This is a genomic window from Spiribacter aquaticus (genome assembly GCF_007625215.1).
Taxonomy (GTDB): domain Bacteria; phylum Pseudomonadota; class Gammaproteobacteria; order Nitrococcales; family Nitrococcaceae; genus Spiribacter; species Spiribacter roseus.
Genome location: NZ_VMKP01000003.1, coordinates 36451 through 262990, shown reverse-complemented (window position 1 = coordinate 262990; position 226540 = coordinate 36451). Strand labels below are relative to the sequence as shown.

234 protein-coding genes, 5 tRNA genes and 1 other RNA gene (1 of these 240 cut by a window edge) are annotated in these 226540 nt (G+C 66.6%); 69 read left to right on the top strand and 171 right to left on the bottom strand.

Annotation, left to right across the window (positions count from 1 at the left end; genetic code table 11):
• Window positions 1-1374, bottom strand: the 5' portion of a protein-coding gene (gene cysS / locus FPL11_RS07775; protein ID WP_144348105.1) for a cysteine--tRNA ligase. It extends 21 nt beyond the left edge of the window; the window shows 1374 of its 1395 coding nt (coding positions 1-1374); the start codon lies at window positions 1372-1374; its stop codon lies beyond the left edge, outside the window.
• Window positions 1367-2797: a glutamate--tRNA ligase gene (gltX, locus tag FPL11_RS07770; protein ID WP_144348104.1), complete on the bottom strand. Its 1431-nt coding sequence runs from the start codon at window positions 2795-2797 to the stop codon at window positions 1367-1369. Before gltX ends, cysS begins: the two co-directional genes overlap by 8 nt.
• A gap of 61 nt (window positions 2798-2858) precedes the next feature.
• Between gltX and FPL11_RS07765 the strand changes: the two genes are divergently transcribed.
• Window positions 2859-3614, top strand: coding sequence for a UDP-2,3-diacylglucosamine diphosphatase (locus tag FPL11_RS07765; protein WP_144348103.1), 756 nt, complete (start codon window positions 2859-2861; stop codon window positions 3612-3614).
• Here FPL11_RS07765 and FPL11_RS07760 read toward each other — a convergent pair.
• From FPL11_RS07760 to prmB, 22 genes are all read right to left on the bottom strand, one after another.
• The gene (locus tag FPL11_RS07760; protein ID WP_144348102.1) at window positions 3598-4074 is read right to left on the bottom strand and encodes a hypothetical protein; all 477 of its coding nucleotides are present in this window, start codon (window positions 4072-4074) and stop codon (window positions 3598-3600) included. The genes FPL11_RS07765 and FPL11_RS07760 overlap by 17 nt on opposite strands.
• 87 nt (window positions 4075-4161) lie before the next feature.
• Complete coding sequence (locus FPL11_RS07755) at window positions 4162-5031, bottom strand: glycine betaine ABC transporter substrate-binding protein (RefSeq protein ID WP_069134164.1); 870 nt, start codon at window positions 5029-5031, stop codon at window positions 4162-4164.
• A 28-nt stretch (window positions 5032-5059) separates the two neighbouring features.
• Entirely contained in the window at window positions 5060-5908 is an 849-nt protein-coding gene (locus FPL11_RS07750) for an ABC transporter permease (protein WP_412549245.1), read from the bottom strand.
• On the bottom strand, window positions 5908-7107 hold the full coding sequence (gene proV, locus FPL11_RS07745; RefSeq protein WP_144348101.1) for a glycine betaine/L-proline ABC transporter ATP-binding protein ProV: 1200 nt from the start codon (window positions 7105-7107) through the stop codon (window positions 5908-5910). Before proV ends, FPL11_RS07750 begins: the two co-directional genes overlap by 1 nt.
• Before the next feature lie 161 nt (window positions 7108-7268).
• Window positions 7269-8453, bottom strand: a complete 1185-nt coding sequence (locus FPL11_RS07740) for an O-succinylhomoserine sulfhydrylase (RefSeq protein ID WP_069134161.1) — start codon at window positions 8451-8453, stop codon at window positions 7269-7271.
• Window positions 8450-9961: an amidophosphoribosyltransferase gene (gene purF, locus FPL11_RS07735; RefSeq protein ID WP_144348100.1), complete on the bottom strand. Its 1512-nt coding sequence runs from the start codon at window positions 9959-9961 to the stop codon at window positions 8450-8452. The genes FPL11_RS07740 and purF overlap by 4 nt, the downstream gene beginning before the upstream one ends.
• Before the next feature lie 4 nt (window positions 9962-9965).
• Complete coding sequence (locus FPL11_RS07730) at window positions 9966-10556, bottom strand: CvpA family protein (protein WP_235013465.1); 591 nt, start codon at window positions 10554-10556, stop codon at window positions 9966-9968.
• A 27-nt stretch (window positions 10557-10583) separates the two neighbouring features.
• On the bottom strand, window positions 10584-11081 hold the full coding sequence (locus FPL11_RS07725; RefSeq protein ID WP_144348099.1) for an SPOR domain-containing protein: 498 nt from the start codon (window positions 11079-11081) through the stop codon (window positions 10584-10586).
• Window positions 11082-11108: 27 nt separating this feature from the next.
• Entirely contained in the window at window positions 11109-12401 is a 1293-nt protein-coding gene (locus tag FPL11_RS07720) for a bifunctional folylpolyglutamate synthase/dihydrofolate synthase (RefSeq protein WP_144348098.1), read from the bottom strand.
• 9 nt (window positions 12402-12410) lie between these two features.
• The gene (gene accD / locus FPL11_RS07715; RefSeq protein WP_069134156.1) at window positions 12411-13295 is read right to left on the bottom strand and encodes an acetyl-CoA carboxylase, carboxyltransferase subunit beta; all 885 of its coding nucleotides are present in this window, start codon (window positions 13293-13295) and stop codon (window positions 12411-12413) included.
• Complete coding sequence (gene trpA, locus FPL11_RS07710; protein WP_144348097.1) at window positions 13292-14116, bottom strand: tryptophan synthase subunit alpha; 825 nt, start codon at window positions 14114-14116, stop codon at window positions 13292-13294. The genes accD and trpA overlap by 4 nt, the downstream gene beginning before the upstream one ends.
• Complete coding sequence (trpB, locus tag FPL11_RS07705; protein ID WP_144348096.1) at window positions 14113-15345, bottom strand: tryptophan synthase subunit beta; 1233 nt, start codon at window positions 15343-15345, stop codon at window positions 14113-14115. Before trpB ends, trpA begins: the two co-directional genes overlap by 4 nt.
• The gene (locus FPL11_RS07700; protein WP_144348273.1) at window positions 15320-15949 is read right to left on the bottom strand and encodes a phosphoribosylanthranilate isomerase; all 630 of its coding nucleotides are present in this window, start codon (window positions 15947-15949) and stop codon (window positions 15320-15322) included. Before FPL11_RS07700 ends, trpB begins: the two co-directional genes overlap by 26 nt.
• Window positions 15950-15958: 9 nt before the next feature.
• Window positions 15959-16759 carry a tRNA pseudouridine(38-40) synthase TruA gene (gene truA, locus FPL11_RS07695; RefSeq protein ID WP_144348095.1) on the bottom strand — a complete coding sequence of 267 codons (801 nt, stop codon included), beginning with the start codon at window positions 16757-16759 and terminating at the stop codon, window positions 15959-15961.
• A complete protein-coding gene (locus tag FPL11_RS07690; RefSeq protein ID WP_144348094.1) occupies window positions 16756-18312 on the bottom strand; it encodes a type IV pilus assembly protein FimV in 1557 nt (518 codons plus the stop codon). Before FPL11_RS07690 ends, truA begins: the two co-directional genes overlap by 4 nt.
• Window positions 18312-19424, bottom strand: a complete 1113-nt coding sequence (gene asd / locus FPL11_RS07685; RefSeq protein WP_144348093.1) for an aspartate-semialdehyde dehydrogenase — start codon at window positions 19422-19424, stop codon at window positions 18312-18314. Before asd (FPL11_RS07685) ends, FPL11_RS07690 begins: the two co-directional genes overlap by 1 nt.
• Before the next feature lie 30 nt (window positions 19425-19454).
• Window positions 19455-20534: a 3-isopropylmalate dehydrogenase gene (gene leuB, locus FPL11_RS07680; protein WP_144348092.1), complete on the bottom strand. Its 1080-nt coding sequence runs from the start codon at window positions 20532-20534 to the stop codon at window positions 19455-19457.
• Entirely contained in the window at window positions 20531-21184 is a 654-nt protein-coding gene (gene leuD, locus FPL11_RS07675) for a 3-isopropylmalate dehydratase small subunit (protein ID WP_144348091.1), read from the bottom strand. Before leuD ends, leuB begins: the two co-directional genes overlap by 4 nt.
• Window positions 21185-21187: 3 nt before the next feature.
• Window positions 21188-22597, bottom strand: a complete 1410-nt coding sequence (leuC, locus tag FPL11_RS07670; RefSeq protein ID WP_069134267.1) for a 3-isopropylmalate dehydratase large subunit — start codon at window positions 22595-22597, stop codon at window positions 21188-21190.
• A gap of 70 nt (window positions 22598-22667) precedes the next feature.
• A complete protein-coding gene (locus FPL11_RS07665) occupies window positions 22668-23810 on the bottom strand; it encodes an MFS transporter (RefSeq protein ID WP_327451895.1) in 1143 nt (380 codons plus the stop codon).
• Window positions 23811-23846: 36 nt separating this feature from the next.
• Window positions 23847-24950: a chorismate synthase gene (gene aroC, locus FPL11_RS07660; protein WP_144348089.1), complete on the bottom strand. Its 1104-nt coding sequence runs from the start codon at window positions 24948-24950 to the stop codon at window positions 23847-23849.
• Window positions 24951-24955: 5 nt separating this feature from the next.
• Window positions 24956-25894: a 50S ribosomal protein L3 N(5)-glutamine methyltransferase gene (prmB, locus tag FPL11_RS07655; protein ID WP_144348088.1), complete on the bottom strand. Its 939-nt coding sequence runs from the start codon at window positions 25892-25894 to the stop codon at window positions 24956-24958.
• A gap of 62 nt (window positions 25895-25956) precedes the next feature.
• On the opposite strand from prmB, the gene FPL11_RS07650 reads away from it, so the two are divergent.
• Window positions 25957-26616: an SCO family protein gene (locus FPL11_RS07650; protein WP_159308497.1), complete on the top strand. Its 660-nt coding sequence runs from the start codon at window positions 25957-25959 to the stop codon at window positions 26614-26616.
• Window positions 26613-27515, top strand: coding sequence for an archaetidylserine decarboxylase (gene asd, locus FPL11_RS07645; protein ID WP_327437326.1), 903 nt, complete (start codon window positions 26613-26615; stop codon window positions 27513-27515). Before FPL11_RS07650 ends, asd (FPL11_RS07645) begins: the two co-directional genes overlap by 4 nt.
• Here the strand turns inward: asd (FPL11_RS07645) and epmA are convergent.
• Together epmA and efp are read right to left on the bottom strand one after the other, a co-directional pair.
• Entirely contained in the window at window positions 27474-28421 is a 948-nt protein-coding gene (gene epmA / locus FPL11_RS07640; RefSeq protein ID WP_144348086.1) for an EF-P lysine aminoacylase EpmA, read from the bottom strand. The genes asd (FPL11_RS07645) and epmA overlap by 42 nt on opposite strands.
• A gap of 7 nt (window positions 28422-28428) precedes the next feature.
• Window positions 28429-28998 carry an elongation factor P gene (gene efp / locus FPL11_RS07635; protein ID WP_069134142.1) on the bottom strand — a complete coding sequence of 190 codons (570 nt, stop codon included), beginning with the start codon at window positions 28996-28998 and terminating at the stop codon, window positions 28429-28431.
• Window positions 28999-29078: 80 nt separating this feature from the next.
• On the opposite strand from efp, the gene epmB reads away from it, so the two are divergent.
• Both epmB and FPL11_RS07625 read left to right on the top strand, forming a co-directional pair.
• Window positions 29079-30083, top strand: a complete 1005-nt coding sequence (gene epmB / locus FPL11_RS07630) for an EF-P beta-lysylation protein EpmB (RefSeq protein ID WP_144348085.1) — start codon at window positions 29079-29081, stop codon at window positions 30081-30083.
• A gap of 43 nt (window positions 30084-30126) precedes the next feature.
• Window positions 30127-32109, top strand: coding sequence for a sensor histidine kinase (locus FPL11_RS07625; protein ID WP_144348084.1), 1983 nt, complete (start codon window positions 30127-30129; stop codon window positions 32107-32109).
• On the opposite strand, the gene FPL11_RS07620 is transcribed toward FPL11_RS07625, so the two are convergent.
• From FPL11_RS07620 to parE, 3 genes are read right to left on the bottom strand one after another with little or no spacing between them, the layout of a single operon-like run.
• Complete coding sequence (locus FPL11_RS07620) at window positions 32066-32761, bottom strand: response regulator transcription factor (RefSeq protein ID WP_083217691.1); 696 nt, start codon at window positions 32759-32761, stop codon at window positions 32066-32068. The genes FPL11_RS07625 and FPL11_RS07620 overlap by 44 nt on opposite strands.
• A gap of 23 nt (window positions 32762-32784) precedes the next feature.
• On the bottom strand, window positions 32785-35031 hold the full coding sequence (gene parC / locus FPL11_RS07615) for a DNA topoisomerase IV subunit A (protein ID WP_144348083.1): 2247 nt from the start codon (window positions 35029-35031) through the stop codon (window positions 32785-32787).
• Window positions 35032-35056: 25 nt separating this feature from the next.
• Window positions 35057-36949 (bottom strand): DNA topoisomerase IV subunit B, encoded by a 1893-nt coding sequence (gene parE / locus FPL11_RS07610; RefSeq protein ID WP_069134137.1) that lies wholly within the window; start codon window positions 36947-36949, stop codon window positions 35057-35059.
• 72 nt (window positions 36950-37021) lie between these two features.
• Here parE and FPL11_RS07605 point away from each other — a divergent pair, with 72 nt between their 5' ends.
• Window positions 37022-37273, top strand: coding sequence for an exodeoxyribonuclease VII small subunit (locus tag FPL11_RS07605; protein ID WP_069134136.1), 252 nt, complete (start codon window positions 37022-37024; stop codon window positions 37271-37273).
• Window positions 37254-38147 carry a polyprenyl synthetase family protein gene (locus tag FPL11_RS07600; protein WP_144348082.1) on the top strand — a complete coding sequence of 298 codons (894 nt, stop codon included), beginning with the start codon at window positions 37254-37256 and terminating at the stop codon, window positions 38145-38147. The genes FPL11_RS07605 and FPL11_RS07600 overlap by 20 nt, the downstream gene beginning before the upstream one ends.
• Window positions 38148-38177: 30 nt before the next feature.
• On the opposite strand, the gene typA is transcribed toward FPL11_RS07600, so the two are convergent.
• From typA to FPL11_RS07575, 5 genes are all read right to left on the bottom strand, one after another.
• Window positions 38178-40019, bottom strand: a complete 1842-nt coding sequence (gene typA / locus FPL11_RS07595; RefSeq protein WP_144348081.1) for a translational GTPase TypA — start codon at window positions 40017-40019, stop codon at window positions 38178-38180.
• Window positions 40020-40111: 92 nt separating this feature from the next.
• Entirely contained in the window at window positions 40112-41629 is a 1518-nt protein-coding gene (locus FPL11_RS07590) for a TrkH family potassium uptake protein (protein WP_144348080.1), read from the bottom strand.
• Window positions 41583-42260, bottom strand: coding sequence for a potassium channel family protein (locus tag FPL11_RS07585; RefSeq protein WP_144348079.1), 678 nt, complete (start codon window positions 42258-42260; stop codon window positions 41583-41585). The genes FPL11_RS07590 and FPL11_RS07585 overlap by 47 nt, the downstream gene beginning before the upstream one ends.
• A 43-nt stretch (window positions 42261-42303) precedes the next feature.
• Window positions 42304-43299, bottom strand: a complete 996-nt coding sequence (locus tag FPL11_RS07580; protein WP_235013467.1) for a serine/threonine protein kinase — start codon at window positions 43297-43299, stop codon at window positions 42304-42306.
• A complete protein-coding gene (locus FPL11_RS07575; protein ID WP_144348077.1) occupies window positions 43292-44176 on the bottom strand; it encodes a PHP domain-containing protein in 885 nt (294 codons plus the stop codon). Before FPL11_RS07575 ends, FPL11_RS07580 begins: the two co-directional genes overlap by 8 nt.
• Before the next feature lie 65 nt (window positions 44177-44241).
• Between FPL11_RS07575 and FPL11_RS07570 the strand changes: the two genes are divergently transcribed.
• A complete protein-coding gene (locus tag FPL11_RS07570; protein ID WP_144348271.1) occupies window positions 44242-45438 on the top strand; it encodes an acetylornithine transaminase in 1197 nt (398 codons plus the stop codon).
• An 18-nt stretch (window positions 45439-45456) separates the two neighbouring features.
• Window positions 45457-46359 (top strand): ornithine carbamoyltransferase, encoded by a 903-nt coding sequence (gene argF / locus FPL11_RS07565; RefSeq protein WP_144348076.1) that lies wholly within the window; start codon window positions 45457-45459, stop codon window positions 46357-46359.
• Here the strand turns inward: argF and phoU are convergent.
• From phoU to phoB, 7 genes are all read right to left on the bottom strand, one after another.
• Window positions 46356-47078, bottom strand: a complete 723-nt coding sequence (gene phoU, locus FPL11_RS07560; protein WP_144348075.1) for a phosphate signaling complex protein PhoU — start codon at window positions 47076-47078, stop codon at window positions 46356-46358. The genes argF and phoU overlap by 4 nt on opposite strands.
• 23 nt (window positions 47079-47101) lie before the next feature.
• On the bottom strand, window positions 47102-47953 hold the full coding sequence (gene pstB, locus FPL11_RS07555) for a phosphate ABC transporter ATP-binding protein PstB (protein WP_425473430.1): 852 nt from the start codon (window positions 47951-47953) through the stop codon (window positions 47102-47104).
• Window positions 47954-47970: 17 nt separating this feature from the next.
• The gene (gene pstA / locus FPL11_RS07550; protein ID WP_144348074.1) at window positions 47971-49140 is read right to left on the bottom strand and encodes a phosphate ABC transporter permease PstA; all 1170 of its coding nucleotides are present in this window, start codon (window positions 49138-49140) and stop codon (window positions 47971-47973) included.
• Between the two features lie 15 nt (window positions 49141-49155).
• On the bottom strand, window positions 49156-50373 hold the full coding sequence (gene pstC, locus FPL11_RS07545) for a phosphate ABC transporter permease subunit PstC (RefSeq protein ID WP_144348073.1): 1218 nt from the start codon (window positions 50371-50373) through the stop codon (window positions 49156-49158).
• Between the two features lie 141 nt (window positions 50374-50514).
• On the bottom strand, window positions 50515-51531 hold the full coding sequence (locus tag FPL11_RS07540; RefSeq protein ID WP_144348072.1) for a substrate-binding domain-containing protein: 1017 nt from the start codon (window positions 51529-51531) through the stop codon (window positions 50515-50517).
• A 66-nt stretch (window positions 51532-51597) separates the two neighbouring features.
• On the bottom strand, window positions 51598-52914 hold the full coding sequence (gene phoR, locus FPL11_RS07535) for a phosphate regulon sensor histidine kinase PhoR (protein WP_144348071.1): 1317 nt from the start codon (window positions 52912-52914) through the stop codon (window positions 51598-51600).
• A gap of 12 nt (window positions 52915-52926) precedes the next feature.
• Complete coding sequence (phoB, locus tag FPL11_RS07530; protein WP_083217688.1) at window positions 52927-53610, bottom strand: phosphate regulon transcriptional regulator PhoB; 684 nt, start codon at window positions 53608-53610, stop codon at window positions 52927-52929.
• Between the two features lie 122 nt (window positions 53611-53732).
• Between phoB and FPL11_RS07525 the strand changes: the two genes are divergently transcribed.
• Genes FPL11_RS07525 through FPL11_RS07480 form a run of 10 tightly spaced genes read left to right on the top strand, consistent with a single transcriptional unit; the run spans window position 53733 to window position 61136 of the window.
• Window positions 53733-54215: a Na+/H+ antiporter subunit E gene (locus tag FPL11_RS07525; RefSeq protein WP_144348070.1), complete on the top strand. Its 483-nt coding sequence runs from the start codon at window positions 53733-53735 to the stop codon at window positions 54213-54215.
• Entirely contained in the window at window positions 54212-54499 is a 288-nt protein-coding gene (locus tag FPL11_RS07520; RefSeq protein WP_069134124.1) for an MrpF/PhaF family protein, read from the top strand. Before FPL11_RS07525 ends, FPL11_RS07520 begins: the two co-directional genes overlap by 4 nt.
• Entirely contained in the window at window positions 54492-54836 is a 345-nt protein-coding gene (mnhG, locus tag FPL11_RS07515) for a monovalent cation/H(+) antiporter subunit G (protein ID WP_144348069.1), read from the top strand. The genes FPL11_RS07520 and mnhG overlap by 8 nt, the downstream gene beginning before the upstream one ends.
• 17 nt (window positions 54837-54853) lie before the next feature.
• Complete coding sequence (locus FPL11_RS07510; RefSeq protein WP_235013320.1) at window positions 54854-55375, top strand: DUF4040 domain-containing protein; 522 nt, start codon at window positions 54854-54856, stop codon at window positions 55373-55375.
• Window positions 55372-55848 (top strand): Na(+)/H(+) antiporter subunit B, encoded by a 477-nt coding sequence (locus FPL11_RS07505; protein ID WP_144348068.1) that lies wholly within the window; start codon window positions 55372-55374, stop codon window positions 55846-55848. The genes FPL11_RS07510 and FPL11_RS07505 overlap by 4 nt, the downstream gene beginning before the upstream one ends.
• Window positions 55845-56204, top strand: a complete 360-nt coding sequence (locus tag FPL11_RS07500) for a cation:proton antiporter subunit C (RefSeq protein ID WP_110882980.1) — start codon at window positions 55845-55847, stop codon at window positions 56202-56204. The genes FPL11_RS07505 and FPL11_RS07500 overlap by 4 nt, the downstream gene beginning before the upstream one ends.
• Entirely contained in the window at window positions 56201-57685 is a 1485-nt protein-coding gene (locus FPL11_RS07495) for a monovalent cation/H+ antiporter subunit D family protein (RefSeq protein WP_144348067.1), read from the top strand. The genes FPL11_RS07500 and FPL11_RS07495 overlap by 4 nt, the downstream gene beginning before the upstream one ends.
• Window positions 57682-59136 (top strand): proton-conducting transporter transmembrane domain-containing protein, encoded by a 1455-nt coding sequence (locus tag FPL11_RS07490; protein WP_144348066.1) that lies wholly within the window; start codon window positions 57682-57684, stop codon window positions 59134-59136. The genes FPL11_RS07495 and FPL11_RS07490 overlap by 4 nt, the downstream gene beginning before the upstream one ends.
• A gap of 19 nt (window positions 59137-59155) precedes the next feature.
• Window positions 59156-59461, top strand: coding sequence for a hypothetical protein (locus FPL11_RS07485; RefSeq protein ID WP_110882977.1), 306 nt, complete (start codon window positions 59156-59158; stop codon window positions 59459-59461).
• Window positions 59433-61136, top strand: a complete 1704-nt coding sequence (locus FPL11_RS07480) for a Na(+)/H(+) antiporter subunit D (RefSeq protein ID WP_235013468.1) — start codon at window positions 59433-59435, stop codon at window positions 61134-61136. Before FPL11_RS07485 ends, FPL11_RS07480 begins: the two co-directional genes overlap by 29 nt.
• A 16-nt stretch (window positions 61137-61152) precedes the next feature.
• On the opposite strand, the gene FPL11_RS07475 is transcribed toward FPL11_RS07480, so the two are convergent.
• Window positions 61153-61228: transfer RNA gene (locus tag FPL11_RS07475), tRNA-Thr, on the bottom strand.
• Between the two features lie 43 nt (window positions 61229-61271).
• Entirely contained in the window at window positions 61272-61745 is a 474-nt protein-coding gene (locus FPL11_RS07470; RefSeq protein WP_110882975.1) for a prepilin-type N-terminal cleavage/methylation domain-containing protein, read from the bottom strand.
• A 91-nt stretch (window positions 61746-61836) separates the two neighbouring features.
• Here FPL11_RS07470 and FPL11_RS07465 point away from each other — a divergent pair, with 91 nt between their 5' ends.
• Window positions 61837-62358 (top strand): GspH/FimT family protein, encoded by a 522-nt coding sequence (locus tag FPL11_RS07465; RefSeq protein WP_144348064.1) that lies wholly within the window; start codon window positions 61837-61839, stop codon window positions 62356-62358.
• Here the strand turns inward: FPL11_RS07465 and ispH are convergent, their stop codons facing one another.
• The 5 genes from ispH to murJ all read right to left on the bottom strand — a co-directional run bounded on the left by ispH (window position 62359) and on the right by murJ (window position 69288).
• Window positions 62359-63342 carry a 4-hydroxy-3-methylbut-2-enyl diphosphate reductase gene (ispH, locus tag FPL11_RS07460; RefSeq protein WP_144348063.1) on the bottom strand — a complete coding sequence of 328 codons (984 nt, stop codon included), beginning with the start codon at window positions 63340-63342 and terminating at the stop codon, window positions 62359-62361. It lies immediately after the preceding gene.
• 42 nt (window positions 63343-63384) lie between these two features.
• Window positions 63385-63864, bottom strand: coding sequence for a signal peptidase II (lspA, locus tag FPL11_RS07455; protein ID WP_144348062.1), 480 nt, complete (start codon window positions 63862-63864; stop codon window positions 63385-63387).
• The gene (gene ileS / locus FPL11_RS07450) at window positions 63864-66683 is read right to left on the bottom strand and encodes an isoleucine--tRNA ligase (protein WP_186295109.1); all 2820 of its coding nucleotides are present in this window, start codon (window positions 66681-66683) and stop codon (window positions 63864-63866) included. The genes lspA and ileS overlap by 1 nt, the downstream gene beginning before the upstream one ends.
• A gap of 4 nt (window positions 66684-66687) precedes the next feature.
• Entirely contained in the window at window positions 66688-67641 is a 954-nt protein-coding gene (ribF, locus tag FPL11_RS07445; RefSeq protein ID WP_144348060.1) for a bifunctional riboflavin kinase/FAD synthetase, read from the bottom strand.
• A gap of 66 nt (window positions 67642-67707) precedes the next feature.
• Window positions 67708-69288 carry a murein biosynthesis integral membrane protein MurJ gene (murJ, locus tag FPL11_RS07440; RefSeq protein WP_144348059.1) on the bottom strand — a complete coding sequence of 527 codons (1581 nt, stop codon included), beginning with the start codon at window positions 69286-69288 and terminating at the stop codon, window positions 67708-67710.
• Window positions 69289-69352: 64 nt separating this feature from the next.
• Here murJ and rpsT point away from each other — a divergent pair, with 64 nt between their 5' ends.
• A complete protein-coding gene (gene rpsT / locus FPL11_RS07435) occupies window positions 69353-69616 on the top strand; it encodes a 30S ribosomal protein S20 (protein WP_110882968.1) in 264 nt (87 codons plus the stop codon).
• On the opposite strand, the gene proB is transcribed toward rpsT, so the two are convergent.
• The 4 genes from proB to rplU all read right to left on the bottom strand — a co-directional run bounded on the left by proB (window position 69617) and on the right by rplU (window position 72445).
• The gene (gene proB / locus FPL11_RS07430; RefSeq protein ID WP_144348058.1) at window positions 69617-70762 is read right to left on the bottom strand and encodes a glutamate 5-kinase; all 1146 of its coding nucleotides are present in this window, start codon (window positions 70760-70762) and stop codon (window positions 69617-69619) included.
• Window positions 70746-71768, bottom strand: a complete 1023-nt coding sequence (gene cgtA / locus FPL11_RS07425) for an Obg family GTPase CgtA (protein ID WP_144348057.1) — start codon at window positions 71766-71768, stop codon at window positions 70746-70748. The genes proB and cgtA overlap by 17 nt, the downstream gene beginning before the upstream one ends.
• A gap of 73 nt (window positions 71769-71841) precedes the next feature.
• On the bottom strand, window positions 71842-72102 hold the full coding sequence (gene rpmA / locus FPL11_RS07420) for a 50S ribosomal protein L27 (protein WP_110882965.1): 261 nt from the start codon (window positions 72100-72102) through the stop codon (window positions 71842-71844).
• A 28-nt stretch (window positions 72103-72130) separates the two neighbouring features.
• A complete protein-coding gene (rplU, locus tag FPL11_RS07415) occupies window positions 72131-72445 on the bottom strand; it encodes a 50S ribosomal protein L21 (RefSeq protein ID WP_144348056.1) in 315 nt (104 codons plus the stop codon).
• Between the two features lie 146 nt (window positions 72446-72591).
• On the opposite strand from rplU, the gene FPL11_RS07410 reads away from it, so the two are divergent.
• The 7 genes from FPL11_RS07410 (at window position 72592) to yacG (ending at window position 78313) form a co-directional block, all read left to right on the top strand.
• Window positions 72592-73569 (top strand): polyprenyl synthetase family protein, encoded by a 978-nt coding sequence (locus FPL11_RS07410; RefSeq protein ID WP_144348055.1) that lies wholly within the window; start codon window positions 72592-72594, stop codon window positions 73567-73569.
• An 8-nt stretch (window positions 73570-73577) separates the two neighbouring features.
• A tRNA-Pro gene (locus FPL11_RS07405) sits at window positions 73578-73654 on the top strand.
• Window positions 73655-73752: 98 nt separating this feature from the next.
• Entirely contained in the window at window positions 73753-75378 is a 1626-nt protein-coding gene (locus FPL11_RS07400) for a GspE/PulE family protein (protein ID WP_144348054.1), read from the top strand.
• Complete coding sequence (locus FPL11_RS07395) at window positions 75378-76595, top strand: type II secretion system F family protein (protein ID WP_144348053.1); 1218 nt, start codon at window positions 75378-75380, stop codon at window positions 76593-76595. Before FPL11_RS07400 ends, FPL11_RS07395 begins: the two co-directional genes overlap by 1 nt.
• 39 nt (window positions 76596-76634) lie before the next feature.
• Window positions 76635-77273 (top strand): dephospho-CoA kinase, encoded by a 639-nt coding sequence (gene coaE, locus FPL11_RS07390; RefSeq protein ID WP_144348052.1) that lies wholly within the window; start codon window positions 76635-76637, stop codon window positions 77271-77273.
• 64 nt (window positions 77274-77337) lie between these two features.
• Window positions 77338-78126, top strand: coding sequence for a cell division protein ZapD (gene zapD / locus FPL11_RS07385; RefSeq protein ID WP_235013469.1), 789 nt, complete (start codon window positions 77338-77340; stop codon window positions 78124-78126).
• A complete protein-coding gene (yacG, locus tag FPL11_RS07380) occupies window positions 78116-78313 on the top strand; it encodes a DNA gyrase inhibitor YacG (protein WP_412549247.1) in 198 nt (65 codons plus the stop codon). The genes zapD and yacG overlap by 11 nt, the downstream gene beginning before the upstream one ends.
• Here the strand turns inward: yacG and FPL11_RS07375 are convergent.
• From FPL11_RS07375 to secA, 3 genes are read right to left on the bottom strand one after another with little or no spacing between them, the layout of a single operon-like run.
• Complete coding sequence (locus FPL11_RS07375) at window positions 78256-79260, bottom strand: Nudix family hydrolase (protein ID WP_144348050.1); 1005 nt, start codon at window positions 79258-79260, stop codon at window positions 78256-78258. The two genes, yacG and FPL11_RS07375, sit on opposite strands and share 58 nt — an antisense overlap.
• A complete protein-coding gene (argJ, locus tag FPL11_RS07370) occupies window positions 79241-80452 on the bottom strand; it encodes a bifunctional glutamate N-acetyltransferase/amino-acid acetyltransferase ArgJ (protein WP_144348049.1) in 1212 nt (403 codons plus the stop codon). Before argJ ends, FPL11_RS07375 begins: the two co-directional genes overlap by 20 nt.
• A gap of 15 nt (window positions 80453-80467) precedes the next feature.
• Window positions 80468-83203, bottom strand: a complete 2736-nt coding sequence (gene secA, locus FPL11_RS07365) for a preprotein translocase subunit SecA (protein ID WP_144348048.1) — start codon at window positions 83201-83203, stop codon at window positions 80468-80470.
• A gap of 71 nt (window positions 83204-83274) precedes the next feature.
• Between secA and FPL11_RS07360 the strand changes: the two genes are divergently transcribed.
• Window positions 83275-83742, top strand: coding sequence for a DciA family protein (locus tag FPL11_RS07360; protein ID WP_144348047.1), 468 nt, complete (start codon window positions 83275-83277; stop codon window positions 83740-83742).
• Here FPL11_RS07360 and lpxC read toward each other — a convergent pair.
• The 19 genes from lpxC to rsmI form a co-directional block, all read right to left on the bottom strand.
• Window positions 83728-84642 carry a UDP-3-O-acyl-N-acetylglucosamine deacetylase gene (gene lpxC, locus FPL11_RS07355; RefSeq protein WP_110882954.1) on the bottom strand — a complete coding sequence of 305 codons (915 nt, stop codon included), beginning with the start codon at window positions 84640-84642 and terminating at the stop codon, window positions 83728-83730. The two genes, FPL11_RS07360 and lpxC, sit on opposite strands and share 15 nt — an antisense overlap.
• A gap of 75 nt (window positions 84643-84717) precedes the next feature.
• Window positions 84718-85872, bottom strand: a complete 1155-nt coding sequence (ftsZ, locus tag FPL11_RS07350) for a cell division protein FtsZ (RefSeq protein WP_144348046.1) — start codon at window positions 85870-85872, stop codon at window positions 84718-84720.
• A gap of 22 nt (window positions 85873-85894) precedes the next feature.
• Window positions 85895-87136 (bottom strand): cell division protein FtsA, encoded by a 1242-nt coding sequence (gene ftsA / locus FPL11_RS07345; protein WP_144348045.1) that lies wholly within the window; start codon window positions 87134-87136, stop codon window positions 85895-85897.
• 4 nt (window positions 87137-87140) lie between these two features.
• Window positions 87141-87851 (bottom strand): cell division protein FtsQ/DivIB, encoded by a 711-nt coding sequence (locus tag FPL11_RS07340; RefSeq protein ID WP_144348044.1) that lies wholly within the window; start codon window positions 87849-87851, stop codon window positions 87141-87143.
• Window positions 87848-88789: a D-alanine--D-alanine ligase gene (locus FPL11_RS07335; protein WP_144348043.1), complete on the bottom strand. Its 942-nt coding sequence runs from the start codon at window positions 88787-88789 to the stop codon at window positions 87848-87850. Before FPL11_RS07335 ends, FPL11_RS07340 begins: the two co-directional genes overlap by 4 nt.
• Window positions 88779-89675: a UDP-N-acetylmuramate dehydrogenase gene (gene murB, locus FPL11_RS07330; RefSeq protein WP_144348042.1), complete on the bottom strand. Its 897-nt coding sequence runs from the start codon at window positions 89673-89675 to the stop codon at window positions 88779-88781. Before murB ends, FPL11_RS07335 begins: the two co-directional genes overlap by 11 nt.
• Window positions 89672-91102 (bottom strand): UDP-N-acetylmuramate--L-alanine ligase, encoded by a 1431-nt coding sequence (gene murC / locus FPL11_RS07325; RefSeq protein ID WP_144348041.1) that lies wholly within the window; start codon window positions 91100-91102, stop codon window positions 89672-89674. Before murC ends, murB begins: the two co-directional genes overlap by 4 nt.
• The gene (gene murG, locus FPL11_RS07320) at window positions 91099-92172 is read right to left on the bottom strand and encodes an undecaprenyldiphospho-muramoylpentapeptide beta-N-acetylglucosaminyltransferase (protein ID WP_144348040.1); all 1074 of its coding nucleotides are present in this window, start codon (window positions 92170-92172) and stop codon (window positions 91099-91101) included. The genes murC and murG overlap by 4 nt, the downstream gene beginning before the upstream one ends.
• Window positions 92169-93368: a putative lipid II flippase FtsW gene (ftsW, locus tag FPL11_RS07315; RefSeq protein WP_144348039.1), complete on the bottom strand. Its 1200-nt coding sequence runs from the start codon at window positions 93366-93368 to the stop codon at window positions 92169-92171. Before ftsW ends, murG begins: the two co-directional genes overlap by 4 nt.
• Window positions 93361-94704 (bottom strand): UDP-N-acetylmuramoyl-L-alanine--D-glutamate ligase, encoded by a 1344-nt coding sequence (gene murD / locus FPL11_RS07310; RefSeq protein WP_144348038.1) that lies wholly within the window; start codon window positions 94702-94704, stop codon window positions 93361-93363. The genes ftsW and murD overlap by 8 nt, the downstream gene beginning before the upstream one ends.
• A gap of 14 nt (window positions 94705-94718) precedes the next feature.
• Window positions 94719-95801, bottom strand: a complete 1083-nt coding sequence (mraY, locus tag FPL11_RS07305; RefSeq protein WP_144348037.1) for a phospho-N-acetylmuramoyl-pentapeptide-transferase — start codon at window positions 95799-95801, stop codon at window positions 94719-94721.
• Window positions 95792-97153, bottom strand: a complete 1362-nt coding sequence (locus tag FPL11_RS07300; protein ID WP_144348036.1) for a UDP-N-acetylmuramoyl-tripeptide--D-alanyl-D-alanine ligase — start codon at window positions 97151-97153, stop codon at window positions 95792-95794. The genes mraY and FPL11_RS07300 overlap by 10 nt, the downstream gene beginning before the upstream one ends.
• Complete coding sequence (locus FPL11_RS07295; protein ID WP_144348035.1) at window positions 97153-98646, bottom strand: UDP-N-acetylmuramoyl-L-alanyl-D-glutamate--2,6-diaminopimelate ligase; 1494 nt, start codon at window positions 98644-98646, stop codon at window positions 97153-97155. The genes FPL11_RS07300 and FPL11_RS07295 overlap by 1 nt, the downstream gene beginning before the upstream one ends.
• Complete coding sequence (locus FPL11_RS07290) at window positions 98643-100367, bottom strand: peptidoglycan D,D-transpeptidase FtsI family protein (protein WP_144348034.1); 1725 nt, start codon at window positions 100365-100367, stop codon at window positions 98643-98645. The genes FPL11_RS07295 and FPL11_RS07290 overlap by 4 nt, the downstream gene beginning before the upstream one ends.
• Entirely contained in the window at window positions 100364-100654 is a 291-nt protein-coding gene (gene ftsL, locus FPL11_RS07285) for a cell division protein FtsL (RefSeq protein ID WP_144348033.1), read from the bottom strand. The genes FPL11_RS07290 and ftsL overlap by 4 nt, the downstream gene beginning before the upstream one ends.
• Window positions 100651-101592, bottom strand: coding sequence for a 16S rRNA (cytosine(1402)-N(4))-methyltransferase RsmH (rsmH, locus tag FPL11_RS07280; protein WP_425473429.1), 942 nt, complete (start codon window positions 101590-101592; stop codon window positions 100651-100653). The genes ftsL and rsmH overlap by 4 nt, the downstream gene beginning before the upstream one ends.
• 9 nt (window positions 101593-101601) lie before the next feature.
• Window positions 101602-102054: a division/cell wall cluster transcriptional repressor MraZ gene (gene mraZ, locus FPL11_RS07275; RefSeq protein ID WP_110882941.1), complete on the bottom strand. Its 453-nt coding sequence runs from the start codon at window positions 102052-102054 to the stop codon at window positions 101602-101604.
• 208 nt (window positions 102055-102262) lie between these two features.
• An RNA gene (gene rnpB, locus FPL11_RS07270) (RNase P RNA component class A) lies at window positions 102263-102617 on the bottom strand.
• 27 nt (window positions 102618-102644) lie between these two features.
• Window positions 102645-103511 (bottom strand): 16S rRNA (cytidine(1402)-2'-O)-methyltransferase, encoded by an 867-nt coding sequence (gene rsmI / locus FPL11_RS07265; RefSeq protein ID WP_144348032.1) that lies wholly within the window; start codon window positions 103509-103511, stop codon window positions 102645-102647.
• Between the two features lie 55 nt (window positions 103512-103566).
• Here rsmI and FPL11_RS07260 point away from each other — a divergent pair, with 55 nt between their 5' ends.
• From FPL11_RS07260 to FPL11_RS07250, 3 genes are read left to right on the top strand one after another with little or no spacing between them, the layout of a single operon-like run.
• A complete protein-coding gene (locus FPL11_RS07260) occupies window positions 103567-105486 on the top strand; it encodes a penicillin-binding protein activator (RefSeq protein ID WP_159308498.1) in 1920 nt (639 codons plus the stop codon).
• A complete protein-coding gene (locus FPL11_RS07255; protein WP_144348030.1) occupies window positions 105483-105842 on the top strand; it encodes a YraN family protein in 360 nt (119 codons plus the stop codon). Before FPL11_RS07260 ends, FPL11_RS07255 begins: the two co-directional genes overlap by 4 nt.
• Before the next feature lie 27 nt (window positions 105843-105869).
• The gene (locus FPL11_RS07250; RefSeq protein WP_144348029.1) at window positions 105870-106457 is read left to right on the top strand and encodes a phosphoheptose isomerase; all 588 of its coding nucleotides are present in this window, start codon (window positions 105870-105872) and stop codon (window positions 106455-106457) included.
• A gap of 26 nt (window positions 106458-106483) precedes the next feature.
• Here the strand turns inward: FPL11_RS07250 and FPL11_RS07245 are convergent, their stop codons facing one another.
• Genes FPL11_RS07245 through petA form a run of 5 tightly spaced genes read right to left on the bottom strand, consistent with a single transcriptional unit; the run spans window position 106484 to window position 110118 of the window.
• Window positions 106484-106891: a ClpXP protease specificity-enhancing factor gene (locus tag FPL11_RS07245; RefSeq protein WP_144348028.1), complete on the bottom strand. Its 408-nt coding sequence runs from the start codon at window positions 106889-106891 to the stop codon at window positions 106484-106486.
• Window positions 106888-107514: a glutathione S-transferase N-terminal domain-containing protein gene (locus tag FPL11_RS07240; protein ID WP_370456332.1), complete on the bottom strand. Its 627-nt coding sequence runs from the start codon at window positions 107512-107514 to the stop codon at window positions 106888-106890. Before FPL11_RS07240 ends, FPL11_RS07245 begins: the two co-directional genes overlap by 4 nt.
• Window positions 107515-107543: 29 nt before the next feature.
• Window positions 107544-108275, bottom strand: coding sequence for a cytochrome c1 (locus FPL11_RS07235; protein ID WP_144348027.1), 732 nt, complete (start codon window positions 108273-108275; stop codon window positions 107544-107546).
• The gene (locus FPL11_RS07230) at window positions 108275-109528 is read right to left on the bottom strand and encodes a cytochrome b (protein ID WP_144348026.1); all 1254 of its coding nucleotides are present in this window, start codon (window positions 109526-109528) and stop codon (window positions 108275-108277) included. The genes FPL11_RS07235 and FPL11_RS07230 overlap by 1 nt, the downstream gene beginning before the upstream one ends.
• On the bottom strand, window positions 109528-110118 hold the full coding sequence (gene petA / locus FPL11_RS07225) for a ubiquinol-cytochrome c reductase iron-sulfur subunit (RefSeq protein WP_144348025.1): 591 nt from the start codon (window positions 110116-110118) through the stop codon (window positions 109528-109530). The genes FPL11_RS07230 and petA overlap by 1 nt, the downstream gene beginning before the upstream one ends.
• Window positions 110119-110363: 245 nt before the next feature.
• On the opposite strand from petA, the gene FPL11_RS07220 reads away from it, so the two are divergent.
• A complete protein-coding gene (locus FPL11_RS07220) occupies window positions 110364-111548 on the top strand; it encodes a S1C family serine protease (protein ID WP_144348024.1) in 1185 nt (394 codons plus the stop codon).
• Here the strand turns inward: FPL11_RS07220 and hisD are convergent.
• Genes hisD through FPL11_RS07180 form a run of 8 tightly spaced genes read right to left on the bottom strand, consistent with a single transcriptional unit; the run spans window position 111536 to window position 117394 of the window.
• A complete protein-coding gene (gene hisD, locus FPL11_RS07215) occupies window positions 111536-112837 on the bottom strand; it encodes a histidinol dehydrogenase (RefSeq protein ID WP_144348023.1) in 1302 nt (433 codons plus the stop codon). The two genes, FPL11_RS07220 and hisD, sit on opposite strands and share 13 nt — an antisense overlap.
• Before the next feature lie 5 nt (window positions 112838-112842).
• Window positions 112843-113487 carry an ATP phosphoribosyltransferase gene (gene hisG, locus FPL11_RS07210; RefSeq protein ID WP_110882930.1) on the bottom strand — a complete coding sequence of 215 codons (645 nt, stop codon included), beginning with the start codon at window positions 113485-113487 and terminating at the stop codon, window positions 112843-112845.
• Entirely contained in the window at window positions 113480-114760 is a 1281-nt protein-coding gene (gene murA, locus FPL11_RS07205; RefSeq protein ID WP_144348022.1) for a UDP-N-acetylglucosamine 1-carboxyvinyltransferase, read from the bottom strand. Before murA ends, hisG begins: the two co-directional genes overlap by 8 nt.
• A 4-nt stretch (window positions 114761-114764) precedes the next feature.
• Window positions 114765-115007, bottom strand: a complete 243-nt coding sequence (locus FPL11_RS07200; RefSeq protein ID WP_110882928.1) for a BolA family protein — start codon at window positions 115005-115007, stop codon at window positions 114765-114767.
• Window positions 115007-115324: an STAS domain-containing protein gene (locus FPL11_RS07195; RefSeq protein ID WP_110882927.1), complete on the bottom strand. Its 318-nt coding sequence runs from the start codon at window positions 115322-115324 to the stop codon at window positions 115007-115009. Before FPL11_RS07195 ends, FPL11_RS07200 begins: the two co-directional genes overlap by 1 nt.
• Window positions 115321-115773, bottom strand: a complete 453-nt coding sequence (mlaD, locus tag FPL11_RS07190; RefSeq protein WP_235011841.1) for an outer membrane lipid asymmetry maintenance protein MlaD — start codon at window positions 115771-115773, stop codon at window positions 115321-115323. Before mlaD ends, FPL11_RS07195 begins: the two co-directional genes overlap by 4 nt.
• 32 nt (window positions 115774-115805) lie before the next feature.
• The gene (gene mlaE, locus FPL11_RS07185) at window positions 115806-116582 is read right to left on the bottom strand and encodes a lipid asymmetry maintenance ABC transporter permease subunit MlaE (protein ID WP_110882925.1); all 777 of its coding nucleotides are present in this window, start codon (window positions 116580-116582) and stop codon (window positions 115806-115808) included.
• Window positions 116579-117394 (bottom strand): ABC transporter ATP-binding protein, encoded by an 816-nt coding sequence (locus FPL11_RS07180; RefSeq protein WP_144348020.1) that lies wholly within the window; start codon window positions 117392-117394, stop codon window positions 116579-116581. The genes mlaE and FPL11_RS07180 overlap by 4 nt, the downstream gene beginning before the upstream one ends.
• A gap of 120 nt (window positions 117395-117514) precedes the next feature.
• Between FPL11_RS07180 and FPL11_RS07175 the strand changes: the two genes are divergently transcribed.
• From FPL11_RS07175 to mgtE, 13 genes are all read left to right on the top strand, one after another.
• Window positions 117515-118483 (top strand): calcium/sodium antiporter, encoded by a 969-nt coding sequence (locus FPL11_RS07175; RefSeq protein ID WP_412549248.1) that lies wholly within the window; start codon window positions 117515-117517, stop codon window positions 118481-118483.
• Between the two features lie 11 nt (window positions 118484-118494).
• Window positions 118495-119469, top strand: coding sequence for a KpsF/GutQ family sugar-phosphate isomerase (locus FPL11_RS07170; protein WP_110882922.1), 975 nt, complete (start codon window positions 118495-118497; stop codon window positions 119467-119469).
• Window positions 119470-120027 carry an LPS export ABC transporter periplasmic protein LptC gene (gene lptC, locus FPL11_RS07165; RefSeq protein ID WP_144348018.1) on the top strand — a complete coding sequence of 186 codons (558 nt, stop codon included), beginning with the start codon at window positions 119470-119472 and terminating at the stop codon, window positions 120025-120027.
• Window positions 120011-120529, top strand: a complete 519-nt coding sequence (gene lptA / locus FPL11_RS07160; RefSeq protein WP_144348017.1) for a lipopolysaccharide transport periplasmic protein LptA — start codon at window positions 120011-120013, stop codon at window positions 120527-120529. Before lptC ends, lptA begins: the two co-directional genes overlap by 17 nt.
• A 5-nt stretch (window positions 120530-120534) precedes the next feature.
• Complete coding sequence (gene lptB / locus FPL11_RS07155) at window positions 120535-121266, top strand: LPS export ABC transporter ATP-binding protein (RefSeq protein ID WP_110882919.1); 732 nt, start codon at window positions 120535-120537, stop codon at window positions 121264-121266.
• Window positions 121267-121327: 61 nt separating this feature from the next.
• Entirely contained in the window at window positions 121328-122797 is a 1470-nt protein-coding gene (locus tag FPL11_RS07150; RefSeq protein ID WP_144348016.1) for an RNA polymerase factor sigma-54, read from the top strand.
• A 23-nt stretch (window positions 122798-122820) separates the two neighbouring features.
• The gene (gene hpf / locus FPL11_RS07145; protein ID WP_110882917.1) at window positions 122821-123147 is read left to right on the top strand and encodes a ribosome hibernation-promoting factor, HPF/YfiA family; all 327 of its coding nucleotides are present in this window, start codon (window positions 122821-122823) and stop codon (window positions 123145-123147) included.
• A 5-nt stretch (window positions 123148-123152) separates the two neighbouring features.
• Window positions 123153-123629 carry a PTS sugar transporter subunit IIA gene (locus FPL11_RS07140; protein ID WP_144348015.1) on the top strand — a complete coding sequence of 159 codons (477 nt, stop codon included), beginning with the start codon at window positions 123153-123155 and terminating at the stop codon, window positions 123627-123629.
• Window positions 123626-124096 carry an HPr kinase/phosphorylase gene (locus tag FPL11_RS07135; protein WP_144348014.1) on the top strand — a complete coding sequence of 157 codons (471 nt, stop codon included), beginning with the start codon at window positions 123626-123628 and terminating at the stop codon, window positions 124094-124096. The genes FPL11_RS07140 and FPL11_RS07135 overlap by 4 nt, the downstream gene beginning before the upstream one ends.
• On the top strand, window positions 124087-124935 hold the full coding sequence (gene rapZ, locus FPL11_RS07130) for an RNase adapter RapZ (protein ID WP_144348013.1): 849 nt from the start codon (window positions 124087-124089) through the stop codon (window positions 124933-124935). Before FPL11_RS07135 ends, rapZ begins: the two co-directional genes overlap by 10 nt.
• Window positions 124932-125360 carry a PTS sugar transporter subunit IIA gene (locus FPL11_RS07125; RefSeq protein ID WP_144348012.1) on the top strand — a complete coding sequence of 143 codons (429 nt, stop codon included), beginning with the start codon at window positions 124932-124934 and terminating at the stop codon, window positions 125358-125360. The genes rapZ and FPL11_RS07125 overlap by 4 nt, the downstream gene beginning before the upstream one ends.
• Window positions 125347-125634, top strand: coding sequence for an HPr family phosphocarrier protein (locus tag FPL11_RS07120; RefSeq protein ID WP_144348011.1), 288 nt, complete (start codon window positions 125347-125349; stop codon window positions 125632-125634). The genes FPL11_RS07125 and FPL11_RS07120 overlap by 14 nt, the downstream gene beginning before the upstream one ends.
• A gap of 19 nt (window positions 125635-125653) precedes the next feature.
• Window positions 125654-127009, top strand: coding sequence for a magnesium transporter (mgtE, locus tag FPL11_RS07115; RefSeq protein WP_144348010.1), 1356 nt, complete (start codon window positions 125654-125656; stop codon window positions 127007-127009).
• Window positions 127010-127015: 6 nt separating this feature from the next.
• On the opposite strand, the gene FPL11_RS07110 is transcribed toward mgtE, so the two are convergent.
• From FPL11_RS07110 to FPL11_RS07070, 9 genes are all read right to left on the bottom strand, one after another.
• Window positions 127016-127092: transfer RNA gene (locus FPL11_RS07110), tRNA-Met, on the bottom strand.
• Between the two features lie 60 nt (window positions 127093-127152).
• A complete protein-coding gene (gene ychF, locus FPL11_RS07105; protein WP_144348009.1) occupies window positions 127153-128244 on the bottom strand; it encodes a redox-regulated ATPase YchF in 1092 nt (363 codons plus the stop codon).
• A gap of 8 nt (window positions 128245-128252) precedes the next feature.
• Window positions 128253-128828, bottom strand: coding sequence for an aminoacyl-tRNA hydrolase (gene pth, locus FPL11_RS07100; protein ID WP_144348008.1), 576 nt, complete (start codon window positions 128826-128828; stop codon window positions 128253-128255).
• A gap of 3 nt (window positions 128829-128831) precedes the next feature.
• Complete coding sequence (locus FPL11_RS07095) at window positions 128832-129503, bottom strand: 50S ribosomal protein L25/general stress protein Ctc (RefSeq protein WP_144348007.1); 672 nt, start codon at window positions 129501-129503, stop codon at window positions 128832-128834.
• Between the two features lie 48 nt (window positions 129504-129551).
• Window positions 129552-130505 (bottom strand): ribose-phosphate diphosphokinase, encoded by a 954-nt coding sequence (locus FPL11_RS07090; protein WP_110882909.1) that lies wholly within the window; start codon window positions 130503-130505, stop codon window positions 129552-129554.
• Window positions 130506-130531: 26 nt separating this feature from the next.
• Window positions 130532-130606 (bottom strand) — tRNA-Gln (locus FPL11_RS07085).
• Window positions 130597-131466 (bottom strand): 4-(cytidine 5'-diphospho)-2-C-methyl-D-erythritol kinase, encoded by an 870-nt coding sequence (gene ispE, locus FPL11_RS07080; RefSeq protein ID WP_144348006.1) that lies wholly within the window; start codon window positions 131464-131466, stop codon window positions 130597-130599. The genes FPL11_RS07085 and ispE overlap by 10 nt, the downstream gene beginning before the upstream one ends.
• The gene (gene lolB, locus FPL11_RS07075; RefSeq protein WP_144348005.1) at window positions 131463-132077 is read right to left on the bottom strand and encodes a lipoprotein insertase outer membrane protein LolB; all 615 of its coding nucleotides are present in this window, start codon (window positions 132075-132077) and stop codon (window positions 131463-131465) included. Before lolB ends, ispE begins: the two co-directional genes overlap by 4 nt.
• On the bottom strand, window positions 132074-133582 hold the full coding sequence (locus FPL11_RS07070) for a tetratricopeptide repeat protein (protein WP_144348004.1): 1509 nt from the start codon (window positions 133580-133582) through the stop codon (window positions 132074-132076). The genes lolB and FPL11_RS07070 overlap by 4 nt, the downstream gene beginning before the upstream one ends.
• Before the next feature lie 72 nt (window positions 133583-133654).
• On the opposite strand from FPL11_RS07070, the gene hemA reads away from it, so the two are divergent.
• Together hemA and prfA are read left to right on the top strand one after the other, a co-directional pair.
• Window positions 133655-134929: a glutamyl-tRNA reductase gene (gene hemA, locus FPL11_RS07065; RefSeq protein WP_144348003.1), complete on the top strand. Its 1275-nt coding sequence runs from the start codon at window positions 133655-133657 to the stop codon at window positions 134927-134929.
• Entirely contained in the window at window positions 134926-136014 is a 1089-nt protein-coding gene (gene prfA, locus FPL11_RS07060; RefSeq protein ID WP_144348002.1) for a peptide chain release factor 1, read from the top strand. The genes hemA and prfA overlap by 4 nt, the downstream gene beginning before the upstream one ends.
• 15 nt (window positions 136015-136029) lie before the next feature.
• Here prfA and dksA read toward each other — a convergent pair whose 3' ends face one another.
• On the bottom strand, window positions 136030-136461 hold the full coding sequence (dksA, locus tag FPL11_RS07055; RefSeq protein ID WP_069134121.1) for an RNA polymerase-binding protein DksA: 432 nt from the start codon (window positions 136459-136461) through the stop codon (window positions 136030-136032).
• Between the two features lie 77 nt (window positions 136462-136538).
• Window positions 136539-137612: a 3-deoxy-7-phosphoheptulonate synthase gene (locus tag FPL11_RS07050; RefSeq protein ID WP_144348001.1), complete on the bottom strand. Its 1074-nt coding sequence runs from the start codon at window positions 137610-137612 to the stop codon at window positions 136539-136541.
• 136 nt (window positions 137613-137748) lie between these two features.
• Here FPL11_RS07050 and FPL11_RS07045 point away from each other — a divergent pair, with 136 nt between their 5' ends.
• The 3 genes from FPL11_RS07045 to FPL11_RS07035 are packed head-to-tail and all read left to right on the top strand — an operon-like array spanning window position 137749 to window position 139614.
• On the top strand, window positions 137749-138015 hold the full coding sequence (locus tag FPL11_RS07045; RefSeq protein ID WP_186295108.1) for a Trm112 family protein: 267 nt from the start codon (window positions 137749-137751) through the stop codon (window positions 138013-138015).
• Window positions 138012-138863 (top strand): peptide chain release factor N(5)-glutamine methyltransferase, encoded by an 852-nt coding sequence (gene prmC, locus FPL11_RS07040; protein ID WP_235013471.1) that lies wholly within the window; start codon window positions 138012-138014, stop codon window positions 138861-138863. The genes FPL11_RS07045 and prmC overlap by 4 nt, the downstream gene beginning before the upstream one ends.
• Window positions 138856-139614: a HesA/MoeB/ThiF family protein gene (locus FPL11_RS07035; RefSeq protein WP_144348000.1), complete on the top strand. Its 759-nt coding sequence runs from the start codon at window positions 138856-138858 to the stop codon at window positions 139612-139614. The genes prmC and FPL11_RS07035 overlap by 8 nt, the downstream gene beginning before the upstream one ends.
• On the opposite strand, the gene hslO is transcribed toward FPL11_RS07035, so the two are convergent.
• The 4 genes from hslO to gatC are packed head-to-tail and all read right to left on the bottom strand — an operon-like array spanning window position 139602 to window position 143682.
• Window positions 139602-140483 (bottom strand): Hsp33 family molecular chaperone HslO, encoded by an 882-nt coding sequence (gene hslO / locus FPL11_RS07030; protein WP_069134107.1) that lies wholly within the window; start codon window positions 140481-140483, stop codon window positions 139602-139604. The genes FPL11_RS07035 and hslO overlap by 13 nt on opposite strands.
• Before the next feature lie 6 nt (window positions 140484-140489).
• Window positions 140490-141923 carry an Asp-tRNA(Asn)/Glu-tRNA(Gln) amidotransferase subunit GatB gene (gatB, locus tag FPL11_RS07025; RefSeq protein ID WP_144347999.1) on the bottom strand — a complete coding sequence of 478 codons (1434 nt, stop codon included), beginning with the start codon at window positions 141921-141923 and terminating at the stop codon, window positions 140490-140492.
• A 5-nt stretch (window positions 141924-141928) separates the two neighbouring features.
• Window positions 141929-143389 (bottom strand): Asp-tRNA(Asn)/Glu-tRNA(Gln) amidotransferase subunit GatA, encoded by a 1461-nt coding sequence (gene gatA, locus FPL11_RS07020; RefSeq protein ID WP_144347998.1) that lies wholly within the window; start codon window positions 143387-143389, stop codon window positions 141929-141931.
• A gap of 5 nt (window positions 143390-143394) precedes the next feature.
• A complete protein-coding gene (gene gatC, locus FPL11_RS07015) occupies window positions 143395-143682 on the bottom strand; it encodes an Asp-tRNA(Asn)/Glu-tRNA(Gln) amidotransferase subunit GatC (RefSeq protein ID WP_069134104.1) in 288 nt (95 codons plus the stop codon).
• Between the two features lie 117 nt (window positions 143683-143799).
• Here gatC and FPL11_RS07010 point away from each other — a divergent pair, with 117 nt between their 5' ends.
• From FPL11_RS07010 to lipB, 10 genes are read left to right on the top strand one after another with little or no spacing between them, the layout of a single operon-like run.
• The gene (locus tag FPL11_RS07010) at window positions 143800-144843 is read left to right on the top strand and encodes a rod shape-determining protein (RefSeq protein ID WP_069134103.1); all 1044 of its coding nucleotides are present in this window, start codon (window positions 143800-143802) and stop codon (window positions 144841-144843) included.
• Between the two features lie 53 nt (window positions 144844-144896).
• Window positions 144897-145730: a rod shape-determining protein MreC gene (gene mreC / locus FPL11_RS07005; RefSeq protein ID WP_083217687.1), complete on the top strand. Its 834-nt coding sequence runs from the start codon at window positions 144897-144899 to the stop codon at window positions 145728-145730.
• On the top strand, window positions 145723-146211 hold the full coding sequence (gene mreD / locus FPL11_RS07000) for a rod shape-determining protein MreD (protein WP_144347997.1): 489 nt from the start codon (window positions 145723-145725) through the stop codon (window positions 146209-146211). The genes mreC and mreD overlap by 8 nt, the downstream gene beginning before the upstream one ends.
• A 1-nt stretch (window position 146212) precedes the next feature.
• On the top strand, window positions 146213-148069 hold the full coding sequence (gene mrdA / locus FPL11_RS06995) for a penicillin-binding protein 2 (RefSeq protein WP_144347996.1): 1857 nt from the start codon (window positions 146213-146215) through the stop codon (window positions 148067-148069).
• Window positions 148044-149180 (top strand): rod shape-determining protein RodA, encoded by a 1137-nt coding sequence (rodA, locus tag FPL11_RS06990; RefSeq protein WP_186295107.1) that lies wholly within the window; start codon window positions 148044-148046, stop codon window positions 149178-149180. The genes mrdA and rodA overlap by 26 nt, the downstream gene beginning before the upstream one ends.
• Window positions 149177-150172 (top strand): lytic murein transglycosylase B, encoded by a 996-nt coding sequence (gene mltB / locus FPL11_RS06985; RefSeq protein ID WP_144347995.1) that lies wholly within the window; start codon window positions 149177-149179, stop codon window positions 150170-150172. Before rodA ends, mltB begins: the two co-directional genes overlap by 4 nt.
• Window positions 150169-150930: a septal ring lytic transglycosylase RlpA family protein gene (locus tag FPL11_RS06980; protein ID WP_144347994.1), complete on the top strand. Its 762-nt coding sequence runs from the start codon at window positions 150169-150171 to the stop codon at window positions 150928-150930. Before mltB ends, FPL11_RS06980 begins: the two co-directional genes overlap by 4 nt.
• A gap of 18 nt (window positions 150931-150948) precedes the next feature.
• On the top strand, window positions 150949-152094 hold the full coding sequence (locus FPL11_RS06975) for a D-alanyl-D-alanine carboxypeptidase family protein (RefSeq protein ID WP_144347993.1): 1146 nt from the start codon (window positions 150949-150951) through the stop codon (window positions 152092-152094).
• Window positions 152082-152357: a YbeD family protein gene (locus FPL11_RS06970; RefSeq protein WP_144347992.1), complete on the top strand. Its 276-nt coding sequence runs from the start codon at window positions 152082-152084 to the stop codon at window positions 152355-152357. The genes FPL11_RS06975 and FPL11_RS06970 overlap by 13 nt, the downstream gene beginning before the upstream one ends.
• Window positions 152357-152974, top strand: a complete 618-nt coding sequence (gene lipB, locus FPL11_RS06965; RefSeq protein WP_144347991.1) for a lipoyl(octanoyl) transferase LipB — start codon at window positions 152357-152359, stop codon at window positions 152972-152974. The genes FPL11_RS06970 and lipB overlap by 1 nt, the downstream gene beginning before the upstream one ends.
• Here the strand turns inward: lipB and murU are convergent.
• Window positions 152961-153629: an N-acetylmuramate alpha-1-phosphate uridylyltransferase MurU gene (murU, locus tag FPL11_RS06960; RefSeq protein WP_144347990.1), complete on the bottom strand. Its 669-nt coding sequence runs from the start codon at window positions 153627-153629 to the stop codon at window positions 152961-152963. The two genes, lipB and murU, sit on opposite strands and share 14 nt — an antisense overlap.
• Complete coding sequence (locus FPL11_RS06955) at window positions 153626-154618, bottom strand: aminoglycoside phosphotransferase family protein (protein ID WP_144347989.1); 993 nt, start codon at window positions 154616-154618, stop codon at window positions 153626-153628. Before FPL11_RS06955 ends, murU begins: the two co-directional genes overlap by 4 nt.
• A gap of 95 nt (window positions 154619-154713) precedes the next feature.
• On the opposite strand from FPL11_RS06955, the gene FPL11_RS06950 reads away from it, so the two are divergent.
• From FPL11_RS06950 to FPL11_RS06930, 5 genes are read left to right on the top strand one after another with little or no spacing between them, the layout of a single operon-like run.
• Window positions 154714-156957 carry an LPS-assembly protein LptD gene (locus FPL11_RS06950; RefSeq protein WP_144347988.1) on the top strand — a complete coding sequence of 748 codons (2244 nt, stop codon included), beginning with the start codon at window positions 154714-154716 and terminating at the stop codon, window positions 156955-156957.
• Between the two features lie 8 nt (window positions 156958-156965).
• Window positions 156966-158237 (top strand): peptidylprolyl isomerase, encoded by a 1272-nt coding sequence (locus FPL11_RS06945; RefSeq protein ID WP_235013472.1) that lies wholly within the window; start codon window positions 156966-156968, stop codon window positions 158235-158237.
• Window positions 158237-159154: a 4-hydroxythreonine-4-phosphate dehydrogenase PdxA gene (gene pdxA / locus FPL11_RS06940; protein WP_144347986.1), complete on the top strand. Its 918-nt coding sequence runs from the start codon at window positions 158237-158239 to the stop codon at window positions 159152-159154. The genes FPL11_RS06945 and pdxA overlap by 1 nt, the downstream gene beginning before the upstream one ends.
• Window positions 159155-159157: 3 nt before the next feature.
• Window positions 159158-159955: a 16S rRNA (adenine(1518)-N(6)/adenine(1519)-N(6))-dimethyltransferase RsmA gene (rsmA, locus tag FPL11_RS06935; RefSeq protein ID WP_144347985.1), complete on the top strand. Its 798-nt coding sequence runs from the start codon at window positions 159158-159160 to the stop codon at window positions 159953-159955.
• Between the two features lie 8 nt (window positions 159956-159963).
• Window positions 159964-160800 carry a symmetrical bis(5'-nucleosyl)-tetraphosphatase gene (locus FPL11_RS06930; RefSeq protein ID WP_069134089.1) on the top strand — a complete coding sequence of 279 codons (837 nt, stop codon included), beginning with the start codon at window positions 159964-159966 and terminating at the stop codon, window positions 160798-160800.
• Here the strand turns inward: FPL11_RS06930 and FPL11_RS06925 are convergent.
• The 20 genes from FPL11_RS06925 to deoD all read right to left on the bottom strand — a co-directional run bounded on the left by FPL11_RS06925 (window position 160747) and on the right by deoD (window position 183723).
• Window positions 160747-161616 carry a carbon-nitrogen hydrolase family protein gene (locus tag FPL11_RS06925; protein WP_235013473.1) on the bottom strand — a complete coding sequence of 290 codons (870 nt, stop codon included), beginning with the start codon at window positions 161614-161616 and terminating at the stop codon, window positions 160747-160749. The genes FPL11_RS06930 and FPL11_RS06925 overlap by 54 nt on opposite strands.
• Complete coding sequence (locus FPL11_RS06920) at window positions 161609-165349, bottom strand: YhdP family phospholipid transporter (protein ID WP_144347984.1); 3741 nt, start codon at window positions 165347-165349, stop codon at window positions 161609-161611. The genes FPL11_RS06925 and FPL11_RS06920 overlap by 8 nt, the downstream gene beginning before the upstream one ends.
• A gap of 2 nt (window positions 165350-165351) precedes the next feature.
• Entirely contained in the window at window positions 165352-166818 is a 1467-nt protein-coding gene (gene rng, locus FPL11_RS06915; protein ID WP_144347983.1) for a ribonuclease G, read from the bottom strand.
• The gene (locus tag FPL11_RS06910; RefSeq protein ID WP_144347982.1) at window positions 166815-167441 is read right to left on the bottom strand and encodes a Maf family protein; all 627 of its coding nucleotides are present in this window, start codon (window positions 167439-167441) and stop codon (window positions 166815-166817) included. Before FPL11_RS06910 ends, rng begins: the two co-directional genes overlap by 4 nt.
• A gap of 25 nt (window positions 167442-167466) precedes the next feature.
• Window positions 167467-167934 carry a 23S rRNA (pseudouridine(1915)-N(3))-methyltransferase RlmH gene (gene rlmH, locus FPL11_RS06905; RefSeq protein ID WP_144347981.1) on the bottom strand — a complete coding sequence of 156 codons (468 nt, stop codon included), beginning with the start codon at window positions 167932-167934 and terminating at the stop codon, window positions 167467-167469.
• Between the two features lie 5 nt (window positions 167935-167939).
• Window positions 167940-168293, bottom strand: coding sequence for a ribosome silencing factor (rsfS, locus tag FPL11_RS06900; protein WP_144347980.1), 354 nt, complete (start codon window positions 168291-168293; stop codon window positions 167940-167942).
• Window positions 168286-168990 (bottom strand): nicotinate-nucleotide adenylyltransferase, encoded by a 705-nt coding sequence (nadD, locus tag FPL11_RS06895; RefSeq protein WP_144347979.1) that lies wholly within the window; start codon window positions 168988-168990, stop codon window positions 168286-168288. The genes rsfS and nadD overlap by 8 nt, the downstream gene beginning before the upstream one ends.
• On the bottom strand, window positions 168987-170246 hold the full coding sequence (locus FPL11_RS06890; RefSeq protein WP_144347978.1) for a glutamate-5-semialdehyde dehydrogenase: 1260 nt from the start codon (window positions 170244-170246) through the stop codon (window positions 168987-168989). The genes nadD and FPL11_RS06890 overlap by 4 nt, the downstream gene beginning before the upstream one ends.
• On the bottom strand, window positions 170243-171283 hold the full coding sequence (gene holA / locus FPL11_RS06885; RefSeq protein WP_069134080.1) for a DNA polymerase III subunit delta: 1041 nt from the start codon (window positions 171281-171283) through the stop codon (window positions 170243-170245). The genes FPL11_RS06890 and holA overlap by 4 nt, the downstream gene beginning before the upstream one ends.
• Before the next feature lie 11 nt (window positions 171284-171294).
• Window positions 171295-171795 carry an LPS-assembly lipoprotein LptE gene (locus tag FPL11_RS06880; protein WP_144347977.1) on the bottom strand — a complete coding sequence of 167 codons (501 nt, stop codon included), beginning with the start codon at window positions 171793-171795 and terminating at the stop codon, window positions 171295-171297.
• On the bottom strand, window positions 171795-174389 hold the full coding sequence (gene leuS / locus FPL11_RS06875; protein ID WP_144347976.1) for a leucine--tRNA ligase: 2595 nt from the start codon (window positions 174387-174389) through the stop codon (window positions 171795-171797). Before leuS ends, FPL11_RS06880 begins: the two co-directional genes overlap by 1 nt.
• A 44-nt stretch (window positions 174390-174433) precedes the next feature.
• Entirely contained in the window at window positions 174434-174961 is a 528-nt protein-coding gene (locus FPL11_RS06870; RefSeq protein ID WP_069134077.1) for a zinc ribbon-containing protein, read from the bottom strand.
• Window positions 174962-175027: 66 nt separating this feature from the next.
• Window positions 175028-176497, bottom strand: a complete 1470-nt coding sequence (lnt, locus tag FPL11_RS06865; RefSeq protein ID WP_144347975.1) for an apolipoprotein N-acyltransferase — start codon at window positions 176495-176497, stop codon at window positions 175028-175030.
• Complete coding sequence (locus tag FPL11_RS06860) at window positions 176485-177342, bottom strand: CorC family transporter (protein WP_069134076.1); 858 nt, start codon at window positions 177340-177342, stop codon at window positions 176485-176487. Before FPL11_RS06860 ends, lnt begins: the two co-directional genes overlap by 13 nt.
• Window positions 177339-177800 (bottom strand): rRNA maturation RNase YbeY, encoded by a 462-nt coding sequence (gene ybeY / locus FPL11_RS06855; protein ID WP_144347974.1) that lies wholly within the window; start codon window positions 177798-177800, stop codon window positions 177339-177341. Before ybeY ends, FPL11_RS06860 begins: the two co-directional genes overlap by 4 nt.
• A 6-nt stretch (window positions 177801-177806) precedes the next feature.
• Window positions 177807-178823: a PhoH family protein gene (locus FPL11_RS06850; protein WP_235011849.1), complete on the bottom strand. Its 1017-nt coding sequence runs from the start codon at window positions 178821-178823 to the stop codon at window positions 177807-177809.
• Window positions 178820-180190 (bottom strand): tRNA (N6-isopentenyl adenosine(37)-C2)-methylthiotransferase MiaB, encoded by a 1371-nt coding sequence (miaB, locus tag FPL11_RS06845; protein WP_144347973.1) that lies wholly within the window; start codon window positions 180188-180190, stop codon window positions 178820-178822. The genes FPL11_RS06850 and miaB overlap by 4 nt, the downstream gene beginning before the upstream one ends.
• Before the next feature lie 12 nt (window positions 180191-180202).
• On the bottom strand, window positions 180203-181639 hold the full coding sequence (locus tag FPL11_RS06840) for a mannose-1-phosphate guanylyltransferase/mannose-6-phosphate isomerase (protein WP_281283409.1): 1437 nt from the start codon (window positions 181637-181639) through the stop codon (window positions 180203-180205).
• On the bottom strand, window positions 181636-182991 hold the full coding sequence (locus FPL11_RS06835; protein ID WP_144347972.1) for a UDP-glucose dehydrogenase family protein: 1356 nt from the start codon (window positions 182989-182991) through the stop codon (window positions 181636-181638). Before FPL11_RS06835 ends, FPL11_RS06840 begins: the two co-directional genes overlap by 4 nt.
• An 18-nt stretch (window positions 182992-183009) precedes the next feature.
• Entirely contained in the window at window positions 183010-183723 is a 714-nt protein-coding gene (gene deoD / locus FPL11_RS06830; RefSeq protein WP_069134072.1) for a purine-nucleoside phosphorylase, read from the bottom strand.
• 146 nt (window positions 183724-183869) lie between these two features.
• Here deoD and FPL11_RS06825 point away from each other — a divergent pair, with 146 nt between their 5' ends.
• Together FPL11_RS06825 and FPL11_RS06820 are read left to right on the top strand one after the other, a co-directional pair.
• Window positions 183870-184469: an HAD family hydrolase gene (locus tag FPL11_RS06825; protein WP_144347971.1), complete on the top strand. Its 600-nt coding sequence runs from the start codon at window positions 183870-183872 to the stop codon at window positions 184467-184469.
• Window positions 184444-187104 carry an AMP-binding protein gene (locus FPL11_RS06820; protein ID WP_235013474.1) on the top strand — a complete coding sequence of 887 codons (2661 nt, stop codon included), beginning with the start codon at window positions 184444-184446 and terminating at the stop codon, window positions 187102-187104. The genes FPL11_RS06825 and FPL11_RS06820 overlap by 26 nt, the downstream gene beginning before the upstream one ends.
• A 16-nt stretch (window positions 187105-187120) precedes the next feature.
• On the opposite strand, the gene FPL11_RS06815 is transcribed toward FPL11_RS06820, so the two are convergent.
• The 4 genes from FPL11_RS06815 to FPL11_RS06800 all read right to left on the bottom strand — a co-directional run bounded on the left by FPL11_RS06815 (window position 187121) and on the right by FPL11_RS06800 (window position 191316).
• Entirely contained in the window at window positions 187121-187465 is a 345-nt protein-coding gene (locus FPL11_RS06815; RefSeq protein WP_144347970.1) for an addiction module antidote protein, read from the bottom strand.
• A 330-nt stretch (window positions 187466-187795) separates the two neighbouring features.
• Window positions 187796-188254 (bottom strand): single-stranded DNA-binding protein, encoded by a 459-nt coding sequence (ssb, locus tag FPL11_RS06810; RefSeq protein WP_144347969.1) that lies wholly within the window; start codon window positions 188252-188254, stop codon window positions 187796-187798.
• 102 nt (window positions 188255-188356) lie between these two features.
• Window positions 188357-190081 (bottom strand): bifunctional sulfate adenylyltransferase/adenylylsulfate kinase, encoded by a 1725-nt coding sequence (locus tag FPL11_RS06805; RefSeq protein ID WP_144347968.1) that lies wholly within the window; start codon window positions 190079-190081, stop codon window positions 188357-188359.
• Complete coding sequence (locus tag FPL11_RS06800) at window positions 190078-191316, bottom strand: MFS transporter (RefSeq protein WP_235012714.1); 1239 nt, start codon at window positions 191314-191316, stop codon at window positions 190078-190080. The genes FPL11_RS06805 and FPL11_RS06800 overlap by 4 nt, the downstream gene beginning before the upstream one ends.
• A gap of 67 nt (window positions 191317-191383) precedes the next feature.
• Between FPL11_RS06800 and uvrA the strand changes: the two genes are divergently transcribed.
• Window positions 191384-194233, top strand: coding sequence for an excinuclease ABC subunit UvrA (uvrA, locus tag FPL11_RS06795; RefSeq protein ID WP_144347967.1), 2850 nt, complete (start codon window positions 191384-191386; stop codon window positions 194231-194233).
• Here uvrA and FPL11_RS06790 read toward each other — a convergent pair.
• The 43 genes from FPL11_RS06790 to tuf (FPL11_RS06580) form a co-directional block, all read right to left on the bottom strand.
• Window positions 194214-195194 carry a malate dehydrogenase gene (locus FPL11_RS06790; RefSeq protein WP_069134064.1) on the bottom strand — a complete coding sequence of 327 codons (981 nt, stop codon included), beginning with the start codon at window positions 195192-195194 and terminating at the stop codon, window positions 194214-194216. The genes uvrA and FPL11_RS06790 overlap by 20 nt on opposite strands.
• A 150-nt stretch (window positions 195195-195344) precedes the next feature.
• On the bottom strand, window positions 195345-195740 hold the full coding sequence (rplQ, locus tag FPL11_RS06785) for a 50S ribosomal protein L17 (RefSeq protein WP_069134063.1): 396 nt from the start codon (window positions 195738-195740) through the stop codon (window positions 195345-195347).
• Between the two features lie 12 nt (window positions 195741-195752).
• Window positions 195753-196751 (bottom strand): DNA-directed RNA polymerase subunit alpha, encoded by a 999-nt coding sequence (locus FPL11_RS06780; protein ID WP_069134062.1) that lies wholly within the window; start codon window positions 196749-196751, stop codon window positions 195753-195755.
• A 39-nt stretch (window positions 196752-196790) separates the two neighbouring features.
• Complete coding sequence (rpsD, locus tag FPL11_RS06775) at window positions 196791-197411, bottom strand: 30S ribosomal protein S4 (protein WP_069134061.1); 621 nt, start codon at window positions 197409-197411, stop codon at window positions 196791-196793.
• A gap of 16 nt (window positions 197412-197427) precedes the next feature.
• The gene (gene rpsK, locus FPL11_RS06770; protein WP_069134060.1) at window positions 197428-197817 is read right to left on the bottom strand and encodes a 30S ribosomal protein S11; all 390 of its coding nucleotides are present in this window, start codon (window positions 197815-197817) and stop codon (window positions 197428-197430) included.
• 23 nt (window positions 197818-197840) lie between these two features.
• Complete coding sequence (rpsM, locus tag FPL11_RS06765; RefSeq protein WP_144347966.1) at window positions 197841-198197, bottom strand: 30S ribosomal protein S13; 357 nt, start codon at window positions 198195-198197, stop codon at window positions 197841-197843.
• Between the two features lie 87 nt (window positions 198198-198284).
• Window positions 198285-198401, bottom strand: a complete 117-nt coding sequence (rpmJ, locus tag FPL11_RS06760; RefSeq protein WP_069134058.1) for a 50S ribosomal protein L36 — start codon at window positions 198399-198401, stop codon at window positions 198285-198287.
• A 23-nt stretch (window positions 198402-198424) separates the two neighbouring features.
• Window positions 198425-199732 carry a preprotein translocase subunit SecY gene (secY, locus tag FPL11_RS06755; RefSeq protein ID WP_144347965.1) on the bottom strand — a complete coding sequence of 436 codons (1308 nt, stop codon included), beginning with the start codon at window positions 199730-199732 and terminating at the stop codon, window positions 198425-198427.
• Between the two features lie 39 nt (window positions 199733-199771).
• Window positions 199772-200206 (bottom strand): 50S ribosomal protein L15, encoded by a 435-nt coding sequence (rplO, locus tag FPL11_RS06750; protein WP_144347964.1) that lies wholly within the window; start codon window positions 200204-200206, stop codon window positions 199772-199774.
• 3 nt (window positions 200207-200209) lie between these two features.
• Window positions 200210-200398: a 50S ribosomal protein L30 gene (gene rpmD / locus FPL11_RS06745; protein WP_069134055.1), complete on the bottom strand. Its 189-nt coding sequence runs from the start codon at window positions 200396-200398 to the stop codon at window positions 200210-200212.
• Between the two features lie 2 nt (window positions 200399-200400).
• Entirely contained in the window at window positions 200401-200901 is a 501-nt protein-coding gene (gene rpsE / locus FPL11_RS06740; protein ID WP_069134054.1) for a 30S ribosomal protein S5, read from the bottom strand.
• Window positions 200902-200918: 17 nt separating this feature from the next.
• Window positions 200919-201272 (bottom strand): 50S ribosomal protein L18, encoded by a 354-nt coding sequence (gene rplR, locus FPL11_RS06735; RefSeq protein ID WP_069134111.1) that lies wholly within the window; start codon window positions 201270-201272, stop codon window positions 200919-200921.
• Window positions 201273-201277: 5 nt separating this feature from the next.
• Window positions 201278-201814, bottom strand: coding sequence for a 50S ribosomal protein L6 (gene rplF, locus FPL11_RS06730; protein WP_069134053.1), 537 nt, complete (start codon window positions 201812-201814; stop codon window positions 201278-201280).
• Window positions 201815-201831: 17 nt separating this feature from the next.
• Complete coding sequence (gene rpsH / locus FPL11_RS06725) at window positions 201832-202227, bottom strand: 30S ribosomal protein S8 (RefSeq protein ID WP_069134052.1); 396 nt, start codon at window positions 202225-202227, stop codon at window positions 201832-201834.
• A 46-nt stretch (window positions 202228-202273) separates the two neighbouring features.
• A complete protein-coding gene (gene rpsN, locus FPL11_RS06720; protein WP_069134051.1) occupies window positions 202274-202579 on the bottom strand; it encodes a 30S ribosomal protein S14 in 306 nt (101 codons plus the stop codon).
• 12 nt (window positions 202580-202591) lie between these two features.
• Window positions 202592-203131 carry a 50S ribosomal protein L5 gene (rplE, locus tag FPL11_RS06715; RefSeq protein ID WP_069134050.1) on the bottom strand — a complete coding sequence of 180 codons (540 nt, stop codon included), beginning with the start codon at window positions 203129-203131 and terminating at the stop codon, window positions 202592-202594.
• Between the two features lie 9 nt (window positions 203132-203140).
• Window positions 203141-203458: a 50S ribosomal protein L24 gene (gene rplX / locus FPL11_RS06710; RefSeq protein WP_069134049.1), complete on the bottom strand. Its 318-nt coding sequence runs from the start codon at window positions 203456-203458 to the stop codon at window positions 203141-203143.
• Between the two features lie 2 nt (window positions 203459-203460).
• On the bottom strand, window positions 203461-203829 hold the full coding sequence (gene rplN / locus FPL11_RS06705; RefSeq protein WP_069134048.1) for a 50S ribosomal protein L14: 369 nt from the start codon (window positions 203827-203829) through the stop codon (window positions 203461-203463).
• A 30-nt stretch (window positions 203830-203859) separates the two neighbouring features.
• Complete coding sequence (gene rpsQ, locus FPL11_RS06700; protein WP_069134047.1) at window positions 203860-204123, bottom strand: 30S ribosomal protein S17; 264 nt, start codon at window positions 204121-204123, stop codon at window positions 203860-203862.
• Window positions 204120-204323, bottom strand: coding sequence for a 50S ribosomal protein L29 (gene rpmC, locus FPL11_RS06695; RefSeq protein WP_069134046.1), 204 nt, complete (start codon window positions 204321-204323; stop codon window positions 204120-204122). The genes rpsQ and rpmC overlap by 4 nt, the downstream gene beginning before the upstream one ends.
• Window positions 204323-204736 (bottom strand): 50S ribosomal protein L16, encoded by a 414-nt coding sequence (rplP, locus tag FPL11_RS06690; protein ID WP_023367924.1) that lies wholly within the window; start codon window positions 204734-204736, stop codon window positions 204323-204325. The genes rpmC and rplP overlap by 1 nt, the downstream gene beginning before the upstream one ends.
• A gap of 21 nt (window positions 204737-204757) precedes the next feature.
• Entirely contained in the window at window positions 204758-205420 is a 663-nt protein-coding gene (gene rpsC / locus FPL11_RS06685; RefSeq protein ID WP_144347963.1) for a 30S ribosomal protein S3, read from the bottom strand.
• A 10-nt stretch (window positions 205421-205430) separates the two neighbouring features.
• Window positions 205431-205763 carry a 50S ribosomal protein L22 gene (gene rplV / locus FPL11_RS06680; RefSeq protein WP_144347962.1) on the bottom strand — a complete coding sequence of 111 codons (333 nt, stop codon included), beginning with the start codon at window positions 205761-205763 and terminating at the stop codon, window positions 205431-205433.
• 2 nt (window positions 205764-205765) lie between these two features.
• On the bottom strand, window positions 205766-206041 hold the full coding sequence (gene rpsS, locus FPL11_RS06675) for a 30S ribosomal protein S19 (protein ID WP_023367930.1): 276 nt from the start codon (window positions 206039-206041) through the stop codon (window positions 205766-205768).
• Between the two features lie 20 nt (window positions 206042-206061).
• Window positions 206062-206886 (bottom strand): 50S ribosomal protein L2, encoded by an 825-nt coding sequence (gene rplB / locus FPL11_RS06670; RefSeq protein WP_069134043.1) that lies wholly within the window; start codon window positions 206884-206886, stop codon window positions 206062-206064.
• Window positions 206887-206906: 20 nt separating this feature from the next.
• Complete coding sequence (rplW, locus tag FPL11_RS06665) at window positions 206907-207206, bottom strand: 50S ribosomal protein L23 (protein ID WP_069134042.1); 300 nt, start codon at window positions 207204-207206, stop codon at window positions 206907-206909.
• Entirely contained in the window at window positions 207203-207811 is a 609-nt protein-coding gene (gene rplD, locus FPL11_RS06660; protein ID WP_144347961.1) for a 50S ribosomal protein L4, read from the bottom strand. Before rplD ends, rplW begins: the two co-directional genes overlap by 4 nt.
• The gene (gene rplC, locus FPL11_RS06655; RefSeq protein WP_144347960.1) at window positions 207811-208470 is read right to left on the bottom strand and encodes a 50S ribosomal protein L3; all 660 of its coding nucleotides are present in this window, start codon (window positions 208468-208470) and stop codon (window positions 207811-207813) included. Before rplC ends, rplD begins: the two co-directional genes overlap by 1 nt.
• Before the next feature lie 176 nt (window positions 208471-208646).
• A complete protein-coding gene (rpsJ, locus tag FPL11_RS06650; protein ID WP_069134039.1) occupies window positions 208647-208964 on the bottom strand; it encodes a 30S ribosomal protein S10 in 318 nt (105 codons plus the stop codon).
• Window positions 208965-208970: 6 nt separating this feature from the next.
• Window positions 208971-210161, bottom strand: coding sequence for an elongation factor Tu (gene tuf / locus FPL11_RS06645; protein WP_144347953.1), 1191 nt, complete (start codon window positions 210159-210161; stop codon window positions 208971-208973).
• 53 nt (window positions 210162-210214) lie between these two features.
• A complete protein-coding gene (gene fusA / locus FPL11_RS06640; protein WP_144347959.1) occupies window positions 210215-212308 on the bottom strand; it encodes an elongation factor G in 2094 nt (697 codons plus the stop codon).
• A 22-nt stretch (window positions 212309-212330) separates the two neighbouring features.
• The gene (gene rpsG, locus FPL11_RS06635; protein WP_069134447.1) at window positions 212331-212801 is read right to left on the bottom strand and encodes a 30S ribosomal protein S7; all 471 of its coding nucleotides are present in this window, start codon (window positions 212799-212801) and stop codon (window positions 212331-212333) included.
• A gap of 14 nt (window positions 212802-212815) precedes the next feature.
• Entirely contained in the window at window positions 212816-213190 is a 375-nt protein-coding gene (gene rpsL / locus FPL11_RS06630; protein WP_023367946.1) for a 30S ribosomal protein S12, read from the bottom strand.
• Window positions 213191-213301: 111 nt separating this feature from the next.
• A complete protein-coding gene (gene rpoC, locus FPL11_RS06625) occupies window positions 213302-217552 on the bottom strand; it encodes a DNA-directed RNA polymerase subunit beta' (protein WP_144347958.1) in 4251 nt (1416 codons plus the stop codon).
• A 13-nt stretch (window positions 217553-217565) separates the two neighbouring features.
• The gene (gene rpoB / locus FPL11_RS06620; RefSeq protein ID WP_144347957.1) at window positions 217566-221633 is read right to left on the bottom strand and encodes a DNA-directed RNA polymerase subunit beta; all 4068 of its coding nucleotides are present in this window, start codon (window positions 221631-221633) and stop codon (window positions 217566-217568) included.
• 202 nt (window positions 221634-221835) lie between these two features.
• A complete protein-coding gene (gene rplL, locus FPL11_RS06615) occupies window positions 221836-222213 on the bottom strand; it encodes a 50S ribosomal protein L7/L12 (RefSeq protein WP_144347956.1) in 378 nt (125 codons plus the stop codon).
• A gap of 63 nt (window positions 222214-222276) precedes the next feature.
• Complete coding sequence (gene rplJ / locus FPL11_RS06610) at window positions 222277-222798, bottom strand: 50S ribosomal protein L10 (protein WP_144347955.1); 522 nt, start codon at window positions 222796-222798, stop codon at window positions 222277-222279.
• Between the two features lie 223 nt (window positions 222799-223021).
• Window positions 223022-223714 (bottom strand): 50S ribosomal protein L1, encoded by a 693-nt coding sequence (gene rplA, locus FPL11_RS06605; protein WP_144347954.1) that lies wholly within the window; start codon window positions 223712-223714, stop codon window positions 223022-223024.
• 4 nt (window positions 223715-223718) lie between these two features.
• The gene (rplK, locus tag FPL11_RS06600) at window positions 223719-224150 is read right to left on the bottom strand and encodes a 50S ribosomal protein L11 (RefSeq protein WP_023367958.1); all 432 of its coding nucleotides are present in this window, start codon (window positions 224148-224150) and stop codon (window positions 223719-223721) included.
• Between the two features lie 72 nt (window positions 224151-224222).
• The gene (nusG, locus tag FPL11_RS06595) at window positions 224223-224756 is read right to left on the bottom strand and encodes a transcription termination/antitermination protein NusG (RefSeq protein WP_069134440.1); all 534 of its coding nucleotides are present in this window, start codon (window positions 224754-224756) and stop codon (window positions 224223-224225) included.
• Between the two features lie 6 nt (window positions 224757-224762).
• Window positions 224763-225140 carry a preprotein translocase subunit SecE gene (gene secE, locus FPL11_RS06590; RefSeq protein WP_069134439.1) on the bottom strand — a complete coding sequence of 126 codons (378 nt, stop codon included), beginning with the start codon at window positions 225138-225140 and terminating at the stop codon, window positions 224763-224765.
• Between the two features lie 33 nt (window positions 225141-225173).
• Window positions 225174-225249, bottom strand: a tRNA-Trp gene (locus FPL11_RS06585).
• A gap of 97 nt (window positions 225250-225346) precedes the next feature.
• Window positions 225347-226537 (bottom strand): elongation factor Tu, encoded by a 1191-nt coding sequence (tuf, locus tag FPL11_RS06580; protein WP_144347953.1) that lies wholly within the window; start codon window positions 226535-226537, stop codon window positions 225347-225349.
• Between the last annotated feature and the right edge of the window lie 3 nt (window positions 226538-226540).

Genomic DNA, 226540 nt, shown 5'->3' with positions numbered 1-226540 from the left:
GCGGGTGCCCTCAGGCTTATCCTCGAGCACCACCCCCTCGGCCAGCAGCTCATCACGAATGGCATCCGCGCGCGCAAAATCCCGGGCCGCCCGGGCCGCCGCCCGCTCGGCGAGTCGCGCCTCGATGCGTGTGGCATCGGCATCATCCTCTGACGCCGTCGCCTGCAGATAGGCGATCGGCGACTGACCCAGCAGCCCCAGCATGCCGCCCAGCTCGCGCAGTGTTGTGCCCAGACCATCGGCCCGGTCAACCTCGCCGGCCTCGCGGGCGCGGTTGATGGTGCGCGCCAGCTCGAACAGCACGGCCAGGGCCAGCGGTGTATTGAAATCGTCATCCATCGCCGCCCGAAAGCGGCCGCGGAACACCTCGCTGTCCCCCGCTTGCGTCTGTTCCCCGGGCAGGTCACGCAATGCCGTGTAGAGCCGCTCCATCCCGCTCCGCGCCTGCGACAGCGCGTCAGCGGTATAGTTGAGCGGGCTGCGGTAATGACTTGAGAGCAGGAAATGGCGGACCGTTTCGGCATCGTGCCGGGCGAGGACGTCGCGCACGGTGGTGAAGTTGCCCAGCGACTTCGCCATCTTCTCATCGTCGATGCGCACGTGGCCGTTGTGCATCCAGTAGTTGACGAAATGCTCGCCGGTGGCCGCTTCCGACTGGGCGATCTCGTTCTCGTGATGGGGAAACTTCAGGTCGAGCCCACCGCCGTGGATGTCGAAGTGGTCACCCAGGCAGTGGGTGGACATGGCCGAGCACTCGATATGCCAGCCGGGCCGCCCCGGGCCCCACGGCGAGGGCCAGCCGGGTTCGTCGGGTCGCGCCGCCTTCCACAGCGCGAAGTCGGCCGGATCGCGCTTGTGCTCACCCGCCTCGACCCGGGCGCCGGCCCGCAGATCCTCGAGACGCTTACCGGAGAGCTGGCCATAATCGGCGAACTGGCCGACGGCGTAATACACATCGCCCCCGGCCGCGTAGGCGTAGCCGCGGTCCACGAGGCGCTGGATCATGGCAATGATCTCGTCGACATGCGCCGTGGCGCGGGGTTCTTCGTCGGGACGTTCGCAGCCGAGCGCATCGGCGTCGGCGTGCATCGCCTCGGTGAAACGCGATGTCAACGCGTCCATGGACTCGCCCAGCGTGGCGGCCCGGGCGATGATCTTGTCGTCAATGTCGGTGATATTGCGCACATAGTGGACGTCGTAGCCGCTGGCCCGCAGGTAGCGGACCACCATGTCGAAGACCACCATGGCGCGGGCATGGCCGAGATGACAGTAGTCGTACACCGTCATGCCGCACACATAGAGACTGACATGCGGCGGATCGATGGGCACGAAGGCGGCCTTGCGGCCACTCAGGCTGTCATGGATCTCAAGCATCCGTATCGGCTCCCGGGGCGGCGATGGCGGCCGCCTGTTGCAAACGCAGCCGGCGGATATCTGCCGGCATGAGATGAATGATGTCGCCCAGTGCCGGGCCATGATCAAGCCCCGTCAGGGCCTGGCGCAGCGGCTTCATCAGCGCGCCGCCGCGGCGTCCGGTGGCGGCCTCGAGCTCGGCCCGCAGGGGCTTCCAGTCAGCGGTGGCCGCCGACTCGAGCAGCCCGGCCAGGGTTTCGAAGAAGGCCGCTCCCGACGGGCGGAGCCGGGCTTCGAGCGCCCCGTTGAGCACTGACTGCCGCGAAAACAGGCGCAGCGCCCAGTCATTGAGCTCATCGGCGCGGCGCAGGTTGGGTTGCACGAGGCGGATGAATGCGGCGACCCGGTCGCCCGGCACGCAGTCGACCCGCAGCGCGGGTCGCAGGCGGGCGACCGGCGCCGCCGCCATCGCCAGCGACTGCCAGTAATCGAGCTGGCGACGATCAAACCGGACCGGCCGCCGGCTGAGGCGGGTCACGTCGAAATCCGCCGCCAGCGTGTCGAGCGGCTCGAGGCCGTCCGCCGGCGCCGGGTTGCCCAGCCGAGCCAGGTAGTTTGCGATGGCCGCCGGTTCCACGCCCTCGTCCCGCAGGGTCCCGACACCCGGCGCACCGCGGCGCTTCGATAGCGGCGCCCCCTGATCGTCGACCACCAGCGACAGGTGACCGTAGACCGGGACCGACTGCCCCAGGCGCTCGAGCAGCACGATCTGGCGAGGCGTATTCGAGAGATGATCCTCGCCGCGCAGCACATGGGTGATCCCCATCAGCGCGTCATCCAGGGCGTTGGCGAACAGAAATGCGGCACTCCCGTCGGCCCGCTGGATGATCGGATCATCGAGATCCGCCGCCTGGAATGACTGCTCGCCGCGCACCGCGTCGATGAATCGGAGACTGCCTTCAGCCGGCATGCGCAACCGCAGGACCGCGGACTCTCCGGCCGCGACGCGCTCCGCCGAGCGAACCGGATCGAGACCCGCGCAGCAGCCGTCATAACGTGGCGGGTGGCCGGCCTTTTTCTGACGCTCGCGCAGCGCGGCAAGCCGCTCGGTGGAACAGAAACAGTAATAGGCGGCGTCCATGTGCCGCAGGCGCCCGGCCGCTTCGGCATGCAGGTCGGTCCGTCGGGACTGCTGCCAGGCGACCGGTGAGTCGACCCCCGGCCCCACATCCCAGCCGAGCCCCAGCCATTCCAGGTCGCCCTGCAGCCGCTCGATACGCTCGGCATCGCTGCGGGCCGCATCACTGTCTTCGATGCGCAGCACGAACGCGCCCCGGTGGTGCCGCGCCAGCAGCCAGTTGAAAAGCGCCGTGCGCAGGTTGCCGACATGAAGCTGGCCCGACGGGCTGGGTGCGAAGCGTGTGCGAACGGCCTGATGATCCATCGCCGCAATGGTAATGGAACCGCGCCTTGCATGCAGCTGCCGCCCCGGGCATCGTCACGCCATGACTCCACTGCGTTTTGACACCACCCGCGCGCCGGTGCTGTTTATCGCCGATCTGCACCTGGATCCGCAGCGCCCGGCGGCCATACGGGCATTCCGCCATTTCGTCGAGACGCGCGCGCCGTCCGCGGCCGCGCTTTTCATTCTGGGTGACCTGTTCGAGGCGTGGATCGGCGACGACGCACAACCGGCGGATGATCCCGTCGCGCCGGCGCTCGCGGCGCTCAGTGCAAAGGGCACTCCGGTCTATTTCCTGGCGGGCAACCGTGACTTTCTGATTGGCCCGGCGTTCTGTCAGGCCGCTGGGATCACGATGCTGGCCGAGCCCACATGGGTGGAGATCGACGACGAAGCGGTGCTCCTCGAGCACGGCGATGCGCTGTGTACCGACGATACCGCCTATCAGGCATTCCGCGCGCAGGTCCGCGACCCGGAGTGGCAGGCCGGATTTCTGGCACAGCCCATTGCCAGACGGCTGGAGCAGGCGCGCGACCTGCGCCAGCGCAGTGGTGAGGCCATGGCCGGCAAGCCCGCCGCGATCATGGACGTCAACGCTGCGGCCGTGCGCGACCGGCTTGAAACCTGGGGTGTGCGGACCCTGATCCATGGCCACACCCACCGCCCCGCCATTCACCACCTGGACCTGGGCGATGGCGCCGGGCGTCGCATCGTCCTGGGGGACTGGTTTGAACAGGGCAGCGTGCTGCGCATCGACCATGGCACCGCTCGACTGGAGACACTCAGCTTCGAAGGTTGATCAACCGGTCGGCGGCAGCGGACCGGACGGTGGGGTCCGGGTCGTGACAACGGATCTCCTCAAGCAACCCCCATTCGTCGATCAACCCGAGCGCCGCCCGGCGCAGGCTCGGCTCACGGGCACTGCGGGCTACATGGGCGATGATCTGGGCGTCGGAACAGGCCTTCAGCGCTGCATGCCGATAGCCGATATCCAGCGTATCGCCGCCGGCGAGCAACTGACGGTAACGAACGCGGGCCGCCTCGCGGACCACTTCGTCGCTCTCCGACTCGCACACCTGACGCAGGATGATCAGGTCCTGGAGTCGGCGGATGGCAGCGCAACGAACGCCGCGATCGGGATCGTGGGTCACGACCCGGCGCAATGCGTTATGCCCCACCACCGCGGCATCGATGGCCGCGCGGCGGCTGGCGGGATCCGGGGCGTGAATGTCGGGACGCGGATTTCGCCGTAATCTCATTCCCGCAGTCTAAAACAGAACACCCCGCACGCGGCGGGGTGTGAATCGGCCGATTGGCTCGGCCCGAGGTGCCCGAGGCACCGTCGATCAGAACTCGCCGGTCAGCCAGTAGTTGACCTGATCCGGGTTCTCATCGATGAACTGGCTGATCGCCTCGTCATAGGAGCTCTCGCGCGCCTCGAACATGTAGCCCTGAAGCTCGTCGAGCGACAGATACATGCGCGTCAGCACCTGGGAGATCTGCGGATAGTCCGCATCAAAGCCCGCGCGGGCCAGGACGTGAACACGCTCCGGACCACCCAGCACGCCCTGCGGATCCTCGAGATAGCGCAGGTCGTAGGCACCGAACTTCCAGTGCGGGCTCCAGCCCGTTACCACGACCCACTCCTCGCGGTTGGTGGCGCGGTCCAGCGCCGCCGTCATGCCGGCACCGCTCGAGGTCTGCAGGTTGTAGCCGTCGAGCTCGTACTCCTCGATGGCGGACTCGGAGAGCTGCGTGAGGCCGGCGCCCGGATCGATACCGGTGATGCGCCCGTCCAGCTTGTCGCGGACCGACTCGTTGGACAGATCGCTCAGCGAGGACAGCTGGCTTTCCGGGATGTAGTCCGGCACGACCCAGCCGAGGCGGGCCCCGTTGTAGAGCACGCCGAGGTTTTCGACGTTCGAGGCGATTTCCTCGTAATAGTCCTCGTGGGTTGCCGGCAGCCACGCCATCATCATGGCGTCGATGTCGCCGGTCTCGATGCCCTGGTACTGCGGCGCGATGTCCGTCTGCACCAGCTCGACCGTGTGGTCGGTGTTCTCATTGATCAGCCGCGAGGCGAGCTTGGTGACGAACTCGGCGTCAGACCAGGCCGTCCAGCCAATTTCAATCGTGTCATCCTGGGCCTGGGCACCCCCCGCGAGGGCCATCCCCAGCGCTCCGGTGACCAAGAGACGCGTTGATTGCCTTAGCATCGGGTTACTCCTTTCTTGCAACAAAAAATCAATCCTTGCCACGGCGCAGGCCAAAGCTCTGCGTCATCCGATCCAGCAGGATTGCGAGAATGACAACACCCAGTCCGCCCTCGAAACCGAGGCCGACGTCCAGCCGCTGAATGCCTGTCAAAACGGTATTGCCCAACCCGCCGGCGCCGATCATCGAGGCGATGACGACCATGGAAAGGGCCAGCATGATGGTCTGGTTGACGCCCGCCATGATCGAGGGCATCGCCAGTGGCACCTGCACCTTGTAAAGCAGCTGGCGTTGGGTGCAGCCAAAGGCGAGTCCCGCCTCGACGTTCTCCTGACTGACCTGGCGGATGCCGAGGTTGGTCAGGCGAACCGCCGGCGGCATCGCGAAGATCACCGTGGCGATGGTGCCGGGCACCTTGCCCAGCCCAAAGAAAATGGCCGCCGGGATCAGATAGACGAACGGCGGCATGGTCTGCATGAAATCCAGTACCGGCCGCACGACCATAGCCACCGCGTCGCGTCGCGCCATGGTGATGCCCAGCGGCAGCCCCACCAGCAGGGCGATCAGACTCGCGCCGATCACCAGCGCCAGGGTCTGCATGGTCTCCTGCCACAGTCCCATGCCAACCACCAGCAGCAGCGCCAGCGCGGCAAACAGACCAAACCGCCAGCCGACCCGGTACCAGGCAAACGCCACCAACAGAGGGGCCAGGACAAAGTCGGGCAGGAACAGCAGCGCTGACTCGAGCCCGTCGGCGACGAATCCAACGCCAGTGGCGAATCCATCAAGCGGCCCCGCCAGCGTCGAGCGGACCCACTCCACGCCGGCCTCGACCCATCCGCCGATGGGGATATCAATGATCTCCCGCAAATCAGCCATTATTCTGCTCCTGAGCGATCCAGTGTCTTGAGAACGGCGGTTCGGCTGATGCTGCCCACGTAATGGCCGCTGGCATCGGTCACCGGCAGCGGATGTCCGGTCTGCGCCGATCGGGTCACCACATCACTGAGGGGCGTATCCGCCGGCAGTGTCGTCACGTCGTCCAGAAACGCCGCGTCAAAACCCGCGTCATTGCCGGCATCCATCGCCTTTTTCAGCGAATCGGCACTGACCGTGCCGCGATAGCGCTCGTCGGTGTCCAGGACCACGCCCAGCTCGCGGTTGTTGGCATGCAGGCGCTCCAGCGCTGCGCGCAGGCTGGTGCCGGGACGATCGAACACCATGACCTGACGGCGATCGGCCAGATCCGTCGCCGAGAACACCCGGGTGACGTCCACGCCGTAGAAAAACGAGCGCACATACTCATTGGCCGGCTGGGTGACGATTTCCTCGGGCGTGCCCACCTGAACGACCCGGCCTCCCTGCATGATGGCGATGCGATCGCCGATCCGCATGGCCTCGTCGAGATCATGGGAGATGAAAATGATGGTGCGGCGGTTCTCCCGCTGCAGCTGCACCAGCTCATCCTGCATCTCGGTGCGGATCAGCGGGTCAAGCGCCGAGAACGCCTCGTCCATCAGCATGATCGACGGGTCGGCCGCCAGCGCCCGGGCCAGCCCGACGCGCTGTTGCATGCCACCGGAGAGCTCCTCCGGGAAGCTGCTGGCGTTGGGCTTGAGACCCACCTGCTCGAGGGCATCAAGGGCCCGCGCTTCGCGGGTCTCGCGGTCGCTGCCGGCCACTTCCAGACCAAAGGCGGCGTTCTGCAGCACCGTTTTATGGGGCATCAGCGCGAACGACTGAAACACCATGCTCATCTCGTGGCGACGCAGGTTGATCAGCTCGTTACGCGGCATCGCCGTGACATCACGTCCATCGATCAGAACCCGTCCCGCCGTGGCGTCGATCAGGCGGTTGAACATCCGCACGATGGTGGATTTACCGGAGCCGGACAGCCCCATGATGACGAAGATTTCGCCCTCTTCGATGTCGAAGGACGCGCGCTGGACACCCACGGTGTTGCCGGTCTTCTCGAAGATCGCGTCCTTTTCATAGCCGGCCTCCAGAAGACGCATGCCCTCATCGGGATCAGGCCCGAAGACTTTGTGGAGGTTATCGACCGAGATCTTGGTGGTCATCGGACAGCCCCTTGGGTTGGCGCGGTGATGGACGGCAGGCCGGGGGCGGTCGACGATGCGTCAGGCGCATCCAGGGGTGTGATGGAGAGACCGGTTGGGTCTGTCATACCGCTCCGCAATGGCTTCGATGAACAAAACCGTACGGAACCAGTAACGCTTGTTCAACCGCCCTGACGGATTCGCGACAACCCATGATCCAGATCGGTCTGGATGTCAGTTAAGTCCTCAAGACCCACCGAGACCCGCACGAGGCCTTCCTGAATGCCCATGGCCTCACGCTGATCCGCCGGCACACGACCGTGGGTGGTGGTGGCCGGATGGGTGATGGTCGAGCGGGTATCGCCGAGGTTGGCGGTAATCGAGAGCATCCGGGTATGGTCGATGACGCTCCAGGCCGCCGCTCGGCCACCCGCGACCTCGAACGAGACGATGCCGCCGAACGCCTTCTGCTGACGGGCCGCCAGCGCATGCTGCGGGTGATCCGCCAGGCCGCTGTAGAAAACCCGCGTCACCGCCGGGTGCGAGCGCAGCCATTCGGCAAGCGCGGCCGCCTGCTCGCTGTGGGCGCGCATGCGCAGGTTGAGCGTTTCGAGCCCCTTGAGGAATACCCAGGCATTGAACGGACTCATCGTCGGCCCGGCCGTGCGCAGCACCGGGAAGATGTGCCGATCCAGGGTATCGGCGTCACCGACCAGCGCACCGCCCACACAGCGCCCCTGACCATCGAGGTATTTGGTGGCGGAGTGCGAGACGATGTCCGCGCCCCAATCCAACGGCCGCTGCAGGGCCGAGGTGCAGAAGCAGTTATCCACCACCAGCCGCGCATCGTGGGCGTGGGCCAGATCCGCGAGGGCACGGATGTCCGCCACTTCGGTCAACGGGTTCGACGGCGTTTCGAGGAACAGCATCTGCGTTTCGGGGCGCATCGCCCCTGCCCAGGCATCCACGTCCGTCGGTGAGACGAAATCGGTGTGCACCCCGAACCGCGACAGCTGGTTGGCGAACAGCGAACTCGTGGTCCCGAACACACCCAGCGAGCAGATCACATGATCGCCGGTCCGCAGCAGCCCCATGCACAGGCTGAGAATCGCCGACATGCCCGAGGCCGTGGCGATTGCCCGTTCGCCGCCTTCCATCGCCGCCAGACGGTTTTCGAAGGCCCGCACGGTGGGGTTGGTGAACCGCGAATAGATATTCCCCGATTCCTCGCCGCTGAACCGTGCCGCCGCCTCGGCCGCGCTCCGAAAGGTGAAGCTCGACGTGGGGAATATCGCCTCGGAGTGCTCCTGCTCAGGCGTCCGCTCCCAGCCCGCGCGCAGGCCGGTGGTGTCGTCGCCCCAACTCAAGAGCGCACCATCCCGAGTTCGTTCACGGCGGTGCTCTCCTGGCCCACCTGACGGGCCGCCTCGCCGCGCTGCGCCTCAAGCTGCAGCAGGTAGTCGACGCTGATGTCGCCGGTCACATAACGGCCGTCGAAGCATGAGCAGTCAAAGCTGCCGATGTCGCTATTGCCCTCGCGTACGGCGGCCACCAGATCCTCAAGGTCCTGATAGATCATCCCGTCGGCGCCAATGGTCTGGCGGATGTCCTCCACCGATCGGCCATGCGCGAGCAGCTCCCGGGCCGCCGGCATGTCGATGCCATAGACATTGGGGTAGCGCACCGGCGGTGCGGCCGAGGCAAAGAACACCTTGTTGGCACCGGCGTCGCGGGCCATCTCGATGATCTGCTCCGACGTGGTGCCGCGGACGATGGAGTCGTCGAGCAGCAGGACATTCTTGCCGCGGAATTCCAGTTCGATGGGATTGAGCTTCTGGCGGACGGATTTCTTCCGCACGGCCTGACCCGGCATGATGAAGGTCCGGCCGATATAGCGGTTTTTGATGAATCCCTCGCGATACCGGATGTTGAGATCGTTGGCCAGATCCAGCGCACTGGTGCGGCTGGTATCCGGAATGGGGATGACCACGTCGATGTCGTGATGCGCCCACTCCCGCTTGATTTTGCGGGCCAGGGTCCGCCCCATCCGCAGCCGCGATTTGTAGACCGAGACATCGTCGAGCATGGAATCGGGCCGGGACAGGTAGACGTATTCGAAAATGCACGGCGAGAGCGCGGTCTCAGTGGCGCACTGGCGGGTGTGCAGACGCCCTTCGAGATCGATGAACACGGCCTCACCGGGCGCCACATCCCGGATGAGCCGGAAGCCGAGAACGCTCAGCGCGACACTCTCCGAGGCGATCATGTACTCGGTGCCCGAGGGCGTCTCGCGACTGCCGAAGCACAGCGGCCGGATGCCATTGGGATCACGGAAGCCGAGCACGCCATAGCCGTTGATCATGGCCACGGCCGCGTACCCGCCATGGCAGCGCTCGTGAATACCGGTGACCGCATTGAAGATGTCCGACTCGTCCACCCGCAGCTTACCCAGCTCGGCGAGCTTATGGGCGAACACGTTGAGGAGGATTTCGGAATCGGAGCTGGTATTGATGTGGCGGAGATCTTCGAGAAAGAGATCGCGCTTGATGGCCTCGGCGTTGGTCAGGTTGCCATTGTGGGCGATGCTGATGCCGTAGGGTGAGTTGACATAGAACGGCTGGGCCTCGGCCGCACTGGCGCAGCCGGCGGTGGGATAGCGGCAGTGACCGATTCCCATGTTGCCCTGCAGCTGCATCATGTCCTGGGTGCTGAAGACATCGCGCACCAGACCGTTGTCCTTGCGCAGATGCAGCCGGCCGCGATCAAAGGTCATGATGCCGGCGGCATCCTGCCCGCGATGCTGGAGGACCGTCAGGCCATCATAAAGGGCCTGGTTGACCGGTTCCCGGGCCACCATGCCGATTACGCCACACATAGATTCAGCTCCCGCTCTCGCCGTTGGATTGTGAATTGATCTGACAGTAGGCTTCCCAGTAGGCGAACGCCGCCGTGCCGTTGACCGGTGCCTGTGACACCCCGGGCACCTGACGCGCCTGTTCAAGCCAGCTACCGACCTGTGCATGACAGACCCATGGGCGATAACCCTGCGCGATCACCGACTCCCGCCACCAGGTCTCGTTGGGGACCGCGGTCAGGCCCGCCCCCAGCACCACCACGCCAATCAACAGCAGGCCGCGCAGCGCACCGAAGACCACGCCCAGCAGCCGGTCGGTGCCCGACAATCCGGTCCGTCCAACCAGCATGCGGGCGAGAAAACTCACAAGCGCCCCCACCAGCAGGGTCAGGATGAAAAGCCCGGCGAATCCGGCCACCAGCCGCAGCATTGAGGAGGCGAGCCAGGGTGACAGGTAATCGCCCACCTGAGCGCTGTAGCGGACGCCGACCCAGAAAGCCGCCACCCAGACCAGCACCGAAATGACCTCGCGGACGAATCCGCGAATCACACCGATGACCACCGACAGCGCGATGACGCCGATAAACGCGAGATCCAGCCAGTTCAACGGTGTCATAGTCGTATCATTGTAACAGTCGGTCGCCTAGGGCTCGACGATATAGCCGGGCAGATCGTGATCCTCAGCCAGGCGCTGGGCCATTGCCTCAGCCGCCGACCGCGTGTCCACCGGGCCCACCTGAACGCGATAGCGCAGACGATCCTCGCGGTCATTCTCGGCGATGCGGACCGTCAGGCCATCCTCATCGAGCCGCCCCGACAGGCGCCGGGCGTTCTCGAGACTGCCAAACGCGCCGACCTGCACGAAAAATCCCGCGCCACTGCCCGCCGCCGGGTCCGGGCTCACGGGCGCCGGGGCCTCGGAGGGTGCCGCTTCCTCAGGGGGAACCGGCTCCGGTGTCCCGTCGGTGGTGTCTTCGGGCAGGCTCGGCGCCGCGTCGAGGGAAGGCTCGGCGGGCATGTCCAGCTGTATGTCGACGCGGGTCTGCTCCACCGGGCCACTCAGCAGCATCGGCAGGAAGATGACACCCAGCGCGACCAGCACAATCGCCCCGATCAACCGCTGTCTGAATCGCTGATCCACCCCTGTGCTCCGCGTCACTCCACCGCCTCAGTCTCGGCTGCTGCCGCCCGCGTTGCAAGGGACAACGCCTGCCTGCATGAACGCCTCGACGACCCGGAAGGATCCCGCGGCCACCGCCAGATCGCTGCCCGCTGCGCGTTGCTCAAGCTGCTGACGCGCCCCGGCCGCATCACCACGGCCAATCACCACCGCACCGACATCCGCCAGCGCCCGTTCAATCGCCTCGGCGGAATGACTCTGAGGATCGTCCAGCGACAGGGCATACCACTCATCAACCACCGGGGCGAGCCGTTCGATCAGCACCCGCAGCGGCTTGCGGGCCATCAACCCGAACGCCATACGCACCCGGCCGTGCTCGCGATGGGCGGCCAGTCGGCGGGCGAGCAACTCGATGGCCGACGGGTTGTGACCGACATCAAGCAGCCATCCACCCCCCGGCCCCGGCGCCCGCGACTGACGCCCGATAAGACGCGCCTTGGCGAGCCCCCGGGCGACACTGGCGGCGTCGACACCCAGCGATGGCATGCCACGGGTCAGCGCCGCCACCGCTCCGGCGGCGTTGGCGAGCGCCGCATCGCCCATCCACTCGGGGCGGGGCAGATGCGCATAGTGGCGGTGATCGTCATGCCACGACCAGTCCCCATCGCCGCTGGCATACCCATAGTCCCGGCCCAGCTGATGCAGCGGGGCGGGTAGCGCCTCAGCCCGCTCGGCAATCCGCTGCGGTGGCTGGGGATCGGAGCAGATGATCGGCCGATGCGGCCGGGCGATCCCGAGTTTTTCACCGGCAATAGCCTCGCGGTTGTCACCCAGCCACTCCATGTGATCGAGATCGATGGCGGTGATCACCGCCACCGCCGGGTCCAGGCAGTTGCTCGCATCCAGCCGGCCGCCCAGGCCTACTTCCAGCACCCATGGATGGGCCCCGGCGGCCCGAAAACACCAGACAGCGGCGAGTGTCGAGAACTCGAAGTAAGTGAGGGTGATCGATCCGCGCGCACGGTCAATGGCCTCGAACGCGGCCACGATATCGGCGTCGTCCACGGGCTTTCCATCAATGCGGATACGCTCGTTGTAGCGCAGCAGGTGGGGCGAAGTGAAGGCACCCGGGCGATGACCGGCAGCCTGTAGGATTGATTCGAGGCAGGCCACGGTACTGCCTTTGCCGTTGGTCCCCGCCACGGTGATGATCGGCGTTGGATCGCTTTGCAGCTCCAGCCGCCGGGCGACCTCGGTGATCCGCTCCAGACCCAGATCGATCTCGCGCGGATGCACCCCCTCGAGCCAGGCGAGCCAGCGCTCGAGCACGGTCGCGGCCATTGGCGTCGATCAGCTCGGGGCGGCGGCGGCCTGCCGGGGCGCCGGAGCATGGGTCAGCATCGCCAGCAGGGAGGCAATGCGCACACGCTGCTCACGGCGGTCGATGATCCGGTCCACCGCGCCGTGTTCAAGCAGAAATTCACTGCGCTGAAACCCCTCGGGCAACGTCTCGCGTACGGTCTGCTCAATGACCCGGGGCCCGGCAAAACCGATCAGCGCGCCGGGTTCGGCGACGATGATATCGCCCAGGGTCGCCAGACTGGCGGACACACCCCCCATGGTGGGATCGGTGAGGACGCTGACGAATGGTACGCCGGCGTCCGAGAGCCGCTTCAGTGCGGCACTGGTCTTGGCCATCTGCATGAGCGAGAGCAGTGCCTCCTGCATGCGTGCGCCCCCGCTGGCGCTGAAACATACCAGCGGGCAGCCCGACTCGCGGGCCTGCTCGGCGGCGCGCACGAAGCGCTCCCCGACCACAGCCCCCATGGAACCGCCCATGAAGCGGAATTCAAAGGCCACCGCCACAACGGGCTGGTCCATCAGCGTGCCGCGCATGGCCACCAGCGCGTCCCGCTCGCCAGTGGTGCGCTGCGCCTGACTCAGCCGATCCTTATAGCGTTTGGAATCCTTGAACCGCAGCGTATCGACGGGCTGCAGCTCGGCACCGATCTCGCTCTGCCCGGCTTCGTCCAGAAACAGCGCCAGCCGCCGCCGGGCGCCAATGCGCATATGGGCGTCACACTTGGGGCAGACTTCGAGATTGCGCTCAAGCTCGGGCCGATAGAGCACGGCATTGCAGGCCTCGCACTTGGTCCAGAGCCCCTCGGGAATACTGTGACTGCGCCCGCCCTCGGTGCGGATCCGCGAGGGCATGAGCTTTTCAAACCAGCTCAATCCACCACCTCCGCCAGCGGTGTATCAAGGCCGGCACGCAGCTCGCGGGTGATGGCCTCGACCGCATCGCCGATGGCGGCGTCGTCACCGACATTCTCGGCGATGCGCGAGACGATGGCCGTGCCCACCACGACCGCGTCGGCGACCTGGCCAAGGCGGGCCGCGTCATGGCCGCTCCGCACCCCGAACCCGACACCCACCGGTGTGCGGGTGGCCTGACGGATCGTATCAACGTGGCTGCCGACGTCATCCACATCCAGGGTGCCTGCGCCGGTCACACCCTTGAGCGAGACATAGTAGACAAACCCGCTGGCCTGGCCGCAGATCGAATTGACGCGCTCCATCCGGGTGGTGGGCGCGACCAGCCAGATCGGATCCAGCGAGTGCGAGAGCAGCGCCGCCACCAGCTCGCTGCCCTCCTCGGGCGGCAGGTCGACGGTGAGGACGCCGTCCACGCCGGCGGCAGCGGCATCCCGGGCAAACGCCTGGTAACCGATCTGCTCGATGGGGTTGAGATAGCCCATCAGCACCACCGGCGTATCGTTATCGGTGCGACGGAAATCGCGCACCATCTCGAGTACGCCAAGCAGCCCGGTGCCGTTTTCCAGCGCGCGGTCGCAGGCTGACTGGATGACCGGCCCGTCCGCCATCGGATCGGAAAATGGCATGCCCACCTCGATCACATCGGCGCCGGCGTCCACCAGCCGGTGCATGAGCGGGACCGTCGCCCGGGGGTGCGGATCGCCACCGGTCAGATAGGTGACCAGGGTCTTGCGCTGCTCAGCGCGGCGCTGCTCAAAGCGGTGCCCGATCCGGCTCATAGTTCCATCCCCTCTACCTCGGCCACAGTGTTGATGTCCTTGTCGCCACGACCCGAACAGTTGATGACGATGATCTGATCGGGCGACATGTCCGCGGCCAGCTTTTCGGCATAGGCGATGGCGTGGGCGGTTTCCAGCGCCGGGATGATACCCTCGAGCTGCGCCAGGTTGTGGAATGCCGCGAGCGCATCGTCATCGTCCACCGCCACGTACTGGACACGCCCGGTGTCCTTGAGCCAGGCATGCTCGGGGCCGACCCCCGGATAATCCAGGCCCGCCGAGACCGAATGGGTGGGCATGATCTGACCGTCGGCGTTTTCCATCAGGTAGGTCCGGTTGCCATGCAGCACGCCGGGCCGCCCCGCCGACAGCGGCGCTGCATGGCGCTCGGTGGCGACGCCCTCTCCACCGGCCTCGGCCCCATAGATGGCGACACCCGTATCGCCGAGGAAGGGGTGGAACATGCCGATGGCATTTGAGCCGCCGCCCACGCAGGCCACCAGCGCATCAGGCAGCCGCCCGTGCTGTTCGAGGCACTGTTCGCGGGTCTCGCGGCCGATCACCGCCTGAAAGTCCCGGACCATTTCCGGATAGGGATGCGGTCCGGCGACGGTGCCGATAATGTAGAACGTATCATCGACATTGGCCGCCCAGTCGCGGAATGCCTCATTGAGGGCATCCTTGAGGGTGCGGGTGCCGGAGTCCACCGGCACTACCCGGGCACCCATCAGCCGCATGCGGTAGACATTGACCGACTGCCGGCGGACATCCTCGGCGCCCATGTAGACGATGCACTCGAGCCCCAGCCGGGCGCAGACGGCGGCGGTTGCCACCCCGTGCTGGCCGGCGCCGGTCTCGGCCACGATCCGGCGCTTGCCCATGCGCACCGCCAGCAATGCCTGACCCATGGTGTTGTTGATCTTGTGCGCACCGGTGTGATCCAGATCCTCGCGCTTGAGGTATAGCTGGGCCCCACCCACGCTTTCCGTCCAGTGCCGGGCGAAGTACAGCGGCGTCGGCCGGCCGACGTAGTACTGCAGGTCGGCATACAGTTCGGCCTGGAACTCGGCGTCCGTCCGGAAGCGGTCATAGGCGGCGGCCAACTCCTCGAGCGGCGCCATGAGCAGCTCGGGGACGAAACGCCCGCCGTAGGGACCGAAATGCCCGAGCGGGTCGGGGAACTCGCCGTAATCGACGGGGGCTTCAATCGCCTGGATGACGTTCGACACGATAGACCTCTTCTATGAAGGCGGCGATGCTTCGCCGATCCTTGATCCCAGGGGCGGATTCGACGCCGCTGCTGCAGTCGACGCCCCAGGGTCGAATGGTTTCGACGGCCTCGGCGACATTATCGACGCGGAGCCCGCCGGCCACGATGATGCGGGGTTCAGCCGGCAGCGACTGGTGCCAGTCGAATGCCTCGCCACTGCCGCCGGCCGCCCCCGGCGGGTGTCCATCGAGCAGAAGCCCGGCCGCGGCCGGATGCTCGCGGGCAACCGCCCAGGCATCGCCGCCGGCCATGCCGACTGCCTTGATGTAGCGATCACCGAACTGTTCGCAGAACGCCGCCGACTCATTCCCGTGAAACTGCAGCAGATCCAGCGGAACAGCTGATCTGATCCGCCGGACCTGCGCGGTATCCGCGTCCAGGAACAGTCCCACGGCGCTCACCAGCGGCGGCAGCGCCGCCACGATCCGGGCGGCCTGCGCCTCGCTGACACAGCGCCGGCTGGGCGGATGGAACACCAGTCCGATCGCATCGGCGCCGGCCTCCGCCGCCATCACCGCGTCTTCGGGTCGCGTCACGCCGCAGATTTTGATCCGGCACCGCACAGTCATAGTTTACTCATCGCCCTCAGCAAGGGCAAAAACCGGCCCCTTCGGCGGCACCGGCAGGCCAAACCGCGCCGGATAGTCAACGCCCACCAGATACAGCCCGGCGGCCGGCGCCGTCACGCCCGCGCGCCGGCGATCCCTGGCCGCCAGCACCTGCCCCACCCAGTCGGGGGGATGATCGCCGGCCCCCACCCGCATGAGCGTCCCCACCATATTACGGACCATGTGATGCAGGAAGGCGTTCGCACGGATATCAAAAACAAGCACTCCGTGGCGACGGTGGATGCCAAGCGCATCCACCCGGCGATGCGGGTGATGGGCCTGACAGCCCGCGGCACGGAAACTGCTGAAGTCGTGTTCACCGAGCAGCGCGACGGCGGCCTGCTGCATCGGTTCAACCGCCAGCGACCGCCATGTCCAGCCCACGCGGTTGCGCAGCAGCACCGGCTGCGTCGGCCGGTCGACCAGCAGATAGCGATACCGCCGTGACGCCGCCGAGCGCCGGGCATCAAACCCGCTCACTGACTGCACCGCCCAGCGCACGCCGATGCCGCCCGGCAGATGGGTATTCACCCCCCTGACCCAGGCCCGGTCCGGACGCGTGGCGTGGGTGTCAAAATGCACGACCTGCTCACAGGCATGCACGCCGGCATCGGTCCGCCCGGCTGCCACGGTGGTCACCGGATGACAGGCCACCGCAGCCAGTGCCTGCTCCAGTCGCGCCTGGACGGTATCCGCGTGGTGCTGACGCTGCCAGCCGCTGTACGCGCTGCCGTCGTACTCGACGCCGAGCACCACCCGGGTCATGCCTGGAACAGCGGATGATCCGGTGACAGCGCCCGTCCCTTGCGGGCCACCGTCCGCCAACGCTCGTCATCGGGATCGTCAAGCTGGGCCCGAAGGACATGCGCCTCGGCCTCAAAGCCGGACCGGTCTGAGCGCATCGCCAGCACGTCGAGCAGCTTCAGGCGCAGATCGATGCTGTCCGGCGCCTCGCCCAACGCCTCGTCCAGCACTGCCTGGGCGGCCTCGAGCCGGCCATGGGCAATCCGCTCGCTGGCCTGGGCGAGTGGATCCTCGGGCGCCTCATCCAGCGGGCGCACCCGCGGCTCGCCCAGCGAGGTCTCGGCCACCCCGGCGCTCTGCTCGACCCGACCGCCGGCGGGCCGCCAGCTGTTCGGCATGGCGGATGCGGTGTTCTCGCGCGCGCGCCGACGCCGCACAAGCCCCAGCAGGATCAGCGAAAGCACCAGTGCCGTTGCCCCGAGAGTCCACTGCACCGCTGGCCGGCGCAGCGTGACGACGGGACTGGCGAGCGCGGCGCGGGCATGCCCTTCAAGCCACGCCCTCACCTGCCCGGCGGTCAGTGTTTCGGTGGGTGCCGGCGGGTCGGGCGGGGGCACCGGTCGCGCGCTTTGCGCCTCGAGCCGCGAGAGATCGGCTTCAAGCCGCGAGAGCGTGGCCTGGAGCGAGCGGTTCTGCTGACTGAGCTCGGCATTGGAGGATTCGAGTCGCTGGAGCTGTGCCTCCAGCGGCTCCAGCGCCGCGTCGAGCCGCTCGCCGACATCCCCCGATCCCGACCCGGTCAGCCGCGGATCCGGTGGCAGCAACTGCAGCCGGGGTACCGGCGATGACGGCGGGGCGGTCGATGTCGTCGAGGCCGACCCGGTCGCAGTGCTTGCCCCGCCATCGGCCTGCCAGGACCGGCCCTGGGCACGCACCCGCTCGGTGGCCGTGGCCTCGTCCGGGAAGCGCAGCGCTTCGCCACGCGGCACCGCCAGATAGCTGTCACGCCTGAGGGCATTGACGTTATCGGCACTGAAGCTGGCGGGATTTTCCGCGAGCAGCGAGAGCATCATCTGATTGTTGGTCACTGTCGGTGGGCGCAACTGCTGGGCCAGACTGTAGAGCGTATCCCCGGAGCGGGTCGGGCCGAATCGGGCGCTGGACGCCGGGCTGGCCTGCAGCCGGCCACCTTCGTTGGCGATGCGGTAACGGCGCAGCAACTGCCCGTCCGGCCAGCGCAGACGGACGAGAAACTCCAGCGTCCCGCCCGGCTCGGAGACGGCGGTGGGCGCGGCGGTGGTGACCCGGATTCGATCCGCCGGGGACGTCTCCTGCTGCAGGGTCAGGCGCGGTGGCAGCGTGGAAGGATTGATCCCTGCCCGGGCATGCCCGCGATCGCTGGCCCGGGTGACGTCGAGCGCGCTGAGCGCCACCGGCCCGGTCCCGCGAATGGTGATGTGCCCGCGCAGTGGCTCTTCAGGGGCCGAGGCCAGTTGCAGATCGCCCAGCTCAAGGGCCGATGCCGATGGCAGCGCCACCAGCAACAGCCCGGCCAGCGCGATCGCGGGGCGCATCAGTCCTCCACCAGCAGCCGCAGCATGCGGCGCAGCGGCTCCGCGGCGCCCCAGAGCAACTGATCCCCCACGGTGAAGGCCGACAGGTAGTCGTCCCCCATCGCCAGCTTGCGCAAGCGCCCCACCGGGATATCCAGACCGCCACTGACCGCTGCCGGCGTGAGCTGCTGCTGACTGGCGGCGGGCTCATTGGGGACGACATGGACCCAGTCGTTAGCCTCGGCCAGGAGCGTTTCGATATCGGCCATCGGCACATCACGCCGCAGCTTGATGGTCAGGGCCTGGGCGTGTGAGCGCATGGCGCCGATCCTCACGCACAGGCCGTCGATGGGCAGCGGATTGGTCCGCCGGCCCAGGATCTTGTTGGTCTCGACCCCGGCTTTCCATTCCTCGCGGCTCTGACCGCTATCCATTGCCCGATCGATCCAGGGGATCAGGCTGCCGGCCAGCGGCACGCCGAACTGATCGGCGGGGTACTCGGCACTGCGAAGCGCCTCGCTGACGTCGCGGTCGATATCCAGAATGGCGCCCGCCGGATCGGCCAGCCGCGTGCCCGCCGCCGCGTGCAGATGCCCCATCTGACGCAGCAGCTCGCGCATGTGCTGGGCGCCGGAGCCTGATGCCGCCTGATAGGTCATCGGCGAAATCCACTCCACCAGATCATGTTCCAGCAGCCCGCCAAGCGCCATGAGCATGAGACTGACCGTGCAATTGCCACCGACGAAGGTGCGCACGCCGTCACTCAGCCCCTGACGGATCACCCCGGCATTGACCGGATCGAGGACGATCATGCTGTCCTCGGCCATGCGCAGGGTCGAGGCGGCATCGATCCAGTAGCCCTGCCAGCCGGTGCGGCGCAGATCGTCATAGACCGCGCCAGTGTAATCACCGCCCTGACAAGTCACGACTATGTCCATCTCCGCGAGCGCCTCGATGGAATGCGCATCGCGCAGCGCCGGCACCGGCTTGCCGACATCCGGCCCCGGCTGTCCGGTCTGCGAAGTGGAAAAGAACACCGGCTCGATGTCGGCGAAGTCATTCTCGCGGCGCATGCGGTCCATGAGCACCGAGCCCACCATGCCGCGCCATCCGATCAGCCCTACCTTGTTCATGCATCCCCCAGAGAAAATTCGAATGAATCGCTAGTGATAAAGCGCGTTGACCACGGCCTGACCCATGGTGCGGGTGTCGGCCGCGCGCGCCGGATCGGTGGCCAGATCGGCCGTGCGGTACCCGTCCGCCAGCACTCTGGCAACCGCCTGTTCGACGCGGTCCGCCAGCGCCGCCTCATCAAGGCTGTGGCGCAGCATCATCGCCACGGACAGCAGCGTCGCCAGCGGATTGGCCAGGCCGCGGCCCGCGATATCCGGCGCCGACCCGTGGACCGGCTCGTAGAGCCCGCGCCCGCCGTCATCCAGCGACGCCGACGGCAGCATGCCGATGGAGCCGGTCAGCATGGCGGCGCAGTCCGAGAGCACATCGCCGAACAGGTTGCCGGTGACGATGACATCGAACTGGTTGGGATCGCGCACCAGCTGCATGGCGGCATTGTCGACGTACATGTGACTGAGCTCGACCTGCGGGTAACGGGCGGCAAGGTCAGTCATCACCCCGCGCCAGAGCTCGCTCGACTCAAGCACATTGGCCTTGTCCACCGAGCACAGGCGTCCGCCACGGCGGGCCGCCGCCTGGAAGGCGGCATGACCGATCCGCTCGATTTCGTCGGCGCCGTAGACCAGGGTGTTGAAACCCTCCCGCACCCCGTCGTCGCGGGTCCTGAGCCCGCGGGGCTGGCCGAAGTAGATACCACCGACGAGCTCGCGCACGATGAGGATATCCAGACCGGCAACCACGTCGGGCCGCAGCGACGAGGCCGCCGCCAGCTCCGGGAACAGCATGGCCGGGCGCAGATTGGCGAAAAGCCCCAGTGTCGAGCGGATCTTCAGCAGACCGGTCTCGGGACGCTGATCCCGCGGCCGATCATCCCACTGTGGCCCGCCCACGGCCCCCAGCAGAATCGCATCGGCGGATTCCGCGAGCCGCCGCGTGGTGGCGGGGAATGGATCACCCTCGGCATCCACCGCGCAGCCGCCGAGGTGGGCGTATTCAAGCTCGGCATCCAGGCCGAAATCCGCACTCAGGGCCCTCAGCAGGCGCTCGGCCTCGGCGACGATCTCGGGGCCGATGTGATCGCCCGGGAGCAGCAGAATTCGATGCGTCATAACGCCTCAATATCGCTGAACAGCCACGGCGTGACCATGCGCTGGCGCTGCTCATAGGCGTGGATGGCATCGGCGTGCTCAAGGGTGACGCCGATTTCATCCAGCCCTTCCACCAGCATGTGCTTGCGGTGCGGATCGATCTCGAAGGAGTGACGGGTCCCCTCCGGCGTCGCCACCCACTGGCCGGGCAGATCAACGGTCAGGGCATAGCCGGGCTGTTCCCAGGTCGCCTCGAACAGGCCCTGGACGGTCTCCTCGGGCAGGGTCAGCGGGAGAATGCCGTTCTTGGAGCAGTTGTTGTAGAAGATATCGGCAAAGCTGGGCGCGATCAGCACGCGAAAGCCGAAATCCGCAAGCGCCCACGGCGCGTGCTCGCGGGACGAGCCGCAGCCGAAGTTGGCCCGCGTCAGCAGGATGCTCGCCCCCTGGTAGCGCGGCTGGTTGAGGACGAAATCCCGGTTCAGCGGGCGATCACTGCAGTCCTGTCCCGGCTGTCCTTCGTCCAGATAACGCCATTCGTCGAACAGATTGGGACCGAACCCGGTGCGATGGATCGACTTCAGGAACTGCTTGGGGATGATCGCATCGGTGTCCACGTTGGATCGGTCGAGGGGGGCGACAACCCCCTCGACGCGGGTCAATGGCTCCATTGTCTAGTGCTCCAGCTCTCGGACGTCGACAAAATGACCGGCCACGGCGACCGCCGCTGCCATTTCGGGACTGACCAGATGGGTCCGGCCGCCACCGCCCTGGCGCCCCTCGAAATTGCGATTGGAGGTCGAGGCGCAACGCTCGCCGGGGCTCAGACGATCCGGGTTCATGCCCAGACACATCGAGCAGCCGGCGTCCCGCCATTCGAACCCGGCTTCCTTGAACACCTGATCCAGGCCCTCCTGCTCGGCCTGCCACTTAACCAGGCCGGATCCCGGCACCACCATGGCCTCGCGGATGCTCCGCGCCAGGCGCTTGCCGCGCAGGATGCGAGCCGCCGCGCGCAGATCCTCGATCCGGGCGTTGGTGCAAGAGCCGATGAAGATCTTCTCGGGACGGATCTCGCGCATCGGCGTCCCCGGCGTGAGGCCCATATACTCCAGCGCCCGCTGCATGCCGGCGCGTCGGGTCTCGTCGGGTTCGTCAGCCGGGTCGGGGACCACACCGTCCACCGACACCACCATTTCGGGCGACGTCCCCCACGAGACCTGGGGCTTGATCTCGGCGGCGTCCAGCGTGACCACCCGGTCGAACACCGCGTCCTCGTCGCTGACCAGCGTCCGCCAGTAGGCCTCCGCCTGCTCCCACATCCCGCCAGTCGGTGCATACGGCCGGCCGCGGACGTATTCAATCGTGGTGTCGTCCACGGCCACCATGCCGCAGCGCGCACCGGCCTCGATGGACATGTTGCAGATCGTCATGCGACCGGACATGGGCAGAGACCGAATGGCCTCGCCGCCGTACTCCACCGCATAACCGGTGCCACCGGCGGTGCCGATCCTTCCAATGATCGCCAGCATGATGTCCTTGGCGGTCACGCCCGGGCCGGGCTGGCCGTCGACCCGGATGAGCATGCGCTTCGAGCGCGCCTGCACCACGGTCTGGGTGGCCAGTGCATGCTCCACCTCGGAGGTGCCGATACCGAACGCCAGCGCCCCGAGGGCGCCGTGGGTGGAGGTATGCGAGTCGCCGCAGACCACGGTCATGCCGGGCTGCGTCGCGCCCTGCTCGGGACCGATGATGTGCACGATCCCCTGGCGCCGGTCCATCAACCCGAACTGGGTGATGCCGTACTCGCGGCAGTTGCGGCTGAGGGTGTCCACCTGCAGCGCCGAGATCGGATCGGCGATGCCGCTGGCGCGCCCGGTGGTCGGGACGTTGTGATCGACCACGGCCAGATTGGCATCGACCCGCCACAGCGGGCGGTCGGCCAGTCTCAGGCCCTCGAAGGCCTGAGGCGATGTCACCTCGTGCACGAGCTGGCGATCGACATACAGCAATGCCGTCCCGTCGCCGTTGTCGCGGACGACGTGGGCATCCCAGAGTTTGTCGTAGAGGGTTTTACCGCCCATGAGATCCTCTTGTCCGGCCATTCGGATTGGTCATATTCCAGCAATAGTATACGCCGGCGGCCAGCGGCGGTTAAGCGCGCGCCGCATACAGCCGGTCGCGGGCCGGCACAACGCTGAACGCGACCATCGACGCGACCGCCGCCAGCCCCGCGGCCAGATAGAATGTCTGCGCTCCCCCGGCGCTGTCCCACAGGCTGCCCGCCACGAAACTCCCCAGTGACACCCCGGCGCCGAAGGTCATGCTGCTGTACAGGGCCTGGCCGCGGCCCTGCAGCCCCCCGGTGAAGTAGCGGTGGATCAACGAGATCGCCGCGGCGTGATAGACGCCATAGGTGGCGGCATGCAGCAGCTGGGCGAACCCCTGGGTGGCGGCCACTTCGGGAAACCGTGCCACCAGCAGCCAGCGCACCACGCCCAGCAGCATTGCCACGGTCAGCAGCCGGCGGGGTCCGAAGCGCGGCAGCCAGCGGGGCATGAGCAGGAACACGCCGATCTCGGCGATCAGCCCGATGGACCAGAGCAGCCCGATGGCCGTCGCGCTGTAACCATGGGATTGTAGATAGATGCTGTAGAACGCGTAGAACGGTCCGTGGCTCGCCTGCAGCAGAAAGCAGGCGATCAGCAGCCCGAACACCTGGGGCTGGCGCAGCACGGCGAGCAGCCCCTGACCATCGGCCGAGTCACTGGCCTGTCCGGCCTGGGGCACGCTGAGGCTGACCAGGCTGAGCGCGGCGAACAGCCCGACCAATACCACCGGGACGACGCCCACGCCCACCCGGTCGATGCCCTCGCCCACCACCAGCACCGAGGCCATGAACCCGACCGTGCCCCAGAGCCGGATCCGTGGATAGCGATGGGTCTGACCGGTCAGGTGGTTCATCGTGTTGGCTTCAAACTGGGGCATGGCGGCATGCCAGAAAAAACTGAACGCGATCATCACGGCGGCCATCGCGGCAAACGAGCCGCCGGCCGCGAACACCCCCGAAAAGCAGATCAGCGCGCCGATGCTGGCCAGCCGGATGACACGGATGCGGTGACCGGTATGGTCCGCCACCCAGCCCCAGAGGTTGGGGGCGATGATCTTGGTGCCGTGCATCAGCGCGATCAGGGTGCCGATGGCGGCCGCATCAAACCCCTGGGCCTTCAGGTAGGGCCCCCAGTAGGGGGAGAGCACCCCGAGGACTCCGAAGAAGGCGAGATAGAAGGCCGACAGCCGGATGGCCGGTACCGCAGGAAGACCGCCGATGGCTTAAGCGTCCGGCTGTGCGGGGATGACCGGCGTCCCCGAGTCGACATCGGCATTCTGGCCGCGATGGCGCAGATAGTGATCCATCAGCACCAGCGCCAGCATGGCCTCGGCAATCGGCGTTGCACGGATCCCCACACACGGGTCGTGGCGGCCGGTTGTCACCACCTCCTGCGGTTGGCCGTGGATGTCCACCGACTGACCGGGGAGGCGGATGCTCGAGGTGGGCTTGAGCGCCATGCGTGCCACCACATCCTGACCGGTGGAAATCCCCCCCAGCGTGCCGCCGGCGTGGTTCGACAGGAACCCTTCAGGGGTCATTTCGTCGCGATGCTCGGTGCCTTTCTGGGCGGCACTCGCGAAGCCGTCCCCGATTTCCACCCCGCGCACCGCATTGATGCTCATGAGCGCATGGGCGATATCGGCATCGAGCCGATCGAAGACCGGCTCGCCAAGGCCCGGTGGCACATTGCGGGCCAGCACGCCCACCGACGCCCCCACTGAGTCGCCGGACTTGCGCAGATCATCCATATACGCCTCGAGCTCGGGCAGGCGCCCCGGCTCGCCGCAGAAGAACGGGTTGTCATCCACGCTTGCCCAGTCCTCGAGGGACAGCTCGATGGAGCCGAGCTGGCTGAGCCAGCCGCGGATCTCGATGCCCAGACGGGCATGGAGGTAACGCCGGGCGATGGCGCCGGCGGCCACCCGCACCGCGGTTTCACGGGCCGACGAGCGACCCCCGCCGCGGTAGTCGCGGATCCCGTATTTCTGCCAATAGGTGTAATCGGCATGCCCGGGGCGGAACAGCTCGCTGATCGCCGAGTAATCCTTCGAGCGCTGGTCCATATTCTCGATCAGCAGGCCGATGGGCGCGCCGGTGGTGCGGCCCTCGAACACACCCGAGAGGATGCGGACCTCATCGCCCTCACGGCGCTGGGAGGTATGCCGCGAGGTGCCCGGCTTACGCCGGTCAAGATCACGCTGAAGGTCGGATTCATCGATGGCAAGCCCGGGTGGGCAGCCGTCAATGACCGCCCCCAGGGCGGGCCCATGGCTTTCGCCGAAGGTGGTGACCGTGAACAGTCGGCCAAAGGTATTTCCGGACATGGGAGTCAGTCGTCTCCGTTCAGTCGTGGGATTTCGCCGGCCGCGGCCGCCGCTCGCAGGGTATCGGCGTCGACCATGAAAACGCCCTCTCCGCCGCGCTCGAACTCGAGCCAGGTAACCGGCAGACGGGGGAAGGCGGCTTCGAAGGCCGCAGCGCCGTGCCCTACCTCGGCGATCAGCACGCCGTGGTCGGTCAGTCGTTGCGCGGCCTGGGGCAACAGTCGGCGGACGGCATCCAGGCCATCCTCGCCCGCCGCGAGCGCATCGCGCGGTTCATGCCGGTATTCCGGCGGTAGCGCGGCCATCGCCGGCGCATCGACGTAGGGCGGATTACTGACGATCAGATCCAGCAGCGGCTCGCTGGGGATGGCGTCCAGCAGATCCGACGCCTGCGCCCGGACCCGATCACCAACGCCGTAGCGCTCGGCATTGCGCGCCGTCCAGTTCAGCGCCGCCGGTGAGCAGTCCAGCGCATCGACCTGCACCGACGGCAGCGCCAGGGCCGTGGCGATGGCAATACAGCCGCTCCCCGTGCCGACATCGGCGATGCGCCGCAGCCGCGCCGGATCCACCCACGGGGCAAAGCCTGATTCAATCAGCTCGGCAATGGGTGAGCGCGGAATCAGCACCTGCTCATCGACCCCAAAGACCAGTCCGCAGAACCACGCTTCGCCAAGAATATAGGGGACGGGACGGCGCTGGTGGACGCGCTCGTCGATGCGGGCAAACAACCGCTCGCGCTCGTCACCCGTGAGCGCGCCGTCAAAATACAGCGCCGGGAGATCCGCCGGCAGGCTGAGGCTGCCCAGCACCAGCGCGGCGGCTTCATCAATGGCGTTGTCGGTGCCGTGGCCATAATGCACGCCTGCCGCCTGAAAACGGCTGGCCGCCCAGCGCACGAAATCGCCCACGGTACGCAGCGGATCGGTTGACGATGATTCCATAGCGGGCAGTTTATCAGGCTCGCCGGGTCATGACCGCCGCCGGAAAGTGGCATAATGCAGGGATGATGAACGTATCCCCGATCCGACTGGCACTGGGTGTGGCGCTGGCAACGGCATTGATCGCCGGCGCGCTCACGGCCCTGTGGCCGTCCGATGCGCCGCCCGAGCGGTTGGACCCGGATGAGGCGGTGGGCACGGTACTGCCTGAGGCCCGCGACCTGCCGGCCGTGACACTGACCGATCACGACGGCGGGGACTGGACCCCGTCGGATTTCGAGGGGCGCTGGCAGTACCTGTTCTTTGGCTTCACCCACTGCCCCGACGTCTGCCCGATGACTCTGGCAACCCTCGCGGGTGCCCTCGAGCGTCTGGAACAGGCGGATGTCGAGCGCCTGCCCGGCGTTGTCTTCGTCAGCGTCGACCCGCAGCGCGATACGCCGGCGGCCATGAAGACCTATGTCGAGCACTTCAGCGACAACTTCATCGGGGTGACCGGTCAACGTGATGCCATCGACCGGCTGACCTCGGCACTGGGCATCAGCTACACCCTGCACGAGCCCGACAGCGAGGGCGACTACGCGGTCGATCACAGCGCCGCCATCCTGCTGATCGATCCGCAGGGTCGGCTGCGGGCGCTCTGGCAGCCCCCCCATGGCCGCGATGTGCTGGCCGACGAGTTCCGGCGGATCCGCGAGCAGTATCCATCGGAGGGCCGCTCATGATGGGGCGATTGTTCAGCCTGATCGTCGCGCTGCTGCCCCAGCATCGACTCTCGCGGGTGGTTCATGGGCTTGCCCGCTGGCGCTGGCGGCCGTGGAAGAATGGACTCATCCGGCTTTTCACCCGGATCTACGGCGTTGACTGCGGCGAGGCGGCGGCCAGCGAGCCCAACGCCTATGTGAGCTTCAATGCCTTCTTTACCCGGCCGCTCGCGCCCGGGGCCCGGCCCCTCGCCGAAGGCGAAAACCGGATCGTCAGCCCCGTCGACGGTGTCATCAGCCAGCATGGCCCGATCAGCGACGGGCGGCTGATCCAGGCCAAGCGCCAGGACTATAGCGTTGATGACCTGCTGGGCGGCGACCCGCAGCTTGCCGGGCCGTTCCGCCACGGCCACTTCGCCACGCTCTATCTTTCGCCGCGGGACTATCATCGCGTCCACATGCCGATGACCGGATCGCTGCAGCGGATGCTGCATATCCCGGGGCGGCTGTTCGGGGTATCGCCGCCGCTGGTTCGACATGTCTCCCGGCTGTTCGCCCGCAACGAGCGGGTGGTGACCCTGTTCGACACCGCCGCGGGGCCGATGGCCATGGTCCTCGTCGGCGCCATCGGTGTTGGCAGCATCGAGACCCTCTGGAGTGGCGAGGTCACCCCGCCCCGGGGGCAGCGCATCCGCAGCTGGGACTTTCGACATCACCCGCTGACCCTCGAGGCGGGCGCCGAGATGGGGCGTTTCAATCTGGGGTCGACGGTGATCCTGCTGTTGGCCGACCCGGACCTGCGGTGGTCTCCGACCATCGGCCTCGAGCAGCCGCTGCGGATGGGTCAGGCGCTGGCGGAAACCCGCGCGGCCGAAGACTCAGGCGCGGGTCCAGGGGAAGGCGATCACCTCCGCGATTGACTCGGCGCCAGCGGCACGGGCGAACATCCGGTCCAGGCCCACGGCAACGCCGGCACAATCCGGCATTCCGGCCGTCATTGCCGCGAGCAGTCGCTCATCAATGGCCATGACTGGCTGACCACGGGCCCGGCGCACCGCCTGATCGGCCTCAAAACGCTCACGCAGCGCCCGCGCATCGGTCAATTCCCGAAACCCGTTGGCCATTTCCACGCCCCCGATGAACAGCTCAAATCGCTCCGCGAGCCGGGAATCCGCGGGATCGAGCCGCGCGAGGACAGCCTGATCGGCGGGGTAGTGCGTGACAAAGCACCGCGCCGGCAACTGCGGGGCGACCACCTGGCTGAACAGCCAGTCGAGCAGAACCCGATGGTCGGTGCCCGAAGGCAGTGGACAGGCGGCCGGCCGGGTCCGGGCGGCGGCGGTCAATTGATCGATGGATGCAATCAGCGGATCCGGCAGACCGGCCGCCTCGAAGGCCGCCTGGTAAGTGTATCGCCGGATCGGAGCGGGTCCGAGCAGGCAATCGGTCAGCGCCGTAAGCTCGCCCATGAGGTCGTCGGCGCTGTAGCCCAGGCGATACCACTCGAGCAGTGTGAACTCGGGGTTATGCCAGCGCCCCTGCTCCCCCGCCCGAAATGCCGGGGTAATCTGATAGCAGTCCCCCAGGCCGGCGGCGATCAGGCGCTTCATCGCGTACTCGGGCGAGGACTGCAACCAGTATCCGCTGGCCGACTCCTGCAGGCAGTCGATGGCGGGATCGGTGACCCCGGTGGCGGCGAGCAGCGGGGTGTCGACCTCGATGACGCCGCGCTTGTCAAAGAAGCGGCGCAGCCGCGCCCGCCACCCGGCGCGCTGGCGCAACGCCTGGAGCGAGGCGCTGGGCCGCCAGTCCGCCCCCGCGACCAAGGGGCGGTCAGTCCTTGGCGCGCGAGACGTATTCGCCCGAGCGCGTATCGACCTTGAGGACCTCGCCTTCCTGGATGAACAGCGGGACCTGTACAACGGCCCCGGTCTCGAGCGTGGCCGGCTTGCTGCCACCACTGCTGGTATCACCCTTCATGCCCGGGTCGGTCTGAGTAACGGCCAGCGTGACATGCGGCGGCGGCTCGACCGAGAGGGGCTCGCCGTTGTACAGCGTGACGTTGCAGGTGTCCTGCTCCTTGAGCCATTTGCCGTTGTCGCCCACGGCGGCCTCGGGGGCGGCATGCTGCTCGAAGGTCTCGGGGGCCATGAAGTAGTAGAATTCGCCATCGTTGTAGAGATACTGCATCTCGGTTTCCATCACGTCGGCGGCTTCAACGCTCTCGCCCGACTTGAAGGTACGGTCGATCACCTTGCCGGTCTTGAGGTTGCGCACCTTCACCCGGTTAAATGCCTGCCCCTTGCCGGGCTTGACGAATTCATTCTCGACAATCGAGTAGGGCTCACCGTCGAGCAGCAGCTTCAGGCCCGACTTGAACTGATTGGTGCTGTACGTCGCCATTGGTTCTCCATTGCGCTGACTGCCGCGACCTGCACGGCGAACAGCGCAGCATGCTAACCGAAACGACAGAGGGATGACACATGAGCACAGCCCCGTGGCAGCGCGAGTGGCAGAACGCCATCCGGCACCCGGCGTCGCTGCTGAAGCGCCTCGGGCTGGATGCCTCGCTGCTCGAGCCGGCAACACGCGCGGACCGGCTGTTCGAACTGCGGGTGCCGGAAGCCTATCTGCAGCGCATCGAACCGGGTAATCGCCATGACCCCCTGCTGCGCCAGGTCCTGCCGGTGGACGCGGAATCCGCCGACAGCGCCGGCTTTGGCGATGACCCGGTGGGCGATCATGCCAGTCTGGCCAACGGCGGCGTCATCCACAAATACCGCGGGCGTGCGCTGCTGATCACCACCGGTGCCTGCGCCATCAACTGCCGCTATTGCTTTCGCCGCCACTTTCCCTATGCCGACGCCAACGCGAGCAGCGGGCAATGGGCCGGGGCCATCGACTACCTGCGCGCCGATCCATCCATCAGCGAAGCCATCCTCAGCGGCGGCGACCCGCTGAGCCTCAACGACCGGCGTCTGGGCGCGCTCAGCGAGGCCCTCGCCAGCATCCCGCACCTGCGGCGCCTCCGCGTCCACAGCCGCATGCCGGTGGTCCTGCCAAGCCGCATCGACGGGGCGCTGCTGGAGTGGCTGACCGGCACTCGCCTGACACCGGTCATGGTCATCCACGCCAATCACCCGAATGAACTGGATGGCCGCGTCGCCGATGCCCTGCAACGCCTGACCGCACGCGGCGTGCGGCTCTACAATCAGGCCGTGCTGCTGCGCGGCGTCAACGATGACGCCGCAACCCTGGAGGCGCTGGGCGAGCGGTTGTTTGAACTGGGCGTACAGCCCTACTACCTGCACCTGCTTGATCGCGTCCGCGGGGCGGCCCATTTCGAGGTGGACGACGCGACCGCCGCCGCCCTCATGCGGGCACTGGCCGCGGTGACGCCGGGCTACATGCTGCCGCGACTGGTCCGCGAAGTGGCCGGTGAGCCCTGGAAAGTGCCCATCGACTGGACCCGGCACGCCCCGATGTGACGGGCAAGTGGCCTGTCCCAAGGGCCGGTGGCAGACTTAACCCATGAAACGGATCCTCATGGTTCTGATTGCACTGCTGCCGACGCTGGCCACCGCGGCCGTCATCGCGCCCGATGACGGCCGCACCCGGCTGGACAGCCAGGTAGCGTTTCTCGAGGATCCCACCGGCGGGAAAACCATCGCTGAGGTCCGTGCCGCGGACGCCGCCGGCGCGTTCGTCTCCAACGACGGCATTGGCGGCCTCAACTTTGGCCTGTCGGCCTCGGTTTACTGGCTGCGCTTCACCCTTGTCGGGAACACCGCCGAGCCGGCGCCCTACCTGATCGAGGTGGGATTCTATGGGCTGACCGACCTACGGCTTTTTTATCCCGACGGCACAGTCGTTGAAACCGGCCAGTATCAGCCGGCGGCGAATCGCCCCTGGCCGCACCGACACCCGGTCTTTCCGATACAGCTCGCCTCGGACGCGCCCCAGACCTACTATCTACGGGTGGCCTCGGTGGGCTCGCTCACTACGCCGCTGACGCTGTGGGAGCCGGCGACGTTCAGTTATGCCACCCAGACCGACTATCTGTGGACGGCCGCCTACTATGGCGTCGCCGGCGCGCTGCTGCTGTTCAATTTCTTCCTGTTCCTGTCCCTGCGCGATCGCAACTACCTGCTTTACTGCGGATTTCTGCTGTTTGCGGCGTCCGGCATGTGGTTCATGAACGGATTTGGTGCCTACTCCCTCGCGCTGGTCGACTGGCCGCGCAGCATTGGGACCAACACCCTGTTCTCCATCGCGGGCGTCTTCGCCGTCGAATTCCTGCGCCAGTTTCTGGACACGCGCCGATCCGTTCCCCGGGCCGACTGGCTGCTGCGTGGGCTGATGGTGGCATTTACCGTGGTGGCGGCTTTTCCGCTGCTGGGTCTGCCGGTCCGCATCGGCGTGATCAGCTTGAGTGCGCTGGCGGTACTCGCCGGACCATCGATGCTGGCGGTGACGGTCATCTGCTGGCTCGCCGGATATCGCAGCGCGCGTTTCCTGCTGGCCGCCTGGGCGGTCCTGCTGCTGGCGGTCGGCATCCAGGCGGCCCGCAATTTCGCCCTGGTGCCGACCAACGCGGTGACGCTCAATCTCATGCAGATCGGCTCGCTGCTCGACATGCTGCTGCTCTCGTTCGCCCTCGCCGACCGGATACAGGCCGAGCGGCGGGCCCGGGAACAGGCCCAGGACATAGCGCTCGAGGCCGAGGCGGAGCTGGTCCAGGGGCTTCGGGATTCCGAGCGGCAGCTTGAGCGCAAGGTCCAGGACCGCACCGAAGCGCTGGAGTCGGCCCTGAACCGAGAGCGCGAGACCCTCAATCAGTACATCGAGTTCGGGGCGCTGATCGCGCATGAATTCCGTAACCCGCTGGCGATCATCTCAAACCAGACGGAGCTCGCCCGGCTCGAGCAGCAGCGTGATCATGTCCGTTCGGATGAGCGCCTTCAGGCCATCGATCGGGCGGCGGAACGCCTGCGGGGGCTGTTTGATGAATGGCTCAAAAGTGACCGCCTGCACGACCGACTCGATGCCATGGAAAGGCAGACCATCAACCTCGACGACTGGCTGACCCGGGTGTTGCACAGCAGCGACCTGCGAGTCACCCATAGCATCGTGATCGAGTCCATCGACGCCGTGCCCGTGGTTGTCGATGAGGCGCTGCTGACCACCGCCCTGCATAATCTCATCGACAACGCGGCCAAGTATTCGCCCGCCGGGGCGCCGATCCGTGTCCGCACACGCAGGGCCGTGGATTGCATCGGCATCGCCGTCAGCGATGAGGGCGCCGGGATCGATGAAGCCGAGCAGGCCGCGATTTTCAGAAAACATCACCAGGCAGCCGGGCGGCCCCGGAAACAGGGACTGGGGCTGGGACTCTACCTGGTCGCCGAGGTCATGCGCGCCCACGGCGGATCGGTGACGGTGGACAGTTCACCCGGCCGGGGCAGCGTCTTTACCCTGTGGATCCCTCTCCCGTCCAGTCAATCTCTGCCGTGAACGCATACCCCGTCCCCCGGACGGTCACGATGGGGGCCTCGAGACCGAGCTGGTCGGCGATCTTGACCCGCAGACGGCGCAGCATGACCTCCATACGGCGGATGTCGTAGGTCTCCGGGTCGGCCCCCAGGCGTCGGATGATCGTGTCGCGCTCCACCACGGCACCGGGTTGGCCCGCCAGCAGTTCCAGCAACGCCAGCTCCGAGGCGGTGAGCCTGACCGCCGATCCATCGGGCGCGCGCAGCTGCCAGCTGAGCGAGTCGAGCTGCCAGTGATCGTTCACGGGCAGCCGCGCGATCAGATTGCGGACACTCACACTGAGCTCCACCAGGTTCACCGGCTTGACGAAATAGTCGTCGGCACCGGCGTCGCGACCGGCGATCCGCTCCGCCTCGCGACCGGCGGCGGTCACCATGATGATGCCCTTTCCGCGCAGGTCCGGCCGGCGTCTGAGCCAGTCAAGACCGGACTCGCCCGGCAGGGCCAGATCCAGCACCAGCACCGCCGCATCGGTCTGCGCCAGCGCTGCATCGGCGGCTTCCACCGATTCCACACCGGCGGTGGTCCAGCCGACCTGCGTCAGATAACCCACCACCGCATCCCGGATGTCGGCCTCATCCTCGATCACCAGCGCATCAATCATTCCTGCCATGCCAAAAGCCTGTTGCAGCGTCTTCAGTTGGAATGCGGGGACAGCGCATCGACCCGCTGGAAGCCCCGCGGCAGCGGCCGCCCACGCCGGCCCCTTTCGCCCTCGTAGGCGGCCAGATCCGCTGTCTTGAGCGTGAGGGTACGCTTGCCGGCGGTAACCACCAGTGGCTGATCCGGCCCCAGCAGACACAGTCCCACCACCTTCTCAGTCCCCTCGGCCCGACGCGCGGCGGGGATATCGATCAGCTTGTTGCCCTTGCCGCGTGACAGCTCGGGGAGCTGATCAAGGGCAAACACCAGCAGCCGCCCCGCGCTGGTGGCCACGGCGACGCGGTCGGCATGAGCCGGGAGACGGATGGGGGGCAGGATTTCGCTGTCGGCCGGGCGATTGATCACCGCCTTGCCGGCCTTCTGACGGGCCTGCAACGACTGCATCCGGGCCACAAAGCCATAGCCGCCGTCCGATGCCAACAGCACCCGCTCCTCGGGTTCGCCGCTCAGCACATGCGCAAAGTAGGCGCCATCCGGCGGTTGCAGCCGGCCGGTCAGCGGTTCGCCCTGACCACGGGCCGAGGGCAGCGTATGCGCGGGCAGGCTGTAACTGCGTCCCTGGGTGTCCAGGAAAACCGCCAGCTGGTTGCTGCGCCCGCTGGCCGCCGCGGCAAAACCATCACCGGATCGATAGGAGAGTCTGCGCGGATCCACCTCGTGCCCCTTGGCCGTCCGCGCCCAGCCCTTCTGCGAGAGCACCACCGTGATCGGTTCACTGGGCACAAGCTCGCTTTCACTCAGTGCCCGTGCACTGCTGCGCGCCACCAGCACCGAGCGGCGGTCGTCGCCATAGGCCTCGGCATCGGCCTTCAGCTCGGACTGGATGAGCTGGGTCATACGGTCTTCCGAGCCGAGAATGTCAGTCAGCTCGTCGCGCTCGGTCGCGAGCTCGTCCTGCTCACCCCGGATCTTCATTTCCTCGAGCCGGGCGAGATGCCGCAGCCGCAGCTCGAGGATGGCTTCGGCCTGGGTCTGGGTCAGCCCGAAGCGTTGCATGAGGGCCGGGCGCGGTTCATCCGCGTCACGGATGATCGCGATCACCTCATCGATGTTCAGATAGGCGGTCAGCAGGCCCTCGAGCACATGCAGACGCGCCTCGACCTTTTCCAGCCGCCACTGCAGGCGGCGCCGGACCGTGTCGCGGCGATACTCGAGCCACTCGCCGAGCAGCTCGCGCAGATTGCGCACCCGCGGGCGGCCATCCAGACCGATCACGTTCAGGTTGACCCGATAGGTTTTCTCGAGATCGGTGGTGGCAAAGACATGCTGCATCACCTCCTCGGCATCCACCCGATTGGAGCGCAGGCTGATGACCAGGCGGGTCGGGTTCTCGTGGTCCGATTCGTCACGCAGATCCTCGACCATGGGCAGCTTGCGGGCCTGCATCTGCGCGGCGATCTGCTCGAGCACCCGACTGCCGGAGACCTGGAACGGCAGGGCGGTCACGATCACATCGCGGCCATCCTGCTCCCAGCGGGCCCGCAGCCGCAGACCGCCATGACCGGTCTCGTAGAGCCGGCGGATGTCACTGGCGGAGGTAATGAGCTCGGCATCGGTGGGAAAGTCGGGGCCCTGGATGTGTTCGCAGAGCGCGTCGATGTCGGCCTCCGGCTCATCCAGCAGCCGGATGCAGGCCGAGGCGACCTCGCGCAGATTGTGTGGCGGGATATCGGTGGCCATGCCCACGGCGATCCCCGTGCCGCCATTCAGCAGCACATTGGGCACCCGCGCCGGCAGGGTCACCGGTTCATCCAGACTGCCATCAAAGTTGGGCTGCCATTCGACCGTCCCCTGGCCCAGTTCCTGGAGCAGCAGGCGGGCGTAGGGGGCCAGCCGCGCCTCGGTATAGCGCATGGCCGCGAAGGACTTGGGATCGTCCGCCGACCCCCAGTTGCCCTGGCCGTCCACCAGTGGATAGCGATAGGAGAATGGCTGGGCCATCAGCACCATCGCCTCGTAGCAGGCCGAGTCGCCGTGGGGGTGGTACTTGCCCAGCACGTCGCCCACGGTGCGGGCCGACTTCTTGTGCTTGGAGACCGCCGAGAGGCCCAGCTCGGACATGGCATAGACGATGCGCCGCTGCACGGGCTTGAGGCCATCGCCGACGTGGGGCAGCGCCCGGTCGAGGATGACGTACATCGAGTAATCGAGATACGCCTTTTCGGTGAACTCCTGCAGCGGCCGGCGCTCGAAGCCTTCTGACTGAATCGATTCGCTCATCGTTTGTGCATGTCCTGTCGCCCGTTCATACCAGTACGTCGGCCAGATCGCCCTTGCGCTCCAGCCAGGCGCGGCGCTGGCTGGCGGCACGCTTGCCCAGCAGCATCGCCATCAGTGCCTCGGTTTCCTCGGGGGCGTCAACGGTCAACTGAACCAGCCGCCGGGTATCCGGGGCCATGGTGGTCTCGCGAAGCTGCAGCGGATTCATCTCGCCGAGCCCCTTGAACCGGGTGATCGCCACTTTGCCCTTGAGCTTTTCGGCCTCGATCCGGTCGAGAATACCCTGGCGTTCGTCCTCGTCCAGCGCGTACCACGTCTGCTTGCCCACATCCACTCGATACAGCGGCGGCATGGCCATGAACACGTGACCGGCCCGCACCAGGGCCGGGAAATGGCGTAGGAAGAGCGCGCAGAGCAGTGTCGCGATATGGGCGCCATCGGGGTCGGCGTCGGCCAGCACGCAGACCTTGGCGTAGCGCAGCCCGCTCAGATCCTCCGACCCCGGCTCGATCCCCAGCGCAACGGCGATGTCATGGACCTCCTGCGAAGCCATGACCTCGGACGGATCGACCTCCCAGGTATTGAGGATCTTGCCACGCAGCGGCATCACGGCCTGAAAGTCGCGGTCGCGGGCCTGTTTGGCGGATCCCCCGGCGGAATCCCCCTCCACCAGAAACAGCTCGCTGATGCCCGGATCCTGGTTGCTGCAGTCGGCCAGCTTGCCGGGCAGCGCCGGCCCCTGGGTGACCCGCTTGCGCGTCACCTTGCGTGATGCCCGAAGGCGGCGCTGGGCATTGGCGAGCACCAGCTCGACAAGTGCTTCGGCCTCGCTGGTGTGTTCGTTGAGCCACAGACTGAAGGCGTCCTTGACCACGCCCGAGACGAATCCGGCGCAGGCGCGGGAGGACAGGCGCTCCTTGGTCTGGCCCGAAAACTGCGGCTCCTCGAGCTTGACCGAGAGCACATAGGTGACCCGCTCCCAGACATCCTCCGGGGCGATGCGTACGCCGCGCGGGAGGAGATTGCGGAACTCGCAGAACTCCCGCAGCGCCTCGGTCAGGCCGGTGCGCAGGCCGTTGACGTGGGTGCCGCCCTGCAGGGTGGGGATCAGGTTGACGTAGCTTTCCTGCACCGGCTCACCCTGCTCGGGCAGCCAGGCGACCGCCCATTCCACGGCTTCGTGGGCGGCCGAAAAATCGCCGGTGAACGGCGCTGCGGGGATCTGCGGGACACCCTCGAGGGTGGTTCCCAGATAATCGGCCAGCCCCTTTTCGTAGTGCCAGAGCGTTTCCTCGCCGCTGGCCTCCTCGACCAGCCGCACGGCGAGCCCCGGACAGAGAACCGCCTTGGCCCGCAGGACATGGCGCAGGCGCGGCAGCGAAAAGCGGGCCGAATCAAAGTACTCGGCATTCGGCCAGAAATGCAGGCGCGTGCCGGTGTTGCGCCGGCCGACCTCGCCCACCGCCTCGAGGGGCTGGATCCGCTCACCGTTGGCGAAGGCCATCCGCCATTCCCGCCCGTCGCGGCGGATACTCACCTCGAGGCGGGTCGACAGGGCGTTGACCACCGACACACCCACCCCGTGCAGGCCGCCGGAGAACTGGTAGCTCTCGCGCGAGAACTTGCCGCCGGCATGCAGTCGGCCAAGGATGATTTCAACGCCGGGCGCACCCTCCTCGGGGTGCATGTCCACCGGCATGCCGCGTCCATCGTCACTGACTGACAGTGACCCGTCGCGATGCAGCGTGACGTCAATGCGCTGGCAGTGACCGCCGATGGCCTCGTCGACGCTGTTATCGATGACCTCCTGGGCCAGATGGTTGGGGCGGGTGGTATCGGTATACATGCCCGGGCGACGGCGCACCGGGTCGAGGCCGGTGAGAACCTCGATGGAAGCGGAATCGTAATCTTTGCTCATGGCGGGAAGTGTAACGGGTGGCACCGCATCGGGCGAGTGCGTTGCCCGCCACTGCGCGCTAGACTTGCGGGCATGAGTGAATCTGAATCGACCCCCGACTTTGAAGCCGCCCTCAAGACCCTCGAGGAACTGGTCGAGCGCATGGAAGCCGGCGAGCTGACACTGGAGCAGTCCCTGCAATGCTTTGAGCAGGGCATCCGGCTGACGCGGGAGTGCCAGAAGGCGCTGACCGAGGCCGAACAGCGCGTCGAGATTCTCGCCGGCCGCGATCCGGACGCCCAGCCCCGGCCCTTTGAGGGAAGCGATGACACCGGCCCTGAATGACGCGCTGAGCCTGGCCCGTGCACGGGTCGAGGCCGCCCTGGAAACCGCTCTTCCCGCCGACGACCAGCCACCGACGCGGCTCCATCAGGCCATGCGCTATGCCGTGCTGGCCCCGGGCAAGCGGCTGCGCCCGTTCCTGGTCTACGAGGCGGGGGCATTGTGTGGCGTCGACGCGCCGGATCTGGACCCGGCCGCCTGTGCGGTGGAGATGATCCATGCCTACTCGCTTGTCCACGACGACCTGCCGGCCATGGACGACGATGACCTGCGCCGCGGTCAACCGACCTGTCACCGGGCGTTTGACGAGTCCACCGCGATCCTCGCCGGCGATGCCCTCCAGACCCTGGCGTTCGAGCATCTGGCGACAGCGACTGGCGTTGCCGCCGAACGCCGACTGGAGATGGTGCAAACCCTGGCGGCGGCGGTGGGCTCGCAGGGCATGGCGGGCGGTCAGGCGCTGGACCTGGGCGCCGTCCGGCATCAACTGAATGCCGCGCAGCTCGAGACCATGCACCGCTACAAGACCGGGGCGCTGATCCTGGCCAGCCTCAGGCTGGGTTCGCTGAGCGGACCCCACGGCGTTGACGATTCGGTCCGTCAGAGGCTGGATGAGTACGGCCAGTGCATCGGTCTGGCCTTTCAGGTGCAGGACGACATCCTCGATGTCACCGGCGACAGCGAGGCCATCGGCAAGACCAGCGGAGCCGATGCGCGTCGCGCCAAGCCGACCTATCCGGGGCTGATGGGCCTTGAGGCCTCGCAGCAATTCGCCCGTCGACTGCGCGACGGGGCCGTCGACGCCCTGGGCGGTATGGGGTCTGGCGCGGATCGCCTGCGGGCGCTCGCCGACTACATCATCCAGCGCGAGCGCTGAGCCCGGACTGCTCCGGGCTCACGACGGGCCCTAGTGGCCGGCCTTCGCCGCCTTCTTGCGCTCATGCTCGAGGAGGTATTTCTTACGGATGCGGATGGCGCCCGGGGTCACTTCCACCAGCTCATCGTCGTCGATGAACTCCAGCGCCTGCTCCAGCGTCAGCCGTTGTGGCGGCGTGAGGATGATGCTCTCGTCCGAGCCGGCCGCGCGCACATTGGTCAGCTGCTTGGCCTTGAGCGGGTTGACCACCAGATCGTTGTCTCGGTTGTGCAGCCCGATGACCATCCCCTCATAGACCTCGTCGCCATGCCCGATGAACAGCTTGCCGCGATCCTGGAGGTTGAACAGCGCATAGGCGAGCGCCTTGCCGGGCGCCATCGACACCAGCACACCGTTGATCCGCTGGCCGTACTCACCGGTCTTCGCCGGGCCGTAGTGATCGAAAACGTGATACATCAGCCCGGTGCCCGAGGTGGCGGTCAGGAACTCGGTGCGAAAGCCGATGAGGCCCCGCGCGGGAATGGTGTAGTCCAGCCGCACCCGGCCGCGGCCGTCGGGGAGCATGTCGGTGAGCTCGCCGCCACGCTCGCCGAGGGCCTGCATCACCGCGCCCTGATAGTCTTCCTCGACGTCGACGGTGAGCTGCTCGAACGGCTCCTCGAGCCGGCCATCGACCTCGCGGGTGATGACCTCGGGCCGGGAGACACCCAGCTCATAGCCCTCGCGGCGCATGTTCTCGATGAGAATGCCCAGATGCAGCTCACCGCGGCCCGAGACCCGGAAACGCTCGGGGTCATTGGTGTCCTCGACCCGCAGCGCGACGTTGTGCTCGAGCTCCCGCATCAGCCGCTCCCGCAGCTGCCGCGAGGTCACATACTTGCCCTCGCGCCCCACGAACGGCGAAGTGTTCACCTGGAAGGTCATGGACACCGTCGGTTCGTCGACGGTCAGTGCCGGCAGCGCCTCCACCGCCGAGCTGTCGCAGAGCGTGTCGGAGATGTTGATGCCGTCAATGCCGGTAAACGCGATGATATCGCCGGCACTGGCGAAGGGCACCTCGACGCGGTCAAGTCCCAGGAAGCCCAGCACCTGCAGCAGCCGGACCTGTCGGCGCTTGCCGTCGCGGTCGACGCAGGTCAGCGTCTGGTTGCTCTTGACGCTGCCCCGCTCGATACGGCCGATGCCGATGACACCGACATAGCTGTTGTAGTCGAGGGAGGTCACCTGCATGCGGAATGGTCCCTCGGCATCCACCTGAGGCGCCGGGACGATGTCGCGGATGAGCTCGAACAGCGGGGTCATGTCGCCGCTGCGGACATCCGAGTCGGTGCCGGCATAGCCGTTCAGCGCCGAGGCGTAAATCACCGGAAAGTCGAGCTGCTCGTCACTGGCACCCAGGTTGTCGAACAGATCGAAGGTCTTGTCCACCACCCAGTCGGGCCGCGCGCCATCACGGTCGACTTTATTGACCACCACGATGGGCTTGAGACCCAGCGCCAGCGCTTTCTGGGTGACAAAGCGGGTCTGCGGCATCGGTCCGTCGACCGCATCGACCAGCAGCAGCACCGAGTCGACCATCGACAGCACGCGCTCGACCTCGCCACCAAAATCGGCATGGCCCGGTGTGTCGACGATGTTGACGCGCAGATCCTGCCACTTGATGGCGGTATTCTTTGACAGGATCGTGATGCCGCGCTCGCGCTCCAGATCATTGGAATCCATGATCCGGTCCTGCACCTCGCCCCGCGCGGCCAGGGTGCCCGACTGCTGGAGCAACTGATCGACTAGCGTGGTCTTGCCGTGGTCGACATGGGCGATGATGGCGACATTGCGCAGGTCGCGCACGTCGGTCTGGATGGGATCGGTGCTCATGGGATTTCGCTCGCTGATCAATCGGTCGCTGTAATGAATAACCCCCCAGTCTACAGGTTGCGCGGCGGAATTGTCGGCCAGCTGGCGATTTCCTAGCGCCGTCCCAGGAAAAACGCCACCAGCAGCAGCAGCGGAAACACCTCGAGTCGTCCCAGCAGCATGAGCACGCTCAGCACCAGCGCGGCGCCGGTGTCCAGGTCCGGTCCGGCTACCCCGGTGGCGAGCCCGTTGTTGAAAAGCGCCGAGGCCGTATCGAAGAACACATAGGCCAGGCGCATGTCATCGGGCATCCAGTAGAGCATGATGAAAACGCCGACGAGCCACAGCAGCATGAACACGCCCACGAGCCGCAGCGCGGTATGCCCGAGCCGCGCCATTTCCGCCGGCGTGATCCGGGCGCCGTTATAGCGCAGCACGACCACCTCGTGGGGCGTGGCGCGCAGCCGTCTCAGCTGGCCGACCACGTCCTTGATCAAAAGCCCGACGCGCAGCAGTTTGATGCCCCCGGCCGCCGAGCCGGCCATGCCGCCCATGGCCAGCCCGACCAGCATCAACAGCAGCGAGCCATTGTCGAGTGTGGCGATGTTCACCGATGTCACACCGGTGGCGGTGATTGCGGATACCCACAGCACCAGCGCACTGACCGGGTCGGTATCGGCACCCACCAGCCAGCGGTGCCCCCAGAGCAGCAGCCCGCCCAGCACGAGCACGTAGACGAATACCCGCACCTCCAGCAATTGCCACAGGGACCGCGGGCCGACCCGCTCGACCACCATCCGGTAATGAATGAGAAAGCTGATCGCCCCCACCAGCATGATCGGTGTGTAGGCCAGTCGAACCGCAGTGCTCGCGCTCGCCAGCCCATCATCGGTGATCGTGAACCCGCCCGTGGAGATCGCCGACATGGCGTGATTGATGGCCCGCCACAGTGGGTCACCGGCCAGCCACAGCAACAGGATGCCAATCAGTGTGTAGCCCACATAGATGGCCCAGATGGCCTGCACGGTGGATTTGACCGTCGGCAGGATCTTTTCATCGCGGGCTTCCGAGAAGTACAGGTTGATCGCGCCGCGCTCGGCGGGGATCACCGCCAGCAGCAGAAGGATGACACCAATGCCTCCCACCCACTGGATCAGGCTGCGCCACCACTGGATATGCAGGGGCAGCTCGGAGGCGGCACTCACCACCGTCAGGCCGGTGGAGGTGAACCCCGATACCGATTCGAACACGGCATTGGCCGGATGCCGGAAGATCTGGATGGCGGCGTCAACCGCGGGCGGCGAGAGATGCGCACTGATGTAAATGGGGATCGCCCCCACCAGGGTGATGAGCAGCCAGCTGATCGCGGCAATCAGCATGGATTGATAGCGATAGAACACCAGCGGGCCCCGCGTCGTCCAGACCAGCGCCTGCCCGGCGCCCAGCGACACCGCCGCGGTGATCAGGAATCCGGCCAGCCCCCAGCGCTCGCCGCCCCACCAGGCGATGGGCAACGAAGCCAGCGCCATGGCGCCGGGGACATGCAGGAGAAAGCCGACGCCACGCAGGATCTCGCGCACGCGCTCATCCCCCCAGCTTGCGCTCGAGAAACTCCCGCCGGCGGCGGCCACGCAGGCGCTCCGTGGCGAACAGGATCACGCTGTCGCCCGCCGCCAGGGCATCGCCCTCGGTCAAGGGCTGGGTCTCGCCGTCACGGACCCGCGCCAGCAGCTGCAGCCCCGCGTCGAGCAGTTCCCGCTGCTGGATCGTGCGGGCGTCAAGCCCCAGCAGGGGCGAGCCGTCTTCAAGTCTGAGTTCGATGATCTGCTGGCCGCCACGCAGGGTGGTGACATCGCTGATGCCCGGCAACAGGGTGATGTCCAGCAGATGCTGAGCCACCAGGCGCTCCGGGTCGCCAAGCACGCGCACCCCCAGGCGGCGGAACATGGCCATATGCGAACGGCGGCTGACCGTGGCCGTGAGGGTTTTCACCCCGACCTCCCGGGCCAGCAGAATCGCCATGAGATTGGTCGAGTCGTCATCCGTGGTGGCGATCAGCGCCTCGGCCCGCGCCAGCTGGCTTTCATCGACAAAGGCATCGTCACCGACGTCCATGGACAGCACCCGCACGTCGTGCTGCTCGGCACAGGCATTGGCCAGGGCCGGGTCGCTCTCGACCACCACCAGCTCATTGTTGGTGCCCGACAGGGCCTGCTCGATCAGGTTCGTGCCGACCGGGCCGGCACCGATTATCACAATCATCACTGCGGGGTAGCCTTCTGGTTGCCGGTTGAAATCGTTGCCATCATACCGCCAGCGGCGGCGTCTGCATCGCGCTCAGCTGCTCGCGCAGCGCCAGCACATGCTCGTCCCAGTAACGCTCGCTGCCAAACCACGGAAAGGCCGCCGGAAACGCCGGATCATGCCAGCGCCGTGCCAGCCAGGCGGCATAATTCATCATCCGCAGGGTGCGCAGCGCTTCGAGCAGGTGCAGCTCACGGGGGTCGAATTCGCGGAACTGCTCGTAGCCAGCCACCAGGTCACTGAGCTGCAGCGTTCGCTCGGCACGCTCGCCGCTGAGCAGCATCCACAGATCCTGGATCGCCGGCCCGGTGCGACAGTCGTCCAGATCCACCAGATGCGGGCCGGCCTGCGTCCAGAGGATGTTACCCGGATGGAAATCGCCGTGCAGACGGACAGCCGCACTCTGTCCGGCCCGCGCCCAGGCCTCGTCAATGGCGCTCAACAGTTCATCGGTCACCGCGCGATAGGCCCCCGCCAGCGCTGCCGGTATCCAGCCGGCCTCCAGCAGCCAGTCGCGGCTCTGTCGACCCATGACATCCGGATCAAGCAGCGGCCGGTGGGCGAATTCGGCGGCTTCACCGACCGTGTGCAGACGCCCCAGCAGCCGGCCCAGCCATTCCCGGGTGGCCGCCTGGTCGAGCTCGGGCGCATGCCCGCCGCGACGCGGGTAGAGGGCGAAACGAAACCCCGCGGCATGGTGGAGGGTGTGACCGTCGAGGCTGATGGGCGGCACGATCGGGATATCGTGTCCGGCCAGTTGCCGGGCGAAGGCGTGTTCCTCGATGATCGCTTCATCACTCCAGCGCCCGGGCCGATAGACCTTGAGAATCAGCGGTGTCCCGTCCTCGACGCCGAGCTGATAGACCCGGTTTTCATAGCTATTGAGGGCGAGCAGACGGCCATCCGCCTGCACGCCGGCGGCCTCGACCATATCCAGGATCAGCGCCGGCTGCAGGGCGGCAAATGGGTGATCGAGCGGTCCGGATTCTTCAGCCACTGACAGACTCGGCCGGTGTTTCACGAAAACGCTTCCAGACCGCGGGGATATCCGGTGGGAGGGGCGCCAGACGCCCGATCTCGATCCACGGGAAGTCGGGATCATGAAAATCCGAGCCCTTTGACCCCGTCAGACCAAAGCGTCGTGCCAGCGCGGCGGCGGCCACGTGGTCATCCCGCCCGCCGCCACCGTTGGCCACCTCGATGGATTGCCCACCGGCGTCGACAAACGCCTGAATGGCGGCACGCAGGGCACCCCGCGAGAGGCCGTAGCGCAGCGGATGGGCGAACACGGCGATCCCCCCGGCGGCGTGTATCCAGGCCACCACCTCTTCGATTCGAGCCCATTCAACGGCGGCATAACCCGGCCGCCCGCGCTTCAGATAGCGCTCGAAAGCGGCCTGGACCGTGGACACCGCCCCCTGCTCGACCAGGGCCCGGGCGAAGTGCGCCCGCCCCGGCACCCCCTGGGCCAATCGCTCGAGACGCTCGGTGATATCGCTGATGCCCGCCCGGGTGAGCCGCTCGGCGATGCGCACGGCACGCTGACGGCGCTCGATCTGCTGCCTGGCCACGCCCTCGAGCAGTATCGGGGTCGTGATATCAATGTCCAGGCCAACGATATGCACCACACCCCGTGCCCAGCGCGCCGAGAGCTCGATACCCGGTATGCAGTCGATGCCGCATTGTGCGGCCGCCGCCTGCGCCTCGGGGAGGCCCTCGAGGGTGTCATGGTCGGTGAGTGCCATCAGCCGGACGCCCTGATCCGCGGCCCGCTGGACCACCGCCGTGGGCGACAGACGGCCATCCGAAGCGGTACTGTGCATATGCAGATCAATACGGCTGGCGGACTTCGACGCCTTGCTTGTGGCCTTCATGCCCCCATCCTATAATGAAACGCTCGGCAGCCGCAGGCTGCCGTTTGTTTTTGGAGGTCATGACGATGACAACTGCCCTGATGCCCACGTACAAGCGCCTGCCGGTGGCGTTCCAGCGCGGTGACGGCGCCTGGCTGGAGGACACCGAAGGCCACTGGTACCTGGATGCGCTCTCGGGCATCGCCGTATGCGGCCTCGGGCATGCCCACCCGGCGGTGGCCGCTGCGGTTGCCGATCAGGCGGGCACCCTCGTGCACACCTCCAATCTCTACGAGGTGCCGCATCAGACCCGACTTGGCGAGCGGCTCTGTCAGCTCAGCGGTCTGGATCAGGTGTTCTTCGCCAACAGCGGCGCCGAGGCCAACGAGGCGGCCATCAAGCTGGCACGGCTGCATGGGCATCACCGCGGCATTGAAGCCCCCGAGATCATTGTCGCCGACAATGCCTTTCACGGGCGCACCTTGGGGGCGTTGACGGCCACCGGCAACCGCAGCGCTCAGACCGGCTTCGGCCCTCTGCCGGCCGGGTTCGTGCGCGCCCCGTACAACGACAGTGCGGCCATCGAGGCGGTGGCCAGCGAGCGCACCGTTGCGGTGTTCGTCGAACCCGTCCAGGGCGAGGGCGGCATCGTGGTGCCCGACGCCGATTATCTGCCGGCCCTGCGGCGACTCTGCGATCAGCGGGGATGGCTGCTGATGCTCGACGAGGTGCAGTCAGGCGTGGGCCGGACCGGCGCGTGGTTTGCCCACCAACACGCCGGGATCCGTCCCGATGTCGTCACCCTGGCCAAGGCCCTTGCCAACGGCGTCCCCATCGGCGCCTGCCTGGCCGGTGGCCCGGCCAGCGGTGTGCTGGGGCCGGGCAGCCATGGCACCACCTTTGGTGGTAACCCGTTGTCGAGCCGTGCCGCGCTGGCGGTGATCGAGACTATCGAGCGGGACGGACTACTCGATCGGGCGGCGGCTGTCGGCGAGCGCATTCTGCGCGGACTGCGCGACGGCCTGACCGGGGTCCGCGGCGTTCATGACATCCGTGGCCAGGGGCTCATGATCGGTGTCGAGCTGGAGGGTCCCTGTCCCTCATTGGTGCCGCAGGCGCTCGACGCCGGCGTCCTGATCAACGTAACGGCGGGCCGCGTGGTGCGGCTACTGCCACCACTGACCTTCACTGACGAGCAGGCCGACCGGCTGGTCGATACCCTGACGCCATTGATCCAGCAGACCGCGGAAGCCCTCGCCGATCCGTCGGCGGCGCTCGCCTGAGTCTGACAGGGGAATCCAATGCCACCGCGCCACTTTCTCACGCTCGCCGATATTGATGCCGAAACCCTCGAGACCCTGCTGCGGCGGGCCGCCGAGCTGCGCGCGCTGCACCACGACGGCAGCCTGCATGAGCCCCTTCGCGGGCGGGTGCTGGGCATGATCTTTGAGAAGTCGTCGACACGCACCCGCGTCTCCTTCGAGGCTGGCATGGCTCAGCTGGGTGGCAGCGCGCTGTTCCTGTCGCCGCGGGACACCCAGCTCGGCCGCGGCGAGCCCATCGAGGACACCGCCCGGGTGCTCTCCGGCATGGTCGATGCGGTGATGATCCGCACCTTCGATCACTCCACCGTCGAGCGCTTTGCCGGCGCCTCCCGCGTGCCCGTGATCAATGGCCTGACCGATGATCACCACCCCTGCCAGCTTCTCGCCGATCTGCAGACCTGGCAGGCGCATCGGGGCGAGCTTCAGGGACGGACCGTGGCGTGGATGGGTGATGGCAACAACATGTGCCGCTCGTGGATGCAGGCCGCGGAAATGATGGATTTCCGGCTTGCCATCGGGGCGCCGTCGGCCTATGCCCCGGAAGACCTGGCCGATTACCCCAACAGCCGCCACGAGACCGACCCGCAGGCGGCGGTGGAGGGCGCAGACCTGGTGGTCACCGACGTCTGGGCGAGCATGGGGATGGAGGACGAACGTCAGACCCGACTTGAGGACTTTGCCGCCTATCAGGTCAATGAAGCGCTGATGGCGGCGGCCGGCGAACAGGCGCTTTTCATGCACTGTCTGCCCGCCCACCGTGGCGAGGAAGTGACCGCCGATGTCATCGACGGCCCCCGGAGTGTGGTATGGGAAGAGGCGGAAAACCGCCTCCATGCCCAGAAGGCCCTGCTGGAGTGGTTGGTGACCCCGCGCCGCTAGCGGCGGTCGCCGGTGGCCTCCTCGGCCATCTGCTCAAAACTGATGTGGCGGACATCCTTGCCGCGCACGAAGTAGATCACATATTCACAGATGTTCCGGGACCGGTCACCGATCCGCTCCAGCGAGCGGGTCGCCCAGACGATATCCAGAACCGGCGGCACCGACTTGGGATTGTCCTCGAGGTGTTTCACCAGGTTGCGGATGATCGAGTCGTACTGCGCGTCCGCCTTGATATCCTCCTGGGCCACGCGCACCGCCTGCTCCGAGTCCATGCGCGCGAACGCGTCCAGCGCACCACGCAGAATGCCCTTGATCTGCTCGCCCAGGGCGGCGATTTCGGCCATCGGACTGCGGCGCCGATCCTCATCGAGCAGATGCAGCGCCATCCGCCCCACCCGCTCGGCCTCGTCGCCGATGCGCTCGAGGTCGGTGATGGTCTTGATGACCGCCATGATCAGGCGCAGGTCACTGGCGGTGGGCTGGCGGCGCGCGAGAATGTGCGTGCAGGCCTCGTCCAGCTCAACCTCCATGGCATTGATCTTATAATCGGACGTCACCACCTGTTCGCCCTTTTCCTGATCGCCATTCACCAGGGCATCGAGAGCCGCCTCGAGCTGCTGCTCGACCAGGCCGCCCATGGTCATGACCCGGGTGACGATGCGCTCGAGGTCCTCGTTGTACTGCTGCGAGATATGCTGAGTGAACGTCTTTTTATCCATGCTTGCTGCCGCTCCCTGCCGGCTCAGCCGAACCGGCCGGTGATGTAGTCTTCGGTCCGCTGTTCCGCCGGGTTGGTGAACAGCGTATCCGTGTCGTTCACCTCGACGATCTGGCCCATGTGGAAAAACGCCGTGTATCCGGCCACCCGGGCGGCCTGCTGCAGGTTATGGGTGACGATGACAATGGTGTAGTTGTCCTTGAGCTCGTGGATCAGCTCCTCCACCGTTGCCGTCGCCAGCGGATCGAGGGCCGATGCCGGCTCGTCCATGAGGATGACCTCGGGATTGACCGCGATGGCCCGGGCGATACACAGCCGCTGCTGCTGGCCGCCCGACAGCTCGGTCCCGGGTGTGTCCAGACGGTCCGCGACTTCGTTCCAGAGGCCCGCCCGCTTGAGCGATGATTCGACGAGGTCGTCCAGCTCCGACCGGGAGGTCCCGGTCCCGTGGAGCCGTGGCGCATAGGCGATGTTCTCGTAGATGCTCTTCGGGAAGGGATTGGGCTTCTGGAAGACCATGCCCACGAAGGTCCGAAGCTGGACCACATCGACGCTGGAGTCGTAGATGTCTTCGCCGTCGAGCGCAACGCCACCCTTGATGTGGACCTGGGGGATCAGGTCGTTCATCCGGTTGAGACAGCGCAGGAAAGTCGACTTGCCGCAGCCCGACGGACCAATCAGGGCCGTGACCTCCTGGGCCGGCATGTCCAGGTTGATCCCATGCAGGGCCTGGGTGTCGCCGTACCACAGATTGAGATCGGTGGCGCTCATTTTCGCCAGTTCCGACCCATTGCGTGTTGCCGTGGTAGTTGCCTCGGTTTCCGGCATCGTTACTCCCACCCTGGCCGCGGCATTTTGCTTGACTTCAGTTTCCATGAATTCCTCACCCGTCGCTACCAGCGACGTTCGAACTTGCGCCGCAGAAGCACGGCGGTGGCATTGAGTGTCAGTAGAATCGCCAGGAGCACCATGATCCCGGCTGCGGTCTTTTCGCTGAAGGCCTGGCGGGGCTCGCCCGCCCAGGTAAAGATCTGGGCCGGCAGTACCGTCGCCGAGTCGAAGATGCTCGACGGCGCCTCCGGGATATAGGCGATCATGCCCACGATGATCAGCGGCGCGGTTTCACCCATGGCCTGCGCCAGCCCGATGATGGTGCCGGTGAGGATGCCCGGGAGTGACAGCGGCAGGACGTGGTCACGGACTACCTGCCAGCGCGAACAGCCCATCGCGAAGGCACCCAGCCGGATCGGATCCGGTACCGAGCGCAGCGCCGCCCGGGTGCTGATGATGATGATCGGCAGGGTCATCAACCCCAGCGTGAGTCCACCGACCAGTGCCGATGAGCGCGGCACGCCGAGGGTATTGATGAAAACCGCCAGGCCAAGCAGGCCGAAGATGATCGACGGCACCGCCGCCAGGTTATTGATATTGACTTCAATCGCCTGGGTCAGCTTGTTATCCGGCGCGAATTCCTCGAGGTAAATGGCCGACATGACCCCGATTGGAAAGGCGAACACCAGCGTCACGGCCAATACCAGGATCGAGCCGACCGCCGCGGAGAATATGCCCGCCAGTTCCGGGAGTTTGGAGTCACCACTGGTGAAGAAGGCCCAGTTGAACGTGGTGCGCATCACACCCTCGGCGAGCAGCGCGTCCACCTGGCGGGCCAGCGCTGGTTCGAGCTCATCCTTGCCCTTGACGTACTGGTCGATGGTGCTTTTGACCGGCACCCACGCCTCGCGCGTGATCCCGGCCCGCCCCGGGTTGTTGCGGATCTCCAGGGGGATGCCGCGGACCGCACCCCGCGAGACGATATCCCGGAGGTCCTCGGCGACCGCGAACTGGCCAATGCGCTCGGCTCGCTCGTTGTAGTCCAGCGTCACCTTGACCTCGGTCCGCCAGAAAGCGCTCTGCCCCTGGCCGATGATATCGGTGAAAAACGCGATGATGATGCCGAAGGCAACGAACAGCGCGGCGATCGAGTAACCCCGGAAGCGGGCCTCGCGCCTGTAACGCGCGCGGATCAGTGGATCGTTGGCAGAGCCGGTCAGTCGTCGTTGCATCGCAGGGCGTCCCGTTTAGTCGTACTTCTGCTTGAATCGCCGGACCAGATAGGTCGAGAGCAGATTGAGCATCAATGTCACTGTGAAAAGCACCAGCCCAAGCGCAAACGCCGAGAGGGTCTGCGGACTGTCAAAGGCGAGATCACCGGTCAGGGAGTAAACGATGCTTACCGTGACCGTGGTCATATCCTCCAGCGGATTCCAGGTGAGGTTAGGCCGCACGCCGGCCGCCATGACAACGATCATCGTCTCGCCCAGCGCCCGCGAGACGCCCAGCAGAAACGCCGAGATCACACCGGGCAGCGCGGCCGGAAGGATCACCTTCTTGATCGTCTCGGAATGGGTCGTACCCAGTGCGTAGGCGCCCTCGCGCAGACTCTGCGGGATGCTGTTGATCACATCGTCGGACAGCGACGAGATGAACGGGATGATCATGATGCCCATCACGATGCCGGGCGAGAGGATGTTGCTATATGACGCATCCAGTCCGAAGAACTCGGCGATGTCGACGATGATCGGGGTCACGGTGATGGCGGCAAAGAAGCCGTAGACAACGGTCGGGATGCCGGCGAGGATCTCCAGGACCGGCTTCGCGATGCCGCGCTGACGCGGCGTGGCGTACTCGGACATGAAGATCGCGGAGAGCAGACCGATCGGCAGCGCCGTCGCCATAGCGATGCCGGTGACCATGAACGTGCCGGCGAACAATGGCACGGAACCAAAGAATGAGCTCCCTTCGGACACCTCGTCGCCGCGGCCAGCCGCTTCAAGAAAGGTATCACCCGGCGACCAGACGGTACCGGTCACGAACTCCCAGACACTGACCTCGCGAAAGAAACGCATGGCCTCGAACAGGATCGAGAGCACGATCGCGATGGTCGTGAAGATGGAAATAAGCGCGGCGCTCAGCAGCAGCCAGCGGATTGTACGGTCGAGCGCGTTACGCGCCCGCAGTTCCGGGCGGATCGCCCGCAGTCCAAGACTGAGCCCCACGGCCCCTGCCGCCAGCGATACCATCAGGACCACTTCGTTGGCGGGTGCGATGACGCCAGTCACACTGAGCAGAGCCATTCCCAGGGCAAAACCGAGCGCCGGCAGGCCCATCCAGACGACCGGGTACCAGCCATATTGCTGCGGTCGGGAATGCATACTGATGCCACTGGCCATGGCCGCCAGCGCCTTACCCCGCCCCCATCGAAAACCGATCAGGCCGAGTCCGGCAATCGCCGCCATTAACAGAAGCGTAGTCGTCGCAATGCTCAAGGCGACCCCCCAGGATTCACTGTTTGCTCAGACCATAAAGGCCGCCACCCCCAACGGAAGTGGCGACCCATCACGTCAGCGACTCATCGTATTATCGAGTCGCTCCGGACGTTACCCCTCGAGGTCGCTGCGCTGCAGATCAACCCGGTTGTCGACCCGATCACGCCACTCGGCGCTCTGCGCGGACGGCAGGGGGATCAGGCCCTCTTCGATCAGCAGACCATCCTCACCGATCATGATGTCGTCCATGAACAGGCTGACGTACTGGTCGATACCCGGGATCACACCCTCGTGGGCATCCTTGATGTAGAACCAGAGGCTGCGGGCGACCGGATAGTCTTCCTGCGAGATCGTCTCGGTGGTCGGCTCGACCCCGTCGACGGTGGCCGCATCCAGCGTGTCCTCGTTCTCGACCAGGAAGCTGTAGCCAAACACACCAATCGCGTCCGTGTTCTCCTGGATCCGCTGGACGATCAGGTTATCATTCTCGCCCGAGTCGACGTAGACGCCGTCCGCACGGATATCGGTGTACTCCGCCGGGAAGCCGGCCCCTTCAGCGGTCTCTTCCATGACCAGCTCTTCGAAGGCGTCGCGGGTGCCGGAGGTCGTAGGCGGGCCGAGGATCTCGATCTCACGATCAGGCAGGCTGGAGTCGATCTCATTCCAGTTGGTGTAGGGATTGTCGACCATCTCCCCGTCCTGCGGGACCTGGGCGGCAACCGCCATCAGGATCTGCTCACGGGTCAGGGCCAGCGGATCGTTCTCATCGCTCTGGGCGAGGACGATGCCGTCGGAGCCGATCAGCGCCTCGGTGATCTCAGTGACGCCGTTTTCCTGGCAGCGATCGAACTCGCTCGGCTTCATGCGGCGCGAGGCGTTGGTGATATCCGGCGTACCGACACCGACGCCCTCACAGAACAGGCGCATTCCGCCACCGGAGCCGGTCGACTCGATGACCGGAGTGGGGAAGTTGGTCGTCGCACCGAACTCCTCGACAACATAGCTGGCGAAGGGATAGACCGTGCTGGAGCCGACGATCCGGATCTGCTCACGCTCCTGCGCGCTCGCCAGAGTCGTCACGCCGACCGTGGCCGCCAGGGCCAGTGCACTCGTTTTCCAAATCTGCATGAGGTTACTCCTCGTTGATGCTTCGGTTGTGGACTGTGGGGAGCGTAGCCACGCTTTGTGACAGGATCATGAAACCGACGCATCGGGTGCCGGGCTGACCCGCGCGGCTATCGGGAAAAGCGCCGTGAAGGTACTCCCCACGCCCATCTCACTGGTGATCTCAAGCCGGGCGCCGTGGCGCGAGAGCACGTGCTTGACGATGGCGAGCCCCAGCCCCGTGCCGCCATCACGCGCCGCACGACCGGCGTCCACGCGATAGAACCGTTCGGTGAGCCGCGGGATATGGTGGGCGGGAATACCGCGCCCCGTGTCCGCGACCGCCAGGCAGGCCGCCCCCTCAGCGACAAACCAGCGCACGTCGATCCGGCCCCCGGCGGCGGTGTATTTCACGGCATTCGACAGCAGGTTGGAGAGCGCGCTGCGGATCTCGTCCTCATCCCCCTCGATGCTCAGCGACTCGTCCGCTGTCAGACTGATGCCATGTTGGCCGCCGCTGAGCGCCCGCGCCTCTTCCACCGCCTCGTCCAGCAGCCGCGGCATGTCCAGGGCGGCGCGATCCACCACCGGGCGCTCGGTCTCGAGCCGCGAGAGCAGCAGCAGATCATCCACCAGCCGCGTCATGCGCCCGATCTGCTGATCCATCAACGCCAGCGGCCGCTGTAGATCCTCGGCGTCCAGCGACTCCATCTCACCGAGCTGTTCCGACATTCCCTGCAATACGGTCAGCGGCGTGCGCAGCTCATGACTGACGTTACCGACAAAATCCCGCCGCATGGTCTCCAGCCGATGCAGCTCCGAGACATCGCGCGCGAGCAGCATCTGCTGGTGGTCGCCGTAGGGGACGATCCGGATCTCGAGCGTGCGGCGCGGATCCTGCGGTGAAGGGATCTTGACCGCTGCCGTCCAGTCCCGAGCCGTCAGATACGCCGCAAAGTCGGGATGCCGGATCAGGTTGGCAATGCGCTGGCCACGGTCCAGGGGCCATTGCAGACCCAGATACCGCGACGCCAGGCGATTCCACCACTGCATCTCGCCCGCTGCCGAGAGCACGATGGTGCCGTCGGGCATGGCATTGGCGCCCTCGCGAAACCGTCGCAGCAGTCCCACCAGACGCAGCCGCCGGGCGCGCTGCCGGTTCTGCTGGCGATCGAGGCCATCCAGCACATGCCCCCACAGCCCTCGACCACGAGGCGGATGGCGGCGTCGCGATGTCCGCAGCCAGCGCTCCAGACGATAGACCTGCACCAGTTGATGGACCAGCAGCGCCGCGCCCGCCAGCAGCACCAGCCATGGGACGCCGGTGGCAAGCCCGAAGACCGCCAGAAACGCCCCCCCGGCCACGGTGCGGAACACCACGGCCGGCCACGGGTTGCTCATCAACATGGGCGGACCCGTTCAGTCGGCGGAAAAACGATAGCCCGCGCCGCGGACGGTCTGCAGCAGGTCATGATGCCCGGAGGGCTCGAGGGCCTTGCGCAGGCGGCGGATGTGGACGTCAACGGTGCGCTCCTCGACATAGACATTCGTTCCCCAGACATTATCGAGAAGCTGCGCACGGTTGAACACACGATCGGGATGGGTCATGAAAAAGTGCAGCAACCTGAACTCGGTCGGCCCCATTTCGAGTGCACGACCGGTCCCGGTCACCCGGTGGCTGACCGGGTCGAGCCGCAGATCGCGGGCCTCCACCGGCGACTCGTTGGCGGTGGGCTGGACCCGTCGCAGCACCGCCTTCACCCGCGCCACCAGCTCACGCGGGGAAAACGGCTTAGGTACGTAGTCATCCGCACCGGCATCCAGCCCCCTGATCCGATCCGCCTCTTCGCCCCGCGCGGTCAGCACGATGATCGGGATATCCCGGGTGGCGCGGTCGCGTTTGAGCCGACGGGCGAAGTCGATGCCGCTCTGCCCCGGTAACATCCAGTCGAGAAGCAGCAGGTCGGGCTGACTGAGCCGGATGGCCGCCTCGCCGTCCTCGGCGGATTCGGCGTGCCGCACCCGATAGCCGGCCCGCTCCAGAGCCATCGCCACCATTTCACGGATGGCCGATTCGTCCTCTACCAGCAGAATACTCGCCAAGACTGATCCCCCTACCCTTGGTTGCGCCCCAGTATAATGACATTCAGATTGCGACTCTGTGACAGCGTGCGGTCACCCTGACCGGCTGGCAGCGGCGGGGCGACATTGATACATTCCACGCCATGCGCTACTACCTCTCGCTGGCCTTGATGCTGGCAATCCTTTGGCTGGGCCTGTCCGGTGTCTACAAGCCGCTGCTGTTCGGGCTGGGGGCGGCCTCGGTGGCACTCGTTGTATGGCTGACCGAGCGCATGGAAGTCCTGGGCGCCGAGCACGATCCGGCGACACTGTCCTGGCGGCTGCTGGTCTACTGGGTCTGGCTCGTGGGTCAGGTGATTGTCTCCAACATCGCCGTGGCGCGGGCGGTACTCGACCCGCGGCGCATCCAGCCCACGCTGATCGAGGTACCGGTCCGCCAGCACACCAACGTGGGGCGCGTGACCTACGCCAACTCCATCACCCTGACCCCGGGGACCGTGACCACCTGGCTGGCCAGTGACAGCGACCGCGCCCAGGTCCACGCGCTGCTCGCGGACGCCGTCGAGGGGCTTGAGACCGACGCCATGGGACGGCGCGTGCAGTGGCTCGAGGGCAAGCCCCGATGACGAACGTCCTGCTCGCCACGATCCTCGCGATCTTCACCACCATGGCGCTGGCACTGTGGCGGGCCATCCGCGGGCCATCGGTGTTCGACACCATCGTCGGCGTCAATGTCTTTGGCACGAAAACGGTGCTGCTGATCGCGCTCATCGCCTATTTCTCGGGCAACAACGACCTGGTGGACGTGGCGCTGGTCTACGCGCTGATCAACTTCCTGGCCGTCATCGCAGTGCTCAAGCTGGTCCGCCAGCGCGATCTGGCCGCCAGTCGCGAGCCATCCGATGATTGAGCCACTGATCACCCTCATTTCGGCCGGGATGCTGCTGACCGGCGGCGCCTTCGCGGTGATAGGCGGCATCGGCGTGGTCCGATTCCCGGATATCTACACCCGACTGCATGCCGGCGGCGTCACCGATACCATCGCACCGCTGCTGATCGTGGGGGGGCTGGTGCTCCAGTCCGGCTGGCACCCACTGAGCTTCAAGCTACTGCTGATCCTGCTGTTTCTGCTGTTCACCACACCCACGGCCTCGCACGCCACGGCACGGGCGGCCATGGCGGCCGGCATCGAACCGGTCACGCGGGATCGGCGCCGTGCATCGGGAGAATCGTCATCGAACACCTGATCGACATCACCCTGCTGGTGTTGCTCATCGTGGTCGCGGTCACCGTGGTGGTCACCCGGGATCTGCTCAAGGCGACCATGCTGTTCGCCATCTACTCGCTGACCATCGCCGGGCTGTTCGCCACCCTCGACGCGGGTGATGTGGCGCTCACCGAGGCGGCGGTGGGTGCGGGCATCAGCACCGTGCTCATTCTCGCGGTGCTTGCCCTTGTCCCCCGCTACGAGCATCGACGGACCGGCCACAGCCTGCCGGCGCTCGCGATCGTCACGCTGACCGGCGCCGCGCTGATCTATGCCTCGTTCGACCTGCCCGCCTTCGGCCAGCCCGGCAACCCGGTCCATCAGCACCTGGGGCCTTATTTCATCGACCAGACCTATGCGGACATCGGGATTCCCAACCTTGTGGCGGCGGTGCTGGCCAGTTACCGGTCCATCGACACCATGGGCGAGGCGGTGGTCATCCTCACCGCCGGCATCGTGGTCTATGCCCTGCTCTCGCCGCCGCCCCGGAAACGCCGGCGAGAAGAGGATGAACGATGAGAGACAACGCCATCCTGGTCGTCGTGGCCCGCTTTCTCATCCCGCTGGTCATGCTATTCGGTCTGTACGTCCAGTTTCACGGCGAATATTCCCCGGGGGGCGGGTTCCAGGCCGGTGTGCTGTTCGCCTCGGCCTGGATCCTGTTCGTGTTCATCTACGGGCTCGAGACCGGTCTGCGCGTGATTCCGCAACGGGTGATCTACGCCCTCGCCTCGCTGGGGGTGCTGCTCTACGCCCTGATCGGGGTGCTGGGCGTCGTACTGGGCGGCCGCTTTCTCGATTTCTATCCGCTGCTCGATGCGCCCAAGGCGGCGCAGCAGACCGGGATCATCCTCGTCGAGTTCGGCGTTGGCGTCACCGTGGCCGCGGTGGTGATGTTGATCTTCCTGCTGTTCGCCCGCCGCCGCGCCGATACGCTGGCCGCCGGCCTCGATCCCGATGCCACGGATGATGTCACGGTGGACGGGGAATGACGCTGCTGAGCTTCATCAACTACTGGGCGGTGATCGTGCTGATGATGACCGGCTATTACTGCATGATCACGCGCGGCAACATGATCAAGAAAGTCATCGGTCTGGGGATTTTCCAGACTTCGGTGTTCATCCTGTTCATCTCCGCGGGCAAGGTCATCGGCGGCGCGACCCCGGTGCTGCGCGAGGGCGTGGAGCGCTACTCCAACCCCCTGCCCCACGTGCTGATCCTGACCGCCATCGTGGTGGGTATCGCCACCACCGCCGTCGCCCTGGCGCTGACCGTGCGCATTCGCGAGGCCTACGGCAGCATCGACGATGACGCCATCGACGCGGCCGAGGAGGACGACCGCGTATGAGCTCGATCACCGAGCTGATGCCTTTCGTCGTTCTCATCCCGCTGATCGCCGGCCCGGTCTGCGCCCTGCTGCCCGGTCGCGGCCTGCCATGGGTGCTGGCGACTCTCGCCATGACCACGGCGTTCATCCTGGCCGCCATGGTTCTGGCGGCGGTTTTTGATGGCGGCACGCTGAGCTACGCGTTCGGCGACTGGGCCCCGCCGGTGGGGATCGAATACCGGGTGGATGCCGCCAACGCGTTCGTCGCACTGCTCATTACCGGCGTGTCGGCGATCCTTCTGCCGTGGGGCAAGCCATTGGTGGATGCCGAGGTGCCTGAGCGGCAGGGCAGTTTCTATGCGCTCGTGCTCATCGCCCTGGCGGGGCTGCTCGGCATCACGCTCACCGGTGATGTCTTCAACGTCTTCGTATTCCTCGAGATTTCGTCGCTGGCGACCTACGGTCTGATCGCCCACGGCCGCGACCGCCGCGCCCTGATCGCCGCCTTCCGCTACCTGATCATGGGCACGGTGGGTGCCACTTTCCTGCTCATCGGGATCGCCGTGCTCTACATCCTCACCGGTACGCTCAACATGGTGGATATCGCTGAGCGACTGCCGGTGACGGAGGGCGCCCGGGCGCTCCAGGTGGGACTGGGCTTCGTCGTGGTGGGTCTCGCCATCAAGCTGGCGCTGTTCCCGCTGCATCACTGGCTGCCCAATGCCTACACCTACGCGCCATCACTGATCAGTGCCCTGATCGCCGCCACCGCGACCAAGGTGGCGCTCTATGTGATGCTGCGGTTCATCTTCGACGTCTTCGGCGCCGCCTACAGCTTTGCCGCGCTGCCGCTGGCGGCGGGGTTGATGTCGCTTGCCATCGGCAGCATGTTCGCCGGCTCGTGGCTGGCGATCATGCAGCGCAACCTCAAGCGCATGCTGGCCTACTCGTCGATCGCGCAGGTCGGCTACATGGTCCTGGGCGTCAGCCTGACCACGCTTGCCGGGCTGAGCGCCGCGTTTCTGCATCTTTTCAACCATGGCCTGATGAAGGCGGCCCTGTTCGCCAGCGCCGGGCTCATCGCCTACCGCTGCGGCGGCCTGGCGATGAGTGACCTGCGAGGCATCGGCCGGCAGATGCCCTGGACCCTGACCGCGTTTGCACTCGCGGGGGTCAGCCTGGTGGGGCTGCCGCCGACGGCGGGGTTCATCAGCAAGTGGTATCTGCTCAGCGCCGCCGTGGAGGCTGACCAGCTCTGGCTTGTCGGGCTGATCCTCATCACCTCGCTGATGGCGCTGATCTACATCGCGCGGGTGGTGGAAATCGCCTGGATGCAGCCCCGCCCCGAGGATGCCCCCACCGTGCAGGAGGCGCACTGGACACTGCTGCTGCCAGTCTGGGTGCTGGTCGCAGCGAACTTCTGGTTTGGCATCGATACCCGCCTGACCGTGGGGGGCGCCACCCGGGCGGCCCAGGCGCTGGCGGGCGGAGTGTGGTCATGACGCCGTTTCTGGCGGTCCTGATCCCGTTCCTCGGCGCCGCCGCGATCGGCCTTGCCGCCAACCGGCCCCGCCTGCGCGACGGCCTGTGCTTTGCCCTGCCGGTGCCGCTGTTCCTGACCGTGGTCGGGGTGCTCATCCGGCGGGTCGGGGGCGACGATGCCATGGAGCAGACCCTGGTGGACTGGATCCCCGGCGTGTCCATCACCCTGTCGGCCCAGCCCCTCGGGCTGATCTTCGCGCTGCTCGCCTCGACGCTCTATATCGTCGCCACGCCCTACGCGATCGGTTATCTGCGCGCGGGCGGCTACCACCACCTGACCCGGTTCATGGCCTGCTACGCGATCGCGCTGGGCGCCACCATGGGCATCGCGTTCGCCGAGAACCTGCTCACGCTGTACCTGTTCTACGAGATCCTGTCGATTTCCACCTATCCCCTGGTGGCGCATACCGGCACTGAAAAGGCCCGTAGCGGGGCGCGGACCTATCTGGCGCTGCTGCTGGTGACGAGCATCGGACTGATGCTGCCGGCGATCATCTGGATCGGGGCCTCGGTCGGCACGCTCAGCTTCACCACCGGCGGCATCCTCGACGACTCGGTATCACCGGGTGCGGGCGCGCTGCTGCTGGTGGTGCTGCTCTACGGCATTGGCAAGGCGGCGATCATGCCCTTCCACCGCTGGCTGCCGGCGGCCATGGTGGCACCGACGCCGGTCTCCGCCCTGCTGCATGCCGTGGCGGTGGTCAAGGCGGGCGTGTTCAGCGTGCTCACCGTCGTGCTCTATATCTTCGGGCTGGACTATACACAGTCGCTGCTGACCCAGCCGTTGATGCTGTACATCGCCGTATTCACCATGCTGGCCGCCTCCCTCGTGGCGCTTCGGCAGGACAATCTCAAGGCGCGGCTGGCCTACTCCACCGTCAGCCAGCTGGCCTACATCGTCACCGGTGCCCTGCTGGCCACCGAGCTGGCGGCGATCGGTGGCGGGCTGCACATGCTGATGCACGGCTTTGGCAAGATCACCCTGTTTTTCTGTGCCGGTGCGATCTACGTGGCCAGTGGGATCAACACGGTCTCCGGTATGGACGGCCTCGCCCGCCGCATGCCCCTGACCATGCTGGCCTTTTTCATCGGCGCGCTGTGTGTGATCGGGTTACCGCCCACGGGCGGCTTCTGGAGCAAGTGGTACCTCATCAGCGGTGCCTGGAGCACGCAGCAGTACCTGGTGGTGGGGGCGTTCGTGCTGAGCACACTGCTCAACATCGGCTACCTGATGCCGCCGGTGATGCGGGCGTTCCTGCGCCCACCGCCCGATGACGAACCGGCACGCTACCGGGTGTCCGAGGCGCCGGCGCTGTGTCTTGTCCCACTGCTGGTGACCGCCGCCGGCACGCTGGTGCTGTTCATCCTCGCCGATCCCGCCTATCGACTGCTGGCCATGGGGATACCGTGATGACCGCAAGGAAGCACGCATGAAAATGACGACTGCGACTGCCGCGATGATCGGTGCACTGGTCCGGCACGGCCGGCTGGTGCGGGGGACGATGATCGGCCTCATGGGTCTGTCGGTGCTGCTCGACGTGCTCAAGCCATCGCATTACAGCCGCTTTCCCTGGGACGGCATACCCGGCTTTACGGCCGTCTTCGCGTTTCTCGGGGCGCTGCTGTTGATTGGCGTGTACAAGGCCATCGGCTATGGCCTCGTCTATCGGCGCCCGGACTACTATGCCGAGCCGGACGACGACACCGATGATCACGGAGCGTCCGGACATGGGTGAGTGGCTGCATCCCGCGCTGCTGCTGATGCTGGGCGCCCTGCCCCTGGCGGTGCTCCAGGGGCGGCAGCGACAGGTCTGGCAGCTGGTCCTGCCACTGCTGGTGCTGGCGGCGGTGGTCGCGCTGCCCGCGGGGCTGACCATTCGCCTGGAGCTTGCCGGACTCGAGCTGGTGCCACTGCGGGTCGACAAGCTCAGTCTCGCTTTCGCCTACGTCTTCGCGCTGATCATTTTCATCGGCAACGTGTTCGCGCTCCAGGTCGACGACGGGGCCCAGCATGTGGCCGCGGCGTTCTATGCGGCATCCGGCCTGGGGGCGGTGTTCGCCGGCGATCTGATCACGCTCTACGTGTTCTGGGAAATCATGATGATCGCCTCGGTGTGGCTGATCTGGCGGCGTCGCCGCCAAGCCGCCTACGAGGCGGGGTTCCGCTACCTCATCATCCATGCCCTCGGGGGGATGCTGCTGCTCGCGGGCATCATCGCCTACTGGCTTCACACCGGCAGCCTCGCCTTCGAGGCGCTTGACGGCGGTGGCCCGGCCTTCTATCTGATTCTGGTGGCATTCCTGATCAATGCCGCGGCGCCGCCACTGCATGCCTGGCTGCCCGATGCCTATCCCGAGGCCACCGTCACCGGGACGGTGTTTCTCAGCGCCTTCACCACCAAGACGGCAGTCTATGTCCTGGCACGGGGCTTTCCGGGCACGGAGCTGCTGGTGTGGCTGGGTGTCTTCATGACGCTCTACGGCGTGATCTATGCCTTTCTGGTCAACGACATCCGCCGGCTGCTGTCGTATCACATCATCAGCCAGGTGGGTTACATGGTCGCGGGTGTCGGGCTGGGCAGCGCGCTGGCCATCAGCGGCACGACCGCCCATGCCTTCACCCATATCCTCTACAAGGCGCTGCTGCTGATGGGCGCCGGGGCGGTCCTGCAGATGACCGGACGCAGCCGGCTGACCGAACTTGGCGGCCTCTACCGCACCATGCCGGTGACCTTTCTGCTCTATATGGTCGGCGGGCTGTCGATCTCGGCCTTCCCGCTGTTCAGCGGCTTCGTGAGCAAGACCATGATCATTGAAGCGGCCGCGGTGGAGGGACGCGGGGTGATCTTTCTGCTGATGACACTGGCGGGCGTTGGTACCTTCATGAGCACCACCCTGAAGCTGCCCTGGTACACCTTCATGGGCCAGGATTCGGGCCTGCGGCCGCCGGAGGCGCCCCTGAACATGCGCATCGCAATGGGAATCGCGGCGTTGCTTTGCTTTGTCATCGGCATCGCACCGGGGTGGCTGTACGCCATCCTGCCCTACCCGGTGGAGTATCAGGCGTATACCGCCGGTCATCTGATCAAGGAAATGCAGCTGCTGCTGTTCACCGGGCTGGGATTCTTCCTGCTGGTGGGCGTGCTCGGCGGCAAGAACAAGATCAGCCTCGATCTGGACTGGTTCTACCGCGTGCCCGGCAAGCGGGCGCTGGACCGCCTCGGTGGCGGGGTCCGCCGGGTTGATGCGGCGGCGCGGCAGGCGTTCATGGCACGCTTTCAGGCACTCGAGGGCTGGGCCACGCATCTGCGACTCAGTGGCTGGCCCCTGCGCAGCTGGCCGACCGGCTCCATGGCGCTCTGGACGGCGGTGGTCCTTGCCCTGCTGCTGGTCTTTGGCCTTGGGAGATGAGGTGCGGCGGGAAGACTGGTGCCGGCGCACGGATTTGAACCGCGGACCTACGCATTACGAATGCGTTGCTCTACCAACTGAGCTACGCCGGCAATCGGGACATAATGTTAGACGAGGCGTGCGGTTCAGACAAGACTAGCGCCAGCAGCGCCGAACGCGATCCGCGGCGGTCTGGACCGCTCCCGCCAGGTCGGCCATCACGCCACGGCGGCCATCATCCCGCACCACCAGAGCCGCACACCCCGGGGCCTGAGCCCCATGTCCATCGGTGGCCCGCGGTCGGACCCGCAGCTGCCAGGCAACCGGGTCGGTGGTCATGCCACCCCAGGTCGGCTCGCCGGGGACACCGGCCTCAAAACGATAGCGATCCGACAGACGTAACCGGCAGGCCGCGTCCGAGCCGGCCACCGCAAAGCCGGCATAGTCCTTACCCTCCAGACGATGCCGGTCCAGCTGGCCGGCAAGCTCGAGCAGGCAGGCGCCGGCTTGGGTGGATTCAACCCGACTCATGGGCTGGAGGTACGCCGGCACGGCCGCCAGTGCGAGGATGGCCACGATCGCCAGGGCGATCAGCATCTCCAGCAGCGTGAATCCGTTAGAAGGGCGCATGCCTCCAAGCTGCCAGACTCCGACCAGCGGGCCTCGACGCAGCGGACCAGTGCGCTAGATTGGACGATCACCGGAGTCAAGGCGATCTTCAATGCCCGCACAGCACGGCCACACCCTGCTCGGACTGCTCGTCACGCTCGCGCTGGCGGCGGTGCTCGTCATGCTGAGTGCGCCGGGTTTCTCCGACCTGGCCCATAAGGCGCGGCTCGACAGCGCCACCGACCGCCTGCACGCGGCGGTCCGGCATGCCCGCCACGCGGCGGTGACACGCGGGCGGGCGGTGGTGATCGCCGCCACCGACAAGGCTTGGCACAAGGGCTGGATGATCTTTGTCGATGCCAACGGCGACGGCCGCCGCCAACCCGGCGAGGAGCGGCTTGCGACCGCGGCCGCTTTACCCACTTCCATCACCGCGGCCACCAATGCCGGCATTGGGGGAGCGCTGCACTACCAGCCCAGTGGCGCCACCCGCCGTCCGGGTGGCAGCCTGCAGATGGGCACACTGTCGCTGTGTCAGCGCACGCCGGCGGGCCGGCTGCGCGCGACCCGGTCAATGATCGTCAATGCCGCCGGACGGGCCCGCATCGAGTCCGCCGCGGCATCGGCCTGCTGATCAGTCGGCGACCGTCTTGATCTCGCCACGCTTGGGGATCGCCCGCAGCAGATCACGCGGCATTGAGAACACCACATCCTCAGTGTAGCTGCCGCTGGTGTCCGGGCGCTGTGCCCCCCAGTCCACCAGCTGATCGATCACCGCCTGCACCAATGATTCGGGGGCGGAGGCGCCGGCGGTCACCCCGATGCGGCCGGCGTCGGCCACCCAGTCGCGCTCGAGTTCGACGGCGCGATCAATCTGGTGGGCGGGCACACTAAGGCGCTCCGAGAGCTCGGTCAGACGGCGCGTGTTCGAGCTGTTGGTCGACCCCACGATCACCATCACGTCCACCTCGCCGGCCAGTTCGCGAACGGCATCCTGACGATTCTGGGTGGCGTAGCAGATGTCGTCCTTGCGCGGCGCCTCGATACGCGGAAACCGCGTCTGAAGGGCCTCGATCACCGATGCCGTGTCATCCATGGACAGTGTGGTCTGGGTGACGAAGGCCAGATCATCCGGGTTCTTGACGGTCAGCGCGTGGGCGTCCGCCGGCGTCTCGACAAGGTAGATGCCGCCCTGGTCGGCGCGCTCCCCGACGTATTGACCGATGGTGCCATCCACCTCCGGGTGGCCATCATGACCGATCAGGATCACTTCACGGCCCTGCCGGGCGTGCTTGCGCACCTCCATATGCACCTTGGTCACCAGCGGACAGGTGGCATCGAACACGTGCAGGCCACGCTCCACCGCTTCGTCCCGGACCGACTGGGATACCCCGTGGGCCGAAAAGATCAGCGTCGACCCGGCGGGCACGCCATCCAGTTCCTCGACGAAGATCGCCCCCTTGTCCCGCAGGTCGTCGACCACCAGGCGGTTATGCACCACTTCATGACGCACATAGATCGGCCGTCCGAACGCCTCCAGCGCCTGTTCGACGATACTGATGGCACGGTCGACGCCCGCGCAGAAGCCGCGGGGGTTGGCGAGTCTGATTTCCTGCATTGTGCGAGTCTCCCATGGCGGATCAGGTACGGTCCCGGCGACTCAGCGAGCGCGTCGCCAGTCCAGCCAGGCCGTGAGAAGGATCATCACGACGCCCAGCGTAATCGCCGTGTCGGCCACGTTAAAAGCCGGCCAGTGCCAGCCACCGTAATGAACGTCGATAAAATCGATGACCGCGCCCAGCCGGACGCGGTCGATGAGGTTTCCCACGGCGCCGCCCAGTATCAGTCCCAGCCCCGCGGCCTCAAGGCGTCGCCCGCCCGCCAGGCTGCGCAGCCAGTGCAGCAGATACAGGCTGACGGCCACCGCCACCCCGATCAACAGCCAGCGCTGCCAGCCTGCGGCATCGGCCAGAAAGCTGAACGCCGCACCGGTATTGAAAGCGAGGGTCAGATTGACCAGGGGCAGCAGCGCTTCGGGCGTGTAGGGCGACAGGCTGTTGAAGGCCAGCCACTTACTGGCCTGGTCGACGACCAGCACTGTCAGACCGAGCAGTAACCCGAATCGCAGTCCGCTGCGCATCAGACGAACCGGCGTGTCTCACCGTCGCCGGCGATATTGCTGACACAGCGCGAGCAGATTGCCGGATAGTCCCGATCCTCTCCCACATCGGCGCGCCGGTGCCAGCAACGCTCGCACTTGTCATGCCCGCTTGCCTGGACGCTGAACAGAAACCGCGTCCCGTCGCCCAGATGCGCGGCCTGGGCCTGGTCATCCGCCTCGGATAGCGGATGCACCCGCGCCGCGGAGGTGATCAGGACAAAGCGCAGCTCATCACCCAGGGCCTGCCAGCGCGCCGCCAGCGGCTCAGGGCAGTACAGATCAACCTCGGCTTCAAGTGTCGCGCCCAGCTGCTGGTCGTTGCGCATGGCCTCGATCCGTTTGGCCACCGCGTCGCGCAGCGTCAGGACATCCTCCCAGAAAGCCCGATTCATCAGCCCATCGTCGAGCGGCGTCAGCCCCCCGTACCACTCGGCCTCCAGGACCGTCCCGGCATGCTCGCCGGGCAGATGCTCCCAGATTTCGTCGGCGGTAAAGGACAGCACCGGCATCAGCCAGCGGACCAGTGCCTCGGCGATATGCCACATGGCCGTCTGCGCGGAACGCCGCGGGATACTGTCCGCCCCGGTGGTGTACTGGCGATCCTTGATGACATCCAGGTAGAAACCGCCCAGATCAAGCACACAGAAATGGTGAACGCGCTGGTAGAGCTGATGGAAGTCGAAGCGCTGGGCATCATCGATGATGGCCTCCTGCAGCTGCAGGGCGCGGTCGACCACCCAGCGGTCAAGGGCCAGCATCTGCCCGGACGCGAGGGCATTGGCCGACGGTTCGAAGCCGTCCAGATTGGCCAGCAGGAAACGCGCCGTGTTGCGCAGCCGGCGATAGGCATCGGCGGTGCGTTTGAGGATATCGTCGGACACCGCGATCTCGCCGGTGTAATCCGACGAGGCCACCCAGAGTCGCAGGATATCCGCCCCCAGGGCGTTCATGACCGACTGGGGCGCGACGACGTTGCCCTTTGACTTGGACATCTTCCGGCCCTGCTCATCCACCGTGAAGCCGTGGGTGAGCACGGTCTTATACGGCGGCCTGCCGTCAATCATCATGCCGGTGAGCAGTGACGACTGGAACCAGCCGCGGTACTGGTCGCTGCCCTCCAGATAGAGGTCGGCCGGCCACTGCAGGTCATCCCGCCCGCGCAGCACCGTGGCGTGCGTGGTCCCGGAGTCGAACCAGACGTCGAGGATATCGGTGACCTTTTCGTAGCGCTCGGCCTCGTCACCCAGCAGCTCCCGCGCGTCGAGCTCGAACCAGGCATCGATCCCGTCCTGTTCCATGCGCTGCGCCACTGCCTCGATCAGGCGATCGGTCTGCGGATGCGGTTCGCCCGTCTCGCGGTCGATGAAAAGCGCGATCGGCACTCCCCAGTTACGCTGTCGCGAGATGCACCACTCGGGCCGGTTGGCGACCATGGCGGCCATGCGCTCCTCGCCCCAAGCGGGATGCCAGTCCACCCGCGGCAGTGCGTCGAGGGTACGGGCACGGACCTGCGAGGCCTCGAGGTTGAGAAACCACTGCGGGGTCGCGCGAAACAGGATCGGTGTCTTGTGCCGCCAGCAGTGCGGATAGCTGTGGGCATAGGGCTCGTGATGGGCAAGGGCCCCCGACGCCTCGAGGCGTTCGACGATGCCGCGGTTGGCATCAAACACGAACTGCCCGGCGAACTCGCCGCCGCGGAAGCGTCCGGCGTCGTCGATGGGGTTTTCCAGCGGCAGGTGGTAGGCCTGACCCACCTCGAAATCGTCGGCACCGTGGTCGGGCGCCGTATGAACCGCTCCGGTGCCGGCCTCGGTGGTGACGTGCTCGCCCATGATCAGCGGCACGTGGCGGTCCAGGAATGGATGCACGAGGGTGAGTTCCTCGAGATGCTCGCCCCGGCACCGTCCAACGATACCGAAATGCTCGATGCCATAACGGGCCAGCGCGGTCTCGTGCAGGGCCTCGGCCAGCAGCATGTACTCGCGGCCATGCTCAACGGACACCAGCACGTAGTCGAACTGCGGGTGCAGCGCTACCGCCTGATTGGCCGGGATCGTCCACGGTGTGGTGGTCCAGATCATGACTGAGACCGGCGCGTCGCCCACGTCGACACTGGCCCCACAGCGCCGTGCAAGCCCCTCGCCATCCAGCGCGCGAAACCGCACATCGACGGCGGGCGAGGTATGGGGCTCGTACTCGACTTCGGCCTCGGCCAGCGCCGAGCCGCAGTCCATGCACCAGTGCACGGGCTTGAAGCCGCGTTTGAGATGGCCATTCCGCACGATCTCGCCCAGCGCCCGCAGGATGTTCGCCTCGGTCCGGGGGGCCATGGTCAGATACGGGTTCTGCCAGTCCCCGAGCACGCCCAGGCGCTGGAAATCCTCGCTCTGCCCGGCGACCTGCTCGGTGGCGAACTCGCGGCAGGCATCGCGGAAAGCGCGCTCGCTGACCGCTTCGCCGGCCTTGCCGATGGTCTGCTCGACCTTATGCTCGATGGGCAGGCCATGGCAGTCCCAGCCCGGCACATAGACCGAATCGAAGCCATCCAGACTGCGGCTTTTGACGATCACATCCTTGAGGATCTTGTTGACGGCATGGCCGATATGAATGCTGCCATTGGCGTAGGGCGGCCCGTCATGCAGTACATAACGGGTCCGCCCACGGCGCGCCTCACGCAGACGCTCGTAGACGCCCTCCTCGCGCCAGCGCGCCAGGCGCCGGGGCTCGCTCTTGGCCAGGCCGGCGCGCATCGGGAATGCGGTCCTCGGGAGGTTGAGGGTGTCCTTATAATCGCTCACGGATTCATCCTGCGCTGTTGGCTGTGAGATAACCGTGGTCCACGAACCACGTCCGGGCCGCGGCGACATCCGCGGCAATCTGTTCTTTCAGGGCGTCGAGGCCATCAAAGCGTTCTTCACCGCGCTGCCGGGTCAGAAACTCCACCTCAATGGGGCGACCGTAGAGATCGCCGGAGAAGTCCAGCAGATACGTCTCGAGCAGCGTCTCCACACCGTTGACGGTCGGGCGCGTACCCAGGCTCGCGACTCCGGGGCGCGGTTCGCCCAGGCCATGAACCCGGACATTGAAAATGCCGCGCATCGGCGGCGGATGCGGCCCGAAACGGATATTGGCCGTCGGCCAGCCCAGCTCCCGACCCAGCGCCTCGCCGTGGGCGACCCGCCCGGTGATGCGCAGGCGGTGGCCGAGCAGACGTTCGGCGGTGGCCAGATCACCCGCCTCGAGGGCTTCACGAACGCGGGTACTGCTGACCCGCGAATCGCCGTCATGGACTGTGGGCATGCGCTCAAGCTCAAAGCCGAAGGCCTGCGCCGCCGAGCGGAGCATGCTGAAGTCGCCCCGGCGTCGATGCCCGAAGCGGAAGTCATCGCCCACCATGAGAAACCGCACGTCCAGGGCGTCGATCAGCAGTCGGCGCATGAAATCCTCCGCCGGCTCCCGGGCAAGGCGATGGTCAAAGCGCAGGCACAGGGTGCGCTCCACGCCCAGCGATTCGAGGATGCGCAGCTTGTCGCGCAGGCGGGTGATGCGCCCCGGCGCCCGGTCGGGCGTGAAGAATTCGCGCGGCTGGGGCTCGAACAGGATGACGGTCGCCGGCCGCTGAAGCCGGCGGCCGGCCGCATGCAGGGCTTCGATCACCGCCTGATGGCCGCGATGGATGCCGTCGAAGGTACCGATGGTGGCCACACACGGCCGGTGCCGCTGCTCGAGGTTATGCGCGCCGCGGATGAGTTCCATGCTCTGTATCCAACCCGATCATGATCAACCCGTAGTATACGGGAGCCGGTGGCCATCCAGCCATGTTCACGCCGGTGGCTCGCGGAACTCGCCCGGCCGCACGCCGAGCAACCATAGCACCAGTCCATAGACCCCGGCGCCAAGCACGATCACGCCGGCCAGCCAGGCGATCCGCAACGGGGCGTCCAGGGCCAGCCACAGGGCGGGCTCCCCGGCCGCGGCCTGCAGGCTGAACGCCATCGCCAGCAGGGCCGCCAGCACCCGCCGGGATAACCGCCCCCAGCCGGGCAAGGGTTGATAGATGCCCTGCCGGCGCAGGCCCCGCAGCAGCAGGGCGGCGTTCACCCAGGCCGCGAGGCCCGTGGCCAGGGCCAGACCGGCATGGGCGATCCCCGTGCCGATCAGCAGTGCCACCAGCGAGAGGCTGAGGACCATGTTGACGCCCATCGCGATGACCGCGCAGCGGACCGGTCCGCGGGTGTCCTGACGCGAGAAGTAGCCGGGCACCAGAACCTTGACCAGTACGAAGCCGAAAAGCCCGATGCCATAGGCCATCAAACTCCAGTGAGCGGCCTCGACGTCAGCGGCGCCGAACTCGCCATAACCGAACAGGGTGGCCAGCAGCGGCGAGGCCAGCGCGATCAGACCCAGGGTGGCCGGTGCAATGATCACCAACGCCAGCCGTAGCGCCCAGTCCAGCGTGGCATTGAAGCGCTCGGGACTGGCTTCGGCATGCTGCGCCGACAGCCGCGGCAGGATGACCGTGCCCAGCGCAATCCCGAATACCCCCAGCGGAAACTCCATGAGCCGGTCCGACCAGTAGAGCCAGCTGATCGAGCCCACGACGAGGAATGACGCCAGGATGGTATCGAGCAGCAGGTTGATCTGCTGGACCGACGTACTGAAAAGCGTCGGCCCCATCAGGCGCAGGATCCGCCGCACCCCCGGGTCGGACCAGCGTGGCCAGGGCGCCGCCAGTACGCCGCGTCGCCACAGGAAAGGCAGCTGCACCGCGAGCTGCAGGGCGCCGGCCACCGGCACCGCCAGGGCCAGGGCCATGACCCCGACCTCAAGGCGTGGCGCCACACCAATGGCCGCCGCGACCAGGCACAGATTGAGCAGCACCGGCGCGAATGCCGGCGGACCGAAGGACTGATAGGTGTTGAGCACCGCCGCAGCGGCGGCGGTCAGGGCGATCAACAGCAGGTACGGAAAAGTGAGCCGAAGCATTTCGGCAGTCAGAGCGAGCTGGTCGGGCTGATCGACAAACCCCGGCGCGAACACCCGCACAAGCACCGGCGAGCCCAGCATGGCGAGCCCCGTCATGACCAGCAGGATCACCGCGAGACAGCCGCTGACACGCCCGAGCAGCTGCCGCACCGCGGCATCCCCGCCGTGCTGGCGGGCGTCGGCCAGGACCGGGACGAAGGCCTGCTGGAAGGCGCCCTCGGCGAAGAGCCGGCGCAGGAAATTGGGGATCTTGAACGCCACGAAAAAGGCGTCCGTCGCCGCGGAGGGCCCGAAAATGACGCCCAGGACAATGTCCCGCGCCAGCCCCATGACCCGCGACACCAGCGTCCAGCTGCCGAACGTCATCACCGACTGCCAGAGCCTGGCTGCCGGCCTGATCGCATTATGAGTTGACATTCGGGCGCTGCCTTCGCATATTACCGCTCTTTTCCCACGCTAAAGACTCAATAGGAGTAGCACGTTGGCCAATATCGCCTCCGCCCGCAAACGGGCCCGCCAGGCCGAACAGCAGCGCCGTCATAATCAGGCCCGCCGGTCTATGATGCGCAGCAAGCTCAAGCAGGTGACCAGCGCCGTTGCCAAGGGCGACAAGGCCGCTGCCGAGGCCGCCTACGCCGCTGCGGTACCGGTGCTCGACCGCATGGCCACCCGGGGCGTCATCCACAAGAACAAGGCCGCCCGTCACAAAAGCCGGCTGGCGCAGCAGATCAAGCAGCTCGGCTAGTCATTGCGGCAGACGCACCGGGTCGGTCAGCACCAGATTGTCCCGGTGAATGAGCTCCGGCTCGGCCAGATAGCCCAGAATCGATTCAATCGCGCTGCTCGGCTGACCCGCGATCCGCCGGGCCGCCGGTGCGTCGTAGTTGACCAGACCACGGGCGACTTCCTGACCCGCCGGGTCCAGACAGGCCACCATCTCGCCGCGGCGAAAACGCCCCTCCACGGCCGTGACGCCCACCGCCAGCAGGCTGCGGCCATGCCCACGCAACACCGCGGCCGCGCCGGCATCCAACCATAGCCGCCCACGTACCTGAAGCTGCCCGGCAATCCACTGCTTACGGGCGACAAGCGGTTCGCGGGACGGTTCCAGGCGTGTACCCACCGATTCGTCCGCGGCGATGCGCGTCAACACATCCGCGGCACGCCCGGACGCGATCCGCGTCAGCGCGCCGGCGCGCGCCGCCCGCCGGGCCGCAACCACCTTGGTGCGCATGCCACCACTGCCAAGCACCCCGGGAGCGTCGGAGCACAGGCGCTCGAGGGATTCATCCTCCGCCGCCGCCCGATCGATCAGCCGTGCGTCGGCATTCGCACGGGGGTCAGCGTCGAACAGACCGGCCTGATCGGTCAGGATCACTAGCTCGTCCGCCTCGACCAGGTTACTCACCAGGGCCGCGAGGGTGTCGTTGTCGCCAAAGCGGATCTCGTCGGTGGCGATGGTGTCGTTCTCATTGACCACGGGCACCACACCGAGCTCAAGCAGGGCGCGCAGTGTCACCCGGGCGTTGAGATAGCGCTTGCGATCGGCGAGGTCTTCGTGGGTCAGCAGGACCTGGGCGGTGCGCACGTCAAAGCGCTGAAACCCGCCTTCATAGGCCTGGACCAGCCCCATCTGGCCCACCGACGCCGCCGCCTGCAGCTGGTGCAGCGCGGCAGGGCGCTGATCCCAGCCGAGCCGCCGGACACCCTCGGCGATCGAGCCCGATGAGACCAGCACCACCTCGATCCCCCGGGCACGCGCCTCGACAATCTGGCGAACCCAGTCCTGGATCCGGTGATGATCCAGGCCACGACCGTTGTCGGTGACCAGCGCGCTGCCCACCTTGATCACCCACCGACGGCGGCGCTGCGGGTCAGGCCGGCTCATCATCGTCCTGCAGCGACTGCATCACCGCCTGGCACAGGGCATTCGTCCCCCAGCCGGTTTCCGCCGAGATCAGATACAGCGGGCCATCCCAGCCCAGCGACTCACGCAGCGAAGCCACCACACCCGGGCGATCCTCCTCGGGGAACAGGTCGGCCTTGTTGACCACCAGCCAGCGGGGGCGCTCGGCCAGGTCCTGTCCGTAGGCGGTCAACTCGTCGGCGACGGTACGCACATCCGCCGCCAGGTCGCGGCCCTCGTAGATACCGGCGATATCCACCAGATGCAGCAACAGCCGGGTTCGGGCGAGATGACGCAGAAACCGCGTGCCGAGCCCCGCCCCCTGGGCTGCGCCCTCGATGAGACCGGGGATATCTGCCACGGTAAAGCTGCTGCCCGGTCCAATGCGGACCACGCCGAGACCGGGGTGCAGGGTGGTGAACGGGTAGTCGGCCACCCGCGGGCGGGCTGCGGAAATGGCCCGCAGCAGGGTCGACTTGCCGGCATTGGGCAGGCCCAGCAGGCCCACATCCGCGAGCAGCTGCAGCTCAAGGGCCAGCTCCCGCCGCTCGCCCTCGGTGCCGGGGATCGCCCGCCGCGGCGCGCGGTTGGTCGCGCTCTTGAAGTGGACGTTGCCAAGACCGCCGCGGCCGCCCTCGGCGACGCACAGGCGTTTGCCATGGCCGGTGAGATCGCCGATGACCTCGTCGGTTTCCCGGTCCTTGACCAGTGTGCCGACGGGGACCGGGACGGTGACGTCCTCGCCGGAGCGGCCGGTTCGCTGCCGCCCCTGGCCGTCATGACCCCGTTCGGCGGCAAACCGGCGCGAGTGCCGGAAATCGGCCAGCGTATTCAGTCCGGAGTCGGCCTCAAGCCAGACGCTGCCGCCATGCCCACCGTCACCGCCATCCGGTCCCCCGCGTGGGACGTATTTTTCGCGACGAAAGCTGACGCAGCCGTTGCCGCCGTCGCCGGCCGTCACGCGTATGCTCGCTTCGTCAACGAATTTCATGGGTTACCCAGGCGTCACCATCAAAAAGCCCCGCACGAGGCGGGGCCGTATCCGGGCAGACTGCCGGCCGCGCTCAGCCAGCCGGCTGAATGCTCACGACCCGGCGTTTCAGCGGGCCCTTGCGCGCGAACACGACATTGCCGTCGACCTTGGCGAACAGGGTGTGGTCATTGCCGATCCCCACGTTCTGCCCGGCATGGAAGTGCGTGCCACGCTGGCGCACGATGATGCTGCCGGCGTTGACCGCCTGACCGCCGAAGCGCTTCACGCCCAGCCGCTTGGAATGCGAATCACGGCCGTTGCGAGTACTGCCGCCTGCCTTTTTATGTGCCATTGCTGATCTCTCCGTTGCCGGGGGCTGACTAGCCCGCCTGAATACCGGTGATACGGACTTCGGTGTAGTGCTGACGATGGCCGTAATGACGCTGATAGTCCTGACGGCGCTTGAACTTGACCACCTCGATCTTGCGCGCCCGACTCTGCGACACCACCTCGGCCGATACGGCGCCGCCTTCAAGGCGCGGCGTCCCGACTTTAACGTCGTCCCCGTCGGCCACGAGCAGAACCTCGTCGAAACTGACGGTCTCGCCGGCCTCGGCATTGATCTTCTCGACCCGCAGGAGATCGCCCTCAGCGACTCGATACTGCTTGCCACCCGACTTGATTACCGCGTACATCCGACCGACTCCAGAAGGTTGTTCCAAAACCGTGAGAGGATAGTCGCATTCGTCCCCGGGGTCAACGCGCCCGGCACGGCGCGCTTGACACCCCCATCAGGCCTTCCTAGCATCCTCCCACCACCCTCTCTCGAGATGCCATCCGAATGGAGATCGCCGCCATACGCAACCCCGTTGCGGACGACATGTCCGCGGTCGACGGGATCATCCAGGACCGGCTGCAGTCAGAAGTCGCCCTGATCAACCAGCTCGGCCAGTACATCATCGGCGGTGGCGGCAAGCGGCTGCGCCCGATGGTCGCGCTCCTCATGGCGCGTGCCGCCGGCCACCCCGCTGATGACCACCGCCACGCCCTACTGGGCGCAACGCTGGAGCTCATCCACACCGCGACCCTGCTGCACGACGACGTGGTCGACGAGTCCGCAGTGCGACGTGGGCGCGACACGGCCAATCAGATATGGGGCAACGAGGCGAGTGTGCTGGTGGGGGATTTCCTCTATACGCGCGCCTTTGAAATGATGGTTGAGCTCGACGACATGGCGGTGATGTCGCTGTTCTCGCGTACCACCAATCGCATCGCCGAGGGCGAGGTCATGCAGCTCATGCACGTCCACGATCCCGACGTGACCGAAGCGCGCTACCAGCAGGTGATCGATCGCAAGACGGCGGTGCTGTTCGAGGCCGGCTGCCAGCTGGCGGTCGAAATCAACCACCCCGCCGATACCGCCCGACTGCAGGCGGCCGCCGCCTACGGCCATCACCTGGGGATCGCCTTCCAGCTCGCCGATGACGCCCTCGACTACGACGGCGATGCCGCCACCATTGGCAAGAACATTGGCGATGACCTGGCGGAGGGTAAGCCGACGCTGCCGCTGATCCACTGCATGGCGAATGCCGGGGCCGATGACCGTGGCATCGTCCGCGATGCGATTGAAAACGGGGGCCGGGAGGATATCGATGCCGTGGTGGCGGCGATTGCGCGCACCGGCTCGATTACCTATACTCGCAGGCTTGCGGAACAGGAGGCCGACCAGGCCATCGAGGCGCTTGACGCGCTCGAGCAAAGCCCGTTCCGTACAGCGCTCGGTCGTCTCGCCGCATTTGCCGTCGGCCGCGACTACTGACGGACAGTCGGAGTATAGCTCAGCTTGGTAGAGCGCTGCCTTCGGGAGGCAGAGGTCGTAGGTTCGAATCCTGCTACTCCGACCACTTTCCCCAGCCCATTCCGCATTCTGTGATCCGGTCCGCGGTCCGCGGGGCCGCAGTTCCTCGATCATGCCCCTCCCAGACGCTTCGGGAGAGGCCCCATGGAATCCGCCGATCGGCGTCCCGCCCTGGCTCGACGGCTCGTCGACTGGGCCGCCCTGACCCCTGAGACCGCCGACCGACTGGTCGCCGACTCGCGTCGATCCGGACGGCCACTGGTCCAGCAGCTGCTGGATAGCGATGCGCTGGCGCCGGCCGTCATCGCCGAGGCGGCATCGTTGGTATTCGGTATCGAGCGGGTCACCGAGCAGGGCCTTGAACCCGTCCCCGAGCTGCTTGACCGGGTGGACCCTGATCTCATCCAGCGCCATCACGCGCTACCCCTGCGCTGGCGTGACGGGGTCCTGCAGATCGCGGTCTCCGACCCCGCCAATACCGCGGCGCTGGACGAGCTGCGATTTCACGCCGGTCTGCCGGTGGCGCCGGTGCTGGCCGATGATGACCACCTCACGGCAAGCATCCGGCGCCTTACCGGCGGTGTCAGCGGCGCTGCCGACGAGCTGGTCACGGCCGCCCGCGCCGAAGCTGTCCGCGATGCGCCGGCAGCGGATGGCGAGGATGACACCCCGGTGATCCGCTATATCAACGAGCTGCTGCGGCGCGCGATCCGCGAACAGGCATCGGATATCCATCTCGAGCCCTTCGAAACCCACTGCCGCGTGCGGTTTCGCCACGATGGCATCCTCCAGGAGGCCACCCGACCACCGCGCGACATGGCCGACCGGCTCGCCGCCCGCATCAAGGTCATGGCGCGCATGGATATCGCCGAACGACGCCTGCCCCAGGATGGCCGGCTGCGGTTCGATACCGATTCCGGTGGCGTCGATTTCCGTGTCAGCACCGTGCCGACGCTGTTTGGCGAAAAGCTCGTGCTGCGGCTGCTTGACGCCACCGCGACATCGCTCGACCTCGAGAGCCTGGGTATGGAGCCCGATCAGATCGCGGTCTACCGGGCGGCCATCGAACGCCCCCATGGCATGATCCTCGTCACCGGGCCCACCGGCTCGGGGAAAACGGTGACGCTGTACAGCGCCCTGCAACAGCTCAACCAGAGCACCCGCAACATCCTCAGCGTCGAGGACCCGGTCGAGATCAAACTCCCCGGCGTCAATCAGATCGGCGTCAACCACCGCATCGGACTCGACTTTCCGCATCTGCTGCGGGCGTTCCTGCGCCAGGATCCGGACGTCATGATGGTGGGCGAGATCCGCGACCGCGAGACCGCCGAAATCGCCATCAAGGCCGCCCAGACCGGGCATCTCGTGCTCTCGACCCTGCACACGAATAATGCGGCCGGGGCGATCACGCGGCTCATCAACATGGGGATCCCGCGCTGGAGTATCGCCGCATCGGTCATCCTGATCAGTGCCCAGCGGCTGATCCGTCAGCTCTGCCCGCACTGCCGGCGGCCCGCCACTACGCCGGCGGGATTCCACGAGCCCGGCGGCTGCCCGCGCTGCCATCACGGCTACAAGGGCCGCATCGGTATTCACGAGCTCCTGCCCATGACCGATGCGCTGAGCGAGGGACTCCTCGAGGCGGATGCCGACACCGGGCTTTCGACACCGCCGGCGCCCGCCGCCCGACGGAGCCTTCGGGATGCCGGCTGGGCCAAGGCCGCGCGGGGACTCACCAGTGCCGGCGAGATCGATCGGGTCACCCGCTGATGGGCAGGGTAAGGGCATTTTTATGGCATGGGCGGGATATTGATGGTCGTCGGCGCGGCGGCTTCACGCCTGCCGGCGACGTCGAACAGCTGCGCCGCTGGCTCGGCACGCGCGGGCTGGCGCTGGGCGGATCCGTGCGCATTCCAGCCGGGCTCGAGCGCCTGTTCGTGTCACAGACGCCACAAGCCAATGACCGCCAGATCAATGCCCTGCTGCGCCAGCTGGCCACACTGAGCCGCGCCGGTGTGCCGCTCATCGATGCGGTCACACTCATCGCCCGCGAGGAAAAGCATGCCGGGCTGCGACGCCTGGCCGACGCGCTTCGCGAAGCCATCGCCGCCGGCACACCGCTGTCGATCGCGCTGGCGGACCATCCCCGGCATTTCGATCCGCTGATCTGCGGCCTGGTCCGCGCCGGCGAGCAGTCGGGACAACTGGACACATTGCTCGAGCGGATCGCCAGTGATCGCGAACGTGCCGAAGCCCTGCGTCATCGGTTGCGCCACGCCATGCTCTACCCCGGCATCGTGCTGCTCGTGGCACTGGCGGTCAGCACAGCGCTGTTGATGTTCGTCGTGCCGCGGTTCGAGTCCCTTTTCAACGGGTTCGGCGCCGAGCTGCCGGGCTTTACCCGTCAGGTGATCGGGCTCTCGGACTGGCTGCGCGGTAACGGCTGGCCGGCGCTGTTGGCGGCACTGGGCGCCGTACCGGCGGTGCTGGCACTGACACGCCGCTACCCCGCCGTCCGCGAAGTCGGCGACCGGATCAAGCTCGCGATGCCAGTCACCGGCGGCCTCATCGCCGGCGCCGAAACCGTCCGCTTCGCCCGCACCCTGGCCCTGCTCATGGAGGCCGGCGCTCCATTGGCCGAGGCCCTGCCGACGGTTGCCGATACCCTCGGCACCCGGCCTTACAAGCGGGCGGTCCGACGCATGGGCGAAGACCTGCGGGATGGGCGTTCCCTGGCCTTTGCCATCGAGCGCACACGCTGCTTTGCCGCCACCACCACGCGGATGATCGCCACCGGTGAAGCCGCCGGTCGTCTGCCCGCAGTGCTCGAGCGCATTGCCGATCGCCGCGACGCTGAGGTGCGCCAGGGCGTGGACACGCTGGGCAGTACCCTCGAGCCGCTCATCATGAGCTTCCTCGGGCTTCTGGTCGGGGGGCTGGTGCTGGCGCTCTACCTGCCGGTCTTCCAGCTCGGATCGGTCATCTGAGAGCAGCCATCAACGCCGTTGAGGGATTAGACTGTCGCCATGGAAGCGACACAGCCCACCCAGAACCACCGCCCGAATCTGGTCGTTGGACTGACCGGGGGGATTGCCAGCGGCAAGACCGCCGTCAGCCGGCGCTTCGAGGCGCAGGGTGCCGCCGTCATCGACACCGATGTCCTCGCCCGGGCGGTGGTCGAACCCGGCACCGACGGGCTGAAGGCGGTGCGCGAGCGCTTTGGCGACGCCGTCATCGATACCGATGGCCAGCTCGATCGGGGCGCCCTGCGGGCACGGATATTCGCCGATCCCGACGCCCGGCGCGACCTTGAGGCAATCACCCATCCACGGATCCGCCGGGCCGTCGCCCGGGCGCTGGCAGCCGTTCAGGCGCCCTATGCCATGCTCGTCGTGCCGTTGCTTGTCGAAGCCGGATGGACCGATCTCATGGACCGGGTCCTGGTGGTTGATGCACCGCCGGCGCAGCAGCGCGAGCGCCTCATGGCGCGCGACGACACATCCCGCGCCGAAGCCGAGCGCATTCTTGCCAGTCAGGCGTCCCGCGACGCCCGGCTTGCCATCGCTGATGATGTCATTCAAAACGACGCCGATCCCGCCGCCCTGGACACCCGGGTGGCCACCCTGCATGCGCAGTATTGCCGGCAGGCGGGCAATGCGGTCTGACCGGGTGGTTTTGTGCAGGCCGAGCTTCTGGGTGACAATCAATCACCAATAACAGGGGGCAGGCGTGGACACCACCAGCAGCGGCACGGATTTGATGATCTATGAGTATCCGCTCAACGAGCGGATGCGCACGTTCCTGCGGCTGGAATTTCTGTTCAAGAACCTGCGGTTCGGGCGCTCCGGCGACAGCCCCTGGCATACGCGTGCCGCCGTGGACGCCCTGCTCGACATTACCGCGCTGCTCACCCGCAGTGATGTCCGCTCGGAGCTGCAGAAAGAGCTTGAACGCATTCTCGCCAGTCTCGAGAAGCTGCAGGCCCGTCCCGAAGTGGATGAACGCCGGCTCGAGCCGGTACTGGCCGAGTGCCGGGATGTTGCCACCGAACTGCGGGAAGCGCCCACCGGCATCCCGGCCATCGTCCGCAACAATGAGTTCCTGACCAGCATCGAACAGCGCGCCGGCGTACCGGGCGGGACCTGCGCCTTCGATCTACCCGGCTACCACCTATGGCTCGAGAGCGACAGCGCCCAGCGTCGGGACCTGCTCGAACAGTGGCACGGCGCGTTCCGACTCATGGACCAGGGCACGGCGCTGGTGCTGCGGCTGCTGCGCGAAAGCGCCGATCCGGTGGACGAGGTCGCCGACAGCGGTAGTTTCCAGGCGAGTCTGGACCGTGCGACGCCCTATCAGATGCTTCGGGTGCGGCTGCCACGCTCGACCCAGTGCTATCCCGAGGTCAGCGGCAGCCGGCACTTCTGCAACATCCGTTTCCTCGAACAGCCCGTGCAGGGCGAACGTCCTCAGCAGGTGAACGACGATGTCTCATTCATCCTTGAGCGCTGTGCAATCTGACACACCCCCCAGCGTTTCCTGCCCGCAGTGCGGCAGGCCGGTCGCCTGGACGGCGGAATCCACCTATCGGCCGTTCTGTTCGCGTCGCTGCCGGATGATCGATCTGGGCGACTGGCTCGACGAGCGCCATCAGATCCCGGGCGAGCCCGCCATGCCGGATGGTGACGACGAAGACGCCGACGCCTGACCCCACCACCCCGAAATACCGGCGGCGCCCTGCCCCCCGCGGGCCCGGGCGATCGCCGCATCACCGGGCCGCAGGCCGCCAAGCGCGTACACGGGCAGCGTCGCGTCCGCCACCCACTGCGCGAACCTGTCCCAGCCAAGTGGCGCCGCATCGGGATGACTCGCGGTGGGCTGGACCGGGCTGAGAACGGCGAAGTCCGCACCGCATGCCGCGGCCTGCCGGAGCGCCTCGGGGCTGTGGCATGAGGCCGCCACGCGATAGTCCGCGGGCAGTGGCCGGGATGGGCAGGCGGCCAGCTGAGCGGCATTCATGTGCAGTCCGGCAGCCCCGATCTCACGAACCTCGGCGGCGGTCCCGTTGATCATCAGCGACGCGCCCGCGGCCCGGCAGCGTGCCAGCGCCTCCCGCGCGAGGTCGCGCCTTGCCGCTGCGTCCAGGCGGACGCGGAATGCGATCATGGTGGCACCCGCCGCCAGTGTCCGGTCGAGTGCCATCAACCACTCGGCCGGATCGTGACAGTCGCGGCTGATCACGTAATGGCGGGGCAACTGAAGCGCAGTGATGATGGGCCGGTTGGCCACCGGAAACTCGGCCGGCTCGAGGGCTTCGGGGGCCAGCCAGCGCAGGGGCTGGCCTTCGCGGCCGGTCGGCGTACCGCGCCACTCCACCGCGCGGACCTGCAGCCGCACCCGACGATCGGCATAGTCATGGGCGATCTCAATGAGGGGTTCGGTGTCCAGCACCTGAATACCCAGCTCCTCATCGAGTTCACGGGCCAGCGCCGCCTCCACCGACTCGCCGGCATCGACCTTGCCACCGGGAAACTCCCAGCGCTCGCCCTGATGGCGATGGGCGGCGCGCCGGCTGATCAGGATCCGGCCCCGATGGTCGCGGATCACGCCCACCGCCACCGACAGCCGGGTGCGGTCAGCTGCGGTACTCGGCATTGATGCGGACGTAGTCATAGGAGAAGTCACAGGTCCAGACCGTCGCGGCCTGCCCGCCGCGGTCCAGATCGATGACCACCGGGACATGGTCGGCCGCCATGCGACGGGCGGCCAGCGCCTCGTCGTAGTCCGGACTCAACCCGCCGGCGGCGACAATGGGGCAGTCATCGATGGCGATGCGGACGCGGTCGACGTCCATATCCTCCACCCCGGCACGCCCCACGGCGGCCAGGATCCGGCCCCAGTTGGGATCGGCGGCGAACAGTGCGGTCTTGAACAGCGGCGATTCGGCGACGCTGAAGGCGACCCGCTCAGCCTCGCCAATACTCCGTGCACCGGTCACCTGAATCGCCGCATCCCGTGTCGCTCCCTCGCCGTCGGCGACGATCTCCCGCGCCAGTGCGGTACACAGGTCGGTCAGGGCCTCGGCAAACAGCTGGCGGTCGCTGTCCGCCTCCAGGGCCACCCCACTGGCACCCGTGGCCATCAACATGCAGGCATCGTTGGTGGATGTATCACCGTCAACGGTGATGCGGTTGAAGCTGACCGCCACCGCCCCGCGCAGAAGCTGGCGCAGCGCCGCAGTGGAGATCTGCGCATCCGTGGCGACATACGCGAGCATGGTCGCCATGTCCGGCCGGATCATCCCCGACCCCTTGGCAATGCCGGTGAGCGTAACCTCGCCACCGCTCAGGGCAAGCCGCTGACTGCGTCCCTTGGGACGCGTGTCGGTGGTGCGTATGGCATCGGCGGCCAGCGCCCAATGATCGGGCTGCAGACCCTCGAGCGCGGCGGGCAGGGCGGCATCGATGCGCGCCGCGGGCAGGGGCTCGCCAATGACGCCGGTGGAAAACGGAATGACCTGACTCGCGCGGCAGCCGGCGTACCCGGCCAAGGCGGCGCAGTTCTGTCGAGCGGCCTGATCGCCGGCCGGGCCCGTGCCGGCATTGGCATTCCCGGTATTGATCAGCAGGTAACGCGGCTGGTCATCACGCAGGTTGCTTTCAGCGAGTCGCACCGGCGCGGCGCGGAACAGATTGCGGGTGAAGACCCCGGCCACCCGGGTACCGGGCTGCAGTGCCATCACCACCAGATCATTGGCGCCGGCCTTGCGGACGCCGGCCTCGGCCACGCCCAGCTGAACCCCGGCGACGGGATGCAGGCGCGGTAACTCGGACTGGGCAACGGCCATCGTGGATGTCTCCCGCTACAGCCGGCCGTGGCAGTGCTTGTACTTCTTGCCCGAACCGCAGGGGCAGGCCTCGTTGCGACCGACCTTGCGCTCACCGCGCACGAAGGGCTGGCGATCCGCGTCCGCCCCGCCCTCATCGGCAGCCGCCGCCGGCGCCGTACCGGCACCCTGCAGGGCACTCGCCTGGGCATGCTCGAACTGCATGGCCCGGGCACGCTCCGCCTCCCGCTGGCTGTCCGCCGCCTCGGCATCTTCGGGGCTGCGCACGTTGACGTTGAACAGAATGCGGATCGTCTCGCGCTTGATGCCGTCGAGCATCTCCTGGAACATCTGGAAGGCTTCTTTCTTGAACTCCTGCTTGGGATTGCGCTGCGCCATTCCGCGGAGCCCGATACCCTGGCGCATGAAGTCCATGGCGGCCAGATGCTCTTTCCACTGGTTGTCGAGGACCTGCAGGAGAAAGCTTTTCTCGACCTCGCGCATATTCACGCCAATGGCCTTCACCGCTTCTTCCTTTTCGCTATAGCGCTCGACGACCGCCTGCTGCAACCGCTCGAGCACGCCCTCACGATCCAGCTCGTCCTCTTCCTCCAGCCACTGCGCCACCGGCAGCGTCACGCCGAACTGGCCCTGCAGGGCCTCCTCGAGGGCCGGAATATCCCACTGATCATCAATGGTGCCCGGCGGCATGTGCGTATCGAGCAGCTCCGAGAGGACATCGTTCTGCATGTCGACGATGGTTCCGGAAATATCATCGGAGACCAACAGCTCATTGCGCTGGGCATAGACGACGCTGCGCTGGTCGTTGGCCACATCGTCGAACTCGAGCAGGTGCTTGCGCATGTCGAAGTTGTGCGCTTCGACCTTGCGCTGGGCGTTCTCGATCACCCGCGAGACCATGCCGCTCTCGATGGCCTCGCCTTCCTGCATACCCAGGCGCTGCATCATCCCGGAGACCCGCTCCGAGGCAAAGATCCGCAGCAGGCTGTCATCCAGTGACAGGAAAAAGCGCGTCGATCCCGGATCGCCCTGACGACCGGAGCGACCCCGCAGCTGGTTGTCGATGCGCCGTGACTCATGGCGCTCGGTGCCGATCACATGCAGGCCGCCGGCCTCGATGACCCGATCATGGCGGGCCTGCCAGTCACGCCGCAGTGCCTCGCGCTGCGACTCGTCGGCCTCGGCGCCGAGCTCGGCCAGCTCAACATCCAGATTGCCGCCCAGCACGATGTCGGTGCCACGACCGGCCATGTTGGTCGCGATGGTCACGGCGCCCGGCTGACCGGCCTCGGCAATGATGCCGGCCTCGCGCTCGTTTTCCTTGGCGTTGAGCACCTCGTGGGCGATGTCCGCCTTGCGCAGGGCGCCGGAGATCAGCTCCGAGCTCTCGATGGAGGTCGTGCCCACCAGCACCGGCTGGCCCCCCGCGTTGCAGTCCTTGATGTCGTCAACGATCGCCTGGTATTTATCATCCTGGTTGAGGAACACCAGGTCGTGATGATCCTTGCGCACCATGGGCCGATGCGTCGGGATGACCGCCACCTCCAAGCCATAGATGTGCTGGAACTCGTACGCCTCGGTATCGGCCGTACCGGTCATCCCGGAGAGCTTGTCGTAGAGGCGGAAGAAGTTCTGGAACGTAATCGAGGCGAGGGTCTGGTTTTCGGCCTGGATCTCGACGCCTTCCTTGGCCTCAATGGCCTGGTGCAGCCCCTCGGACCAGCGCCGCCCGGGCATGGCCCGGCCGGTGAACTCGTCGACGATGACGATCTGACCATCCCGGACCAGATAGTGGACATCGCGCTGGAACAGCACCTGAGCGCGCAATGCGGCATTGAGGTGATGGACCATGACGATGTTGCGGGCGTCGTATAGGCTTTCACCCTCGTTCAGCAGGCCGGCCTCCTGCAGCAGGGCCTCGGCCCGCTCCTGGCCCGACTCGGTCAGAAAGGCCTGACGGGCCTTCTCGTCGAGGTAGTAATCCCCCGGGCCGTCTTCCTCTTCCTGAGCTTCGAGCGCCGGCACGATCCGGTTCATGCTCACGTACAGGTCGCTGGACTGCTCGGCCTTACCGGAGATGATGAGTGGCGTGCGCGCTTCGTCGATAAGGATCGAGTCGACCTCGTCGACGATGGCGAAATGCCGGCCGCGCTGCATCTGATCCTCGGCCCGAAGCGCCATGTTGTCGCGCAGATAGTCGAAGCCGAACTCGTTGTTCGTGCCGTAGGTGATATCGGCCTGATAGGCGGCGCGCTTGGTCTCGCCCTCCATGCCGGGCACGACGACGCCCACCTCCAGGCCGAGGAAGCGGTAGAGCCGCCCCATCCACTCGGCATCACGCCGCGCGAGATAATCATTGACGGTGATGATGTGCACACCCTCACCGGACAGGGCGTTGAGGTAGGCCGCGAGGGTGGCCACCAGGGTCTTGCCTTCACCGGTCTTCATCTCGGCGATGCGGCCCTGATGCAGGACGATGCCACCGATGAGCTGGACGTCGAAATGGCGCAGGCCGAGGACCCGCTGGGCCGCTTCCCGGACCACCGCAAAGGCCTCGGGCAGGAGACTGTCCAGGCGCTCGCCGCCATTCAGCCGCTCACGCAGACTGTCCGTCATGCCCTGCAGCGCATCGTCCGACAATGCCTGCATGGTCGGTTCCAGGGCGTTGATGCGGGTGACCTGGCGACGCAGCCGTTTGACCAGACGGTCGTTGCGAGTGCCAAGGACCTTTTTTGCGATTCCGCTGAGCATGCCGATCCAATGCGCTTTAGAATGAACGCATCACTATAGCGCATCGGACGCGGGAAAATCAGGAGTCGGCGATGAGCGAGCGCAGGGCCGGCGGCCCCGGCCGCCTACAGGGAATCATGCGGCGATCGAGCAGCGACATGAAGGCCATCCGGCGCCAGACCGCCCTGCTCGAGCGGGCGACGCGCACACTCAACGGCGCCCTGCCCGGGCGCCTGCACGGCCACTGGCAGGTCGCCGCCCTGTCCACCGATGCGCTGATCGTGACCGCCGAGAGCTCGGCATGGGCGACGCCGCTGCGCGCCTATCAATCGGCGCTGCTGGCTACGGCCGGCGAATCCCTGGGGGTGCGGCCGGCCCGACTGCAGATCCGCCTGGCCACACCTCCCCCGGCGAGACCGCCGCGGCGTCGGAGTGCCACCCTGAGCGATGAGACGGCCCGGCACCTGGAATCCGCCGCCCGCGGCATGGACGACGAGCGTCTCGCCGAGTCGCTGCGACGCCTGGCCTCACGCCGTCGCGGCGCCTCAGGTGACGGGTAGCGGCTGATCGTAGGTGATCGGCGCCACCTCGTCGCCCTCGAAGGTCACCTCTTCCCAGGCATCGCGTTCGACCAGCAGCTTGCGCAGCAGTCGATTGTTGAGCTCGTGGCCCGACTTGTAGCCGTGAAAGGCGCCGATCAGGCTGCGGTTGAGCTGATAGAGATCGCCGATGGCATCCAGGATCTTATGCTTGGCGAACTCATTCTGGTACCGCAGGCCATCCTCGTTGAGCACCCGGTAGTCATCGACCACGATGGCATTGTCGAGACTGCCCCCCAGCGCGAGGTTGTTCTGGCGCAGGTACTCGATATCGCGCATGAAGCCGAAGGTACGGGCGCGGCTGACCTCCTTGACGAACGAGGTGGATGAGAAGTCGACCTCGGCCGTGCGCTCGCCGGCCCGGAACACCGGGTGATCGAACTCGAGGGTGTAACTCACCTTGAAGCCGTCATGAGGCGCGAAACTGACGCGCTTGCCGTCCGGCTCCTCGATGGTCAGCGGGCGGGTGATGCGCACGAACCGCTTGGGAGCGGCCTGCTCGAGGGTCCCGGCCGAGCGGATCAGAAACACGAAGGGCCCGGCACTGCCGTCCATGATCGGCACTTCCGGTGCCGAGAGGTCGATGTAGGCATTGTCGATGCCCAGCCCCGCCATGGCCGAGAGCAGATGCTCGACCGTGGCAACCCGCACGCCATCCCGGCTCAGACAGGTCGAGAGCACGGTATCGGCCACATTCTCCGGATCGGCGGCAATCTCGACGACCGGGTCAAGGTCGATCCGACAGAAGCGGATACCGGTATTGGCCGGTGCCGGGCGCAGGGTCAGGTAGACCTTCTCCCCCGTGTGGAGCCCGACACCGGTCGCCCGGATGCTGTTTTTGAGCGTGCGTTGTCGAATCATCAACCCTGTCCAGAAAAGTGCGCGGCAAATTAGCGTTGCAGCATAGCAGAAACCCGGCCCACCCGGCAGGCTCGGTCAGTCGGCCTGGCGGCGGAGAAACGCCGGAATATCCAGGTATTCCATGTCGCTACCCGCTGCGGCGGCATTGCTGCCGTTGGCACTCCACTGACGGGCGGCCGGCCGTTCGGGGGTCTCGCTGGCCGGATCACCACTCGCCGCCTTACGCGGAACCAGCCGTGCGGCCGGCGCCGCCTCGGGCTCCTGCGCCGGGCGATCAGCGGCCAGACCGGTCGCCACCACCGTGACCCGGATCTCGCCCTCGAGCTCGGGATCGATCACGGTGCCCACCACGACGGTCGCCTCGTCCGAGGCAAACTCCTTGACGGCATTACCCACTTCATCGAACTCGCCGATGGACAGGTCCAGCCCCGCGGTCACATTCACCAGCACGCCATTGGCGCCGGCGATATTGGCATCCTCGAGCAGCGGGCAGGCAATGGCCCGTTCCGCGGCCTCGCGCGCCCGGCCCTCGCCGCTGGACTCACCGGATCCCATCACCGCCATGCCCATCTCGGACATCACCGTGCGCACGTCAGCGAAGTCGACGTTGATCAGGCCGGGGCGTGTGATGAGCTCGGCAATGCCCTTGACGGCCCCGAGCAGGACATCGTTGGCCGACTTGAACGCGTTCAGCAGCGTCAGCTCCTGACCCAGCACCGCAAGCAGCTTTTCGTTGGGGATGGTGATCAGCGAGTCGACCTCACGCTCGAGCTCGCGGATCCCCTCCTCGGCCACGCTCATGCGCTTCTTGCCCTCGAACGGGAACGGCTTGGTGACCACGGCCACCGTCAGCACGCCCATTTCGCGGGCGATCTGCGCCACCACCGGCGCCGCCCCGGTGCCGGTCCCGCCGCCCATGCCGGCGGTGATGAACACCATGTCGGCGCCTTCCAGCACCTCGGCGATCCGCTCCCGGTCGTGATCGGCGGCCTCGCGGCCGACCTGCGGATGGGCCCCGGCGCCCAGCCCCTTGGTGATGCCCTGACCCAACTGCAGCGTGGTCCGGGCCGAGCTGTTACGCAGTGCCTGGGCATCGGTGTTGGCGCAGATGAAATCCACCCCGTCCACATCGGCGGCCACCATGTGCTGCACGGCGTTGCCGCCGCCACCGCCGACGCCGACGACCTTGATGACCGCATTCTGGTTGTAGCTATCCATTAACTCGAACATTGCTTCACCCTCCGTCGATGAATCAGAAATTTCCCTTGAACCAGTCCCTCATCCGGCCCCATACCGCCGTGAAGCCCTGGGCTCCGCCGGCTGAGAGTTCCGGACGCGATTCGTCACGGTGTTGCCAGCCGCCATGCAGCAGACCGACGCCCGTGGAGTAGATGGGGTTGCGGACGACATCCGTCAGCCCCGTCATGTGTTGCGGTAGCCCCAGACGCACCGGGGTGTGGAAGACCTCCTCAGCGAGATCCACCGCGCCTTCCATCTTCGAGCTGCCGCCGGTCAGCACGACGCCGGCGGCAATCAGATCCTCGAACCCACTCCGCCGGAGTTCCGCCTGGACCAACGTCATGAGCTCCTCGTAGCGGGGCTCGACGACCTCGGCAAGGGTCTGGCGGGACAGCCGCCGCGGCGGGCGATCTCCCACCGAGGCCACCTCGATGGTCTCGTTACTGGTCGCAAGCTGGGACAGCGCGCAGGCGTAGCGCATCTTGATGTCCTCGGCGTGCTGGGTGGGCGTGCGCAGCGCCACCGCAATGTCGTTGGTGACCTGGTCGCCGGCAATGGGAATCACCGCGGTATGACGGATGGCGCCATCGGTGAATACCGCGATGTCGGTGGTGCCGCCGCCGATGTCCACCAGACAGACGCCCAGTTCCTTTTCGTCCTCGGTCAGCACGGCGTGGCTCGACGCCAGCTGCTCGAGGATCACATCGTCCACCTCAAGCCCGCAGCGCCGGATGCACTTGACGATGTTCTGGGCGGCGCTGACCGCACCGGTCACCATGTGGACCTTGGCCTCGAGGCGCACACCGGACATCCCCACCGGTTCCCGGACGCCTTCCTGGCTGTCGATGATGTACTCCTGCGGCAGGGTGTGGAGGATCTCCTGATCCGCGGGAATGGCCACGGCCCGCGCCGCGTCGAGGACCCGCTCGACATCGCTGCGGGTCACCTCACGGTCCTTGATGGCGACGATGCCGTGGGAGTTGAGCGAGCGCACATGGCTGCCGGCGATGCCCACATAGACCGAGTGGATCTGGCAACCGGCCATGAGCTCGGCCTCCTCCACCGCACGCTGGATGGACTGGACCGTGGACTCGATATTGACCACGACGCCCTTTTTCAGGCCCCGCGAGCGGTGCGAACCGATGCCGATCACCTCGACATCGCCGCCCGCCTGCATCTCACCCACAATCGCCACGACCTTCGAGGTGCCGATATCCAGGCCCACCAGCAGATTGCGTTCCTGTTTTCTTGTCATTGACTCATTCCTCGTCCTGCCACCGCAGGGCAAATCCATCGGGGTAGCGCAGATCGGCCACCGCCGGCTGTCGTTGATCGGTCTCGGGCAACTGCTGCCAGGCGGCGACAAAGCGCGCCAGGCGGGCGTCGACCGAGTCGCGGCCCAGACGCACGACCCCGCCACCGTCGAGTGTCAGCGTCCACGCCCGACGCTCGTTCAGCGTCAGCGCCACGGCCTTCAGAGAGACTGGCTCGAGCCGGGCCTGCAGCGCCCGATAACGGGCGAGCACCCGCTCGGCACTGCCCGGCGGACCGGCCAGGGCCGGTAGCGACAGGTCCGGCAGCGGGCTGGGCCGGAACAGGTCGGCATCGGCGTTCATCAGCGCGCCCTCCCCCCAGATCGCCACTGCCTGATGCGCATCGATGGTGACCCGCAGGGCATCCGGCCAGACCCGCCGGACGGTCGCCGTGGCCACCCACGGCCGCGACTCGACCGCCTCGCGGATCGCGGTCACGTCGGCGGTTAGCAACCCGCCCTGCAGCGATCCACTCAGCGCCGCGCGCAGCTCCGAGGCCTGCAGGCGCGCCAGCTCGCCGTCGAAGCCGATCCGCTCGAGGGGCAGCAACGGCCCCACCCAGCCCCGGTCGAGGGCATGCAGGGCGCCGGCGCCGAGTGCCGTCAGGCATCCCAGCAACAGCAACAGCGCCGCGCGTTGGCTCACAAAACCGCTCACTGTCCGTCACCATGCCTCCAGCTCGTCAGCAGAATCCGCGCCACCAGCTCGTGCATCCCGATCCCGGCGGATGCGGCCGCAGCCGGCACCAGCGAGTGATCGGTCATGCCCGGGATGGTGTTCACCTCGAGCAGCCACAGACCGCCCTCGGAATCCGCCATGACATCCACACGCCCCCAGCCGCAGGCGCCGATCGCGGCAAAAGCGCGACGCGCCAGCTGCGCCATCCGCGCCTCGGCCGCCACGTCCAGACCGCAGGGCAGGACCATCCGCGTGGACTCGGACTGGTACTTGGCGCGGTAGTCATAAAACGGTTCATCCACCTCGATGCGAATGGCGGGCAGGTCGCGGTCCGCCAGCAGCGCAAGCGTGTATTCGGGGCCGTCGATGCAGCGCTCGACCAGCGCCGCCCCACCAAACGCCCGCGCCTGCTCGGCCGCCGCGGCCAGGTCGGCGCCGCGATCCACCCGGGCCGTGCCCATGCTTGACCCCTCACGCAGCGGCTTGACGAAAAGCGGCAGCCCCAGCGCCTCGACCACCGCCTGCGGGTCGTCGCCATGCCGCAGCACACGGAAAGCCGGCGTGGGCAGCTCCATCGCCTGCCAGATGCATTTACTGCGCAGCTTGTCCATGCCGAGGGCCGAGGCCAGCACGCCGCTGCCGGTGTAGGGGATGCCCATGGCCTCCAGCGCACCCTGCATCACGCCATCCTCGCCGCCCGGCCCGTGCAGGGCGATGAAAGCACGGTCATAGTCCGCAAGGGCCGCCACCGGGCGCTCGGCGGGGTCAAAGGCCGTGGCCTCGACCCCCATCGCCTGCAGCGCCGCCAGGCACTCGCCGCCGCTGGCCAGTGAGATTTCGCGCTCCGCCGAGTGGCCGCCCATCAGCACGGCCACCCGGCCGGGATCATGCCCCTGGAGGTGTGCATCAAGCGTCATGGGACAACGCCTCCCCGATGATGCGGACCTCGGTCTCCAGGGTGACGCCGTAAACGGCCTGCACGGTGGCCCGGATCCGGTCGATGAGCGCCTCGATATCGGCCGCGCAGGCCTCGCCGTCGTGGACGATGAAGTTGGCGTGTTTCTCGGACACCCGGGCGCCGCCCTGGCGGGCGCCCTTGAGCCCGGCCGCCTCGATCAGCCGCGCCGCATGATCACCGGGCGGGTTCCGGAACACCGACCCACCACTGGCAATGCCGGTGGGCTGCTTCTCGGCCCGCTCGGCGAGCAGGTCCTTGACCCGGGCCTTGAGTGCAGCCGGATCACCGTCCGGCTGAAAACGGAAGGTCGCGGCGGTAAACCACTCACCCTCCATTCCGCGTACCTCGCGATACCCCACGGCGAAGTCGGCGGGATCACGCTCGCGGAGGGTGCCGTGACGATCGACGGTTTCCACTGACTCCACCTGCGACCAGGTATCACCGCCCCAGGCACCGGCATTCATCGCCAGCGCGCCGCCGGTCGTACCCGGGATGCCGGCAAAGAACGCCGCCCCGACATAACCCCGTCGGCCGCATTCCCGCGCCAGCTTCGCGCAGGGGACACCGGCATCGACCCGCATCCGCCCCTCGCCCTGATCCTGCAGCGAGGACAGTCCCCGGTGCAGGCGGATCACGGTCCCCTGCAGGCCGCCGTCGCGGATCAACAGATTGCTGCCCAGACCCAGCCAGTGGAACGGCTCGACGGCCTGATCGCTGGCCAGAAAGCGGGCCAGGTCACGGCTGTCCACTGGTTCATAGACCCGCGCCGCGGGGCCACCGACGCGCCAGGTCGTGTGGCGCGCCATGGGAACGGATTGACGCAGCTGACCGTGAGCCATCGTCATGACCGTGCCTCCCCGGCCAGCAGCCGCGGCAGCGCCGTGCCAATGCTGCCGGCACCGAGGGTGATCACCACATCGTCGGCCCGCAGCATGGCCGGCAGGATCGAGATCAGCTCATCAAGGTCGCCGACGAACACCGGGTCCACCTGACCGCGCAGCCGGATGGCGCGGCACAGACTGCGGGCGTCGGCGCCGGGCAGTGGGGCTTCACCGGCGCCGTAGACCTCGGTGACCAGCAGCAGATCGGCCTCGCCCAGGACCCGCGCGAAGTCGTCAAACAGATCGCGGGTGCGGGTGAATCGATGGGGTTGGAAAATCACCACCAGCCGCTGTCCCGGCCAGTTACTGCGCAGCGCCTCGGTGACCGCCTCGATCTCGCGGGGATGATGCGCATAGTCGTCCATGAGCAGGCTGCTGCCGCCGGCGACGGGCAGCCGCCCGAGCTGCTGGAAGCGCCGGCCGATGCCGGCGAACGCCCCGAGGGCCTGCTGAATCGCGGTATCGGCAACATTCAGCGCCCGGGCCACGGCAATGGCCCCCAGCGCATTGAGCACATTGTGGCGGCCGGGCAGATTGAGGGTGACCGGCATCGGCTCGAATCCCTCGGCCCGCACCGTGAAATGACTGCGGCCGGCGTCGGCAACGACATCGGTTGCCCGGACGTCGGCACTGGCGGAAAACCCGTAGGTGCGCACCGGCCGCGCCAGTTCGCCGGCCAGTGAGCGCAGCTCGGCATCATCGTCGCAGAGCACGGCCAGCCCGTAGAACGGCAGGTGGTGGAGAAACTCGATGAACGTCGCGCGCAGCCGATCGAAATCACCACCATAGGTCTCCAGATGGTCGGCATCGATATTGGTGACCACCGCGAGCATGGGGTTGAGATAGAGGAACGAGGCATCGCTTTCATCCGCCTCGGCAACCAGATAACGGCCGGTGCCAAGGCGTGCATGACTGGCGGCGCTGTTCAGCCGGCCGCCGATCACGAAGGTCGGATCCAGATCCGCCTCGCCGAGGATGCTCGCCACCAGGCTGGTGGTGGTGGTCTTGCCATGGGTGCCCGCCACCGCAATACCAAACCGGAAGCGCATCAGCTCGGCGAGCATCTCGGCGCGTGGGACCACGGGCACACGCGCGGCCCGGGCGGCGATCACCTCGGGATTGTCTTCGGTGACGGCGCTGGAGATGACCACCGCATCGGCGTCACGCACCTGCTCGGCCCGATGCCCGATGGCGATGCCCGCACCCAGACCGCGGAGATGCTCGATCACGGCATTCTCACGCAGATCCGAACCGCTGACCGTGTAGCCCAGGTTGAGCAGGACTTCGGCGATGCCGCCCATGCCGGCCCCGCCGACGCCCACAAAATGCAGACGCTGGACCGGGCCCATGGCGCCGGGGCCACCCGGGGTCTGGGGCTGGAGGCTGTTCATGCGCTCACCTCCAGGCAGATATCGGCGACCTGCTCGGCCGCCCGCGGGCGTCCGACATGCCGGGCGTTGGCAGCCATCCGGGCCCGCGTCGCCGGCTCGGTCAGCAGCGGCCGCAGCACCGCCGCCAGGCCCTCCGCCGACAGCGCATCGTCGGCGATCATCCGCGCCGCATCGGCCTCCACCAGAAACCGGGCGTTGGCGCTTTGATGATCGTCCACGGCGTAGGGATACGGCACCAGGATCGCGGCGCGTCCCACCGCCGCCAGTTCCGAGACGGTCAGCGCGCCGGCCCGGCAGATCACCACATCGGCAGCGTGATAGGCGCCCGCCATATCATCGATGAAGGCACGGACATCCGCCTCAATGGCCGCCTCGCGATAGCCGGACCGGGCCGTCTCCAGACTCCGCTCGCCCGCCTGGTGCAGCACCGTCGGCCGCTCCGCCACAGGCAGCCGGGCGAGCGCTTCGGGCACCACCCGGTTGAGGGTGCGCGCCCCGAGACTGCCGCCGATCACCAGCAGCCGCGGATGGGGCGCCGCCGGCGCCGGGTCCGTCTCGGCCAGTGCGGTGATGGCACCGCGCACCGGATTGCCGGTAAAGGTCGTCGCCCGATCACCGGGGAACGTCGCGTCCAGCCCGGTCAGCACGCGGGTGGCCCGCCGCGAGAGCAGCCGATTGGTCAGCCCGGCAATCGCATTCTGCTCGTGAATGATCAGCGGGATCTTCCGGAGCCAGGCCGCAATGCCTCCCGGCCCCGCCACGTAGCCACCCATTCCCAGGACCGCCCGCGGCCGATGCCGACGCAGTACCGCGAGCGTTTCAAAAACCGCCCGCGCCACCATCCACGGCGCCTTGAGCCATCCGGCCCAGCCATTACCGCGCAGGCCCCGCACGGTCACTGTCTCGAGGGGGATGTCGGCCTGGGGAACCACGCGGGCCTCGAGGCCAAGCGGTGTTCCCAGCCAGATCACCGGCACCGACTGCCGGGCGAGGACCTCGGCCACGGCCAGCGCCGGGAAGACATGCCCGCCGGTGCCACCGGCGATGATCAGGATCGGTCGCGGGGTCATGTCGCCCTCCGCCGCGGCCGCTGACTGGCCGCCCGGCCGGCTTGCCGGCACTCGAGATCGGCCCGCATCAGCAGCCCCAGTGCCAGCGCGGTCACGATCAGACTGCTACCGCCGTAGCTCATCAACGGCAGGGTCAGGCCCTTGGTGGGCAGAAGTCCCAGATTGACGCCCATGTTCACGAACGCCTGCAGCCCGAATGCAATGGCCACCCCGTAGGCCAGCAGGCCACCGAACAGCCGCCCGCTGCGCAGACTGGCCGCCCCGATGCCGCAGCCGCGCCACACGATGAAGCTGTACAGGCCGATGGTGACCGCCATGCCGACCACGCCGAGCTCTTCGGCCATCACGGCAAAGACGAAGTCGGTATGCGCCTCCGGCAGATAGAAAAGCTTCTGGACGCTGTTGCCGAGACCAACCCCCAGCCACTCGCCACGGCCGACGGCAATCAGCGACTGGGTGAGCTGAAAGCCACTGGCGAACGGATCCGCCCAGGGGTCGGTGAACGCCGTGAAGCGCTCCAGGCGATAGGGTTCGGCAATGATCAGCGCGACTCCCGCCAACACCGCGACAGTGCCCAACACCACAAAGATCAGTAGCGGCACGCCGGCGATGAACAGCACACCACCCACCGTGGCCGCGAGCACCGCGAGGGCGCCGAAGTCGGGTTGCGCCAGCAGGAGCGCGCCCACCGCCGCCATCACCAGCGCGACCGGCAGCATCGGCGCCGCGGAGGCCCGGACCCGCTCCCCATGACGCGCCAGAAGGGCGGCGAAATAGATGAGCACGAACAGTCGGATGAATTCCGAGACCTGAAGATTGACCGGTCCCAGCGGGATCCAGCGGGTAGCGCCATTCACCTCGCGCCCGACCCCCGGAATGAGCACGGCGATCAGCAGCGCGAACGACAGGACCAGCAGCGGCGCGGATACGGCGGCCACGAAGGTCAGGGGAATGCGCAGGCAGACCGCGAAGGCCAGCATCCCAAGCCCCAGAAACGCCGCCTGACGCCGCAGGAAATGCGTGGCCGACTCGCTGGATGCCTCGCCAATCGCCACCGAGGCCGACGCCATCATCACCAGTCCCAGCGCCGCCAGGACCAGGATCGCCACCAGCAGCGGGCGGTCGAATTCGCCAGCGGCCGGAAGCCGGCCTGCGAAGGGCGCGGTGAGTACGGACAGTGACAGGCGCTCAGTCATGGGGTAGCGCCTCCACCCAACGGCGGAAGTGATCGCCGCGTGCACGGTAGTCGGTGAACTGATCCAGACTGGCACAGGCGGGCGACAGCAGGATCACATCCCCGCGCCGCGATACGCGCCGTGCGGCCTGCAGGGCTGCGTCCAGATCGGCCGCCGTGGTCACGTCCACATGGCCGGCAAGGGCGTCGGCGAGCGCTGCCGCATCGCGGCCGAACAGCACCGCCGCGCGGCCGGTCTCCGCCAGCGCCACTCCCAGAGCGGCGAACGACTGGCCTTTGCCGTCACCGCCGGCGATCAACACCAGCGGCCCTTCCAGCCCACGGATCGCCGCAATCGCGGAACCCACATTGGTGGCCTTGGAGTCGTTCACCCACTGACGGCCCTGCCGCCAGCCGAGCGACTCGGTGCGATGCGGCAGTGACCGGAATGCAGTCAGGGCAGTCACCATCGCGTCGCGGTCAAGACCGGCGGCCTCGCCGATGGCAAGCGCCGCCAGCGCATTCAGTGCATTGTGGTGCCCCGGCAGGGCGAGGGCGTCGCGCGGCATCACCGGCGTCTCGCCGGCCATCAGCCAGGCGTCGCCGTGGTGCCGGCCGATTCGCCAGGCCGATGCCGGCGGCGCAGCGTCGCCGAACCGGTGGACGGCGGCGGCGTCGCCCGCCATGCCCCTTACCCAGGGGTCGTCAGCATTGAGGACCGCGTGTCCGGCATGGCGGAAGATCCGCGCCTTGGCTGCGGCGTAGGCCGCCATGTCATCGTAGCGGTCAAGGTGATCAGGGCTCAGATTGAGGACGGCCGCCACCTGCGGCTGCAGCGATACGGTGGTCTCGAGCTGGAAACTCGACAGCTCGAGCACGAACAGTTCGGCGCGCGGCTGGCTCGCCAGCAGCGAAAGCGCCGCCGGGCCAAGGTTGCCACCGGCGGCGACATCGATTCCGGCCTGCTCGGCCATCGCCGCGACCATACGGGTGACGGTGGTCTTGCCGTTGGAGCCGGTGATCGCGATCACCGGGGCGTTCACCGCCCGGGCAAACAGCTCGATCTCGCCGATGATCGACTGCCCGCGCCGCTGCGCCGCCCGCAGTGCGGGATGGCGGGGATCGACCCCGGGGCTGAGGACGATTTCATCGGCGTCAGCCAGCAGCCGCTCATCCAGATCGCCGGTGATGACCGGAACATCCGGATGCTGCGCCCGCAGAGCAGCGCCCCGGGGCGGGTCCACGCGGGTATCCATGACCGCGACGCGATGGCCCGCATCGGCCAGATGACAGGCCGCCGCATGGCCGGACTCGCCCAGACCGACCACCATCTGATCCCATTCGATGCCGGTGTGCATGTGTGCCTCTCCCGTCATCGCAGCTTCAACGTGGCCAGACCGATGAGCACCAGCACCACCGAGACAATCCAGAACCGCACGATGACCCGCGGTTCCGGCCAACCCTTGAGCTCGAAGTGGTGATGAAGCGGTGCCATGCGAAAGACGCGACGCCCGGTGCGCTTGAACCAGAGCACCTGGATCATCACCGATACCGTCTCGGCGACGAACACGCCCCCCATGATGAACAGCACGACCTCCTGACGGACCACCATGGCGATCATGCCCAGGGCCGCACCCATCGCCAGCGACCCGACATCGCCCATGAACACCTGCGCCGGATAGGTGTTGAACCACAGAAAGGCCAGCCCCGCGCCCACCAGCGCGCCGACGAAAACCGTCAGCTCGCCCGCCCCGGCGACGTAGGGGATCGCCAGATAATCGGCGAAATTCACATTGCCGCTGGCGTAGGCGAAGATCCCCAGGGCACCGCCGACGAGGACCGTTGGCATGATGGCAAGGCCATCGAGCCCGTCGGTGAGGTTGACCGCATTCGAGGCGCCCACCACCACCAGCCATGTCAGCGGAATCAGCAGGATGCCCAGCGGGATCGCCACATCCTTGAGAAAGGGCAGGATCAGCGTGGTCTGGACGGGTGAAGTGGCCATCGCGAACAGGACCGCGCCGGCAATCAGCGCGGCAATGCTCTGCAGCAGCAGTTTGGAGCGGGCCCGCAGCCCTTCGCTGCTGCCGCGGGTGAGTTTCAGCCAGTCGTCGGTGCCGCCGATCGCCCCGAAGGTCAGCGTCGTGAGCAGCACGAGCCAGACATAGCGATTGGTCAGATCCCCCCACAGGAGCGTGGCCACACCAATGCCCACCAGCATGAGGGCGCCCCCCATGGTGGGTGTGCCGGCCTTGGAATAATGACTGACCGGCCCATCGGTGCGGACATACTGGCCGACCTGATGACGCTGCAGCCGACCGATCAGCCAGGGCCCCACCAGCAGACCGATGCCCAGCGCCGTCAGCGTGCCGAGGATGGCCCGGAAGGTCAGATACTGAAAAACATTGAACGCGCTGTAGAACGCCTCCAGCTGTTCGGCAAGCATCAGGAGCATGCGCGTCCCTCCCCTGACCCGCCGGCCGCCAGTGCGGCGACGACTTCATCCATCGCCGCCGAGCGCGATCCCTTGACCAGCACGTTGATCCCGGGCCGGGCGGCGGTCTTGACCGCCTCCACCAGTTCAGCGCGGGTCGCAAATCCGGCGCCGCCGGCACCGAAGCCCTCGGCCGCATGGGCCGCGAGCGGACCGGTGGCGAATAAGCGCTCGACCCCCAGCTCGCGGGCCTGCTCGCCCGCGCGGCGATGCAGCGCCGGGCCTGCATCGCCCAACTCCGCCATATCGCCCAGGACCAGCCAGAGCGGTGTCCCGGTCGCGGTCAGTGTCTCGAGTGCCGCCGTCAGGGAAGCCGGGTTGGCGTTGTAGCTGTCATCCACCAGCGTCATCGAGGCGAGGCCGTCGCGATACTGAAGTCGTCCCGCGACGGGGGCCACGGCCATGAGCCCGTCGGCGATGGCCTCGAGGCTGGCCCCGGCCGCACGCGCCGCGGCGGCGGCCGCCAGCGCATTGGCCCGGTTATGACGCCCGGGCAGGGCCACCGCGGCGGTGATGGCGGCATCCTCGAAACGGATCTCGAGCCGGCCGTCGGCCCGCTCCACCCCTGTGACGTCGGCGGCATGGCCGTCGAGGCTGAAGCGCTTTATATGGCAATGCGCCGCCTTTTGCTCCCAGACCGCCGCGTAGGGGTCGTCGGCATTGACGATGGCATAACCCTTGGCCGGCAGTTCCTCGAACAGCTCGCCCTTGCAGTCGGCCACCGCCGCCACACTGCCAAAACCCTCCAGGTGGGCCGGACCGGCATGTGTCACCACACCGACCCATGGACGCGCCCAGCTTGCCAGCAGCGCGATATCGCCGGGTTTACCGCAGCCCATCTCGACGATGGCGAAGTCATCATCCGGATCGATGCCACAGAGCGTCAGCGGCACCCCCAGCTCATTGTTCAGGTTGCCTTCAGTGGCCCGGGTGGTACCGCAGCGCCCGAGGATGGCGGCGAGCATTTCCTTGACCGTGGTCTTGCCATTGCTGCCGGTCACACCCACCACCCGGGCACGGCTCGCCGACCGGGCGCGGCAGGCCAGCTCGATGAGCACCCGCTGCGGGTTGTCCACCCGCCACTGCGGCAGCGCCGCGTCGGTGTAGTGATCGACCAGCGCGGCCGCGGCACCGGCCCGGGCCGCGGCATCGATGCATTCGTGTCCGTCGATCCGCTCGCCACGCAGGGCAATGAACAGGTCCCCGGGGCTGACGCGGCGTGAATCGATGGCGACCCCTGTGACGGTCACCTCACCGCCCCGCGATTCGCCGCCGAACTCAGTCACCAGGGACAGCAACCGCACCGCTTCCATCAGCCCGCCCTCCGCGACAGCACGCTGGCCGCACAGTCACGATCACTGAAGGCGTGGGCCGTGGCGCCGATCTGCTGCTCGGTCTCGTGGCCCTTGCCGGCGATCAGCACGGCATCGCCGGGACCGGCCATTTCGATGGCGGCGGTGATCGCGCTTGCGCGATCCTCGATGACCCGGCAGTCACCGTGGCCCGCGCAGCCGGCCCGGATGGCCTCGAGAATCGCCGCCGGCGACTCGGAACGGGGGTTGTCGCTGGTCAGAATGATGCCATCGGCGCGCTGGCCGGCAGCCGCTCCCATCAGGGGCCGCTTGCCGGTGTCACGATCGCCCCCGCAGCCAAAGACCACCCATAACCGGCCGCGGACATGGGGTCGCAGGGCATCGAGCGCCGCCGCGAGGGCCCCGGCGGTGTGCGCATAGTCGACAATCACCACCGGACCGCCCTCCACGGTGAATCGCTCCATGCGACCCGGTACCGGTTGCAGCCGGCCCAATGCTCCCAGCGCCGCCGGCACATTGCCGGGCTCGATCAATGCGCCCAGCGCCGCGAGGGCGTTGAGGGCATTGAAATCGCCGATCAGCGGCAGGTGAGCGGTATGCTGCCGACCGGCATGATCGATGCCCAGCTCGAGCCCCTCCGCCCGACGCTCGAGCCGCGACAGGCACAGATCAGCGGCACCCGTCCGGCCGTAGACAACTGGGGTGGCGTCCGATAGCGGATGCGCGGCCAGATCCGCGCCCACGGCATCCTCCCCATTGAGGACCTGACGGCGCAGGCCGGGCCACGCGAACAGACGACGCTTGGCGGCGCCATAGGCCGCCGCCGAGCCGTGGTAGTCAAGATGATCGCGCCCCACATGGGTCAGCACTGCGGTGGCAAACGTCACGCCATCCACTCGGTGTTGCGCCAGGGCATGCGAGGAGACTTCCATCGCCACGCAGCAAATGCCGTCGTCCCGCAGCGACGCCAGGCGCGCCTGAATACTGACCGGATCGGCGGTGGTCTGTGTCGAGGCGCGGAGCTGCCCCGGGCGCCCCCAGCCTACGGTCCCCATCACCGCCGCCGGTCCCTGCAGATCTTCGGCCATCTGGGCGATGTAGTGGGAGACCGAGGTCTTGCCATCGGTGCCCGTGACCGCGATCACCGTCATCGCTTGCGATGGCTCATCGTAGAATCGACCGGCGATGGCGCTGGCCAGCGCGCCGACGCCGGCCCGGGCGATGGCCACGGCGCCGGCCGCGTCGCAGCGCGCGGCGATGGCGGGGTGGTCCTGCCCGGCCGCGGGTTCATAGAGCACCACGCCCGCCCCGGCCGCGAGGGCCTGATCGAGATAGTCCAGGCCATGGGCCCGATGACCGGCCAACGCCAGAAACAGGCCACCCGGGGCAAGCTGCCGGGCATCAAGCGCGATACCGGTCACGCCAACGCCCTTCAACCGGGCATCCACCAGCCAGGGGGCAAGCAGCGCTTCGGCGGACCAGACCCGGCTCATGGCGACTCTCCGCCGGCCACGGTCAGACCCGGCTGGTCGAAGGCTGCATCGGGCATCACGTTATACAACCGCAGCGCGTCACCCATCACCGCCGCAAACACCGGCCCGGCCACGGGGCCCGCGTAGTAGGCATCACCGCTGGGCTCATCGATTGTCACCACGGCCACAAAACGCGGGTCACTGGCCGGTGCCATGCCCGCAAAGGTCGAGATGTAACGGTCCTCCGCATAACCGCCGGACACGGCCTTGCGGCTGGTGCCGGTCTTGCCGGCGACCTGATAGCCGGGAATGGCCGCCTGTGTCGCCGTGCCTCCGGACTCGGTCACAGCGGTCAGCATTTCGCGGAGCTGGGCGGCGCGCCGGGCGCTCATCACCCGCTCGGGGTCCGGCCGGCGCCCGTCCGCGATCAGCGCGGGCGTGGGCAGTTCCCCACCGGAGGCGATGGCCGAGTAGGCCCTTGCCAGCTGCAGATTGCTCACCGACAGGCCGTAACCAAAGGCGAGGGTCGCCCGCTCGATGGGGCGCTCCGAGGGCATGGAAGAAAGCCTGCCAGCGCTATCGCCAGGCAGCCCCACGCCACTGGGTTCGCCAATGCCGAGGCTGTTGAGTGTCTGCCAGACCTGCCCCGACTCGAGGGACAGCGCCATCTGCGCGGCACCGACATTGCTCGACTTGCGCAGCACGCCGGCGACCGTGAGCTCGCCGAAATTGCGGACATCACGCACCTGATGGCCACCCACCCGCATGACACCCGGCGCCGTCTCGACGACGGTCTCGGGGGTATAGCGACCCGTGCGCAGCGCCGCCAGTACCGTAAACGGCTTCACCACCGAGCCGGGTTCGTAGATGTCGGTGACAGCGCGGTTGCGGTAACGCCCACCGGTCATCTCCGAGCGGCGATTGGGATTGAACGAAGGCTGATTGGCCATCGCCAGGATGTCGCCATTGTCCGCGTCCATCAGCACGATGGAGCCACTGGCGGCCTGATGCCGCTCGACGGCGGCCTTGAGCTCGCGGTAGGCGACGTACTGCAGGCGTTTGTCGAGGGTCAGTGTCAGATCATGCCCGGGATCAGGCTCGCGCAGTCGCTCGACATCCTCGATATTGCGCCCGTGGCGGTCGCGCAGAACCCGCTTGGCGCCCGGCTCACCGGACAACCAATCATCGTAGGCGAGTTCGAGGCCCTCCTGGCCGTGATCATCGATGTTGGTGAAGCCGAGCACATGGCCACTGACCTCTCCAGTGGGATAGAACCGGCGGTATTCACGCTGCAGGGCGACGCCGGGGACATCCAGTGCGCTCACCCGGGCGGCAAGGTCCGGGCTGACATGGCGCTCGAGGTAGAAAAACGCCCGTTCGCGGCGCTCGTTCAGGTCCGAACGCAGCCTGGCCGGATCGGTGTCGAGCAGGCGGGCCAGCGCGGCCAGATCCTGCTGCGAAGCCTCTTGTGTGGTCACGCGCGGATCCGCCCAGACCGAGTCCACCGGTGCGCTGATGGCCAGCGGCTGGCCCTGCCGGTCGCGGATCGTGCCGCGATGCGCGGGCAGGGATTCCACCCGCAGATGACGCTGCTCCCCCTGTCCCTGCAGGAACGGCCCATCGATCAGCTGCAGCGATACGGCCCGCGCCATCAACACCACCGGCAGCGCCAGCAGCAAGACCAGCACCAGCACACGACGCCACGCCGGCGGTGCCACGGAGCGGGCCTTGCGCCGGTTCATTGTCGCTCGCCCCCGGATTCCAGCCGGATCAGCGTCGTGTTCTGTGGATCGATCGCCTTGAGACCGATGGACTCACGGGCAATGCGCTCGACCCGGGACTGCATGGCAAGGGCACCCTGCTCGAGCTGCAGCTGCCGCCATGCGGTGTTGAGCTGATCACGGTTGTCGCGCAGTGACTCGAGGGTGACGAAAAGACTGCGGGTTTCGTGGCGCACCTCCACCACCGCAACCGCCGAGCCCACCGCCAGCACGCCCAGTAGCAGCAATGTAAGGATCGGGCGTTTCATGGCAACCGCTCCGCGATGCGCAGGGTGGCGCTGCGTGCGCGTGGGTTGCGCTGCACCTCGGCTTCGGCGGGCCGGTGGGCGCGCCCGATGCGGCGCAGCCCCGGGCGCTTTTCCGCGGGCACGACACCGGCCCCGGGCGGCAGATCGCCGACCTGGCTGTTGCGCGTCATGAAACGCTTGACGCGACGGTCCTCGAGGGAATGAAAACTGATCACCACCAGGCGGCCGCCGGGCTCAAGCAACTCGCAGATGTCATCGAGCAGCCGGCTCAGCGATTCCAGCTCGCCATTGAGGTGGATACGGATCGCCTGAAAGCTGCGTGTCGCCGGATGGCGACCCGGTTCGGGCCGCGGCACCGCCTCGGTGATCAGCCGAGCCAGTCCCGTGGTGGTCTGCGGCAGCGCGGCGGCGTCCCGCGCCGCCACAATCGCCGCCGCAATGCGACGGGCGTAGCGCTCTTCGCCGTACTCCCTGAGCACGCGCACCAGCGTGCCGGCATCGACCCGCTCAAGCCACTCGACTGCCGTTTCGCCCCCGCCATTGTCCATGCGCATGTCGAGCGGTCCCTCGCGCATGAAGCTGAAGCCACGCTGGGGCTGGTCAAGCTGGGGAGAGGACACGCCCAGATCCAGAAGGATCCCGGAGACCCGGCCCGCCAGACCGGCGGCGCGCAGCTCTACGCCCAGTTCGGCGAAGTTGGCCTGCAGGATCCGGCAGCGGGGATCATGGCCGTGGCGTTCGTACGCCTGCGCGACGGCCTCGGGATCACGATCCACCAGCCACAGGCGTGCCCCTTCACCCAGCGCCTCGAGAAGCGCCCCGGCATGGCCGCCGCGTCCGTAGGTGGCGTCCACATACACACCGTCGATCCGCGGAGCGAGGGCGGCCACCGCCTCGTCGCGCATGACGGCCGCATGCTCTCGTGGCGCGTTCACCACTCACCCCCCTTAGAGCGACAGCGATTGCAGGTCATCCGGCAGCTCCTCGGCATCGGTCCCTTCCGCCAGCCATTCATCCCGGCGCGTCGTCCAGCTGTCCTCGTCCCAGAGCTCGAACTTGTTGCCCTGGCCGATCAGCACGGTGCGCTTGTCGAGTCCGGCGAAGCTCCGCAGCGGACCCGGCAGCAGTATCCGGCCGTTACCGTCCAGCGGACATTCGGTGGCATGACCGATCAGCAGCCGCTGCAGACGTCGAGCCGTAGGGTTGAGGCTGGGCAGCCGGACCAGCTTCTGCTCGATGTCCTCCCACTCCGGCAGGGGGTAGATCAACAGGCAGTGGTCGCGGTCGACGGTGACCACCAGATTCCCGTCGCAAAGGCTCGACAGCCGCTCGCGATAGCGGCTGGGGAAGGCTATGCGCCCCTTTGCGTCAAGATTGATCTGGGTGACACCGCGAAACAATTTATTCCCCTTAGGCGACCCGTGGCTGCCATTCTTCACCACTTTTTCCCACTTATGACCACACTGTAGACAGCCGGGTATGCCCCGTCAAGCCAACGCAGAAGGGATTTTCCCCGTCCTGACAGAGACTTACGAAAACAGGCCAAATAGTGGGGGGTTTTACCGATTCACGGACCGGTGGATCGCGCAGGGGCGGGGGATCAAAAAGAGTGGAAGCCGGCCTGTAAGCCGGGTTCTGTCGAGGGCAATCATTCCTCTGGGATGCGTGTCGCCACGCACCTCAAGCGACCTACCCGGGAGCTCGCACGGGCCGTGCTTGCACTCCCCTATTCGGTCTTGCTCCGGGTGGGGTTTACCGTGCCACGCGATGTTGCCATGCGTGCGGTGCGCTCTTACCGCACCTTTTCACCCTTGCCTGTGCCGTGCGGACACGGCCATCGGCGGTCTGATCTCTGCGGCACTTTCCGTCGGCTCTCGCCGCCCAGGCGTTACCTGGCACCCTGCCCTATGGAGCCCGGACTTTCCTCGACGCCCTGGGGCGCCGCGACTGCCCGGCCGACTTCCATGAACAGTCTATCATCCCGGCCGCATCAGCCGCGGGGATTCGAGTCCTGCTCGAGCACCTGCTGGTAGAGCTGATTGACCGACGCGCCGGTCAGTCTCGCCAGCACCCGCGCCGTCGACTTCGCCCCAAGCCCCTCGTGGCGTAGCAGACGCACCAGCTCATCCGTCGCGGGCAGACCCGGCGCGGGGGCGACGGCCGGCTCTGGCGCCGGCCCGACCACCAGGACGAACTCGCCCCGACACTGATCGCTGTCGCCCGCAACCCATGCGCGCAGACCGGCCAGCGCGTCGACACGGGTCGTTTCGAAGCGTTTGGTCAGCTCACGGCAGATCGCTGCCTCGCGCTCGGCGCCGAAGGCATGCTCCATCGCCTCGAGGGTGGCGGGCAGACGCCGCCCGGCTTCCAGAAACACCTGCGTGCAGGCCGTATCCGCAAGGGCCTGCAGCCGACGCTGGCGTGGGCCCGCCCGCGACGGCAGAAAGCCCTCGTAGCTGAACCGATCCGTGGGTAGCCCGGCGATGGACAGCGCCGCGATCACGCTGGACGGCCCGGGCACGGTCAGCACCGGGTAGCCGGCCTGATGGACGGCCCGCACCAGCCGATAGCCCGGATCGCTGATCAGCGGAGTGCCGGCATCACTGATCAGCGCGACCGACTCGCCATCGGCAAGCCAGTTGGTCAGCCGCTCCACCCGGGCGCTTTCATTGTGCTCATGAAGACTGATCAGCGAACCCTGAAGCCCCAGGCGCTGCAGCAGCTGACGACTGTGGCGGGTGTCCTCGGCGGCGATGTGATCAGCACTGCCAAGCACCTCACAGGCCCGGGGACTGATATCGCCCAGATTACCAATGGGTGTTGCGACCACATGGAGGGTCCCGGTGCGGTTTGACACGGTTTATCCCCGGACTCGATACTTTCGGACAGTTCGACAGCTTAACCGCCCGCCCATGCCACCGCGAGGCCTGCCTGTGCCCACCCCGCGACTGCCGCTCATTGCCCTGTTCACCGCGCTGGTGGTCGCCGGATGCTCGTCCCTCGAAACCCGCGAGGCCACGGCCCCGCTGACATCGCTGGAACACCCGCGCATCGACGCGGCCGAGTCGGCCCTCGCCGTGAATGACCCCGCCAGCGCCGTCGCGCTGCTGCGCGTGGCGGCGAGCGATTTCTCCGGGCCAACCGCCACCGGCCTGCGCCTGGAGGCGGCCCGCGTTGCACTGGCCATGGGCGACCCGGCCGCCGCCCAGCGACTGCTTAACGAGCGTGACGCCATCGCCAGCGCGGACAACAAGGCCATCACCATTCTCCTGCGCACCCGCCTTGACGAGACCCTCAGTGATCGCCAGATCATCGACCGACTCGAGAACCTGCCCGCCCCGCTTTCCGCACGCATGGCCCCGTACCGCCTTCAGGCACTGATCGATGCGAAGGCGGCCAGCGGGGACTGGATCGGGGCTATCAATGACTGGCGCACCCTGGATCGAAAGGCCCTGTCGCCGGTCCGGCGCCAGCGTAGCGAGGCACGCCTGTGGCAGGCCCTGCAGGCGGCGCCGATGGCAGCGCTGCGGCGCGCCGCGGATTCCGCCCGTCAGCCGGTCATAACGCAGTGGCTTGAGCTTGCCATCGGCGTGCGTCAACGCGCCCTGGACGCCGAAGCCACCCAGGCTTTTCTGGCCGATCATCGACGCTCAGCGGTGGACGCTGGCATCAGCCAGCGCTTGATCCGGCGGATCCTTGCCATGCAACGCGCCGATCTGTCACCGCCACGCCGCGTCGCGGTACTGCTCCCCCTGAGCGGTGACTGGGCCGGCGCCGGGCGGCGGATTCGCGACGGTCTGCTCGCGGCCTATCACGCCGACAGCGCCGACAGCGGCGACCAGCCCGTACTGGCATTCTTCGATGTTGGCGCCGACGGCCTGAGCGTGACCGCCGCCTATCAGCAGGCACGCGCGGATGGGGCGGGGCGCGTGATCGGTCCGCTGCGAAAATCCGCGCTGCGCGATCTGGTGGCCTCGACGGATCTGTCGGTTCCGGTCCTGGCCCTCAACCGCATTGACAGCGATCGCGGCGGGCCGCGCCTCCAGCAATTCGGGCTGGCGCCCGAGAACGACGCCAGGGCCACCGCCGCGCTGGCCAACCAGATGGGTCAGGAGCGAATGCTGGTCATCCGCCGCGACGACGACTGGGGAAGCCGGGTTGCCACGGCTTTTAAAACCGCACTGACCGAGACGGACGCGGCCATCGTCGGCGAGCAGCGCTACCCTCCCGACCAGCAGGACCTGAGCTTTCCGATCAAGGCGCTGTTGGGCATCGACGCCAGCGAAACCCGTCACGAACGCCTTGAGTCCATCACCGGCGAGCGCTTTGGCTTCGAGGCGCGCCGCCGCCAGGACATCGATGGCCTGTTCATGGCGGCCCGCGAGCCCGACGCCCGCCTGGTGCTGCCGCAGTTGCGCTTCCACCGCGGCATCGGTCTGCCCATCTTCGGGGTTGGCACCAGCGTCCCGGGCGACCCCGACAGCAGCGCGCGGAGCGACCTCGACGGGCTGCTCTTTGCTCGTATGCCCTGGCTGCTGGATGACGCCCCACTACCCGCGGCCGACGCACTCCAGCAACAGCTGTCCCCCGCCGATCCGTCGGCGGCCCGCCTGCGTCTGCAGTCACTGGGCATCGACAGTTATCGCCTGCTCTCCGGCCTCCCGGCACTGGCTCGGGACCCGGAACTGAGCATGCCGGGTGCTTCGGGACGGCTTTCGATCAATGAACGCCAGCAGATCCAGCGCGCACTGCTGCCGGTCCAGATGACCGAGGCCGGCATCCGGCGACTGAACCGTGCCGACGGCGAGGCAGTCACGGACCGGGTGCCATGACCATCGCCGCGCACCAGACCGGCGCCGCCGCCGAGGCCCTGGCCCTGGAATACCTCGAGGCTGAGGGCCTGAAACTCAGGGCGCGCAATTTTCGGATTCGGCGCGGCGAGATCGACCTCATCATGGAGGACCGCGGCGAGATCGTCTTTGTCGAGGTACGCGCCCGTCACCAAAGCGGATTTGGCGACGGCATCGACAGCATTACCGCGGCCAAACGCCGGCGGCTGATCGCCACCGCCAAGGCCTGGCTGCAGCGCCAGCGCAGTGAACCGCCAACGCGTTTTGACGTGATCGCGGTAACGCCTGACACCGGCCGTGTGGAATGGATCCGGGATGCATTCCACGCCGATGAATGACCCAACACCACCGAATAGAGGATACCCATGAGCGCCAGCGACCGGATCGCGCAACAGTTTCACGCCAGCATCCAGACCAAGCAGACCGCGCTTGATCAGTTGCCCGCGTTCATCGAGCAGGCGGGTCATGTCATGGTCGACTGCCTGCAGCGCGAGGGCCGCATTCTCAGCTGCGGCAACGGCGGCTCAGCGGGGGACGCTCAGCACTTTTCCTCGGAGCTGCTCAACCGCTTCGAGATGGAGCGCCCGGGGCTGCCCGCCATTGCCCTGACCACTGACAGCTCGACGCTGACGTCCATCGCCAACGACTACGATTTCAACGAGGTTTTTGCCCGGCAGATCCGCGCGCTTGCGCTGCCCGGCGATGTGGTGCTGGCGATCAGCACCAGTGGCGGCAGCGACAACATCATCCGCGCGATTGACGCCGCCCACGATCGCGGTGCCCGGGTGGTGGTCCTGAGTGGTCGCGATGGCGGACCCATGGCGCTGAAGCTGGGCCCGGAAGACATCGAGATCCGTGTCCCGGCCGAGGTGACCGCCCGCATTCAGGAGGTCCATCTGCTGGTCATTCACTGTCTCTGTGATCTGATTGACCACCAGCTGTTTGGCGGCTGACCGCCCGCCCGGGCAAAAACAGGCCGCTACTTGATGACGCGCAGCCCGGGCTGCCCCCTGCCGCCCGGCGACGAATCGGAGGACGAGTCCCCGTCACTGCCATCCGGCGGTGGATCGTGCTCACCATCCTCGGGAGTGAAAAGCATTCCACGTCCATTCTCCCGGGCGTAGATCGCCATGACTTCGGCGACCGGCACGCTGACCTGGCGTGGCTGGCCGCCAAATCGGGCGCTGAAGGCAATCAGTTCATTGCCCAGGTCAAGCCCGCGCACCGCCGCCGGGGCCACGTTGAGCACCAGCTGACCGGCGTCGGCAAATTCGAGTGGAGCCACCACGCCTTCGCCTTCGGCGTTGACCAGCAGGTGGGGCGTCAGATCGTTGTCCGCGATCCACTCGTAGAGACCGCGGATCAGGTAAGGCCGACTCGGCGTCATGAGGCTTTGCGCATTCCCTTTTCCGTGTGCGTGAGACTGGCCACGAACGCATCGCGGCTGAACAGCCGATCCGCATAGGCGGCCACCGCCGAAGCGCCCTCCGGCAGTTCCACACCATAATGCCCCAGCCGCCAGAGCACCGGCGCCAGCACGCAATCCATCATGGTGATGTCATCGCTGAGGAAGTACTGACGCCCGGTATCAAATACGTCCGCCCCTGCCAGCAGGCTCTCGGCAAGCTGACGGCGGATCGGCGGCCGCCGGCGCCGGTCGGCACGCTCGAGCTGATGCATGAGACCGTACCAGTCGCGCTCGATGCGCGAAATCACCAGTTTCGACTTGGCGCGCGAGACGGGATCGATAGGCATCAGCGGGGGGTGTGGGAAGCGCTCATCGAGATACTCGCAGATCACCCGCGGGTCATAGAGCGCCAGATCACGATCGACCAACGTCGGTGTTTCCGCGTAGGGGTTGAGCTGTGGCAGATCCTCGGGGGGCGGCCCGTCGGGCAGCACCTCGACCACATCGGCGTCGATGCCTTTTTCCGCAAGGACGACCCGCACCCGGTGGCTGTCCACCGAGAGCGGGTCACTGTAGAGCCCGATGGACGGCCGCTGACTCAGCGGGACCGTCGACGCGCTTCGCTGACTCCTCAGTGGATGTCCCTCCAGTATTCGCGCTTGAGCAGATAGGCAAGGATGGTGAATATCACCAGAAAGCCGATCACCCAGACACCGATCTCCTGGCGCTTGGCCCGGACCGGCTCGGCCATGAAGGCCATGAAATTGGTGATGTCACGCGTCGCCCGGTGGTATCCCGACTCGCTCAGCGTACCCTGCTGCCCCTCTGGCAGGACCACCTCAGCGACCTGCTGCTCGCCGTGACTTTCCTCGTAGCGGGCCTCGGGCACCCCCTGCATCCGCCAGAGGACATGGGGCATCGAGGAGTTGGCAAGCAGTGTGTTGTTCCAGCCAATGCTGGCATCCGGATCCCGGTAGAAGCTGTTGAGATAGGTATAGACCCAGTCGGCTCCCCGTGCCCGGGCGGTCAGCGAGAGGTCCGGCGGCTCTGCGCCGAACCAGTCCGATGCATCGGCGCTGCGCATGGCGGCGTTGATGGTGTCGCCGGGCGTGTAGTCGCCATAGATCAGATTGGACTCGACCGTTTCCATGGACACGCCCAGTGCCTCGGGCAGGGCGTTCCAGCGGACATACTCGGCGGAATGGCAGCCCATGCAGTTGTTGGCGAACAGCTTCGCCCCGCGCTGTAGCGATGCCTCGTCGGAGACATCAACGCGGGCGTCCATCAGGTCACCGCCGCCGCCGGCGGACCATGCCGGCGCGGACAGGCAGGTAAGCAGGGCAATCAGGAGGAGTTTTCTCATCAGTCCGTCACCCGCTCCGGTACCGGCTTAGTACGCTCGAACCCGAACGCCGTGTAGGCGAATAGGAAGATGAAAAAGCCGAAGTACACCGCGCTCCAGATCTGCGCCCAGGTTGTCACCGTCAGCCCAAAGTACAGGTCCGAGGGTGCCTGCAGGCCGAGGTAGCTGAGGCAGACGAAAGCCACTGCAAACAGGCCCAGCGCAAGCTTGTGACCGAGCCCGCGGTAGCGCACCGAGCGTACCCGCCCACGATCGATCCATGGCAGCAGGAACAGCAGGAAAATCGCCGAGCCCATCGCGATCACGCCCCCGAGCTTGTCGGGAATCGCCCGCAGGATCGAGTAGAACGCGGTGAAATACCACACCGGTGCGATGTGCGCCGGCGTCTGCATGGGGTCGGCCGGCTGGAAGTTCGGCGGCTCCAGGAACAGCCCACCCATTTCCGGGGCGAAGAAAACCACCGCCGAGAAGAAGATCAGGAAGACCCCAAGACCGAAGGTGTCCTTGACCGTGTAGTAGGGATGGAACGGGATGCCGTCTTTCGGCTTGCCGTCCGCACCCTTGTTCTTCTTGATGTCGACGCCGTCGGGATTATTCGACCCGACCTCGTGGAGGGCGAGGATGTGGAACACCACCAGACCCACCAATGCCAGCGGCAGCGCCACGACGTGCAGGGCGAAGAACCGGTTCAGGGTAACGCCGGAGATGTTGTAGTCGCCGCGGATCCACAGCGCCAGCTCTTCGCCCACGCCCGGAATGGCACCGAACAGAGAGATGATGACCTGCGCGCCCCAATACGACATCTGTCCCCAGGGCAGCAGATAGCCCATGAAGGCCTCGGCCATGAGCGCGACATAGATGATCATGCCGAACACCCAGATCAGCTCGCGGGGCTTCTGGTAGGAACCATAGAGCAGTGCCCGGAACATATGCAGGTAGACGACCACGAAGAACGCCGATGCGCCGGTGGAGTGCATATAGCGGATGAGCCATCCCCACTCCACATCCCGCATGATGTACTCCACCGACGAGAACGCCCCCTCGGCCGAGGGGTTGTAGTTCATCGTCAGCCAGATGCCGGTCAGCAGCTGATTGACCAGCACGAATAGCGACAGCGCGCCGAAGTAGTACCAGATGTTGAAATTCTTGGGGGCGTAGTACTCGCCGACATGCTCGTTCCACATGCGGCTGAGCGGGAAACGGGCGTCCACCCAGCCCAGCACGCCACCCTGCACCTTGGTTGTGTCACTCATCAGGCCGCCTCCTGGTCTTCCCCGACCACGATCACGCCATTGTCAGCGATCCGGTAGGGGGGGACTTCAAGATTGGTCGGCGCCGGCACCCCAGCGTAGACCCGTCCCGCGTTATCAAATTTGGAGCCGTGACAGGGGCAGAAGAACCCCCCCGGCCAGTTGGTATCAAGCGATCCCGGCTGGGGCATGAACGAGGGAATGCAACCCAGATGGGTGCAGATCGGCACCACCACGAAGAATTCCGGCTCCACCGAGCGATACATGTTCTGCGCGTAGGCGGGCTGCTGGCTGGCGACGGCGGAGTCCGGATCGCTCAGCACGTCATCATGACCGGCCAGCGAGTCGATCGCCGTCTCGGAGCGGCGGATCACCCAGACCGGCTGACCGCGCCAGGTCACGTTGACCTTCTGCCCGGGCTGCATGGTCGAGGCATCGACCTCCACCGGCGCCCCCGCGGCCCGTGTCCGCGCGCTGGGGTTCCAGTACGCGAGGAAGGGCACCGCGACGTAGGCCGCACCAATACCACCGACGACACCGACCGCACCGGTCAGGAACCGGCGACGGCTGTTGTTTGCTTTGTCCTCTGACATCTGGATCCTCTGGGTCAGGCCTGTCTCTGGGCGGGAGCAGCATCGTCACCGGGGGCCGGGCGGCCCGCTGAGCGCGCACAATCGGACACTGTCCGCAATGGCGGTAGAATCCCGCATCGAGCGTCCATCGTCAAGATCGGCGGGCCCCGACGACTGCGCCCAACGCCCTGTCCGAACGCGCCGCGGACAGCGCTTTGGGTGTATCATCGCAGTTTATTCATGGAGTGCTGGACCGGATAGCGCGCATGGCCTTCAAACGTTTTACTCGTTTTGTCACCAGTTATGTCCTCGTCGGGGTGATTGTCGCCATCACCGTGGTCTGGCTGGCACCGGAACTGCTCGGCGGCCGTCCCGCCGGTCCCACGGCCATTAGCGGCGAGGATGCCGCCCGCGCTGATCCGCGTCCGTCATCGGCCGATGGCCAGCGTTTCAGCTACGCGGATGCCGTCGAGGTCGCGGCCCCCTCGGTGGTCAACATTTACACCGCATCGCGCAACCCGGATCCGCGCAATGTCTTCCTCGACTCCCCGGCCCTCGATGAGCTGCTTGGCGGCATGACCGCGCAGGAGCAGGAGCGGCTTGATACGTCGCTGGGATCGGGCCTGCTGGTCAATGCAGCCGGACAACTGCTCACCAACCACCATGTCATCCGCGGCGCCGCCCGCATCCAGGTCATGCTGGCCGACGGCCGAAACGCCCCGGCGCGGGTCATCGGCACCGATCCGGAGTCGGACCTGGCCGTTCTGCAGGTCAATGCCGACAACCTCCCGCATGTCCCGCTGGCGGACGGGCGCGAGACCCGCGTCGGCGATGTCGTGTTCGCCATCGGCAATCCGTTCGGGGTCGGGCAGACCGTCACCCAGGGGATCATCAGTGCCCTCGGCCGCAGCGAGGTCGGACTGACCACCTTCGAGAACTTCATCCAGACCGATGCGGCGATCAACCCGGGTAACTCCGGCGGTGCGCTGATCAACGCGCGGGGTGAGGTGATCGGGATCAATACCGCCATTTTCAGTGACAGCGGCAGCTCGACCGGCATCGGCTTCGCCATCCCCGCGGACCTCGCCCAGGCGGTACTCACCGACATCGTCGAGAACGGCCGCGTCATCCGGGGCTGGATCGGTGCCCAGATCCTCCCCAATCAGGGGCGCAGCGGGTTGCGTATTGCCGCCGTGCTGCCGGGCGGGCCCGCGGACCGCGCCGGCCTTGCATCGGGGGATGTCATCGAGACCGCCAACGGCGAGCCGGTGCGCACGGTTCAGGGACTGCTCAGCTGGATCACCGAACAGGCGCCGGGGCGTGAAGTCATCCTCAACGGCCGGCGCGACGGCGAGACCCGGCGCTGGGAAGTGGAGATCGCCGAGCGGCCCACCGACCTCAACGGCGATGCTCCACAGCGCCCACCGCAACCCGAGGGTCAGTCGCGGTAGCGCATCTCCGCTGACCGCGCGTGCGCAGTGAGGCCCTCACAGCGTGCGAGCCTGGCGGCAATCGGCCCCAGCACGGCGGCTCCATCAGCGGTGCACTGCACCAGGCTGGTGGTCTTGCAGAAGTCATAGACGCCCAGCGGCGAGGCGAAACGGGCGGTGCGCGAAGTGGGCAGTACGTGACTCGGCCCGGCACAGTAATCGCCGAACGCCTCGGGGGTGTACCGGCCCAGAAAGATCGCCCCGGCGTGGTGGATGGATGCCGCCAGCCGTTCAGGCTCGACCACGGACAGCTCAAGATGCTCGGGAGCGATCGAGTTGGCGACGTCCGCCGCCTCGGCCAGATCGCGCACGCAGATCATCGCCCCGCGCCGGGCGAGCGAGGCACGGATGATCTCCGAGCGTTCCATATCGGGCAACAGGCGTTCCATGGCGGCCTGGACGTCATCCAGATAGCGCGCCTCGGGGCAGATCAGCAGCGCGCGGGCATCCTCGTCATGCTCGGCCTGCGAGAACAGATCCATGGCCGTCCATTCCGGATCGGTCTGGCCATCGCAGACAATGAGGATCTCGGACGGACCCGCCACCATGTCGATGCCGACATGGCCGAATACCCGTCGCTTGGCCTCGGCCACATAGGCATTGCCCGGGCCGACGATCTTGTCCACCGCCGGTAGCGTCTCCGTGCCATAGGCGAGCGCCGCGACGGCCTGGGCGCCACCCAACAGAAACAGCCGGTCCACGCCCGCCACGGCCGCCGCCGCCAGCACCATGGGTGCGATATGCCCGCCCGGTGCCGGGGCCACCATGATGATCTCTTCGACGCCGGCGACGTGGGCCGGAATCGCATTCATCAGCACCGAAGACGGATAGGCTGCCTTGCCACCGGGCACATAGATCCCGACCCGCTCGAGTGGCCGCACCTGCTGGCCAAGCCGGCTGCCGTCCGCTTCGGTCTTCTCCCAGTCGGCCTGGCGCTGGTGCAGGTGATAGTGGCGGATCCGCGCCGCGGCGGTCTCCAGGGCATCGCGATCGGCGCGCTCGAGGCCCTCCAGCGCCGCCTGGCACTGCGCGGCATCCACCTCGAGCTCGCTGACGGATTCCACCGCCAGCCCGTCAAGGTGCTCGCTGTAGTAACGCAGCGCGGCGTCGCCCTGCCCGCGGACCGCGGCGAGGATCTCCGCCACGGCTGATTCCACGCCATGCGTGGCACCATCATCCCAGTCGGTGAGCGAGCGCAGCTGCTGCTCGAAGTCGGGCTGTGTCGTGCTGAGGCGCTGTATTTCCACCATGCGATTCACCTGTCGGCGCGTGTGGCCGCCGTCTCGGCAATCCGGCCGATCAGCGGTTTGAGTTCGCGATGTCTGAGCTTCATCGACGCCTTATTGACCACCAGACGGGCACTGATATCCGCGATGGTCTCGAGGGGCTCGAGGCCGTTGGCCCGCAGGGTGTTGCCAGTGTCGACCAGATCCACGATCAGGTCGGCAAGGCCCACCAGCGGCGCCAGCTCCATCGATCCATAGAGCTTGATCAGATCCACCTGACGGCCCTGTTCGGCGAAGTGGCGCCGGGTCATGTTGACGAACTTGGTGGCCACGCGCAGGCGCTGCCCGGCTGGCACTCCGCCGGGATGACCCGCCACCATCAGGCGGCAACGGGCGATCCCCAGATCCACCGGCTCATAAAGCCCGTGGCCGCCCTGCTCCATGAGCACATCCTTGCCCGCGACGCCCAGATCCGCCCCGCCATGGGCGACGTAGGTCGGCACGTCCGTGGCGCGCACGATGATCAGGCGGACGCCGGGATGGCTGGTGGGCAGCACCAGGTTGCGACTGCGCTCCGGGTCCTCCAGTGGCTCGATACCCAGCGGGCTCAGCAACGGCAGGGTCTGTTCAAGGATGCGGCCCTTGGAAAGCGCCACGGTAAGCTGTTCAGTCATGGTTCGGAACGCTGTCTCCCGGCATGCGGCGGATATCGGCGCCCAGCTGCGCCAGCTTTTCTTCGATGCACTCGTAACCCCGGTCGATGTGGTAGATGCGGTCGACAAGGGTATCGCCCGCGCTCACCAGTCCCGCCAGCACCAGGCTGGCCGAGGCGCGCAGGTCGGTGGCCATCACCGGTGCGCCGGTCAGCCGCTCGATGCCGTGACTGATGGCGGTATGGCCCTCAAGGCGGATGTCCGCGCCCATGCGCTGGATTTCCTGGACATGCATAAAGCGGTTTTCGAAAACGGTTTCCGTCACCATCCCGACGCCCTCCGCGACCGCATTGAGCGCACAGATCTGGGCCTGCATGTCGGTGGGGAAGGCCGGGTAAGGCGCCGTGCGGACGGTGACCGCGCGGGGCCGGCGACCCTGCATGTCGAGATGGATCCAGTCATCCCCGACAGTGATGTCCGCGCCACTCTCACGCAGCTTGGCGATCACCGCATCGAGCAGGTACGGCGCGGTATTGCGCAGATGGACCCGGCCCCCCGTCATCGCGGCGGCCACCAAAAAGGTTCCGGTCTCGATCCGGTCGGGCAGCACGTTGTAGTGAGCGCCCTGCAGCCGCTCGACGCCGTCGATGACAATGGTGTCGGTGCCGGCGCCGCTCACCTGCGCGCCCATGGCGTTGAGGCAGTTCGCCAGATCCACCACTTCGGGCTCGCGGGCGGCGTTCTCGATCACGGTGCGCCCTTCGGCAAGGGTCGCCGCCATCATCAGGTTCTCGGTGCCGGTGACGGTCACCAGATCCATGACCAGACGCGCCCCCTTGAGACGCTCGCAGCGCGCGCGGATGTAGCCGCCCGCCACTGAAATATCCGCGCCCATCGCCTCGAGCCCCTGGACGTGCAGATTGACCGGACGCGTCCCGATGGCGCAGCCGCCGGGCAACGAGACCTCGGCCTCGCCATAGCGCGCCAGCAGCGGCCCCAGCACCAGAATGGAGGCACGCATGGTCTTCACGAGCTCGTAGGGGGCGTGGCAGTTCTCGATGAAGCTGGGGTCGATTTCCACCCGCATGCGCTCATCAACCGTCAGGCGCACCCCCATGCGCCCGAGCAGCTCCATGGTGGTGGTGATGTCATGCAGATCGGGGATGTTGCCGATCACCGATGGCCCGTCCGCCAGCAGGGTCGCCGCCATGATGGGCAGCGCGGCGTTCTTGGCCCCCGATATGCGGATGTCACCATCGAGGGGCCGTCCCCCGCGGATCAGCAGTCGTTCCACCGGCTCAATCCTGTTCGGCCGCGGCCTGCGCCGGGGTCAGTGTTCGCATCGAGATGGCATGCAGCACGTCGCTGTCGATGTGGGTCTGGAGCAGGTCGTAGACCATGCGATGCCGCCGCAGCAGCGGGATGCCTTCAAAATCCGGGCTCACGATCCGCGCCTGAAAGTGCCGGCCGTCGCCCACGACTTCGACATCGGCCTCGTTCAGGCCCGTCTGCAAAAGCGCCCGAATGGCTTCCGGTTCCATCATTGCCCTGTATTCCCCGCATCTGTCGCCTGAAAGCCCAACAGTGTATCAACCGAACTGATCCGCGCGAGCCGCAGGAGCCCTTCCGGCACACCCACCAGCTCGAGCTGGCCCTGATCGGCGTTGAGAAGCCGCTGCCACTCCACCAGCAGCGCCAGCCCGGCACTGTCGACCTGGCGCACCCCGGTCAGATCGACCCGGTGGACGCCGGCGGCGACCGGCAGTGTGCCCAGCAGGTCCGGCACGGTCCGCGCGGTCAAGTCGCCGTCAATGCCCAGCGCCTGGGGCGCGGTTCCCGTGATCTGCGCCGGTGTCACTGGGCGTCTCCGCTGGACTGCTCGTAGAGAAACTGACCGACAATCTCTTCAAGGACCAGCGCCGACTGCGTCAGCGTGATCTCGTCACCCGGCCCCAGCGAGTCGGGCATGCCGCCGGGCTGCAGCGAGACGTACTGCTCGCCGAGCAGCCCCGATGTGCGCACCCGCGCTGCCGTATCACTGGGCAGATCGTCATACTCCGAATGGATGGTGAGCTCGACGCGCGCCTCGAACCGGCCAGGGTCGAGGGTGATCGCACTGACCCGCCCGATCTGTACGCCGCTGAGGCTCACCGGAGCGCGCTCGCGCAGACCACCGACATTCTGGAAGTAAGCCTCCACCGTGTAGCCCTCAGTGCGCTGGAATGCGGTGATGTTGCTCACCTGCATCGCCAGCACGAACGCTGCGGCCAGGCCGGCGGCCACGAAGGCGCCGACCGCAATTTCCATCGTTCGGGAATTATCCACCGGACAAACCTCCGTCAGTCGAACATGAGTGCCGTCAGCACAAAATCAAGCCCCAGCACGATCAGCGATGTCACCACCACCGTGCGGGTCGTGGCCCGGCTCACACCATGGGAGGTGGGCCGGCAGTCGTAGCCATTGAACACCGCGATCCAGCCGGCCACCACGCCGAACAGCACGCTCTTGATCAACCCGTTCAGGATATCGTCGGAGAAGCTGACCTGGGACTGCATCTGCGACCAGAACGACCCACCATCCACGCCCAGCAGATTGACGCTGACAAGCCAGGCGCCGGTCACGCCGAGGACATTGAAGATCAGCGTCAGCAGCGGCAGTGACAGGATCGCGGCGGCCAGTCGCGGCGCGATGACGCGATGCTCGGGATCCACCGCCATCATCTCCATGCCGGCGAGCTGTTCGGTGGCCTTCATCAACCCGATTTCCGCCGTCAGCGCCGAGCCGGCCCGGCCGGCGAACAGCAGTGCGGTGACCACGGGGCCCAGCTCGCGGGTCAGTGACAGCGCCACCAGAACACCCAGCGACTGCTCGGCGCCAAAGTCCACCAGGGTGTAATAGCCCTGCAGGGCCAGCACCATACCCACGAAAAGCCCCGAGACGATGATGATGACCAGCGTCAGCACGCCCACCGAGTACATCTCGCGAACCAGCAGACCGGGGCGTCGGACCAGCTCGCCCGAGCCCCGCAGGACCCGCAGCAGAAACAGCACCGCCCGGCCGAGTGTGGCCGCCGTCGCCAGGGTTGAGCCCCCCAGCTGCTGGAGCATGCCGATCATCGATCCGCCCCGCGGAGATCCTCGGCAATGGGAGGCGCCGGGTAATGGAATGGCACCGGCCCGTCGGGCAGCGCATTGAGAAACTGATCCACCCAGCGGCTTTCGCTATGCCGCAGCGCCTCGGGCGTCCCCGACGCGATCACCTCGCCCCCGGAGATCACATAGGCCCGGTCGGCGATGCGAAGGGTCTCGTCGACATCGTGCGAGACCACCACGCTGGTCAGCCCGAGCGCATCATTGAGCTGCCGGATCAATTGCATCAGCGCGCCCATGGAGATCGGATCCTGACCCGCGAAGGGCTCGTCATAGAGGATGATCTCGGGGTCAAGCGCCAGCGCCCGCGCCAGCGACACGCGTCGCGACATACCGCCGGAGAGCTCGCCGGGATAAAGGTCGCGGGCCCCGCGCAGGCCGACGGCCTCAAGCTTCATGAGCACCACCGTGCGGATCAGCATCTCCGGCAGGTCGGTGTGCTCGCGCAACGGGAATGCCACGTTCTCGAAGCAGGTCATGTCGGTGAATAGGGCGCCACTCTGGAACAGCACCCCCATGCGCCGGCGCAGCCGGTAGAGATCACGCCGCGAGAGCTGATCAACCGCCTGCCCGTCGACGGCGACGCGCCCGGCGGCGGCCCGCAGCTGACCGCCGATCAGGCGCAGCAGCGTGGTCTTGCCCGTTCCACTGGGCCCCATGATCGCCACGACCTCACCGCGCCTGACCTGCAGGTCGACGCCGTTGAACAGCCGATTGCTGCCGCGGCTGAAGACAACGCCGCTCAGATCGATCAGGGCCTCGGACTGGGTAACTGGCATGCGGATCGCTTCGCTGATGTCGGTGCGATGAGGAATGCCGGGAGTATCCGTCAAGCCATAAAGGCGGTCAAATGCGATACTTTGTGCCGTTAAACTTGTCATGGAAGGGCCTGCATGCTGATCGCCGCGCTGCTTGTCGTCATCGCCGCCGGATTCGTCGCCCTCGCCTGGAGCGCCGAGCGATTCGTCGACGGCAGCTCGGCACTGGCCCGCCAGCTGGGTGTCTCCAGCCTGCTGATCGGTCTGACGGTGGTCGGCATCGGCACGTCACTGCCGGAAATGCTCGTCTCGGCCATTGCCGCCATCGACGGAACCCCCGGCATTGCCCTGGGCAATGCGCTGGGATCCAACATCGCCAATGTCGGCCTGATCCTGGGGACCACCGCCCTGGTCAGCCCGCTGGTCATAAGCTCCGGAATCCTCAGGCGCGAGATCCCGCTGCTGATGCTGGTGGTCGTGGCCACCGGCGCGCTGCTGGCGGATGGGGCGCTGTCCCGATTCGATGGGGTGGCACTTCTCGCCGGCATGCTGGCTGTGCTGACCTGGATGGCCTGGCAGGCCCGGCATCCGGAGCGCGGCGATGCCATGATCGCGCGCGAACTGGAATCGGCAGTGCCCGAACCCCTTCCGCTCGCCCAGGCGCTGCGCTGGACGCTGCTGGGTCTGGTGCTGCTCATCGCCAGCTCGCGCCTGCTGGTCTGGGCGTCGGTGCTGCTCGCCGGCCAGCTGGGGGTCAGCGACCTGATCATCGGATTGACCATCGTCGCCATCGGCACCAGCCTGCCCGAGCTCGCGGCAGGCCTCGCCAGCGTGCGGCGTGGCGAGAGCGAGCTTGCCGTGGGCAACATCATCGGCTCCAATCTGTTCAACCTGCTCGCGGTTCTGGGCATCGCCGGGGCGATCGCGCCATTCGCCTTTGATCAGGGGGATCTGGCGCGCGATTACGGGATCATGACCGGCTTCATGCTGGCCATCCTGGTCGTGGGCTATGGCCTGGGCAGGCGCGGCCGCCTGGGCCGATGGGAAGGCGGGCTGCTGGTGGGTGCGTACATTGCCTATCAGGCCCTGCTGTTCTTCAGTCACCGTTAAGAGCGAGAGCAATGACCGCCGATACCGATTTCTGCCGCCTGGGACAGGCTGTCATCGACACGGAAACCGCCGCCCTGGCCGCACTGCGCGATCGCATCGATGCCACCTTCGCCCATGCCTGCCGAATCCTGCTGGCCTGCAGCGGCCGGGTGGTGGTGCTGGGCATGGGCAAATCGGGGCACATCGCTGGCAAGCTGGCGGCAACACTGGCAAGCACTGGCACGCCGGCGTTTTTTGTCCATCCGGGCGAGGCCGGACACGGCGACCTGGGCATGCTGGCCGCCGGCGACTGCGTGATCGCCCTGTCGAACTCAGGTGAAACCGAGGAGATCAACGGCCTGCTCCCCGCCATCAAACGGCGCGGGCTGGACCTGATCGCCATCACCGGGCGGCCCGGCTCGACCCTGGCCGAGGCCGCGGCCGTCCATCTCGATGCCGGCGTTGACGCCGAAGCCTGCCCGCTGGGACTCGCGCCCACCGCGAGCACCACGGCGGCGCTGGCCATGGGCGACGCGCTGGCGATCGCACTGCTCGACGCGCGCGGCTTCACCGCCGAAGACTTTGCCCGCTCGCACCCCGGCGGCCGGCTCGGCCGGCGGCTGCTGCTGCGCATCGACGATCTCATGCACACGGGCACGGCGGTGCCCGCCGTGGGGCCGGACACGCCCATGGCGGACGCGCTGCTCGAAATGACCCGCAAAGGGCTCGGCATGACCGCGATTGTCGATGCCGATCAGCGGGTCACCGGCATCTTCACTGATGGCGATCTGCGCCGCGCCCTGGATGAGGGGGTGGACGTGCATGCCACCCCGATCGCCACGGTGATGACGCCGGCCCCGCGCTGCGTCGAAGCGGCGCAGCTGGCCGCCGAGGCGCTGGCGCTGATGGAGCGGCACAGCATCAACGGCCTGCTGGTCAATGACGCGGAAGGCCGGCTCACGGGCGCGTTGAACATGCACGATCTGCTGCGTGGCGGCGTGGTCTGAATGCGCCGCCGAGTGGTCATGCTGCTGGCGCTGGCCCTGGCCGCCCTGCTCGGCTGGCGGCTGTTTGGCGCGGGTGGCGACCCGGATGCGGTCAGGACGGTGACGGACCCCCGCCTGGATGCCTATGCCCGCACGGTTACACTGACCACCACCAATGCGGACGGCGCGATCAGCTGGCGGGTACGATCACCCGACGCGCGCCACAACCCGCGGGAAGGCAGCTGGCGCCTCGTCTCCCCGGACTGGCGGGTGGAGACGGATCGGGGCCCGCCCTGGCGGGGCCGCTCGAACCATGGCTGGATCGGTGATGACGACACCCGTGCCCGGCTGCGCGGCGATGTCGTGATGACGCGCCAGACCGCCGAGGGTCGGACCCGGCTGACCACCCAGCGACTGGATGCAAGAATCCCCGAGCGTTACGCCGAGACGGATCAGCCCGTCACAATGACCCGCCCCGGGCTGCGGGTGGATGCCGTCGGCGCACGGGTATGGTTTGCGCAGGAGCGCCTTGAACTGCTGGATGATGTAGAGGGAGTGTACGATGCGGCTTCACCCTGAGCGACTCTGGATCGGCGCCCTGCTGGCGCTTGTGGTGGCAGTGCCGGTCGCGCATGGCCAGGACGGCGATGGGGCGTCCGCCCCGCCACCGGTGGAGCTGGTGGCCGACCGCGCCGAGGTTGACGAGGCCGAGGGCATCAGCGTGTATCGCGGCGACGTCGTGCTGACGCGCGGCACCCTGCGCATCACCGGCGACGTCATGCGGGTATTCAGCAATGGCGCGGGCGAGCTCGAGCAGGTGACCGTGGATGGCACCCCGGCCACCTATCGCGAGACCGTGGCGGATGCCGCCCCGCGACGGGCCGAGGCACCGCGGATGGAATACTTCGTCGCCGGCCCCGAGCGGCTGATCCTCAAACAGGGCGGACGCCTCTGGCAGGGCGACAACACAGTCACCGGACGCACCGTCACGCATTACCCCGAAACCGCCCGTACCGTTGCCGAGAGCGGCGCTGACGACGACGAGCGCGTCAATGTCAGCGTCAACCCTGCGACGGACTGACCGGCATGGCGCGCAACCAGCTCGAGGCCCGCGGGCTGTCAAAAACCTATCGCGGACGCTCAGTGGTGGATGGGGTCTCCATCGGCCTGCAGAGTGGGGAGATCGTCGGTCTGCTGGGCCCGAATGGAGCCGGCAAGACCACCAGCTTTTACATGATTGTCGGCCTGATCCGGGCGGACGCCGGGGTCATCCGGCTGGATGGCGATGACATTGGCAGCCTCCCCATGCATGCCCGGGCGCGGCGCGGGATCGGCTACCTGCCGCAGGAGGCATCGGTGTTCCGGCGGCTGTCGGTGCTCGACAACCTGCTCGCCGTGCTCGAGACCCGTGACGGGCTGTCACGCCAGGCACGGCTTGAGCAGGCGGAGGCACTAATGGAGGAGTTCGGCATCGGGCATCTGCGTGACCAGGCCGGGATCAGCCTGTCGGGCGGCGAGCGACGGCGCGTTGAGATTGCCCGGGCGCTGGCAGCCGATCCGCGCTTCATCCTGCTGGACGAGCCCTTCGCCGGCGTTGATCCGATCTCGGTGGGCGACATCAAGGGCATCGTCCGACACCTGGCGGAGCGCGGTATCGGCGTACTGATCACCGATCACAACGTCCGCGAGACGCTGGCCCTGGTCGACCGTGCCAGCATCCTCAACGCCGGCCGGGTGATCGCCGACGGGACCCCCGGCATGATACTCGACAACGCCGAGGTGCGGGCGGTCTACCTGGGCGAGGACTTCCACCTGTGAGACTGGCGGGCGCCGGACAGCCGGCGTTACGCTATCCAGACCAATTCGCACGCGGGGAACAATGAAGCAGTCGCTTGAACTTCGGGCCAGTCAACAGCTCACCATGACGCCCCAGCTGCAGCAGGCGATCCGGCTGCTGCAGCTGCCGGCGGCCGAGCTGGCGCTCGAGATCCGCGAAGCGCTCGAGTCCAACGTCATGCTCGAGCCCGAAGACGACACCGATCACGCCGTCGCAGCCGCCGCGCCCGAGGGGACGACGCCGGCCACCCCCGATCCGTCGGAAGAGCGTCTGGGCTCGAACGCCACCGACGCCACCGAGCTGGGCGAGGGCATGGCGGTCTCCGAGCACTGGGATGACACCGGTCATAACGGGCCAGCGGGCGCCACGGCGGAAGGCGACGGCGGCAGCGACTTTCTCGATCGCCAGGCGGCCCCCGCCGATTCGCTGCGCGATCACCTGCAGTGGCAGGTCGATCTGTCCAGCCTGGGCGCGACCGACCGCCAGATCGCCGCCGCACTGATCGACGCCCTGGACGAGCGCGGGCATCTGGCCGAGCCGGTCAGCGAATTGCGGTCCGCCCTCGACGCCGATGTCGACGCCGACATCGACGAGGACGACATCAACGCCGTCCTCACGATCCTCCAGCACATGGACCCGATCGGCATCGGCGCCCGTGACGCCCGCGAGGCACTGCAGATCCAGATCGACGCCATGCCGCCGGACACGCCCGGGCGCCAGACCGCCCGCCAGGCCATTGAAGCCGACTGGTCACTGTTCAGCCCGGGCCGGCAGGTCGCGCTGCGCGAGCACCTGAAGGTCGACCAGGAACAGCTGGACCTGGCCCTGTCGCTGATCCGCCGACTCGACCCCCATCCCGGATCGCGATTCGGCGAAACCCGCACCGATTACGTCGTCCCCGACTGTCGGGTGCGGCGGGTCAACGGCCGCTGGCAGGTCGAGATCAACCCCGAGGCTTCGCCCCGGGTGCGCATCAACGACTACTACGCGAGCCTGATCCGGCGGGGCGACAGCAGCCGTGACAACAGCCTCCTGCGCGATCACCTGCAGGAGGCACGCTGGCTGATCAAAAGCCTGGAGTCGCGGCGCGACACGCTGCAGCGCGTGGCCGAATGCGTCGTCGAGCGCCAGCAGGCGTTTCTGGAGTATGGTGAAGAGTCGATGCAGCCACTGGTGCTGCGCGATGTCGCCGAGGCCATCGACATGCATGAATCGACCGTATCGCGGATCACCTCGCGGAAATACATCCTCACGCCCCAGGGGACGCTGGAGTTCAAGCATTTTTTCTCGAGCCATGTCCCGACGGCCGACGGCGGTGAGTGCTCGGCGACGGCCATTCGCGCGCGCATCCGCCGGCAGGTGGCGGCAGAGGATCCGGCCAGGCCACTCAGCGATTCACGGCTGACCGAGACGCTGCGTGGGGAGGGCATTCACGTGGCGCGGCGAACCGTGGCCAAATACCGGGAAGTCATGGGGATCGCATCGTCAACCCAACGCAAACGGCTACGCTGAAGAAGAAAACATAAGGGGAAATCATGAAAATCGACATCACCGGCCATCACGTCGATGTCACCAACGCGCTGCGTGACTACGTCGACGAGAAATTCCAGCGCCTCGAGCGCCACTTTGATCATGTCGTCGACGTCCATGTGATTCTGACCGTCGAGAAAAAGACCCGTAAGGCGGAGGCCACCCTGGTGGTCAGCGGCGCCCGGCTGTTCGCCGAGTCCACCGCCAGCGAGATGTATGCCGCCATCGACCTGCTGGTCGACAAGCTGGACCGCCAGGTCGTCAAGCACAAGGAAAAGCGCAGCGACCATCATCCGGAGCAGGGACGCGTCGGCGATAATCTGGAACCCTGAGCACTATGGAGCTTACCCGACTGCTGTCGGTGACGCGCACGCAGTGCGGGGTCGACGTCACCAGCAAGAAACGCGCCCTGGAGCGCATGAGCGAGCAGCTCATGGCCGATACCCGGGCGGGCGGCGACGCCACGCGCGCCATCTTCGAGGGGTTGATCGTGCGTGAGCGTCTGGGCAGCACCGGACTGGGGCGCGGGGTGGCACTGCCCCATACCCGCAGTCCCGATATCGAGACCCCGCGTGCCGCCCTGGTCCGTCTGAATACACCCATCGCCTTCGACGCCGCCGACAGCCAGCCGGTGGATCTGCTGCTCGCCCTCCTCGTGCCTGAGCACAGCAACGATGAGCATCTGCGCATTCTCGCCCGGCTCGCGGAGCTGTTTCGCGACGAACACCTGTGCACGCGGCTGCGCCAGTGCCGCAGCGACGCCGAGCTCTACGCCACCATGACCGGCAGCGACGACGGGGCGCCCGACGCATGAGCCAGATCCCCGGGACGCTGATGCGGGTCAACGGTGTGGGCGTCCTGATTCGGGGCGAGGCGGGCATGGGCAAGAGTGACACCGCGCTGATGCTGCTGCGCGCAGGTCATCAGCTGGTGGCCGATGACGCCGTGATGGTCATACGCCGCGGTGACCGGCTGATCGGCCGGGCACCGGACGCCGGTCGCGGGCGGCTGTGCCTGCGCGGGCCGGGGATCATTGAGGCCGGGGATCACTTCGGCACCGGTGCGGTGGCCGACTGGTCACCCATCGACTGCGCCATCGAACTGACCCGGGCCCGGCGTCGGGCAAGCGCCACGGCGGACTGGCAGACCCTGACGATCCACGGCATCGGCCTGGCCCAGCTGGCGCTGTCGCCCGAGCGGCCGGTCGCGGCGATCATCGAGCTTGTGGCAGTGACCGCACCGCGGCCCTGGCGGGTCCCGGAGGCCAGCGCATGCGACTGATCATCGTCAGCGGCCTGTCCGGATCGGGCAAGAGCGTCGCCCTTGCCACCCTGGAAGACTCGGGCTTCTACTGCATCGACAACCTGCCGGTGGATCTGCTGGATGCATTCGGTCAGCACATTGCGATGAGTGGCGAGGAGGCCGACTACGCCGTGGGCATCGATGCACGCAACCAGCCCGCATCGCTGAGTCGCTTTCCCGGCATCCTCGACGCCATCGCCGCCCACGGCCTGGACACCGAAATCGTCTTTCTGGATGCGGATGACGCCACCCTGCTCAAGCGCTTCTCGGAAACCCGCCGCCGCCATCCGCTGAGCGGGCCGGATATCCCGCTGAATGAAGCGATCAAGGGGGAACGTGCCCGCCTCGTCCCGCTCCACGAGCGTGCCGATCTGACCGTGGACACCTCGCAGACCACGTTGCATGAACTGCGCCAGATCATTCGCAGCCGACTGGCCGAATCGCGCACGCATCTGTCGGTGCAGCTGGAATCATTCGGCTACAAGCACGGCACCCCCACCGACGCCGATTTCGTCTTTGACAGCCGCTGCCTGCCGAACCCGCACTGGCAGCCCGCCCTGCGGCCGATGACCGGGCGCGACCGGGCCGTGGCCGACTTCCTGGCCGACAGCCCGCTGGTCGCCCGCTATCTCAAGCAGATCCAGGGGTTCATGGATGACTGGCTGCCGGTCTTCGAGGCCGAGAACCGCAGCTATCTGACCATCGCCATCGGCTGCACGGGGGGCCAGCACCGCTCGGTCTATCTGGTCGAGGCGCTGGGTGCCCACCTGCGCGAGCACGCCACCGCCGTCACCGTGCGGCACCGGGAACTGCCATGAGCGCCGGGCTGCTGCTTGTCACCCATCCGGGAGTCGGCAAGGCCCTGCGGGAGACCGCCGAAGGGATTCTGCCGCGGCTGCCGCTGGCCATCGCCACCCTCAGCCCGGGCCCCCATGACCCGCCGGAGACCACCCTCGGTCGGGTCGAGGCGGCCGCGGCGGGCGTGGACAGTGGTGACGGGGTGCTGATCCTCACGGATGCGTTCGGCGCCACGCCGGCCAATATCGCCATCGCGGTGGCCCGCGGACAGGGCTATCCGGTGATCACCGGCGTCAATCTGCCCATGCTGCTGCGTGTGCTCAATTACCCGGAGTTATCGCTGGAGTCGCTGGCGCGTATGGCGTTGGCGGCGGCCCGTGATGGTATCCTCGAGGCCGTGGCGCCGGCCGTTGACCCGCCCGGAGCGAATCATGGCGTCGGATGAGACCCTTCACCGACGCCGCGTGCAGATCGCCAACCGGCTGGGGCTGCATGCCCGGGCAGCGGCCCGCTTCGCTGCCCTGGCCGGTGAGTATGCCGCCGAGATCCAGGTCAGCCACCAGACCCACACCGCCAACGCCAAGAGCATCATGGGCCTGATGATGCTGGCCGCCGGCCAGGGCAGCGACATTGAACTCCGCGCCCGCGGCGATGATGCGCAGGCGGCACTGGAGGCCATCGCCGCGCTGATCGCCGACGGCTTCGGCGAGGCCGACTGAGCCCGGACAGGAACATTCCATGGTCGAAGAGCGCGAGCAGAAACAGGGCCGGATCGCCGAGACGGTCACCGACCTCCTGCAGGATGGGACGGTCCCCGAGGCCCAGCGCATGCTCAACGCGCTTCATCCCTCGGAGATCGCCAATCTCCTGGAATCCTTCCCCACCGCCCAGCGCAAAGTCCTCTGGGAGCTGGTGGATGAGGAAATCGGCGGCGAAGTGCTGCTTCAGGTCAACGACGAGGTGCGCGGCGGGCTGATCCGCGAAATGGACGATCGTGAGCTCCTGGCCGCCACCTCCGGCATGGACATGGACGATCTGGCCGATTTCATGCAGGACCTGCCGAGAACGCTCACCGGCGAGATCCTGCGCTCGATGGACAACCAGAACCGTCAGCGCCTCGAGGCCGTCCTGGCCTACCCCGAGGACAGCGCCGGCGGTCTGATGAACACCGATACGGTGACCGTGCGCCCGGACGTCAGCCTCGACGTGGTTTTCCGTTACCTGCGCATGCGCGGCGAGATGCCCGAGCTGACCGATCATCTGTTCGTCGTCAGCCGCTATGATCATTTCCTGGGGATCCTGCGCGTCAGCGATCTGCTGACCCGTGACCCCGCCGGCCGGGTCGAGGACCTGCTGGATACCGAGGCCGTCGTCATCCCGGCCGAGATGTCGGATCGCGAAGTGGCACGCATGTTCGAGGACCGCGACCTGATCTCGGCGCCGGTACTCGACGGCCGCGGCCGTCTCATCGGGCGCATCACCATCGACGACGTGGTCGACGTGATCCGCGACGAGGCCGAGCAGTCCATCCTGAGCATGGCGGGTCTGGGCGAAGAAGAAGACCTGTTTGCGCCGGTCTGGTCCAGCACCCGGCGGCGGGCCGGTTGGCTGGGACTGAACCTGGTGACGGCGCTGCTGGCCGCTTATGTGATCGGTCTGTTCGAGGGCACCATCCAGGAAGTGGTGGCGCTGGCCGTGCTGATGCCGGTGGTCGCCAGCATGGGTGGCATCGCCGGCACACAGACCCTGGCGCTGGTCATCCGCGCCCTCGCGCTGGGCCAGATCGCACCGCGTAACAGTCGCGCGCTATTGCTCAAGGAACTGGGGATCGGGCTGCTCAACGGCCTGCTCTGGGCGGCGGTTCTGGCGGGTGTTGCGCTGCTGTGGTTCGGCCGGCCGACCATCGGCATCATCATCGCCGCGGCCATGACCATCAACCTGGGCACGGCGGCCGCTTCCGGCGTGCTGGTGCCCCTGGTGCTCAAGCGGTTTGGCATCGATCCGGCCCTTGCCGGCGGCGTCATTCTGACCACTGTCACCGACATCGTCGGTTTTACCGCCTTTCTGGGGCTGGCGACGCTGTTTCTGCTCTAGAGAAAGTGGTGGCTACGGGTGGATTCGAACCACCGACCCCATCATTATGAGTGATGTGCTCTAACCAGCTGAGCTACGTAGCCTGATCGGAAGACCGCAGAGTATCCGGTGATCGGGGGGTGGCTGTCAAACCCCGCCATGCCTCAGACGTTGAAGCGGAAGTGGCAGACATCACCGTCCCGCATGATGTACTCCTTGCCCTCGAGACGCATCCGCCCGGCTTCCTTCGCCGCCTGCTCGCCGCCCGCACTCAGGTACTCGTCGACGGCGATCACCTCGGCGCGGATGAAGCCACGCTGGATGTCGCTGTGGATGCGACTGGCGGCCTCGGGGGCAGTGGCCCCCTCCGTTACCGTCCAGGCCCGCACTTCCTTGGGGCCAGCGGTGAAGAACGTCTGTAGCGACAGCAGCGCGTAGCCCGCGCGGATGACGCGGTTGAGGCCCGGCTCATCAAGATCATAGGCGGCCAACAGCTCGTTGCGCTCATCCTCGTCAAGCTGCGAGAGCTCGGCCTCGATCGCCGCGCACACCGGCACCACGCGGGCATTCTCGCGGGCCGCCAGCTGCTCGAGCTGGGCCAGCGCGGCATTGCCGCTCAGACCCTCTTCATTGACATTGGCGACGTAGAGCACCGGCTTGGCGGTCAGCAGGTGCAGCTCACCGAGCACCTCCCGGCCACTGTCATCCAGCGTCTGCGCGCGGATCGGCTCGCCGGCATCAAGGCCTTCCGCCATGGATCGCAGGGCGTCACGCATCGCGATCGCGGTCTTGTCGTTGGACTTGGCGCGGCGGCCGTAACGGTCAATGGCCTTATCAACGGTTTCCATGTCCGCGAGCAGCAGTTCGGTGTTGATGGTCTCGATATCGGCGACCGGATCCACCCGACCCTCGACGTGATGAACATCGTCGCTTTCAAAACAGCGCACCACATGGGCGATCGCATCCGTCTCGCGGATGTTGGCGAGGAACTGATTGCCAAGCCCCTCCCCGCGCGACGCACCCGCCACCAGACCGGCGATATCGACGAACTCCATGGTGGTGGGGACGACGCTTTTCGGCTGCACCAGCGCAGCCAGCCGATCCAGGCGCGGATCCGGCACCGGCACGATGCCGACGTTCGGGTCGATGGTGCAGAACGGATAGTTCTCCGCCGGGATCCCGTTTTTGGTCAGGGCGTTGAACAGGGTCGACTTGCCGACATTCGGCAGACCCACGATGCCGCACTTAAAGCCCATGGATTGCTCTACTCCCGCGTGTGTAACTGCTGTTGCGCCCGGTCCCAGTCACCGGCGGCCAGCGCCGGTGCCTGGGCCGCGGCGGCATCAATGGCTGAATCAATGGCCGTAAGCTCGGACCGGCCCGGCGCGTGGAGCACGTAGGCGATGACCTGATCGCTGCTGCCCGGATGTCCCACCCCAATGCGCAGTCGGGCGAAGTCGCGGCTGCCCAGCGCCGGGATGATGTCGCGCAGGCCGTTGTGGCCGCCATGCCCCCCGCCGCGCTTGAGCCGCACCACACCCGCGGGCAGATCGATCTCATCATGGGCGACGAGGATGGCTTCCGGGGGGATGCGATGAAACCGCGCCAGCGCCGCCACCGCCCGGCCGCTGTGATTCATGTAGGTATCGGGGCAGAGCAGGTGCAGATCCAGGCCCGCGTCGCGATAACGGCCGATGGCACCGTGGAATTTACGCTCGGCGCGCAGATCCACGCCGAGTCGCTCCGCGACCCGCTCCACAAACCAGAACCCGGCATTATGCCGGGTCCCCGCGTACTTGGGCCCGGGGTTGCCGAGCCCGACGATCAGACGCACCAACAGGCCTCAGTCCTGCTCCTCCGAGCCCTCACCGGTCTCGCTTCCGGCGCTGTCATCGCCCTCTTCGCCGCCTTCCTCGTCTTCCTCGACGGCCTTGCGCGGCACGTGGATGCTGACCAGCACCGGATCATGGTCGTGCTCGACATCCAGCCCGGGAAAGACCACGCCCTCGGGGGCATCGATCTGTGACAGGTGAATGCTTTCACCGACATCCAGCTGGGCGATATCGACGTCGATGGAGGTCGGCAGATCGTCCGGCAGACACTCCACGTCGATTTCGATCAGGTCATGGTGGACCACACCGTTGCCCTGCTTGACGCCAATGGCCTCTTCCTGGTGCAGCAGATGGATCGGAACCTGCTGGCGCATCTTCTCGCCGGCCTTGATCCGCAGCAGATCCATGTGGGTCACCAGCGGCTTGAAGGGGTGACGCTGCAGATCCTTGAGGATGGCCTTCTCGGTCCGCTTACCCTTGACCTTGATATCGAGGATCTGGGAGAAGAACGTTTCCTCGCGCATCAGGCGCAGGATCTGTTCCTCGTCAAAGGACAGCGACACGGGTTTCTTGCCCGCCCCGTAGAGGATGCCGGGCACCCGCTTGGCACGACGCAGGCGGCGGCTCGCACCCTTACCCTGGTCGTCGCGTACGGCGGCATCCAGTTTCAGTTCAACACTCATTGCAGTTTTCTCCGTCAGGGCCCCCGCGACCAGGGGCGATTGGGACGATCAGTCGACGAAAAGCTCGCTGACCGACTCGTCGTTGTTCACCCGCCGCATGGTCTCGGCGAGCATTTCCGCCAGCGACAGCTGGCGAATCCGGTCACTGGCCTCGGCGGCGGGGGACAGCGGAATGCTGTCGGTGACCACCAGTTCGTCCAGATGACTGTTTTCGATGCGCTCGATGGCGGGGCCCGAGAGGACCGGGTGGGTGATATACGCCACCACGCGTCCGGCGCCCCGTTCCTTGAGCGCGGCGGCCGCCTGGCAGAGCGTCCCGGCGGTGTCGATGATGTCGTCGACAATCACGCAGGTCTTGTCCTCGACATCACCGATGATGTTCATGACCTCGAGTTCATTGGCCCGCGGCCGGCGCTTGTCGATGATGGCCAGATCGGCATTGTCGAGGCGTCGGGCCACGGCCCGGGCGCGCAGGACACCGCCGACATCCGGCGAGACCACGATCTTGTCGGCATGGGTCTGGCGCCAGATATCCCCCAGCAGGACCGGCGAGGCATAGACGTTGTCGACGGGGATATTGAAAAAACCCTGGATCTGGTCGGCATGCAGATCAACGGTGATGACCCGATTGATGCCCGCGGTGGTGATCATGTCGGCGGCGAGTTTCGCGGTGATCGGCACGCGCTGCGATCGCTGCCGGCGGTCCTGACGGGCGTAGCCGTAATAGGGAACCACCGCCGTGATGCGCGCCGCCGATGATCGCCGCAGGGCATCCGCGATGACCATCAGCTCCATGAGATTGTCGTTGGTGGGCGCGCAGGTCGGCTGGATGATGAACACATCATGGCCGCGCACATGCTCGTTGATTTCGACCTGGACCTCGCCATCGCTGAAGCTCGTGACCACGGCATCGCCAAGGCGGGTCTTGAGGTGCGAGGCCACGGCTCGGGCGAGATCCGGATTGGCGTTCCCCGCGAACACCATCATGCTTCCGTTTTCCATGGCGTGTGCACCCTGCTCCTGATATGTGGCTGGGGCGGCAGGATTCGAACCTGCGCATCCGGGGATCAAAACCCCGTGCCTTACCGCTTGGCTACGCCCCATTTGATGATGCCTGCTGCATTGCGAGCCGATCGAGCAGTGGCGAGCGACTCGCTGCCCGCGTCACCCAGACCGTCCCGCGACCATCGACGCCCGTGCGCGCCCGCTCGGCGGCGTCGCGATCGTTAAAACAGGCAAAAAGGCACCCCCCGGTGCCTGTGAGCCGCGACGGCCCATACTCCGAGAGGGCGTCGATCGCGCTCGCGACCGGCGGATAAAGCCGCCGGACAGTTGCCTCGCAATCATTGCGCAAGGCCATCGTTTTGAAGCCGGATATTGTTATACGCTCAGTATGCCGTGTCAATTTGGGATCACCGAACACCGCTGCCGTGCTGACCTCGACCCGCGGGTCCACAACCACCAGCCACGGGCGGTCGGCCTCCACCACCGTCAACCGCTCGCCCACGCCTTCCGCCCAGGCCGCCCGGCCGCGGACAAAGACCGGGACATCGGCCCCCAGCTCCAGACCGACGGCCTCCAGAGCCGTCCCGCTCAGGCCGCATCCCCAGAGCGCGTTGAGGGCGACGAGGGTCGTCGCGGCATCCGAGGAGCCGCCTCCCAGGCCAGCGCCGGCGGGGATGCGTTTATCGACATGGATATGCACGCCGGCCCGGCAACCGGTCCGGGCCTGCAGGGCGCGGGCCGCGCGGACCACCAGATCATCCGCCGCCGGCAGCCCGGCAACGCCGCCGTCACGCGTGATCTCCGGGCCGTCAGTCAGCGTAAAGTCGAGCCCATCGCAAGGATCGATGAACTGAAACAGGGTCTGGAGGGCGTGATAGCCATCCGGCCGCCGGCCGGTGATGTGCAGGAAGCGGTTGATCTTGGCCGGCGCCGGCCAGCCCGTTGATCGCTGGCTCATCCCCCCGGCGACCAATGGCGGACCACCATGCGGACCGACGTCTCCGCCCGGGTCACCGCCACGCGTCCGGGCAGCGGGAAACCGTCCACCGACTCGAAGGCCTCATAGCTCACCCGCCAACCGCCCTGACGGATCATGCCCGGGCGCCCCGCGGGATCCAGGGTGACGCGCCCCTCGAGCCATGGCACCGGTTGCCCGGTCACCCAGTAGCGCAGAAAACCCACCGGCAGATCGTAACCAGTGACCGCCCGCACCAGCTCACGCGGGCTCTCGGCACGGTAGCGTCCGCCATCGGCCGTACGCACCGTAACCCCGTCGGCATCGCCAGTGATGCGCAGGCTGCCGGCACCCAGCGCGCCGCGCAGATCTATTCGGTATGCCGCTTGATCCTGACGCCAGGTCAGCGCCGCGGTCGCCCCCTGTTCACCCAGTTGCAGCGACGTGCGGCCGTTGAGCTGCCACGCGTCCGGGGCGGCCGGCGGCGTCCAGTCGGCCAGCCGCACGCTGTCATCGCTCACCTCGGGGGCTGGCGGCCGAACCGCACAGCCAACCAGCAGCACGCCCAACGTCAACGCCGCCGCCAGACCCGCAAACCGCCGCCACCGGTTCAATTCAAACGCTCCATGGTCTCCTCCAGCACCGGGTGATCACTGTGACCGGACGCAGCCGCCCGCCAGATGGCCCGTGCCTCGTCGCGCCGTCCCAGCACCCACAGCACCTCTCCCAGGTGCGCGGCGATCTCCGGGGCGCCATCGGTCATTTCGTGGGCACGCCGCAGATACTCAAGCGCCGCAGCGGGCCGGCCCTGACGGTATTCCGCCCAACCCATGCTGTCGATGATCGCCGCCGATTCGGGGCGGATCCGGTAGGCCTCTTCGATCAGGGCGGCGCCCTCGTCGATGCGCGGGGTCTGATCCACCAGGGTGTAGCCCAAGGCATTGAGGGCCTCGGCATGGGCCGGATCGTCGCGAATGATACGGCGCAGATCGGTCTCCGCACCGGCGAGATCATCCGTGGCAATCCGAGCCATGGCACGCGCGTAGCGCAGTTCGGCATCCGCAGTCCGCCCCTCGAGCGCACGGTTGTAGACCTCGAGGCTCTCACCGGTCCGACCGAGGCGGCGCAGCAGCCGGCCCTCCAGCAGCAGACTCTGGCGCGTGGCCGAGCCGGCGCCCGCCCGGAGCCGGCGCAGCGCCGTCAGTGCCAGCTCGTCCGCGCCGCTACGCAACGCCAGAACAATGGCGGCATTGAGCATCCGCGGCTGTGTCACGCCCGCCTCGACCAGCTGCCGGAATTCCGCGAGGGCGGCGGCCTCACGCTCGCGCTCGAGCAGGGCCCGGGCGTATTCAAAGCGCAGCGAGGCATTATCCGGCGACGCCGCCAGCAATTCAGCAAAGATCGCGAATGCCGCGTCAGGCCGGTCCAGTGCCAGCAAGGCATCGGCGCGCAGCAGGCGGGCACTGCGCAGGTCCGGTTGCCGATCGAGCGCCTGATCGACCGCCTCGAGGGCGACCCGCGGCGCCTCACGAGCGATCGCCACCCGGGCCAGCGCCAGTCGGGCCGCCCGGGATTGCGGCAGGGCATCGGCAATCGCCGCCATGACCTGCAGGGACTCCGCTGGCAGTGCCCGATCGGACAGGCGCCGGGCCAGCCCATCAAGGGCCACATCACGCTCCCCGGGGTCATCCGGGAGGCTTTCAAGCAACCGGGCCGCGGCCCCCTCGACATCGTCGTTGCGCAGCCTCACGAGTCCCTGCAGGCGCAGGGCGTCACGACTGTCGGGAGCGAGCTCGATCCATCGCGCGGACAGCCGCCGGGCGGCGGCCAGGTCATCGGCAAGCAGCGCCAGCCGCGTGCCCCGCTCCACCGCGGCGGCATCGCCAAGGCGTCCGCCGACGGCATCGTAAAGGCGGCTGGCGCGCTCCACATCACCCCGCGCGGCGGCGAGCTCGGCCGCCATCACGCCGGTCAGGGGCGAGGCTTCAACGGGATCCACCGCCGCCCGGCCGTCGTCCTTCACCGGCGCACAGGCCACCATCAGGGCAACGGCCAGAAAGCTCCCCAACCCCCGCCGCCAGCGGGCCTGTCGCCAATGTCGAGTCGCGAACCTTCTCATCGACCCAGTATCCTACTTGTGTTGAGGCAATGCTGCCCTACAATCTGCCACATTCCAGTCAGCCGGATCCCGATGCCAGTCGTCACCCTGGGGCTCAACCACGAATCCGCACCGCTCGCCGTCCGCGAGCAGGTGGTGTTGTCGGCGGAAACGCTGGACAGTGCACTGTCCGCGCTCGCCGAGCGCCCCGGCGTGCGCGAAGCGGCGGTATTGTCCACCTGCAACCGCACCGAGATCTACGCGGTCCTGGCGCCCGAGGCCACTCCGGCCATCCTGCATCGCTGGCTGGCCCAGCAACAGGACCTGGACCCGGACTGGCTCGATCCGTATCTGTACACACTCGAGGGCCGGGATGCCGTTGTCCACCTCCTGCGGGTGGCCGCGGGCCTGGACTCGCTGGTGCTCGGCGAACCGCAGATCCTCGGCCAGGCCAAACTGGCCTATCACTCGGCCGCCGGCGCCGGTCTGCTGGGGCAGATCCTGGACCGGCTTTTCCAGCATGCGTTTTCGCTGGCGAAGCGCGTGCGCACCGAGACGGCGATCGGCGCCCATCCGGTGTCGGTGGCGTTTGCCGCGGTCACCCTGGCCCGTCAGATCTTCGATCGACTGGATCGCCGGCGCGCGCTGCTGATCGGCGCCGGGGAGATGATCGAACTCACCGCCCGGCACTTCCGCGAGCAGGGCATGGGCGAGCTGGTCATCGCCAACCGCAGCCGCGAACGGGCCGAGTCACTGGCAAGCACCTGTGGCGGCAGCGCGCTGGGACTGGACGAGCTTGAGGCGTTCCTGCCCCGTGCCGACATCATCATTTCCTGCACGGCCAGCCCCGAGCCGGTCCTCCACTATGATCAGGTCCGCGCAAGCCTACGCCAGCGCCGCCATGAGCCGGTGTTCATGGTCGATCTGGCAGTGCCGCGGGATATCGAGACCCGCATCGACCAGCTCGAGGATGTCTACCTGTACACTGTCGATGACCTGCGCGATGTCATCGACCGCAATCAGCGCAACCGCGCGGCGGCCGCTACCGAGGCGGAGTCCCTGGTCCAGGAGCAGGCCGACCGGTTCATGGACTGGGTGCGCACCCTCGATGCGGTCAGCGCCATCCGACGCTTTCGGCGCCATGGCGAGCGACAGCGCGAGTATGCCCTGGAGCAGGCGCGCCGCGAGATCAGCGCCGGCCAGCCCCCGGAACAGGTGCTGGAGGCACTGGCGCACCGACTGACCCGCAAACTCCTGCATCTGCCCACGCTGGGCCTGCGTGAGGCGGCCCGCAGTGGCGATCCGGAAACCATCCGGCAGAGTCGTCGCATGCTGGGCATCGACGAAAGCCGGGACGACGACGAATGAACGACAATCTGCGCCGCAAGCTCCAGAGCCTTCTGGAGCGCCATGAAGAGATCGAGCAGTTGCTCGCCGACCCAGAGGTGATCGGAGACAACCGCGAGTTCACCCGCCTGTCGCAGGAGTACTCGCGGCTCGAACCGCTGGCGGCCACGCTGACGGCGTTCGAATCGGCGGAAACCGATCTGGCCCATGCCGAGGAGCTGGCCGAGGATGGCGACGAGGCCATGCGGGCGCTGGCCGAAGAGGAAATTGACACCGCCCGTCGCCGTCTCGAGTCGCTTGAGCGGGATCTGACGCTGCTGATGATCCCCGAAGATCCCAATGACACCCGCAACACCTTCGTCGAGATCCGTGCCGGAACCGGCGGGGACGAGGCCGCGCTTTTCGCCGGCGATCTGCTGCGGATGTATCTACGTTACGCCGAACAGCAGGGCTGGCGGACCGAACTGCTCAGTGAAAGCCCCGGCGAACAGGGCGGCTACCGCGAAGTGGTGGCGCGCATCGCCGGCGATCGGGTCTACTCAAGGCTCAAGTTCGAATCCGGCGCTCACCGGGTCCAGCGCGTGCCCGCCACCGAGTCCCAGGGCCGCATCCACACCTCGGCCTGCACGGTCGCCATCCTGCCCGAAGCCGCGGAAATCGATGAAATCGAGATCAACCCCGCGGATCTTCGCGTGGACACCTTCCGGGCCTCCGGCGCGGGAGGGCAGCACGTCAACAAGACCGACTCGGCCGTGCGCATGACGCATCTCCCCAGTGGCGTGGTCGTGGAATGCCAGGAGGAACGCTCTCAGCACAAGAACCGGGCCAGGGCCCTGTCCCTGCTACAGGCGAGATTGATGGACCAGCAGCGGGATGCGGCGGTGGCCGAGCGGACCGAGACCCGACGCCAGCTGGTGGGCACAGGTGATCGGTCCGATCGCATCCGCACCTACAACTTCCCGCAGGGCCGGGTCACCGACCATCGGATCAATCTGACCCTGTACAAGCTGGAGTCGATCCTCGCCGGCCATCTCGAATCGGTGATCGACCCGCTGATAAATGAGCACCAGGCCGACCAGCTCGCCGAGCTGTCGGCCGAACAGTAAACCCCGCGTCGCGGCTCAGGCGACGCGCTGTTTCTCGCGGATCTCCTCGAGGGTCTTGCAGTCGACGCACAGCGTGGCGGTCGGCCGGGCCTCGAGCCGGCGGATGCCGATCTCGACGCCGCATTCATCGCAATACCCGTAGTCGTCCTTGCGGATCCGCTCCAGGGTCTTGTCGATCTTGCGGATCAGCTTGCGCTCACGATCGCGGGTACGCAGCTCGAGGGCGAACTCCTCTTCCTGGGTCGCCCGGTCGGCCGGATCGGCGTAATGATTGGCGTCATCACGCATATGACTGACCGTGCGCTCCACCTCTTCCTGCAGCTGCTGTTTCCACGCGCCGAGGATCGCCTCGAAATGGGCCAGCTGGGCCTCGCTCATGTAGGCCTCGTCGTCGGCGGGCTGGTATGGCTCGATGCCGCGCACGGGCAGAGAAGCGTTATCGGTCATGGTTACCTCCATTGGCTCGACCGCTCATTCAACTGCGCGCCGGCCAAGCGGTCAAGCGCGATCTTTCCTGTTCGGCCTCAGGCGATCCGCGCCTGAAGCGGTTGCGAGAGTTTTGCCGCGGCCTCGCGCAGCACGCGCTCAGTGGTTGCCCAGTCAATGCAGCCATCGGTGATCGACACGCCATACTCAAGGGTCGACGGATCGTTGCCGAGCTTCTGCTTGCCCCAGCCGATCTGGCTCTCGATCATCACTGCGACGATCGACCGGTTTCCTTCGACAATCTGGTTGACCAGATTATCCATGACCAGCGGCTGCAGCCCCGGATCCTTGTTCGAATTGGCATGGCTGCAGTCCACCATCAGGCAGGCCGACAGCCCTTCGTCCGCCAGCGCCTTTTCGCACAGCGCAATGCTCACCGAGTCGTAGTTGGGCTGATCACCGCCGCGCAGCACCACGTGTCCATAGCGATTGCCGGCGGTGCGGATGATCGCCGAGCGGCCATCGTGCTGGGTGATCCCCAGAAAACTGTGCGGGCTCGCCGCCGAGCGCATGGCGTTGATGGCCACATCCAGGCTGCCGTCGGTCCCGTTCTTGAAGCCGACCGCCGTTGACAGGCCACTGGCCATTTCGCGATGGGTCTGCGACTCGGTGGTGCGGGCACCGATCGCGGTCCAGCTGATCAGATCACCCAGGTACTGCGGTGTAATCGGGTCGAGCGCCTCAGTACCGGCGGGCAGCCCCAGTTCCGCCAGATACAGCAGAAGATCGCGGGCCCGACGGAGCCCCTCCTCGATGTCGAAACTGTCGTCCATGTAAGGATCATTGATCAGGCCCTTCCAGCCCACCGTGGTGCGCGGTTTTTCAAAGTACACCCGCATGACGATGAACAGCGAGTCACTGAGCTCGTCATGCAGCGCCTTCAGTCGCCGGGCGTAGTCCTTGGCCGCGTCAAGGTCGTGGATCGAGCAGGGGCCGATCACCACCAGCAGGCGCGGGTCCCGGCCGTCGAGGATCGCCTCCACCGCAGCGCGGCCGGCCTTGACGGTCTCCTCACCCGACGCCGAGAGGGGCTGCCGCGCCTTGAGCTCAGCCGGTGTGGGCAGCGGATCCTGGGCCAGGACGTTCAGGTTGTCGATGGGGGGCTCACTCATGGCGTGTTGGTCTCACTATGAACGTTATCGTCGATGCCCGCATGGTAGCCCGGCGGCCGGATTTTCTCTACGCCCCGGGGCGCCGCCGGGCCGCAGTCTGCTATCCTTGATCATCATTTCGACAGGTTCAATCGTCATGGCTATCGATCGCAAATTACTCGACATTCTTTGCTGCCCGGTGACCAAGCAGCCGGTGCACGTGCTGGGACGACGCGAGCTGAAGGCGCTGAACGAGCGCATCAACGCGGGCGATGTCCACTACCAGGACGACAGCCCCGTCGAGACGCCGCTCGAGGAGGGCCTGGTCACCGCCAATGAAGAGCGCATCTACCGGGTGGATGACGGCATCCCCGTGATGCTCGAAGAGCGCGCCATCAACCTGCGGGCCGCCGACCTGAAGTGACCGGTGCGGTGACGCTGGCCGAGGCCCGGCAGCGCGGGCAACGGATGCTCGACGCGGTCAGCGCCAGTGCCGCCGTGGATGCAGACTGGCTGCTGGGCGCCGCCACCGGGCAATCCGCCGCGCAGCGCCGGGCCCATCCCGAGCAACCCCTGGCGGAGCCGGCCTGGCGGCGCTATCAGGGACTGCTCCAGCGGCGCTATCGCGGCGAGCCCGTCGCCTATCTGCTGGGCCGCTGCGGCTTCATGGACTTTGAACTGGTGGTGACGCCGGCGGTACTCATCCCGCGCCCCGAAACCGAACATCTCGTGGAGGCGGCGCTCGAGTCCCCGGCCGCCCGGGTGCTCGAGCTGGGCACGGGCAGTGGTTGCATCGCCATTGCGCTGGGCCGTGCCTGGCCCAACGCCCGTATCGACGCCACCGACCAGTCTGCCGAGGCGCTGACCGTGGCCAACCAGAACGCGGCGCTGCTCGGCGTCGACAATCTGCGCCTGCGCCAGGGTGACTGGTACGAGCCGGTTGGCACCGCACGCTACGACCTGATCGTGTCCAATCCGCCCTACATCGGGCCCGCCGAGCCGGAGCCGGACCAGGGCGATGCCCGCTTTGAGCCGCGTGCGGCGCTGCGCGCGGACGAATCGGGGCTGGCCGCGCTGCGCATCATCATCGAGGGCGCCGCCGCGCATCTCGAAGACGCCGGCCGGCTCTGGGTCGAACATGGGCATACCCAGGGGCCGGCGGTACGGGAATACCTGGCCGCCCAGGGTTTTGAGGCCATCGAGACCCGGCGTGATCTGGCCGGGCACGAGCGGATCAGCGGTGGCCGCCGGGGAGCACAGCGCCATGAATGACGAGCAGCTGATCCGCTACAGCCGGCAGATCATGGTGCCGGGTCTGGACCTTGACGGTCAGGCCCGGCTGTTGGCCAGCCGCATCCTGCTGGTGGGTGCCGGGGGGTTGGGCTCGGCAGTGGCACTCTATCTGGCCGCGGCGGGGGTCGGGCACCTGCGGGTGGCGGATTTCGATCGGGTCGAGCTCACCAACCTACAGCGCCAGATCCTCCACGGCACGGCGGACATCGGCCGGCTGAAGACCGACTCGGCCCGCGACCATGTCGCCGCGCTCAACCCGGAGGTCACCGTCGAGCCCATCGAGCAGGCCCTGGACGCCGATAATCTGCCCGCACTGGTCGCCGATGTGGATCTGGTGATCGACGGCTCCGATCGGTTCTCCACCCGCTTTGCCGTCAACGCGGCCTGTGTGCGGGCCGGCCGCCCACTGATCACCGGCGCTGTCATCGGCATGGACGGACAGGTGGCCGTCCTGCGACCGGATCTGGAGGGCCCCTGCTACCGCTGCCTGTACGCCGATACCGGCGAAGAAACCCTTGGCTGCAGCGAAACCGGGGTGCTCGGGCCGCTACCCGGTGTCGTCGGCAGCCTGCAGGCCGTGGAGGCCATCAAGGTACTGACCGGGCTCGGGGAGCCGCTCAATCATCGTCTGTTGATGGTGGATGCACTGGATCAGCGTTGGCGGCGCATCGAGCTGCGCCGCGACCCCGCCTGTCCGGTTTGTGGCAGCGCCGCGGGTCAGTGCGACTGACGGCTGTCGGGTGAGCGACTGGCGGGGTCGGTGAACATCGCCTCGATGTCGACGGCGTCAAACCGATAGGGCTCGTTGCAGAAGTCGCAGTGCACTTCCACGCGCCCCTCGGCTTCGAGGGTTTCGCGCATCTCCGCCTCGCCAAGGCCTTCCAGCATGGCCGCCACTCGCTCACGTGAACAGCGGCAGCGGAAGCGGAACGGCATCGGGTCGAACAGCCGGATGTCCTCTTCATGGAACAGGCGCCGGATGACCTCGCCCGGCGCCAGTTCGCGCAGTTCCGGGCCGGTGATGGTGGCCGCCAGCTGATCGGCCCGGGCCCAGGCGTCGGCGTCGCCATCGGCGGCATCGCTGGCCGGCAGGCGCTGGATCAGCATGCCCGCGGCATGCCCCTCACGGGCGGACAGCCAGACCCGGGTGGGGAGCTGTTCGGACTCACTGAAATAATGCTCCAGCGCGGCGCCCAGACTGCCGCCGCGCAGATCCACCACCCCCTGATAGCGCTCGCCGTCCTTCTCGGGGTCGATGGTGATCGCCAGCGTCCCCTGCACGGCCTGCTCATCGATCGGGACATCCGCCGGCACCCGATCGCCGGTCCGCGCCATGGCGCGCAGCGATCCATCGCTGCCGGCCTGCACCAGCAGCAGCCGAAGCGGCCCGTCCGCCTGCAGCTGCAGGGTCAGATCGCAGGCTGACTTGAGCGTGGCCGCCAGCAGCGCCACCGCCGCCAGGCCTTCGCCAATCAGCCGATCGACGGCCGGCTCGTGGTCGGTGCGCCGGGTGATGGCGGTGAACGATTCGTCGAGCTGCACGACTTCGCCACGCACGTCCGCGTTTTCGAACAGAAATCGATGAAGCCGATCAGTCATTATGCATCAACCGTCCAGCCGGCGTTTGAGGATCTCGTTGACCTGCTGCGGATTCGCCTTGCCGCCTGAGGCCTTCATCACCTGACCGACGAAAAAGCCCATCAGTTTCGTCTTACCGGCGCGGTACTGCTCGAGCTGTCCGGGGTTGGCGGCGATCGCTTCCTCGACCATGGCCTCGATGGCGGCATTGTCGGTGACCTGACGCAGGCCGCGGTCGTTGATGACCGTGTCGGCATCGCCCTCGCCGTTCCAGAGGGCTTCGAACACCTCCTTGGCGATCTTCCCGGAAATGGTCTCGTCACGGATCCGCAGCAACAGCCCCGCCAGCATGGCGGCATCGATCGGGCTCTGGGTAATCTCGAGGCCGGCCTTGTTGAGCGCTCCGGACAATTCGCCCATCACCCAGTTGGCCGACAGCTTGGCATCGCCGGCAGCGGCCGCCACCGCCTCGAAGTAGTCGGCCAGCTCGCGCGAGCCGGTGAGCACGCCGGCATCGTAGGCGGACAGGCCATAGTCGCGCTGAAAACGCCCGGACTTGGCGTCGGGCAGTTCGGGCAGTTCGTCGCGCACCCGGTCGATGTGCGCGGGAGTGATCTCCAGCGGCAGCAGGTCAGGGTCGGGGAAGTATCGATAGTCGTGGGCCTGCTCCTTACCCCGCATCGACCGGGTCTCACCCCGGTCGGGGTCGAACAGCCGGGTCTCCTGGATCACCTCACCGCCGTCCTCGATCAACTCGATCTGGCGTTCGATCTCGAAGTTGATGGCGCGCTCGACAAACCGGAATGAGTTCAGGTTCTTGAGCTCGGCCCGGGTGCCGAAACGGGTTTCCCCCACCGGCCGGACCGATACGTTGGCATCGCAGCGGAAACTGCCCTCCTGCATGTTGCCGTCGCAGATCCGCAGGTAGCGCACCAGCGAGTGCATCTTTTTCATGTACGCCACCGCCTCCCGGGCCGACCGCAGCTCGGGCTCCGAGACAATCTCAAGCAGCGGCGTGCCCGCCCGGTTGAGGTCGATACCGGTCATGCGCGTGAACCCCTCGTGAAGGCTCTTGCCGGCATCCTCCTCGAGGTGCGCGCGGGTGACGCCAATGCGCCTGCGGGTGCCGTCGTCCAATTCGATATCAAGGTGGCCGGCGCCCACCACCGGCAGTTCGTACTGCGAGATCTGGTAGCCCTTGGGCAGATCCGGGTAGAAGTAGTTCTTGCGCGCGAACACCGAGCGGCCCGCCACGTCGGCATTCAGCGCCAGCCCCAGGCGGATGGCATAGTCCACGGCGCGTTCGTTGAGCACCGGCAGCATCCCCGGCATGCCCAGATCGATCGCTGACGCCTGCCGGTTGGCCTCGGCCCCGTAGGCGGTCGGCGCGCCCGAGAAGATCTTGGTCCGGGTGGCGAGCTGCGCGTGCAGCTCAAGCCCGATCACTGCTTCGAATTGCATGTCCGCTACTCCTCCACCGGCGGCCGCTGACGGTGCCAGTCGGTGATCTGCTGATAGCCATGGGCCGCGCCCAACAGCCGTCCCTCATCGAAGTGACTGCCGATCAGCTGCAGCCCGATGGGCCGGCCGCCGCCGCCGAATCCCGCCGGCACGGACAGCGCCGGGAGGCCGGCCAGATTGACGGCGATGGTGAAGATGTCGGACAGGTACATCTGCACCGGATCGTCGGCCTTCGCGCCCAGCGGGAACGCCGTCGACGGCGCCGTGGGCCCGGCGATGACGTCCACTGACTCGAACGCCCGGGCAAAGTCCTGCTGCACCAGTCGGCGCACCTGCTGGGCCTTGTGATAGTAGGCATCGTAGTAGCCCGCCGACAGGGCGTAGGTGCCCACCATGATGCGGCGCTTGACCTCTTCGCCGAAGCCCTCGCCGCGGCTGCGCTTGTAGAGATCCTCGAGGTCGGCCGGCGCCTCGCAGCGGTAGCCGTAGCGCACACCGTCGAATCGCGACAGATTGGATGACGCCTCCGCCGGTGCGATCACGTAATACACCGGCACCGCCATGCCGGCGTTGGGCAGGGAAATCTCCCGGACCTCGGCGCCGGCATCGCCCAGGGCCTGGGCGGCCGCGCTGATGCCGCCCGACACCTCGGCGTCGACGCCCTCCGCTTCGAGGAACTCACGGGGCAGCCCCACCCGCAGGCCGCGCAGATCGGTCGCGGCCATCTGTGCCCGGTAATCCGGTACCGGTCGCTCGACGCAGGTGGAATCGCGGCGGTCGAAGCCGGCCATGCCCTGCAGCAGAATCGCCAGATCCTCGGCACTCGAGGCCATGGGGCCGGCCTGGTCCAGACTCGAGGCGAAGGCGACGATGCCATATCGCGAGACGCGGCCGTAGGTCGGCTTGAGGCCGCTGATCCCGGTGAGTGCCGCGGGCTGGCGGATGGAGCCACCGGTGTCCGTACCGGTGGCCGCCGGTACCAGACCCGCGGCGACGGCCGCCGCCGAACCGCCCGACGAACCACCGGGCACGGCCTGGCGGTCCCAGGGGTTTTTCACCGCGCCGAAATAACTCGTCTCATTGGATGAGCCCATGGCGAACTCATCCATGTTGGTCTTGCCCACACTGACCGTGCCGGCCGCGCGCAGCCGCTCGACGACGAACGCGTCGTAGGGCGGCACGAAGTTCTCGAGCATGCGGCTGGCGCAGCTCGTGCGGACGCCCTCGGTGCAGAAGATATCCTTGTGGGCGATGGGGATACCGGTCAGCGGGCCCGCTTCGCCGCGGGCGCGGGCGGCGTCCGCCGCCTCAGCCTCGGCCAGCGCCGATTCAGGCGTCACGGTGATGAAGGCGTTTAGGTCGGCCGCCCGCTCGATGCGCTCGAGCGCGGCGCGGGTCAACTCGACGCTGGAGCACTCGCCGCGCTCGAGCGCCGTCGCCAGTTCGGCAATGGTCTGATCATGCATGGGATTTACTCGATGACGCGGGGGACGAGGTAGTGACCGGCCTCGGTTGCCGGGGCGATCGCCTGGAAGCGCTCGCGCTCATCCGGCTCGGTGGGCTCGTCGGGCCGCAGGCGCTGGGTCATTTCCAGCGGATGGGCGAGCGGCTCGACGCCCTCGGTGTCGACGGCACTGAGCTGCTCGACGAAATCGAGAATCTCGGAGAGGTTGCGGGCGTAGGCCTGACTGGCCGGTTCACTGATGGACAGCCGCGCCAGATGGGCGATCTGGCCGACTTCATTCGCATCGATGGGCATCGTCGATTCCCTGGGTGTCGGTTCGTTAAGCGATTAAAACTACCATAGGCCGTATCTTGCCCAAACCCCCGCCGGTTGGTAGATTGATGCGTCTTTTCAACGCGTCTGGAATTCTTCATGTTCAAGGGCATACGGGGTGTTTTCTCCAACGACCTTTCAATCGACCTAGGTACGGCGAATACCCTGATCTATTCCCGCGGCCAGTCGATCCTGCTTGATGAGCCCTCGGTGGTTGCCATTCGTCAGGATCGCGATGGGGGCCCCAAGACCATCGCCGCCGTCGGACGCGAAGCCAAGATGATGCTGGGGCGCACCCCGGGCACCATCAAGGCGATCCGGCCATTGAAGGACGGCGTCATCGCCGACTTCACCGTCACCGAGAAAATGCTCCAGCACTTCATCAAGAAGGTCCACGAGGCGCGGTTTTTCCGCCCCAGCCCGCGGGTGCTGGTGTGCGTGCCCTGCGGCTCCACCCAGGTCGAGCGGCGCGCGATCCGCGAATCGGCCGCCGGGGCCGGTGCCCGCGAGGTCTTCCTCATCGAAGAGCCCATGGCGGCTGCGATCGGCGCCGACATGCCGGTGGGCGAGGCGCGCGGCTCGATGGTGCTCGACATCGGCGGGGGCACCTCGGAGGTCGCGGTGGTGTCGCTCAATGGCATTGTCTACTCGGCATCGGTGCGCATCGGCGGTGACCGCTTCGACGAAGCCATCGTCAATTACGTGCGGCGCAACTACGGCATCCTCATCGGCGAATCCACCGCCGAGCAGATCAAGCAGCAGATTGGCCAGGCCTTTCCGGGCAACGAGGTCCGCGAGCTCGAGATCAAGGGGCGCAACCTCGCCCAGGGCATCCCGCGCAGCTTCACCCTCAACAGCAACGAAATCCTCGAAGCTCTGCAGGAGCCGCTCTCGGGGATCGTGGGGGCGGTCAAGACGGCGCTCGAGCAGACGCCGCCCGAGCTTGGCGCCGACGTCGCCGATCGTGGCATCGTGATCACCGGCGGCGGCGCGCTGTTACGCAACATCGACCGCCTGCTCATGGAGGAAACCGGACTGCCGGTGGTGCTGGCCGAAGAACCGCTGACATCCGTGGCGCGCGGCGGCGGGCGGGCACTCGAGCTCATGGACGAAAAAGGCGCGGATCTTTTCACCAGCGAGTGACCGTGCCTGCTCCCGTGTAACCGGCACAGTGTTTCACTGGAGGCTGCAGGACCATTAAACCGCTTTTCTCACAGACGCCATCCGTCACCGCCCGGTTTGTCCTGGCGGCGATCGTGTCCATCAGCCTGCTGCTCGCCGATCACCGGATCGGGCTGCTCGAACCGGTCCACCACGCACTGTCCGTGGTGACCGAGCCCCTGCGCCTGATGGCCGCCCTGCCCGCCCGGCTGGGCGATCGGGCCGAACAGACATTGACGAGCCGCCGCGAACTGATCGCCGAGAATCAGCGCCTGGAGGATCGACAGAAGGTCTACGAGGCCCGTCTGCAGCGGCTCGACGCCCTCGAGGTTGAAAACATCCGGCTGCGCCGCCTGCTGGACTCCTCCTACGAGCTCGAGCGTCCGGTGGTCATCGCCGAGCTCACCGGCGTCGATCTCGACCCGTTCAACCATGTCATCCAGATCAGCAAGGGTCTGCGCGACCGCATCCGGGTCGGCCAGCCCGTCATCGACGCTGAGGGCGTGCTCGGACAGGTCGAGACGGTCGCCGCGTTCACCGCCACGGTGCGGCTGATCAGCGATCCCAGCCATGGGATTCCGGTCCAGGTGAATCGCAATGGACTGCGCAGTGTCGCCTTTGGCACCGGCCGGACCGATACCCTCACCATTTCGAGCCTGCCGAATAACGCCGATATCCGCGAGGGGGATCTGCTGGTCACCTCGGGCCTGGGGGAACGTTTCCCCGCCGGGTACCCGGTGGGCGAGGTGCGGCGCATTGAACGCGACGACGGCAGGGCGTTTTCCGAGATCCAGGTCGAGCCGCTGGGACGGATCGGGCAGGTCAAGGAGGTACTGCTGATCGAAGACCGGGGCAGTGGCGATGAATAGCGCCCAGCCCCACGCGCGATGGGTGATCGCCGTCACGCTGGTGGTCGCGCTGACCCTCATGATCCTGCCCCTGCCGGCAGGGCTCGAACCCTATCGCCCGGAATGGGCGATGCTGGTCATCCTTTACTGGAGTCTGGCGCTGCCGGTTCGGGTGGGTGTGGGGGTTGCGTGGCTGATCGGCCTGCTGCAGGACGTCATCCAGGCGACCGCGCTGGGCTCGCATGCACTCGCCTTCGCCCTGGTCGCCTACCTGACCATTCAGCTGTGTCAGCGCCTGCGCAACGTTCCAATCTGGCAACAGACCCTGACGGTGCTGGGCCTGGTGCTGCTGGCCCGCGCGCTGCTTTTCATCACCCGCGGGCTCAGCGACAGCGCGGGTGTCGACTGGCGCTTCTGGCTGCCGGCGCTGACCAGCACCCTGATCTGGCCACCGGTCTTTGTGCTGCTGCGTTTCCTGCGCCGGCGCTTTCAGGTCAACTGACATGGATCTCGGCACGTTCCGCGACACCCCCCGCGAGCGGCAGGTCGTTCGCCGCCGGTTGCTGATCGCCGGCGTCATCGGGGCGCTGCTGTGCCTGCTACTCGCCGGCCGCATCGCCTATCTCCAGACCGCGCGATACGACCACTTCGCCGCCCAATCCCAGGATAACCGGGTGCGCATCGCCTCCGTCGCGCCCACCCGGGGGATCATCCGCGACCGCGAGGGGCGCGTGCTTGCCGACAATCAGCCCGCCTTCCGTCTGACCATCGTCCCCGAGCGCGTCGACGATCTGAGCGGCCTGCTCGACCAGCTCGATGATCTGGTGGATATCAGCGCGGCCGAGCGGGCGGCGTTCCGTGACGCGCGGCAGCGTAGCCGCGGATTCCAGGCCATCCCACTGAAACGTCAGCTCAGCGAAGCGGCCGTCGCCCGCATCGCCGCCAACCGCCACCGCTTTCCCGGCGTTGAGGTCCAGCCCCACCTGATCCGCCACTATCCCTACGGACCCATCGGCACGCATGCCATTGGCTACGTCGGTCGCATCAGCGAATCCGAACTGCGCAGCCGTGACCGCCGGGCGTATCGGGGCAGCAGCGTCATCGGCAAGACCGGGCTCGAGAAAGCCTACGAGCGCCGACTGCGCGGTGAAATGGGTTCGGAGCGCATCGAAACCAATGCACTGGGCCGGCCAATTGATGTGATCGAGCGCGACCCACCCACCCCGGGCGAGGATCTCACCCTGACCCTGGACATCGGCCTGCAGCGCATCGCCGAACAGAGCCTGGGGGATTACCGCGGCGCGATCGTGGCGATGGACCCCCGCGATGGAGCCATTCTTGCGCTCGCCAGCCAGCCCGGCTTCGATCCCAATGCGATCAGCGCCGGGCTGGACCGCCAGGCATTCGAAACGCTGAGCCGCGATCCCGACCAGCCGCTCTACAACCGGGCCATCAGCGGTCGCTACCCGCCCGGCTCGGTGATCAAGCCCTTTCTGGGCCTGGCCGGTATGGCCGATGGCGCCATGACGCCCGATGAGGAGATCCACTGCAACGGGACCTTTCGGCTGCCCAATGTCTCGCGGGTCTGGCGGGACTGGAAACGCGAGGGCCACGGCGACGTCGATCTCAACGAGGCCATCGCCGAGTCCTGCGATGTCTACTATTACGAGCTTGCAGACCGCATGGGCATTGACCGCATGCATGACTGGATGACCCGCTTCGGCTTTGGTGTCGACAGCGGTCTCGCACTGCCCGGCGAACGTCAGGGGGTCATGCCGTCACGCGCCTGGAAACAGCGCAATAGGGGCGAATCCTGGTACCGCGGCGAGACCATCAACACAGGGATCGGGCAGGGATTCACCCTGGCGACCCCCATTCAGATGGCCACCTCGACGGCAATGCTCGCCAACCGCGGCGCGCCCATCGTGCCGCATCTGCTGGCGGGACGCCCGGACAGCGACGGCGCCACACCCCCCGTCGGGCCGATGCGCCTCGAGGACGAAACCCTGTGGCAGACGACCATCGATGCCATGGTCGACGTGGTCCACGGCGAGCGCGGCACCGCCCGGGCCATTGGCGAAGACCTTGACTACCGGATCGCCGGCAAGACCGGGACGGCCCAGGTCATCGGGATCGCCCAGGGCGAGGAATATGACGAGGCCGCCATCGACGCCCGGCACCGGGATCATGCGCTGTTTACCGCGTTCGCACCGGCCACCTCACCGCGTCTGGTGGTGACAGTACTCGTGGAAAACGGCGGCAGTGGCAGCACGACGGCAGCGCCCATGGCGCGCCGGGTCATCGATGCCTGGATGAATCGGGAGGAGCAAGGCAGTGAGCTGGGCCGAGAGTCGCGTTAACGCCGTGGCCCGCCGGGCGACCGGGGATGTGCTGCAGCGGGCCCTGCACCTGGACGGGGTGCTGCTGGGTCTGGTGGCGCTGCTCTCCGGACTCGGCGTCGTCATCCTCTACAGCGCCTTTGGCGGCAGCATCGCAGCGGTCCAAGACCACCTCGTGCGCCTGGCAGTCGGCGCGGCCGGCATGATCGTCGCCGCCCAGATCCCACCCTGGCAGCTGCGGCGCATCGCCCCCTGGCTGTTCGGCCTGGGCGTGGTGCTGCTGGTGGCGGTACTGGTCGTGGGTGAATCAGGCGGCGGCGCGCGGCGCTGGCTGGATCTGGGGGTGGCGGGTTTCCAGCCCTCCGAATTGATGAAGCTGGCGGTGCCGATCATGGTCGCCTGGGTCATCGCCCGGTCCGCCATGCCGGTATCAACCGGGCGCGCCGCCGCCACACTGGCGATTATCGCGCTACCGGTGGGGTTGATCGGCAGCCAGCCCGACCTGGGCACGGCCGTTCTGATTGGTGCAGCCGGCGCCGGGGTCCTGTTTCTGGGCGGCATCGGCTGGCGCTTGATCGCCGCGCTGATCGGGCTGGTGGCGGCGGCCGTGCCACTGCTCTGGCAGTTCGGCATGCAGGACTATCAGCGCCAACGCGTGCTGACCTTTCTGGACCCGACCCGTGACCCGCTGGGCGCCGGATACAACATCATTCAGTCGCAGATCGCCATCGGTTCGGGCGGCATCCATGGCAAGGGCTGGCTGAATGGCACCCAGGCCCACCTCGAGTTCATCCCTGAGCGCCACACCGACTTCGTGTTCGCCGTCATGGCCGAGGAGTTCGGGCTTGTCGGGGTGTGCGCCCTGCTGGTTCTTTATCTGCTGATCACGCTGCGCGGGCTGTGGATCGCCTACCAGGCGCAGGATAATTTCTCGCGTCTTCTGGCCGGTGGCCTGTCACTGACCTTTTTCGTCTACTGCTTCGTCAATATCGGCATGGTCTCGGGCCTGCTGCCGGTGGTGGGCCTGCCCCTGCCCCTGATCAGTTACGGCGGATCGGCCATGGTGACGCTTCTGGTCGGCTTCGGTATTCTCATGTCCATTCATACCCACCGGCGGATGTGGTCATCTTGAACACGCTCCATCGCCTTTTCGGCACAACGGCGGCCGCGCTGCTGATCCTGGTCCCACTGGCGCTGGGCACGAGCAACGTGGGGGCCGATCCCGGGGCGATCCGTGCCTTCAGTGAAGCGCTCGCGGCCCGGCATGACTGGGACGCCCGGCGTATCGAGGCGCTGATCAACGATGAGGCCATCCATCAGCCCGATATCATCGAGGCCATCCGCCGACCCGCTGAAGCGATGCCCTGGTCGCGCTATCGGCCGATCTTCCTGACCGAGGCACGCATTGAAGCGGGCCGTGCCTATCAACAGCGCCATCGCCGCTGGCTCACGGCGGTCGAGGACACCTATGGCGTCCCCGCCGAGATCGTGGTCGCGATCATTGGCGTCGAGACCTTCTATGGCCGCTACGCCGGCAACTACCGCGTCCTCGACGCGCTGCGTACGCTGGGCTTCGGCTATCCACCCCGCGCCGAATTCTTTCGCGACGAGCTCGAGGCGTTCCTGGTCCTGGCCCGCGAAGAAGGCTTCGCGCCCACCGACCCGCTGGGGTCTTACGCCGGCGCCATGGGCATTCCGCAGTTCATCAGCAGCAGCTATCGGGCCTACGCCGTTGACTTCAACGAAAACGGTCGGCGGGACCTTTTCTCGGAGCCCGCCGATGCCATCGGCAGCATCGGTCACTACCTGGCCCGACATGACTGGCAGGCGGATGCGCCCATTGCCGTTCCGGCACGGGTCGAGGGCGAAGACTGGCAGTCACACCTGTACGAATCTCTGGCCCCGCAGGACACCGTCGCAACGCTGGCGGCCGCGGGGGTTCACCCTTCCACCCCGCTCAGCGCCGGCCTTGATGCGCGTCTGCTGCAACTCCAGGCCGAGGCCGGTGACAAGTACTGGATCACCCTGCGCAACTTCTACGCCATCACCCGCTACAACCACAGCGCCCTTTACGCCATGGCGGTTCATCAGCTGGCCGAGCGCATCGGCGGAGGGGGAAGATGAGTCGGCTTGCCGTCGGCCTGTTGGCACTGCTGATGGCCGGTTGCAGCGGCCTCGTGCCCGAGCCGCAGGACGGGCCGGGGCGAGTCATCGACGATCCCATGGCGATCCCCGATGCGGTGCCCCAGTCGGTGCCCGCCAGTCGCTATGGCAATCCCGAGCAGTACGAGGTGTTCGGGCAGACCTACCGGGTGATGGACAGTGCCGCCGGGCATCGCGAGCGCGGCATCGCCTCGTGGTATGGCAGCAAATTCCAGGGCCGGCGGACTTCAAGCGGCGAACCCTACGACATGTATGCCATGACCGCCGCACACAAGCACCTGCCGCTGCCGACTTGGGTCGAGGTGCGGCACCTGGACACCGACCGGTCGATTGTCGTGAAGGTCAACGACCGCGGACCGTTCGCCGATGACCGGATCATTGACCTGTCCTACGCGGCCGCCGCCAAGCTCGGCATGCTCGAGCGCGGCACGGCACCGGTGGAGATCCGGGTGGTCACGCCCGATGAACCGACCCGCGGCGATTACTGGATCCAGATGGCCGCTTTCCGCGACGCCGGCAACGCCCGGCAACTGGCCCGGCAGTTGCAGGAGGCCCCGCTGTCGGCATCCCCCGTGATCCGCGAGGGGGGCGATGGCCTGCATCGAGTGCGCCTTGGCCCCCTGCCCGATTCCGCGGGCGTCGATCAGCTTCGGGCCGAGCTGGAGAACGCCCGTTTTTCCCCCGGACATGTCATTATTCCCGCTGACTCCAGCGACTGAAAACCGAGACCACCGACCATGACACCGCTCAGACTCGCCATCCTGATCATCGCCCTCCTGCTGGGTGGCCACGCCGCCGCACAGTCCCAACCCATTCCGGTGCCCGACCCGCCCCAGCTGGGCGCCGATGGCTACATCCTGATGGACTTTCACAGTGGCCGGGTGCTGGTGGATCAGAACAGCGATGTCCGCCGCGACCCGGCCAGCATCACCAAGGTGATGACGGCATTCGTCGTTTTCAACGAACTGCGCTCGGGCGATCTCACCATGGACGAGCCGGTGCGGATCAGTGAAAAGGCCTGGCGGGCCCCGGGATCGCGCATGTTCATCGAGGTGGGCAATGACATCCCGGTGACCGACCTGATCCGCGGCATGATCATCCAGTCGGGCAACGATGCCAGTATCGCCCTCGCGGAGCACATCGCCGGCAGCGAGTCGACCTTCGCGGCACTGATGAACCAGTACGCCGCGGAGCTGGGGATGACCAACACCCACTACACCAACGCCACCGGGCTGCCGGGTGACGAGCATTACTCCACCGCCGCGGATACCGCCCGTCTCGTGCAGGCGCTGATCGAACGGTTTCCGGATTACTACCGCCTCTACTCCGAGCGCGAGTTCACCTGGGGCGGTATCACCCAGAGCAATCGCAACCGCATGCTCTGGCAGGATCCATCCGTCGACGGCGTCAAGACCGGCTATACCGAGGCCGCGCAGTACTGCCTGGCCACGTCGGCCGAGCGCGATGGCATGCGGCTGATCTCAGTGGTGATGGGGGCCGAGACGCCGGAGCAGCGGGTCAGTCAGTCGAAGAGCCTGCTCAACTATGGCTATCGGTTTTTCGAGACCCATCGTCTGTATGCCGCCGATGAACCGGTCGAGACGCCCCGGCTGTGGAAAGGTGTGGCCGATACGCTGCCCGTGGGCGTCGCCGAGGATGTGTTCATCACCCTGCCGGCGGATACCTACGACCAGCTCGATGCCCGGATTCGTCTGAACGAGCCACTCGAGGCGCCGGTGGCGGCCGGTGACCGCGTCGGCCGCCTCAGCGTCTCGCGCAATGACGAGGTGGTCCGGGAGAGGGACATCATCGCCCTCGAGACGGTGCCCGAGGCTGGATTCGTGGGGCGCACGATCGATACGGTGCGACTATGGCTGAACTGAATGACTCCCCGCCGGGACTGACCTTTCCGTGCGAGTTTCCGATCAAGGCGATGGGGCGCAGTGATGCGGCCCTGCCCGGGATCGTGGTGGAAATCGTCCAGCGCCATGCACCGGCCCTGACGGCCGAGAGCATCACCACCAGTGAGAGCAGCGGCGGGCGGTATGTCTCTGTCACGGCCACCATTACCGCCGACAGCCGTGATCAGCTGGACGCCATTTACGCAGACCTGAAAGCGCACGAGAGCGTTCTCGCCACCCTCTGATGAGCGACGCGATCGCGATCCGTGACTGGGGCCGGTGCGACTACGCCCGCGTCTGGGCGGCGATGAAGGCCTTCACCGACGAGCGCGATACCGACACTGCGGATGAGCTCTGGCGCGTGGAGCATCCAGCGGTCTTCACCCTGGGGCAGGCAGGCCGGGCCGAGCATGTCCTCGATCGCGGTGACACGCCGCTGGTGCAGACCGATCGCGGCGGTCAGGTGACCTATCACGGCCCCGGGCAGATCGTGCTCTACCCCCTCATCGACCTGCGCCGTCAGCGCATAGGCGCGCGCGAGCTGGTCACCCGCCTCGAGCAGAGCGTGGTCGACTGGCTGGCCCGACAGGGCATCGACTCGGCGCCGCGCGCCGATGCCCCCGGGGTCTATGTCGATGGCGCCAAGATTGCCGCGCTGGGGCTACGCATCCGCCGCGGCTGCAGCTATCACGGACTGGCGGTCAACATTGCCATGGACCTTGCCCCATTCAACCGCATCAACCCCTGCGGCCATGCCGGCATGGCGGTCACCGACCTGGCCACGCTGGGCGTCGACTGTACTGTGGCACAGGCCCGCGAGGGGCTGACCCGCGCGGTGGTGGCCCGCCTCAGTCCGGTGTAAGGCGGGCATTGAGCGCGTGCAGACGCGCCGGGGTCCCCACATCCCACCACTCACCATGATGATGGTGACCGGTGAGCTGACGCCGCTCGCAGGCGCGCGCCAGCAGCGGCGCCAGCGGCGCCACCTGCGGCCGCAGACCGGCGAACAGTTCGGGGCGATAACAGCCGATCCCGGCAAAGGTATAACGCGGCGTACTGCCGTCGCGGAGAATGGCATAGCCGTCAAAGTGGAAGTCGCCCTGCGGGTGATGCGCCGGATTGTCCACCAGCACCAGATGCCCCAGCCCCTCGGGCTCGCGCGGCAGCATGGCGAGGTCGAGGTCGCACCAGACATCGCCATTGATCACCACGAACGGCTCCGGGCCCAGCAGCGGCAATGCATTGGCGATGCCACCGGCGGTCTCCAGGGCCTGATCGCCCTCGTCGATCATCCGCACTTCAAGCCGCGTCGGCGCCAGCCCGGCCACATGCGCGCGGATCGCCTCGCCCAGCCAGGCGGTGTTGATCACCACCCGCTCGAAGCCGGCGGCCTCGAGGCGGGCCAGATGCCAGTCGAGCAGCGGCCGTCCGCCCACACTCAGCAGCGGCTTGGGACAGTGGTCGGTCAGCGGTCGCATGCGCTCACCCCGACCCGCTGCGAGAATCATTGCATTCATGGTGAGTCCGCCCGCTCGGGCCGCGGCAGCTCGGCAATCAGCGCGGCCAGGTCATGGCCGGCCGGATCATCACCGAGCTCACGGCTGAGGTAATCGAGAAAGCGCGGCGCATCCGCCAGATAACCGGGCTTATGATCGCGGTGGTAGAGGCGCGCGAATATTCCCAGCACCTTGAGATGCCTCTGCGCGGCGGTGCGATCCAGCGCCCGGGACAGGTCCGCCGGCAGACGGATCCCGGCGGCAGCGGCGCGGTCCCGATAATAGCCAACGAGGGCCTGCTCCGCGTCAGGCGTCAGACTGAAAAACGCATCGCGTAGCAGACTCGCCAGGTCATAGGTCACCGGGCCCACCAGCGCATCCTGAAAGTCGATCACCCCGGGATTGGGTGTCGCCACCAGCAGGTTGCGCACCATGAAGTCACGATGCACCACGACAGTCGGCTGAGCCCGCATGGCCTCGCGCAGGACCGCGGTTCCCGCCGCCCAGCGCGACCACCAGGCGGCGTCCGGCTCGACGCCCAGATGCCGGCGCACATACCAGTCCGGAAAAAGCGCCAGCTCGGCGTCGATGCGATCGGCATCAAAGCGGGGCAGGTCCCGCCCATCAGCCCCGCCCTGCAGCTGCACCAGCGCATCGATGGCCGCGCGCAGCAGGCGCTCATCGGATTCGCCATCCAGGGCGCTTAGATAGTCCTGGCCGCCCAGGTCTTCGAGCAGCAGAAACCCCGCCGCCGGCGCAGCGGCATGGATGACCGGGACATGCACGCCGGCCGCGGCCATCAGGGAGCGGATCCGGCAGAAGGCGCGGCAGGTGGATGACTGATCCGGGGCGTCCATGACCACTCGGGCGCCCCCGGCCGTTTCGATACGGAAATACCGCCGCGGGCTGGCATCACCCCCCATCACCTCGAGAGCGTCCGGCTCAATGCCCTGATCGCGCAGCCACGCCACCATCTGGCGCCCACGCGCGTCGAGCCGGTCAGTTGCCACGATTACTGCGCCCCTCCAGAGTGAATCTTCGCGAGTGTATAGGGTACCCTTCGGTTTCAAAAGCGCTTCCACCACTGACAGGGACAGCCGATTCCGTGCCGCGATATCAACCGATCCCCCTCATTGGCGTTGCCCTGGCAACGGCCCTTGCCGGGTCCCCCGACGCCCGGGCCAGCGAGGGCCGCTGGGCGCTCTGCAGCGCACCGCTGCTCGAGCCGATGCCCCCTGCCACCGAACCGGTCGCCGGCGATGGCGAGCGCATCGACATCACCGCCGATCGGGCGCAGGCCAGCGGGCAGCCACCGATCTACGAGTTCACCGGCAGTGTCCGGGCGCGTCAGGCCGATCAGCGCCTGAGCAGCGAACGCCTGCGCTACGACAGTGGCGACGGCCGGATCGAGGGCGACAGCGGTGTGCGCCTGCGCCAGCCAGGTGTACTGATCAACGCCGAGCGCGCCCGCTACTGGCTTACCCCTCAGCGCGGGACATTCGAAGGCGTCAGTGATTATCGGATCGTCGCCGGCCACATGCAGGGCCAGGCCGAGCGGGTCATCCGCGAAGGGCCGACACTCAGCCGCTATCAGGGCGTGACGCTGAGCACCTGCATGCCCGGACGTGAGTTCTGGACCCTGCAGGCCCAGCGTGCCGAGATTGATCGCGACACCCGCCAGGGGCGTGCCCACCATGCCGTGCTGTCGCTGGGCCGGCTGCCGGTCTTCTATACCCCCTACCTGCAGTTTCCGGTGGGCAGCGAACGCCTGACCGGGCTGCTGGCGCCGACCATCGGCCAGTCCGATGACAACGGCACCACCGTCTCAGTCCCCTGGTACTGGAATATCGCTCCACGATACGACGCCACTCTGCGCCCGACTCTCTATAGCCGTCGTGGACTGCTCATGGATACCGAATTCCGCTACCTCGAGGAGTGGATCGACGGCGAATTCAACGTCAGCGTCCTGCCGGATGACGACGTTTTTGGGGACGACCGCTGGGCCATCGATCAGGACCACCAGCTGGCGATCGGTTCATCCATCCGCGGCCGGATCAAGCAGGCCCGCGTCAGCGATGCGTTCTACTCCGATGACTTCAGCAACGAACTCGACGTCCGCTCCGCGTCGTTTCTCGAAAGTGAGGCCAGCTTTGCCTGGACCGGACGCGATTCGAGCCTGTCGGTGGATACGCAGTACTGGCAGCAGATCGACACCCGCATCAGTGCAACGAGCCAGCCATACGCCCGCGAACCACGCCTGCAGTTCCGCTACAACCCGATAACAGGGCTGGGCCCGCTGGATATCGACTTCGACGCCGAGGCGACACGGTTCACGCATCCGGTCTCGCGTCGCACCCAGGGACGGCGGGTGGATATTGCCCCACGGGTATCATTGCCCTGGCGAAGGCTCGGCTATTTCATCGAACCGGCGGTGACATGGCGCCACACCGATTACGATCTGACCGGCGATCTGCCCGGCCGGGATGCCACACCCAGCCGATCCATGCCCATCTACAGCGTTGACGCCGGTGTTTTTCTGGAGCGACCCAGCGCCCTCTTCGCAGGGGTCTATCAGACGCTGGAGCCGCGGCTTTTCTATCGCCGCGCCCCGACACGCGACCAGTCCGACCTGCCCGACTTTGATACCAGCGCCTCGACGCTGACGTTCAGCTCAATGTTCCGCGAGAATGCCTTCGCCGGTCTCGATCGTATCGAGGACGGCGAACGCCTGACCACGGGCATCACCACCCGCTTCGTGAACACCACAAGCGGGCAGGAATACCTGAGCGCGTCCATCGGCCAAATCTTCTACTTCGAAGATCGCGAGGTGGCGGCCGACGGCGATCCGGCGGACAACCGCTCGGAAATCGTCAGTCAGCTGCGCCTCGATCTGCCGCGGGGTTTCAGCGCGGATCTGGACTACCGTTGGGATCCGGACAGCAACGGCACCGACAACCTGCGTACCCTGCTGCGTTGGCGGGGTCGTGATACCCAGGCGATCAACCTCGGCCTGCGGCGCCGTCGCGACGAGGGTGAGACCACGCTGGATCAGGCCGAACTGTCCTTCGCGTTGCCCCTCACCCCCGGTGTGAGTGTCTTTGCCGGCCTGCTCGAGGATCTCGAGACCAACAATACCCGCGAGCGTTTCATCGGCATCCAGCAATCGGGCTGCTGTCACGCCTGGCGGCTTGTCAGCGAAGAGCAGCTGCAGCGGGATCCCGATCGCGCTGATGCGCGACTCGAACGCACCGTCATGCTCGAGCTCGAACTCAAGGGTCTGGGCGGCATCGGTGATAGAATCCAGTCGTTTCTGGATGCCGAAATCGACGGCTACAACCCAAGGCGCTGAGATCAATGATGAGAACGCTGCTTGCCATCCTGCTGTTCGCGATCGTGCAGACCGCCCAGGCCGAAGAGGTCCTGCTCGACCGGATCGTCGCTCTGGTCAACGATGACGTGGTCCTGCAGTCCGAGCTCGAGGGCGAGCTGGCCTCGGTCCGGCAGAATCTCGAGCAGCGGGACGTGCGCATGCCGCCTGCCGACGAGCTGCGGGCGCAGGTGCTCGACCGTCTGATCGTCCAGACGCTGCAGATGAATGTCGCCGAGCGGCGGGGTATCCGGGTGGATTCCGCAACGCTTGATGCCGCCGTGCGGCGCGTTGCCGAACGCAATAACCTGAGCCTTGAGGGACTGCGTGACGCGCTCTCAGGGCAGGGCATGAACATGTCGGTGTTTCGTGATCAGCTGCGTCGCGATATCACCATCAACCGTCTGCGCCAGCAGGTGATGAACCAGCGTCTGGATGTCACCGAGCAGGAGATCCAGCAGTTCATCGAGCGCAATCGCAGCCTGGATCGCGATTACCGGCTATCGCAGATCCTGATCAGCGTGCCTGAGGCGGCCTCGGCGGATGTCATCGAAACCGCCCATCGCGAGGCCGACACGGTGATTGAACGACTGGACAGCGGCGAGTCGTTCGCCCGGGTGGCGACGGCCGCTTCAGATGCCCGCAATGCCCTCGAGGGCGGCGACCTCGGCTGGGTACCGGCGTCACAGCTGCCGTCGGCCGCCGCCAGCGCGATCCGCGACCTCCAACCCGGCGAGCATACCGCCGCGCTGCGCACCCCGGCAGGGTTTCAGATCTACCGTCTCGAGGACACCCGCGGCAGCAGTGAGGCCATGGTCGAGCAGAGCCGGGTCCGGCATATCCTGATCCAGCCCAACGAGGTGGTCAGCAACGAGGACGCCCGTCTGCGTCTGTCGTCGCTGCGCTCACGGATCGAGTCGGGCGGTGACTTTGCCGATCTGGCACGGGCCAACTCCGACGATCCCGGGTCGGCCAGTAACGGCGGCGCCATCGGCTGGGTGGATCCGGCCAATCTGCCTGATTCATTCGGCGAGGCCATCAACAGCCTCGATGTGGGTGAGACCAGCGAAATATTCCGCACGCGCGGGGGCTGGCACATCGCCCAGGTGCTCGAGCGTCGTACGCGCGACGCCAGTGAATCCATCGCCCGCGAAGAGGCCGAGCAGGCCATCCGCGAGCGCAAGCGCGAGGAAGAAATCGAGCTCTGGCTGCGCGAGCTGCGCAACGAGGCCTACATCGAAAGGCGTCTCGGGGGCGGCTGATGGCCGATCGGCCGCGCATCGCGATCACGCCGGGCGAGCCCGCCGGGATTGGACCGGAACTGGTCAACGCCCTGGGCGACGCCTTCCCCGACGCCCGACTGGTGGCCATTGGCAACCCTGACCAGCTGCAGGCCAGTGATCACCTCGAGGTGCTGCCGGTGCACCCCGCTGCGCCGGTGACACCGGGGCAGCTCGACCCTCGCAATGCCGGCTATGTCCTCGAAACCCTGCGCCTCGCCGTCGAAGGCTGTCAGCAGGGGCACTTCCAGGCCATGGTCACCGGCCCGGTGCACAAAGGGGTGATCAACGAGGCGGGCCATCCGTTCAGTGGTCACACCGAGTATCTCGCCGAGCTCACTGACGCACCGATGCCGGTGATGATGCTGGCCGCCGGCTCGCTGCGGGTGGCACTGGCCACCACTCACCTGCCGCTGCGGGCCGTCGCCGATGCGATCACGCCCGCGCGGCTCAGGACAATCCTGCGGATCCTTGACCACGACCTGCGACGCTTCTATGCCATCGAGCGGCCTCACATCCTGGTCGCCGGACTGAACCCCCATGCCGGTGAATCGGGCCACATGGGGCGCGAGGAAATCGACACCATCAACCCCGTGCTCGAGGCCCTGCGCGCGGCAGGACTGCATCTCACCGGTCCGCTGCCGGCGGATACGCTGTTCACACCGGCGCGCCTCGAGGGCACCGATGCGGTACTGGCGATGTATCACGACCAGGGGCTGCCGGTGCTCAAGCATGTCGGCTTCGGCCATGCCGTCAACATCACCCTGGGTCTGCCCATCATCCGGACCTCGGTTGACCACGGCACCGCCCTCGATCTGGCCGGACAGGGCGTCGCCGATTCCGGCAGTCTGCATGCCGCGATTCGCGAGGCCATCGATATGGCCCGTGCGGGGCGCTGATCAGTGCATCGAGCCCGGCGCCGGTTCGGTCAGAATTTTCTGCATGATCCCGCGATCATCGAGCAGATGCTCACCGCCATCGCCCCGCGGACGGCGGAGCACTTCCTCGAGATCGGCCCCGGTTCCGGCGCGCTGACACGGCCGCTGCTGGCCCGCGGCGCCCAGGTCATGGCCATCGAGGTGGATCGCGACCTCGCCGCCCGACTGGATCAATGGGACGCCGCCCGGAGTGGCGCGCTGCAGGTCATCGAGGCCGATGCCCTCAGCCAGCCGGTGGCGCCTCTGATCGAGGCGTCGGGGCAGGCGCTGCGGGTCGTCGGCAACCTGCCCTACAACCTCTCGACGCCGCTGCTGTTCCACCTCACCGCACCGGCGACCGGCATTCACGATCTGCACCTGCTGCTGCAGCGCGAGGTGGTCGATCGCATGGCGGCGGGGCCGGGTTCACGCATCTATGGCCGGCTGTCGGTGATGATCCAGGCGCGCTGCCAGATCGAGCCACTGTTCGAGGTACCTCCGGGGGCCTTCTCTCCTCCTCCGCAGGTCACCTCGCGCTTCGTGCGCCTTATCCCCCATGCCGAGCCACCGCTGGGTGATACCGATACGCACTGCCTCAGCCGGGTGGTGGCCGCGGCGTTTGCCCAGCGCCGCAAGACCCTGCGCAACGCCCTGCGTGGCCTGGTCGACGATGCCGGAATCGCCGCGGCCGGGATCGACCCCGGCACCCGCGCCGAGCGGATCGATCTGGCCGGGTACGGGCGTCTCGCGCGGATCCTCCAACATTCATCCGAACAGGCATAGGCACGCGCATGGCGGATTACGCGATCGGCGACATTCACGCCTGTCTTGGCAGCCTCGATTCGCTGCTGCAGACGCTGGATTTCGACCCGCAGCACGACCGGCTCTGGCTGACGGGCGATCTGGTGGGACGTGGCCCGCAGCCCGTCGAGACGCTGCGCCGGGTGCGCGATCTGGGCGACGCGGCGCGCACGGTGCTGGGCAATCACGACATCCACTGCATCGCCGTCGCGCTGGGTGCGGGTCGGCAGCGGGCCAGTGACCGGCTGGAGCCACTGCTCGCCGCCCCCGACCGTGACGACCTCATCGACTGGCTGCGGCATCAGCCGCTGCTCATCGACCTGCCGGAATCCGGTTATACGCTCACCCATGCAGGGATCGCCCCGCAGTGGGACCCCGCCACCGCGGCGCGCTGTGCCGCCGAGGCCGAGGCCGCGTTGCAGGGCGACAACCTCGTCGGCCTGATGAACCACCTCTATGGCAACAAGCCCGATCGCTGGTCGGAGTCGCTCACCGGCTGGGCCCGCCTGCGCTTCATCATCAATGCCTTTACCCGAATGCGCTTCTGCCGCGCGGACGGCCGGCTCGACTTCAGCTGCAATGGCCCGCCGGAAGCCGCCCCGAAAGGCCTGTACCCCTGGTATGCCACGCCGGATCGGCGCATCGACGGCACCACCACCACGGTCCTGAGCGGGCACTGGTCGCGGCTGGGCTGCCGTCAGGGTCCGGGCTATATCACCCTCGATACGGGATGCCTGTGGGGCGGACAGCTGACCGCCGTCCAACTGGACCGGTCACCGGCCCGCTTCACCCAGCTGGACTGCCGGACCAATGGGGCGAGCGCCTAGCGATGGCAGCCGCTCGCGGATGGCCTGCTGATGAGCCGGATCGAGGTCGGCCACGGCAATACCGGGGCCGCTGCCGATACCGGCATTCGCCAGGCACACCCCCCAGGGATCGACGATCAGGCTCTCGCCGTGGGTCATGCGCTCGTTGGCATGCAACCCACCCTGATCCGGGGCGAGGACGTAACAACCGTTCTCTATCGCCCGTGCGCGCACCAGCACCGACCAGTGCGCGGCACCGGTGGTGGCCGTGAACGCCGAGGGGGCCAGCAGGATCGTCGCGCCGCCATCCACCAGGGCCCGATAGTGTTCGGGGAAGCGCAGGTCATAACAGATCGACAGGCCGAGCATTCCCGCAGGCGTTTCCGCCACCACCACCGCGTCGCCGGGCGCAAAGGTGGATGACTCACGGTAAACCTCGCCCCCCGGCAGGGAGACATCAAACAGGTGGCGCTTGTCATAGCGGGCCAGACAATCGCCATCCGGACCGAACACCAGCGAGGCGGCCCGGACCCGATCGGATTCATCGCCCTGCAGCGGCACACTGCCGCCCACCAGGGTGATGCCGTGGTGCTGGGCGGTCTGTGCGAGAAAACTCTGGATCGGCCCCTCCCCCGGCGCCTCTGCCACACCCAGAACGTCCCGCTGGTGGCGGCCCAGAAAGGCGAAGTTCTCGGGCAGCACCACCAGGCGGGCGCCCTGGCCCACCGCCTGGCCGATCAGACCGCCGGCCGCGGTCAGGTTGCTGGCCACCTCCATACCCGAGACCATCTGCACCACCGCCGCACGGACCGGTCCGCTCATGGGTGTCTCAGTCATCGTCGGCATCCTCCAGATCCGGGGCGATGAGATCGAACTCGGGTTCGTCCCAGGTGCCCCCGATGTGATAAGTAAAATCCGTGAGTCGCTCGACGCCCGATTCCAGCATCCCCCGGGTCACGAACAACAGGGCCGCGGCGGCCGGCCCACCGGCGAGCCCACCGAGGAACGCCAGCGCCGAGGACAGCTGCGGCGTCACCGTCACACGTTGATCGTAACGCCGCCGCACCAGATCCGTCTCGCCGCGTAGCGACAGATCCATCGAGGGTCCGGTCAGGGAAAGATCATCGGTGCGCATGCGACCGGCCTCGACCTGCCAGGTGCCCTGCAACTGATCAAAGCTGAGCCCCTCGCCCACCACATCCGAAAAATCCAGCCCCAGGCGCCGCGGCAGCACCGACAGGCTGAACAGCCCGAGGGCGCGGCCGGCCCCGGGCTCAACCGCCGGCAGGCTGCCATTGCGCAGATCGATTGACAGATCGCCAGTCAGCGTTGGCAGTGCCGGTTGCAGCATGCCGCCCCGCCAGGCCAGTTCACCGCTGACACTGCCCTCGCCCCGGTTCATTGCATCCACCAGCCCCAGAGCGCCCAGCACCTGCCCGGCATCGCGGGTATAGAGATCAAACTCCAGCTGATTGGGACGCGCGTCCTCCCCGACCTGGTCGATCCGGGCCTTCAGATCAATCGACTCGCCGGTCAGCTGCAGCCGCGCCTCGCCGCCGGCATCGCCCCGCGACCGGCTGAGCTGGAGTCGTCCCAGCGGCGTCCCGTCCACCCGCAGTTGCCCGGCGCTCAGATCGATGTCGGTCCCGGGCAGCCCGGAGGGCGCCCCGTCACCGGCATCATCCTGCGAAGTGGCCGTCGGCCGGGGGCGCGCGCTCAGCGTTTCCAGACGCAGCACCCAGGGCGCCGCCGGCCCGGCCTTCTCGACCCGCCCGTCGGCCCCACCGCTCACTGACCATGACCCCTGCCCATCACGCATTTCACCGGTCAGCACAGTCTCACCGATGCGCCAGCGACTGACGTCCAATCCCGCCACGGTCAGTTCCATGCGCAGGGGCATCGGCAGCCCCCCGCCCGGGGCCGATCCCTGGCCGGCGCCCGCCAGGCGCGCCGGGTCCACCACCGGCAGAGTTCCGCTGACCTGTGTCGATGGCGTCGAGGGCAGTGACGGCGGGCGCCCACCAAAATGCAGCGCCCCCCGGTCGTTGCCAAATACCGCCCGGAGTCGGTCGGCGTAGCTGAACCGCCATGCGGCATCGGCATCCCGCCGCCACTCGAGGGCCAGCGGTGTGGAGGACTCAGCCGCCTTGGCCAGACCCAGCGGCAGATCAAGGGCAACGCCCTCAAGACTCGAGCGTATACTCAGCTGCTCGCCCGGCCGCGCGCCCTCGGTGGCCATGAACCCGGGACGCTCCCAGCGGATCCGCCATGCCGCGGTACCCTCGGCACGCCCCGCCAGCGCGGATGTCCCCGGCCAGTCGGCGATTGCCATGCGGGTATCCGCGGTCACCTCGATCCGGGCCTGATCCGCCTCGCCAACGGTTGCAGCGCGGGCCACCACCGGCCGGCCCGCCAGCCGCGCGCGGACGCCCGTGGCGGTAACGCCCTGCCGGTCGAACGCCACCTCGCCCCGGATATCCTCAAGGCGTATGGCCGGCTCGGCGACGGATACCGCGGCACCGTCCAGGCGCAGGGCGCCCTCAAGGGCCATGGGCTGGCTCCGGAACGGGAAGTCCAGATCGAGTGACAGGTCTCCGCGGCCCTGCCAGCGCAATTGATCGAGACGACGCGAGGCGGGCAGGACCGGTGACTGCTGCATCACCGCCAGCATCCCAGAGAGCGGCCCCCGCAAGTCCCCGCTGACCTGCAGCTGCGGGTCGAACAGATCATCAATGCGCGCCTGTGCCTGCTGCAGGTCGTTGCTCCCGATGCGCCCGCGCTCGGCGCTGATCCGCATGCCCTGATTGCGGAACCGCAGCTCGCCGGCAAGTCCGCGCAGCGGCGGCCAGTCCTGCTGATAGCGGAACTCGACATCCGCCAGCCGTGCACGCAGATCAAAAACGCCATCCCCGGCACGATAGGGAAAGCCATCCACCGGGCCCGACCAGCGCAGCGTGGCGGCTTCCATGCGCCCACCGGCAATGGCCCGATCGAGCCATGTCACCAACCGGTCATCCATGATCCCCACCGGTAACACCTCGAGTACCTGCGCGGCCTCGAGCGCCCCGGCACGGGCGGTCACATCCACCCGCGGCGTCTGCCCGGCGCGTTGCTCGAGCCGACCTTCCAACCGCACCGGCGCGCCATCGAAGCGGCCCTGGACATCGCCCAGGGACAGCCACCAGGCCTCCGGCCCCGACCGCGACCACTGCAGTCGTCCCCCGGTCACCGCCACCTGGACCGGGCGCCGCAGTAACGCTTCACCGTCGGGCTCAATGCGCTGCAACTGCAGTTGATCCACCACCACCTGCCCACCTTGTGGGCCGGCCTCGACCTGCAGATCCGCCTGCCGCCCGGCCAGGCCCGGCGGCCATCCCGATACGCCGACGCCCGCCAGATCCGCCGTCAGCCGCCAGTCCGACGCATCTTTCCAGACCAGGGTGGCGCGCCGCGCCTGCCCATCGAGGGTGACGGGCGCATCGATCCGGCGACGCAACAGGGGCGCCAGGGGTTCAAGGGGGGTATCCGAGAGTGCCAACCGCCAGCCACCGTCTGTCCCGCGGGCAAAGGCGATGGGACCCGGCACCGGGCCCGGCCCATCGGCCTGCGCCAGAGCCTGAGGCTGGATCTGCCCCGCCCAGCGTCCGTCCTGCCAGTCGGCGCGGGCGAGCAGCGACAGCGATTCGATACCGCCATCGAAAAGTCCCAGCGACTGCGCCTCCAGATCCGCGGTCAGCCGGATGGCACCGGTCTCGGCCAGGTTGACCCAGAGCCGCCCGGACACCCGGGCGGCGGGATCCGGCTGTAGCGACGAACGCTGGAGCCAGGGCGCAATCCGCTCGCCGGTCAGGCCCTCGAGGTCGATCACTGCCCGGGCCGTCGAGGCCGTCGCGGCGTCGATCTGCATACGCGCCTGCACCCGCTCATCGGCCTGGCGGGCGTCCAGGGCAAAGCGCCATTGCCCGTCGGGGTCGCGCCGCCAGCGCAGTGCCACCGACTCAAAGCCGAGGCGCGCGGCATTGTCCTGATCCACGAGCGCCAACCGCGAATCGCGGATCAGCAGCCGATCCACGGGCAGGTCGCGCAGCGCCTGCAGAAACGAAGCCGGGGCCACCGGCGTCGCCCCCGGCAGCAGCCCGGCGAGGCGCCAGTCGCCGGAGGCCTGCTGGCGCAGCGTGACCGCCATACCCTCGGCGCTCAATGCGTGAAACTGCAGGCTCCCCGCCTGCAGGGACCGCCAGGGCGCGATCGCCAGGGTCAGGCTGTCCAGGCTCAGGGGCTCACCGCCGTCGGCCCCACCGACGCGCACATCCTCGAGCACCAGACCCGGGCGCAGGCGCCTGAGGCTCGCATCCAGCCCGCCGATCTCCACCGGTACGCCCAGCCGATCGGAAACCACCGCCACCACCGGCGCGGTCAGCGAGGGCGCGGCGGCGAACAGCAGCCGGACGCCGGTCAGCAGCACCGCCGCCGAGACCACCAGCGTGACCCCCGTCATCAGCAGCGCGGCCTTGAGGCGCTCCTGACGCTGCGGCCGGATCCAGCGGTGCAGCTGTTGCGCGATGCCCATGCCTACATCAGCACCACATCGAACTGCTCTGGGTTATAGAGCGGTTCGGCCTGAAACACGATGGGCTTGCCAATGAATGCCTCAAGCTCGGCCAAGCTGTCGCTTTCCTCTTCCAGGGCGCGGTCCACCACATCCTGAGCCGCCAGCACCATCAGCCGCGATATCTCGAACTGGCGGGCCTCACGCAGGATCTCACGGGTGATCTCGTGGATGACCGTCTCGGCGCTTTTCAGGTGGCCGCGGCCGCCACAGGTGGGACAGGACACGCACAGCTGGTTCTGCAGTGACTCGCGGATGCGTTTGCGGGTCATCTCCACCAGCCCCAGCGACGAGACCTCGCTGATCTGAGTGCGCGCCTGGTCATGCTCGAGCCCCTTGGCAAGGCTTCGCATCACCTGACGGCGGTGTTCAGCGGTCTCCATGTCGATGAAATCGATGATGATGATACCGCCGAGGTTGCGCAGTCGCAGCTGGCGGGCAATGGCCTGGGCCGCCTCGAGGTTGGTCTTGAAGATGGTCTCCTCAAGGGTGCGATGCCCCACGTAACCGCCGGTGTTGACGTCAATGGTGGTCAGCGCCTCGGTCTGATCGATGATCAGGTACCCCCCGGACTTGAGGGTGACCCGCCGCTGCAGGGCACGCTGGATTTCGTCCTCGACCCCGTAGAGGTCAAAAATCGGACGCTCGCCGGGATAATGCTCGAGGCGCGAGCGGGCATCGGGCAGAAAGGTCTCGCTGAACGAGAGCATGCGCTCATGCCATTCCCGCGAGTCGATGCGAATGCGCTCCACGTCCTCGTCCACCGAATCGCGCAGAACGCGCATCATCAGTGGCAGATCCTCGTGCAGCAGCGTCGTCGGCTGCGCCTCCTGGGCGCGCGCATGGATTGACGCCCAGAGTCGCTGCAGATACTGCCAGTCACGGGCCAGCGCCTGTTCGCTGGCGTTCTCGGCGGCGGTTCGGAAAATACAACCCTTGTGGGCGTCGCCGTCCAGCAGCGAGGTCCCGATGGCGCGCAGCCGCTCCCGGGCCGACGCCGACTCGATACGTGCCGATACCCCCACGCCGGGGTTATCCACCAGCAGCACCAGGTAGCGCGAGGGGATCGCGATCTGGGTGGTCAGCCGCGCCCCCTTGCCGCCAATGGGGTCCTTGAGCACCTGCACGAGGATGCGTTGTTGCTCACGCAGCAGATGCTGAATGCTGCGCGGCTCATGACTGGGGCGATCCACCAGCGCCTGGCTGGCATTGATGTCCGAGGCGTGCAGGAAGGCGGTGCGCTGGAGACCGGCATCGACAAAGGCCGCCTGCATGCCCGGCAGCACCCGCGACACCTGGCCGAGATAGATATTGCCCACTAGACCGCGACTGCGCGCCCGCTCGATGTGGATCTCCTGGACGCTGCCGTTATCCAGGGCCGCCACGCGGGTTTCCTGGGGAGTGATGTTGACGAGCAGTTCCCGGCTCACTGCTCCGCCAGCCAGCGGGACTGATAATCGATGCCAAACTCGGTCAGCAGATCATGGGTTTCTACCATGGGCAGGCCCATGACGCCGCTGTAGCTGCCCTCGAGCTGTTCGACGAACACCCCGCCGCGGCCCTGGATGGCGTAGCCGCCGGCCTTGTCGATGGGCTCGCCACTGCGCCAGTAGGCCTCACGCTCGGCCGTCCCCAGGTGGCGCAGGGTGACCATGCTCAGCGACAGGCGCGTGAGCTCGCGCTGACCATCCACCATGGCGATGGCGGTCAGCACCCGGTGGGTGCGCCCCGACAGCTGCTCGAGCATGCCCAGAGCGGCGTCCCGATCGGCGGGTTTACCCAGGAGGGTGTCATCGACCACGACCGCCGTGTCCGCGCCGAGCACCGGCACATGCCCATCGCCGCCCAGTCCGGCCCAACCCGCCCGGGCCTTTTCCAGGGCCAGTCGAAACACGAACACTTCGGGGGTCTCGTCGGGCAGGACCTGCTCGTCCACGGCCTGCGGAACCGTCTGAAAACGCACGCCCATGCGCTCGAGGATCTCGGCCCGCCGCGGCGAGGCGGAGGCCAGGACCAGGTCGGGGTCGGTGGTGGAAGGGTGTGTCGATGTCATTTCAACCTCCAGCGGCGGGCACCGATCAGGCGCGGTGATAGGGATGGCCGGCGAGCAGCGTCCACGCGCGGTAGAGCTGCTCGGCGACGATGACGCGCACAAGCATGTGCGGCAGGGTGAGCGCGGACAGCGACCAGCGACGCTCGGCGGCATTCAGGCAGCGCTGGTCAAGCCCGTCCGCGCCGCCGATTACAAAGGCCAGATCGCGCCCCTCATGCAGGGCGGCGTCCAGGTACTCGGCCAGATCCGGGGTGCGCCATGACCGCCCCCTTTCATCCAGGGCGATCAGGCGTGCTGACCCGGCGGCGGCCAGCAGTGCATCGGCCTCCTGGGCGCGCGCCCGGTCGACATCGCCGCTGCGCCGGGCGTCACCCGGGTTCACCGCCTTCACCGCGAGGGGCAGATGCCGGGGCATGCGCTGCGCGAATTCGTCGACGCCGGTGCGGATCCAGTCCGGCGGACGCCGCCCCACGGCGACCATGTTCAGGCGCATCGCCCTCAGGCCTCCTGCCCGTCGCCCACCGTCCAGATGCGCTCGAGGCGATAGAAGTCGCGGACATCCTCAAGCATGACGTGGACCACCACGTCACCGAGATCCACCAGCACCCACTCGCTGTCGTCGAGGCCTTCAATACCGGCGGGCCGGTGCCCCTGCTCGCGGGCGGCATCGACCACCGCCTCGGCGATGGAGCGGACATGGCGACGCGAATTGCCGGTGGCAAAGGCCATGAAATCGGTGATCGGGGTGCGTCCACGGACGTCGATGACACGCGGATCCACCGCCTTGAGGTCATCGAGTGCGGTCACCACCCGATCACACAGCGACTGGGCCTGGACAGCGGGTTCAGACATGATGGGGGTTCAACCTCCCGGGCGACGACGCCCTTGATACTTGCGGATAACCATAGCATCCACTGGAAGCCAGTTCGTGCCAGACGACATCAGGCATCAGCCCCTGCGCCGAGCGACCCAGCGCCAGGCACCGACGGATGCCGGTGGCGGAGATCTCGAGCCGGGATACCGCCTGAAACAGCACGCCACCGGACGGCGAGCGTCGCAGCGCCGCCGGATCATGCATCCGCCGCGGCCGCATCCACTCGACAAGCGCCGGCGGCAGCGCTTCGGCATCGCCGCCGCGGGTCATGACCACAAGATGGGCCTGGCGGGTCAACGCCTCCCACTGATGCCATTGCATGAGCCCACGAAACGCATCGCGCCCCATGATAAAGCACAGCGGCCGGTGCCCGCCGAGCCGGCGGCGCAGACCGGCCAGCGTGTCGACGGTATAGGACGGGCCTGAGCGATCCAGCTCGCAGCGATCCACCGCCAGACCCGGGATACCGGCGACGGCGGTCTCCAGCAGCCGCGCCCGGGCCTGAGCCCCCAGCCGCGGCTGGGGGCGATGCGGCGGGACATGACCGGGCACCAGCCGGATCTGTGACAGCCCCAGGGCCTCGAGCAGCTCGATGGCCGGACGCAGATGGCCATAGTGGACCGGATCGAAGGTGCCGCCCAGCACCGCCACCGGCGCCGCCTGCGGGTCACTCATTCGCGCACATGCCCCTCGCCCAGGACGATGTATTTCTGTGTGGTCAGGCCCTCCAGGCCGACCGGCCCCCGGGCGTGGAGCTTGTCCGTGCTGATGCCGATCTCAGCGCCAAGCCCGTATTCGAAGCCGTCCGCGAACCGCGTCGAGGCGTTGACCATGACCGAGCTCGAATCCACTTCGCGGAGAAAGCGCTGGGCGCGGGCATGATCCCGGGTGACGATGGCGTCGGTATGCCCCGAGCCGTGCCGGTCGATGTGCTCGATGGCCGCATCAAGGCCATCCACCACGGCCACCGCCAGAATCGGCGCCAGATACTCGGCATCCCAGTCGGCCGGCTCGGCGGCGGTCAGGCCATCAACCAGCGCCCGACTCCGCTCGCAGCCACGCAGCTCGACCCCATGGGCATCAAAGGCGGCCTTGAAGCGTGGCAGCAGCGAAGCCGCCACCGACGCATCCACCAGCAGCGTCTCGAGGGTGTTGCAGGTCCCGTAGCGCTGGGTCTTGGCGTTGACCACGACGCGCTCGGCCATGGCCGGATCGGCATCCGCATCGACGTAGCAGTGGCAGACCCCGTCCAGGTGCTTGATCATGGGCACTGTCGCCTCGCGCATGATGCGCTCGATCAGCCCCTTGCCGCCGCGGGGCACCAGGACGTCAATGTATTCATCGAGGGTGATCATCGCTCCGACGGCCGCCCGGTCAGTGGTGCGGACCACCTGGACCGCGGTCTCGGGCAGCCCCGCATCGGCCAGCCCGGCGGCAATGCAGGCCGCAATGGCCTGGTTGGAGTGCAGCGCTTCGGAGCCGCCCCGAAGCACGCAGGCGTTGCCCGACTTGAGGCAGAGCGCCGCGGCGTCGGCGGTCACGTTGGGCCGCGACTCGTAGATGATGCCGACCACACCCAGCGGCACGCGCATCCGGCCCACGCGGATACCGCTTGGCATGGGATCGAGGTGGCTGACCGCGCCCACCGGATCCGGCAGTGCGGCGATCTGCTCGAGGCCGTCGGCCATCGCATCGATGCGGGCGTCGGTCAGTGTCAACCGATCGAGCAGCGCGGCATCCAGGCCGTTCCCGCGCCCGGCGGCCAGGTCCTTTTCATTGGCGGTCTCGAGGGCCGCGCGATCATCCCGCAACCGCTCGGCGATGGCCCGGAGCGCGGCATTGCGCGCGCCGGCCTCACTGGCGGCCAGACGACGGCTCGCGGCGCGGGCGGTCTGCCCGATCCCGCGCATGGTGGCGTTGATTTCACTCATCCGTTTTTCTCCCTGCGATCGGCGGTTGCGACGCCCCGCGCCACAACACTCGAGAGTTCCAGTAATTCATCCCAGGGCCGGCCTGACTCGGCCCCCTTAATGACACGATCCACCCGGGCCGCCCGGCTCAGCAAGCGCTCCCAGACGCCACGCGGCGTCCCGCGGGCGATGGTCTGCAGCCGGGGCTGGCGGTTCTTCCAGACCCGGTGGCGGGCCATCACCGCGGCCGCCCGCTCGCCCGCCGCCATTGAGGCCTGCAGATCGGCGAGCACACGGATGTCCCGGGCGACCCCCCAAAGCACCAGCACCGGCTCCTCACCCTCGCCGCGCAGCCGTGCGAGGATGCGCAGCGTACGCGCCGGATCGCCGGCCAGCATGGCCTCGGGCAGGTCAAAGACGGCAAACCGGGCACTGTCACTGATGGCCTCACTCGCCCATTCGGCATCCACCGCACGCCCGTCCGCCAGCAGCGCCAGTTTGTCGATCTCCTGCGCCAGCGCCAGCAGATTGCCCTCATTGCGCTCGGCAATCAGGCCGGCCGTGGCGGTATCCAGATCCAGGTCCCGCTCGCGCGCCCGGCGTCGGGCCCAGCCGGTGAGCTCGTGGCGGCGCAGCGGCCAGGCGTAGCTCATGACACCGGCGCTGGCGATGGCCTTGGCCCAGGCCGACTGACGCTGCGCGGTTTCGAGACGACCGGCGATCACGATCAGGATATGCCCGGGGTCGGGCGCGGCGGCTCGAGCCTTGAGCACGGCACTGCCATCACGACCCGGCTTGCCGCCGGGCAGTCGCAGTTCGATGAGCCGACGTTCGGTGAACAGCGAGAGATTATCGGCGGCGGTGGCCAGGCGGTTCCAGTCAAATCCGGCGTCGACGTGCAGAACCTCGCGCTCGTCGTAACCCTCGCCACGGGCGCGCTGGCGCAGCCGATCCAGGGCCTCTTCGATCAGTAGCGGCTCTTCGCCGGCGATCAGGTAGACCGGCGCCAGCCCGCGGTCGATGCGCTGGGGCAACTCGTCGAAGCGGATCTCCGGCATGACCGCCCGGCCTAGAGCCGCCGACCCACCCGCGAGAGCAGCAGCTGGAGGGCGTCGTCGCGCAGGTCGCGGCGCAGATCCTCCTCCTCGGCATCGCGTCCCTGCAGATTGCCCGGGTCTGCCGGGTAACTGGCCGAGGTGCGCACGGTCTGGCTTGAGAAGGTTGCCTGATCGGGGCCGGCCCTGCCGCCGGCCCTGAGACTGAAGCGGATTTGATAGCGCAGCTCGTACTCACTGGCGAAGCCGTCCGCATCGGTTGCCACCGTGCGTCGCCGGCTCGAGGCCTCGAGGATTTCGATGACCACCCGGGCATCGGCGGCCTGCTCCACCACCGTGGCGTCAAGGCCGCGCAGGCGCTCGGCAAGCCGGTTGCTGAAGCGATTGTCGATGGATCCGCCGATCGCCACGGGCACGCCCTCGAAACCGCCCCCACCCGCGCCGCGCAGCTGCCAGCCGCAGGCAGCCACCACCAGCGCCAGCGCCACGGCCAGAGCGAGCCGTCCGACCGCCATCAGGGCGCGACCACGTTGACCAGACGACCGGGCACGACAATCACCTTGCGCACGGTGCGGTCGTCGATGAATCGCCGGACATGCTCGTCGGCCAGGGCCTGCTCGCGGATGGTCGCCTCGGCCGCGTCCGCCGCCACCGCGATCCGGCTGCGCAGCTTGCCGTTGACCTGTACCACCAGCTCGACCTCATCGCGGCGCAGGGCCGCCTCATCGACGGCGGGCCAGGGCTGATCCACCGCCGCCCCCGCCCGGCCAAGCGCCGTCCACAGGCCATGGCTGAGGTGCGGGGTGATGGGCTGGAGCATGAGAACCACGGCCTCGAGGGCCTCCTGACGCACGCCGCGGGCCACCGGCCCGGTGCCGGCATAGCGACCCAGGGCATTGCACAGCTCCATGATCGCCGCGATGGCGGTATTGAAGGTGTAACGACGGCCGATGTCGTCGCCCACCTTGGCGATGGTCTCATGCAGCTTACGCCGCAATGCCACGGCCTCGTCATCCAGCCCCTCGGTCACCCGGTCGGCGGGACACGGCCCGGCGCTGACATGGTCATGCACCAGCCCATAGAGGCGGCGCAGGAACCGCGATGCCCCCTCGACCCCGCTGTCCTGCCATTCCAGCGCCTGATCCGGCGGCGCGGCAAACATCGTGAAAAGCCGCAGGGTATCGGCCCCGAACCGCGTCACGAGGGTTTCCGGGTCCTCGCCGTTATTCTTTGACTTGGACATGGTGGTCCAGCCCGTGGCCACCAGCTCGGCGCCGTCACTGCGACGCGTGGCACGCACGATGCGGCCCTTGCCGTCACGCTCGGTCTCGACATCGGCCGGCGCCACCCACTCGCGGCCGCCGGCGTCGCTGTCGTGATAGAAGGCTTCAGCCAGCACCATGCCCTGACAGAGCAGGTTCGTGGCGGGCTCATCGCTGCTGATATAGCCCAGATCGCGCATGAGCTTGTGCCAGAAGCGGAAGTACAGCAGATGCATCACGGCATGCTCGATGCCGCCGATGTACTGATCCACCGGCAGCCAGTGGTCGGCGCGCTCGTCGAGCATGGCATCGGCGTCGGGGCTGCAGTAGCGGGCGTAATACCAGGAGGACTCGACAAAGGTATCGAAGGTGTCGGTCTCGCGCTCAGCCCCGCCGCCACAGCACGGGCAGACCACCCGGCGCCAGGCCTCGTCCGTGCGCAGCGGTGACTGCACGCCGCTGAAGGTGACATTCTCGGGCAGCGTCACCGGCAGATCCTCATCGGGGACCGGCACCGCGCCGCAGTCCGGGCAATGGATCACCGGGATCGGGCAGCCCCAGTAACGCTGCCGCGAGACGCCCCAGTCGCGCAGCCGGTAATTGGTGGTGCGCCGGCCGATGCCTTCCGCCTCGAGATGGCGGGCAATCGCATCGAAAGCCGTTGCGAAGTCCATCCCCGTGAACGGGCCGGCATTGACCGTTACCAAGTGCTCCTTCGCGGTCCACGGCTCAGCCTCGACATCGACGGCCGTGCCATCCGCCGGGCCCACCGCCTGACGGATGGGCAGACCGAAGCGGGTCGCAAACTCGTGGTCGCGGGCATCGTGCCCCGGCACCGCCATGATCGCGCCGGTGCCGTATCCCATGAGCACAAAATTGGCGACCCACACGGGAATGCGTTCGCCGGAAAGCGGATTGATCGCCTCGACACCCAGGGGCATGCCCTTTTTCTCGAGCTTTTCCATGGCCTCCTCGGTGACCGCGCCCTGACGGATCTCGTGGAGGAATGCCGCCACCGTGACATCCTGCCGGCCGGCCTCGACGGCCAGCGGGTGGTCAGCCGCCACGGCCATGTAGGTGGCGGCATAGAGCGTGTCCGGCCGGGTCGTATAGACCCGCAGGGGCTCGCCACCACGGGCCAGGGCAAAGTCGAGCTCGATGCCCTGTGAGCGGCCGATCCAGTTGCGCTGCATGGTCTTGACCGCATCCGGCCAGCCCGGCAGGGCATCCAGCCCGTCCAGCAACTCATCGGCATAGTCGGTGATGCGCAGAAACCACTGCGGGATCTCACGGCGCTCGACCTTCGCGCCCGAGCGCCAGCCGCGTCCCTCGACCACCTGCTCGTTGGCGAGGACGGTCTGATCCACCGGATCCCAGTTGACCACCGCGCTCGCCCGATACACCAGGCCCCGCTCGAGCAGACGGGTGAACATCTGCTGCTCCCAGCGGTAATACGAGGGCGAACAGGTGGTGACCTCGCGGCTCCAGTCATAGCCATAGCCCATGCGCTGCAATTGGCGGCGCATGTGGTCAATGTTCTGATACGTCCACTCCGCCGGCGGCACGCCGCGCTTGATGGCGGCGTTCTCCGCCGGCAGGCCGAAGGCGTCCCAACCCATCGGCTGCAGGACATTGCGGCCCTGCATGCGCTGATAGCGACTGATGACATCGCCGATGGTGTAATTGCGGACATGGCCCATGTGCAGCCGGCCACTGGGGTACGGCAGCATCGACAGGCAATAGAAGGATTCGCGCTCGGGGTCTTCGGTGACCCGAAAGCAGCCCTGGTCGTCCCAGTAGGCCTGCGCGTCAGTCTCTAAACGGGCGGGGTCGTATTGCTTTTCCATGGGGCGAGAGGATACCCCGGCGCCGGGCGTGATTGCACCTGCCGTCAGCCCGTCGTCTGGCGCGCGGCCCGCTCGAAACGGCTGCCGTGGCACTTGGGACACGGCGGGATATGACCAGTGCGCTTGAAGTGCAGGACCTCGCCACAGTCGCGGCAGACCAGCGTGCCCGGACCGGTGACCTCGCCGGTATGATAGCGGGCCGCCGCCTGCAGCTGCCGATTCAGGGCCTGCCACTGCAGCCGGGTCTGATCGGCCACCGACGAAAAGCGATCCCAGATCCAGTTCTCCACCAGCTGCAGGTCCATATGCAGCCAGTCGGCGTAGGTGCCCCGGGCCCTGCCGACGTACTCGGCGGCGTCCTCAAGGTCGCGCTGCAGCCACTCGGCCACGCGGTCGGCCTCCTCCCGGGTCAGTTCGCCCAGGGCCACACTGCGCTCGCGGGCGGCGTCCAGCGCCTCGTGAAAGCCTTTTTCCACGGCGTCGCCGGTGCTCTCCAGGCGCTCGCGAACACGCTCAAGCATGCGCTCATAACCGTGGACTTCGTGATCCCGCGGTTGCTCGTTGTCAGTCATTGCCCTCACTCCTCGGTGGCGTTGTGCGTTCAGTCTAACGGCTTGGCCAGGGTAGCGGCGAATCACCTATCGCCGGCGCCGGCGCAGCAGCAGCCCGCCAATGCCGGCGAGAGCCAGCCCCACCAGCGGCCAGTCGCCGGCGCGCCCATAGGGTGTGGTGCCCTGATAGGGCTGAACCGTGGCCGTCAGGACCGCCGCCTCGAACAGCGGCCCCATCCGGCGCAGCCCGCCATCCGCACCGATGATCGCGGACACCCCGGTGTTGGTGGCGCGGATCATTTCACGCCCGGTCTCAAGGGCGCGCATCCGCGCCATCTGCAGGTGCTGCCAGGGGGCGCTCGAGTGGCCGAACCAGGCATCGTTACTGACGTTGAGCAACAGATCGGCGGCGGGCAGGGCCGCGGCCACCTCGGCCCCGAAGGTGACCTCATAGCAGATGCTCACGCCCAGCTCGTGGCCGGCGGCGGTCAGCGGCGCCGCCGAGCGCCCGGCAGTGAAATCGCCCAGCGGCGTGCCGACAAAATCCAGAATGCCGCCCGCGATATCGCGAAACGGCACATATTCACCGAATGGCACCAGATGGCGCTTGAAGTAGTAACGCGGGGGCTCGCCGGCCACCACGACGGCGTTGTAGCGTCGCTCGCCCCGGGCCACCGGTGCGCCCAGAACCAGCTCGCTGCCGGCCGCCCGCGCCTCCCGGGCCAGTGGATCGAGCCACTGCCGTGCCTGACGATAGAACACCGGCAGGGCGGTTTCGGGCCAGATGATCAGGTCATCACCCAACCGGGCGCGGCTCATCTGCAGATACTCGCGCAGAATCGCCCCGCGCTCATCCGGATCCCATTTACGGGCCTGATCGATATTGCCCTGCAGGATCGACACGCTGAGGGGGGCATCGACGGGCCGCGTCCACTCATCATCCAGCGCCCAGGCGGCCGCCGCGATCAGCGCGACCGTCCCCAGCGCCAGACCGGCCCGCTGAGGCCGCGGCGAGACAATGGCATCAGCCAGCACGCCGGCGATGAGCACGACCGCCAGACTCACCCCATAGACCCCCGCCACCGGGGCCAGCGCCGCCAGGGGGGTGTCGATCTGGGTGTAACCCACGCTCAGCCAGGTGGCGCCGGTGGCCAGCCAACTGCGCACCCACTCGATCGCCACCCAGACCAGGGGAAGCGCCAGCAGCCGGGTGCGGCGGCGATCGCCCGCGCCCAGCCACCAGCCGCCAGCCAGCGCCAGCGTGGGGATGAGCGCGAACAGCGCCACCAGAACCCCCGTGGCCACGCCGCCCGCCAGCGGCCCACCCCCGTAGTCGGCAATGCTGTGATAGATCCAGTACACACCGCTGCCGGCATAGCCGAGGCCGAAGGCGTAGGCGGTGGCGAGCACGGCCCGCGGCGAGGACAGCACCGAGACGGCGGCGAAGATCGCGGCCAGCGTGACGAACGGGGTCCAGATCCAGTCGAACGGTGCAAAGCCCAGCGACAGAAGGCCGCCCGCCGCCAGCGCCAGCGGCAGACGGATCAGTCGCGACATGCCGGCTGCGGGGTCACCATCAGCAGGTGCAGTCGACGACTGTCGGCCCGCACCACATCAAAGCGCAGATCTTCGAGGACCAGGTGCTCGCCACGTCGCGGAACGCGGCCGAAGCCGTTGGCCACGACCCCACCAATGGTGTCGAACTCCTCATCGCTGAATGCCGTGCCGAAATGATCATTGAAGGTCTCGATGGGCGTCAGCGCCTTGACCACGGTCTGGCCATCGTCGGTGCGGTTGAGAATCCAGGCGTCGTCATCCAGGTCGTGCTCGTCATCGATCTCGCCGACGATCTGTTCGATGACATCCTCGATGGTCACGATCCCGGCCAGACCGCCGTATTCATCGACCACGATCGCCAGGTGATTGCGGCTTTCCTGAAAGAGCTTGAGCAGGGCGTCAAGGCGTTTGCTCTCGGGCACGAACAGCGCCGGGCGCAGCAGTTCGCGGAGCTGGAACTCGCGCTGATGCTGGGGATCGAGATACGGCAGCAGGTCCTTGGCGATGAGGATACCGATGACGTCATCGCGGTTATCGCCGGTGACCGGAAAGCGCGAGTGGCCACTCTCGATGATCGCCGGCAGCAGGTCCCAGACCGATTCCGAGCGGCGCAGCAGCGAGACCTTGGAGCGCGGGATCATCACATCGCGCACCTGTAGCTCGGCGACATGCAGCACGCCTTCGCACATCGACAGCGCATCGGCATCGAGGATGCCATGCTGGTGGGCGGCGCGGAGCGTTTCGACCACGTCGTCGCGGCTCTGGGGGTCCTGACCGCCCAGGGCCCTGCCGATGCGCATGAGCCAGGTTTTCTGTCCGACCGGCGCGGACGATCCGTCGCTCATGCCGGGGTCAGCTCTGATTGATAGGGGTCGTCGTAACCCAGCTGCGCCATGATGCCGCGCTCTTCCGCCTCCATGGTATCCGCCTCTACGCTATCCATGTGATCGAAGCCTAGCAAGTGAAGCACGCCGTGGACGGTGAGATGCGCCCAGTGTGCCGATGCCGTCTTGCCCTGGGCGTCGGCCTCGCGCCGGACGACCGGCGCGCAGATCACCAGATCCCCCAGCAGGGGTAGCTCGACGCCCTCGGGCAGGTCGGCGGGAAACGACAGGACGTTGGTGGGCCGGTCATGACCGCGGTAATCCCGGTTGAGGGCCTGGCTCTCAGGCTCGTCCACCAGCCGGACCGCCATTTCCCAGTCCTCGCGGCGGCCGGCCAGCGCCGCGGCGATCCAACGCTCGAAGTCACCGGTCCCGGGCACCGATTCGTCGGTGACACACTGCAGATCAAAATGGCGCATGAGGGGTCAGTCGTTGCTTGAATCGTCGGTATGGCGATCGTAGGCGCGCACGATGCGCTGCACCAGATCGTGGCGGACGACATCGCGGGCGTTGAAGAAGGTAAAACTGACCCCCTCGACCTCATGGAGCACGTCCACGGCATCCCGCAGCCCCGAGGTCTTGCCGGCGGGCAGGTCGATCTGGGTGACATCGCCGGTGACCACGGCGGTGGAGCCAAAGCCGAGGCGCGTGAGGAACATCTTCATCTGCTCGACGGTGGTGTTCTGCGCCTCGTCGAGGATGATGAACGCGCCGTTCAGCGTCCGCCCGCGCATATAGGCCAGCGGCGCGACCTCGATGACGTTGCGCTCGATCAGCTTATTGACCCGCTCAAAGCCGAGCATTTCGAACAGCGCGTCATACAGCGGCCGCAGATAGGGATCCACCTTCTGCGCCAGATCGCCGGGCAGGAACCCCAGTCGCTCGCCCGCCTCGACCGCCGGGCGGACCAGCACCAGGCGCTCGACCCGGTCCTGCTGCAGCGCTTCCACCGCGCAGGCCACGGCCAGATAGGTCTTGCCGGTGCCCGCCGGTCCGATCCCAAAGGTCAGATCGCAGCGCTGAATGGCGGCCAGATAGCCGCGCTGGTTGGGCCCGCGCCCCCGGATCAGCCCCTTGCGGGTGGGGATGGAGACATCGTCATCCACGGGCCCATCCGGGGTCGGCTGATCACCGGCTGCCGCCGGCGGGGTGTCTTCGGCCTCCGCCTCGGCGCTGCGCAGCTGCAGGTGCACGTGCTCGGCGCCAATGGACTCGCGGGGTGTCTGACGATAGAGCGCCCGCACCACATCCCGGGCCACATCGGTGGCCGCCTCGTCGCCGATGATGCGAAAGCGATGCCCGCGGTTCTCGATCTCCACACCCAGACGGCGTTCGAGCTGACGCAGGTTTTCATCGAACTGCCCGCAGAGATTGGCCAACCGGTCGTTGTCCGCCGGTGTCAGGGTAAAGTCCACTGCCTCGGCCGTGCCTCGCCCGATCAAGCTGACTCCACCGCGGCCAGATCCGGTTCAAGCTGCGTGTCGATATCCACCAGCTCGCCGCGCAGCGAATGGGCCAGTGCTTCGGTTATGCGCACCTGGACGAAGCGGCCGATCAGCCGCGGATTGCCCGGGAAGTTGACCACCCGGTTGTTCTGGGTGCGGCCCTTGATCTCGTTGGAATCCTTGCGCGAAAGACCATCCACCAGCACCGACTCGACCCGCCCGACCATGGCTTCGCTGATCGCCCGGGCGTTCTCGTCAAGGCGTGCCTGCAGGCGCTTGAGCCGCGCCTTCTTGGCTTCCGGCGGGGTGGCATCGGGCAGTTGCGCGGCGGGTGTCCCCGGGCGCCGCGAGAAAATGAAACTGAACGACTGGTCGAACCCGACCTGCTCGACCAGATCCATGGTGTCTTCAAAATCGCGATCCATCTCGCCGGGGAAGCCGATGATGAAATCCGACGACAGGGTAATGTCGGGGCGCGCGGCCCGCAGCCGCGTCACCAGATCAAGGAAGTGATCACGGCCGTGATTGCGCTTCATCAGCGCCAGGACATTATCGGAGCCGCTCTGGACCGGCAGATGCAGATGATTGACCAGCTCCGGGACCTCGGCATAGGCATCCACCAGCGCCTGGTTGAAGTCGAGCGGATGCGAGGTGGTGAAACGGATGCGATCGATGCCGTCGATGGCGGCGATGTAATGGATCAGCAGCGCCAGGTCCGCGGCCTCGCCCATAGGGCCCTCGGCCGCATAGCCATTGACGTTCTGCCCCAGCAGCGTGACCTCGCGCACCCCCTGCTCGGCCAGCTCGGCGCATTCCGCGAGCACGTCGTCGAACGGGCGGCTGATTTCCTCGCCGCGGGTGTAGGGCACTACGCAGAAACTGCAGTACTTGCTGCAGCCCTCCATGATCGAGACAAAGGCCGTGGGACCCTCCGCCCGGGCCTCGGGCAGCCGGTCGAACTTCTCGATTTCGGGGAAGCTGACATCCACCACCGCCCGTCGACTCTCGCGCGCCCGGGTGACCATGTCCGGCAGGCGATGAAGGGTCTGCGGACCGAACACCATGTCGACGTAGGGCGCACGCTCGACGATGGCGGCCCCCTCCTGACTGGCGACACATCCGCCCACACCGATCAGCAGATCCGGGTGGTCGTCTTTCAGTGCCCGCCAGCGCCCAAGCTCGGAGAACACCTTCTCCTGGGCCTTCTCGCGGATCGAACAGGTATTCAGCAGGATCACATCCGCCTCTTCCGGCGTCCTGACCCGCTCATAATCGCCTTCGGCCGCCAGCACATCCACCATCTTGATGGAATCGTACTCGTTCATCTGGCAGCCGTGAGTCCGCACGTATACTCGTTGTGTCATGAGGGCAGAATACTAGCGCCCATACCGATCCTCAATGCGCACGATGTCGTCCTCGCCCAGATAGCTGCCGGACTGCACTTCCACCAGCTCGAGCGGGATCATGCCGGGGTTCTCCAGCCGGTGGACGGTCCCCAGCGGGATGTAAGTGGACTGATCCTCGCCCAGCAGGAACTCCTCATCACCGCGGGTCACACGGGCTGTGCCCTGAACGACCACCCAGTGCTCGGCGCGGTGGTGATGCATCTGCAGCGACAGCCGCGAGCCAGGATGGACGATGATGCGCTTGACCTGAAAGCGCGCCGCCCGCACCAGCCCCTCGTAGCTGCCCCAGGGACGGTGGACCTCACGATGTTCGAGCGCCTCGGACCGACCATCCGCCCGCAGCTGTTCGACAATGTCCTTGACCGCATGCACCTGGCCGCGCGGTGCCACCAGCACCGAATCGGCGGTCTCGACCACCACATGGTCCTCGAGTCCGACGGTGGCGACCAGCCGGCTTTCGGCCCGCACGTAATTGTTGTGGCTGTCACGGGTCAGGACATCCCCCATCAGGGCGTTACCGGCCGCATCCCGCTCGGCGGCCTCCATCAGCGTCGCCCACGAGCCCAGATCACTCCAGCCGGCATCCAGCGCCAGCGTGACGGCCGCGTCAGTGGGCTCCATGACCGCATAGTCGATGGACTCGGCCGGACAGCGCTCGAAGGCGGCCGCGTCCAGGCGGACAAAATCCATGTCCTGCTCGGCCCCGGCCACCGCCGCCTCACAGGCCTCGAGAATGGCCGGGGCGTGGGTCCGGAGGGCCTGCAGATAGGCCGACGCCCGCATGACGAACATGCCCGAGTTCCAGTAGAACCGTCCGCTGTCGAGGTAGGCCCGCGCGGTCTCGGCATCGGGCTTTTCGACGAATTGGCGCACGGCGCGGGCCGGGCCGCCCCCCACGGTCTCGCCGGCCTCGATGTAGCCATAGCCCGTCTCAGGTCGGTGGGGAACCACGCCGAAGGTCACCAGCCCGCCAGCATGGGCGGCCTCGATGGCCTGGGTCACCGCCTCACGCAGGTGGGCCGGCTGCGCCACCAGGTGGTCCGCCGGAAACACCGCGAGAATGGCATCGTCACTGGTCTGCAGGGCCTGCAGCGCGGCCACGGCCACTGCGGGCGCGGTATTGCGGCCCACCGGCTCGAGCAGGATACGGGCGGTGCCCAGCGGGCTGTCACGCAGCTGCTCGGCCACCAGAAAGCGGTGCGCCTGGTTACAGACCACCATTGGCGCGGCCAGCCCCGGCAGATCGACCAGCCGCTCAAGGGTCTGCTGGACCAGTGTCCGCCCACCGGCGGCGACATCCAGGAACTGCTTGGGATAGGCCTCGCGCGACAGCGGCCAGAGCCGCGAGCCAATCCCTCCGGAGAGGATGACCGGATGGATGGGCAGTGGGGTTGTCTGATCACTCACGCCAATTCTCCTGCGTTTCCGGGGACCACCGGCGGACGCCCGATGGCGTAGTAATGAAACCCGAGCCCCGCCAGCACCGCCGGATCGTAGAGATTCCGGCCGTCGACGATCACCGGCTCGTTCAGGCGCGCGCGGATGAGATCAAAATCCGGGCTCCGGAACTGATTCCACTCGGTCAGGATGACCAATGCGTCGCAGCCCTCCAGCGCCGCTTCGGGGCTGTCGCAGAGCGTGAAACCCGGGCGGTCGCCGTACAGCCGCCGCGCCTCGTCCATGGCCTTGGGGTCGAAGGCCTGCACCGCGGCGCCGGCCTCCCACAAGGACTCCATCAGGCGACGGCTGGCGGCCTCGCGCATGTCATCGGTGTTGGGCTTGAAGGCGAGCCCCCAGAGCGCGAAGCGGCGCCCGGCCAGATCGCCACCGAAATGCTCGCGCAGGCGATTGAACAGGTAGTGCTTCTGGCGATCATTGACCTCTTCCACCGCCTGCAGCAACTGCGGGACATAATCGACGTCATGGGCCGTCCGGGCCAGCGCCTGCACATCCTTGGGAAAGCACGATCCACCGTACCCGGCGCCGGGGTAGATGAAGTGATAGCCGATCCGGGGATCGGCGCCGATGCCGATCCGCACGCGCTCGATATCCGCCCCGACCCGGTCGGCGATGTTGGCGAGCTCGTTCATGAAGCTGATCTTGGTGGCGAGCATCGCGTTGGCGGCGTACTTGGTCAGCTCGGCGGAGCGCACATCCATGCTGATCAGGCGATCATGGTTGCGGTTGAACGGCGCGTAGAGGCTGTGCAGCTTCTCCCGCGCCACCGCATCATCGCAGCCGACGATGACCCGTTCGGGCTTCATGAAGTCGTCGATGGCTGCGCCTTCCTTCAGGAACTCGGGGTTCGAGACCACCGCATACGGCACCCGGGCGCCGCGCTCGTGCAGGCGACGGCCCACCGCCTCGCGGACCCGATCCGCCGTGCCCACCGGGACCGTCGACTTATCGACAATCACCCGCTCATCATCCATCCACGTCGCGATGGTGTCGGCCACGGACAGCACATGCCGCAGATCGGCCGAGCCATCCTCATCCGGCGGCGTCCCCACCGCAATGAACTGGAACTCCCCGTGCTGCACCGCTGCCTGGGCATCGGTGGTGAACTGCAGCCGACCCTCGGCGCGGTTGCGCGCCACCATCGACTCGAGCCCCGGCTCGTAGATGGGCATTTCACCGCGGTTGAGCTGCTCGATCTTGTCGGCATTGACGTCCACGCAGATGACATCATTGCCCACCTCGGCAAAGCAGGCGCCGGTCACAAGCCCCACATAGCCGGTCCCGAAAATACTGACTCGCATCCCTGCCCTCCGCCGGCGTCAGTGCGCGTTGGCGGCGGCTTCCAGCGCCACCTGCATCATTTCGTGAAAACTGTTCTGGCGCTCATCGGCGCTGGTCGATGTGCCGCTCACGACATGATCGCTGACCGTGAGCACGCTGACAGCCCGCTTGCCGGTCTCGGCGGCCACGCCGTAGAGCCCGGCCGCTTCCATCTCCACGGCCAGAATGCCGTGGGCCTTCAGCGTATCGAAGAAATTGGCGCGGGGATTGTAGAAAAGCTCCGAGGAAAAGACATTGCCCACCTGCGGGGCAATGCCCGCCTTGCGGGCCGCGTTGACGGTGGCCTCGAGCAGGCCGTAATCGGCGATGGCGGCGAAGTCGTCGCCGGCGAGCCGGGTGCGGTTGACGCTCGAGTCGGTGGACGCGCCCATCGCCACGATGATGTCGCGCACCTTGACCGTCGGGCTGATCCCGCCGCAGGTCCCCACACGGATGATCTTCTCGACGTTGTACTGGGTGTAGAGCTCGAAGGCGTAGATCGACATCGACGGTATCCCCATGCCCGAGCCCATCACCGACACCGGCGTGTCGCCATAGCGGCCGGTAAACCCGAGCATATTGCGGGTGTCGGTCACCGTCTTCACGTCTTCGAGGTAATGGTCGGCAATCACTTTCGCCCGCAGGGGGTCACCCGGCATGAGGACGGTTTCGGCAAAGTCGCCCGGTTCGGCACTGATGTGCGGGGTTGCCATGGCATGTGCTCCTTTGGCTCGGCGTCGATCTGAAAACCTTCAGACTTTACCCACCCGGCGCCGCGCTGACCAGTCGTGGCCATGGCGAATGTACATTCGCACCAGAGTGCCGGCAGAATGCCCGTTCCATTTGCAGGGAAACCGTCATGACCCAACCCCGCCCGCTGGCGCTGTTCGACCTGGATGGCACACTGACCCGACGCGATACGCTGAGTGATCTGCTCTATCACCAGTTCGGCCTGGGTCGCTGCCTGCGCGCCGGCCTCAGCCTGGCCCCGCGACTGCTTGGCGTGCCGCTGGGCGTGGTGCATCGCGACCGGGCCAAGGTCGACCTGCTGCGGCACTTTTTTGCGGGAATGACCGACGAGGCGTTCCGGGCCCTGGGCCGGGATTATGCGCTCAACCATCTGGACCGCCTGCTCCGGCCCCAGGCCCGGCAGCGGCTGGACTGGCATCGCCAGGCCGGGCATCGCGTCATCGTCATTTCCGCGTCGGTCCGCGAGTGGATCCAGCCGTGGACGGATTCGCTGGGCATCGAACTGCTCGCCACCGAGCTCAAGCGCCGCAATGGCCGCCTCACCGGCGAACTGGACGGTCCCAACTGCCGCGGGGCCGAGAAAGTCGTGCGCCTGCAGTCACTGCTCGACCCGGCCGATTACCACCCGATCCATGCCTATGGCGACACCGATGGCGACACCGAGATGCTGGCCCTCGCCGATCATGCCGTTTACCGGGGACTGCGCTGAGATGAACGGCAACGCCGAAGGCCTGACGATCCCCGCCCTCATCCGGGCGACACCGGGGACGGCACAACAGCCCGCGGTAATCGCCTACACCGCCACCGGGCCGGTATCCGTTGACTACGATCGCCTTCTGGCCATGGCTGAGGCCCATGCGCGGACCCTGGGGGACGCCGGACTGGGCCGCGGCGACCGGGTTCTGATCCAGGCCCCCAACAGCATCGAGTGGATCGTCATCGCCCTCGCCACGCTGATCCACGGTGCGGTACTGGTGCCGGTGGATGCCCAGATGAGCTACGATGACCTGGCCCATGTGATCACCGACGCCGATCCCGCGCGGATCTACATCACCCGGGCCCTACGCCCCGCGCTGCCGGATTCCCCCACCGCCGCGCCCATCATCGAGCTCGATTCGCTGGACCTGACGGTGCCCGATGATGCCCCGACGGCGCCGGCGCCGCGGGACGAGCCCGCCGCCGGGGATATCGCCACGCTGTTCTACACCTCGGGCACCACCGGGCCGCCGAAGGGGGTGCCGCTCACCCACGCCAACCTGGTCAGTAATGTCCGTGCCCTGCTTGAGGCCCGTATCGCCGGGTCGGCCGATCGGGTGCTGCTGCCCCTGCCCCTGCACCATGTCTATCCGTTCAGCGTGGGGCTGCTGACGGTGCTCGGCGTTGGCGCGACGCTGATCCTGCCGCGATCCCTGGTGGGCCCGCGTATTGCCGAGGCGCTGCGGGCGGGCCGGGCAACCATCCTGCTGGGTGTGCCGCGGCTCTACGAGGCGCTGTGGAGTCGACTCGAGGAACGCCTCGGCGGTCGGCGGCCCTGGCGGCAGCGGCTCTTTCATGCCGCCGTCGGGTTGAGCAAGGGGCTCCAGTCACGGCTTGGCTGGCCGGTGGGGCGCTGGCTGTTCCGACCGGTGATGAAGCGCCTGGCGCCAGCATTGCGCCTGGCCGTGAATGGCGGTGCGGCCCTCGATCCGGTCATCGCCCGACGCCTGCAGGGGCTGGGCTGGACCCTGGCGAGCGGCTACGGGCTGACCGAAACAGCGCCGATCCTGACCCTCAACGCCCCGGGAGAGGCGCGCCTCGAGACCGCCGGTCGGCCCCTGCCCGGGGTGTCACTGCGCATTGTCGACGGCGAGGTGCGCGCCCGTGGCCCCAACGTCTTCGCCGGTTACTGGCATGGCGCCGTGAGCAATGCCGAGAGCTTTGACGCCGAGGGCTGGTTCCGCACCGGGGATGGCGGCCGGATTGACAGCGATGGCTACCTGCACCTCAGCGGGCGACTGTCGTCCACCCTGGTGCTGGCGGGCGGCGAGAACATCGATCCAGAGCGCATCGAGCGGGTATTGAACGCACAACCAGCCATCCGCGAGGCGGGTGTGCTGACACACGACGGCCGGCTCGCCGCGGTGATCGTTGCCGCCGACACGGATGATCGCGAGGAGACACGGCAGGCACGGATCGATGCGGCGCTGCGGGCGGCCCGCACTGATCTGCCCGTCCATCATGCGATCGGCGAGGTCCGCCTGAGTGCCGATCCCCTGCCCCGGACCCGCCTCGGCAAGCTGCGCCGTCCTCACCTGGCGCGCCTTTTCGAGCGTCTCGGTGGCGATCAGCCAGCGACACGCCAGGCGCCCATCGACACCGAGGCCATGGCACCCGAAGACCAGGCGCTGCTCGGCGATGAAGCCGCGCTGGCAACCTGGCGATACCTGGCCGGCCGCTTCGCGAACAGGCGCCTGACGCCAGACAGCAGACTCCATCAGGATCTGGGACTCGACTCGCTGGGATGGATGGACCTGGGGCTGGCGCTGCGGGATCAGGTCGGTATCGAACTCGATGATGCCGCGATTGGCCGGGTGGAAACCGTTCGCGACCTCCTCCAGGAAGTGATCCAGGCCGATCCAGCGGCACTCGCCGCCGAGGGACAGGCACCGACAACCCTGACCAAGCAGCTGGCCGACCCCGAGGCGCTGCTCGATGAATCATCAACCCGCCTACTCACACCCCGCGGTCCACTCCGCTACGCCACGGCCCGACTGGCTCTGGGCGCCTGCCGGCAGCTCAATCGACGCTTCGCCCGGATCGAGGTGGAAGGGGCATGGCCGCAGGACGGCCCATTCCTGATCACCCCGCGGCATGTCAGCGCCTATGACCCCATCGCCCTCACCGAGAGCCTGACCCGCCGGCAGATGGAGCCGTTGTTCTGGGCGGGGTGGACCGGGCTGCTGTTCTCATCGGCCCTGCGCCGCACTTTCAGCCATGTCGCGCGGATTCTGCCGATCGACCCCGGTGCGGCACCACAGCGCAGTCTGGCGCTGGCGGCGGCGGCACTGCAACGCGGTCACTCCCTGGTGTGGTTCCCGGAAGGGCAACGCGGGACGGACGAAGCCCTGCAACCCCTGCGGCCGGGCATCGGCCTGCTCTTGGCCGCGCATCCCGTCCCCGTCGTGCCCGTGTGGATTGAGGGGACGGAGACAGTGCTACCCGTCGGCCAGCTGATCCCGAGTCACGGGGTGATTCGGATCCGGATCGGCGAGCCGCTCCATCCTGAGCAGTACGGCAGCGACAGCCGGGCGATCGTCGAGTCGGTCAGCGAAGCGCTGACGGCGCTCGGTGAGCAATCGCAATAGCGATCCGCGAGACTGATCACGCGTCTCCGGAACGCGCACCGGTGGACGCTTCTGCCTCGTCGAGGGCCAAGGGCTGCTCATGCACGGGCCGCGTCTCCAGACGCACACCGAGCGCCCAAAGCACACGCGCAATCGTGTCGAAGCGCGGCTGGGCGCCAGGACGCAGCGCCTTGTACAGACTCTCGCGGCCGAGGCCACTCTGCTCAGCGATCTCGCTCATGCCGCGCGCCCGCGCGACGTGATTGATCGCCTCAAGCACCTCGTCGGTGTCGCCCTCAGCCAACGTCTGAGACAGATAATGCGCGATCACTGTCTCGTCATCGAGGAACTCCGCAGGATCGAACAGCCGTGTAGTGGTCATGGCTCAGACCTCTCTAGCCAGTGCCTGCGCTTGTTCGATATCGCGTGACTGGCTTTGTATCACCCGGATTGCCTTGCCCGATCCGCTCGACCCGGCGCAACACGGCGGCTTTCCCCTGCGGATCTCGAAGGCGCTTGAGCCAGTCGGCGAAGACTTCCGTTGTCCTCACCTCGATCATAAACTGACAGTATCCAAAAGGATACGGCTACACGAGCAATAGGACACACCCACCCTTCACCCATGCGAGCGAATGTGAGCGCAAATCAGAAGTCTGTTTCAGATTGAGTCGGGAACCGAGTTTCGTGTTGTCGACTGCCACGTGCGGAAGACTCAGAACGGAATGTCGTCGTCAAAGTCGTCCACCGGAGCGGTCTGCGGGGCCGGCTCCTGGCTTGCCGCGGGCGCGGACTGCTTCATGCCGCCGCCGGCACCACCGCCCATGCCGCCACCACCGGCGCCATCGAGCATCTGCATGTCGTTGGCCACGATCTCCGTCGTGTACTTGTCCTGACCGTCCTGGCCCTGCCATTTGCGGGTCTGCAGGCGGCCCTCGATGAAGATCTTCGAGCCCTTTTTCAGGTACTCACCCGCGATCTCGGCCAGGCGCCCGAAGAACACGATGCGATGCCACTCGGTTTTTTCCTGCTGCTCGCCGGTCTGACGGTCCTTCCACTGATCAGTGGTCGCCAGCCGCACATTGGTGATGGCGCTGCCGGCGGCCGAGTAGCGGACCTCGGGATCGGCGCCGAGATTACCGATGAGAATGACTTTGTTGACTCCACGCGCCATGACTGCCTCCGTTGACTGATGAAGCGGGCCCGGTTGGACGCCCGCCATGTGTCTCCACTCTACCCGTTCATGACGGCCAACCAAATGGCGACCGACAACCGGTCACTCCAGATCGATGAAACCCATCGCCTCAATCTTGAGCAGGACCTGCTGGGCGGCCTCCTCAACACTGCAGTCGGTGGTGTCGATCCGCAGCGCCGGCGTCTCGGGCGCTTCGTAGGGATCGTCAATGCCGGTAAAGCCGGTGATCCGGCCTGCCCGGGCCTGGGCGTAGAGCCCCTTACGGTCGCGGCGCTCACACTCCTCAAGTGGCGTGGCGACGTGGATTTCAAGGAACCCGCCATTGGCCGACTCCACCATTTCCCGTACAGCATCGCGGGTGGCCGCATAGGGCGCGATGGGGGCGCAGATGGCGGCACCGCCATTGCGGGTGATCTCGCTGGCGACAAACCCAATCCGGCGGATGTTCAGGTCGCGGTGCGCCTTCGAGAACCCCAGTTCGCTGGACAGATGCTTGCGCACCCGGTCGCCGTCGAGCAGCGTCACCGGCCGTCCGCCACGCTCCATGAGCTTGACCATGACGGCATTGGCGATGGTCGACTTACCCGACCCCGACAACCCGGTGAAGAACAGCGTAAAGCCCTGGCGGGCCCGGGGCGGATAGGTCTTGCGCAGCTCCTCGACCACCTCGGGATAGCCGAACCAGTCCGGGATCTCCAGGCCCTCGCGCATGCGCCGACGGAACTCGGTCCCGGAGATGTTCATCACCGTTTCCGTGGCCTCGTCGACCTCGTCGATGGGGGCGTAGCCGGCACGCTCCTGCACATAGACCATCATCCGGAAGGGCACCATCTGGATACCCAGTTCGTCGGCATGGCGGGTCACCATGTCCTGGGCGTCGTAGGGGCCGTAGAGCTCCTCGCCGTTGCTGTCCTTGCCGGGGCCGGCATGATCGCGGCCGACGATCAGGTGGGTGCAGCCGTAGTTGCGGCGGATGATCGCGTGCCAGACCGCCTCGCGGGGGCCGCCCATGCGCATCGCGAGCGGCAGCAGCGACAGCGCGGTGGTCTGCTCGGGATATTTGTGCAGCACATGCTCATAGCAGCGCACCCGCGAGTAGTGATCGACATCACCGGGCTTAGTCATCCCCACCACCGGGTGGATCAGCAGATTGGCCTCGGCCTGACGGGCGGCGAGGAAGGTCAGTTCGACATGGGCCCGGTGCATCGGGTTGCGGGTCTGGAAGGCGACGATGCGGCGCCAGCCGTCGCGCCGGAAGCGCTCACGCAGTTCGGCGGGGGTCAGGCGCAGATGCGTGAAATCGTAGTGCCCCGGCAGGTCCAGCGCCTCCACGCGGCCACCGACATACACCGGGTGACTGTGCTCGCGCAGCCAGTACACGGCCGGGTGGGCCGCATCGCGGGTCCCGAAAACCTGTTCCGCCTCGTGCTCGCGATCGGGGCGCCAGATGTCGTCGACGGTCAGGATCGCCAGAATGACCCCCTCGGGGTCGCGCAGGGCGACGCGCGCACCGGCGCCGAGGGTTTCGGCGAATGCCTCGCTGACATCCAGCGTGACTGGCATGGGCCAGAGGGTGCCATCGGCCAGGCGCATGTCATTGACCACGCCCTCATAGTCCGCCTGCCCCATGAAGCCCTCAAGCGGTGAGAACCCGCCATTGGCCAGCAGTTCAAGGTCACACAGCTGGCGATCGGTGAGATCCCAGCTGGGGTAATCCGCGGCAGCGGTCCGGCGGGCCTGCGCGGTGGTGTCATCCAGTCTCAAGTCCTTGAGTGTACCGCCGTAGGGCGGGATCAGGTCCGTCATGTCGTCTCCGTTTCAGTGGTTGCGGCCTCGCGATACGACGCCGGTGCGCTCAGGCCAATGGCGGCCATCAGCCAGACCCCGGCCGCCAGTGCGCAGAAAATGAATACCGCGGCAGTGCCATAGGCGCCCTGGATCGCGCCGCCGAGCACACCGCCCAGAAAGGCCCCCATGAACTGGGCCGTGGAGTACACCCCCAGCGCTGTGCCCCGCAGCCCCTCGGGGGCGAACCGGGTCAGCAGCGAGGGCAGGCTGGCCTCGAGGGTGTTGAAGCCCACAAAGAACAGCCACAACCCCAGCAGAAACGCCGGCAGGGAATGACTGAAACCGGCCAGCACCAGGTCGGCGACGATCACGATCACGGCGACCACCGCCAGCAGCCGATGCAGAATGCGGCGCCGCTCACCGATACTGATCATCGCGCCCATGCCCAGCACCGAGAGCAACAGCACCGGGATATACACCATCCAATGGTCATCACCGGCGATACCGAGGCGTGACTCGAGCACCACGGGCAGCACCACGAAACTGGCGGTAAGAATCAGATGCAGCACCAGCACACCCAGGTCGAGCCGCAGCAGGTCAGGGTTGCGCAACACCACGGGCAGACCGCCGGCGCGGGCATTGACCTCGGGCCGGAACGTGGCCTCACCGCCGGCGGGGACCAGTCCGTAGAGCAGCGCCACTGCCAGCAGCGCAAACCCGGCGGTAGCCCAGAACACCCCGCCAAGCCCCGCCTGACCGGCAATCGCCGGTCCCGCCACCAGGGCAATCATGAAGGCCGCGCCCACGCTGATGCCGATCAGTGCCATGGCCTTGGTGCGCTGACGGTCGCGGGTCAGATCGGCGGCCAGTGCCATCACCGCCGCGGCAATCGCCCCACAACCCTGCAGCGCGCGGCCCAGGATGACCCCGTGAATGGTCTCGGCCTCGGCCGCCACCCCGCTGCCGACGGCAAAGATCAGCAACCCGAACACGATGACCGGACGCCGTCCGATCCGGTCCGACAGCATGCCAAAGGGGATCTGGAGGATGGCCTGGGTGAGGCCGTAGGCACCAATGGCGAGGCCGATCAACGCCGGCGTCGCGCCGTCAAGCTGCGGGCCGTAGAGCGCGAACACCGGCAGGATCAGGAACAATCCCAGCATTCGCAGGCCGAAGATGGTGGCCAGCCCGGCGGTCGCCCGGCGTTCCGCGCCGTTCATCGCCCCGGCGCTGGATGGCTTTGTGCGGTGCACGCGTTCCCCTGTCGGTCAGGTAAGTACTGGCGCGCTATACTATCAAATTGTCTGATACAGGAAGCCCATGGATTCGATCGTCATTGAGGGGGCCCGCACGCACAACCTGCGTGACCTTCACCTCAAGCTCCCGCGCGGCCAGCTGATCGTCATCACCGGTCTGTCCGGATCGGGCAAGTCATCGCTGGCGTTTGACACCCTCTACGCCGAGGGCCAACGCCGCTATGTCGAATCGCTGTCGGCCTATGCCCGGCAGTTTCTCTCGATGATGGACAAGCCCGACGTTGATCACATCGAGGGCCTGTCGCCGGCGATCGCCATCGAGCAGAAATCAACCTCGCATAATCCGCGCTCGACGGTGGGGACCGCCACCGAGATCCACGACTACCTGCGTCTGCTGTTTGCCCGCGCCGGGACACCGCACTGCCCCACCCATGGGCATGCCCTGCAGGCCCAGACGGTCAGCGAGATGGTCGACCAGATCCTCGCCCAGCCCGACGACCGCCGCTATATGCTGCTCGCCCCCCGCATCCGGGGACGCCGCGGCGAGCATCGCGAGGTGTTCGCCGACCTTCGCAACCAGGGCTTTGTGCGCGCCCGGGTGGATGGTCAGGTGGTGGACCTGGATGAGGTGCCCGCGCTTGATCCCCAGGCGCCCCATCGCATCGATGTGGTGGTGGACCGGTTCCGGATCCGCCCGGATCTGGCGGTGCGACTGGCGGATTCCCTCGAGACCTGTCTGGCGCTGGGAGAGGACGTGGCCGAACTCGCCGATATGGACGATCCCGAGGCGCCGTCGATCGTGTTTTCGGCCCGCTATGCCTGTCCCGAGTGTGGTTATGCCATTGCGGAGCTCGAACCCCGGCTTTTTTCGTTCAACAACCCCCAGGGGGCCTGCCCAAGCTGTGACGGTCTGGGGGTGGAGCAGTTCATCGATCCGGCCCGGGTGGTCGCCCACCCCGAACTGTCACTGGCCGGCGGGGCCATTCGTGGCTGGGACCGGCGTAATGCCTACTATGCCCAGATCCTCAATGATCTGGCCGCACACTACGGCTTTGACATCGACACGCCCTGGCAGGCCCTGCCCGCCGACCTCCGCGACATTCTCCTGTACGGCAGTGGCGATACGCCGATCCGCTTCCACTATGCCGGCGCACGGCGCGGCAACGCTCAGGTCAGCGAGCACCCCTTCGAGGGCATCATTCACAACATGGCGCGGCGTTATCGCGAGACCGAATCCACCGCCGTGCGCGATGAACTGGCCCGGTTCCTCACCCGCCGCACCTGCCCCGACTGCGGAGGCAGCCGCCTCAACGCCGCCGCCCGCCACGTCACCGTGGGCGGTCAGGACCTGGCCGGGATCAATGCCCTGTCCATCGCCGGCGCCGCCGAGGCAATGGCGGCCCTGGATCTGACCGGCGCGCGCGCCACCATCGCCGAGAGCATTCTGCGCGAGATCGGCCAGCGGCTGCGGTTTCTGATCAACGTCGGCCTCGACTACCTGAGCCTTGAGCGAAGCGCTGACACCCTGTCCGGCGGTGAGGCCCAGCGGATCCGCCTGGCCAGTCAGATCGGCGCCGGCCTGGTGGGGGTGATGTATGTGCTCGATGAACCGTCCATCGGGCTGCACCAGCGCGACAACCATCGTCTGCTCGAGACACTCCGCCATCTGCGCGATCTCGACAATACCGTGATCGTGGTCGAGCACGATGAGGACGCCATTCGTGCCGCGGACCACATCATCGATATGGGCCCGGGTGCCGGCCACGAGGGCGGCGCGGTCGTCGCCGCCGGCACGGCCACGGCACTGATGGCCTCCGACGGCTCGCTCACCGGCGACTATCTGGCCGGGCGCCGCCACATCGCCGTACCGACGCAACGGACGGTGCCCGACCCGGCACGCATGATCCGCATCCGCGGCGCCCGCGGCCATAACCTGCAGGCGGTGGACGCGGATTTCCCCGCGGGGCTGATGGTCGGGGTCACCGGCGTTTCGGGCTCGGGCAAATCGACACTGGTCAACAGCACCCTCTACCCGGCCGCGGCCGCCGCACTCAATCGGGCCGACGCCACACCGGCACCCTACGAGACCATCGAGGGCCTGGAGCATTTCGACAAGGTCGTGGAGATTGATCAGAGCCCGATCGGCCGGACACCGCGCTCCAATCCCGCCACCTATACCGGGCTTTTCACGCCCATGCGCGAGCTGTTCGCCGCCACTTCCGAGGCCCGCTCCCGCGGCTACGGCCCGGGCCGATTCAGCTTCAATGTCCGCGGGGGGCGCTGCGAGGCCTGCCAGGGGGATGGCGTGATCCGCGTCGCGATGCACTTCCTGCCGGATGTCTATGTGCCCTGCGATACCTGCCGGGGGGCCCGCTATAACCGCGAGACCCTGGAGATACGCTATCGCGGCCATACCATCGCCGATGTGCTGGAAATGAGCGTCAGTGAGGCGCTGGAACTGTTCGCCAACATTCCGGCCCTCGCGCGCAAGCTGCGCACCCTCGAGGAGGTTGGGCTGGGTTACGTCAAGCTCGGGCAGAACGCGGTCACGCTATCGGGCGGCGAGGCCCAGCGCATCAAACTGGCCCGTGAGCTTGCCCGGCAGAGCACCGGGCAGACGCTCTATATCCTCGACGAGCCCACCACGGGCCTGCACTTTCACGACATCGCGCAGTTGCTCGAGGTCCTGCATCGGCTGCGCGACGAGGGCAACACCCTGGTGGTCATCGAGCACAATCTCGACGTCATCAAGACCTGCGACTGGCTGCTGGACCTGGGGCCCGAGGGCGGCAGCGGCGGCGGTCGTATTGTCGCGACCGGGACGCCGGAGGCGGTCGCCGCCGAGCCGGCGTCCCATACCGGCCACTACCTGGCGGCGATGCTCACCAACGGCATCACGGAAGCAGGTGCTTGACCGCGTCCCGCTCTTCGATCAGTTCCTGCTCCGTGGCATTCATGCGTGCCTGCGAGAACTCATCAATCAGCAGACCCTGGACGATCTCGTACCGGCCTTCGACGCAGCGCACCGGAAACGAGTAGATCAGCCCCTCGGCGATGCCGTAGCTGCCGTCGGAGGGAATGGCCATGCTCACCCAGTCGTCGCCTGAGGTGCCCAGCGTCCAGTCACGCATGTGATCGATGGCGGCGCTGGCCGCCGAGGCCGCACTCGACTGTCCGCGCGCCTTGATGATGGCGGCACCGCGCTGCTGCACGGTCGGGATGAAGCTTTCCTCGAGCCAGCCCTGGTCCACCCACTCCATGGCAGGTTTGCCGTCCACCCGCGCATGGCTGACATCGGGGTATTGAGTGGCCGAGTGATTGCCCCAGACCGTCAGCCGTTCAATGTCGGTGACATGGCGGCCAGTCCGGTTGGCGAGCTGCGCCAGGGCGCGGTTGTGGTCCAGCCGGGTCATTGCCGTGAAGCAGCGCGGATCCAGATCCGGGGCGTTATGCCGGGCGATCAGGGCATTGGTGTTGGCCGGATTGCCCACCGCCAGAACACGGACGTTGCGACTCGCCACGGCATTCATTGCCTGGCCCTGGGTCGAGAAGATCGCCGCATTGGCCTCGAGCAGGTCCTTCCGCTCCATGCCCGGGCCGCGGGGCTTGGCGCCCACCAGCATGATGTAGTCGGCGTCCTTGAACGCCTCCTCGGGCTTGTCGCTGGCCTGGAGCCCGGCCACAAGCGGGAATGCGCAGTCATCGAGTTCCATGATGACGCCCTGCACAGCGTCCATCGCGGGTGGAACCTCGAGCAGCTGCAGGATCACCGGCTGATCCGGCCCCAGCATATCGCCCGAGGCGATGCGAAACAGAAGGCTATAACCGATCTGGCCGGCGGCGCCGGTGACCGCTACACGTACAGGTGTCTTCATGGGACTCCTCCATCAGCATTTAACGCGGCAGTCTAGCAGAACTGCATCGCGCACCCTACGCACACGACGGATGCCCACAAAAAAGCCGCCTGCTGGCGGCTTTTCTGCAACGATGGCCCAATGGGGCCTTCGATCAGGCGGGCGCCCGCGTCAGGCGACGTCCTCGCGCTCTTCCTCGGCCTCGACCACCGGCCGGTCCACCAGCTCGACGAACGCCATGGGCGCATTGTCGCCGGCACGGTACCCGGCCTTCAGGATCCGCAGGTAGCCTCCGGGGCGCTCACGATACCGCGGGCCCAGCTCGTCAAACAGCTTGCTGACGATGGCCTTGTTGCGCAGCCGCGAGAACGCCAAGCGCCGGTTGGCGGTGGTGTCATTGCCCGCCAGCGTAATCAGCGGCTCGGCGATGCGACGCAGCTCCTTGGCCTTCGGCAGCGTGGTGCGGATGGCCTCATGCTCGAACAGCGACGCCGACATGTTGCGAAACATGGCCTGACGGTGGGAACTGTTCCGATTCAGTTTTCGTCCGGCTTTGCGATGACGCATCTGTCTATCCCCTTAACCCATGGCCCGGTTGCCGTTCTCGAGGCTCGCCGGCGGCCAGCCCTCAAGACGCATACCGAGTTGAAGCCCGTTCTGTGCCAGGACTTCCTTGATTTCGTTGAGTGATTTCTTGCCCAGATTCGGCGTCTTGAGCAATTCCACCTCGGTGCGCTGAACCAGATCACCGACGTAGTGAATGTCCTCTGCCTTCAGGCAGTTGGCGGACCGCACCGTCAGCTCGAGATCGTCAATCGGCCGCAGCAGGACCGGATCAACCTCCGGCTCCTTGCGTCGCGGCTGATCCGCGCCTTCGCCGCCCTCAAGGTCGACGAACACCGACATCTGGTCGCGAAGGACGCCCGCCGCGAGGCGCACTGCCTCCTCGGGTTCGATCACGCCACTGGTCTCGACGTCCATGACCAGTTTATCCAGGTCCGTCCGCTGTTCGACACGCGCGCTCTCGACGTTATAGGCCACACGCCGGACCGGACTGTAGGTCGCATCCACGGCCAGCCGGCCGATGGTGCGCTCTTCCTCGGGATCGCGCGCCGTGGCGGGCTCGTAGCCCCGACCGCTGGCCACGGTGATCGACATGTTGATCTCGCCGGCCTTGGTGAGGTTGCAGATCACCAGCTCGGGATTCTTGACCTCGACGTTGGACTCTTCGGCGATGTCGGCGGCGGTTACCGTCCCAGGACCCTTCTTGCTGAGCCGCAGCGTTGCCTGCTCACGCCCGGAGAGCCGCACCGCCAGTCCCTTCAGGTTGAGCAGGATGTCGACGACATCTTCCTGCACCCCATCCACGGCCATGTACTCGTGCAACACCCCGTCGATCTCGACCTCGGTGACCGCATAGCCCGGCATGGAAGAAAGGAGAACCCGGCGTAGCGCATTCCCCAACGTGTGTCCGAAACCGCGCTCAAGCGGCTCAAGGATGATGCGGGCACGCTTATCGCTGACCGCATCCACCTCAACCACCCGGGGTTTAAGGAAGTCCTTAAACTGACCCTGCATGAATACCACTCCTGATCGGTAGTGACGCTGACCGCGTCACTACTTGGAATAAAGCTCGACGATGAGGGATTCGTTGATCTCGGCGGCGAGCTCGGCACGCTCCGGCCGCTGCTTCAGCGTTCCCTTGAAATTCTTGGCGTCGCCCTCGAGCCATTCCGGCACGCCATTCTGCTGGGCCATCTCGAGGGCCGCCTGGACGCGCAGCTGTTTCTGCGCCCGATCGCGGATCGCGATCTCGTCTCCCGGCTTGACCTCGGCCGACGCCACGTTGGTGGTCCGCCCGTTGTGGAGAACCGCCCGGTGCGCCACCAGCTGACGCGCCTCAGCACGGGTGGCTGCAAAACCGAGCCGATAGACCACGTTGTCGAGACGCGTCTCGAGCAGCTGCAGCAGATTCTCGCCGGTGTTGCCCTTACGCCGGTCGGCTTCCTTGTAGTACTTGCGGAACTGCTTTTCGAGCACGCCATACATACGGCGAACCTTCTGCTTTTCCCGCAACTGCAGCCCATAGTCCGACAGTCGTCCGCGACGCTGGCCGTGCTGGCCCGGCGGTGTGTCGAGCTTGCACTTGCTGTCGAGCGGGCGGACCCCGCTCTTGAGGTATAGATCTGTCCCCTCGCGGCGGGCGAGTTTGCAGGTCGGTCCAATGTAACGTGCCATGTTCAGAATCCCCTGGTCAGACGCGGCGCTTCTTGGGCGGACGGCATCCGTTGTGCGGAATGGGCGTCACGTCTTCGATGTTGGTGATGCGGTAGCCGACGTTGTTCAGCGCGCGCACGGCTGACTCGCGACCGGGGCCCGGCCCCTTGACCCGCACCTCGAGGTTCTTGAGCCCGAAGTCCTTGGCGGACTCGCCGGCACGCTCGGAGGCGACCTGCGCCGCGAACGGTGTGCTCTTGCGGGACCCGCGGAAACCACTGCCGCCGGCGCTCGCCCAGGCCAGTGCATTGCCCTGGCGGTCGGTGATCGTGATCACTGTGTTATTAAAGCTCGCGTTGACGTGCGCGATGCCATCGACAACCGTGCGCTTGACGCGCTTACGGGTGCGGGTGGTTGGCTTGGCCATTTAAAACCTGTCCTGCTATTGCGTTAACGGGTGACGGCGCGACGCGGTCCCTTGCGGGTCCGGGCGTTCGTCTGGGTACTCTGACCGCGGACTGTCATGCCACGCCGATGGCGGATGCCGCGGTAGCAGCCCATGTCCATCAGTCGTTTGATGTCCATGGCCACCTGCCGACGCAGATCGCCCTCGACAGCATATTCATTGACGACAGCGCGCACGCGCTCGAGCTCATCGTCGGTGAGCTCCCGGACCTTGCGGTCAGGTGCGATATCCGCTGCCTTGCAGATGTCCGCTGCCCGCGTCCGGCCGATGCCGTAGATCGAGGTCAGCGCAATTACTGCGTGTTTGTTGGCGGGAATGTTGACGCCAGCAATACGGGCCATGAGCCGTTACTCCAGGATTATTCTTTTCACTCGGAAACCCGGCAGTATAACCAGATCACCCATTTGCATTCAAGATATGCGCCGCCATCAGCCCTGACGCTGCTTGTGGCGGGCGTCGGAGGTGCAGATCACCCGCACGGTGCCGCCCCGCTTGATGACCTTGCAGTTGCGGCAGATCTTTTTAACCGAGGCACGTACTTTCATCGTCCCGTCTCCAAATTTCCTGTTCAGCGTGCCAGGCCGCTGCCGCCACCACGGCCATGCGCCTGCAGATTAGCTTTTTTCATCAGTGGTTCGTACTGATGCGATACCAGGTGTGCCTGCAGCTGCGACATGAAGTCCATCACCACCACCACGATGATCAGCAACGAAGTCCCCCCGAAATAGAAGGGCACGTTGAGGTAGAGGATCAGGAACTCGGGCAGCAGACACACCGCCGTAATGTACCCGGCGCCGACCAATGTCAGACGCGTCATCACCTTGTCGATATACCGCGAAGTCTGCTCACCGGGCCGCACACCGGGAATGAAAGCGCCGGAGCGTTTCAGGTTGTCGGATGTATCCCGGGCGTTGAACACCAGCGCGGTATAGAAAAAGCAGAAAAAGATGATCGCCGCGGCGTAGAAGGCGATGTACAGGGGCTGCCCGGGGCTCAGTGTCTGGCCCAGCCGCTGCATCCAGGACAGTCCCTCCATCTCCCCGAACCACTGACCGATGGTGGCCGGGAACAGGATGATGCTGGAGGCGAAGATCGCCGGAATCACACCCGCCATATTGATCTTGAGCGGCAGATGACTGGTCTGCCCCGCATACATCTTACGACCCTGCTGGCGCCGTGCGTAATTGATGGTGATCCGCCGCTGCCCGCGTTCCATGAACACGATGAACCAGATCACCCCCACCGCCAGTACCAGCAGCACCAGGACCGTGGGTATGCCCAGCTCGCCGGTGCGGGTCAGCTCCAGCGTGCCCCCCAGCGCCGACGGCAGCCCGGCCACGATGCCGGCAAAGATGATCAGCGAGATACCATTGCCAATGCCGCGTTCGGTGATCTGCTCACCCAGCCACATCAGGAACATCGTGCCGGTGACCAACGTGGTCGTACCCACAAACACGAACATCGGCCCCGGGCTTAGCACCACGCCCTGGTTCTGCAGGGCGACGGTGATGCCGATCCCCTGGAACAGGGCAAGCCCCAGCGTTCCATAGCGCGTGTACTTGGTGATGACACGCCGACCCTGCTCGCCTTCGCTGCGCAGCTGCTTGAGGGACGGCACCACGGCCGACATCAGCTGCATGATGATCGATGCCGAGATATAGGGCATGACCCCCAGGGCAAAAATCGACAGCCTTCCCAGCGCGCCGCCGGAGAACATGTTGAACATGTCGAGAATGGTCCCCGACTGCTGCTCGAACATGTCGGCCAGTGCGCCCTGATCGATACCGGGTATCGTGATGTGCGCACCGAGGCGATAGATCACCAGGGCGATCACCACGAACGTCAGCCGCTGACGGACTTCCGTCAGACGGCCCATGCCTCCAAGGGCACCCGCGTTGGCGGAGGGGCCAGCCACTTATACCTCGACCTTGCCGCCGGCTTTCTCGATGGCCGCCCTGGCGCCCGCGGTGGCGCGGACTCCGCGCAGCGTCAGCGCCCGATGCACCTCGCCGGACAGGACCACCTTGGCCGCCCGGGCATTGCGCGGGACGACACCCGCCGCCTGCAGGGTGTCGAGGTTGACCTCGTCGCCATCGACCTGGCCGATCTCGTGGAGCCGGACCTCGGCGACGTACTGCCCCTTGCGCGAGTTGAAGCCGACCTTCGGCACCCGCCGCTGAAGCGGCATCTGGCCGCCTTCGAACCCGACCTTGTGGAAGCCGCCGCTGCGGGACTTCTGCCCTTTATGACCACGGCGCGCGGTCTTGCCCATGCCGGAGCCCGCGCCCCGGCCAACGCGCTCGGCGTCGGGCCGTGAGCCCGGCGCCGGGCGGAGTGTATTCAATCGCATCGTCTAGACCTCCTCGACGGAGAGCATGTAGGAGACTTTATTGATCATCCCGCGATTCTCCGGCGTATTCGCGACCAGCACGCTGTGGTGCATCCGCCGCAGGCCGAGCCCGGCGATGCATGCCTTGTGGCTGGCCACGCGGTTCGCGAAGCTGCGGACCACCGTGACACGAAGCTGCTTACTCTTTGCCATGATCAGCCCTGCACCTCTTCTACCGTCTTACCGCGCTTCGCCGCGACGTAGTCCGGCGAGTCATACTCGGTCAGGGCGTTGATGGTGGCCTGCACGACGTTGATCGGATTCCGTGACCCGAGCGACTTCGCCAGCACGTCGTTGACGCCCACGACCTCAAAGACCGCTCGCATCGGCCCACCGGCGATGATCCCGGTACCCGATGAGGCCGGCTGCATGTAAACCTTGCTCGAGCCGTGATAGCCGTTCATGGAGTACTGCAGCGTCGGGCCGTTGAGGTTGACCTTGCGCATGTTGAAGCGCGCCCGCTCCATCGCCTTCTGGATGGCCAGCGGCACCTCGCGCGCCTTGCCGTAACCAAAGCCGACCGAGCCGTCGCCGTCACCGACCACCGTCAGTGCGGTGAAACCAAACTGGCGGCCGCCCTTAACAACCTTCGCCACGCGGTTGATGGTAATGAGCTTCTCGCGGAGGCCCTCACCATTGACATCATTTGTCGCCATCGCCTACGTGCCCCTATTCAGAATTTGAGTCCGGCTTCACGGGCCGCATCGGCGATCGCCCGCACCCGGCCGTGATAATTGAAGCCCGAGCGATCGAACGCCACCTCGGTGACACCCGCAGCGGTGGCGCGCTCGGCGATTGCCTGACCGATGGCCTTCGCTGCCGCGACATTGCCACCGTTGGCGAGCGATCCGCGCATGTCTTTCTCGAGCGTCGACGCCGACGCCAGGGTCCGCGACGCGTCGGCGGAGATCACCTGAGCATAGGTGTGGCGCGGGGTGCGATGCACCGTCAACCGCGCGGCTCCGAGCTCCCGCATCTTGGCGCGACCCTTGCGGGCGCGACGCTCTCTTGCTGCCTTCTTTTGCATCGCCATTACTTCTTCTTGGCTTCTTTCATGATGACCCGCTCGTCGGCGTAGCGAACGCCCTTGCCCTTGTAGGGCTCCGGCGGACGGTACGCGCGGATATCAGCAGCGACCTGTCCGACCTGCTGCTTATCCACACCGCGGACCACGATTTCGGTGTTGGAGGGTGTCTCGACCGTGATGCCCTTCGGCACCGGGTGCTCCACCGGATGCGAGAAACCGAGGGTCAGGTTGACCGTGTCGCCCTTGGCCTGGGCGCGGTATCCGACGCCCACCAGCTTGAGACGCCGCTCGAACCCCTCGTGCACCCCGCGCACCATGTTGTTGATGAGTGCCCGCGTGGTACCCGCCAGCGCAACCGCCTCCTGGCGTTTGCGGTTGGGCACGAAGGTCAGCACCTGCTCGTCCTGCGCGACATCGACCCACTCGTGGATCGTATGGTGGAGTTCGCCTTTGGCCCCCTTGACGCTGACCTTGCGGTCGTCGCCAAGGTTGACTTCGACGCCACTCGGGATCGCGACCGGACTGTTCGCTACTCTCGACATGACCGTTTATCCCGTCTCTAGAAAACCACGCAGAGGACTTCACCACCGTGGCCGGCGTCGCGCGCCGCCCGGTCGGTCATCACACCCTGCGAGGTGGAAATGATGGCTGTTCCCAGACCACCGCGCACCCGGGGCAGCGTTCCCCGGCCTTCAAAGCGCCGCAGTCCGGGCCGACTCACGCGCTGGATTTCCTCGATGACCGGCCGGCCCTCGTAGTACTTCAGCGTCACCGCCAGCGTGGGCTTTTTCTCGGTGCCTTCGACCCGATAGTCGTGGACATAGCCCTCGTCCTTCAGGACCCGGACGATGGCCAGCTTCAACTTCGAGGAGGGCATCGAGACCTCCGTCTTCTCAGCGGTCTGCCCGTTACGAATGCGGGTCAGCATATCCGCGATGGGATCGGTCATGCTCATGTTCGCGTCACCTGGTTCCTTGCCTGGTTACTGTTGCCCATGCCGCTTACCAGCTGGACAGCTTCAGGCCGGGGATCTCACCGCGCATAGCGGCCTGGCGGAGCATATTCCGGGACAGGCCGAATTTGCGGTAGTAGCCGCGCGGCCGTCCGGAAACGTTGCACCGATTGCGGCCCCGCACCGGGCTGGCATTGCGGGGCAGATTCTGCAGCTGCTCCTGGGCTGCCACCCGCTCCTCCTCGGAGGAGGCAGGGCTGCGGATAATCTCCTTGAGCTCCGCCCGCTTCGCCGCATGCTTGTTGCGAAGCCGCTCGCGCTTGAGCTCACGCTGGACCATGGAAACCTTGGCCATTTCCTGCCCTCTTTACTTGCGGAAGGGGAATCCAAAGCCCTCCAGAAGGGCCTTGGCTTCCTCGTCCTTGACTGCGGTAGTGCCGATCGCAATGTCCATACCGCGGACAGCGTCGATCTTGTCGAATTCGAGCTCCGGGAACACCAGCTGCTCGCCGATTCCCAGATTGTAGTTGCCCCGTCCATCGAACGAGCGCGGCGAAAAGCCGCGGAAATCGCGGATCCGCGGCCCGGCGATATTGATCAGCCGGTCGAGGAACTCGTACATCCGCTCGCGACGCAGGGTCACCTTGACGCCGATGGGCCAGCCCTCGCGGATCTTGAACCCGGCAACGGCTTTGCGCGTGTAGGTCACCACCGGCTTCTGCCCGGTAATGGCCGCCAGATCGCCCGCGGCGTTGTCCACGACCTTCTTGTCGCGGATCGCCTCGCCGACGCCGATGTTCACCGCGATCTTGTCGAGCCGCGGGACCTGCATCGGATTGGCATATTCGAATCGCTGCGACAGCGTGCCGATGATTTCGTTTGTGTATTGCTCACGCAATCTGGCCATCTCGATACCCTAATCAATCAGCGTGTTGTCGGACTTGAAAAAGCGCACCCGACGCCCGGCTTCGCCATCGCGGATCCCGACCCGATCAGGCCGCCCGGTGTTCGGGTTGTAGATCGCCACATTGGAGCGGTGCAGCGGCTTTTCCTGCTCGATGATTCCGCCGGAATCATTCGCCTGGGGATTGGCACGCTTATGCTTTTTCACCTTGTTCGCGTTCTCGACAACGATGCCGTCACGCTCGGGCAGGACCCGGATGACGCGGCCGCGCCGCCCCTTGTCCTTGCCCGCAATGACCATGACTTCGTCACCGGCTTTAATCTTCTGCATCGTTACAGCACCTCCGGCGCCAGAGAGATGATGCGCATGAAACGCTCGTTGCGGAGCTCGCGCGTCACCGGACCGAATACACGGGTGCCGACTGGCTGCAGGTTGGCGTTGAGCAGCACGGCCGCATTGCCGTCGAAGCGGATCAGCGACCCGTCCTGCCGGCGCACGCCGCGCTTGGTCCGTACGACGACCGCGTTATACACCTCGCCCTTCTTGACCCGGCCCCGCGGGATGGCGTCCTTGACACTCACTTTGATGATGTCGCCGATGCCGGCGTAACGGCGCTTGGAGCCGCCCAGCACTTTGACGCACTGCACCTCCCGGGCCCCGCTGTTGTCCGCCGCGCCTAGCAGCGTCTGCATCTGAATCATGGCGATTGACTCTCTATGATTGATCGTTGCTTACTGAACGGCCCGCTCGAGCACGTCCACAAGCCGCCAGGTCTTTTGCTTGGAAACCGGACGGCATTCGACGACCGACACCCAATCCCCCTTCTGGCAGACGTTGTCCTCGTCGTGCGCGTGAACCTTCGTCGTGCGACGGATGTACTTGCCGTAGAGCGGATGCGGCACGAGGCGCTCGACGACCACGGTGATGGTCTTGTCCATCGCCGTGCTGACGACGCGGCCATTGACCGTGCGCTTGACGCTTTCCTTGTTACTCATGACTGCTCACCACTCCCGGTCTTCTCGTTGAGCACGGTCTTGATCCGCGCGATATCACGCCGGACCCGCGTCATCTGGTCGGGCCGCGCCAGCTGGCCCGTGGCCTGCTGCATACGCAGGTTGAACTGCTCCTTGCGCCGCTCGAGGAGCTCGCTCTCAAGGCTCTCGACGGACTTGTCCCGCAATTCTCTGGCCTTCATCACATCACCGTCCGTTCGACGAACCGGGTGTGCACGGGCAGCTTGGCCGCCGCGCGGCGGAATGCCTCGCGCGCCACTTCTTCCGACACGCCTTCGATTTCGTAAATCACACGACCCGGCTGCACCTTGGCAGCCCAGTGGTCGACATTACCCTTGCCCTTCCCCTGGCGAACCTCGAGGGGCTTGGACGTGATCGGCGCATCCGGAAAGATGCGGATCCAGATCTTGCCACCCCGCCGGACATGCCGGTTGATGGCCCGTCGGCCGGCCTCGATCTGACGCGCCGTCACCGGCCCGCGCGTCGTGGACTTCAGGCCGAATTCGCCGAAGTTCACCTTGTCGCCGCGGGTTGCCAGACCGTTGTTACGGCCTTTTTGCTGTTTCCTGAATTTTGTGCGCTTTGGCTGAAGCATGACTGACTCCTTGTAGCGGCGTTAGCCCGCGGCCCGCTGGCTGGGAACGGTGTCGGTATCAAGGATCTCCCCCTTGAATACCCAGACCTTCACGCCGATGACACCGTAGGTGGTCTTCGCCTCGGCAAAGCCGTAGTCGATGTCCGCCCGAAGCGTATGTAGCGGAACACTGCCCTCACGGTAATACTCGCTACGCGCGATCTCGGAGCCGTTGAGCCGGCCGCCCACCTGCACCTTGATCCCCTTGGCGCCAAGCCGCATCGCGTTGCCGACAGCGCGCTTCATGGCGCGACGGAACATGATGCGGCGCTCCAACTGCTGGGCGACATTGTCGGCGACCAGCTGCGCATCGAGCTCCGGCTTGCGGATCTCTTCGATGTTCACATGCACCGGGATCCCCATGCGCTGCGTCAGCTGGCGCCGAAGGCGGTCGATGTCTTCGCCCTTCTTGCCGATGACGATGCCGGGCCGCGCCGTGTGGATCGTGATCAATGCGTTCTTGGCGGGCCGCTCGATGCGGATCTTGCTGATCGACGCATGCGCCAGCCGCTCGCGGATGAACTCACGGATCTTGTAGTCCGTGTACAGCTGATCACCGTAGCGGTTGCTGTTGGCGAACCACATCGACCGCCAGTCTTCGGTAATGCCCAGCCGGAATCCCGTTGGATGAACCTTGTGTCCCATTCCTAAACCCCTAGTCCTCAGCGACGGCCACGGTGATGTGGCTCGTGCGCTTCAGGATACGATTCGCCGAGCCCTTGGCCCGAGGCTGAATCCGCTTGTACATCGGGCCCTCGTCGACCTGGATGCGCGCGATGCGCAGCTCGTCGATATCGGCCCCACTGTTGTGCTCCGCGTTGGCAATCGCGGAATCAACGACCTTTCGCACAATGCCCGACGCCTTGCGGGGGCTGAACTCGAGCACTTCCAGCGCCCGCGACACTGGAAGGCCACGGATCTGGTCAGCAAGGAGCCGCACTTTCTGCGGCGAAATGATCGCGTATCGAAGCCTGGCCGCCGTTTCCATGCTTACCTCTTCGCCTTCTTGTCGGCCTGGTGACCCTTGAACGTCCGGGTGGACGCGAATTCACCGAGCTTGTGACCGACCATGTTCTCGTTGACGAGCACCGGCACATGCTGACGGCCGTTATGCACCGCAATGGTCAGACCGACCATCTCCGGCACTACCATCGATCGCCGCGACCAGGTCTTGATCGGACGCTTACTGTTGGCCTCCGCCGCCACCTGAACTTTCTTCAGGAGGTGCGTATCAATGAACGGGCCTTTTCGAATCGAGCGTGGCACTTCTGATCCACCCCTTTCCGTTAGCGTTTGCGACGGCGCACGATAAGCTTATCGGTGCGCTTGTTGCTGCGGGTCTTGTGACCCTTCGTCGGAATACCCCAGGGGGTTACCGGATGGCGCCCACCCGACGTCCGACCCTCACCACCACCGTGGGGATGGTCCACCGGGTTCATCACCACGCCACGCACCGTCGGGCGCCGCCCGGCGATCCGCGTCGCCCCGGCCTTGCCCATGGAGCGCAGCGAGTGTTCGCCGTTGCTGACCTCGCCGATCGTGGCCCGGCACTCGCTGAGCACCTTGCGCATCTCACCGGAGCGCAGACGCAGCGTGGCGTACGCGCCCTCACGGGCGACCAGCTGCACACCGGCACCGGCGGAGCGCGCCATCTGCGCGCCCTTACCCGGCCGCATTTCGATGCAATGCACCTGCGTACCCAGCGGAATGTTGCGCAGCGGCATCGTGTTGCCCGGCTTGATGGGCGAACCCTGACCCGAGCGGACCTCCTGGCCCACCTTCAGATTCTTGGGTGCAATGATGTAACGGCGCTCGCCGTCCCGGTACAACAGCAGCGCGATGTTCGCACTGCGATTGGGATCGTACTCCAGCCGCTCCACGCGCGCCGGAATGTCTTCCTTATTGCGCCGGAAATCGATGTCACGATAGCGCCGCTTGTGCCCACCGCCAATATGGCGCGTGGTGATGCGGCCCTGATTGTTCCGTCCGCCACTCTTGTTGAGCTTGCGGACCAGGGGCGCATAAGGCTCGCCCCGGTAGAGATCGCTTTTCACCGGCTGGGCGACGAACCGACGCCCGGGCGAGGTGGGTTTTGCTTTACGCACTGCCATGATCGTTCAGTCCTGTCCGCTTATTCCACGCCGCCGATGAAGTCCAGCTCATGGCCCTGCTCGAGCGCCACATAGGCTTTCTTCCAATCGGGACGACGACCCTGGATCCGCCCGAAGTTCTTGCGCTTGCCGTTAACATTGGCCACGCGCACATCCCGGACCTCGACCTCGAACAGCTGCTCGACAGCCGCCTTGATTTCGCGCTTGGTCGCGTTGCGCGCGACCTTGAACGCCACCTGGTTGGCCTCGTCCGCAATCACCGTGCTTTTTTCGGAGATGTGCGGTCCGCGAAGCACCTGGTACATCCGCTCCTGATTCATGCGAGCCACTCCTCAATACGCCGCAGCGCATCCGTTGTCATGACGACGTTCTCATGGGCCAGCAGCGTCACCGGGTCGAGGCCGACCGTATCGCGGACATCCACGCGCGGCAGGTTGCGGACCGCCAGATAAAGCGCCTCGCTGACTTCAGTCGTCACGATCAGCACGTCTTCGCTGCCGGTCAGCCCCTTGATCTGGGCGCGGGCGTCGCGCGTGCGAGGCCCGTCGACCTCAAACGTGCTCACGACCTGCAGGCGCTGCTGCCGAAGGAGCTCCGAGAGGATCGAGCGCAGCGCGCCGCGATACATCTTGCGATTGACCTTGACCGAATGATCCCGCGGCTTGGCCGCGAAGGTCTGACCACCACTGCGCCAGATCGGACTGCGGATCGTGCCGGCACGGGCCCGACCGGTACCCTTCTGCCGCCACGGCTTGACGCCGCCGCCGCTGACTTCCGAGCGGGTCTTCTGGGCCTTGGTGCCCGCCCGCGCCCCGGCCAGGTACGAAACCACGACCTGGTGAACGAGCGGCTCACGGAATTCAGCACCGAGAACGGTCTCGGAAACCTCGATGGTCGATCCGTCACCCTGCAATGTTAGCTGCATCATTTACCTCCCGCCGCGGCGAGCTGTTTGACCGCCGGGCGCACAATGACGTCCCCGTCCGCCGGCCCGGGAACCGCACCGCGGACCAACAGCAGGTTGCGCTCGGTGTCGACCCGAACCACCTCGAGATTCTGTGTGGTCTCACGAACATTACCCATCTGTCCGGACATCTTCTTGCCCGGGAATACGCGACCCGGATCCTGCGCCTGGCCGATCGAGCCGGGCACACGGTGGGATGCCGAGTTGCCGTGCGAGTTGTCCTGCGTGCGGAAATTGTGGCGCTTGACCGTCCCCGCGAAGCCCTTGCCCTTGGAGGTACCGGTCACATCAACGATGGCACCTGCCTCGAACTGTTCGACGGTCAGCGTGCCACCGGCCTGGATATCTTCGCCGGCGTCGCTGCCGAGCCGGAACTCCCAGAGGCCGCGGCCCATCTCGACACCGGCCTTGGCGACATGCCCAGCAATAGCCTGATTGACGCGGGACGGGCGACGCTCTCCGGCGGTGACCTGAACGGCACTGTAACCATCATGGTCCTGTGCCTTGATCTGCGTGACGCGGTTCGGAGTGGCCTCGACCACCGTCACGGGGATGCTCTCACCCGTATCCGTAAAAATCCGCGTCATGCCGCGTTTGCGGCCGACGATTCCGATTGCCATCGTCGCTACCCTCTTCCATCAGCTGAACGTATCCCCGCAGGCAGACCGATGCCTTACCTGCTGGGTGATCATCAACCGAATTGTTTCTTTCGGATTGATGCCGGCTTGGGCCGGCCTAAAAGAGGCCCGCTCCGGCGGGCTGATCCAGGATCAGTGCCGGAGTAGTTCCCCGAAACTCAGGAGAGCTTGATCTGCACATCGACGCCGGCGGCGAGGTCGAGCTTCATCAGCGCATCGACCGTCTTGTCCGTCGGGTCGATGATGTCCATCAACCGCTTGTGAGTCCGAATCTCGTACTGATCGCGCGCGTCCTTGTTGACGTGCGGCGAGATCAGAATGGTATACCTTTCCTTCTTCGTCGGCAAGGGAACCGGCCCCTGTATATGGGCGCCGGTCCGCTTAGCCGTCTCGACGATCTCCCGGGCCGACTGATCGATCAGCCGATGGTCGAATGCCTTGAGACGAATCCGGATTTTCTGGTTATTTGATGCCATAGTCGTTTACTCGAGGATCTTGGAGACGACGCCGGCACCGACGGTGCGGCCGCCCTCGCGGACCGCGAAGCGCAGACCCTCTTCCATCGCGATCGGCGCGATCAGCGACACGGTCATCTGCACGTTGTCACCCGGCATCACCATCTCCGTGCCCGAGGGCAGGTCACAGGCACCGGTCACGTCCGTGGTGCGGAAGTAGAACTGCGGGCGGTAGCCATCGAAGAACGGCGTGTGACGGCCGCCCTCGTCCTTGCCCAGCACATACACCTCGCACTCGAACTTGGTGTGCGGCGTGATCGAGCCGGGCTTGCACAGCACCTGGCCGCGCTCGACATCATCGCGCTTCGTGCCGCGCAGCAGCGCGCCGATGTTATCCCCCGCACGCCCCTCGTCGAGCAGCTTGCGGAACATCTCCACACCCGTGACCACCGTCTTGGTCGTCGGGTTGATGCCCACGATCTCCACATCCGAGCCGGTCTTGATGATGCCGCGCTCCACGCGACCGGTCACCACCGTGCCACGGCCCGAGATCGAGAACACATCCTCGATGGGCATCAGGAACGCACCGTCCACCGCCCGCTCCGGCTCCGGCATGTACTCGTCCATCGCCTGCACCAGCTTGACGATCGCCTGCGAGCCCATCTCCGAGGTATCCCCCTCGAGCGCCTTCAGCGCCGAGCCCGTGATCACCGGCACATCATCGCCCGGGAAGTCGTAGCTCGAGAGCAGCTCACGGACTTCCATCTCAACAAGCTCGAGCAGCTCGGCATCGTCAACCATGTCCGCCTTGTTCAGGAACACCACAATCGACGGCACACCGACCTGGCGCGCCAGCAGAATGTGCTCACGCGTCTGCGGCATCGGACCATCCGCCGCCGAGACCACCAGAATCGCCCCGTCCATCTGCGCGGCACCGGTGATCATGTTCTTCACATAGTCCGCGTGCCCCGGACAGTCCACGTGCGCGTAGTGCCGGTCATGCGTCTCGTACTCCACATGCGCGGTGGCAATCGTAATACCCCGCTCACGCTCTTCCGGCGCATTGTCAATCTGGCTGAAGTCCTGCGCGACCCCACCGTACTCAGCCGCCAGTACCTTCGTCATCGCCGCCGTCAGCGTCGTCTTGCCATGGTCAACATGACCAATCGTGCCAACGTTTACGTGCGGCTTGCTGCGCTCAAATTTCGCCTTGGCCACGGTTCACCTCTTACCCGTCAAAATCAAAGACCGAATCCGACCGAACAGGGTGTTCAGCCGGCCTTTTTAATCACTTCTTCCGCGATGCTGTTGGGCGCCTCGGCATAGCCGTCGAACTCCATGGAGTAGGCAGCCCGGCCCTGCGTCGCCGAACGGAGATCGGTAGCATACCCGAACATCTCCTTGAGCGGCACCGCCGCGCGGATGATCTTACCGCCCGGACCGTCTTCCATGCCCTGGAGCGTGCCCCGACGCCGGGTCACATCGCCCATGACATCGCCCATGAAGTCCTCCGGCGTCGTCACCTCGACCTTCATCATGGGCTCGAGCAGCACCGGGTTGCCCTTCATGAACCCATCCTTGAACGCCATCGAGCCGGCGATCTTGAACGCCATCTCCGAGGAGTCGACATCGTGGTAGGAGCCGTCGAAGAGCTCGACCTCGAGGTCGACGACCGGGAAGCCGGCGAGCACGCCGTTTTCCATCTGCTCCTGAATGCCCCGATCCACCGAAGGAATGTACTCCTTGGGCACGACACCGCCGACGATCTTGTTACGGAAGTCGTAACCTTCGCCGCGCTCGCGGGGGCGCATCCGGATCCAGACATGGCCGTACTGACCGCGCCCGCCCGACTGCCGGACGAACTTGCCCTCGACTTCCACCGGCTCGCGGATCGCCTCGCGGTAGGCCACCTGCGGTTCACCGACCTTGGCCTCGACCTTGAACTCGCGCTTGAGCCGATCGACGATGATCTCGAGATGCAGCTCGCCCATGCCGGAAATGATGGTCTGGCCCGACTCGTCGTCGGTGCGCACCTGGAAGGACGGGTCCTCCTGGGCGAGCTTACCCAGGGCAATGCCCATCTTCTCCTGGTCACTCTTGGTCTTGGGCTCGACCGCCACGGAGATCACCGGATCCGGGAACTCCATGCGCTCCAGGGTCACGCGGTTGCTGTTATCGCAGATCGTCTCACCGGTGGTGATGTCCTTGAGACCGATGGCCGCGGCGATGTCGCCGGCCCGGACTTCGCTGATCTCCTTACGCTCCTTGGAGTGCATCTGAACAATGCGCCCGAGCCGTTCCTTCTTGCCCTTGACCGGGTTGTAGACCGTGTCACCGGTCTTGACCACACCCGAGTAAACGCGGAAGAACGTCAGCGTACCGACGTAAGGGTCGGTCGCGATCTTGAACGCCAGGGCGGCGAAGGGCTCGTCGTCGTCGGACTTGCGGATGACCGTGCTGCCATCCTCGAGCTCGCCCTCGATATCCGGGACCTCGCTCGGTGACGGCATGTACTCGACCACGGCATCGAGCATGGCCTGGACGCCCTTGTTCTTGAACGCCGAGCCACAGAGCACCGGCACCACCTCGTTGGCGATGGTCTGTACGCGAAGGCCGTGATTGATTTCGTCCACCGTCAGCTCTTCGCCGCCGATGTACTTGTCCATCATGTCCTCGCTGGCTTCAGCGGCGGCCTCGACCAGCGCCTCGCGATAGCGGGCGGCGTCCTCGGCGTACTCCGCCGGGATGTCGACCTCTTCGTAGGTCGTGCCCATGTCCTGCTCATTCCAGTAGATCGCCTTCTGGCGGATCAGGTCGATCACACCGGCGAAGGAATCCTCGGCACCGATGGGCAGCTGGACCGGTACCGCGTTGCAGCCCAGACGCTGCTTGAGCATGTCGACGCAGCGGAAAAAGTCCGAGCCCATCTTGTCCATCTTGTTGACGAACACCATGCGCGGGACGCCGTAGCGGTTCGCCTGCCGCCAGACGGTCTCGGTCTGCGGCTCGACACCGGCGTTGGCGTCGAGCACACAGACGGCGCCATCGAGCACCCGCAGGGAGCGCTCCACCTCGATGGTGAAGTCCACGTGCCCGGGCGTGTCGATGATGTTGATGCGGGTCTCGGGGTACTGCTGGTCCATGCCCCGCCAGAACGTGGTGGTGGCCGCAGAAGTAATGGTGATGCCACGCTCCTGCTCCTGGTCCATCCAGTCCATGACCGCAGCGCCGTCATGCACCTCGCCCATCTTATGGGAGATGCCCGTGTAGAAGAGGATACGCTCGGTGACTGTCGTCTTGCCGGCGTCGATGTGCGCCATGATGCCAATATTGCGATAGCGCTCGATCGGTGTCTTGCGTGCCAAAACCTGTTACCCCTGAACCTTATTACCAGCGGAAATGCGAGAAGGCCTTGTTGGCCTCCGCCATACGATGGGTATCTTCCCGCTTTTTCACCGCACTGCCACGACCCTCGGCCGCTTCCAGCAGCTCGTTGCCGAGGCGATGCCCCATCGTGGCCTCACTGCGCTTGCGCGCGGCCTCGATCACCCAGCGCATGCCGAGCGTGTTGCGCCGCTGCGGGCGCACCTCCACCGGCACCTGATAGGTGGCACCGCCGACGCGGCGCGACTTCACCTCGACCACCGGCCGAACCTTGTCGAGCGCCGTCTCCAGCACTTCCATCGGCTCGCCGCTGTGCTTTTCGGCGATCCGGTCGAGCGCGGTGTAGACGATCTTCTCGGCCACCGCCCGCTTGCCGTCGCGCATGATCATGTTCACGAAACGCGTGAGCATCTCGCTGTCATACTTCGGGTCCGCGAGGACCTTGCGCTTCGGGACTTCTCTTCTTCTCGGCATGATTGTCTACCCGCTTATCCTTTTGGCCGCTTGGCGCCGTACTTCGAGCGTCCCTGGCGGCGCTTGCTGACACCGGCGGTGTCCAGCGAGCCGCGGACGACGTGATACCGCACACCGGGAAGGTCCTTGACACGGCCGCCGCGAATCAGCGCGACCGAATGTTCCTGGAGGTTGTGCCCCTCACCGCCGATATAGCTGGCGACCTCGTAGCCGTTGGTCAGCCGCACGCGCGCGACTTTCCGCAGCGCCGAGTTCGGCTTCTTCGGGGTGGTGGTGTAGACGCGGGCGCACACACCTCGACGCTGAGGACAGGCCTCGAGCGCGGGCACGTTGCTCTTCTCGTGCCGGCGCTTGCGAGGCTTGCGCACCAGCTGATTGATCGTGGCCATAGAGTTCTGACTCCCGTCCTTCAACGAACGCCGGAGTGGAAGGCCCAACTCCGGCGAAAGCCGTTAAGTGTAGGATCGGGCTTCATGGGTGTCAACCAGAAGCCCGGTCCGCTAGTTTTCCGACAGATCCGGTGCATCGGTGGTCGCAGCGCCCCCGCCGAGGCCGAACTGCGGCGCCATCGGAATCATCGGCGCCGGCGTCTCGCGACGCTGCCGCTGGCGTTCCTGATGGTACGCATAGCCCGTCCCGGCGGGGATCAGACGCCCGACGATCACATTCTCCTTGAGACCGCGCAGGTCGTCCCGCGCCCCGCGGGTGGCCGCATCGGTGAGCACCCGGGTGGTCTCCTGGAACGACGCCGCCGAGATGAACGAATCGGTGGCCAGCGACGCCTTGGTGATCCCCAGCAGCTGGGGCTCCCAGATGGCCGGCTCGCGACCCTGCTCAACGAGCTGCTCGTTTTCTTCCTCGACGCGTCCCCAGTCGGCCTGCTCGCCGCGCAGATAACGCGTATCCCCGGGGTTGCGGATCTCGACCTTGCGCAGCATCTGGCGACTGATCACCTCGATGTGCTTGTCGTTGATCTTCACGCCCTGCAGGCGATAGACGTCCTGGATTTCCTTGACCATGTACGCCGCCAGCTCGGCGACACCCAGCAGACGCAGGATGTCGTGGGGGTTGGGCTCGCCATCGGCGATCACCTCGCCCTTTTCGACGAACTCGCCCTCGAACACGGTGACGTTACGGTGCTTGGGGATCAGCTCCTCGTACTCTTCGCCATCCGGCGTGGTCAGCACCAGGCGCTGCTTGCCCTTGGTGTCCTTGCCAAAGCTCACGGTGCCCGAGGTCTCGGCAAGAATCGCCGGTTCCTTGGGCTTGCGCGCCTCGAACAGGTCCGCCACCCGCGGCAGGCCGCCGGTGATGTCACGCGTCTTGGACGACTCCTGCGGAATACGGGCGATCACGTCACCCACATCCACCTCGGCATTGTCCTCGACGCTGACGATGGCGCCGGCCGGCAGGGCGTAATGCGCCGGGATCTCGGTGCCGGCCAGGTTCAGGTCATTGCCCGCCTCGTCGACCAGCTTGACCACCGGACGCAGGTCCTTGTAAGCCACCTTGTCCCCGGTGCTGCTGCGCACATGCTCGCCGGTGCCGCGACTCTTGGGATCGGTCACCACCAGACTGCTGAGGCCGGTGACCTCGTCGGTCTCGCGGTTCACCGTGACACCCTCGACGAAGTCGTAGAACTTCAGACGGCCCTTCACCTCGGTGATGATCGGGTGGGTATGCGGATCCCAGTTGGCCACGATCTGACCGGCCTCGACCGCCTCCTGCTCGGCGACGGCGATGGTCGCACCATACGGCACCTTGTAGCGCTCACGCTCGCGGCCGGCCTCATCCATGACCGTTATCTCGCCCGAGCGGGACACGGCCACCAGGTTGCCGGACTGATGCGCCACGGTCTTGAGGTTGTGGAGGCGCACCGTGCCCGCGGACTTGACCTGCACATTGCTGATGGCCGCGGCCCGGGAGGCGGCGCCACCGATATGGAAGGTCCGCATCGTCAGCTGGGTGCCCGGTTCGCCGATGGACTGCGCCGCGATGACGCCCACCGACTCACCCACGTTCACCTTATGGCCACGCGCCAGGTCCCGGCCGTAGCAGGCCGAGCAGACGCCATGACGGGTCTCGCAGGTGATCGGCGAGCGCACCCAGATCTCGTCCACGCCTTCGCTCTCGACCGCCTCGATCTGGCGCTCGTCCAGCAGGGTGCCCTGCTCAACCAGGACCTTGCCGGTGCCCGGCTGCACGACGTCCTGGGCCACGACGCGGCCCAGCACGCGCTCACCCAGGGCCTCGACCACGTCACCGCCTTCGATGAGCGGCGTCATGCGCAGGCCGCGGTGAGTGCCGCAATCCTGCGAGGTGACCACCAGATCCTGCGACACGTCCACCAGCCGGCGGGTGAGATAGCCGGAGTTGGCCGTCTTCAGCGCCGTATCCGCGAGGCCCTTACGGGCGCCGTGGGTGGAGATGAAGTACTGCAGAACGTTCAGCCCCTCACGGAAGTTCGCCGTGATCGGCGTCTCGATGATCGAGCCATCGGGCTTGGCCATCAGGCCGCGCATGCCGGCAAGCTGGCGGATCTGCGCCGGCGAGCCACGCGCGCCCGAGTCGGCCATCATGAAGATCGAGTTGGTCGACTTCTGCACCAGCTCGTTGCCTTCGCTGTCGGTGACCGTCTCCTTGCCGAGCTTTTCCATCATCGCGGTGGCCACTTCCTCGTTGGTCCGCGACCAGATGTCGACCACCTTGTTATAGCGCTCGCCATTGGTGACGAGACCCGAGGCGTACTGATCCTCGATGTCCTTCACCTCGACCTCGGCATCGGTCAGGATCTGCTCCTTCTCGCCCGGGATGACCATGTCTTCCATGCCGATGGACACCGCCGCACGGGTGGACATCCGAAAGCCCAGATACATGATCTGGTCGGCGAAGATGACCGTCGCCTTCAGACCCAGCCGCCGATAGCACTGGTCGATCATCTCCGAGATGGCCTTCTTGGTCATGTCGCGGTCGACAAGATCGAACGGCAGGCCCTCGGGAACGATGTTGTAGATCAGCGCCCGGCCAACGGTGGTCTCCACCCGCCGGGTGGACTCGCTGCGCTGGCCCTCGTCGTCGACCACGACCTCGTGGAAGCGCACCGTGACCCGCGCCTGAAGGCCGACGCGCCCGCTTTCGTAGGCGCGATGGACCTCGTCGAGGTCGGCGAAGGTCATGCCCTCGCCCTGCTGGCGCTGGAGCACCAGCGACATGTAATACAGCCCCAGCACGATGTCCTGCGAGGCGCCGATGATCGGCTCGCCGGAGGCCGGCGCCAGGACGTTGTTGGTGGCCATCATCAGGGCCCGGGCCTCGAGCTGTGCCTCGAGCGCCAGCGGCACGTGGACCGCCATCTGGTCGCCGTCGAAGTCGGCGTTGAACGCCGGGCACACCAGCGGGTGCAGCTGCACCGCCTTGCCCTCGACCAGCACCGGCTCAAAGGCCTGGATGCCGAGACGATGCAGGGTCGGCGCCCGGTTGAGCATCACCGGATGCTCGCGGATGACCTCTTCGAGGATGTCCCAGACTTCGGCGGTCTCGCGCTCGACCATCTTTTTGGCCGCCTTGATGGTGGTGGCCAGGCCCAGCCGCTGCAGGCGCGAGAAGATGAACGGCTTGAACAGCTCCAGCGCCATGCGCTTGGGCAGGCCGCACTGATGCAGCCGCAGGGTGGGGCCGACCACGATCACCGATCGGCCGGAGTAGTCCACGCGCTTGCCCAGCAGGTTCTGCCGGAAACGGCCCTGCTTGCCCTTGATCATGTCCGCCAGCGACTTCAGCGGCCGCTTGTTGGTGCCGGTGATGGCCCGGCCACGGCGGCCGTTGTCGAGCAGTGCATCCACCGACTCCTGGAGCATGCGCTTTTCGTTGCGCACGATGATGTCCGGCGCGGACAGATCCAGCAGCCGCCGCAGGCGATTGTTGCGGTTGATCACCCGGCGATACAGATCGTTGAGATCCGAGGTCGCGAAGCGACCGCCATCCAGCGGCACCAACGGCCGCAGGTCCGGCGGCAGCACCGGCAGGACGGTCATGATCATCCACTCCGGCCGATTCCCCGACTCGAGGAACGACTCGACCAGCTTGAGCCGCTTGGACAGCCGCTTGATCTTGGTCTCGGAGTTGGTGGCATCCATCTGCTCACGGAGGGTTTCGGTCTCCTCGCGCAGATCGAGGTTCTTGAGCAGATGGCCGACGGCCTCGGCGCCCATGCGGGCGTCGAACTCGTCACCGTACTGCTCCATGGCGTCCAGATACTGCTCGTCGCTCAGCAGCTGGCCCTTCTTGAGCGGGGTCATATTGGGCTCGATGACCACGAACGCCTCGAAGTAGAGGATGCGCTCGATGTCACGCAGGGTCATGTCCAGCAACAGGCCGATGCGCGAGGGCAGCGACTTCAGGAACCAGATGTGCGCGGCCGGACTGGCCAGGTCGATATGCCCCATGCGCTCACGGCGCACCTTGGCCAGGGTGACCTCGACGCCGCACTTCTCGCAGACCACGCCGCGATGCTTGAGGCGCTTGTACTTGCCGCACAGGCACTCATAGTCCTTGACGGGGCCGAAGATCTTCGCGCAGAAGAGCCCATCCCGCTCCGGCTTGAATGTCCGGTAGTTGATGGTTTCGGGCTTTTTCACCTCGCCAAACGACCATGACCGGATTTTCTCCGGCGATGCCAGTCCGATGCGGATGCCATCAAAGTCGTCGAGCTGGGCGCCCGGCTGTTTGAACAGATTCAGTAGGTCTTTCATATCGGCTACCCGTTCAGTCCTGCTCGAGCTCGATATCAATACCGAGGGAGCGAATCTCTTTGACCAGCACATTGAAGGATTCGGGCATGCCCGCCTCCATCTGGTGCTCGCCATCGACGATGTTCTTGTACATTTTGGTCCGGCCGGCGACATCGTCGGACTTGACCGTCAGCATTTCCTGCAGGGTGTAGGCAGCGCCATACGCCTGCAGGGCCCAGACCTCCATCTCGCCGAAGCGCTGGCCACCGAACTGCGCCTTGCCGCCCAGCGGCTGCTGGGTGACCAGGCTGTAGGGCCCGGTGGAGCGCGCGTGCATCTTGTCGTCGACCAGATGGTTCAGCTTGAGGATGTGCATGTAGCCCACGGTCACCGGCCGATCGAATGGATCGCCGCTGCGGCCGTCGTACAGCTGCGCCTGCCCGCTTTCCGGCAGGCCGGCGAGCCGGAGCATGTTCTTGATCTCGCCCTCATTGGCGCCATCGAACACCGGTGTCGCCATCGGCACGCCACCACGGAGGTTTTCGCAGAGCTCGACGATTTCCTCGTCGGTGAACGAGTCGAGGTCCTCGCGCTTGCCGCTGGAGTTATACACCTTCTCGAGAAAGCCGCGCAGTTCGTCGACCTTCCGCCGGGCATCGAGCATCTCCCCGATGCGCCGGCCCAGTCCCTTGGCGGCCCAGCCCAGATGCACCTCGAGCACCTGCCCGATGTTCATCCGCGACGGCACACCGAGCGGTGACAGCACCACGTCGATGGGCTCGCCGTCGGCGGAGAACGGCATGTCCTCCACCGGCACGACGCGGGAAATCACCCCCTTGTTGCCGTGACGGCCGGCCAGCTTGTCACCGGCCTGGATGCGCCGGCGCACGGCCAGATAGACCTTGACCATCTTGAGCACGCCGGGTGCCAGATCGTCACCGGCACCGATCTTTTCCTTTTTCTCCTCAAGCCGTGCATCGAAGGCCTCGCGCTGGGCCTTGAGCTGGGCCTGGACCGCCTCGAGACGCGCCATCGCGCTTTCGTCGCGCAGGCGGATCTCGAACCAGCGGCGCCGGTCGATGCCGTGCAGGTACTCGGCGGTGATCTCGGTGCCCGCCTTGAGCTGCTCGGGCCCGCCGTCAGCCACCTGGCCGATCAGCGACTGTTCAAGCCGCGCGAAGGCGTCATCCTCGAAGATCCGGTACTGATCATCGAGATCCTTGCGCACGTCGGCGAGTGCATCGGCCTCGATGGAAAGGGCCCGGGCATCCTTCTCAACGCCATCACGGGTGAAGACCTGGACGTCGATGACCGTGCCATCCATGCCCGAGGAGACCCGCTGCGAGGTGTCCTTCACATCCGAGGCCTTCTCGCCAAAGATGGCCCGCAGGAGCTTTTCCTCCGGGGTCAGCTGGGTCTCGCCCTTGGGCGTGACCTTGCCGACCAGAATATCGCCCGCCTTGACCTCGGCACCCACGTAGACGATGCCCGACTCATCCAGCTTGGACAGCGCGCTCTCACCCACATTGGGGATATCGGCGGTGATTTCTTCCGAGCCGAGCTTGGTGTCGCGGGCGACGGCCGTCAGCTCCTCGATATGGATCGTGGTGTAGCGGTCCTCCTGGACGACGTTCTCCGAGATCAGGATCGAGTCCTCGAAGTTATAGCCGTTCCAGGGCATGAACGCGACGCGCATGTTCTGGCCCAGCGCCAGCTCGCCCATGTCGGTGGACGGGCCGTCGGCCAGCACATCGCCGCGACCCACCCGGTCGCCGGGGCGCACCAGCGGCTTCTGGTTCTGGCAGGTGCTCTGGTTGGAGCGCGTGTACTTGGTCAGGTTGTAGATGTCGACGCCCGGCTCGCCGGACTGCGCCTCATCATCGTTCACCCGGACCACGACCCGGGCGGCGTCGACCTGATCGACGATACCGCCGCGGTCGGCCACCACGGTGACGCCCGAGTCGACGGCCACGGCCCGCTCCATGCCCGTGCCCACCACGGGCTTTTCGGCCCGCAGGGTCGGCACCGCCTGGCGCTGCATGTTCGAGCCCATCAGCGCGCGGTTGGCGTCATCGTGCTCGAGGAACGGCACCATGGACGCCGCCACCGAGACGATCTGCTTGGGCGAGACGTCCATGTACTGGACCTTGTCCGGCGAGGACATGCCGAACTCGTTCTGGTGCCGGATCGAGATCAGCGAGTCCACCAGATCGCCCTGCTCGTCGATACGGGCGTTGGCCTGGGCGATGATGTAGCGGCTCTCCTCGATGGCGGACAGATAATCCACCTGGTCGGTGACCCGACCATTCTCGACCCGCCGATAGGGGGTCTCGAGAAAGCCATAGCTGTTCAGCCGGGCGTAGCAGGCCAGGGAGCTGATCAGACCGATGTTCGGCCCCTCGGGCGTCTCGATCGGGCAGACCCGGCCATAATGGGTGGGGTGCACGTCACGCACCTCGAAGCCGGCCCGCTCGCGGGTGAGGCCGCCCGGCCCCAGCGCCGAGACCCGGCGCTTATGGGTGACCTCCGAGAGGGGGTTGTTCTGATCCATGAACTGCGAGAGCTGCGAGGAGCCGAAGAACTCCTTGATCGCCGCGGCCACGGGCTTGGCGTTGAGCAGCTCCTGGGGCATCAGCCCCTCGCTTTCCGCCAGACTGAGGCGCTCGCGCACGGCCCGCTCGACCCGCACCAGCCCGATGCGGAAGTTGTTCTCGGCCATCTCGCCGACACAGCGCACCCGGCGGTTGCCGAGGTGGTCGATGTCATCGACGGTGCCCTTGCCGTTGCGGATGTTGATCAGCTCGCGCAGGACCGCAAGGATGTCCTCGTTGTCGAGCACGCCACTGCCTTCGACCTCGTCCCGGCCGACCCGCAGGTTGAACTTCATGCGCCCCACGGCGGAGAGGTCGTAGCGATCCTCGCTGAAGAACAGGTTGGCGAACAGGTTCTCGGCGGCGTCCTTGGTCGGCGGCTCGCCCGGGCGCATCATCCGGTAGATCTCGATGAGCGCCTCAAGCGGCGTCGTGGTCGTGTCGATGTTGAGCGTATTGGAGACGTACGGGCCCTGATCGACGTCGTTGATGAACAGCACCCGGAAGGTCTTGATGCCGTTGTCGCGCAGCGACTGCACCAGCTCTTCAGTCAGCTCGGTGTTGGCCGAGGCCAGCACTTCGCCGGTGGACTTGTCGATGATGTCTTCGCCCAGGATCCGACCCACCAGATAGTCGTCCGGCACCTGAAGCTTTTTCAGCCCGGCCTTATCCATCTGGCGGATATGGCGGGCGGTGATACGCCGGCCCGCCTCGACGATGACATTGCCCTCGCCGTCCTTGATCTCGAAGGTCGCGGTCTCACCGCGCAGCCGCTCCGGCACCAGGTCCAGGTCGGCGCCCTTCTTGCGCAGGTGATAGGTGTTCTTGTCGAAGAACAGATCCAGGATCTGCTGGTTGTCATAGCCCAACGCGCGCAGCAGCACCGTGGCCGGCAGCTTGCGGCGGCGGTCGATGCGCACATAGATCGAGTCCTTGGGATCAAACTCGAAGTCGAGCCAGGAGCCGCGATAGGGAATGACCCGCGCGGTGAACAGCAGCTTGCCCGAGCTGTGCGTCTTGCCCTTGTCATGATCAAAGAACACGCCCGGCGAGCGGTGCAGCTGCTGGACGATCACCCGCTCGGTGCCATTGATGACGAACGTGCCATTGCGGGTCATGAGCGGCATTTCGCCCATGTAGACTTCCTGCTCGCGGATGTCCTTGACCGCGCGGGTGTCCTTGTCATTGATGACGAGGCGCACGAGCACGCGCAGCGGCGCTGCGTAGGTCATGCCGCGGAGCTGGCACTCCTTGACGTCGAAGGTCGGCTCGCCAATGCGATAGTTGACGTACTCGAGCCGGGCACTGCCGGAGTAGCTCTCGATCGGGAACACCGAGTCGAGGGCCGCCTGCAGGCCTTTGTCGTCCCGCTTGTCCGGGTCCTGTTCAAGCTGCAGGAAATCCCGGTAGGATTCGATCTGCGAGGTCAGCAGATAGGGAACATCCAGCACCTTCGGCTGTTTGCCAAAGTCGTTGCGGATGCGCTTTTTTTCAGTAAACGTATAGGCCATCGAGGTTCCTCAACGAGGTCGGGGTCCGCCGTGTGCAAGGCTTCGAGGACTCGCCCAATGCAAGTACTCGCAGACTTGGACACAACGGCCGTCAACGGATTCCGACTACAACAGATTCTTCACAAGCACCAAAGGGCCAACGGCCGGTTCGACCGTCAGCCCCCAATCAACGCCGGTTCTGTGGCGCTGGTTTGATCAAGCCCTACTTGAGCTCGACCGTGGCGCCCGCCTCTTCGAGCTGACCCTTCAGCTCGTCGGCTTCTTCCTTGGTGGCGCCTTCCTTGACCGGCGCCGGGACGCCCTCGACCAGCGTCTTGGCCTCCTTGAGACCCAGACCCGTGGCGCCGCGGACCGCCTTGATGACGCCGACCTTATTCTCGCCGAAGCCCGTCAGGACTACGTCGAACTCGGTCTGCTCTTCGGCGGCTTCACCCTCACCGCCACCGGCGGCGGGTGCTGCAGCGACGGCGGCGGCAGCGGTGACACCAAACTTCTCTTCCATCGCCTCGATGAGCTCGACGACCTCCATGACGGTCATGTTCGAGATGCTCTCGAGGATGTCTTCCTTGGAAACGGCCATTGTGTTTTCTCCTGGCTGATTCGATTGATAATTGCGCGAACGGCAGCGACAGGGCTGTCGATCCTACTGCTTGGCGTCCTTGACCGCGGAGACGGTACGCACCAGCTTGCCGGGCACCTCGTTGAGGGTGGTGGCGAGCTTCTGTACCGGCGCCTGCATGGTCGCCATGAGGCGACTGATCGCCTCGTCGTAGGTGGGCAGTGTGGCCAGCCGGTCGATCTCGGACCCGGGGTATTTCTCCCCGCCGACCGCCAGCATTTTCACTACCAGCTGTTCGTGTTCCTTGGCAAAGCTCTTGAGAACACGGGCGGCTGAGCCGGGATCTTCCTGCGAGAACGCGAGCACCAGCGGACCTTCAAGGTCTTCGCTCATGCACTCGAACTGCGTGCCCTCGACGGCGCGCTTCGCGAGGGTGTTCTTAACCACCCGCACATAAACGCCCGCATCCCGGGCCTGCACACGCAGGCTATCCATATCACCGGCGGACAGACCCCGGTATTCCGCGGCAACCGCGGAATGGGCCTGACCAGCCACCTCAGCGACTTCCTGCACCATCCGCTTTTTCTGTTCCAGACTTACGCCCATTCAAATGCCTCCTGGAACGGCGGTTGGTAATGGCATCCGGACCTTCGGCCCGTCTGCCCCGTAACGGTGAACCCGTGCAGGAAACCTGTCCTGTCCGGCACACCGTCTACCGCTGGCGGTCGTATGACACTTACGCGGCGAACCGCACCCAACGGTCTATGACGGCTGTCTCGATGACAGCCAGCAGCCATTGACACAATGGCCGCGACATCGGGGCCGCCGACTAGGTCAGCGCCCCCAGATCCACCGGCACCCCCGGCCCCATCGTCGTGGAGACCGTGGCCCGTTTGAGATAGACACCCTTCGACGAGGCCGGCTTGATCTTCTGCAGATCATTGATCAGGGCCTGGAGGTTCTGCGCGAGGGCCTCCGGCTCGAAATCGGCCTTGCCGAGGCTGCAATGAATCAGCCCGCCACGGTCGGCGCGGTAGCGCACCTGCCCGGCCTTGGCGTTGCGCACGGCCTCGGCCACATCTGTGGCGACCGTGCCCACGCGCGGATTCGGCATCAGCCCCCGCGGGCCCAGCAGACGGCCCAGCTTACCCACGACGCCCATGGCGTCCGGGCTGGCGATGACCACGTCATAATCCAGCTCGCCGCCCTGCATGCGCTCGGCCAGGTCGTCCATTCCCACGGTGTCGGCACCGGCCGCCTCGGCGGCCTCGGCATTGGCCCCCTGGGCGAACACGGCGACCCGGACGGTCTTGCCGGTACCATTCGGCAGCACCGTTGAGCCGCGCACCATCTGATCACCCTTGCGCGGATCAATCCCCAGATTGACGGCGACGTCGATGGACTCGGTGAACTTCGCGGTGGCGAGCTCCTTGAGCAGGTTGAACGCCTCTTGGGCCGGGTACAGGCGGTCGCGATCGATCTTTTCTTCGAATACGCGCTGGCGCTTGGTCAGTTTTGCCATGGCGTTACACCCCCTCCACGTTCAGGCCCATGCTGCGGGCGGAGCCGGCGATCGTCTTGACCGCCGCTTCCATACCAGCAGCATTCAGATCAGGCCACTTGGTCTGCGCGATCTCCTCGAGCTGCTCACGATTCACCGTGCCCACCTTGGTGGTGTGCGGCGTGCCGCTGCCCGACTTGATGCCCGCGGCCTTTTTGAGGAGGACCGCAGCCGGCGGTGTCTTGGTGACGAACGTAAAGCTGCGGTCGGAGTAAACGGTAATCACCACCGGGGTCGGCAGACCCTGCTCCATGTCCTGGGTCTGCGCGTTAAACGCCTTGCAGAACTCCATGATGTTCAGGCCATGCTGACCCAGCGCCGGCCCCACCGGCGGGCTCGGCTTGGCGGCCCCGGCGGGGACCTGCAGCTTGATGTAGGCTTCGACTTTTCTCGCCATTGATTGAGCTCCTGATGTGGGTGGTAGCGCCGGGGGCTTTCACCCCGGCTCCCCTGACGGCGGACCGCCTGACTAGGTCTTTTCGACCTGACTGAAATCGAGCTCCACCGGGGTGGAGCGACCGAAGATCAGAACCGCTACCCGCAGGCGGCTCTTCTCGTAGTTGACTTCCTCGACCACGCCGTTGAAGTCGTTGAACGGGCCGTCGGTCACGCGCACCACTTCGCCGACTTCGAACAGCACTTTCGGACGCGGCTTATCCACGCCCTCGCGGACGCGATCGAGAATGTTGGCGGCCTCGGCATCCGAGATCGGCGCCGGGCGCCCCCGCGACGGACCGATGAACCCCATCACCCGCGGCACGTTTTTGACCAGATGCCAGGTGTCGTCGCCCATCTCCATCTGCACCAGGACATAGCCCGGGAAGAACTTGCGCTCGCTGCGACGCTGCTGGCCTTCCTTCATCTCGACGACTTCTTCCGCGGGTACCAGCACCTCGCCGAACTCGTCTTCCATGCCGGCCCGCGCGATGTGCTCCTCGAGCGCCTTTTTCACCTGGTTTTCAAACCCGGAATACGCGTGAACGACGTACCAGCGTTTCGCCATGAGTGATCAGCCTCCGGGGCGTACGAGGGCGCCAACGCCCCACATGAAAAACATATCCATCAGCCACAGCAGGACGGCGACGATGAAAACCATGACCAGCACGACCAGCGTCGTCTGAATCGACTCCTGCCGGGTCGGCCACACCACGCGGCGCAGCTCCTGGCGCGCCTCGCGGGCGAAGCTCCAGGCGTTCCGCCCGGGCTGGCTGGTCATTGCAATGGCGATGGCGATGGCTGCCACGACCACCATGCCCACCACGCGAATCAGGTCGGACTGGCCTTCGAGGCCATAGAAACCGACCACACCCGCAAGGAAGGTCGCGGCGGCCAAAGTCAGTTTGGCCTTGTCCGTACCCGTGGTCGTCGTCTGATCGTTTGCGCTCATGGAACCCGCGACGCTGTTGGTGACCGGATTAAATGGCAGGCCAGGAGGGACTCGAACCCCCAACCTACGGTTTTGGAGACCGTTGCTCTGCCAATTGAGCTACTGGCCTATACTCGCGTTTGACCGGCCATCAAACGGCGAACTCGGTAGTGTACGCAAAGCCCCGGGGTTTTGAAACCCCAGGGCCTTGACAACACGCGATCGGTTTACTCGAGGATCTTGGAGACGACGCCGGCACCGACGGTGCGGCCGCCCTCGCGGACCGCGAAGCGCAGACCCTCTTCCATCGCGATCGGCGCGATCAGCGACACGGTCATCTGCACGTTGTCACCCGGCATCACCATCTCCGTGCCCGAGGGCAGGTCACAGGCACCGGTCACATCCGTGGTGCGGAAGTAGAACTGCGGGCGGTAGCCATCGAAGAACGGCGTGTGACGGCCGCCCTCGTCCTTGCCCAGCACATACACCTCGCACTCGAACTTGGTGTGCGGCGTGATCGAGCCGGGCTTGCACAGCACCTGGCCGCGCTCGACATCATCGCGCTTCGTGCCGCGCAGCAGCGCGCCGATGTTATCCCCCGCACGCCCCTCGTCGAGCAGCTTGCGGAACATCTCCACACCCGTGACCACCGTCTTGGTCGTCGGGTTGATGCCCACGATCTCCACATCCGAGCCGGTCTTGATGATGCCGCGCTCCACGCGACCGGTCACCACCGTGCCACGGCCCGAGATCGAGAACACATCCTCGATGGGCATCAGGAACGCACCGTCCACCGCCCGCTCCGGCTCCGGCATGTACTCGTCCATCGCCTGCACCAGCTTGACGATCGCCTGCGAGCCCATCTCCGAGGTATCCCCCTCGAGCGCCTTCAGCGCCGAGCCCGTGATCACCGGCACATCATCGCCCGGGAAGTCGTAGCTCGAGAGCAGCTCACGGACTTCCATCTCAACAAGCTCGAGCAGCTCGGCATCGTCAACCATGTCCGCCTTGTTCAGGAACACCACAATCGACGGCACACCGACCTGGCGCGCCAGCAGAATGTGCTCACGCGTCTGCGGCATCGGACCATCCGCCGCCGAGACCACCAGAATCGCCCCGTCCATCTGCGCGGCACCGGTGATCATGTTCTTCACATAGTCCGCGTGCCCCGGACAGTCCACGTGCGCGTAGTGCCGGTCATGCGTCTCGTACTCCACATGCGCGGTGGCAATCGTAATACCCCGCTCACGCTCTTCCGGCGCATTGTCGATCTGGCTGAAGTCCTGCGCGACCCCACCGTACTCAGCCGCCAGTACCTTCGTCATCGCCGCCGTCAGCGTCGTCTTGCCATGGTCAACATGACCAATCGTGCCAACGTTTACGTGCGGCTTGCTGCGCTCAAATTTCGCCTTGGCCACGGT

Coding starts and splice junctions, on each gene's coding strand:
- murC (WP_144348041.1), bottom strand. CDS start 91,102: ATGAACAGCCTCCAGCCCCAGACCCCGGGTGGCCCCGGCGCCATGGGC.
- leuD (WP_144348091.1), bottom strand. CDS start 21,184: ATGGAGCCATTGACCCGCGTCGAGGGGGTTGTCGCCCCCCTCGACCGA.
- FPL11_RS07095 (WP_144348007.1), bottom strand. CDS start 129,503: ATGAGTGTTGAACTGAAACTGGATGCCGCCGTACGCGACGACCAGGGT.
- FPL11_RS07720 (WP_144348098.1), bottom strand. CDS start 12,401: ATGGCCGCGACCGTGCTCGAGCGCTGGCTCGCCTGGCTCGAGGGGGTG.
- rpsD (WP_069134061.1), bottom strand. CDS start 197,411: ATGGCACGTTACATTGGACCGACCTGCAAACTCGCCCGCCGCGAGGGG.
- rplE (WP_069134050.1), bottom strand. CDS start 203,131: ATGGCCAGATTGCGTGAGCAATACACAAACGAAATCATCGGCACGCTG.
- FPL11_RS07395 (WP_144348053.1), top strand. CDS start 75,378: ATGGGCAGGGTAAGGGCATTTTTATGGCATGGGCGGGATATTGATGGT.
- FPL11_RS07600 (WP_144348082.1), top strand. CDS start 37,254: ATGACACCGGCCCTGAATGACGCGCTGAGCCTGGCCCGTGCACGGGTC.
- rplA (WP_144347954.1), bottom strand. CDS start 223,714: ATGGCAAAACTGACCAAGCGCCAGCGCGTATTCGAAGAAAAGATCGAT.
- mreD (WP_144347997.1), top strand. CDS start 145,723: ATGAATAGCGCCCAGCCCCACGCGCGATGGGTGATCGCCGTCACGCTG.
- FPL11_RS07035 (WP_144348000.1), top strand. CDS start 138,856: ATGAATGACGAGCAGCTGATCCGCTACAGCCGGCAGATCATGGTGCCG.
- deoD (WP_069134072.1), bottom strand. CDS start 183,723: ATGGCAACCCCGCACATCAGTGCCGAACCGGGCGACTTTGCCGAAACC.
- parE (WP_069134137.1), bottom strand. CDS start 36,949: ATGAGCAAAGATTACGATTCCGCTTCCATCGAGGTTCTCACCGGCCTC.
- FPL11_RS06920 (WP_144347984.1), bottom strand. CDS start 165,349: ATGGGCATCGCGCAACAGCTGCACCGCTGGATCCGGCCGCAGCGTCAG.
- petA (WP_144348025.1), bottom strand. CDS start 110,118: ATGTCAGAGGACAAAGCAAACAACAGCCGTCGCCGGTTCCTGACCGGT.
- FPL11_RS07295 (WP_144348035.1), bottom strand. CDS start 98,646: ATGAGCCGGGTCTGGTCCGCCGAAGCGCTGCTTGCCCCCTGGCTGGTG.
- rplR (WP_069134111.1), bottom strand. CDS start 201,272: ATGCAAAAGAAGGCAGCAAGAGAGCGTCGCGCCCGCAAGGGTCGCGCC.
- FPL11_RS07470 (WP_110882975.1), bottom strand. CDS start 61,745: ATGCGCCCTTCTAACGGATTCACGCTGCTGGAGATGCTGATCGCCCTG.
- FPL11_RS07495 (WP_144348067.1), top strand. CDS start 56,201: ATGAGCTCGATCACCGAGCTGATGCCTTTCGTCGTTCTCATCCCGCTG.
- rpmD (WP_069134055.1), bottom strand. CDS start 200,398: ATGGCAAAGAGTAAGCAGCTTCGTGTCACGGTGGTCCGCAGCTTCGCG.
- rplQ (WP_069134063.1), bottom strand. CDS start 195,740: ATGCGTCATCGCAAAGCCGGACGAAAACTGAATCGGAACAGTTCCCAC.
- nadD (WP_144347979.1), bottom strand. CDS start 168,990: ATGAGTGACCCGCAGGCGGCGCCGGTGGCGGTGCTGGGCGGCACCTTC.
- rplU (WP_144348056.1), bottom strand. CDS start 72,445: ATGTACGCGGTAATCAAGTCGGGTGGCAAGCAGTATCGAGTCGCTGAG.
- leuC (WP_069134267.1), bottom strand. CDS start 22,597: ATGGGCGGTAAAACCCTCTACGACAAACTCTGGGATGCCCACGTCGTC.
- FPL11_RS07410 (WP_144348055.1), top strand. CDS start 72,592: ATGGAGATCGCCGCCATACGCAACCCCGTTGCGGACGACATGTCCGCG.
- rpsM (WP_144347966.1), bottom strand. CDS start 198,197: ATGGCCCGTATTGCTGGCGTCAACATTCCCGCCAACAAACACGCAGTA.
- secY (WP_144347965.1), bottom strand. CDS start 199,732: ATGGGCCGTCTGACGGAAGTCCGTCAGCGGCTGACGTTCGTGGTGATC.
- FPL11_RS06815 (WP_144347970.1), bottom strand. CDS start 187,465: ATGACCACTACACGGCTGTTCGATCCTGCGGAGTTCCTCGATGACGAG.
- lptB (WP_110882919.1), top strand. CDS start 120,535: ATGGCGCGCAACCAGCTCGAGGCCCGCGGGCTGTCAAAAACCTATCGC.
- hisG (WP_110882930.1), bottom strand. CDS start 113,487: ATGACTGAACAGCTTACCGTGGCGCTTTCCAAGGGCCGCATCCTTGAA.
- FPL11_RS07050 (WP_144348001.1), bottom strand. CDS start 137,612: ATGAGTGAGCCCCCCATCGACAACCTGAACGTCCTGGCCCAGGATCCG.
- efp (WP_069134142.1), bottom strand. CDS start 28,998: ATGGCGACGTACAGCACCAATCAGTTCAAGTCGGGCCTGAAGCTGCTG.
- FPL11_RS07360 (WP_144348047.1), top strand. CDS start 83,275: ATGAGCGAGCGCAGGGCCGGCGGCCCCGGCCGCCTACAGGGAATCATG.
- gatA (WP_144347998.1), bottom strand. CDS start 143,389: ATGCATGATCAGACCATTGCCGAACTGGCGACGGCGCTCGAGCGCGGC.
- dksA (WP_069134121.1), bottom strand. CDS start 136,461: ATGACCGATAACGCTTCTCTGCCCGTGCGCGGCATCGAGCCATACCAG.
- lipB (WP_144347991.1), top strand. CDS start 152,357: ATGAGCGACGCGATCGCGATCCGTGACTGGGGCCGGTGCGACTACGCC.
- FPL11_RS07520 (WP_069134124.1), top strand. CDS start 54,212: ATGACGAACGTCCTGCTCGCCACGATCCTCGCGATCTTCACCACCATG.
- leuS (WP_144347976.1), bottom strand. CDS start 174,389: ATGGAAAAGCAATACGACCCCGCCCGTTTAGAGACTGACGCGCAGGCC.
- ispH (WP_144348063.1), bottom strand. CDS start 63,342: ATGCAGGAAATCAGACTCGCCAACCCCCGCGGCTTCTGCGCGGGCGTC.
- lptC (WP_144348018.1), top strand. CDS start 119,470: ATGCGCCGCCGAGTGGTCATGCTGCTGGCGCTGGCCCTGGCCGCCCTG.
- rplL (WP_144347956.1), bottom strand. CDS start 222,213: ATGGCCGTTTCCAAGGAAGACATCCTCGAGAGCATCTCGAACATGACC.
- FPL11_RS06980 (WP_144347994.1), top strand. CDS start 150,169: ATGAGTCGGCTTGCCGTCGGCCTGTTGGCACTGCTGATGGCCGGTTGC.
- asd (WP_144348093.1), bottom strand. CDS start 19,424: ATGAACAAGGTAGGGCTGATCGGATGGCGCGGCATGGTGGGCTCGGTG.
- FPL11_RS07540 (WP_144348072.1), bottom strand. CDS start 51,531: ATGCAGATTTGGAAAACGAGTGCACTGGCCCTGGCGGCCACGGTCGGC.
- rpmC (WP_069134046.1), bottom strand. CDS start 204,323: ATGAAGGCCAGAGAATTGCGGGACAAGTCCGTCGAGAGCCTTGAGAGC.
- FPL11_RS06780 (WP_069134062.1), bottom strand. CDS start 196,751: ATGCAGGGTCAGTTTAAGGACTTCCTTAAACCCCGGGTGGTTGAGGTG.
- FPL11_RS07200 (WP_110882928.1), bottom strand. CDS start 115,007: ATGGAACCGGAAGCCATTCGGGCGCTTTTGCAGACGGGCCTGAACGAG.
- FPL11_RS07650 (WP_159308497.1), top strand. CDS start 25,957: ATGATGAACGTATCCCCGATCCGACTGGCACTGGGTGTGGCGCTGGCA.
- FPL11_RS07150 (WP_144348016.1), top strand. CDS start 121,328: ATGAAGCAGTCGCTTGAACTTCGGGCCAGTCAACAGCTCACCATGACG.
- rplJ (WP_144347955.1), bottom strand. CDS start 222,798: ATGGGCGTAAGTCTGGAACAGAAAAAGCGGATGGTGCAGGAAGTCGCT.
- FPL11_RS07235 (WP_144348027.1), bottom strand. CDS start 108,275: ATGAGAAAACTCCTCCTGATTGCCCTGCTTACCTGCCTGTCCGCGCCG.
- FPL11_RS07300 (WP_144348036.1), bottom strand. CDS start 97,153: ATGGAAGCGGTGCGGTTGCTGTCCCTGGTGACTGAGTTCGGCGGCGAA.
- trpA (WP_144348097.1), bottom strand. CDS start 14,116: ATGAGCCGGATCGGGCACCGCTTTGAGCAGCGCCGCGCTGAGCAGCGC.
- rpsK (WP_069134060.1), bottom strand. CDS start 197,817: ATGGCCAAGCCAACCACCCGCACCCGTAAGCGCGTCAAGCGCACGGTT.
- truA (WP_144348095.1), bottom strand. CDS start 16,759: ATGACCCGGGTGGTGCTCGGCGTCGAGTACGACGGCAGCGCGTACAGC.
- leuB (WP_144348092.1), bottom strand. CDS start 20,534: ATGACGCATCGAATTCTGCTGCTCCCGGGCGATCACATCGGCCCCGAG.
- proB (WP_144348058.1), bottom strand. CDS start 70,762: ATGATGAGCCGGCCTGACCCGCAGCGCCGCCGTCGGTGGGTGATCAAG.
- rpoB (WP_144347957.1), bottom strand. CDS start 221,633: ATGGCCTATACGTTTACTGAAAAAAAGCGCATCCGCAACGACTTTGGC.
- FPL11_RS07230 (WP_144348026.1), bottom strand. CDS start 109,528: ATGAGTGACACAACCAAGGTGCAGGGTGGCGTGCTGGGCTGGGTGGAC.
- rplN (WP_069134048.1), bottom strand. CDS start 203,829: ATGATTCAGATGCAGACGCTGCTAGGCGCGGCGGACAACAGCGGGGCC.
- FPL11_RS07135 (WP_144348014.1), top strand. CDS start 123,626: ATGAGCCAGATCCCCGGGACGCTGATGCGGGTCAACGGTGTGGGCGTC.
- mnhG (WP_144348069.1), top strand. CDS start 54,492: ATGATTGAGCCACTGATCACCCTCATTTCGGCCGGGATGCTGCTGACC.
- purF (WP_144348100.1), bottom strand. CDS start 9,961: ATGTGTGGCGTAATCGGCATGGTGGCCCGGGAACCGGTCAACCAGGCC.
- FPL11_RS06925 (WP_235013473.1), bottom strand. CDS start 161,616: ATGACTGAGACACCCATGAGCGGACCGGTCCGTGCGGCGGTGGTGCAG.
- murD (WP_144348038.1), bottom strand. CDS start 94,704: ATGCACACCGGCATCGAATGGGATCAGATGGTGGTCGGTCTGGGCGAG.
- proV (WP_144348101.1), bottom strand. CDS start 7,107: ATGACCACCAAGATCTCGGTCGATAACCTCCACAAAGTCTTCGGGCCT.
- ispE (WP_144348006.1), bottom strand. CDS start 131,466: ATGAGCCAGCGATCAACGGGCTGGCCGGCGCCGGCCAAGATCAACCGC.
- rplX (WP_069134049.1), bottom strand. CDS start 203,458: ATGCAGAAGATTAAAGCCGGTGACGAAGTCATGGTCATTGCGGGCAAG.
- mraY (WP_144348037.1), bottom strand. CDS start 95,801: ATGCTCCTGATGCTTGCCGAACAGCTGGAGGCGTTCTACAGCGCGTTC.
- parC (WP_144348083.1), bottom strand. CDS start 35,031: ATGAGCGAATCGATTCAGTCAGAAGGCTTCGAGCGCCGGCCGCTGCAG.
- coaE (WP_144348052.1), top strand. CDS start 76,635: ATGGAAGCGACACAGCCCACCCAGAACCACCGCCCGAATCTGGTCGTT.
- FPL11_RS07485 (WP_110882977.1), top strand. CDS start 59,156: ATGAAAATGACGACTGCGACTGCCGCGATGATCGGTGCACTGGTCCGG.
- FPL11_RS06825 (WP_144347971.1), top strand. CDS start 183,870: ATGACCCAACCCCGCCCGCTGGCGCTGTTCGACCTGGATGGCACACTG.
- FPL11_RS06790 (WP_069134064.1), bottom strand. CDS start 195,194: ATGAAGACACCTGTACGTGTAGCGGTCACCGGCGCCGCCGGCCAGATC.
- murB (WP_144348042.1), bottom strand. CDS start 89,675: ATGACGATGGCTCACGGTCAGCTGCGTCAATCCGTTCCCATGGCGCGC.
- FPL11_RS06805 (WP_144347968.1), bottom strand. CDS start 190,081: ATGACGGACCTGATCCCGCCCTACGGCGGTACACTCAAGGACTTGAGA.
- FPL11_RS06975 (WP_144347993.1), top strand. CDS start 150,949: ATGACACCGCTCAGACTCGCCATCCTGATCATCGCCCTCCTGCTGGGT.
- rplC (WP_144347960.1), bottom strand. CDS start 208,470: ATGGCAATCGGAATCGTCGGCCGCAAACGCGGCATGACGCGGATTTTT.
- lpxC (WP_110882954.1), bottom strand. CDS start 84,642: ATGATTCGACAACGCACGCTCAAAAACAGCATCCGGGCGACCGGTGTC.
- rpsN (WP_069134051.1), bottom strand. CDS start 202,579: ATGGCCAAGGTTTCCATGGTCCAGCGTGAGCTCAAGCGCGAGCGGCTT.
- epmB (WP_144348085.1), top strand. CDS start 29,079: ATGAGCACAGCCCCGTGGCAGCGCGAGTGGCAGAACGCCATCCGGCAC.
- FPL11_RS07525 (WP_144348070.1), top strand. CDS start 53,733: ATGCGCTACTACCTCTCGCTGGCCTTGATGCTGGCAATCCTTTGGCTG.
- rpmJ (WP_069134058.1), bottom strand. CDS start 198,401: ATGAAAGTACGTGCCTCGGTTAAAAAGATCTGCCGCAACTGCAAGGTC.
- rpsG (WP_069134447.1), bottom strand. CDS start 212,801: ATGCCGAGAAGAAGAGAAGTCCCGAAGCGCAAGGTCCTCGCGGACCCG.
- FPL11_RS07500 (WP_110882980.1), top strand. CDS start 55,845: ATGACGCTGCTGAGCTTCATCAACTACTGGGCGGTGATCGTGCTGATG.
- pstB (WP_425473430.1), bottom strand. CDS start 47,953: ATGGAAACTGAAGTCAAGCAAAATGCCGCGGCCAGGGTGGGAGTAACG.
- FPL11_RS06870 (WP_069134077.1), bottom strand. CDS start 174,961: ATGACTGACAACGAGCAACCGCGGGATCACGAAGTCCACGGTTATGAG.
- FPL11_RS07170 (WP_110882922.1), top strand. CDS start 118,495: ATGACCGCCGATACCGATTTCTGCCGCCTGGGACAGGCTGTCATCGAC.
- rplK (WP_023367958.1), bottom strand. CDS start 224,150: ATGGCGAGAAAAGTCGAAGCCTACATCAAGCTGCAGGTCCCCGCCGGG.
- FPL11_RS06880 (WP_144347977.1), bottom strand. CDS start 171,795: ATGGCGGTCGGACGGCTCGCTCTGGCCGTGGCGCTGGCGCTGGTGGTG.
- FPL11_RS07220 (WP_144348024.1), top strand. CDS start 110,364: ATGGCCTTCAAACGTTTTACTCGTTTTGTCACCAGTTATGTCCTCGTC.
- rplD (WP_144347961.1), bottom strand. CDS start 207,811: ATGCAGCTAACATTGCAGGGTGACGGATCGACCATCGAGGTTTCCGAG.
- ribF (WP_144348060.1), bottom strand. CDS start 67,641: ATGGAACTCATCCGCGGCGCGCATAACCTCGAGCAGCGGCACCGGCCG.
- aroC (WP_144348089.1), bottom strand. CDS start 24,950: ATGTCCGGAAATACCTTTGGCCGACTGTTCACGGTCACCACCTTCGGC.
- hemA (WP_144348003.1), top strand. CDS start 133,655: ATGCCAGTCGTCACCCTGGGGCTCAACCACGAATCCGCACCGCTCGCC.
- FPL11_RS07010 (WP_069134103.1), top strand. CDS start 143,800: ATGTTCAAGGGCATACGGGGTGTTTTCTCCAACGACCTTTCAATCGAC.
- FPL11_RS07570 (WP_144348271.1), top strand. CDS start 44,242: ATGACAACTGCCCTGATGCCCACGTACAAGCGCCTGCCGGTGGCGTTC.
- ftsZ (WP_144348046.1), bottom strand. CDS start 85,872: ATGTTCGAGTTAATGGATAGCTACAACCAGAATGCGGTCATCAAGGTC.
- rplP (WP_023367924.1), bottom strand. CDS start 204,736: ATGCTTCAGCCAAAGCGCACAAAATTCAGGAAACAGCAAAAAGGCCGT.
- FPL11_RS07335 (WP_144348043.1), bottom strand. CDS start 88,789: ATGACGCTTGATGCACACCTCCAGGGGCATGATCCCGGCCGGGTGGCC.
- FPL11_RS07585 (WP_144348079.1), bottom strand. CDS start 42,260: ATGATTGTGATAATCGGTGCCGGCCCGGTCGGCACGAACCTGATCGAG.
- FPL11_RS07255 (WP_144348030.1), top strand. CDS start 105,483: ATGACCATCGCCGCGCACCAGACCGGCGCCGCCGCCGAGGCCCTGGCC.
- rpsE (WP_069134054.1), bottom strand. CDS start 200,901: ATGGCGACAAATGATGTCAATGGTGAGGGCCTCCGCGAGAAGCTCATT.
- FPL11_RS07625 (WP_144348084.1), top strand. CDS start 30,127: ATGAAACGGATCCTCATGGTTCTGATTGCACTGCTGCCGACGCTGGCC.
- FPL11_RS07750 (WP_412549245.1), bottom strand. CDS start 5,908: ATGGCTGATTTGCGGGAGATCATTGATATCCCCATCGGCGGATGGGTC.
- phoR (WP_144348071.1), bottom strand. CDS start 52,914: ATGTTGATGAGCAACCCGTGGCCGGCCGTGGTGTTCCGCACCGTGGCC.
- rsfS (WP_144347980.1), bottom strand. CDS start 168,293: ATGTCTGAACCCGCTGTCCAGGCCCAGTCGCTGTGTGATCGGGTGGTG.
- gatC (WP_069134104.1), bottom strand. CDS start 143,682: ATGCCCATCGATGCGAATGAAGTCGGCCAGATCGCCCATCTGGCGCGG.
- ftsW (WP_144348039.1), bottom strand. CDS start 93,368: ATGACTGAGCGCCTGTCACTGTCCGTACTCACCGCGCCCTTCGCAGGC.
- rplV (WP_144347962.1), bottom strand. CDS start 205,763: ATGGAAACGGCGGCCAGGCTTCGATACGCGATCATTTCGCCGCAGAAA.
- hpf (WP_110882917.1), top strand. CDS start 122,821: ATGAAAATCGACATCACCGGCCATCACGTCGATGTCACCAACGCGCTG.
- rpsJ (WP_069134039.1), bottom strand. CDS start 208,964: ATGGCATCAAATAACCAGAAAATCCGGATTCGTCTCAAGGCATTCGAC.
- pstC (WP_144348073.1), bottom strand. CDS start 50,373: ATGGCGGCGATTGCCGGACTCGGCCTGATCGGTTTTCGATGGGGGCGG.
- FPL11_RS07140 (WP_144348015.1), top strand. CDS start 123,153: ATGGAGCTTACCCGACTGCTGTCGGTGACGCGCACGCAGTGCGGGGTC.
- ssb (WP_144347969.1), bottom strand. CDS start 188,254: ATGGCGCGTGGAGTCAACAAAGTCATTCTCATCGGTAATCTCGGCGCC.
- rplO (WP_144347964.1), bottom strand. CDS start 200,206: ATGCGATTGAATACACTCCGCCCGGCGCCGGGCTCACGGCCCGACGCC.
- rpmA (WP_110882965.1), bottom strand. CDS start 72,102: ATGGCACATAAAAAGGCAGGCGGCAGTACTCGCAACGGCCGTGATTCG.
- asd (WP_327437326.1), top strand. CDS start 26,613: ATGATGGGGCGATTGTTCAGCCTGATCGTCGCGCTGCTGCCCCAGCAT.
- FPL11_RS07505 (WP_144348068.1), top strand. CDS start 55,372: ATGAGAGACAACGCCATCCTGGTCGTCGTGGCCCGCTTTCTCATCCCG.
- FPL11_RS07120 (WP_144348011.1), top strand. CDS start 125,347: ATGGCGTCGGATGAGACCCTTCACCGACGCCGCGTGCAGATCGCCAAC.
- FPL11_RS06820 (WP_235013474.1), top strand. CDS start 184,444: ATGCCGTTTACCGGGGACTGCGCTGAGATGAACGGCAACGCCGAAGGC.
- FPL11_RS07290 (WP_144348034.1), bottom strand. CDS start 100,367: ATGAACCGGCGCAAGGCCCGCTCCGTGGCACCGCCGGCGTGGCGTCGT.
- murJ (WP_144348059.1), bottom strand. CDS start 69,288: ATGTCAACTCATAATGCGATCAGGCCGGCAGCCAGGCTCTGGCAGTCG.
- pstA (WP_144348074.1), bottom strand. CDS start 49,140: ATGCAACGACGACTGACCGGCTCTGCCAACGATCCACTGATCCGCGCG.
- ftsA (WP_144348045.1), bottom strand. CDS start 87,136: ATGACAAGAAAACAGGAACGCAATCTGCTGGTGGGCCTGGATATCGGC.
- rpsL (WP_023367946.1), bottom strand. CDS start 213,190: ATGGCCACGATCAATCAGCTGGTGCGCAAGCCTCGCAAGCGCCGGCAC.
- nusG (WP_069134440.1), bottom strand. CDS start 224,756: ATGGCGAAACGCTGGTACGTCGTTCACGCGTATTCCGGGTTTGAAAAC.
- FPL11_RS07125 (WP_144348012.1), top strand. CDS start 124,932: ATGAGCGCCGGGCTGCTGCTTGTCACCCATCCGGGAGTCGGCAAGGCC.
- pdxA (WP_144347986.1), top strand. CDS start 158,237: ATGGCCGATCGGCCGCGCATCGCGATCACGCCGGGCGAGCCCGCCGGG.
- prmB (WP_144348088.1), bottom strand. CDS start 25,894: ATGGAATCATCGTCAACCGATCCGCTGCGTACCGTGGGCGATTTCGTG.
- FPL11_RS07575 (WP_144348077.1), bottom strand. CDS start 44,176: ATGAAGGCCACAAGCAAGGCGTCGAAGTCCGCCAGCCGTATTGATCTG.
- rplW (WP_069134042.1), bottom strand. CDS start 207,206: ATGAATCAGGAGCGGATGTACCAGGTGCTTCGCGGACCGCACATCTCC.
- mrdA (WP_144347996.1), top strand. CDS start 146,213: ATGGATCTCGGCACGTTCCGCGACACCCCCCGCGAGCGGCAGGTCGTT.
- FPL11_RS07765 (WP_144348103.1), top strand. CDS start 2,859: ATGACTCCACTGCGTTTTGACACCACCCGCGCGCCGGTGCTGTTTATC.
- FPL11_RS06930 (WP_069134089.1), top strand. CDS start 159,964: ATGGCGGATTACGCGATCGGCGACATTCACGCCTGTCTTGGCAGCCTC.
- ychF (WP_144348009.1), bottom strand. CDS start 128,244: ATGGGCTTTAAGTGCGGCATCGTGGGTCTGCCGAATGTCGGCAAGTCG.
- FPL11_RS07755 (WP_069134164.1), bottom strand. CDS start 5,031: ATGCTAAGGCAATCAACGCGTCTCTTGGTCACCGGAGCGCTGGGGATG.
- FPL11_RS07620 (WP_083217691.1), bottom strand. CDS start 32,761: ATGGCAGGAATGATTGATGCGCTGGTGATCGAGGATGAGGCCGACATC.
- FPL11_RS06910 (WP_144347982.1), bottom strand. CDS start 167,441: ATGACATCGACACACCCTTCCACCACCGACCCCGACCTGGTCCTGGCC.
- FPL11_RS06860 (WP_069134076.1), bottom strand. CDS start 177,342: ATGAGCGACGGATCGTCCGCGCCGGTCGGACAGAAAACCTGGCTCATG.
- mgtE (WP_144348010.1), top strand. CDS start 125,654: ATGGTCGAAGAGCGCGAGCAGAAACAGGGCCGGATCGCCGAGACGGTC.
- argF (WP_144348076.1), top strand. CDS start 45,457: ATGCCACCGCGCCACTTTCTCACGCTCGCCGATATTGATGCCGAAACC.
- rplF (WP_069134053.1), bottom strand. CDS start 201,814: ATGTCGAGAGTAGCGAACAGTCCGGTCGCGATCCCGAGTGGCGTCGAA.
- hisD (WP_144348023.1), bottom strand. CDS start 112,837: ATGGTGGAAATACAGCGCCTCAGCACGACACAGCCCGACTTCGAGCAG.
- secA (WP_144348048.1), bottom strand. CDS start 83,203: ATGCTCAGCGGAATCGCAAAAAAGGTCCTTGGCACTCGCAACGACCGT.
- FPL11_RS07250 (WP_144348029.1), top strand. CDS start 105,870: ATGAGCGCCAGCGACCGGATCGCGCAACAGTTTCACGCCAGCATCCAG.
- rapZ (WP_144348013.1), top strand. CDS start 124,087: ATGCGACTGATCATCGTCAGCGGCCTGTCCGGATCGGGCAAGAGCGTC.
- FPL11_RS06890 (WP_144347978.1), bottom strand. CDS start 170,246: ATGAGTGAAATCAACGCCACCATGCGCGGGATCGGGCAGACCGCCCGC.
- FPL11_RS07070 (WP_144348004.1), bottom strand. CDS start 133,582: ATGAGAAGGTTCGCGACTCGACATTGGCGACAGGCCCGCTGGCGGCGG.
- FPL11_RS06835 (WP_144347972.1), bottom strand. CDS start 182,991: ATGCGAGTCAGTATTTTCGGGACCGGCTATGTGGGGCTTGTGACCGGC.
- murG (WP_144348040.1), bottom strand. CDS start 92,172: ATGACCCCGCGACCGATCCTGATCATCGCCGGTGGCACCGGCGGGCAT.
- FPL11_RS06970 (WP_144347992.1), top strand. CDS start 152,082: ATGGCTGAACTGAATGACTCCCCGCCGGGACTGACCTTTCCGTGCGAG.
- typA (WP_144348081.1), bottom strand. CDS start 40,019: ATGAGCACCGATCCCATCCAGACCGACGTGCGCGACCTGCGCAATGTC.
- FPL11_RS07045 (WP_186295108.1), top strand. CDS start 137,749: ATGGCTATCGATCGCAAATTACTCGACATTCTTTGCTGCCCGGTGACC.
- miaB (WP_144347973.1), bottom strand. CDS start 180,190: ATGACACAACGAGTATACGTGCGGACTCACGGCTGCCAGATGAACGAG.
- secE (WP_069134439.1), bottom strand. CDS start 225,140: ATGAGCGCAAACGATCAGACGACGACCACGGGTACGGACAAGGCCAAA.
- FPL11_RS07465 (WP_144348064.1), top strand. CDS start 61,837: ATGCCCGCACAGCACGGCCACACCCTGCTCGGACTGCTCGTCACGCTC.
- FPL11_RS07180 (WP_144348020.1), bottom strand. CDS start 117,394: ATGCCAGTTACCCAGTCCGAGGCCCTGATCGATCTGAGCGGCGTTGTC.
- cgtA (WP_144348057.1), bottom strand. CDS start 71,768: ATGAAATTCGTTGACGAAGCGAGCATACGCGTGACGGCCGGCGACGGC.
- gltX (WP_144348104.1), bottom strand. CDS start 2,797: ATGGATCATCAGGCCGTTCGCACACGCTTCGCACCCAGCCCGTCGGGC.
- lspA (WP_144348062.1), bottom strand. CDS start 63,864: ATGCGCAGCGGACTGCGATTCGGGTTACTGCTCGGTCTGACAGTGCTG.
- FPL11_RS07480 (WP_235013468.1), top strand. CDS start 59,433: ATGATCACGGAGCGTCCGGACATGGGTGAGTGGCTGCATCCCGCGCTG.
- rplB (WP_069134043.1), bottom strand. CDS start 206,886: ATGGCAGTGCGTAAAGCAAAACCCACCTCGCCCGGGCGTCGGTTCGTC.
- rpoC (WP_144347958.1), bottom strand. CDS start 217,552: ATGAAAGACCTACTGAATCTGTTCAAACAGCCGGGCGCCCAGCTCGAC.
- hslO (WP_069134107.1), bottom strand. CDS start 140,483: ATGACTGATCGGCTTCATCGATTTCTGTTCGAAAACGCGGACGTGCGT.
- FPL11_RS06945 (WP_235013472.1), top strand. CDS start 156,966: ATGAGAACGCTGCTTGCCATCCTGCTGTTCGCGATCGTGCAGACCGCC.
- FPL11_RS07730 (WP_235013465.1), bottom strand. CDS start 10,556: ATGACACCGTTGAACTGGCTGGATCTCGCGTTTATCGGCGTCATCGCG.
- lptA (WP_144348017.1), top strand. CDS start 120,011: ATGCGGCTTCACCCTGAGCGACTCTGGATCGGCGCCCTGCTGGCGCTT.
- mlaE (WP_110882925.1), bottom strand. CDS start 116,582: ATGATCGGCATGCTCCAGCAGCTGGGGGGCTCAACCCTGGCGACGGCG.
- gatB (WP_144347999.1), bottom strand. CDS start 141,923: ATGCAATTCGAAGCAGTGATCGGGCTTGAGCTGCACGCGCAGCTCGCC.
- holA (WP_069134080.1), bottom strand. CDS start 171,283: ATGCCGGAGATCCGCTTCGACGAGTTGCCCCAGCGCATCGACCGCGGG.
- FPL11_RS07375 (WP_144348050.1), bottom strand. CDS start 79,260: ATGCCGAGTACCGCAGCTGACCGCACCCGGCTGTCGGTGGCGGTGGGC.
- ftsL (WP_144348033.1), bottom strand. CDS start 100,654: ATGAAACGCCCGATCCTTACATTGCTGCTACTGGGCGTGCTGGCGGTG.
- FPL11_RS07760 (WP_144348102.1), bottom strand. CDS start 4,074: ATGAGATTACGGCGAAATCCGCGTCCCGACATTCACGCCCCGGATCCC.
- FPL11_RS07490 (WP_144348066.1), top strand. CDS start 57,682: ATGACGCCGTTTCTGGCGGTCCTGATCCCGTTCCTCGGCGCCGCCGCG.
- rpsH (WP_069134052.1), bottom strand. CDS start 202,227: ATGAGCATGACCGATCCCATCGCGGATATGCTGACCCGCATTCGTAAC.
- rpsQ (WP_069134047.1), bottom strand. CDS start 204,123: ATGAGTAACAAGGAAAGCGTCAAGCGCACGGTCAATGGCCGCGTCGTC.
- FPL11_RS07690 (WP_144348094.1), bottom strand. CDS start 18,312: ATGCGCCCCGCGATCGCGCTGGCCGGGCTGTTGCTGGTGGCGCTGCCA.
- ybeY (WP_144347974.1), bottom strand. CDS start 177,800: ATGCGCCATTTTGATCTGCAGTGTGTCACCGACGAATCGGTGCCCGGG.
- rlmH (WP_144347981.1), bottom strand. CDS start 167,934: ATGCGCCTGAACATGGTCGCCGTGGGGCGGCGTCCGCCGGACTGGATC.
- phoU (WP_144348075.1), bottom strand. CDS start 47,078: ATGGATAAAAAGACGTTCACTCAGCATATCTCGCAGCAGTACAACGAG.
- mlaD (WP_235011841.1), bottom strand. CDS start 115,773: ATGGAAATTGCGGTCGGCGCCTTCGTGGCCGCCGGCCTGGCCGCAGCG.
- lnt (WP_144347975.1), bottom strand. CDS start 176,497: ATGTCGCGACTGATCCGTCTGCCGCTGGCGCTGGCGGCGGGCGGCCTT.
- uvrA (WP_144347967.1), top strand. CDS start 191,384: ATGGATTCGATCGTCATTGAGGGGGCCCGCACGCACAACCTGCGTGAC.
- prfA (WP_144348002.1), top strand. CDS start 134,926: ATGAACGACAATCTGCGCCGCAAGCTCCAGAGCCTTCTGGAGCGCCAT.
- FPL11_RS07260 (WP_159308498.1), top strand. CDS start 103,567: ATGCCACCGCGAGGCCTGCCTGTGCCCACCCCGCGACTGCCGCTCATT.
- argJ (WP_144348049.1), bottom strand. CDS start 80,452: ATGGCCGTTGCCCAGTCCGAGTTACCGCGCCTGCATCCCGTCGCCGGG.
- FPL11_RS07090 (WP_110882909.1), bottom strand. CDS start 130,505: ATGGAAAACGGAAGCATGATGGTGTTCGCGGGGAACGCCAATCCGGAT.
- rpsC (WP_144347963.1), bottom strand. CDS start 205,420: ATGGGACACAAGGTTCATCCAACGGGATTCCGGCTGGGCATTACCGAA.
- murU (WP_144347990.1), bottom strand. CDS start 153,629: ATGAATGCAATGATTCTCGCAGCGGGTCGGGGTGAGCGCATGCGACCG.
- FPL11_RS07605 (WP_069134136.1), top strand. CDS start 37,022: ATGAGTGAATCTGAATCGACCCCCGACTTTGAAGCCGCCCTCAAGACC.
- FPL11_RS07245 (WP_144348028.1), bottom strand. CDS start 106,891: ATGACGCCGAGTCGGCCTTACCTGATCCGCGGTCTCTACGAGTGGATC.
- FPL11_RS07400 (WP_144348054.1), top strand. CDS start 73,753: ATGGAATCCGCCGATCGGCGTCCCGCCCTGGCTCGACGGCTCGTCGAC.